Genomic DNA, 230,686 nt, shown 5'->3' on the forward strand with positions numbered 1-230,686 from the left:
CGCCATGGCCGTGGGTGCCCGGCCGGTTCACTGGCTGTTCATGCTGGCCTTCTTCATCGGCTTTCCCTTCCTGATCAATTATCTGCGCAACAGCATCTGGAGCTTGCCGCTGGTGTTCGTGTTCACCGGCGTGATGGGGTACATCCTGGGCCCCATCGTGGGCATGTATCTGAGTCTGCCCAATGGTCCGGGCGTGGTGGGTGGCGCGCTGGCCAGCACGGCGCTGGTGTTCGTGGGCCTGTCCGCCTATGCACTGATCACCCGCAAGGACTTCAGCTTCCTGGGCGGCTTCGTGTTCGTGGGCTTCCTGGTGGTGCTGGCGGCCATCGTGGCCAATCTGTTCCTGGCCATTCCGGCCCTGTCGCTGGCTATTTCCTCGGCCGTGGTGCTGTTGGTGTCGGCCGCCATCCTGTGGGACACCAGCCGCATGGTGCACGACGGCGAGGCCAACTACGTGGTGATGACGGTCTCCCTGTTCGCCAACATCTATGTGCTGTTCCTGCACCTGATGAACCTGTTTGCCATGCTCACCGGCGATAACTGATCGCCGTTCGAGCCGTTGCGGACACGTGACCGAAGGCCCCGGGCATCGCCCCGGGGCCTTCTTGCGTCAAGCCTTGCCTGAAACCCCACGAATGGAACGGTGAACATGCAGATCGAACACGGCGTATTCCTGGACCTGGAAACCCTGGATCGGGGCGACCTGGATCTCTCCCCCCTGAAGCATGCCCTGCCCCACTGGACTTTCCATGACTACACCACGCCGGCACAGGTGGCCGAGCGGATCCGGGATGCCCAGGTGGTCATCACCAACAAGGTGGTGCTGGACCGGCAGGCCCTGTTCGCCGCGCCACGGCTGAAACTGGTCTGCCTGGCGGCCACGGGCACCAACAACGTGGATCTGGCAGCCGCCGCCGAACGGGGCATTGTGGTCTGCAATGTGAGGGACTATGCCACCGCCTCCGTGGTACAGCATGTCTTTGCCCTGATCCTGGCGCTGACCGTCCGCCTGGACGCCTACCAGCGGGATGTCCGGGAAGGACGCTGGCATGCCAGTCGTCAGTTCTGCATCCTCGACCATCCCATCCGTGAGCTGGCGGGACGCCGACTGGGGATCATCGGCCACGGGGTGCTGGGACGGGCCACCGCCGATGCCGCAAGGGCCTTCGGCCTGGAGGTGCTGGTGGCGGAGAGTCTGCGGGACGATCCATCGCAGCCGGGGCGTCTGCCGCTGGATGATGTACTGGCCGACGCGGACATCATCAGTCTGCACTGCCCGCTCACGCCCCGGACCGAGCGGCTCATGAATGCCGAGCGCCTGGCCCGGATGAAGCCGGACGCCCTGCTGATCAACACGGCCCGGGGTGCGGTGGTGGATAACCAGGCCCTGGCTCAAGCCCTGCGGGAGAAACGACTGGGCGGGGCGGGCATCGACGTACTGGAACAGGAGCCGCCCCCGGCGGATCACCCGCTGCTGGCGGGAGACATCCCGAATCTGATCGTGACGCCCCATGTGGCCTGGGCGGCGGTGGAGGCCCGGCAGCGGATGGTGGATGCGCTGGCGCGAAACATTGCCGGTTTTGTGACCGGCGACATCATCAATCAGGTGAACGGGTGAGGCTGGACATGTCGGATGCCGTGAGTGAAAGAATGGTGGAACTGGAGATCCGCATGGCCCATCAGGAGGCCCTGTGCCAGGATCTCAATGACGTGGTGATCCGGCAGCAGCAGGAGATCGACCGGCTGCAGTTGCAGGTGGAGGGTCTGCGGCTGCGACTGGTGGAGCTGATGGAACGCCAGTCTCCGGGAGCGCAACTGCCGGAACCGCCCCCACCCCATTACTGATAACACCTTTCCCCCTCATCCCCGACCCTTCTCCCCCGGAGGGGAGAAGGGAGTCAGGTAGATGTCGAACCGGGTACTGCTGCCCGGCAGGGTGTGACTGGGCGCCCTGCCTCCCAGAGGCTCGCCCCGCGCCGGCCGCTTGACCACCACCCGCTCCCGGGCTGCCCCCAGGGCGGCATCCAGCAGCGCGGCGGCGTCCCCGTCATCCCCCACTAGCGTGCGAAACACCCGCATCTCCTTCTTGACCAGGGCCTGCTTGTCCCGGTGGGGATACATGGGATCCAGACAGACCACGTCGGCCCGTTGCCCACTCAGCCATTGCACGGCATCCCCCGGAATCAGGGTCATGCGTTCGATGACCGGTGCCAGCGCGGCCACCTCGGCGGCCCGGGCCAGCCCGTCGGCCAGGAGGGCGGCAATGACCGGATGACGCTCCAGCAGGATGACCTGGCAGCCCAGACCGGCCAGGATGAAGGCATCCCGGCCCAAGCCGGCGGTGGCATCCACCACCTCGGGACGATGCCCCTTCTTGAGTCCGGCGGCCCGGGCCAGCGGCTCGTTACGAGGGCTGGACTGGCGTCCGCGATACCCCAGGCGCCCCCCGGCAAAGTCCACATAGACGGGCCCCGGCGCATTCGGGCCGGTCTGGCGCAGCTCCAGGCGTTCGGGAGTGACCATCAGGACCGGACCGTCCGGGTGATCCGGTCTCCGCAGGGGCAGGCCCAGCTGCCGGGCCAGGTGCTCGGCCCGATCCCGGGTATCGGGGGTGTCGTGGGCAATGGAAAGGCCGTTCACGGGACCAGACTCAGTCGGAAGCGGGCGTTTCGCCCAGGATCACCCGGCCATCCGGATGCAGTCGATAATCCGGCACTTCCAGGTTGCGCCGGGCGGCCTGACCGTCATGGACCCGACCGGCGAAGTCGTAACGCCCGCCCCGGCAGCGGTCGACAAAACCTCCACCCCAGCCCTGCTCCGCCGCGATCTCGGGGGGCACCAGGTCCAGGCGGCAACCCAGATCGGTGCCGGTGGCAAAGGCCACGAAGAGATCCGGTGCCGCGGAGCGATGGGCGTTGCGATAGGCACGGGGCTGGCGGCTGAAACGGGAACCCGGGTCATAGAGGCGCTCGGCAAAGGTCGCATCCGCCATCGCCATGCCCTCGTCCCGGCGCAGTACCAGCACGGGCCGGCCGCTCCACTCCACTTCCAGCATCTCCCCCGGCGCCAGCGAGGTGATGTCCACGGACTGGGTCAGGACATGACTGGTACGCGGCTCGCTCAGGAAGCCGGAGATCATGGCATAGGCCAGGGCCAGTATCCCCAGCAGGGCCATGAGCTTGAGCGCAACCCGGTAATAGACGCGAATATCCGATTCTTCAGTGGTCATGAGGGAGCCATCCGGGAATAATGGAGAATGTCACAATGATCCGAGAACATGCGATGAACGCCCCTTCCAGACACGCCTATGTCGGCATCCATAACGATCTTCACGGCGGCATGACCACCATCGGCGGCATCATCAAGGATGCCTGGGTGTTCGGCCTGATCCCGGAAACAGAGACCTGCGAGGGCTGGACACCGGCCCGGATCCAGATGCTCCATGACCAGGTGGCCGCCGCCTGGGATCAGCACGGCCTGCTGGCCAGCCGCCTGCCACCGGACCTGCGGGAGCGCCATGCCCGCATCCATGACGAGGCCATTGCCCGCGCCAAGGCCCAGGGCTGGGTGCCCGGCATGGATGTGGACGGCACCATGGCGCAGTCGCTCTAGTCCCTGAAGTTGTTGTACTGCAGGGGCAGGTCCAGTTCGGCCTTGCGCAACAGGGCGATGGCCTCCTGCAGGTCATCGCGCTTCTTGCCGGTGATCCGGACCTTGTCACCCTGGATTGAGGCCTGCACCTTGAGCTTGCTGTCCTTGATCAGACGGATGATCTTCCTGGCCAGATCCTGGTCGATACCCTGCCGAATGGTGACCACGCGGCGGGCCTTGCCGCCCCCCTCTTCCAGCTTGCCGGATTCCAGACAGCCCACGTCGATGCCCCGCTTGGCCAGCTTATGGGTGAGGATGTCCATCACCTGGTCCACCTGGAATTCGGAGGCACCGAACAGGGTCAGCTCGGCCTCGCTCTGTTCCACGTCGGCGGGGCTGCCCTTGAAGTCGTAGCGGTTCTCCACTTCGCGCTTGGTCTGGTCGACGGCGTTGCGCAGTTCCTGCATGTCCACTTCGGACACCACGTCGAATGAAGGCATGATCTTCTCCGTATTGCTGAATCAGCGCGCAAGTCTATCAAAATGCGCGCAGGACGCCTCCATCGGGATCAGGCCGGCAGACACGAAGGGAGCACCAGTGCCGTCATTCCCGCGAACGCGGGAATCCAATCAGGCCCACGGGCGCGAAGGGAACCTGCCCTGCCCGACGGTTCCGGAGGATTTGCTATTGGCCCGACAATCCAATACCGTCCGGGCTTTCCATCCCTTCCGAGGAATCACACTGATGAACCCAGTCTCCTTTGCCGTACAGGCGGAACAGGCCCTGGAATCGCTGATGGAGCGCATGAGTGAAGTGGACGCGCTGGCGGACCTGGACATGGATCTGGTGGACGGGGTACTGAAAATGGAGTTTGATGACGGCAGCAAGCTGATCATCAACCGGCAGGAGCCGGTGCGCCAGCTGTGGCTGGCCTCACCGGAAGGCCCGGCCCATTTCAATCAGGACACCAGCGGTACAGGCTGGGTGAACGACCGCACCGGAGAAGGGCTGCTGGACACCCTCAACCGGGTACTGAGCCAAAAGCTCGGCGAGGCGATCAGGATTCCGGACTAGACGGCGTCTGTTCCGGCTTTTTCAGCAGGGACTCCAGCTGCCCCACCACCACGGCGGGCTTGTGGTCTTCCAGCATCCGGTCCACCAGCAGCAGCATGGGATGATAACGGGGCTGCATGGTGTACTGGATGCGGGCCATGTTCAGGGACAGGCGCCGGAACTGGCGGAAGAACAGATAGGACAGGGTGGCCACGATCAGTGCCGTCCAGGTGGCGCCCTGGAACCAGATCCAGGCGGCCGCCCCGTAGCCGATGAAGCTGACGATGAACAGCAGGGTGGCAAAGCGATGGATCGTGGCCACGAAAGCGGCAAAATCTTCTTGGTGAGCGGCAAATTCTTCCTGGGAGATCATGAATCACGGATTCCGGTTGGGTTGGCGGCGATAGTGTAACAACAGAAACAGGGCTACTGCCCGGCCAGCGCCTCCAGCAGTCGGTCATGCAACCCGCCGAATCCCCCGTTGCTCATGATCAGCACATGATCGCCGGGCCGGGCACTGGCCACCAGACGCGCCAGCAGGCCGTCCAGGGTCGGCGCGGACTCCCCCCGCCCCGCCAGTTCACCGGTCACCGTCGCCACGTCCCAGCCCAGATCCGGCGGCGCGAACAGGAACACCTGATCCGCCCCGGCCAGCGAGTTCGCCAGGGTCTGTCGATGGACACCCATGCGCATGGTGTTGGAACGGGGTTCCAGCACCGCCAGGATACGGGCCTCCCCCACCCGGCCGCGCAGGGCCGCAAGGGTGGCGGCGATGGCGGTGGGATGGTGGGCGAAATCGTCATGGACCGTCACCCCGCCCGCCGTGCCCCGCACCTGCAGCCGCCGCTTGACCCCGGCAAAGCGGGACAGCGCCGACACACCGGCCTCGACCGGCACCCCCACATGCCTGGCCGCCGCCAGGGCCGCCACCGCATTGCTCATGTTGTGATGTCCGGGCATGGACCAGTGGGCCTCGCCCACCGGGAGGTCCCGATGGTGGAGACGAAAATGGCTGCCGTCGGGGCTCAGGGCCTCTCCCCGCCAGTCCATCCCGCCATCGGTTCCGAAGCACTCCACCGGCGTCCAGCATCCCATGGCCAATACCCTTGAGAGCGCGGCATCATGACCCTGGCACAGGATGCGCCCCTCCCCCGGCACGGTGCGCACCAGATGATGGAATTGCCGCTCGATGGCGGCCAGATCCGGAAAGATGTCGGCGTGATCGTATTCCAGATTGTTCAGGATCAGGGTTCTGGGATGGTAATGGACAAACTTGGAACGCTTGTCGAAGAAGGCGGTGTCGTACTCGTCGGCCTCCACCACGAAGAAGGGCGTCTCCCCCAATCGGGCCGAAACCTGGAAATTATCCGGCACACCGCCGATGAGAAACCCCGGAGACAGTCCCGCGTCCTCCAGTATCCAGGCCAGCAGGCTGGCGGTGGTGGTCTTGCCGTGGGTCCCGGCCACCGCCAGCACCCAGCGATCCTTGAGCACGTGCTCCGCCAGCCACTGGGGGCCGGAGGCATAGGGAATGCCGCGATTGAGCACATATTCCACCGCCGGATTGCCCCGGGTCATCACGTTGCCGACCACCACCACATCCGGCACCGGGTCCAGGTGAGCGGGATCGTAACCCTCGCTGACCGGGATGCCCTGGGCCGCCAGCAGCGTGCTCATGGGCGGGTAGACCTGCTGGTCCGAACCGGTCACCCGATATCCGGCGGACCTGGCCAGCAGGGCCACGCCGGCCATGAAGGTGCCGCAGATACCCAGAATATGCACATGACTCATGACGGCATGATCGCCGTGTAGAGCATTTCACCGGCAATGGCCGCCAGCATCAGATACAGCACCGCCAGCCCCACGCCACCGGCCACGGTCTGCAGGCCCAGGGCACTGCGCAGAATGTTGCCGTAGGTGGTCAGCAGCCAGCCCAGCAGGACCAGATAACCCACGGTGATGTAGACCGGGATCTCGGTGGGTGTCTCGGCCCCACGCAGGTTGTAGACCAGGGGCAGCATCAGCAGGCCCAGGATCACCCCGACGCCCAGCAGGGCACTCAAGGTCTGGTTGAACCGGTCCGGCAGCCCCCGCCAGGACAGCAGCAGGGCGGTGTAGCCCGCCAGCAGGGCCAGTTCCATCCCCGTCTGCAGGATGGCCAGCTGGAAGGGATAGAACGGCAGGGCCACGATCAGGCCCACCAGCAGATAGGCGATGATGCACAGCCATAGCAGCAGGGCCGAGGCCGGCAGGTCCTCCGGTCCTTTCTGCATGAAGGTCAACTGGATAAAGGGTTTGATCAACGCGTACATGCACGGCCCTTGTATGACGTCCCGATGATTCGATGACGGTCGCGTGAGATTCGTGCAAGGATATCATGTCCCTCCCGGCACACAGCAGAACCCGACATGGACAGGCCGTTCAAGACTCGCCGCTCGCCCCCGGCCCGGGGGCCTCACCGTTATCGGCTCAGGGTCGATGGTGATGATTTCTTTCCCGCCATGGTGGAGGCCATCGAATCGGCGCGGGAGCGGGTGCTGCTGGAGATGTACCTGTGCAGCTCCGGTGCGCTGACCACCCGATTCATCGATGCCCTGTGCCTGGCCGCGACCCATGGTGTGGAGGTTTGCGTGCTGCTGGATGATTTCGGCAGCCTGGCCCTCTCCGGTAGCGATCGGGGGCGTCTGCTGGCCCATGGCGTGCAGCTGGGCATGTATAACCCACTGGGTCTGAAGCGGCTCCATCTGTCCCTGTTCCGGGATCACCGCAAGCTGCTGGCGGTGGACGGCAAGGTGGCCTTCGTGGGCGGTGCCGGGCTGACCGATGACTTTGATCCGCGCTTTGCCGGCGACCAGGCATGGCACGAGGTCATGCTGGAGATACGGGGGCCCTGCGTGACGGACTGGGAACAACTCTTTGCCAGAACCTGGTCCCGATGGCATGCCCATCCCCTGACATTGCCTGCCGCACCGACCGGTGACCACGGCCCGGCGGATGGCCGGATGGTGGGCAACAGTCTCCTGGGGGGGCGCTCGGTGATGCGCTCGGTGATTGCCGCCGTCAAGAAATCACGGCGGCGGGTATGGATCACCACGGCCTATTTCGTGCCCACCCTACGTCTGCGCCGCGTGCTGGCCCGGGCCGCCCGCCATGGAGTGGATGTGCGGTTGCTGGTACCGGGACCGAAGACGGATCAGCCGGCGGTCCGGCATGCGGGGCGGCGCTTCTACGGGCGGCTGCTGCGGGCGGGGGTCAGGATCTTCGAATATCAGCCCCGCTGCCTGCATGCCAAGTACGTGATCTGTGACGACTGGAGCAGCGTGGGCTCCAGCAACCTGGATCACTGGACCCTGCGCTGGAACCTGGAGGCCAACCAGGTGGTGACCGCTCCGTACACCGTGGCGGAACTGGCCGGGCTGTTTGCCGGCGACCTGGCTCAGGCCCGGGAATGGACCTTGCAGGAGTGGCAGGCACGAGGTCGCTGGCACCGGCTGATGGAGCGGTTTTTCGGTGCCCTGGACGAATGGCTGGTGCAACTCAGTTACATGCGGGACGTACGGGAGGCGGACAAGGCACTGCGCCGGGGCATCCATGCACTGCCGACCTCGGATCATGCCTCCAGGGCAAGATGACCAGCCTCAGAAGTCGTCGTCCCAGTCTTCCAGTTCCCGCAGCAGGTCGTACTGGTCTTCGCCGGGGGCACCATCACGCACCAGATACTCCCGCCGTTGCAGGAAGGCATTGCGCAAGGCCATGTAACGGTCGGTGGCAAGTTCTTCCAGGGCCCGCTCGGTGGGCAGGAAACCTGCCCGGATGTCAATGATGTCCACCACCAGCAGGGTATTGCGGATAGCGGTTTCATCGTAGTAGTACAGCGGATGCGTCACCCCGTCCACCACCCGTGCCGGGGCATCCCGCAGGGTGCTCGGCCCCAGGAAGGGCAGCACCAGGTAAGGGCCTGAAGACACCCCCCAGCGCCCCAGGGTCTGTCCGAAGTCCTCGTTGCTCTTTTCCAGCCCCATGGGGCTGGCCACGTCGAACAGCCCGAACACCCCGAAACTGGTGTTCATGATGATGCGCGTCAGATCCGAGGCGGCATCATGGAACTTGAACTGCAGGGCGTTGTTGGTCATGTTGACCACATCCCGCAGGTTGGAGAAGAAGTTGGTGACGCCGGTCTGCACCGGCTGCGGCGCATAGCGCTCATAGCCCTCGGCCACGGGCTTGATCACGGCGGAATCCACCGCGTCATTGAACTGGAACATGGCCCGGTTATAGCCCTCCCAGGGGTCCCGGGGATCACGGGATTCCGGGGGGACCGTGGCACAGGCCGGCAGAAGCAGGACGATCAGCAGCAACAACCAGATCGGATGACGGGGCTTGGAGAGCTTCACGAGCAATACCTGTGGCAACGGTGAACACGTGGGGGGTATTCTTCCCCTCACCCCAACCCCTCTCCCCCGAGGAGAGAGGGGTACTGCTCAAACCCCTACCGTCCGCGCTGGGCGGCGATGCGCATGCGCAAGGCGTTGAGCTTGATGAAGCCTTCCGCATCCTTTTGATTATAGGCGCCGGCATCGTCCTCGAAGGTGGCGATGTGGGCGTCGAACAGGCTGTCGGACTCGGACTTGCGACCGGCGACGATGACATTGCCCTTGTAGAGCTTGATCCGCACCACGCCGTTCACATGCACCTGGGAGGCGTCGATCAGGGACTGCATCATCCGTCGCTCCGGACTCCACCAGTAGCCGTTGTAGATCAGGCTGGCGTACCGGGGCATCAGCTCGTCCTTCAGGTGAGCGGCTTCCCGGTCCATGGTGATGGACTCGATGGCGCGGTGGGCCTTGAGCAGGATGGTGCCACCGGGGGTTTCATAGCACCCGCGGGACTTCATGCCCACGTAGCGGTTTTCCACCAGGTCCAGGCGACCGATGCCGTGGGCGCCGCCGATCCGGTTGAGGGTGGCCAGCAAGGTGGCGGGACTCATGGGTTCCCCGTTGAGGGCCACCGGGTCACCCTTCTCGTAGGTGATCTCCACGTATTCCGGCTTGTCCGGGGCGGCCTCGGGGGAGACGCTCCAACGCCACATGTCTTCCTCGGCCTCGAACCAGGGGTCTTCCAAGGGACCGCCCTCGTAGGAGATGTGCAGCAGGTTGGCATCCATGGAGTACGGGGACTTCTTGCCCCGCTTCATCTCCACCGGGATACCGTGCTGCTCCGCATAGGCCAGCAGCTTTTCCCGGGAGTTCAGGTCCCATTCCCGCCAGGGGGCGATGACGCGGATGCCGGGCTTGAGGGCATAGGCGCCCAGTTCGAAACGCACCTGGTCATTGCCCTTGCCGGTGGCACCGTGGGAGACGGCGTCGGCGCCGGTCTCGTTGGCGATTTCCACCAGGCGTTTGGCGATCAGGGGGCGGGCGATGGAGGTGCCCAGCAGGTATTCACCCTCGTAGAGGGCATTGGCACGGAACATGGGGAAGACGAAATCGCGCACGAATTCCTCGCGCAGGTCGTCGATGTAGATCTCCTTCACGCCCATGGCCTGGGCCTTGGCTCGGGCCGGTTCCAGTTCCTCGCCCTGACCGATGTCGGCGGTAAAGGTCACCACCTCGCAGCCATAGGTATCCTCAAGCCACTTGAGGATGACCGACGTATCCAGCCCGCCCGAATAGGCGAGGACGACCTTTTTCACATCATTGGCCATGTAAGGCAACCCCTGGGAAAGACGTAAGTGGTACAGGGGCGCAAGTATAGCGAAACTGGAGCCGGGTAAGGAATGGACGCCGCCACCGAGGGTCAGATCCGACGCTTGAGCTCCTGTTCCAGCTCCGCCATGAGATTGCTGATGTTACCGGCAAACAGCCCGGTCTGATCCGCCAGACGGTTCACCTCCTTGGCCACCACCGCAAAACCGCGCCCGTGCTCCCCCGCCCGCGCGGCCTCGATACTGGCATTGAGGCTGAGCATGCGCAGGGCCTTGAGCACGATCAGGATCTGGTTGGACTCGGTGATGATGGAATTGCTCAAGCGGCTCACGGCGGCAATCTGTTCATGCCGCGCGGATTCCACATCCTTGCGCCGGCGAATGTCGGTCACCACCCCTTCCAGGTACTGCAACCTGCCCTCCTGATCGAGCACCGGACCGCCGTTTTCATTGAGCCAGCGGACACTGCCGTCACGGTGGCGAATACGATAATCCACATCCCAGTTACCGCCGGAGGCCACGGCCTGGCTGATGGCCTCGTCGACGGCGGCCGAATCTTCCGGGTGAATCAGCGAGGCGTAGGACACCGCCCTGTTCTGCCGCAACTCATCCTGACCATATCCGGTGAGTTCCCGGCAGCGGCCGGAAATCACCAGCATGGTGTACTGGTCATCGTTGCGGCAACGATAGAGAAATCCGTTCATGCGACTGGCGATGCTGTTGAGGGCATCCAGTTCGGTGCTTTCATCGGCCTTGTGGGTGGGCATGTTCGGGGCTCCGCAGTGATGATCGTAGTGTATTCCCTGCTCCCTGTGGAGACGATGGATTTCAGTCCGGCGTCATCTCGGCACTGAATCCGGCGAGCCTCGCTCCCTTACCGGGTCAGCCAGATATCCACCCGGCGATTGAGGGCCCAGGCCGCTTCCGTGGATGCCGTGTCCAGGGGCCATGACTCGCCGAAGGCGCGCGTCTCGATCCGGTGGGCGGCAATTCCCTGGCCGCGCAGATAGGCCTGAACCGCGCGTGCCCGGCGCAGGGACAGGGCGTCGTTGTAGGCCTCGGTGCCGCGCTCGTCCGCATGCCCTCCAAGGACCACCCGGGCGTCGGGGTTATCCCTGAGCACCGCCAGGGCCCGCCGCAGTTCCCCATGTTGATCGGGGCGGATGCGGGACTCGTCAAAATCGAAGTGGATGCGCCAGTCGTCCAGGATCTCGAAATCCAGGCGCCTGAGTTCACCCTGACAGGCACGAAAATCCGCCAGGACTTCCCGAAAACGCAGGGGTGAGAGAGTCACCCGGATGTCCCGGGCGCCCCGACCCGGGTCCGGGTGCCGGATCAGGACTTCATGGCCGGTTTCCAGGCCGTAGTAAAGGGCCAGGGCCTCCTCCCGGCCCAGCCGAAGCAAGGTATCCCCGGCCATGGCGGGCACCGCTCCCAGATCCTGGGGAATCAGGTCGTGGCGCCAGTCGGGTGCTTGCAGGGACAGGCGGCCCACGTCGGGCGCATTCAGCGGGATGCGCGGGTCCAGGTAAAACCGCAGGGCGCGGCCCGGGCTGGCGTGGAAACGGGCGATGCCGTAGCGAGGAACGGGCTGCGCCAACTCACACAGGTCCGGCTCCTGGGTCACGATCCACTGGGCCTGCTCCATGCGGGGACCGTAGTCGGCGGCCTGGAGGGCGGCGGGCAGCAGGCAGAACAGCAGGATGGCGTAACGGGCGTTCATGCCTGGAGTTATCGGCAGGTGGTGGGGGAAGTTGAGGACCTCCCCCCCTGCCCCATCAACGCCGACGCGGCGGCAGGATGTCGGTGATCGAGCCGTGGGCCACCTCCGCCGCAAAGCAGAGGGTTTCCGACAGGGTGGGATGGGGATGCACCGTCAGCCCCAGATCCTCCACGTCCGCCCCCATCTCCAGTGCCAGCAGGGCCTCGGCAATCAGTTCCCCCGCGTTGGGGCCGACGATCCCGGCACCGATCACCCGCTGCTGGTCATCCAGCAGCAGTTTGGTCATGCCGGCCTCACCCCCCACGCTGAGGGCACGACCACTGGCCGCCCAGGGGAAGACCGCCTTGGTGTACTCGATCCCCTCCGCCTTGGCCTTCGTCTCGGTCAGCCCCATCCAGGCCACTTCCGGATGGGTATAGGCCACGCTGGGGATGGCTCGGGCATCGAAGTGGGATTTTTTCCCGGCCGCCGCCTCGGCGGCCACCTTGGCTTCATGGGTAGCCTTGTGTGCCAGCATGGGGCCACCCACCACATCGCCGACGGCGAAGATGTGTTCGACGTTGGTCCGCATCTGCCGGTCCACCTTGATGAAGCCGTGTTCGTCCACCTGAATGCCCGCCGCCTCGGCGTCGATCCGACCGCCGTTGGGCAGACGCCCCACCGCCACCAGCACCCGGTCGAAGGTGTCCTGTTCCGGGGCCTTGCCGCCCTCGAACCAGACCCGGATACCCTCGTCCACGGCCTGGGCGCGCGCCACCCGGGTACCGGTGAAGATATTCTCGTAACGGTCCTTGAGCCGCTTTTCCAGCGGCTTGACCAGGTCCCGGTCGGCGCCGGGCATCAGATCCTTGGACAGCTCGCAGACCGTCACCTTCGACCCCAGGGCATCGTAGACGCAGGCCATCTCCAGCCCGATGATGCCGCCCCCCACCACCAGCAGACGATCGGGGATGTCCTGAAGCGTCAGGGCGCCGGTGGAATCCATCACCCGCGGATCCTCCCAGGGAAATCCGGGCAGATGCACGGGCCGGGAGCCCACGGCGATGATGGCCTGTTCAAAACGAATCCGCTGTTCGCCGCCATCCACGGCCACGGTCAGGGTATGGGGCGAGGTGAAACGTCCCACGCCCTGCACCACCCTGACCTTGCGCTGTCCGGCCAGATGCCGCAGACCGCCGGTGAGCTTGCCCACCACGCCGTCCTTGTAGGCCGCCAGCGCGGGCAGATCGATCCGAGGCGTACCGAAATGGATGCCGTGGCGGGCAAAGTCCTTCGCCTCGTCGATCACCTGGGCCGCGTGGAGCAGGGCCTTGGAGGGGATGCAGCCCACGTTGAGACACACGCCGCCGATCTGTGGATACCGCTCCACCATGACCACGTCCAGGCCCAGATCAGCGGCACGAAAAGCGGCGGTATACCCCCCGGGGCCGGAGCCCAGCACCAGCAGGCCGCAGTGGATGTCCGCGTCATCGGTCGGCTCGGAGACCGGCCGGGGACGGCTGGGCGGCGTTTCGGGGCGCGGCGCGGCAGCGGCCGGCGCCGTGGTGTCTTCCCGTGGGGGGGATTCGGCGGTATCGGTTTCCAGTTCCAGGATGGCCGTGCCCTGGGAGACCTTGTCGCCCTTTTTCACCAGCAGTGTGCCAATGGTCCCCGCCGTCGGGGCGGGAATGTCGATGGAGGCCTTGTCGGACTCCAGGGTGATGAGTGGGTCTTCGGGTTTGACGGTATCGCCCGGGGCGACGAGGATGTCGATGATTTCCACATCCTTGAAATCGCCGATATCGGGGACCTGGATGGTGCGTGTCTGAGCCATGAATTCAACACTCCTTCTTTGCCGTTTCAAACTGCCCATGAATACCCGTGGGAGCGGGCCGCTGCTACAGCAGCATGCGCCGCATGTCCGACAGCAGACCGCTCAGACAGTGGGTGAAACGGGCGCCCAGGGCACCGTCGATGACCCGGTGATCATAGGACAGGGCCAGCGGCAGGATCAGCCGCGGCACAAAGGCCTTGCCGTCCCATACCGGCTGCATCCTGGCCCGGGAGACGGCGAGAATCGCCACCTCCGGCGCATTGACGATGGGCGTGAACTGGGTACCGCCGATCCCCCCCAGACTGGTGATGGTGATGCAGCCGCCCTGCATGTCGTCGGGCTTGAGCCGCCGCTTGCGGGCTTTCTCGGAGACCTCGGCCACCTCCCTGGCCAGTTCCACCAGGCTCTTGCGATCCACATCCCGGATCACCGGGACCACCAGACCATCCGGGGTGTCCACGGCGATGCCCAGGTGAAAGTACTGTTTCAGGATCAGGTTTTCCCCGGCGGCATCCAGCGAGGCATTGACCCTGGGATGCTCCTTCAGGGCCGAGACCAGGGCCTTCATCAGGAACACCAGAAAGGTGATCTTCACGTCCTTGTCCTTGTACTCCGCCACCAGGGACTTGCGGAAGGCATCCAGTTCGGTGATGTCCGCCTCGTCGAACTGGGTAACATGGGGGATGTTCACCCAGTTGCGGTGCAGATTCTCGCCGGTGAGACGGTTGATGCGGGTCAGGGCCTGGGTTTTGACCGGGCCGAACCGGGAGAAATCGATCTCCGGGGGGCGTGCCAGTCCGGGCAGGGCCGGCGGCGCGGCCAGGGTGCGCTTGACGAAGGCCTGCACATCCTCCTTGAGAATACGCCCCTTGCGGCCCTTGCCTTCCACCTTGCCCAGATCCACCCCCAGTTCGCGGGCGAACCGGCGCACCCCCGGAGAGGCCAGGGCCTTGCGAAAGGCCGCCTCGTCCACCATCCCCGCCGTGGGGGAAGGTCTCGGACCGGGCGTGGATGCCGGGGCTTCGTCCCGGACGGCCTCCCGGGATCTCTCCGGCTCGGGCGCCGGGGCCTGAGCCGTTTCCGGCCGGGGGGGGGCTGCCTGTTGCGGCGACGGTTCCGGGGTCTTGTCAGGCGTTGGCGTCTTACCCCCCGCTTCCGGTTCCAGATCCAGAATGGCCGCCCCCTGGGAGACCCGATCCCCCACCTTGACCTTCAGACCCTTCACGGTCCCGGCCTGGGGGGCCGGGATGTCGATGGACGCCTTGTCCGATTCCAGGGTGATCAGCGGATCCTCCAGCTTGACCGTATCCCCCTCTCCCACCAGCACCTCGATGATTTCCACGTCCTTGAAGTCACCGATGTCGGGGACCTTGATTTCAACCACGTTGCCCATGGCGCAACTCCTTTGAGAAATTGGATTCACCGGCGGCGGCAGGCAACGGGACGGCCGCGCCGGCCGGTGATGCATGTCAATGGATGCGACCCGGCGCCTCAGGCGCGCAGGGGATTGGGTTTGTCCACGTCGATTTCATATTTGGCGATGGCCTCGCTGACCCGCTCCACCGGGATACGGCCTTCATCCGCCAGGGCCTTGAGGGCGGCCAGGGCGACGTAGTAGCGATCCACTTCGAAATGGTGGCGCAGCCGGGAACGCAGGTCACTGCGGCCGAAGCCGTCGGTGCCCAGCACCGTGTAACGTCCCGGGACCCAGGCCCGGATCTGATCGGCAAAGGCCCTGACATAATCGGTGGAGGCCACCACCGGCCCCTGACGACCCGTCAGGCATTGACTGACCCAGCTCCGGCGGGGTTCGGCCTCGGGATGCAGCAGGTTCCAGCGCTCCGTGTCACGGCCGTCCCGAGCCAGCTCGTTGAAGCTGGTGGCACTCCAGATATCCGCTTCCACGCCGAAGTCGTTGAGGAGCAGTTCGGCGGCGGCAATCACCTCCTGCAGGATGGTGCCCGAACCCAGGAGCTGGACCCTCGGCTCACCCGATCCTCCTTCCCGGAGCAGGTACAGCCCCTTGCGGATCCCCTCCTGTGCCCCTTCCGGCATGGCCGGCTGAGGGTAGTTCTCGTTCATCACGGTGATGTAATAGAAAACACTTTCCTGGTTGACATACATGCGGCGCAGGCCGTCATGGAGGATCACCGCCAGCTCATAGGCAAAGGTGGGGTCGTAACTGATGCAGTTGGGCACGTTGGCCGCCATCAGATGGCTATGGCCGTCCTGATGCTGCAGCCCCTCGCCCGAGAGGGTGGTGCGACCGGCGGTCCCCCCCATGAGGAAACCCCGGGCCTGCATATCGCCCGCGGCCCAGATGAGGTCTCCCACCCGCTGGAAGCCGAACATGGAATAGAAGATGTAGAAGGGGATCATGCTCACCCCATGGACACTGTAGGCGGTGGCCGCCGCCGTCCAGGAGGACACGGCGCCGGCCTCGTTGATGCCCTCTTCCAGGATCTGCCCCTTCTTGTCTTCCCTGTAGAACATCACCTGGTCCTTGTCCTGGGGCGTATAGAGCTGCCCCACGGAGGAGTAGATCCCCAACTGCCGGAACAGCCCTTCCATGCCGAAGGTGCGGGCCTCGTCCGGCACGATGGGGACGATGTGATGGCCGATCTTCTTGTCCCGGATCAGCTGGGTGAGCATGCGCACCAGCGCCATGGTGGTGGACAGCTCGCGCTCTCCGGAGGACTCCATGGCGGCGTCGAACAGGGAGAGATCCGGGATCTCCAGGGGCGCCACCGAGGACTTGCGCACCGGCAGAAAGCCGCCCAGGGCCTTGCGCCGTTCATGCATGTAGCGCATTTCCGGGGCATCCTCCGGTGGCTTGATGTACTCCATCCGTTCCACCTGTTCATCGGTGAGGGGGATGCTGAAGCGGCTGCGGAAAGTCTTGAGTTCGTCCATGCCCAGCTTCTTCTGCTGATGGGCGCGCATCTGCCCCTCGCCGGCGGACCCCATGCCGTAGCCTTTCACGGTCTGGGCCAGGATCACGGTGGGCTGGCCGACGTGGTTGACCGCCGCGTGGTAGGCGGCGAAGACCTTGAAGGGATCATGCCCACCCCGGTTCAGACGCCAGACGTCGTCATCGGACATGTTGGCCACCATGGCCTTGAGTTCGGGATATTTGCCGAAGAAATGCTCCCGCACATAGGCACCGTCCTTGGCCTTGTAGTTCTGATAATCCCCGTCCACGGCCTCCATCATGCGCTGCTTGAGCAGGCCCTTGGTGTCCTTGGCCAGCAACGGATCCCAGTAGCTGCCCCAGAGGACCTTGATGACATTCCATCCGGCGCCCCGGAACACGGCCTCCAGTTCCTGCACGATCTTGCCGTTGCCCCGCACCGGCCCGTCCAGACGCTGCAGGTTGCAGTTGACCACGAAGATCAGGTTGTCCAGCCTTTCCCGGGCCGCCAGGGAGATGGCGCCCAGGGTTTCGGGTTCGTCGGTCTCGCCGTCGCCGATGAAGCACCAGACCTTGCGATCCCGACTGCTGGCCAGTTCGCGGTCGTTCATGTACTTCATGAAGCGGGCCTGCATGATGGCGGCGATGGGGCCAAGCCCCATGCTGACGGTGGGAAACTGCCAGTAATCGGGCATCAGCCAGGGGTGGGGATAGGACGACAGTCCGCCGCCGCCCACTTCCTGACGGAAGCGGTCCAGCTGGGCTTCGGTCAGGCGCCCTTCCAGGTAGGAACGGGCATAGATGCCGGGGGCGGAATGACCCTGGACGAACAGCAGATCACCGCCATGCTCATGGGAAGGGGCGCGCCAGAAGTGATTGAAGCCCACGTCATAGAGGGTGGCGGCGGAAGCGAAACTGGCGATATGCCCACCCAGCTCGGTGCTGATACGATTGGCCTTGACCACCATCATCAGGGCATTCCAGCGGATGTAGGAACGGATCCGATGCTCCAGCTCCGCGTCACCGGGAAATTCCGGTTCCAGATGGGGCGGAATGGTATTCACGTAGGCGGTATTGGCGGAATACGGCAGGAAGGCGCCGGAGCGCCTGGCCTGGTCCACCAGACGTTCCAGCAGGTAATGGGCCCGTTCCGGGCCATCGGCCTGGATCACCGCTTCCAGGGCATCGAGCCATTCATGGGTTTCCTGAGTATCCAGATCCTGGAGTTGCTGCTGCGCGGTCATCACTTTTTCTCCATCCAGTCCCCCTGCGTGACGGGCGCGCGCGGGCGCACCCCATGGGGGTGTGGTTCAGACAAAACGGGGTGCTTGCTGATATCATTCGGACCGGACTTTTATTATTTTTATGTCCATATCAAATCTCGACCTGAAACGCGGCAATTCGGTTCACATCGAGCGGTAAATTCATCGTCGGACCGTGCCGTTCGTTCAATCATGTTCTAGCTTTTATGCCGGCAGGTCAAGGAATCGGAACACCGCTTTTCATGCTTCACTGCAACACATTTCTGCAATAAAAACAGGAAACAGCGACACAATGACGACAATCCAGGAACTGCGTATCAGACGCCCCGATGACTGGCATTTGCATGTGCGGGACGGGAGCGCCCTTGATAGTGCAGTGCCGCATACGGCCAGATGTTTCGGCCGCGCCATCATCATGCCCAATCTCAAGCCGCCGATCGTGAATGTGGAGCAGGCCATCGCCTATCGCCGGCGTATTCTCGATGCCGTGCCGGCGGGGATGTCATTCGAACCATTGATGACAATTTACCTCACCGACAAGACCTCGCCGGAAGAGATCAAAAAGGCGGTGGACAGCGGGATCATCTTCGGTGTGAAGCTGTATCCGGCCGGTGCCACCACCCATTCCGATGCCGGCGTGACCGATATCCGCCACACCTACCCCACCCTTCAGGCGATGCAGGATCTGGGGCTGCCGCTGATGATCCATGGCGAGGCCACGGACCCGGGCGTGGACGTGTTCGATCGGGAAGCGGTGTTCATCGATCAGGTGCTGGCGCCACTGGTGGAACGCTTCCAGGGCCTGAAGGTGGTCCTTGAACACATCACCACGGCCCAGGCGGTGGCGTTCGTGCGCCAGGCACCGGACCGCGTGGCCGCCACGGTCACCCCCCAGCACATCCTCATGAACCGCAATGCCTTGTTCCAGGGCGGTCTGCGGCCCCATCATTACTGCCTGCCGGTGCTCAAGCGCGAAACCCATCGGGCAGCCATCATGGCGGTTCTGGCGGAGGGACATCCCCGCTTCTTCCTGGGTACCGACAGTGCGCCCCATCCCAAGGGCGCCAAGGAATCCGCCTGCGGCTGCGCCGGCATCTTCAGCGCCCCGGCTGCCATCGAACTCTATGCCGAGGCCTTCGAGCAGGCCGGCGCCCTGGACAAGCTGGAAGGGTTTGCCAGCCTGTTCGGCCCCGCCTTCCATGGCCTGCCGGTGAACGATGACGTCATCACCCTGCGGCGGGAAACCTGGACGGTGCCGGAGGCCTACCCCTTCGCGGACGCCACGGTCGTGCCCATGCGGGCCGGCGGCACGCTGGACTGGAAGCTGGTAGTCTAGCGCCATGACAGACGAACTGAACTTCCGCCCCATGGGCAATCGTTTCCGTGGTTTTCTGCCCGTGGTGGTGGATGTTGAAACCGGCGGCTTCAATCCCAAAACCGACGCCCTGCTGCAGATCGCGGCCGTGTTCCTGCGCATGGACAAGGACGGCTTCATCCAGCGGGACCGGACCCTGTCCTGCCATGTCCAGCCCTTCGAGGGGGCCAACATGGATCCCAAGTCCCTGGAAGTGAACGGGATCAATCCCTGGCACCCCCTGCGTATCGCCCTGCCCGAGGACGAGGCCCTGCAACGGGTGTTTCGTGAGGTCCGCCAGGACATCAAGCGCAATCACTGTACCCGGGCCATCCTGGTGGGGCACAACGCCGGCTTCGACCTGGCCTTCGTCAACGCCACCGCGGAGCGGGCCCAGGTGAAGCGAAACCCCTTTCACCCCTTCAGCAACCTGGACACCGTCACCCTGTCGGCACTGGCCTACGGCCAGACCGTGCTGGCCAAGGCGGTGAAGGAGGCCGGCCTGCCCTGGGACAACTCGGAAGCCCATTCCGCCACCTACGACGCGGAAAAGACGGCCGACATCTTCTGCGATGTGATGAACCGGTGGAACCGGCAGATACTGCCGCTGGAGGCGTCCGCCATGGACAAGGCCTTGTGAGTTCCTTATAAGAGAATCATGGATCCACAGCGAGAACTTCAGATGCCGCCGCCGCTGTCCATTCTGGTCGTTGACGACATGCAGTACAGCCGGACCGTGCTCAAGAATACCCTGGAGCGCATCGGCTATGACGATGTCAGGCTGGCGGGATCCGCCGCGGAAGCGCTGGACGCACTCACCCTGAGACGGGCGGACGTGGTGATCGCGGACTGGGTCATGCCGGAGATGAACGGCCTGGAGCTGGCGGCGGCCATTCGCCGGCAGGATGAGGAGGCCGGACGCTACACCTCCATCATCCTGTTCACATCCAAGGATGAGGACAAGGCCATGTTGCAGGCCTTCCATGAGGGTGCCGACGACTTTCTCACCAAACCGATCCAGGATGTCCAACTGGCGGCACGCATCTATGCCGCCGGGCGGATTGCCATGCTGCAGAATCGCCTGATGGAAACTTCCGCAGCGCTGGAAACGGCCAACCGGCTGCTGGAGCACCAATCCACCACGGATCTCATCACCGGCCTGGCCAACCAGCGAGCCCTGAATCAGCGCCTGGAGGCACTGGTGCTGGAAACCCAGGCCCGGGGCGGAGGGTTCTGCCTGGCCCTGGTCAGCCTGGATCAGCAGGACGAGGCGCAGGTATCACCTTTTGAGGATCTGAGTTCGGAGGTGCTGCTGGGCTTTGCCAAGCGTCTGCGTCTGGCGGTTCGCCCCACGGACCTGGTGGCCAGGGTCGGCGAGGAGGAGTTTGCCTTGCTGATGCATGTGCATTCTCCCCGGGATTTCAATCGGGATCTGTTCAAGCGGGTGCTGACCAGCATCACCCGGGACGGTATCCAGACCTCCGAAGGGGCGGTACCGGTCCTGGTGTCCATCGGTGCCCACTTTCATCAGTCGGATCAGCCGCTGATGACCATCCGGGAACTGATGAAGCAGACCCGGAGCAACCTGGATCAGGCCCGGGGTCAGAGCGGCACCCGGGTGGTGGTGACCTGACCGGCGCCGCCTATCACGCCTCCCCGGCGGCTTCCTTGACCATCTGTTGCAGTTCACCGGACTCGAACATCTCCAGGGTGATGTCGCAGCCGCCGATCAGCTCACCCTTGATGTAGATCTGCGGAAACGTGGGCCAGTCGGCAAAGCCGGGCAGCGCCTGCATGATCTCCTGATCCGCCAGGACATTCACATAGGCAAAGGGTGCCCCGCAGGCCTTGAGCGCGGTGGCGGCCCGATTGGAGAAACCGCACATGGGGAACTGGGGCGTCCCCTTCATGTAAATGATGACGGGGTTTTCCTCCACCTGCTGCCTGATACGATCCAGAGCGTCCACTTCGTTTGACCTCGTGTTGATGAAAAGCCCCAGCCGGGGCAAATTCCGTTGGTTTGTTCCCGGGCGCCGGCGCCTAGCCGGCGTGGATCCCCTGGCGCTGCAACCAGAATTCCAGCAGGGCCAGATGCCAGAGCTTGCTGCCCTGGATGCGGGTCAGATGCTGCTCCGGGGCCTTGAGCAGGGTTTCCACATACTCCCGCTGATACAGTCCCCGCTCACGGCAAGCCCGGGAATCCAGGATGTCGCGCATGAAGTCCAGAAACTCCCCACGCACGTACTTGAGGGCCGGTAACGGGAAATACCCCTTGGGACGGTCGATGACCGCATCCGGCAACAAGCCCCGGGCCATTTGCTTGAGCACGCCCTTGCCACCCTGGGCCAGCTTCAGCGCCGGCGGCATGCGGGCCGCCAGCTCCACCAGTTCATGATCCAGGAACGGCACCCGGGCCTCCAGCCCCCAGGCCATGGTCATGTTGTCCACCCGCTTGACCGGATCATCCACCACCAGAGTGGTGACGTCCAGACGCAGCACCGCATCCAGGAAGGTGTCCGCGCCCGGCTCGTTCAGGGCCGCCTCGATCAGCAGGGCCGTATGATCCTCTCCCACCAGGGCCGGATTCACCATGCGGGCAAACTCGGGCTGGTCGCGATCGAAATAGTGCCGACGGAAGCGTTCCACCAGGGTCCCTTCCGTCTCCGCCGCCATGCGCGGATACCAGAAATACCCGGCAAAGACCTCATCGGCCCCCTGCCCCGACTGCACCACCTTCACGTGCCGGGAGACCTGCTCCGACAGCAGGTAGAAGGCCACCGCATCCTGCCCCACCATGGGCTCGGCCATCTGGTCCACCGCCTCGGGCAGACGGGCCAGAACCTGGTCATTGGGCACATGGAAGCGGTGATGATCGGTGGCATAGCGCTCGGCCACCGGGTCGGAAAACTCGAATTCACTGCCCTTCTCCTCGGGCTGATCCTCGAATCCCACGGTGAAGGTCTTCAGTCCCGTCGCCCCCGACTCCGCCAATAGGGCCACCAGCAGACTGGAATCCAGGCCGCCGGAGAGCAGCACCCCCACCGGCACGTCGGAAATCTCCAGACGCCGCTTGACCGAGCGCCGCAGGGCATCATGCACGGCCTCGGTCCATGCCTCCGGAGTCAGCTCCCGGTCGGGGCGGGTGGCCTCCAGCTGCCAGTAGCGTTGCAGCCGGGTACGGCCGTCCTGCTCCACGGTGAGGGTATGACCGGGCTGCAGCTTTCTCACGCCCTTGAACAGGGTGCGGGGGGCGGGCACCACCGCATGCAGGGTGAAGTGATGATGCAGGGCCACCGGATCGATGTCCGTATCCACCTCTCCCGCGGCCAGCAAGGCCTGGATGTTGGAGGCAAAGCGCAGACGCCGGTCGGTGTGACTGTAGTAAAGGGGCTTGATGCCCATGCGGTCCCGGGCCATGAACAGGCGCCGCCGACGCAGATCCCAGACCGCAAAGGCAAACATGCCGTGAAAGCGCTTGACGCAGTCCTCGCCCCAGGCATGGTAGGCCTTGAGGATGACCTCGGTGTCGCCGCTGGAAAAGAACCGGTAGCGATCCTCCAGTTCACGGCGCAGTTCGCGGAAGTTGTAGATCGTGCCGTTGAACACCACCGCCAGCCCCAGTTCGGGGTCCAGCATGGGCTGGTTGGCCCGGTCGGACAGATCCAGGATGGACAGGCGGCGATGCCCCATGGCCAGGGGGCCGTCGGAATAACTGCCTTCGTGATCCGGACCACGGCGACGCAACCGATCCAGCATGCGCCGGATGGACTCAAGATCGGGGAGGGATTCGTTGAAATTCAGTTCGCCGCAGATGCCGCACATGGAGGTCGTCAGGGATCCTTAGAAATGGGGGTGTCGTACATTGATGTTCACACAATACAGGAGATGGGGGCGAATTGGACACGCTCAAGTCCCATGTCGCGCCGCATCAGGACAGCCGGCGCGTTTCATCCGGCGGCAAGACATGACGCGCGGACCGCATCGGGATAAGATGCGCGGCTCAACGCAGACACTTGCCGGAGTTCTCCATGTCCGTCATCCGCCAGGAAGACCTGATCCAGAGCATCGCCGATGCCTTCCAGTTCATCAGCTACTACCATCCCCAGGACTACATCCAGGCCCTGACCGCCGCCTACGAGCGCGAGGCATCCCCCGCGGCCCGGGATGCCATGGCCCAGATCCTGATCAACTCCCGCATGTGCGCCGAAGGTCATCGCCCGATCTGTCAGGACACCGGCATCGCCCTGGTCTTCCTCAAGGTAGGCATGGACGTGCGCTGGGAGGCGGACATGAGCCTGCAGGCCATGGTGGACGAAGGGGTCAGACGGGCCTACCAGCACCCGGACAACACCCTGCGGGCCTCGGTGCTGCTGGACCCGGCCGGTGACCGCCGGAACTCCCGCGACAACACCCCGGCGGTGGTGCACATGGAGATCGTGCCGGGAGATCACGTGGAAGTGATCTGCGCCGCCAAGGGCGGCGGTTCCGAGAACAAGTCCAAGCTGGCCATGCTCAACCCCTCCGACTCCATCGTCGACTGGGTGCTCAAGACCGTGCCCACCATGGGCGCCGGCTGGTGCCCGCCGGGCATTCTGGGACTGGGCATCGGCGGCACACCGGAAAAGGCCATGCTGCTGGCCAAGGAATCCCTCATGGCCCCGGTGGACATCCATGAACTGATCGCCCGCGGCCCGCAAAACCGGGTGGAAGAACTTCGCCTGGAACTGTACGAGAAGGTCAACGCCCTGGGCATCGGCGCTCAGGGGCTGGGCGGCCTGACCACGGTGCTGGACGTGAAGATCCTGGATTACCCCACCCATGCGGCCTCCCTGCCCGTGGCCATGATCCCCAACTGCGCCGCCACCCGCCATGTGCATTTCCACCTGGACGGCAGCGGCCCCGCCGTCCTGACGCCGCCCTCCCTGGAAGACTGGCCGCAACTGGAGTACGACGCCTCCAAGGGCAAGCAGGTGAACCTGGACACCATCACCCGGGAAGACGTGGCCGGCTGGCAGCCGGGCGACGTGCTGCTGCTCAATGGCCGCCTGCTCACCGGCCGGGATGCGGCCCACAAGCGGCTCACCCAGATGCTGGACGAGGGCAAACCCCTGCCGGTGGATTTTGCCAACCGCTTCATCTACTACGTGGGTCCGGTGGACCCGGTCCGGGATGAGGTCATGGGACCGGCCGGCCCCACCACCGCCACCCGCATGGACAAGTTCACCCGCCAGATGCTGGAACAGACCGGCCTGCTGGGCATGGTGGGCAAGGCGGAACGGGGTCCGGCGGCCATTGAGGCCATCAAGGATAACCAGGCGGTCTATCTCATGGCCGTGGGGGGTGCCGCCTACCTGGTTTCCAAGGCCATCCAGGCCTCCCGCGTGGTGGCCTTCGAGGACCTGGGTATGGAGGCCATCTACGAGTTCGAGGTCAAGGACATGCCCGTGACCGTGGCGGTGGACAGCCGGGGCACCTCGGTGCACGAGACCGGACCCAAGGAATGGCGCGGCCGCATCGGCAAGATCCCCGTCGTGGCAGGCTGACAGTCACCCGGCAGCGCTCGAAACGCCCCTCTCCCTCCTTTGGGAGAGGGGTTGGGGGACCTGGCTACGGCGCATCCGGCGGCGGACCTTCCGCCAGCCCGTAGAACCTCGCCACCCGCACCGCGAAATCGTAGATGGGTTGCGGCGATGCCGCGTCGGGCATGCCGTTGATGACCTTGCGCCCATCCCGCAGGTTCAGGCAGACCACATAGCGATGGCCCCGATTGAAGGGGTAACGCTCGATGCTGATGCGCTCCACACTGGCCAACTCATGCTCCAGATACTGGCTGCGCCCGAAGGGCCGCCAGTGCTGGATATCGACCCTGGCCGGCGAGTGCTGGAAACGATAGACGGACACCGGTGACAACCGCCACAGGGAGGTGATCAACATGCCCACCAGCACCAGCAGCACGGCCAGACTGGCCAGGGGCGGCACATGCCCGCCGACAAACTCCCGGACGAAGAAGCTGCCGTAGACCACCAACGCGACAATGGGCAGTCCCAGGATCAGGACTGCCATGGGGTCCCAATGGCGGATAATCATCGGGATGCGATCTCGTGCATGGCCTTGTCGATGTCCGGATACAGGAACTCGTATCCCGCCTCCAGCAACTTGTCGCCGGCGATGGTCTGGGAATCCAGCACCACCGTGGACATCTCGCCCAGGGCCGTGCGCAGCATGAAGGCCGGTGCCGCCACCACCGCGGGGCGACCCAGGGCATGGCCCAGGGACTTGGAGAACTCCCGGTTGCTCACCGGCTCCGGCGCCACCGTATTGTAGACACCGAACATGGCGTCATCGGTCAGGGCACGGGTGATGACACCGACCACATCCTCCAGATGAACCCAACTCATGATCTGACTGCCATCGGAAACGGGGCCGCCCAGTCCCATCTTGAAGACCGGCAGCAGTTTCGCGATCACGCCGCCGTCCCGCCCCAGCACCACGCCAAAGCGCAGGATCACCACACGACTGCGGGGGTTGAGATGGCCGGCCTCCTCTTCCCACTGACGGCAGATATCCGGCAGGAATCCGTCACCGGGCTCGCTGTCCTCGGTCAGACGATCCGGCAGGTTGACCGGGTAATAGCCGATGGCGGAGGCGGAGACCAGCACCTTGCACTGGGGGGCATGTTCGTTGAGACCTTCCACCAGGTGCCGGGTGGGTTCGATGCGCGAATTGAAGATGCGTTTCTTCTGCTCGGGACTCCACCGGCGGCTGGCCAGGCTCTCCCCCACCAGATTCACCGCCCCGTCCACCCCCTCGAAGGCCTCCTCGGGTATGGGAGAACGGGTATCCCACTGGACGAACCGACAGCCGGCGGTGCCGAGCCTGCGCCGGGCGCCGGACACATTGCGGGTCAGCACCACACATTCGTAGTCCTGGGAAACCAGGCGTCTGATCAGATGGGACCCCACAAAGCCAGTGCCCCCGGTGATGAGGATTTTCATGCCTTCTCCATTCGATCAGTCAGTGGTCCGACAGGACGCTTCCCCGTCAGTCCTGTTTTTGGTTGTCGGATGTCTTCTGTTCCTCGGCCCGGCGGCGGTCCCGCTCCTCCCGATCCCGACGCAGGGAGCCAAATTGCCAGATGGCAAACGCCACCACCGCGCCGATGATCAGCAGGCCTTCAAACATCTTGAACGTCGAGGCTTCCACGGTATGTCCTCCGGTCTTGGGGGGCCACGGGTGCGGGCCACGCCCCATGGTCTGAAAAACTACGCCGGGAACCGCACCCGGTCAACCGGTGGGCGTGCCTCAGTCCTTGCCCTTGAGCAGATCCCCCAGGGCCGCGAAGGGGTTATGGGTGGCTTCCTTGCCCGTGCCGCCGGCACCCGCCCCGCCCCCATGACCGGACATGGCCTCGGTCAGGCGCTGATGCTCGTTGTCGTGGCAGTACACGCACAGCAGTTCCCAGTTGGAACCATCCTGGGGATTGTTGTCGTGATTGTGATCCCGATGATGCACCGTCAGTTCACGGACATTGCCGTGATCGAAGGTACGCCCGCAACGTCCGCAGACCCAGGGATACATCTTCAGGGCCTTGGCCCGGTAACCCTGCTCCCGCGCCGCCTGTTCCTTGTGGCTGTTGGCCACGATCTGATCCAGACGTTGTCTGGAGGATGAATTAGACGCCATCTCACACCTCGAAAAAACCTGAAAATCCCTGCCGTCAGCGATCCCGATCCGGGCCTGCCGCCGGCTCGGGACGTCCCATGCCCAGCATACGCCAGATCCAGCCGTCCGGGCGATTGTCACCGGTCACAAGATAGCGCAGGGCCTGCTGATCCCGCAGCAGATGATGTAGATAATCCGCGGCGCGGGGGCGGCCGCAGAGCAGGAGCCGGTCGCCCTGTTCGATGAGGGTGTCCTCCGAGGGCGTCAGCCTCTCTTCTCCCTCCCGGCAAAGCATCAGGGGCACGCAGTTGAGAATCGCGTAGCGGGCCTGACCGGCCTCCAGCAGCCGCCCCAGGGTGACCGGATGGCCTTCCCGGATCAGGGCATGCAGTGCAGGCGCCCCCCTGGCCGTCACGTGTACCCGCCAGACTTCGGGCACCCGCTCGTCCGTCACCCCGCTGATCCGGCTGAGGAGTTCATTGGCCCAGGCCTCGCCCCGGCCCAGGCTCAGTTCCAGAAAGCGGGCCAGCAGGGGATTGCCCAGGTGGGCCAGGATGGACTCCACGATCATCTCGCTGGAGCGCATGACCAGAGCCGGCCGTGCCGCGTCGAACAGGTCCTGATTGTCGCAATGATTCTGGCGGGCGACCATAAACAGGTCCGCCTTCAGATCCCGGGCCGTCATGATCACGGAAAGATTGTTGGTGTCCTGCTCCGTCCCGGCCACCAGCCCCACGGCCTGATCGATCCCCGCCAGGCGCAGGGTGTCCGCCTCGGTGCCGCGCCCCTCCACGCAGGGGCCATCGCATCCGGCCCGGGACGGGTCGATCTCGATCACCACCGTGCTCAGCCCTTGCGCCACCATGGCCCGCCGCACCGCCTTGCCGAAGCGCCCGAACCCCACCAGGATCCAGGTACCCTTCGGCGGATGCACCGGCTCCTGCAGGGGAGACCCGGGCACGCTGGTCAGCCATTCCCGCAACAGATACAGCCCGGGCGAGCGCAGGGCCAGTCCAAGACGCTCCCCAAAGGCATCGAAGGGGTTGATGATGTGATCGGTGCCAAAGGAGGCCATGTTGTCCTCGGTGGACCGGGTATGGGCGCGGCAGATCACCGGCAACTCCGGGTTGAGCAGCTTGCTGGTGATGGCGATCTTGAGATTGGCTTCCTCGTCGTCGGTCAGGGCCACCACACCCCGGCACAGGGGATGCAGGAGCCCCGCGGCCTTGAGATGCCGCGAGACGCTGGCATCCCCCAACAGCCCCGGCACATGCAGGGTCAGGTCCGCCAGTTCCAGGTCATTGATGCGATCCGGGTCGTAGTCGATCACCACCGCATGACGCCCCCGCTGCACCATGGCCCGCACCAGCATGGAGCCGGTGTCTCCATGACCGCAGACGATGTAGAACGGATCCTTCATGCGCCGCACGGCGCGGTCGAGGGCCTGGGAACCGAGGGCCTGCTTGAAGGCTGGATCCTGGATCAGGGTGAGGATCTTGCCGATGGCATAGAGCCAGGCGACGATGGTGAGATAGATGCTGAAGGTGACCCACATCCGCTGGGCATCGGTGAAGGCGTAGGGCACCTCGCCAAAACCGGTGGTGGTGGCGGTATAGCTGAGAAAGTAGAAGGCGTGAAAGATGCTCATGCGCCAGGGTTCGCCCTGGTCGTCCACTCCCGGGATCAGCAACAGACCGACACCGGACACCGTATACGCCCCGATCAGCACCAGCAACGGGGTGCGCATGCGCCGCAGGAACAGGAAGATGACCTTGTTCATGGGGCCGCCCTGGCGCCGGACTAGCGGCGCAGATTCACGGTGTCGATGATGACCAGGACCACCGACACGATGTTGGCCAGCAGGGCGCCCGCCGCCAGGGAGACGATGCTGGCCATCATGACGGCATCCAGACCCGTGGCGCTGACATGGGCCGCATAGGCCCACACCACCCCGGCCACCAGCAACTGCAGCACGGCCACCAGCGAACTGGCCAGCAGCAACGCCCCGGTCTGGGTACGGTCACCGAACTTGAGCACGGTGGCGATGAGGTTCACCACGATCACCGCCAGCAGCTCATAGCTGTGGTGATGGTCCGGGTTGTCGAACTCCCCCAGGACGAAGCCGAAGTTCAGGGTCAGGGCCAGAAGGATGAAGAAGCTGAAGACGACCTTTTCCAGGGACATGGTTCACCGGTGTGGTGGGATTGGGTGCCGGTCTGGCGAGCTACCGGAGCCAGACAACAACTGTGGAATACAACTTACCGCAAATTCGGTGTGGATACACCCGCCCCCTCCCCTTCAGATCCGCAGCAGACCCAGCGTCTGACCCTGCAACAGGGCAAGCGCCTCATCCACCCGATATCGCGCCCGGATCTCCTCATCGATCATCGACTGCGGCAGACATTGGGCAAATTTGAGTTCCTGGATGAAGCGGGCATCCAGGGGGACGAGCACACCTTCGGCGCCGGCCTGGGCCAGCTGTCGCGCCAGCCGATCCTTGAAGGCATCCCTGTCGAAGACCTTGGAAAAACTGATGGCCAGATTGTCGGCGGTCACCCGGTCCGCCAGTGGGCGCAAGGCCTGGGCCAGGGCGGCGTTGCAGACGGCACCGGCAAAGGTCCACCAGGTGGCGTGCCCCTCACCGTCCATGATCAGGCAGGTGGATTCCGCGTCGACCCAGTCGTACTCCTCTTGCAGGGATGCCAGTCGCTCCCGGGCACGGCGGCTCAGATCCGGTGGAAAATCCCCATCGGCCAGCACCCGCTTGATGGCCTGACACAGCGACAGATTCATGGGCTGCCCCACACTCAGCCACTGGGCTCGACCCCGTAGCTCACAGGGTTCCACATAGGCACACCGTCGCGGCCAGTCCACATGGCGGGTCATCCAGTTGCGCCCGGCCAGGGTGAGCAGGACCGGGCCTTCGTCGCTCAGGCCAAAGGTGAGCTCATGCACCTCCCCCAGTTCCCGTTTGCCATGCAGGACCCTTACCGTGGGCGGAGTGATGAACACCGAGACCAGATCCATGAAGTGCCGATGACCAAAGGTTTGCTCACCCCGTCGACCGATGCCCAGCATGCCCTGATCCGAATGCAGGATGCCCGTTTCGATCATGCCGTCCAGCAGGCGCTGGCGCAGCCGGGGATCGATCGCCGCAAAACCGGGCATGCCGCCGATCCAGACCGGGATGTCGTCGGCGATCACCCCCCGCTCCTGCAGCACCAGCGCCATGATCTGCTGGGCATGGATATGCAGCGGCATGGCAGGCGGCTGGACCGGCTCCACATAGCCCTGCCGCCAAAGATGCAGCAGACCCAGTGCACGCAGAAAGGCATCCTCCGTCGTGGCCAGAAACAGGCAGTTGCGGATGCTGCCCCGGCGACGCCCGGTACGACCGATACGCTGCAAGAACGAGGACACCGTCCAGGGCGCATCCACCTGAATCACCCGATCCAGATCCCCCACATCGATTCCCAGCTCCAGGGTGCTGGTGGCCACGATCACGCAGTCCCGCCCCTGGGCAAAGGCCGCCTCCGAGGCCCGGCGCTCTTCCAGACTCAGGCTGCTGTGGGACACGAAAGTGTTCACACCCAGCCCACGCAGTTCCATGGCGATCTGTTCCACCCTGGCCCGACTGTCCACGAACACCAGCCGTTTCTCACCACGGTACAGACGCGAGATCACCAGGGCCGCGTTCTCCAGCGATCCCACCCAGTCCAGTTCCACCTGGGTCTCCACCGTGACCGGAGCCGGTGGATCGATCACATGGCAGGAGTGCTGCTGCCCACCGGCCAGCCACTGCGCCAGCGCCTCGGGATTACCCACCGTGGCCGACAGTCCCAGGCGCTGGATCTCCCGCCCGGCGATCCGCGACAGGCGCTCCAGCACCGCCAGCAGATGCCAACCCCGGTCGTCCCCGGCAAAGGCATGCACCTCATCGATGATGACCACCCTCGCCTGCCCCAGCAGCCGCCGATGATCCACCCGGGCGGAGACCAGGATGGCCTCCAGGGATTCCGGGGTGGTGAGCAGGATATCCGGCGGATCACTGACGATGCGGGCGCGCCGGGCGGCCCCCACATCCCCATGCCACAAGGCCACCCGGCGACCCAGCAGACCCGCATAATGCTCAAGACGGGGCAGCAGATTGTTGAGCAAGGCCTTGATGGGGCACACATACAAAACGCTCACCCCCTCCCAGCGTTCGGTGAGCATGCGCGAAAAAACGGGGAAACAGGCCGCTTCGGTCTTGCCGCCCGCGGTGGGCGCCAGCAGGATCGCATGCGACCCATCCAGGACCGGATCGATGGTGGCCTCCTGGACCGGGCGCAGGCGCGGCCAGCCCAGGCTGTTGGCGATGTGATGCTGCAGCGCCGGGTGCAGCCGGTCAAAGGCGGTCATGGATCCAGCTCGATGTCATCCACGCGGGTGGCTGCGCGGGCAGCCCGTTCCAGCGGAGTCATCTCATGGTCCGATAGGGTCAGGGCATAGTCCCGACGCGGATCGAAATCCTCAAACTGATCGACGCGGTCAAGCACCTCGCCCACCAGCTTTTTGAGAAAGAGCCGCGGCGCAATGCCCACGCGCCCGCCCAGATCACCGGTCACCGCCTGGGCCAGCAGGGCCAGATAGGCATCGTCCACCCGGGCCATGATTCGCTCCGGGCACCGGCTGCCCCGGGCATAGAGATCCCGCACCTTGGTGCCCAACGCCTCCAGTTGCGCCGTATCGAACCCCTTGAGACGGATCTGCACCGCCCGGGGGTTATCAAATCGGGCATCGGTGGAGAAATCCACGGCCAGACGCTGGGCCAGGGGCGGCAGACGCTGGACCCCCATCGGCCCCTCGAAGAAGGCGGGCGTTCCGGTCATCAGCAGATACAGCCCCGGGAAACGGCCCGCATCCACCTCGTCCATCAGTTGCCGCAGGGCATTCAGGCTCTTGTCCCGGGCATCGCCCCGCATGCGTTGCAGGGTTTCCACCTCATCCAGCACCAGCAGCATCCCGGGATGACCGGAATCCTTCAGGATGGTGAGAATGCCCTGCAGAAAGCTCAGGGCACCGAAATGGTCGATATCGCCCTTGATGCGGGCGTAACGCTTGATGGCGGCGGAAATATTGGGTTGACCGGCCATCCAGGCCAGCAGCCCGTCGGCAATCTCCTCCCGCCCCTCCAGCAGGGCCTGGCGATAGGCTCGCAGGGTCAGCGAAAACGCCGGTGCCGACCGCACCACTTCGCCCAGACGCTTCTCCATCAAGGCATCGGTGGCCGCCACCAGAGCCGCCCCGTCTTCAGGATCGACGTCCGACTGAGCCAGGACATCCTCCTCCAGGGTATAGAACCAGGATTCCACCACGTTGCGAAAGGCGCCGTTGGGACAATCCGACGTGGTCAACCGCTCCATGAGGCGTCGATACACGGTCTCCAGGCGATGCAATGGCGTTTCGGTCTCGGACACCTGCACTTCGGCACAGGCGAATCCCAGTCCATGGGCACGTTCCCTCAGCCAGCGGGTGATGAAGGTCTTGCCGCTGCCGTACTCCCCCCGCACCGCCTTGAACGCCGCGCTGCCGCCGGCCACCTTGTCCATTTCCTCGTCAAAGGTCGCCTGGAACGGCTCCAGCCCCACCGCCAGCGCATCCAGCCCGTACTGCGGGACCGTGCCCCGGCGCAGGGCGTCGATGATATCCCGGCGTCTTTGCGCACTGACCGTCATAGCTCGAACTGCCCCTTCAGATCCGTCAGGTTCAGGCGCACGGTTTGCGCCTCGCGCTGCACGGTCAGCACCGGATAACCATCCACGTTCAGCAGTTTCTGCGCCGATGACAAAAACCCGCGCAGGCGAATGGAGGGTATCTCCAGGCGCTGGGCCACGGTGGTCTCCATGGCCACGCCGCCGCTCTCATGGAGCAAGGCCAGCAATGCACGAAGCTGTGCCTCGGTGACGCCGGCCCGGCCCGCGCGGGAGCGGGTCTGGACATAGACCGGCGAGCGGAACAGGGCTTCGAGCCAGTCGGGGTCGTCCGCCGGAGCCGGCACGGGTGCGCTGGCGGCGGCGACCGCGAACAGATCACCCTGCCCGGCCGCCTTCTCCGGCGGCTGGGCGCGACCACGCCGACGGGCAGGCTCGACGTCCGGCACCGGCGCTGCCGTGGATGCCGTCGTCGGCCCGGCCAGCCACCACCCGGGCACCGAACCGGGCAATTCCGTCCAGCCCGCCAGGCCCTGAGCGTCGCTGGCACTGATGTAGACACCCAGCGGGATCACCACCTCCTGCAGACTTCCCCCCCCGTGATAACCCCGGCTCCGGGCGCGAGTGTAACGGGGCTTCTCGCTCCAGGGCACCACCACACGCTGCCCCGGCATGAGCACCCGCGGGCCTTCCAGCATCCGTTCGGATTCGGCCGGCACCTCCACCTCCGGGCGATAGCGTTCACCGCCGGGGGTGTCTGCCTGCCGGAAACTGGAATCATGATCCAGCACATGGCCGTGGTCACTGGTAATGATGACGGCACGCTCCCCCTCCCGGGCCGCCCCCAGCACCTGACGCAACAGGGAAATGGACTGCAGGTTCCAGGCCACGCTCACCTGGGCGCTGCTGGAGAGCTGATCGTCGATGGCATTGATCACCACCGCCGTGACCCGGTGTTCGGTGCCGGCCAGCAGGGCCCGTGCCTCGGATGCCAAGGCCCCGCTACCCGGCTGCCGCAGTGCCTGCTTGTGCAACAATCGGGGGGGATATCGGGTGGAGGACACCTTTTTCAATGCCGGATGATTTTCAAAGGCTTGCCTTTCATCGACCGACTCTCCGCTGCGCAACGCACCGGACAACAGCGCACAGCGACTGACCCGGGTGATGGAAGGCAGGGCCGCGATCAAGGCCCGTGCGGGCTGATCGGGGGTGTCACTCACCTCGATCCAGCCATGGGACTGCAAGTCTTCCTGAATTTCCCGATACACCGCGGCACTCATGCCATCCAGCACCAGCAGCAATACCGGCCTGGACTGGGCCAGGGGGGCCACCAGTGTCTCCAGCGCCGCCTCCACCGGCCAGATTCCCGCCGGCAGGGCATCCCCCCGGGCAATGGCGGGCAGATGGGCGGCAAACTCCCGGTTGCGGCGTTCACGGCGGCTCGTCACCGCCTGGAGCAGATCCCCATAGGCCTGATTCAGCGCCTCGTCATCCTCTCCGGTCCACATCTGGCTGCGCGCCCAGTCCACGAAACTGCCCTCGGCCATGTAGTGGCGCACGGCCCGGGCCGGGGTGTCGGCGACCTCCTGATCGCCCTGGGCCAGCCAGCGCACCAGACGCAGGGCCATCCTCGCCCGTTCCAGCTGTACCTGCCGATGGGGCCACCGGGCCAGCCCATGGCGCGCCAGTGCCTCCCAGGCGGCCTGGGTGTCCTGGCAGTTGCCCCGTCGGAGATCCGTCCGCAGGGCCTGGGCAAAGGCCTGTAACCGCTGGCGCCAGCCCCCCGGCAGCAGGTCCGAGGTGATCAGGATCGGTGCCAGATCCAGACTGGCCAGAATCTGCTCCGCCTTGTCCAGAGTGCCGCCGACGGCCCGAATTCCCCCCTCATCCAGCAACCCACGGGTGGTTTCGAGGGCATGGACGCCGAACTGGGCAATGGCCCGGCCATCAAGCCTCTCCCCGCCCAGGTAACGCTCCACGAAACGCCCGCGACTGGCATGCAGATCCGCGGCAGACACCCTGCCCCCCGCCTCCAGTTCCGGATCATGGATCACCGCCATGGCCAGCCCCACCGCCAGCAGATCCTGGCCGTGACCGGCAGTGAACAGGGCGGTGACCACGGTCCCGGTCAGCGGCAACGCGGCATGGAACCACTCGCCCAGATGCTCCCGCACGTCCGGGTCCAGCACCCGCAGGTGATGTTCCACATCCGCCTGTAACGACCAGCGGAACAGATAGGGCAACGCCAAGGCCGGATGACGGTAGTCCAGATAGCCCCGGGCCAGGGCCAGCCAGGCCGTCTCCAGGTCCAGGACCTCGCCGAAATCCATGGCTTCCCGGTACTGCTCATGGCAATTCAACAAGGCCTCGGCCATCCAGCGACCCTGGCGGCGGGACAGACGGGGGTCGATTTCCCGCACCCGGATCAGCTGCTGCAGCGTTCGCCAGGGACTGATCTGCTGCGGCTCATGCCCCCAGAGGCGGGCCAGCACATCCTTGCCCAGTTGCCCCTGGTGCAATGCCGACAGCAACACCAGCCGCTCCGGTCCGCGGTGATTGACCAATTGCTCCCGCAGGGCGAGTTCCGAAGGGCAATGGACCAGCTTCACCGTCTGCTTGCCCACCTGCAGCACCACGCAGTCGGGCACCAGGGGAGCGGGCCAGACCAGGGCCACCCGATCCGCCAGGGGAGCACGCTCGAAGATAGCCTGCAACTGGGTCACCACGACCCGTGGCACCAGGGCTGCCTCGCCCACCGGATCAGTCACCATCCCGGCCGCTCCGCTGGGGGTCGGTGGTGCTGATGGTCCAGGTCAGATCCAGGGTGTGGTGCTCACCCAGAGACTGCTCGATCTGGGCAAAGACCTCCCGCGCCTGACGGCGGGTCAGTCCCGTGCGGGCCGCCTGTCTCACCACTCGCTGATCCTGACACGCAGGGGGTGACACAGGCGGCTCGGGCACCAACGACGGCGTCGGAATGGCCGAGTCAATCAGGGCCGTCGCCTCCCTCTGGGCCTGACGCAGCACCGGAGCCAGAGGCGTCACCAGTTCATCGGCATCCAGGGCCTTGAAGACCCGATCCCGGATCGCCACGGCCCCCGGATGACCGCTCTCCCAGATTTTGGTGAGCAGGGACCAATTGTTGTTCTGCAGCAACTGGGTTACGGCACCGGCGGAATGGATGCTTCGGCCCAGGGCCTGATCCGAACTGGGCGCCTGCACATCGGCCAGTCGATTCACCAGGGCGACGCCATCCAGGCGACTCAACGCCTCCAGCAGATCCCGGGCATGTTCGGCGGTGCGGAAACGATGCCCCGTCAAGGGCTGCCCCAGTTGCTGCAACTGAGCGGCCAGCACATTCACCAGTTCATCGGCGGCCCCGATGCCGGCCTGGGCAGTCTCATGGATGGACTTGACCAGCGCATTCTGATGATTGGCGGTACGCAGCGGATGGGGCGTCAGCCCGAACAGCGCCCCCGCCTTGTCCAGGGCCTGTTTCCACACGGCGGGCTCGGCCAGCTCCTGCTGGACCAGCACCAGGGTGTCGGGCAGATCCTTGAGTTGCGGGTCATATTCCTGGCCATGAAAAAGACAGGCATATTGCCCGTACTCCACGAACACCATGATCAGCAGGTTCTGCACCGCCTCCGGCAGTCCCCTGGGACGGGGGCGGTCCATGGCCGCCCGCAGGCGCGCCACGGTCAGGGGGGCATCCATCTCCTGGCCGTCATGGGCCAGCTCCCGACGCAACTCGTTGGGCCAGGCGGGCTTGAAGATGAAATGTCGCTCGTGCATCTCCCCCAGGTTCAGGGGCTGAGCAATCTGGCGCATCAGGGCACGCAACCCACTCTCCACATCAATGCGATGCCCATTGGCGTGAATGGCCCGCCGTAGCTCCCCCATCACCTTGCCCAGATCATTGATCCGCACCTCCGTCTCGAATGCCGGATGGTCGGGATACTGAAAGCGCAATGCCTGTCCCAGCAGTTGCTCGAAGGCCTGGCGCAGATTGACGCCATGGGGCAGACGGGGCGTGAATCCCGGCTCCAGGGACATCACCGGCTCATCCAGGGAACGGGCCTCGTCCAGAGTGCCCGGTATCGCCTCGCTACCGCCGTAGGCGCCCAGCAGGCAATCCCTGAGCCGCTGGCGCAACTGGCTACGCTGATTCTCCAGCAGGGTACGGGCCTGGGTGCGATCCACCGGACTCAGATAACGGCTGAAGGAGGCAAAGCGGTCATCACTCTTGAGCACATACTCCAGGCGCACCAGCACCCCCAGATCCCGCTGTGCCGCCTGGCTCAGAAAACACGGAATCCAGCACAGGGTCCGGGTGCCCTGCCCCCGGGCTTCATACACCTGCACGCGGGCACGGGCATCGGTGGGAGCATGATCCCCATCGAAGGGAAAGCCGATGATCACCTTCCAGTCCGGATCGCGGGCCTGAAAGGTATTGAAGTCCGTGATCTCGCGGATGTTCTGGAATGCCACCTCCACCGTGCGGCGGGTGCCCCGCCACAGCAGACTGTGTTCCACGAACAACTGGCCATCCCCCTGAATGCCGAAGGCCTCAAAGATCATGTCCTGGATCAGCTTGCGGCGGGCGCCGTCATTATCGTGGATCTGCGCCTGCTCCAGGATGCCCTGGGTATCCACGCCGGAGAGCTGGATGCCGATAACGGGCTGGGCATCGTCGCTGATCTTGATCTCGCCCACCTGCCCTGCCCACTTGCGGCACTTGGCCGCCACCGTGCGGCCTTCCTGACCGGGGATGGGCGATTTGATGGTGCCGTGGTTGAGTGCCGCCAGCTTGTTGGCGGTGAGCTGCTTGAAGCTCTCCACCTCGGGCACCAGGGCCGCCAGCAGCAGGGTCTTGAGCAGTCGCAGATCAGTGTTGAAGGCCCGGCGGCGGGGCGCGTCCTCGGGCAGGGCCTCCACGTCCTGCCAGGACATGCCGTGTTCCCCCTCCAGCAGGGGCAGCAGCTTGCGCTCCAGCAATTGCCGGGCATTGTCGAAATGGGCGCGCATCTGCTCGGAAAAGGGTTCCGCGTCGGAGGCGATCACATCGTACAGATCTCCCACCGGGATCACGCCCCCCAGTTGCAGGGTCTCGCGCTGGTGCACCAGCAGCATCAACATCACCTTGAGGGCCGTCCGCTCCCGCTGCAGGGCCGATGACAGGGCCACCAGGGCCTGCACCAGGGCCGGGCTGAAGGGATACAGGTCACGGAACATGTCCCGATCCCCCTGGGTGGTGAGCAGCAGTGTGTACACCTCGTCCCGCAGGCCCTTGTCGATCGTGTCAAAGGCCGCCTGGATCTGCTGGCGGGCCGACTCGTCCCGGGGCCGCAGGAGCCGGCGCTGGGCAATCACCGGCAGGTTACGATCTTCCAGGGTGATGGTGTGAAAGCGCCCTTCCCAATATTTGAGGGCGTCGCTGAGCACCACCTGGTCGGTGCCGGTGTACTGATCCCCCACAAACTCTCGCAGATCCCGCTGCCGGGCGATGAACGCGGCCATGGGCAGGGCCCTGGACTCACTGGGTTCCACCAGCTTGACCACCTTCTGGATGTTGTGGGCAATGAACTGCTGATCGGCGATATGGCTGGCCAGCCAAAGGATCAGTTCATCCAGGAACAGCACCACGGCATCGTAGCCCAGCCCCTTGGCATGCTGGGTCATGATGCGAAGCCCTTCGTCGAACCCCACATACCCGCCTGCCTGGCTATTGGCCACATCCGCCACGGACCGGAACAGGGTGCCCACCAGATCGCCCACCAGGCGGGCCTTTTCTTCATCATCGGTGCGCCCCTGGAGCACGGCATCAAAGCTCACCGCATCCCAACCCTGGGCCAGGTCCCCCCACTCATCATCACCCGCGGAACCCCCGGCACCCTGATTGAGCACAGCGAAGAACCGTTCGTCCCCCATTTGCTCGCGCATGTTCTGGGCATCGCGGAAGAGGCGATCGCTGAGATAAAAGCCGGGTTGGGGGGCCTCGGGATGGTGGCGCTGGATGTGGCGCACATACCCCCCCAGGATGCCCGCCTCGATGCTGGGGGCACCGATCATGTGGTAGGGCACCAGCAGGATGTTTTGCCGCTGCAGCCAGTCATCATGCCGACTGACCACGGGCGCCAGTTCGGGGATGGCCCGGGCATCGGGGTGCCCCTGCATCAGCAGGTGGGCGACGGCCATGAAGTGGGATTTGCCGCTACCGAAGCTGCCGTGGAGATAGGCCCCCTTCTGGCGGTTCTGGCCACCCACCACGGTGCTCTTGATGAAGCTCAGGGCGTCGTCAAAGGCCTTAACCAGTTGCGGCGTCACCACATACTGATCCAGGGTCTGCTGCACGGCCTCCCCTTCCAGGCCGTGGGACAGGTTGAGCACGAAGTCGCCCCGCTGCACCCGCTCCGGGATGTGGATCAGCGCTTTCATCAAGGGCATCGGAGGCATTCCTTTTGGCTTGGCGAAAAGTGCCCATGATAACCCGCATACAACCCAAATCCAGTGCGGGAAGGCCTCAACGGCTTGCGAATCGGATCAAAATGCCGACGATCCAAGCAGTGCGTTGCGCTTGCCCGTTTCCTCGGCATCGTGATCCTCAAAAATCCGGAATTGCGCCTAGCGCACCTGAATGATATTTACCATACAGGTTGTCGTCCGCACGAAGCCCGGTGACATCATCAAGACGCCATGCCTCGCTTTTCAAGTCTTTTTTCTCGGTCAGATAGACCTGGTGTTTGGCCAGTAGATTGAGCACTTCAGGCGTGTGACAGGAAAAGATCAGCTGCGCGGCGTGAGGGTTGTGATGCTCATGCCGAAACATATCAAGGATTGGCTCCAGCATATGTGGATGCAGATCATTGTCCAACTCATCCACGATCGCTACCCCACCTTTGGCAAGGACAGGAAGGATGGATTCCAGCAACACATACGCTGCCTGCGTGCCACTGGATTCATCAAAAAAACTCAGCTTGAACCGACCTTCAGCCGCACGGTGAATCCCCATGGGAATAAAGGCCTCTTCTTCCTTGCCAGGCACTTCTGACTCCCTTCTTATCTGGACCGCCTCCAGCTCCACAGCGTCCAACCCCAGATCCATTTCACAGAGCAGTTGATTCGCGCGCTGACTCAGATCCGGGTGGTCATGAAAAAAGCGGGCGCTTTGCAAAAGCCGACCCGGCTCGAAATGGTTCCGCCCACTGACATGCAGATTGTGCGAAAAGGCCCGGAAATACCGCACCATGCGCGCCGCGAGCGGCACATCATGCACATGGGCGACGGCGATGATTGAACTGTTTTCCCGCAGGGTATCCTTGCCCCGGACTGGAAAACCAAACCGCTTCTGCTTGAGCTCGTACCCGTCCCCGGTACGTTCCCTGACAAACACATAGCTGAAGGTGCGGCTCGTCCGACGATGCAAGGACTCATGAAGCACATGATCCCGTTTGACCTCCAGACGATACCGGTACTGTTCACCCTCAAGGTCAAATTCCAGCTCAAATCCGGTAGGCTTGTCTCTCGCAAATGCATGGGGTTGAAACGGAATCGAATCGTCAGGCTCGGAACGCAGGTAGGATTCCGCTACAAACCAGCTCAGGAAGGCGAAGGGTTTGAGGAACTGCGTCTTGCCGGAGCCATTAGGCCCCAACACAGCGATCACCTTGTTGCCACGGGAACCATCTGCCAGTGACAGATCGTATCCCGAAGGCGCAGGTTGCCGCCCCACCCGAAAGGAAACTTCGGCCTCATCCAGAAAGGAATAGAAGTTGTAAAACCGCAGGCTGCGTATCATTTCAGGCCATTTCCAACAAATTTCTGTTGATAATGACCCAAAATGACTATTCAGACAACGTCGAACTGCCCCAGATACCAGACACCCACCGCCGGAACCCGGCCGATCATCCCCTCCTGCCCTGACGGCCCCGGCGGGTGGCGGCGGGCTGCCAGTGGTGCAGGTCTTCCCGGGTGAGTTCAAGGGCGCGCAGTTCTTCCAGCAGGAACTGCTCGTAGAAATCCCCCATGCGTTCGCCGTATTCCGGGTGCAGGTCGTTGTGCCATTGCTTGAGCCAGGGGATGAGTTCCTCCAGGGCTACCAGCATGGGCAGGAGCCGGGGGGCGTCCCAGCCATCGGTTTCCTTGCGATCCACATACCAGTGGGCGATGGCCTGGGCACGTTGCAGGTGATCCAGCCCGGCCCAGCCGATGACCAGGGTGGCATCACCGGGCTTTTCACAGCCGGGCAGGCTGAAAAAACGCTCCTTGGGTACGTCCAGCTTGCCCCGCAGGGTCCAGTAACTGCTCTGGCGAAAATCCGTCGACTTGTATTTGGGGGGCACCGGAATGGGGCCGATCTCCCGGGCCTTGTCGGCCTCGGCCCGCTGCCGGGCGGCGGCGTGGGCGGCCCGCTGTTGGGCATCCTGCTCCGCCTCCGGGCTCAGCGGTTCGGCCACGCCGTGGCGGGCGTCGATGGCATCCTCCTGGCGCTGTTTGTCCCAGGTATCCTGCCAGGCACGGAAGATCTTCATGGCGGCGGGCTTGAGACGGGCGGCGGCCATCTGGGGCACCTGATCCCCGGCCACCAGATCACTCACGAGGGCCTGGAGGTCAAACAGGTCATGGCCGGTATGGAGGGTGGCGACCACCGTGAAGGCGTCATCGGTGCGCATCTGGTCTGCCAGTTGGGCGCAGGTGATGAGCGCGGCGTCCTGGGTGCGCAATTGGGTTTCCAGGCGGTCCAGCAGCCATTGGCGCGTGGCCCGTTCCTGCCGCTTGTCCCAGGGCTCCCGGTTCCAGCGGCGCTTGTATTCGGGCTGTTCCACCAAGGTGATCCAGCGGTGGTGCTCAATGGCCTCCAGACGGCGCGCCACCTGATCCCGGTAGTCCGCCGGCCAGTGCTCGGGGATCTCGGTGATGGGGGTGCTGCCGTGGCGCTGAAACCAGGTGGACTGGACCTCCCCGGCGGCCATGCGGCGGGCCAGATGGATCTCGAAGGGGCGCTCGCCCAGGCGCACCGGGGGCGGCGTGCCCGCGTAACACAGGTCTTCGTCCACGAGGCCATAGAGCCGATAGCAGTGCCAGTCCAGTTCTTCCTGAAGGGCGATCATCTGGTGCCAGAGGTGCTGGTCCTGGGATTGGGCGTCGGTGAGGGCGGCCTCGACATCGGTTTCGTGCCGGGAGAGGACCTGCTCCGGGCCGACGGTGGATTGTTGTTGGGCGAGGTGGTCCTGTTTGGCGGAGATACTCTGGACCAAGGCGTTGGAAGGATCGGCAATGGGGAAACCCTTCAATCCAGTTCCAGAAAAAGCAAAATGACTTTTCCAGGCTTCATCTCCCAGCGCAGAATGACCAGCCTCTATACGAGTACCCCCACCCTCACCTTTATTATGGGAAATCTGTTTCATCCAGAAACAGGCCAGGGAACTATTTAACAGACCAAGCAAATCATAATAATTTTCTTCTGAAGCAAAAGCGGGAAGCTTTATGACCGGAGCCGTCTGCTTGAATACTTTTCCGCCACGATCCAAAACGAAATGATTATGGGTAGCAACCTCAGCAAAGGTGATGGAGAGTGGATTTAAGTACCGACCAGGAAAGAACATTGAGTGCTCGAACCATTTCAAGCCTCTTTCCTCAATAAATTGACCAAAATCCTTACGACACTTTAGCAGTCTTCTATAATTCCAAAAATATTTTTTTAGATATAAAGGCAGGGTGATAATTGGCTGCCCCGTTTTTATGTCATACGGAAAAATTGAATGCAATCCTTCAGCAACCGTCCAGTCCCTGACTTGCTCCCCCTCTACCAAAGGCAGTGAAATTCCTCTCAAACTCGCCCGGAAGATTGACTGCTCATTGAGACAGAATACGTTATCCTCACCAGTGTGCGTTGATCTTCCAAGATCAACGATCTCTTCATCCAAAATCCGAGAACTACCACTTTCAATCAATTCTTTTAGTTCCGAAGCGCCCCCTCCCCCCACACTCCAGGGATGCGTCCCATACAGCGCCCGCGCCTGATCCACCACGCTGATAAACTCGTTCTCGCTCCCCGGCCGCTCCAATAGCTCCACGATGGAGCGCCATACCAGTCCCTGGGCCGCGTCTTCGGGCGTTTTCGGCTCGCCTCGTATCCCCAGCACGGCCCGTAGAGTCGGTGCGCTGGGCGCCTGATGCCTTGCAAACAGGATCACGGTGGGCGTGCCGTGGCCGGGGATGTAGGCCCCGGAGGTGTCGATCACATGGGTCAGATCCTTGCGGGGCAGGTAGTTTTCGATCAGCTTCTTGCCGAATTCCCGCTTCATGAAGCTGTTGGCGGTGATCATGCCAAGATAACCGGCACTCTGGTTCCCCTGGGCCGGCAGGGTGAGGTCGAAAAAGCGTTCGGTGAAGGGCACCCCCAGGGAATACTGGCGATGGCAAGTGGCATAGCGCCCCCGGTAGGCCTCGTTGAGGGCCTTGTCCTTCACGGTGATATAGGGGGGATTGCCCACCACCACGTGATAGGTCTGCCCCAGGATGCGCTCCAGCAGGGCCAGGTCCTCCGACTCCAGCACATGGCGCAGGGCATCGTCCTGATCCAGCATGTCCTGCTGGATGCCACCACCGATCTTTTCATGGCGCCGGCCATGGAGCAGGGAATCCCCTACCGCCAGGTTGAAATGAAAGTCCGGGGCCTGATGCAGCCGTGCCGTGCCCGAGGCCTTCATGGCGGCGATGAGCAGGCGGAAACGGGCGATGGCGATGGCATAGGGGTTGATGTCCACCCCATGCACCGCGTCCAGGGCGCGCTGGGCCAAGTGGCGGGTGTTGGTATGGGCTTCCCTCCGCTGCCAGGCATCGAACAGGCGCTCGAAGGCGGTGAGCAGGAAATGCCCCGATCCGCAGGTGGGATCGATCAGGCGCAGGTCCTTGAGGCTGAACTCCCCCAAGGCCCGCTCCAGGGTGTAATCCAGGATGAAGGCTTCCACGAATTCCGGGGTCTGCAGCAAGGCGTAGCGCTTGCGCACGGATTCGGACAGGTCCTGGTAGAGGTCGCCCAGGAAGCGGGTGTCCCAGTCCGGGTCGGTGAAGTCGTGGATGAGTTGCCCCGTCTCCGGGTCGATGCGCTGGAAGAAGTCCACCAGATAGCGTGCCCCGTCGGCGGAGACGGGCAACTGCCACAGGGGGTTGTGGCGCCGGTCCAGCAGGGCATCCAGCACTGGCTGGCGGGCCAGGTTCTCGAAGAGGCTGAGCAGGTACTCCCGCTCCCCATGGGTGGGGTGTTCATTGAAATAGGCGGTGAGCCGCTCCCGGGCCAGTTGCAGCGGGCGGCTGCCGTCGTCGCGCTCCACCGGGCCGGCCAGCAGCGGCTCGTCCAGCAGTTGGTTGTCTTCCAGAAAGCGCACGAACACGCAGGTAATCACCCAGGCGACGGCGGCCTGGGTGATCTGGGCGTCGCGCCAGGCCACCGGATGCTCGGCGGTCCGGCCGGCCTCCACCACCTTCTGGTATTCCGCTTCCAGATGGGCGATCAGCTCGGGCTGGCTTTCCAGGTACTGGGCAATGTCCTGCTCGATAGGGGGCAGTGCCCGCTGCAGGGATTGGAGCAGGGTCTGGGGGTGGATCATGACTTGTTTGCCGCTTCTGCCTGCAGCCGCTCGACAAGCCACACCTTTATGATTGACTGCCGCGTGACGCCCACTCGTGCCGCCTCCCGGTCCAACGAATCAACCACCCATGCCGGAAAGTCCACGTTGATTCTCTTTTGCTCCAGATTCACGCGACGCGCGGTGGAAAGCTCCAGGTCATCAAGGATATCCTCTTGGCCATCATCGAATTTTTTTTCAAAATCCTTAGGCTTCATACAAGTCCACCTCTGTTTTGCGGGAACGCCTGACTGAAATCAGACGGATACGCCCCTCCCGGTATGTCACAACAGCTGACCAATGCTTAGCGTCGATCATGCCGATAAGAACAAATCGTGCCTCTCCCTCGGATTTTGCTTTTATTTCCAGGAGATATGGATCTCGCCAAAGCGCCTGAGCCGCTTCGAAGTCGATGCCGTGCTTTTGCAAATTGGCGTTGCTCTTGTTCTCGTCGAATTCAAACTCACACATGAGTATTAATTATTCCTTTTTTACTCTCAATGCAACTCGAACTCTGGTCAAGCAGCCGGGCTGTCCAGCCACAGGGCCGGTATCCGCGCCCATTCCCGGGTGCCGGCGCCGTGGGGGACGGTGACGCCATCGATGCGGGCACCGTCGTGCTGGGCGTCGGTGGCGATGAGCAGGATCAGGGCGGGGGGCTGTGCCCCTTCCAGCAGATGTCGACGCAGGTCGTTGAGCCAGGTGTTCACCAGGCCATAGCGGGCCAGCAGGCCCGGTTCGGTGAGCAGGATGGGCTCGTCGATGGCCTGGATCTCCTCGGTCATGGCGGGCAGGGCGCGGGCGATGAGTCGCTGCAGGTTCTGCCAGTCCCGGGCGCCTGGGTCGGCGGCGTCGGCGCGCAGCACCAGGGACCAGTTGGGCGGGCGGGCCATGCCGTCGCAGACCCGATGCAGGTGACTTAACAGCAGTGCATCAAAGCTGATCCGCCTGAGACCATACTCCCGAACGAGCCTGTCGCCGGCCGGCTCATAATGGCGCGGGCGCACGGTCAGGGCCAGGAACCGGGCGCTCTCGATAGCGGTGCGGATCGACTGATCCAGGGCCTGAATGTCCTGCAGGGTGACGCCCTGCCCGTCTCCCAGGGTGCTGAAATGACTGGTGGTGAACCCGCTCCCGACCAGACTGGTGAGTCCGGCGCTGGGCAGGCAGTAGGCACCGCGACTGCCGTTCTGGAAGGTGTATTGCCCATTCCAGGCAAACCCCATGTCCAGCGCCTGCATGAGGGTGTCCAGTGACGGTCGGCCGGGTAGCGGCTCGGCAGCCGGATAGCGGCCTCGCACCCGATCCTGCACCGCCTGCACGCTCAGGGCATGGCTGCCCAGCAAGGCCCCCTGGGCCAGTTCCAGGGCACGGGCCGCCGACATGCCGATGGGATAGAACTCGGCCCGACTGGAGAGGGCCGCCCCCTGGGAGGCGGCCGCCGCCAGACGCAGCAATCGGGCGTTGCTCAGCCCCAGGGCGGCTTCCGGCGCCGGCACGTTGCGTACCTTTTCCAGGGCGCGGGCCGGAGAGAGCAGTTCCGGCTGGGCGGCACATTCGTCGGCCAGCTGGCCCAGGGCCTCGGCATAATCCGCCAAGGCTTCGCCGCTGCCCTGGGTATTGTCCGCCAGGACCAGGCGACGGCCGATGCGACGGATGATCCAGCGCGGGGACTGGCGGGCCAGCTCCGTGTCCACGGCGGCACGGGCCACCGCCTGGGCCCAGCGATCCCGCAGGTCCCCTTCCTGCAGACAGCCCCGGCGCAGCAGCAGGGCCTCGGCGGTTTCCAGGGCGGTGAGGACGCCACCGTTATCGGTCAGCACTTCGGCGATCTCGTCCCGCAGTTCGGTGATGGCCTTCTGCTTGCTCCACTGGGTGATCACCCGATCCTGCAAGGCGCGGACCTCCTGGGTGGCAATGCCGGTGTGGGCACTGATGCTCAAGGGGGTGGGCCAGTGCACGGCACGCGGACCCGTGCCGGTGAGCGGTTCATCCAGGCGTCCCAGGTATTCATTGAGAAAACGCTGACGCAGGGGATCGGTGGCCTTGGTGGGCCGGGGCAGGATGAGCTGGAACAGGCGGTCGATGCTGTCGTGCCCCGCTTCGCCAACGGGGAGCACCGGAACCTGATCCGGGGTTTGCAGGCGGGCCTGCAGGCGGCTGATCAGATCGGAGAGTTCCCTGCGGGTCTGGCTGCCCACCCCCACCCAGACCCGAACCTGACTGCGGTTGAGCCGGATCAGCTCGGCAACGGTGTTGATGTTGCGTCGGCTGAGCACGTCCAGGGCCTGGGGGGACATTTCCAGCAGACCGATCTGGGTATCGGGCCGGGCTTCGTCCACCGGACAGGGGGTCGCATCATGCCGGGTGTCGTGACGGGTGAGGGTGCGCGCCTGTGCGAAGATGCGGCGCCAGTCGCGCAGCATGTCCTCGGCAGTGGCAAAGCGGTGACGCACGTCGCGCACCAGTGCCCTGGCGAAGAAGGCGGTCATGGGATCGCGCACCGCGGGATCAAATACACCGCCATCCAGATCCGGGCTGCCCTCCCCCGGCGGGATGCCCCCCTCGCCGGCCACCCAGCCGGGCAGACTGCCGGCGGCCATCTCGTAGAGTGTCAGGGCGGCGGCAAAGCGCTCCGCATAGTCATCCCAGCGACGCCGACCGGCATCGCGGATAAAGGGGTCCATGTAGGCCAGGGTGCCGGCGGTGATGTTATCGGGACTGATGCCGGCCAGGGAGAAGTCGAAGACCACCAGATGCAGCTGGCTGCCCTGTTTGGTGAGGCCCAGGTTTTCCGGCTTGATGTCCCGATGGAAGATGCCCTTTTCCTCCAGTTGCACCAGGGCACTGAGCAGGTCGTCGCCGAATCGTTCCAGCAGTTCCAGGGGCACGGCACCGTGACGGCGTAGACGCTGGGCCAGGGTGCCCTCGTTGGCATGGTCCAGCAGCAGCCCCACATGGCCATCCACCTCGATGGTCCCGCGATGGGCGACGATGGCCTGGTGGCGAAGCCTGGACAGGGTATTGGCCTCTTCCCGCAAACGGGCATTGTGGTCCGGGGAAGCGGCCATCTTGAGCACACAGGCGTGGCCCTGATGATCCACCAAAAACACCACCGATGAGGCGCCGCGCCCCAGTCGTTGACGAATGGTGATGCCCCCGGCGAAGGATTCCCCTTCCCGTGCCTCGGTGGGGGCATGCACGCGCTGAGTGTCGGGGCGCGTGAGGTCGTCTTCCAGGGCATCCAGACATTGCAGGAAGTCATCCACCGAGTCCATGCGCTGGGCTGGATCCGGATGGGTGGCGTAGTGCACCAGGTACTGCATTTCGGTGCTGGCGCCATTGATGTCATCGGTGATTTGCAGCCCCTTGCCGCGATTGAGCTTGTCGAGCAGATCCAGGTCGCTCTCGGCGGGCCGCTTGCCGGTGAACAGGTGATAGGCCAGAGTGCCCAGGGAGAAGACATCCATCAGCACCCCGTCCCCTTCCCCCAGGTGGGCCTCCGGCGGCAGGTAGGGGCCAGCCTCCTCACGCATCAGACAGGTCAGATGGCTCAGCGCACTGACCTGACGGGTCTCGCTCTCGAAGATCCGGCTGGCGGTGGACCAGTGGGTGATCTTGATGGCGAAACCACCGGCGGCGGTGTCCCTGATCAGGATGTTCTGCGGGCTGAGGGCACGGTGATACAGACGCTGGCCATGGGCATGTTTCACGGCCTCGGCAATCTGCCTGAGCAGGTCGATGGCCTGGGTGATGTTGAGTCGCTGAGCCTGGGGGTGGCAGAAACGATGATCCAGTCGCTGGGCTTGCGGATCATGCTCGTAAATGAGCGCCGGGCCGTGATCGTGGTGATGATATTCCTTGGCCTTGAGGATGCCGGGATGCTCGATGCCCTCCAGGAGCTGATACTCCAGCTCCGCGGCCTTCTGCAGCCGCTGGGCTTCCGGCTCGGGCCGGTGGCGGACCAGGTAGATGCGGACCTTGCGTTCGACGCCCAGCTCGGTATGCCGGGCCAGCCAGTCTTGAAAGAGGTCGGACTCATCCAGCAAGTGCGTGAGTTCGTAAAGCCCCACGCGACGCAGGCGCACGGATTCCTTGATGCCGGCCTCATCCAGGGCACGGGCCAGGGAGCGGGCCGCCGGGCGGTTGACGGGGCGATGGGGCCAGTGTTCCGGAATGTCCGTGATTTCGGGCAGAAGATCCCTGCGCGTGCAGACCCCCATCCCCGCGGGGCCTTCCAGCTTGCTGACCAGGTTTTCCGCCGAGAGGAACACCAGCGCGGTGATGAAAGGGACACGCTCCTTGGATTTCTTGCTGGAAGGCTGTACCTGGAGCAGTGAAGCCAGTTTGCGGGCCTTGCGATCCGCCAGCAGACGGGGGTTGTCAAAGGCCTTGCGCTGGCCGTTGGGCTTTTCCCAGATCCAGGTGCCGGCATCTCCACCCATGGCACCGGGGTGGGACTTGATCTCCACCAGGTAGCATCCCTTGGGGGTCAGTACCAGCAGATCCACCTCGTTGATGGAGCCGTCCTGGGCAATGAACTCGAAATTGGCCCAGGCCCGGTAGGGTTCATGATCCGGCAGGGCCTGGCGCACCCAATTCAGCGCCTCTTGCTCCCAGGCATGATCCGACGGCGTGACCTGTTTCCAGTGCTTGTCCATGCGCCCCTCCCCGAACTCACCGCCCGGTGTTCAGCGGGCGGAATAGGCCGCCTTCCAGCCGTCATATTGGCTGACCAGGTCGTCCACCACGTCCTGCTCGAAGGGGCGCAGTCCGGAGATGACCAGTTTCTTGCGGCCGGTGCCCACCTGTTCGCCGGAGGCGGTGAGGGCAAACTCCAGCACCACGTCGCCGCGCTTGCCGTTGACCGCCATGGTGGCGTTGGTGAAGCTCAAGCTCGGTGCCTCGGCGGGCAGACGGGTGAATTCCAGGGCCATGCTTTCGTAGAACACCAGCGGGCGCTGGGGATTGACCATGACGCCCTGCGCCTTCATCAGGGGCACCATCACATGGGGGAAGTTCTGCCCGGAGAAGGCGGCGTACTGTTTCGTCAGCCCCTCCAGCAGGGCGCCGTCCCGGGACACCTCGCCATCCCGCTCCACCTTGAGATAGACCCGCTCGCCGCCGTCGGTGATCTCCAGGGTGGCGTCGTCGGTGGCGGGGAAATGCAGGCCGACGCCGGCACCCACCATGTTGGTGAAGCTGAAGGCCATGCGGGCGCTCACCCCGTAGCGGGCCAGGACCAGGCAGAACAGCAGATCACCGGGGACGCAGAAGCGCTTGGCATCGGGGTCGTGGATCGGGTTGAAATCACCGGCCACTTCCTTGGCGAAGCGGCTGGCCTGTTCGGGCGTGACGCGCACCAGACCGTTGTCGACGACATGAAATTCATCAAGATAGCTTGGCACCGGTGATCCTCTCTGGCCTGACGGGTGGTTTTTGAGGGGACGTAGTGTACCAAGCCGGGGGGACAAAAAGGCATGGAACCCGCCATGACTCCCGGCCTGCTGCCCGATCCGGTTGCGGCAAGGGCCTGGACCCATGTCAACAGACAACCTTCACGAACCATCCTGCCGCGGGGTCTCGTCAAGCCGGGCGCGGCGGGTCTGGAGGGCATGGCGCACCAGGGCACCCACGCCCAGGAACAGGGCCAGGACCAGCAGCGGCGCCACCGAATCCAGACCAAACGCCTCCGCCCCGGTACCCACTTCCACCAGGGCGTGAACCGCCGCCGCATAGACCACCCACTTCACCGCCAGCCCCAGGGCGGCGGCCGCCAGGAACGGCAGCAGGGGCAGACCCAGCATGCCGGCACCATAGTTGATCACCGAATGGGGAAATCCCGGCAACACCCGCAACACCAGCTGAGTGAGGAAATCCCCCCGCTCCCTGAGCAGATGGACCACACGGCCCGCATCCACGTCCGACGGCCGACGGCCGACGGCCGCGCAGGTGCCGGGAAATCTCGTAGGCGCCGAAGGCACCCAGGACGCTGCCGGCCGTGAGCAGGCCGGCCGCCACCAACGGAGGGTAGATGAGCGCCACCACCCAGAGCATGAGGGTGCCGGGCAGCGCCAGGGCAAGCAACAGGGCCTGAACCAGCACCAGCCCCACCGCCACCAGGGGATGGGCGCTGGCCTGGTGGCCGAAATCCAGCAGGGCATCCAGGGAGACGGGTTGCCAGAAGGCCAGCACCAGACCGAACAGTACCGGTATCAGGGCCAGCCAGAGGCGGGATTTCCTTTTCAACGCCAGCTCTGCAATCGCTGGGCGGCATAGCGGCCCTGCTCGGTCTGCGTCCCCGCCATCTGGATATAACGCTGGTACTGTTGCGCCGCCGCCTGACGGTTCTGCATGTTCTCGTGGGCCACGCCCTGCAGGAACACCGTGTTGGGATTGCCCGGCAGTATCCGCTCATAGCGCTGGAAATGGCTCAAGGCCACATCCGGCCGGTTCTGCGCCAGCTGGTTGATGCCGCTCAGGTGAATGGCCTGCCCTTCATCGGGATAGGCACTGCGGGCCTGCTGCAGATAGCGCTCCGCCTCCCGGTGCTGCCCCTGGGCGGTCTTGGCCTTGGACATCAGCAACAGCCCCGGGTAGTCATCGGGCGCCTGACGCAGGGAGGTGGCAAAATGCCGTTCCGCCTGGGTGTACTGGTTCCTGGCCATGCGGGCCTCTCCGGCCTGCTGCTCCTTGATGGCCGGCTTGATGCGCCGCAACGAGGCGGTGTTGTCCATGTAACGCTCCCGCCCCACATTGCGGTTGAGATCCGCGGAATAGCGTGAACTGGCCTCCCGCTGGGCGGTGTCGAACCGTTCCTGGCTCATGGGATGGGTGGAGAACATGGTCTCCAGGGCATTGGGCTGACGATCCGACATGCCCCGCAGCATGTCCATCAGATCCACCATGCCCTGGGGGTTCTGGCCCGCCCTGGACATGTACTCCAGACCCAGGGCATCGGCTTCCCGCTCGTTCTCGCGGCTGTAATGGGCCAGCAGGGCGGTGGCGCCCACGGCGCTGACCGCATAGATGAGGTTGCTGTAACCGGACAGGCGCTCGGACTGAGCCGCGGCAATGCCCACCCCCCCCAGGACCACGGCGGCGATGATGCCCGTGGTCTGGCGCCGGGCGGTATGCCGGGCATTGACGTGACCGGTCTCATGACCCAGCAGGGCCGCCAGGGCGGCCTCGTCCTCCATCTCCACCATGATGCCCCGGGTACAGGCCATGGTGCCGCCCGGAAAGGTGTAGGCATTGATATAGTTGGCATTGACCACATTGAAGGAATACGGCATGTGGGGTCGGTGGGAGACCTCGGCGACGGAGTTCCCGACCTGGGTCACGTAGTTGCTGACACGGTTGTCCCGCAGCAGTCCATAGTCATTGGAAAACTGGTGGGGGGAATGCTGCCGGTCCACGGCGATCTCCTCCTGCTCGGACATGAGCATGAGCCGCTGCTGACCGGTGACGGGATCAACGGCGCACCCCTTGAGGGAGGGCAGCACCACGGCGCCCGCGGTACTGGCGGACATCAGCCAGAGGAAGTCGCGCCGGGTCATCCGGCGCCGAAAAATGCGATGACCGGGATTGTGATCCATGATGGAGGGCTCCTTCGTGCCGGGAGAACAGGGTTCAGTCTAACCGCTCCCGGGATGGCTTCAAATCTTCATGTGTTCGGATATCAGACAGGACCGACCAGAAAATGTCACTGCGACTCCACCATAAAATCCTGGGCAGCGGGCCGCCTCTGCTATTGCTTCATGGCCTCTACGGGGCCGGTGTCAACTGGCAGGGTCACGCCCGGACCCTGGCGGCCCGTTACCGGGTGCTGCTGCCGGACCTGCGCAATCACGGACAGTCGCCCCACGCCCTGCAGATGGACTACCCGGCCATGGCGGCGGACCTTTTGGCATTGCTGGACCGGGAAGGGTTGGACCAGGCCCTGGTGACGGGGCACAGCATGGGCGGCAAGGTGGCCATGACCCTGGCCCAGCACCACCCCGAGCGGGTCCGGGCCCTGGTGGTGGCGGACATCGCCCCCGTCGATTACGCCCTGGATGACCGCGAACACACCCACATCCTCGACAGCCTGCAGCACCTGCCCGTGGCCGACCTGTCACGCCGGGAGGATGCGGATATCGCCCTGGCACGGGCCATCCCCGAAGCCCCGGTGCGCCGGTTCCTGCTCATGAACCTGGAACGGGGACCGGAGGGATTTCGCTGGCGGATTCCCCTGGACATCCTGCGGCAGGCCCTCCCCACCCTGGTGGGCTACCCGGAGACCGGCGCCCCCTACGAAGGCCCTGCCCTGTTCATTCGCGGTGAACGCTCCGACTACATCCGCAATGCAGATCGCCCCCTGATCGAGGCCCGCTTTACCCGCGCCCGATTAATGACCCTGAAGGACACGGGGCACTGGCTCCATGTCCAGGCCCCCGGCCCCTTCGGCCAGATCCTGCAGGGTTTTCTGGACCGGCACGCAGACCACGGGCCGGGAGACCCCCCATGACGCCCTGGCGCCGACTGATGGACGCGGTACTCAGGCCCGATCCGGCACCGGACCTGGAACAGGAGATCGCCGCCGGCGCCCGGGCACAGGCCCCGGTGCTGTGGCTGCTGGGCAAGGTGCAGTCCGGCAAGACCTCCATCGTGCGCGCCATCACCGGCGATCCGGCCGCCGAGATCGGCAATGCCTTCCAGCCCTGCACTCCCAGTGCCCGGATCTACGAGTTCCCACCCGATGTACCGGTGGTGCGTTTCCTGGATACCCGGGGCCTGGAGGAAGCGGATTACGATCCGGCGGCGGACCTGGCGGTGGTGGAAGGCCATGCCCACGGCGTCATTGCCGTGGTCCGCGCCATGGACCCGCAACAGAACGCTCTGCTGACCGCCCTGGGACAAATCCGCCGCAGACACCCGGACTGGGCCGTGATCCTGGTTCAGACCCGGCTCCATGACGCCTATCCGGACGGCCGGGATCACCCGTCCTGGGGAGACTGGCGCCACGACCCGGCGCTGACGGACCTGGATCGTGCCCTCAGGGCCCAGGCCGAGGCCTTTGCCGGACTGCCCGGCGACGGCCTGTTTCAGGCCGTGCCGGTGGACCTGACCCTGCCGGAGGATGGGTTTTCCGACCAGGATTACGGGCTGCCGATGCTGCTGGAGGCCCTGGACGCGGCCTGCATCCAGGGCCGCACCGGGCTGCTCGGGGATCTGGCCCGCCATGGCCGGGATGCCCGCCGGGCCCGGATCCACCCCCATATCCTGGGCTATGCCACCGCCGCCGGGGTCTGCGACCTGGTGCCCGTGATGGGCGTGGTCACGGTCCCCACCCTGCAGGGCAAGATGCTGCACAGCATCGCCCGCATCTACGCCCTGCCCTGGGACCGCCGGACCCTCAAGGCCTTTCTGGCATCCCTGGGCATGGGCACGGCCCTGGGCATCGGCGCCGGGTTTGCCGCCCGACAGCTGGGCAAACTGATCCCGGTGTACGGACAGGTGGCCGGCGCGGCGGCGGCCGGCGTGGCCAGCGGCGCGGTCACCTATGCCCTGGGTCGGGCCGCCTGCCATTACCTGGAACAGCGTCGACAGGGGATCGACACCCCGCAAGGGGTGGCCGAGACCTTTCGCGGCGCCCTCAAGGAGGCCTATGTGATCTTCAGACAACCCCATAAAGGGAATGCGAGCACGCACGCGGAGTCCAGGCCATGAAACGGGAAGACGGCCCCTGGGAGCGCTGGGGCGCCCTGGTATCCGCCCTTGGTCTGGCGGTGGTGCCCCTGCTGGCCCTGATCCCCTTCGGCGCCCTGTGGCTCTGGCAACAGGGTTGGCTGCTGCACTGGCTGGGGATTGCCGCCGTGCTGGGGGGGATGATCTACGGCGCCGGCTGGTGGCTGCAGCGGCGTGGCCTGCAAGGTCGGGATACCGCCACCCACGACGATACCCCGGTGTCGGCACCGGATGAGGACTGGTCCGGACGGGACCTGGCTGCCTGGGAAGCGGTCCAGCGCCTGGCCGCCGAAGTGGAGCCGCGCATTCTCTCTGATCAGCAGCGGATGCTGGACACGGCGCGGCAAACCATCGAACAGGTGGCCCGCCACTACCACCCCGACGAGAAACATGCGGTCTGGGGCTTCACCGTGCCCGAGGCCCTGCTGCTGACGGAACGGGTCAGCGCCCGGCTGCGGCGGGTGATGCTGGATCATGTTCCCGGCGCGCACATGATCCGGGCCAGCCAGGTGATGCGCCTGTGGGAGCTGCAACCCGCGGCCCTTACCGGCGCCCGCTGGCTCGGCCACCTGAGCCGGGTCTATCGCACCGTGCGCTGGGTCAACCCGGCCACCGCGGCCCTGGCCGCGGCCCGGGAAAAGATGATCTCGGCCATGCTGGGCGAGGCCGGCGACTATCTGCGTCGGCGCGGGGCTCGGATCTGGGTGGAAGAAGTGGGACGGGCCGCCATTGAGCTGTACTCGGGGCGCCTGCGGGTGGATGACCGGACCGAGGACGCCCGTGCAGAAGCCCGGGCCCGGGGACCGGGGGTACCGCCGGCGCCCTCCCCGGGACCGGTACGGGTGGCCGTGGCCGGGCAGACCAATGCCGGCAAGTCCAGCCTGGTCAATGCCCTGCTGGGCACCCGGGCTTCCGGCGTGGACGCCCTGCCCCTGACCCGGACGCCGGGCAGCTACGTGCTGCAACGGGACGGGGCGGAAGAACTGGTGCTCATCGACACCCCCGGACTGGAAAACCGGACGCAACTCGGTGCCCTGATTGACACCCTGGCGGAGAGCGACTGCATTCTCTGGGTGGTGCCGGCACACCGGGCGGATCGTGCCCTGGATCTGGAGGCGCTGACCACCCTGCGTCGGACCCTGGAGCGGATGCCGGGCCGCATCCTGCCCCCGGTGATGGTGGTCCTGAGCCATGTGGACCGGCTCTCGCCGGCACGGGAATGGGCACCGCCCTATGACCTGGAACACCCGGACCGACCCAAGGCCGCGGCCATGCGGGGAGCGATGGAAGCCGTGGCCCGGGATCTGGACATCCCTCCGGCGCTGATCGTGCCGGCACGGCTGGACAGCCTGGAGACCGCCTGGCAGGTGGACCGCATCTGGGCCGTATTACTCGGCCAACTGGATCGTTCCCACCGGGCCAGGGCCCTGCGCATCGCCCGCGCCGCCCTGGGCGGTGACTGGAAACGGGTCTGGCGACAGGCGCGGCGGGCAGGCGCCGAGGTGACACGGCAGTTCATCAGGAAGGGGTGAAATCCGCCAGAAAAGGACTGGGTACCCCGGAACAGGATACGAACAGCTGGCGGATGGCCCGGGTGGCGGCTATGTGTAACAAGGCAGACACGTATTGACAACAGCCACACACAGATCCAGGGTCTTTGCGTATCTATCGTCTATGCAGGGCCGAATCATGCGAAACGCCGCCATTAACCTGAGGGCATTGCCGGAGCAGCGCGATCTGATTGACCGCGCTGCCCATCTCTTGGGTAAAAACCGTTCGGACTTCATGCTTGAGGCCGCCTGTGACAGGGCCCAGGCCGTGCTGCTTGATCAGGTCTACTTCAACCTCGACGCCGATCAATTCCAGCACTTCATTGACCTGCTCGATGCGCCGCTCGCGCCCAACCCGGGGCTTGAGCGGCTGATGGCGCTGAAGGCCCCTTGGACCAACGAATGACTACCCCGCTCAGCGCGCCCCAGCCGCTGACCGCGGTCCACCGCGTCGGCGACTTTTCCTGCGGGAAGTCGGTGCTCAACCCTTCACTTTCCGCCTCCCCGGCGACACCATCCAGTAGCACATGAACCACGACGACCTGCAAAACCTGCGTCGAATGCATCCGGCCTGGCGGCTGCTGGTGGCGGACAACGCCCCCATGATCATCAGCTTCCTCCACGGCAGCTTCGTCGCCCCCAATGTCCGGGTGCTGGCGGCCACCGACCTGGAAAACCGGCTGGAAGATTTCCTGTTTCACCTGCGCGGCCAACTGGGCGAGGATGCCTATCCCCGGGCCGCCCGCGCCTACCTGTCCGACTGGTCCGCCGATGAACGGGGCTGGTTGCGGCGCTATTACCCGGAACACGGCGACGAGCCCCACTACGACCTGACGCCGGCCACGGAACAGGCCATCCAATGGCTGAAAAGTCTGGAGCAGCCTCACTTCATCGGGGCGGAATCCCGTCTGACCCTGGTTTTCGACCTGCTGCAACAGATCCTCCAGGGCGCGGAGAGCGACCCCGAGGCCCGTATCCGGGATCTGGAGGCGCGCAGGGACGTCATCGACCGGGAGATCCAGCAGATCCGTGCCGGTCACATCAATCTGATGGACCCGACCCAGTTGCGGGAGCGATTCCTGCAGATGGCGGGCACGGCCCGGGGCCTGCTGGCGGACTTTCGTCAAGTGGAGGAAAACTTCCGCGCCCTGGATCGACAGGTGCGGGAAAAGGTGGCCACCTGGGAAGGTGGCAAGGGAGAAGTGCTGGACGAGGTGTTCGGCGAACAGGATCGCATCACCAATTCCGACCAGGGGCGCAGCTTTCGCGCCTTCTGGGATCTGCTCATGTCACCGGCACGCCAGGAGGCGCTGTCGGAACAACTGGAGCGGGTACTGGCGCTGGTGGAAGTGGCCGAACTGGAGCCGGACCCCAGGCTGCGGCGCATCCATTACGACTGGCTCGCCGCCGGGGAATACACCCAGCGCATGGTGGCCCGTCTGTCGGAGCAGCTGCGCCGTTATCTGGATGATCAGGCCTGGCTGGAAAACCGCCGCATCATGACGCTGATCCGGGAACTGGAACAACACGCCCTGGCCCTGCGGGAGCACCCGCCCGAGCTGACACTGTCCCTGGACGAACCCTCTCCCTGCATCGAACTGCCCATGGAGCGACCCCTGTTCAGTCCGCCGATCCGGCCCCATATCCGTCAGCAGCAGCTGGAAGCCGGAGAAAGCCTTGCCACCCCCGACGCCCTGTTCGAGCAGACCTGGGTGGACCGGACCCTGCTGCAAGGTCGTATCCGCCAGGCCCTGCAGACCCGGGATCAGATCACCCTGGCGACCCTGCTGGACGAACATCCCCTGGAACACGGTCTGGCGGAACTGGTGGCCTACCTGAGCCTGGCCGCCGAGGATCACCGCAGCGTGATCGATGAAGCCCATCCCCAGACCGTGCACTGGCGGGATGCCCGGGGTATCCTGCGTCGCGCCACCCTGCCGCAGATCCTCTTCACCCGCGCACACTGATGACCGATATCGAAACCGACTCGACCTTTTCCGCCATGCTCATCACGCTCTTCAGGGGCGTACTCTACAAGGATCAGCAGCCGCGCCACTGGCAGGCACTGCAGGACCACCAGGCCCGGGTGCGCGACCATGTGGCCGTGCTGGGCCTGGAACTGATGCTGGACGACGCCGAAGGCCATGCCTGTCTCCGGCAGCGCCCGACCCAGGACGACGACACAGAACTGCCCAGGCTGGTGCAGCGCCGCCAGCTCAGTTATCCGGTGAGCCTGCTGCTGGCCCTGCTGCGCAAAAAACTGGTGGAGCACGATGCCGGCGGTGGTGACCCGCGCCTGATCCTGTCCCGGGAACAGATGGTGGAGATGCTGCGGGTCTTCCTGCCCCCCACCGCCAACGAGGCCCGGCTGGTGGACCGCATCCAGACCGACATCAACAAGGTGGTGGAACTGGGATTCCTGCGCCGACTGCGTGGCCAGGAGGACCAGTACGAGGTGCGCCGCATCATCAAGACCTTCATCGACGCCCAGTGGCTGGCGGAGTTCGACCAGCGCCTGACCGAGTACCGCAACCATGCCGGGGAGGCCGACGATGGCGCTTGAACTGGAGTTTGCCGCATCCGACGAACGCACCGGTTTTCGCCTGCAGCATCTTGAAGTCTACAACTGGGGCACCTTCCACAACCGGGTCTGGTCCCTGCTCCCGGAGGGTGACAATGCCCTGCTCACCGGGGATATCGGCTCGGGCAAGTCCACCCTGGTGGACGCCATCACCACCCTGCTGGTGCCGGCCCAGCGCATCACCTACAACAAGGCGGCCGGCGCCGAGGCCAAGGAACGCAGCCTGCGTTCCTATGTGCTGGGCTATTACAAGTCCGAGCGCAGCGACACGGGGCTGAGCAGCCGTGCCGTGGGCCTGCGGGATCACAATAGTTATTCCGTGATCCTGGGGCACTTTTACAACGAAGGCTTCGATCAGCATGTCACCCTGGCCCAGGTGTTCTGGATCAAGGATCAACAGGGGCAACCGGCCCGGTTCTTCGTGGTGGCCGACGGCGCCTTGCGCATTGCGGACCACTTTGCCGACTTCGGCAGCGACCTTACCCGGCTGCGCAAGCGCCTGAGGGATACCCCCGGGGTGGAACTGTTCGACAGCTTCCCGCCCTACAGCGGTGCCTTCCGGCGACGCTTCGGCATCGAGAACGACCAGGCCCTGGAACTGTTCAACCAGACCGTATCGATGAAATCCGTGGGCAACCTTACCGAATTCGTGCGCAGTCACATGCTCGAAGCCTTCCCGGTGGAGGATCGCATTCAGGCCCTGATCACCCATTTCGACGACCTCAACCGGGCCCATGAAGCGGTACTCAAGGCCAAGGCCCAGGTCGCCCATCTGGAACCGCTGGTGGCCCGCGCCGACACCTATGCCGAACGCTGCCGGGAGGCCGAAGCCCTGCGCGCCTGCCGGGAGGCACTCAGGCCCTGGTTTGCCTCGCTCAAGGCCGGACTGCTGGACCGGAGACTGGACCATCTGCACAAGGATCTGGCCCGTCTGGAGCATCGCATCGAGCAGTTCCATCGCCAGCAGCGGGAACAGCGGGCACGGCGCGATGCACTCAAGCAGGCCATGGCCGAGAATGGGGGCGATCGGCTGGCGCGCATCAAGGTCGAGCTGGAACAAAAGCGCGAGATCCGCGACCAGCGGCGGCACCGGGCGGAGCGGTACCGGGATCTGGCCCAGCAACTGGCACTGCCCGATGCCGCCGACCTGGCGGTCTTCCAGGACAATCTCCAGGCCCTGACCCAGGCCCTGGAAGACGCTCAGCGAGAGCGGGATGACCTGCAGAACAGGATCACCGAGGCGGGAGTGGCGTTGCACCAGCAGCGGACACACCACCAGGAACTGGAAAGCGAGCTGACGTCCCTGCGCCAACGTCGCTCCAACATCCCCGCCGCCATGCTGGGCATCCGCGACGCCCTCTGTCAGTCCCTGGATCTGCCGGTGGATGATCTGCCCTTCGTGGGCGAGCTGTTGCAGGTGCATGAACAGGAAACCGACTGGGAAGGGGCCATCGAACGGGTCCTGCACAACTTCGGCCTCTCCCTGCTGGTGCCCGACACCCACTATGCCCGGGTGGCCGAGTGGGTGGATCGCACCCATCTGCGGGGGCGCCTGGTGTACTTCCGGGTGCGGGAGACGCGCCGGAGCCAACCCCAGGATCTGCATCCGGATTCCCTGGTGCGCAAGCTCTCCATCCGCCCCGACTCGGTCTTCTACGGCTGGCTGGAACAGGAACTGGCCCGGCGCTTCGACTATGCCTGCTGCGTCGGCATGGATCAGTTTCGCCGCGAGCAAAGGGCCATCACCCGGGCCGGGCAGATCAAGGCCGGGGGCGAGCGTCATGAAAAGGATGATCGTCACCGTCTGGACGACCGCACCCGCTTCATCCTGGGCTGGAGCAACGAGGCCAAGATCGCCGCCCTGGAGGCACAGGCCCAGACCCTGGCCCGGCAAATGCAGGCTCTGGGTGACCGGATCGGCGGCTGGAAACAGGCCCGCAAGACCTGCGAGGCCCGGCGGGACCTGATCGTCGAGCTGTCCCATTTCCGGGACTTCCACGACATTGACTGGCGCCCCCTGTCCACGGAGATGGCGGCCCTGGAGGCGGAGTATGCACAGCTCGCCCGGGAGTCGGACATGCTGCGCGCCCTGGAGACCCAGTTGCGTGAACTGGAACAGGTCATGGAGGACACCGACAAGGCCCTGGGCGAGGCCCAGCGGGAGTGCAGCCAGGCACAACTCAGGCAGGAGCAGGCCCAGGCTCAGCGGGACGAGTGTGCCACCCTGCTCGATGCCACCCCCCGGGAGGCCCGGGGCGCCTACTTCCCCCGTCTGGAGACGATGCGGGACGAGGCCCTGGGCGAGCATACCCTGAGCGTGGAATCCTGCGACAACCGGGAGCGGGAGATGCGGGAATGGCTGACCCGGCACATCGACAACGCCGACAGGAGTGCCGCCGGTCTGCGGGACCGCATCATCGACGCCATGCGCGGCTATCAGAACGCCTGGCCCCTGGACAGCCGGGAGGTGGACGTGAGCATCGAGGCGGTGGGGGAATACCGGGCCATGCTCGAAGCCCTCAAGTCCGATGACCTGCCCCGTTTCGAGGCCCGTTTCCGGCAATTGCTGCAGGAAAATGCCATCAACGAGGTGGCGGCGTTCCAGAGCCGACTGCACGGGCAGCGGCAGACCATCACCGAGCGCATCGAAAGCATCAACCGCTCCCTGCGGGAAATCGACTACAACCCCAACCGTTACATCACCCTGCTGGCGGAGACCGCCGCGGACCCGGAAATCCGGGAATTCCAGCAAAACCTGCGGGCCTGCACCGAAGGGGCGGTGACCGGCTCCCAGGATGAACAGTATTCCGAGGCCAAGTTCCTGCAGGTCAAGGCCATCATTGAGCGTTTCCGTGGCCGGGAAGGCACCACCGACCTGGACCGGCGCTGGACCCGCAAGGTCACCGACGTGCGCAACTGGTTTGTGTTTTCCGCCTCGGAGCGCTGGCGGGAAGACGACCGGGAACACGAGCATTACACCGACTCCGGCGGCAAGTCCGGCGGCCAGAAGGAAAAACTGGCCTACACGGTACTGGCCGCCAGCCTGGCCTACCAGTTCGGCCTGGAATGGGGCGAAACCCGCTCCCGCTCGTTCCGCTTCGTGGTCATCGACGAGGCCTTCGGTCGGGGCTCCGACGACTCGGCCCGCTACGGTCTGGACCTGTTCCGGCGCCTGCACCTGCAACTGCTGATCGTCACCCCGTTGCAGAAGATCCACATCATCGAACCCTTCGTGTCCAGCGTGGGCTTTGTCCATAGCGTGGAGGGCCGGGAATCCATGGTGCGCAATCTCACCATCGAGCAATACCAGGCCGAGAAGGCGGCCCGGCAGGCATGAGCTGGACCACCCCCGCCGAACTGCGTGCCCAGCTACAAAAACGCTGGGACAGCGGCCAGATACTGGCCGCCACCCTGACGGGAGAAGCCCTTTTTCCCCTCCCCTTGCGCCTGCGCCGCCCCGGGTCCCGGGAGTTGGCGGAAGACTTTGCCGCGGTGGGGCACTGGGCGCGAACCCTTCGTGCCGGTAGCCGGGAGCAGCGGGGGCACGGATACGAGATCCGCTGGGAGCGGGTAAATCACCGTGTCCACGGCGCCAATGACCTGCCCGCCGGGGTGGCGGTGCCCAGCGAGGCCGACGCCCTGCAGTGGCTGGGGAAAACCCGGGAAGCACACAGCTTCCATGCACTGGCCGAGGAAACCCTGGCGCGCTTCCCGGCACTGCGGGACTGGCTGATCCGACACCCCCTCACACCACTGGAACAGGCCGGTGACTGGCCCCGGATCCTGGCGGTGCTGGCCTGGTTCCAGGCGCACCCCAGGCCTGGTATCTATCTACGGCAGATGGATCTGCCGGGGGTGGACACCAAATTTGTGGAAAGTCGCCGCAAGCTGCTGTCGGAACTGCTGGATGCCGTGCTGCCTGCCGATGCAGTGGACACGCGGCACAGCGGCGGACGGGGCTTTGAGCTGCGTTACGGTTTGACGCCCAAGCCGCCCCTGATCCGTTTCCGGATGCTGGACCCGGCCCTGTCCCTGCACGGGCTGTCGGACCTGTCGGTTCCGCCGACGCAGTTTGCCGCCCTGGCGCCTGCCGTGGCGCGGGTATTCATCACCGAGAACGAGATCAACGGCCTGGCCTTTCCCGACACCCCCGGTAGCCTGGTGATCTTCGGCCTGGGCTATGGTCTGGAAAGACTGGCGGACATCCCATGGCTGACAGAGGTGGAGATCCACTACTGGGGCGACATCGACACCCATGGCTTTGCCATCCTGGACCGGCTTCGCGCCCGCCTGCCCCAGACCCGTTCCCTGCTCATGGATCGGGCGACCCTTGAGGCCCACCGCGACCTGTGGGGACAGGAGCATCCGCGGCAGCGTTTCACCGGCACCCTCACCCGACTGACACCGCCAGAGCAATCCCTGTTCGAGGATCTGCGGGAGAATCGGCTGGGAGACTGCATCCGGCTGGAGCAGGAACGCATCGGCTACGGGGGGCTACTCAAAGCGATCGACACCCCGTCGCAGGTGCTCCGACCATAGAGGCAACCGATAGTCGGTGTTCGTGATACGGCAAAAACGGGGTCCGATCCAGTATCATCCTGCACCCTCAACGAGCCGGCGCCCACAGGCAGCAGGCCCTGACCATGAAACGACAACATCGAGGGAATCAGAGCCCCCATGCAGGATGACAACATTCTCAAACTCGCCTACGAACTCTCTGAAACCACTCGCAACAAGGTCGACCTGATCGAAAAGATCATGCGCCAGACCCAGATCCTGGCACTGAATGCACGCATCGAGGCCGCCCGGGCCGGGGTATCCGGCGCGGGATTCGGGGTGGTTGCCCAAGAAATCAGTCACGTATCCACCCGCATCAACCAGATCGCCGCGGATTTCCGCGTGGATGTGGATCAGTACGCCGCCCAGATCCAGGAGGCCGGTACCCGCATGAGCAGCGAGTTACGCGGCCAGCGCTTCACCGATCTTTCCCGGAACGTGGTGGAACTCATCGACCGCAACCTGTTCGAGCGTTCCTGTGATGTGCGCTGGTGGGCCACTGAAAGCGCGCTGGTGGCGCTGGCGGAAAACCCAGAGGATCAGGACCTGCAATCACTGGCCTGCAGCCGTCTTGCCACCATTTTGCGTTCCTACACGGTCTACCTGGACCTGTGGGTGGTCGACCAAAACGGCAAGGTGATCGCCCAAGGGCGCCCGGAAACCTATCCCAAGGCCCTGGGCAGTGATGTATCTTCCGCGACCTGGTTTCGCAACGCCATGGCAACCCGCCACGGCGATCAGTTCGCCGTGGCCGATATCGAAACCAATCCCTCGCTGGATGACGCCCCGACCGCCACTTACGCCACGGCGATTCGCGACAAGGGTGAAACACATGTTGAGCCTCCCCACGTCTAAAGCCGGGGGATTCCCGTTCTTGCTACGTCACCGCTTTCGCAGTGACTTCGCGTACCGGGTTCAGGGCTGGCTCATGCAGCCCACCCGCCAAATCCTAAAGATTCAGTGGGCAGCACAGCCCATGCCAGTCGCGGACATTCATGGCCGCGTTGGCATCGGCGTGCGCCTTGTGTCCGCAACGGGTGCAGACGTAGGCATGTTTTTTACGATCATTGATCGCACCACAGTGATGGCAGGTCTTGCTGGTGTAGTGGGGACGAATCTTGTCGATGGCCACACCGGCCTGAACCGCCTTGTAGGCCACGAAGGTTTCAAACTGAAAGAACGGCCAATAGTCCCGATTCTGACCGGCGTCCGATTTGGTTTTCTTGCGCTGTTTCGTTGAGCGGCGGATACCGCTCAAATCTTCCAGCCGGATGCCCGCTCCCAGGCGCGATGCCATGGCCACCAGATCCTTGCTGATGCAGTGGTTGATGTGGGTGACAATGCGCCGTTCCTTGGACTCCAGCTTTTTGACGGCCTGGTGTTTACCTGCTTTTTGCAGCTTCCGGCGACGATGAGCGTAGATTCTTCGTACATGACGAACCTGCTTGGCTTTCCAGAAGATAACGGGGCCATCGGGTGTTGCGGCCACAGCCGGGACATTCTGCCCTCGATCCACTCCGATCCAGCGGTCTGTCTCTTTGGCGTCGGGAACCTCCATCGACACCGAAAGGCAGGCATACCAGATACCCTTTTTGGACTGAACCAGTTTGAGACTGCCCGCTTTGGCCTCTCCCTCCAGCAACGCTTCCAGCCAATCCCGATGGGAAGCGGCATGGACTTCTATCGGGATTCGCTTTTTGATGCCACGCACCAATCCAAAACCAAGGCTGAAGGTGTCACCGACACGATGCAATCTCCAGTTCTGGTTGTTGGTTTCAAGGGGAAGGCGCTTAAAGCATTTCACCTGGGTGCGGGCGTTGGCGTTGCGAATGGTCTGATTGATCCATGCCGAGCCGATTTCAATATCTGCAAATGCCTTGCTGGTGAGTTGGCGGCGCTCGGATTTGGGCAGGGCAAGGATCGTGTTGGCAACTTCTGTGTTGATCTTTTCAAGACGAGCAAACATGTCCGCCTTCGACTGATTTAACCGAAGAAAGGGAAGTTTGATTGTCTTGGTGAATATCGCCACAATTCAAAACGTATACCGTCTTGCGCTATCGCGCAAGACGCGGCTTATATCCCCACGGATAAATCCGGGGGCTTTACCCGGTATTGTCAAAGCCCTGGACTCCCGCCTTCGCGGGAGTGACGGCATGGGGACTTCATGAGGTCGACGGCATGAATGGTGTCGACTCAATCCTTCTTTTCGGCCTCCACATCCCCGGCCTGCCCAGCTGTCGAATCCGGTGGCGCGTCGTAGGTGCTCCAGCCGTAGGGACGGCCGGTGGGGGGCAGTTCCGGTTTTTTCTCCGGGTGCTGGTGCAGATAGGCCTTGGCCACGAAGTGAGCGGTCACCGGGGCGGTGAGGAACAGAAAGGCCGTGATCAGCACCTCATGGATGGATACCTTGCCCTCGATCCCCCAGAAATACAGCATGGAGGCCACCAACGCGCCGCCCACGCCCAGGGTGGTGGCCTTGGTGGGGGCGTGCAGACGGCTCATGAGATCCGGCAGCTTCACCAGTCCCACGGAACCCACGATGACGAAACACCCCCCCACCACGATCAGCAGGGAGATCACCAATTCAAGCCAGAATGCCATGGTCATGCCTCCCGATCACTCGATCACGTCGCCGCGCAGGACGAAGCGGCAATAGGCGACGGTGGAAATGAAACCGAACATGGCCAGCAACAGGGCCGCCTCGAAATACAGGGTGGTCTGCTGCTGGATGCCGTAGAGGATGATCAGGGCGATGGCATTGATCATCATGGTGTCCACCGCCAGTACCCGGTCCATCAGGGTCGGCCCCTGCACCAGGCGCCAGAGGTTGAGCATCAGCGCCAGGCAGACGGCAAAGAAGCCGAAGGTCAGTGCATAACCGATCATGGGAAGATCTCCTTGAGCCGGGCTTCGTAGCGGGTCTTCATCTGCATCACCGCCTCCTCCGCGTCCGGTGCGTCCAGGCAGTGCACCAGCAGGCTGCGGCCATCGGCGGACAGGTCGCTGCTGACGGTGCCGGGGGTCATGGAGATGGTGCCGGCCAGGACGGTAATGGCCTCCGGGGACTTCAGGTCCAGGGGCACGGTCACCCAGCGGGTCTTGAGGCTTTCCGGGGGATGGAACAGGATCAGGCGGGCCACGATGACATTGGCCACGACCACGTCCCAGGCCACCAGGAGCATGAAGGACAGGGCCTTGCCGTAGGCCCGGATGGGAGGGCGTTCCGGCCAGAAGCTGCTGGTGATGATGGGGATGACCACGCCCAGGATGAGGCCCATGACCAGGCCGCCCAGGGTGAAGCTGTTGAGCAGCAGCATCCACAGGAGCACCAGGGTCAGGGTCATCAGGGGGTGGGGCAGCCACCGCTCCCAGAATGTCCGTTTGTGCCGTTTGTCTGCCATCGGGCGGATACCTGTCTAGATGATACGGTAAGGATGTGATGGGTCCGGCGGCGCTGGTGCGCTAGTCCAGCACGGCGCCGATGTAGGCGCGCGTCTCGAACAGCTGCGCCGCCGTCGCGTCCAGGTAGCCCGTCACCGGTCCGGCAAAGACCGTCAGGAATACCAGTGACGCCAGCAGCAGGCCGACGGCCACGAATGACAACGCGCCCGATTCCGGTGCCCCGTCGGTCTCCAGGCGCCCCTCCACCGCGGCACTCTTCCAGAACAGGGTGCTCCCGCCCCGGCCGAAACCGATGATGGCCAGCAGGGAGGTCACCAGGATCAGGGACCAGATCCAGATCACGGCGTCGCTGTCCCGGGCCGCGTCCAGGATCAGCAGCTTGCCCAGAAAACCCGCCAGGGGCGGCATGCCCACCATGGCGATGGCCGCAAGGAAGAACCCGCCGGCAATCAGTCCGGCCTGGGCGAAGGTGGGCGCCACCACCAGATCATCCCCCAGCCCCGGACGCCGGTCCACCACCAACCCGACGATAAGGAACAGGGTCGCCGCCGCCAGGGTGGAATGGAGCAGGTAGTACAGGCCCGCCGACAGGGCCTCGGGGGTAAACAGGGACACCGCCGTGAGCAGGGTGCCCATGGAGCCGATGACGCCGAAGCTGACCATCTGGCCCAGACTGCGGGAGGCCAGCACACCCACCATGCCCACCACCAGGGTGACCAGGGCCGCCGGCAACAGCCAGTCGGCGGCGATGCCCGCCGCCTCCCCCGCCCCGTCACCGAAGACCAGGGTATACATGCGGATGATGGAATAGGCACCCACCTTGGTCATGATGGCGAACAGCGCGGCCACCGGCGCCGGCGCCAGGGCGTAGGTGCCCGGCAGCCAGAACTGTACCGGCACCAGGGCGGCCTTGACGCCGAACACCAGCAGCAGCAACAGGGCGCCGGTCTGCAGCAAGGCCTGTTCGGAGGCGCCCACTTCCGGCACCCGCAGGGCCAGATCCGCCATGTTGAGGGTGCCGGTGACGCCGTAGATCAGGCCGATGGCCACCAGGAAGACCGACGAACCCACCAGGTTGACCACCACGTATTGAACTCCCGCCCGCATCCTGGCCGGGCCGCCGCCATGGACCATCAGGCCGTAGGAGGCAATCAGCAGAATCTCGAAGAACACGAACAGGTTGAACAGGTCGCCGGTGAGAAAGGCACCGTTGATGCCCATCAGCTGCAACTGGAACAGGGCATGAAAGTGTCGCCCGTGTCGGTCCCAGCCGTCGATGGCATAGAGCACCACCACCAGCCCGAGCACCGCCGTGAGCACCAGCATCAGCGCCGAGAGCTGGTCCAGCACCAGGACGATACCGAACGGCATGGGCCAGTTGCCCAGGGCATACATCTGGGTCTGACCGTCGGCGGCCATGCCCATGAGGATGCCGCCCAGCAGCAGCATGATCACCGCCGAGGCCACGGAGAAGACCCGCGCCAGGACGATGTCGTGACGCACCGCCAGCACGATCATGGGTGCCACCACCGCCGGCACCAGGATGGGAAGAATGATCCAGTGATTCATGAGTGATCCGCCTTCTCGCTACCCTCGGACCGGCTCAGGTCCACGTGATCGCTGTCGCTCTCCAGATAGGCCCGCAGGGCCATGGCCACCACCACCGCCGTCATGCCGAAGGAAATGACGATGGCGGTCAGCACCAGGGCCTGGGGCAAGGGATCCGCATAGCCCAGGGCCTCGTCACTGATGACCGGGGGCAGATTGACCGACAGCCGCCCCATGGCAAACAGGAAGAAGTTCACGGCATAGGTGAGCAAGGTCAGACCCAGGATCACCGGATAGGTCCTGGCCCGCAATAACAGGTAGACCCCGGCGGCGGTCAGCACGCCCACGGAACTGGCAACGATGAATTCCATACGCTCGTTCTCTCTTGATCAGCGGGACCGCACCGAGGACACCGGGGCAGACGGGTCCACATCCATGGGGCCTTCATTATCGGGCCGGTGACTGGACAGGCTGCCCAGGCGGGACAGGTTCGCCAGCGCCAGCATCACGCCCCCGACCACGGTGAGGAAGACACCGATGTCGAAGGGCAACGCACTGGCCACCTCCACTTCCCCGATCAGGGGCAGGTGGACATGGGTATGGGCCGAGGTGAGGAAGGGGTAATCCCACAGCATGGCAACGATGCCGGTGGCCCCGGCCACCAGCACCCCGACGCCGATCATGGCGTCATAGTCCACTCGCACCTGACGGGCGGTCCATTGGAAGCCGCTGGCCATGTACTGCATGATCAGGGCGATGGAAACCACCAGGCCGCCGATGAAGCCGCCGCCCGGCATGTTGTGCCCCCGCAGCATGATGTACAGGCCCACCATCAGCGCCAGCGGCAGCATCAACCGGGTGGCCACCACCATCATCATGGGATGCCGATCCGCCGACTGGGGCTGATCCGGCATCCAGGCCGCCAGCCGGGCACCGGCACGGCCCCGAACCGCCCCTTCCAACAGGGCGTAGATGGCCAGGGCCGCGATGCCCAGCACGATGATCTCGCCGAAGGTGTCAAAGCCGCGGAAGTCCACCAGGATCACGTTTACCACGTTGGTGCCACCGCCGCCGGGCACGGATTCGTCCAGGAAGAAGGTGGAAATACTGGTGAAGTCGCGGGTGATCACCGCCCAGCACAGGGCACCCACGCCCAGACCCGCCAGGGCGGCGATGATGCCGTCGCGCACCTTGCGCGCCCCGTCGCTCTCGGCGGGCGTCTGCTTGGGCAGGAAGTACAGGGCCAGCAGGATCAGGATGGTGGTCACCACTTCCACCGAGATCTGGGTCAGGGCCAGGTCCGGCGCGGAGAAGTACAAAAAGCCCACCGAGACGATCAGACCGGCCACGCTCACCGCCACCAGGGCCAGCAAACGCTGGCGGTGCAGCAGCAGGGCGACGGCGCAGACCCCCAGCAACAGGATCCAGGCGATCACGGCCACCGGCGTGGCCGGCAGCAGTTCGCGGCTACCGACGCCGTGGGAAGCGTTCATGAAGGCGGCAAACCCCAGCACCACGAAACCGCCGACCATGAAGGCCAGATAGCGCTGCAGAGAGCCGTTATGCAGGCTCAGGATGGCCCACTGGGCGGCACGGACCAGGGCGGCCATGCCGGTATCGAACATGCCCTTGGCGTCGGGGTGAGGTCCGGCCTGCCAGCGGGCGCGCACCAAGGTGTAGCGCCAGATCAGGAACAGACCACCCGCCAGTGCCGCCATGGACATGAACAGGGCCGGGGTCAGGCCGTGCCAGATGGACAGGTAAAAATCCGGCAGGGGTGCGCCGGTGACCGCCGTCGCCGTGACGCGCACCAGCGGACCGGCCAGGGCCTCCGGGAACAGCCCGATGAGGATCACCAGGGACACCAGGAAGGCCGGCGGCAGCCAGAATCCCGCCGGCGGATCGTGGGGAGTGTGGGGATAATCGTCCCGCTTCGGCCCCAGGAAGACATGGGCGATATAGCGGAAGGAATAGGCCACGGAGAACAGGGCGCCCAGGGTGGCGGCCAGGGGGATGATCCAGCCCTGCCCGGCCCAGGTGGCATGCACCGCCTCTTCCAGCATCATTTCCTTGGAGAGGAACCCGTTGAGCAACGGCACCCCGGCCATGGAGGCCGCGGCCACCATGCCCAGGGTGGCGGTAATGGGCATCAGGGTCATCAATCCGCCCAGGCGTTTGATGTCACGGGTACCGGCCTCATGATCGACGATGCCGGCGTTCATGAACAGGGCGGCCTTGAAGGTGGCGTGATTGAGGATATGGAACACCCCGGCCACGGCCGCCATGGGCGTGGCCAGGCCGAAGAGCATGGTGACGAGTCCCAGGTGGCTCACGGTGGAGTAGGCCAACAGGCCCTTGAGGTCATCCTTGAACAGGGCGATGCCCGCGGCCAGCACCATGGTGAAGAGCCCGGTGGTGGTCACCAGATAGAACCAGGCATCGGTGCCCGCCAGCACCGGCCACATCCGGGCCAGCAGGAAGATCCCCGCCTTGACCATGGTGGCCGAGTGCAGGTAGGCGGACACCGGCGTGGGCGCGGCCATGGCATGGGGCAGCCAGAAATGGAACGGGAACTGGGCGCTCTTGGTGAAGCAGCCGATCAGGATCAGGATCAGGGCCGGCAGATACAGGGGGGAGGCCTGGATCAGTTCGGCGTTCTGCAGGATCACCGTCAGGTCATAGGAGCCGACGATGTTGCCCAGGATGAGCATGCCGGCAATCATGGCCAGACCACCGCCCCCGGTCACGGCCAGGGCCATGCGCGCCCCCTGGCGCCCTTCCGGCAGATGCTTCCAGTAGCCGATGAGCAGGAAGGACGACAGGCTGGTCAGTTCCCAGAAAATCAGCAGCAGCAGGATGTTGTCCGACAGCACGATACCCACCATGGCGCCCTGGAACAGCAGCAGGTAGGTATAGAAGTTGCCCATGGGGTCTTTCTCGGACAGATAGAACCGGGCGTAGATGATGATCAGAAGGCCGATGCCCAGGATCAGGCTGGCGAACAGGAAACCCAGGCCGTCGAGAAAGAAATTGACGTTCAGTCCCAGCTGGGGAAGCCATTGCCAGCCCACCTGCACGATCTCGCCGCGAAACACGGCCGGGGCATGGGACATGAGCAGGCCGAAGGCCAGCAGGGTGACCGAGCCGGTGGCGATGGCGCAGGCATTGCGTCCGGCGCGGATCATCAGCGCAGGCAGCAGCGCGCCGAGGAAAGGCAATATGACGATCAACGCAAGGTTCATTGGGTCACCCGAATTGAGGGACGTGCACGACAAACCGTCGCCGTGAACACCAGGGTGTCCGGCACGGAAATGTCCTCGATCATAATTTAGGTTGGAAGGGGCAGCCGCCCCGGCCCGGCCGGTAACTTTACCCAATCAGGATCGGGGAAACCAGCCCGAAAACTCGGGTTTTTCAAACCTGCCCAAAGAGATGCCACAACAAGAACCCGCCATACACCCCCAGGAGCACCAGGCTCAGGATGGTGATGGGACGCACCCCCTTCTGCTCCGGCACCGGTAGTCCCTGGGCCTGCAGGCGCCGGTGCTGAAGCCAGCGTTTCAGGCGCCACCAGGCAAACAGAATCAGGATCAGCAGGGTCAGAAACTTGAGCATGCGACGCGTGGCCCTCGCAATATTAGTAGTGAGTGATATACTTCAGGGGCCATTTCCAACAAGGAGTACCGCTTACCATGAAGCACCTGAAGACTGGATTGATCGCCCTGGTGATGCTGCTGGCCCTGGCGCCCCTGGCCCAGCTCGCCGCCGCCGAAGACAACCGCGTTCTGGTGACCGTCAACAGCGGTGAACCCCAGACCCAGGCCATGGCCATGATCCTGACCCGCCAGCTGGTGGAACGGGGCGCCACGGTACAGGTTCTGCTGTGCGACCAGGGCGGCGTGATGGGGACCAAGGCCTATGACGGCCCGGTGATGAAAGGCCCCGATGCCACCGCGCAGCAGATCATGCGCGGCGTGATGCAGGCCGGCGCCAAGGTCAGTGTCTGCGCCCTGTTCCTGCCCAACAGCGACTTCACCCGGGATGATCTCATTGACGGCGTGGATGTGGCCACCCCCCCGCAGATGGGTGAGTTCATGATCCACGGGACCCGTTTCCTGAACTTCTGACATCACGCTCTGGCAATTCCTGCCGGCCCACTCGTTTCCGGGTGGGCTTTTTTATGGCACCATGGCGAGTTTTTACCGCCTCAAAGGTGCCGCCCGGATGGTTAGGAGACTGTCCGCCCTGATCTGTCTTGCCGTCCTCCAGCTGTCTCCGGTCACCGCGCCGGCACACCCCGGTGATGCCGCCATCGACCCATACCAGATCGAGTACGCCGCCGACGCCGATTCGGGCAACCTCCGCACACAGTACCAGGACAGCCCGTTGCCCGGCCTGGCGGCCGCCGCCGGCACCTTCATCCTGCTGATGATGATCCTGGTGATGGTCAACCGGCATCTGCATGAGCAGCGCGCCCTGCTTCGGCAAAGCGAGTATCGCTACCGTTCCGTGGTTGATGCCCTGTCGGAAGGGGTCGTGCTGCTGGATCGGGACGGCCGGATCACCACCAGTAATCCCGCCGCGGAGCGGATACTCGGTCTGAGCGCCGGGATGCTGAGCGGGATTTCCGTCACGGACCCTGACTGGAACGCCGTTCACGACGACGGCCGCCCTTACCGCGGCGAGGAGATGCCGGGCCTGGTCACCCTGCGCACCGCCCAACCCCTGCGTGAAGTGGAAATGGGACTGCGCCGGACAACCGGCGAAGTCACCTGGCTGCTGGTCAATACACAGCCGTTGTTCCAGTGCGGTGAAGACACCCCCCATGCGACCGTGGTCAGTTTTACCGACATCACCGACCGACGCCGCTCGGAAACGGCGCTCCGGGAACGGGAAAACCGCCTGTCCACCCTGGTTTCCTCCATGCGCGAGCTGCTGTTCGTACTGGATGAGGAAGGCCGCTACCTGGATTACCACGCCCCGGACAAGCATGACCTCCTGGTCCCGCCGGAACGGTTCCTGGGTCAGCATTTTTCCTCATCGTTGCCGGCCGAGGTCGCCCAGGTCATACAGGAGGCCATTGACCGTGTGCGCGCCACCGGACAACCAAGCCGGTGCGATTATCGACTGGATCTGCCCGGCGCGGGAACACGGGACTTCAGCGCCGACATCGTCCCCCTGGTCAGGCACCAGGGTCATCCCTCGGGATTCCTGGGCGTGGTACGGGATGTCACCGAGGAACGGCGGATGGAACAGCAGCTGCGCATTGCCGCCACCGCCTTCGAGGCCATGGAAGGCATGTTCGTGACGGACCGGCATGGCGTGATCCTGCAGGTCAACACCGCGTTTACCCGCATCACCGGCTACAGCGCCGAGGATGCCGTCGGTCGCAATCCGAACCTGTTGCGCTCAGGACTGCACGATGACGCCTTCTATCGGCAGATCTGGGACAGTATCGGGCAACACGGTAGCTGGCAGGGAGAAATCTGGAACCGCCGCAAGGACGGCTCGCTCTACCCCCAGGAGCTACTCATCACCGCCGTCAAGGACCGGCACGCGCAGGTCACCCACTATGTCGCCACGCTGCGGGATATCACCCAGCGCGTGGCCAATCGGGAGGCCCTGCTGGAAGCCAAGAATCAGGCCGAAGCCGCCAACCGTGCCAAGAGTGAATTCCTGGCCAGCATGAGCCACGAACTGCGCACGCCGCTGAACGCCATCCTGGGATTTGCCCAACTGCTGGATATCGATGATTCACGCCCGGACGAGGACCGGGACAACATCCGCCAGATCCACAAGGCCGGCCGGCACCTGCTGACGATCATCAACGACCTGATCGACCTGGCCAGGATCGATACCGGCCAGCTGACCCTGAGCATCGAGGCGGTCCCGCTCGGATCCGTCCTGAAAGAAAGCCTGGAATTCATTTCCGGGCTGGCCACCGAGCGCCGGGTACGCATTCACCTTCCAGCGGACTTGCGGGAAGAGATGCTGGTCAAGGCCGACTACACCCGCCTGCGCCAGGCCCTGATCAACCTGCTCAGCAATGCCGTCAAGTACAATCACCCTCAAGGATGGGTGCATGTCACCCTCGAACATCCCGATGCATGGATGATCCGCGTCTGCGTCACCGACAGCGGCCCGGGCATTCCGGCGCATAAGCAGGAACGCCTGTTTGTCCCCTTTGATCGCCTGGGTATCGAGTGCAAGCATGTGGAGGGAACGGGCATCGGCTTGATCATCACGCGGCGGCTCGTGGAAGCCATGGCAGGCCGGATCGGGTTCAGTAGCCGGGAGGGCGAGGGCAGCACGTTCTGGCTGGACCTGCCATTGGCGGATGCCGGCTCGCAGCCTTCCCTGCTCCCGCTCCCCGACACCCAACCATCCGGCATCCCCGCGGGGCCGACGGAAACCACGCCGCACAGTGATGGGGACAGGGGACCCGTGACCACGGACCATGTCACCGTCCTCTACGTGGAGGACAACCCGGCCAGCAGACGCCTCATGGAACGGGTGCTCGGCCATCACGACCGTTTTGCGCTGATGTTGGCAGAGGACGCGGAAACCGGCATCGCCCTGGCCAGGCGGCAACCTCCCGCCATTGTGCTGATGGACATCAATCTGCCGGGCATGACCGGCTATGAGGCCCTGGAAGCCCTCAAGTCATGGCCCGAAACCGCCCATATCCCCGTGGTGGCGATTTCCGCCAACGCCATGAAGGGTGATCAGGAACGGGGGCGGCAAGCCGGGTTTGCCCACTATCTGACCAAGCCGCTGGACATCCCGAAGCTGATGGAAGTCCTGGAGCAACTGACTTCGGGTTCCAGCTGACCGTTCCCCGAAAAGCCCCCATCAGTCATCCGGTGCCGATCTGACACAGTCACGTCCCGCCTCCTTGGCGGCATACAGGGCATCGTCCGCCCTTCTGAGCAAGATCTTGCGGGTATCCCCCTCGCGATAGCAGGCCACGCCGAAGCTCAGGGTGACATGCCCCACAGTCGGATGGGCATGGCGGCCGATGCCCGCCCTGACCCGCTCCGCCAGTTCCACCGCATCCCGCAGATGTGTCTTGGGCACCAGAATCAGGAATTCCTCGCCGCCCCAGCGGATGGCTGAATCCGAACGCCTGACCAGATCCTGCAGCAGCTGCCCCACCCGTGACAGCACCTGGTCCCCTACCCCGTGGCCATGCTGATCGTTGATGGCCTTGAAGTGGTCGATATCGGCCATGATGATGCTGAAGCCCTCGGCGTAACGCCCTGCCCGATACCACTCCCGCTCCAGCAACTGTTCACCGAAGCTGCGATTGGGCAGGCCGGTCAGCAGGTCGATGGTGGCCATCCGGCGCAGGGTCTGCTCCATGCGCACCCGCTCGCTGATGTCCTTGCCCGTACTCATGTAATGAGTGATCTCGCCGTACTCGTCCCGGACCGGCGTGATGGTCTGCTCCAGATGGAACAGACTGCCGTCCCTGGCCTTGTTGACGAAGGTGGCGCGAAAAGGCTGACCGGAGTCCAGGGTGTCCCATAATTGCTTGTAAAATGCTCCGTCGTGATGGCCGGATTTCAGGATGGCGGGGGTCTTGCCGATCACGTCCTCTCGACGGTAGCCGGTCTGCTTCTCGAAGGCACGATTCACATACACGATGGTGCCGTTCCGGTCCGTCATCACCACCTGATCCGAATTGGCCTCCAGGGCATTGGCCATCAGGTTGCGCTCGTATTCAGCACGGACCTTCTCCGTCAGGTCCCGCTGCACGGAGACGAAATGGGTGATCAGTCCCTTGTCGTCCCGGATGGGCGAGATATTCCACTCTACGTAATAGCAGCTGCCGTCCTTGCGGTAATTGACCGTATTGCCGATGAAGAACTCGCCTGCCTTCAGGCATCGGCGCAGCCGTTCGATGGTATCAAGGTCGGTACGCGGCCCCTGCAGGATGCGAGGTGTCTTGCCGATGAGTTCCTGGCACGTGTAACCCGTCATGTCGCAGAAGGCCTGATTCACGAACAAAATCCGTGGCCCGGGCATTTCCAGCAGGGCATCGGTGACCACCACGGCATTGAACGATTGTTCAATCGCCGCCTTGAGCATCTGGTCGGACAAGGTCAGGGCCATTCGGCGCTCCGGTTATTCGGTCCACGGGGAAGTGAGTACACGGATTCCCGTAGCCGCCATGATACCCGATCACACCCCTCTCACCATGTACCGGCATCCGACAAACGCTACCGTCAAGCATGCCGCGATCACTGTATAATCGCCCTTCTCACGGTTGAGGGCCTTGTCTTCTCCGGTTCAGCCTCAAGGATTTCAAGCGAGTTGCCAATGATGAACACTGAATACCGCAAAAACCTGCCAGGAACAGCGCTGGATTATTTCGACACCCGCGCCGCCGTCGAGGCCATCCAGCCCGGTGCCTACGACACGCTCCCCTATACCGCCCGCGTCCTGGCGGAAAACCTGGTGCGCCGCTGCGAGCCCGAAGGACTCACCGACGCACTCAGGCAGATCATCGAGCGCAAGCGTGAACTGGACTTCCCCTGGTTCCCCGCCCGTGTGGTCTGCCACGACATCCTGGGCCAGACCGCCCTGGTGGACCTGGCCGGTCTGCGGGACGCCATCGCCGAAAAAGGCGGCGACCCGGCCAAGATCAACCCGGTGGTGCCCACCCAGCTGATCGTGGATCACTCCCTGGCGGTGGAACACGGCGGCTTTGAAGCCGACGCCTTCGAGAAGAACCGGGCCATCGAGGACCGCCGCAACGAAGACCGCTTCCACTTCATCAACTGGACCAAGCAGGCCTTCCGCAATGTGGACGTCATCCCCCCCGGCAACGGCATCATGCACCAGATCAATCTGGAAAAGATGTCGCCGGTGATCCAGGTCCGCGACGGCGTGGCCTTCCCGGACACCTGCGTGGGTACCGACAGCCATACCCCCATGGTGGATGCCCTGGGCGTGATCTCCGTGGGCGTGGGCGGCCTGGAGGCCGAAAGCGTGATGCTGGGCCGGGCCTCCATGATGCGCCTGCCCGACATCGTCGGCGTGGAACTCACCGGCACACTCAAGCCGGGCATCACCGGCACCGACATGGTGCTGGCCCTGACCGCCTTCCTGCGTCGGGAGCGGGTGGTGGGCGCCTATCTGGAATTCTTCGGCGAGGGTGCCGATGCCCTCACCGTGGGCGATCGGGCCACCATCGCCAACATGACGCCGGAATACGGCGCCACCGCCGCCATGTTCTACATCGACGGCCAGACCATCGATTACCTCAAGCTCACCGGCCGCGACGACGCCCAGGTGGCCCTGGTGGAGACCTACGCCAAGACGGCCGGCCTGTGGGCCGACAGCCTCAAGGGCGCCGAATACGAGCGGGTGCTGCGTTTTGACCTGTCCGCCGTGGAACGCACCCTGGCCGGTCCCTCCAACCCCCATGCCCAGCTGCCCACCCGGGAACTGGCCAGCCGCGGCATTGCCGGGGCCTGGACCGAGGAGCCGGGCAAGATGCCCGACGGGGCCGTGATCATCGCCGCCATCACCAGCTGCACCAACACCTCCAACCCGCGCAACATGGTGGCGGCGGGCCTGATCGCCCGCAATGCCAACCGGCTGGGCCTGACCCGCAAGCCCTGGGTCAAGTCCTCCCTGGCCCCCGGCTCCAAGACGGTGAAGATGTACCTGGAAGCAGCCGGCCTGCTGCCGGAACTGGAGCAGCTGGGCTTTGGCGTGGTGGCGTTCGCCTGCACCACCTGCAACGGCATGTCCGGCGCGCTGGACCCGAAGATCCAGCAGGAGATCATCGACCGCGACCTCTACGCCACTGCCGTGCTCTCCGGCAACCGCAATTTCGACGGCCGCATTCACCCCTATGCCAAGCAGGCCTTCCTGGCCTCCCCGCCCCTGGTGGTGGCCTATGCCATCGCCGGGACCATCCGCTTCGACATCGAGAAGGATGTGCTGGGACACGATGCCGACGGCAATCCCGTCACCCTCAAGGACATCTGGCCCAGCGACGAGGAAATCGACGCCATCGTGCGCGCCAGCGTCAAGCCCGAGCAATTCCGGGAGGTCTACATCCCCATGTTCGAGGCCCGGGACGCGTCGACCGAAACCGTCACCCCCCTCTACGACTGGCGCCCCATGAGCACCTACATCCGCCGCCCTCCCTACTGGGAGGGCGCCCTGGCCGGTGAGCGCACCCTCAAGGGCATGCGCCCGCTGGCGGTGCTGGGTGACAACATCACCACCGACCACCTGTCGCCGTCCAACGCCATTCTGGCCAGCAGTGCCGCCGGGGAATACCTGGCGAAAATGGGTCTGCCGGAGGAAGACTTCAATTCCTACGCCACCCATCGCGGGGACCACCTGACCGCCCAGCGGGCCACCTTTGCCAACCCCAAACTGCTCAACGAGATGGTGCGGGATGAAAACGGCCAGGTGAAGCAGGGCTCCCTGGCCCGGATCGAGCCGGAAGGCCGGGTGACCCGCATGTGGGAGGCCATCGAGACCTACATGGCCCGCCGGCAGCCCCTGATCATCATCGCCGGTGCCGACTACGGTCAGGGTTCCTCCCGCGACTGGGCGGCCAAGGGCGTGCGTCTGGCGGGGGTGGAGGCCATCGTTGCCGAGGGCTTTGAGCGCATCCATCGCACCAACCTGATCGGCATGGGCGTGCTGCCGCTGGAATTCCAGCCGGGCACCAACCGCAACACCCTGGCCCTCGACGGCACCGAAACCTATGATGTGATCGGTGAGCGCAAGCCGCGCACCACCCTCACCCTGGTGATCCATCGCCGCAACGGTGAGCGGGTGGACGTGCCGGTGACCTGCCGGCTGGATACGGCGGAAGAGGTCTCCATCTACGATGCCGGTGGTGTCCTGCAGCGTTTTGCCCAGGACTTCCTGGAGGCGGAAAACGCCGCCTGAGCCACTGCAGGCCCCTCTCCCCTTGCGGGAGAGGGGTGTTCACCCATCCAAAGCCCTGAGTTGTTGCCAGGATTTCCAGGAGACATCTTCGTGAGCCACAAACCCCAGATCAGGATCCCCGCCACCTACATGCGCGGCGGCACCAGCAAGGGCGTGTTCTTCAACCTGACCGACCTGCCCGAGGCCGCTCAGGTCCCGGGACCAGCCCGGGACGCCCTGCTGCTGCGGGTGATCGGCAGCCCCGACCCCTACGGCAAACAGATCGACGGCATGGGCGGCGCCACCTCCAGCACCAGCAAGACCGTGATCCTGTCTAAAAGCACCCGCCCGGATCACGACGTGGACTACCTGTTCGGCCAGGTCTCCATCGACAAGGCCTTCGTGGACTGGAGCGGCAACTGCGGCAACCTCACCGCCGCCGTGGGGGCCTTCGGCATCAGCGCCGGTCTGGTGGACCCCGGCCGCATCCCCGACAACGGCATCGCCACGGTGCGCATCTGGCAGGCCAACATCGGCAAGACCATCATCGCCCACATACCCATCACCGACGGCGCGGTACAGGAAACCGGCGACTTCGAACTGGACGGGGTCACCTTCCCCGCCGCCGAGGTGCAGATCGAGTTCATGGAACCGGCGGATGACACCGGCGGCTCCATGTTCCCCACCGGCAATCTGGTGGACGATCTGGATGTCCCCGGCCTGGGCACCCTGAAGGCCACCATGATCAATGCCGGCATCCCCACCATCTTCGTCAACGCCGAGGACATCGGCTATACCGGCACCGAACTGCAGGAGGCCATCAACGGGGACGCCGAGGCGCTGGAGCGATTCGAGACCCTGCGTGCCCACGGCGCCCTGCGCATGGGCCTGATCAGCGACCTGAAAGAGGCCGCCCAGCGCCAGCACACCCCGAAGGTGGCCTTCGTCGCCGGGCCGAAGGATTACGTGTCTTCCAGCGGCAAGCCCGTCCAGGCGGAGGATGTGGACCTGCTGGTGCGCGCCCTGTCCATGGGCAAGCTGCATCATGCCATGATGGGTACGGCCGCCGTGGCCATCGGTACCGCGGCGGCCATCCCCGGTACCCTGGTGAATCTGGCGGCCGGCGGCGGTGAGCGCACGGCGGTGCGTTTCGGCCATCCCTCCGGCACCCTGCGGGTGGGTGCACAAGCCCGTTGCGAGAACGGCGAATGGACGGTGACCAAGGCCATCATGAGCCGTAGCGCCCGGGTACTGATGGAAGGCTGGGTCAGGATTCCCGCGGACAGTACCTGATCTCCCGGCGGCTGGACCGGCTCCCCGATGATGCAAAACGCCCCGGCCTCGTCCGGGGCTTTTTGTCGAACTCGATCCATTATTGCGAATAATTATCGTTTGTGTTTTCATGTCGACAAAATACCGACAGGATTCACAGACCATGGACAGACAGCCACCCTCGCCTGCTGCCGTAAAGATCGTGTCCGCTGCCCGAGTCATCATGCTCGTCCTGCTCTGCCTGACGCCGTTCCCGCTTCTTTCAGGCACGGAGGCCAAACAGCCCCTGACCCCCGATGACTACCATCTTTGGCATACCATCGCCAATGCCGGCCTGTCGGCCGACGGCCTGTGGTTCTTCCATAACCAGGTTGGCATGGTTCGAGGCGAATCCCTGACCCAGGTCTCAAGTACGGTCGATCCGGATCGGCAGTTCCGGTTCGAGCACGCCTTCGGCCATGGCTTTTCGCCGGATGGACAGTGGTTCTTCTTCCGTGCCCAGACGGTGGCCGGCAAGAGTATCCAGGACACGCCGCCCCATGAGACCCGTCTGGGCGCACTGCGGCTGGATACGGGGGCCGTCACCTTCTTTTCCGGCGTGATCAGCCATGAAATCTCGCCCGACGGGCGATTCCTGGCGGTTCGACGGACCATGCCGGAGAATGAAACGGCCCACGACGGGGAATTACTGCTCCACGACCTGTCACGATCACAGTCGATCCATATCCCGGGGGTTCAGGAACACCGGTTCAGCACCGGGTCCGACCATCTGGCAATGACGATCAGGACGCCCGACTCCCATGAAGTGGTGATCCTGAATCCGGCCACGGGCAACCGTCGTACCCTGGACCAGCATCCCGGAGGCCATTTCCATCTGAGCTGGAGCCCCGATGGTCAGCGTCTTTCCGTGTTCCGCGCAGCTGACGGCAAGCCTCGGGAGCCGCTGGCCGCCCTGGTGTTCGAACAGCTGGATTCCCGGCCGGTACGTCACGTCCTGACACCCCCCCGGGGCGAGAAAGATACCGCCACGCTGGCCTTCGCCCAGGGACGCTGGCCTCGATGGTCGGACGATGGCCTGCGCCTGTTCTTTCCCATGACACCGCTCCAGTCCGCTGACGGGACAGATTCGGAGGCTGAAACCGCCCTCCCCCCCAGCACCGTGCGTATCTGGCACTGGCGCGATGATCCTATCCAGCCCTACCGGCAGAAGAAGGGAGATGACCGCGCCATTCCCCATCTCTGGGCAGTCTGGCATCTGCGGGATGGGCGTTTTTTTGCCCTGGCCGATGAACCGGGCCTGAGCCTGGAACTGGTCCGGGGTCAGCATCACGCGGTACTCCATGATCCCAGGCCCTACCAGCCCCAATTGCGGGATCAGTGGAACGACATCCATCTGGTGGATGTGCATGGCGGCGAGCGGACCCTGGTGCTTGAGCGCTATGAGTCGGTGAGCAGTTCACCACAGGGCCGCTACCTGCTGTACTTCTCCGGCGAGGACTGGTGGACCTACGACATTCACACCGGCCGGTACGCCAATCTGACGGCGACGGTGGAGAGTCGTTTCAATGACTTCACCCAGGTGAACGGACGCACCATCGACCGCCCCTTCGGTCATGGCCAATGGGCCGACGGAGATGCCTGGGTGCTGCTGTATGATCTGCATGATGTCTATCTGGCCCAGCCGGACGGCGAACACATCCAGCGCCTCACCCAGGGCGCGGAGCACGGCATCCGCTACCGTCAGGCCATCCTGGACCGCCTGCGGCCCAGCCTGGACCCGGAAGGTCCCGTCCATCTGGAAATGTTCGGCCTGCGCACCAAGGATACCGGGTATGCGCGCTGGCATCGCGGCACCCTGGACACCCTGATTCATGGCCCCATGCAGGTGGATCAGCTTCAGTACGCGGCCGCCACCGATCAGTATGTCTATCGCTTACAGACCGCGGTCGACTCGCCGGACTACTTCCTCACCGACAGTGACTTTGTCCGGCATCATCGCCTCACCCGCACCAATCCTCAGCAGGCACGGTTTCACTGGGCCGGTGATGAACTGGTCCGGTTCAGGACCGAGAAGGGAGAGCCGCTGGAGGCCCGGCTGCTCTACCCCGCCGACTACGAACCGGGCCGACAGTATCCCATGATCGTGCACATTTATGAGCAACGCTCGGATACCCTGCATGAATACACCCTGCCCCGCCACAATCATGCCTTCAATGCCCGTCGCTTGTCCTCGGAGGGTTATTTCGTCCTGGAACCGGACATTCACTACGAGCTGGGCCAGCCCGGAGAGTCCGCCCTGGAGAGCGTGGTGCCCGCGGTCAAGGCGGTCCTGGAAAGTGGCCGGGTGGATCCCGCCCGCATCGGACTGGTGGGACATTCCTGGGGCGGCTACCAGGTCAGCTACATCATCACCCAGACCGATCTGTTTGCCGCCGCCGTTGCCGGCGCCCCCATCACCAACCTGATCAGCAAATACAATTCCATCTACTGGCGCACCGGCATTCCGGAACATCTCATCTTCGAAACCGGTCAGGCGCGGCTGCCAAGACCCTTCTGGGAGGATCTCGGCAGCTACGTGGCCAACTCCCCGGTCTTCAATGCCCAAGGCATCGACACGCCCTTGCTGGTCATGTTCGGCACCGAAGACGAGTCGGTGGCCTTCAATCAGGGGGTGGAGATCTACAACACCCTGCGCCGGATGGGAAAACCCATCGTCATGCTGGCCTACGAAGGAGAAGGACACAACCTGCGACGCCGGGAAAATCAGCTGGATTACTCCAGCCGGGTGTCCCAATGGCACGAACATTGGCTCAAGGGCGAAGAACCGGGCAGCTGGATCATCCAGGGTCTGCCCCTGGTGCAGTATTCGGCCATCGGTGGCATCGCGGGTCGTGCATTTCGCGAAGATATAAATGATAATCATTAGCCCTTTTATTCAATAGTCGAGGTCAAGACATGCTGCGCAAGCACGGATCATCCCTGGGAACCATGTGCCTGCTCCTGATGGCCACCGCCTCCCCCGCACTGGCGGACATGGACATCGCCAACCAGAGCGGGTGCATGGCCTGTCATCAGATCGACGGCCAGGCCATCGGCCCCAGCTACAAGGAGGTGGCCGCCCGCTACCGGGGTGATGCCGGCGCCGTCGACAAGCTCACCGGCAAGGTGCGTGACGGCGGGGTGGGCAACTGGGGCCAGATTCCCATGCCCCCAAACGCCTGGGTGGGCGAGGACAATATCCGCATGCTGGTGAAGTGGGTACTCAGTCATTGATTCACCCGCCCCCCGGGGCCTTTCATTCTTTCATCCCGACACTGGAGGACCACTCCCATGGCATCAGCCATCCACGAGACCGTCACCGACCTGGAGCAGGTACGCCAACAACTGGCCCAATCGGCGGACGGGATTCTTGAAGACATGGCCCGGCAGGCCCGCTGCTCCATGCGGGACATCATCCACTGCCTGCCCCGATCCCTGTGGACCGAGGTACGCGGTAGACACTTCATCAACGTCATGCATGCCCTCTCCGACTGGGGCGATCTGGTCACCGTGATCCATAACCAGGACGTCATCCTGGAATTCAAGGGTCCGATTCCCCGCGGCAAGACCGGCCATGGTTTCTTCAACCTGCACGGCGGCACCGGCCTGTCCGGTCATCTGCGCCCGGAGCGTTGCGCTCATATCGTCTTCGTCAGGCGTCCCTTCATGGGCATGGAGACCGCCTCAATCCAGTTTTTCAACGAGACGGGCGAGTGCATGTTCAAGGTCTTCCTCGGACGTGATGAACAGCGGCAGTTGCGCCGGGACCAGTTGGATCTGTTCGAGCGCCTGCAAAAGGCCCTGCTGCATCTGGATCAGGCCGACCAGGAGGCCTGCGCATGACCCCCGTCCTCATCTTCGGTGCCAGCCGCGGGGTCGGTCTGGCGCTGGCCCGGCTGCTCCGGCGGGATGACATCCCGGTACTGGCCATGGTTCGCCCGCGCACGGACGCCCTGCCACTGCTGGAGATCGGTGCCGACATCATGCCCGGTGACGTCCTCGAACCCGGTGATGTGAAACGGGCCTTCGATGCGCTGGATGATCAGGGCATCGTGGTTTCCACGGTATCGGGCCGGACCGAAGACGGCCGTTTCGTGGACGACGACGGCAACCGGATCATTGTCGATGCCGCCGCTGCCCGAGGGGTGCGGCACTGCATTCTGGTGACCGCCATCGGCTGCGGCGAGATGATGCCGTTCCGCTCGGCACGGGCCATCGCCGCCTTCGGGGATGTGGTGGATGCCAAGACCCGTGCGGAAGCCCATCTCAAGGCTTCCGGCGTGCCCTTTACCCTCATTCGTCCCGGCGGTCTGGGCGATGAACCGGCCACCGGCCGGGGCATGCTGTCGGAAAACCCCGCCATTCACGGCTTCATTCAGCGGGCGGACGTGGCGCTGCTGATCCGGCAGGTGATGTCCGACCCCGGCGCCCTCGGCAAGGCCTATGCGGCCGTGGACAGGGATCGCGCCCGGATCGATCCGATCCCGGCAACCGGGACGGGATGACGCCCTTGACTTGCAAATAATAATCAATATCATTTCACCATTCGTGTTTCCCATCACGGAAACACCTGAGTCCACTTGCAGCTCAGCCCGCCACCGACCCCTGTCGGCAAGCCAGCCAGGCCGCCTTTTCAAGCTTGGGACGGAGTGCGCCCACTTCGTCGGGTTCTGGAGGTTTCATGACGCGTCAGCGCCTGTGCATGCTCACCGCGGCCATCGCCGCCGCCCTTTCCGGCACGGCCCACGGGGCCGATCCGGCCGGGGATCCTCTTTATGCCTCGGTGACCCTGCCCACCCTGCTCATTGAATCCACCCGCATGCCGGCACCGGTGGAGCAGGTCAACGCCCCGGTGGCGGTGCGTGACCGTGAGTCCATGGATCGGGACCAGGCCGCCAACCTGGCGGACATCATGCGCATGCTGCCCGGCGTCGGCATCGGCGGCGGTACCCGTGCCATCGCCATGGAACCGGTGATCCGGGGGCTGAGCGGAGAACGGGTCGTGATCCGGGTGGACAATGCGCGCCAGAATTTCGGCGCCGGCCACAAGGGCAGAATCTTTCTGGACCCCCTGCTGCTGGAACAGGTGGAAGTGCTCAGGGGACCGGCCTCCACCCTGTATGGTTCGGGTGCCCTGGGCGGAGTGGTGAATTTCCGCACCCAGGATGCCGACAGCTTCCTGGGGCCGGATGCCGATGCCGGCGGCCGGGTGAGCGCCGGCTACCAGAGCCAGGGGGATCAGTCCCTGTTCTCGGCCACCGCCGCGGGACGGGGAGAACGCCTGTCCCTGCTGGCCAACGTGCTCAAGCGGGAGCAGTCCGACCTGAAAGACGGGAACGGTGACACCATCCTGTACACCGGCGACGAGATCGTGTCCGGCCTGCTCAAGGGCACCCTGACCCCGGCACCGGGGCATCGTCTGACCCTCAGTCTGCAGGCCTTCCGGGACGATCACGAAATCCCCTCCAATGCCAACAGTACCGGCACCGGCGCCGGCAGCACCGCCATCATCGTCGACCGGCGCACGGACAACCGGACCCAGACCCTGCGCTACCAACTGCATCCCGATGACAGCCGCTGGCTGGATCTGGATGCCACCCTCTACGGTAATCAGGTGGAACTGGACGAAACCCGCACCGACACCGGCCGCAACGATGTCACCCAACTCAATACCCTGGGGTTGGACCTGACCAACACCCTGCGGTTTGAAACCGGCCCGGTGGATCATCTGGTGGTCGTGGGTCTGGAACATTACCGGGATCGCCAAAAAGGGGAGCGGGATGGCGAGAGCCGTCCCATGTATCCCGATGCCCGCCAGGCGGTCACCGGAATCTTCCTGGTGGATCGCCTGCTCATCACGGACCGGTTGGAGATCGCCCCCGGCCTGCGGTATGACCATTTCAGCAAGGACGCCGACGACCACGACCGACTGACCGAATCCGAATGGTCGGGGCAGATCAGTGCCACCTATACCCTGACTCCGGGCTGGGAACTGTTCGCCGGCTATTCCGAGGCCTTCCGCGCCCCCTCGCTCACCAACCTGTACGTGGGCGGCATCCACTTCGGCAACAACCGGTTCGAGCCCAATCCGGACCTGCGACCGGAAAAGGCGCGCAACAAGGAACTGGGCCTGACCCACCATGCACGGGGCCTGTTCCATCCCGAGGACCGGTTGCGGGCAAGACTGTCGGTGTACCAGAACGACGTGGAGGACTTCATCGACCAGATCGTGGAGCTGGAGATGCCGGCCTTCGGTCCTCCCATCCCCGGTGGCCGCACCTACTTCGAGAACGTGAATGATGCCCGCCTGCGGGGACAGGAACTGGAGATTCATTACACCCATCCGGATCACTTCATCACCGTGAGCGCCGCCCGGCAGCGGGGAGACAACCGCACCGAAGGCGGCCCCCTGTCCGGCATTCCCGCCGATAACCTGGCGCTGGAAGGGGGCGTGCATGTCATGCAGGGTCGGCTCACCCTGGGTGGCCGCGTGACCCATGCCTGGTCCCAGGACCGGGTACCGGACGACGCGGACACCGCCGACAGCTACACCCTCACCGATGTCTTTCTGACCCTGCGACCTGGCGCGGACCGGGACCGGATGCGGGTGGATTTCGGCATCGACAACCTCACCGACAAGACCTACCGCCCTCACCTGTCATCCATGAACGACCCGGGGCGCAACGTGAAGATCCAGGCCAGCTATCGCTTCTGACATCAAGGAGACCCTGCCATGAACCCGCTGAACACCCGCAGCGACCGAGGTCGACATGCACCGTCGTGAACTGCTGCGCCTGATGGGCGTCATGGCCCTCGCCGGTCTGCCTACCGGCCTGTGGGCCATGCAGCACCGTGCCGATGACGGACTGAGTGAGGGGCACCGCCTCATCACCATCGGTGGCGGACTGACGGAGACCGTCTTCGCCCTGGGGGCCGGCGACCGGATCGTGGGTACCGACAGCACCAGCACCTACCCGGTGGCCGCCGAGGCCCTGCCCAGGGTGGGCTACCAGCACACCCTCACCATCGAGAGCCTGCTGGCCCTGCGGCCCCACGCCCTGATCCATGACGGCAGCGCCGGACCCGAAGGCACGCTGACCCGGGCCCGGGAGGCCGGCGTACGGATACTGACCGTCCCCGGGGAACCGAGCCTGGAAGGGTTCAGGGCCAGGGTACGGACCCTGGGACAATGGCTGGACGCCACGGAAACCGCCCGGCGGGTCATCGACGATGTGGACCAGGACCTGGCCCGGGCCAGGGATCTGCAGGCGGGATTTCCCCGCCCGCCCGCCGTGGTGGCCCTGATGGCCCACGGCCAGGGCAATGCGGTGGCCGCGGGCCAGGACACCAAGGCGGATGCCCTGATCCGCCTGGCCGGCGGACGCAATGTCTTCACCGACTTTGCCGGCTATCGGCCCGTGTCCCGGGAAGGCGTCATGGCCAAACGCCCCGATGCCCTGGTGATCACCGGGGCGGCGGCGGCGGACTTCGGCGGCATGCTGGGGCGGGTACCGCAATATGTGGGCGACACCCTGTTCCTACTGGGGTTCGGCCCGAGGCTGGGCGAGGCCGTGCTCACGGTCACCCGTTTCCTGGGGGGTGATTCACGCACCCGCCGGGACGCCCGCTTCACCGATATCCCATCCGCATGAGCACGGTGGCTTCCCAAATCCCCGCCACCGGGACCCTCTCGGCGCCCGGCTCCCGCTCGGCCCGTGCCCGCTGGGTGGTGATCGCCCTGATACCGGCGGTCCTCGCCGCCGCTCTGCTGGGACTGACCACCGGGGCGGTGGAGGTGAGTCCGGCGGAAGTCCTGTGGGTATTGACCGGACACCTGGATGACCCGTTCCTGCGGGAAGTCATTCTCAACCTGCGCCTGCCCCGGGTGCTGGTGGCCATCACCGTGGGTGCCGCCTTGGCCGTGAGCGGGGTGGCCCTGCAGGGCCTGTTCAGGAACCCACTGGCCGACCCGGGCCTGATCGGCGTATCCGCCGGCGCGGCCCTGGGGGCGGTCAGCGTGATCGTGCTGGGCACCACCGTGCTGGCCCCGCTGGTCATGGCCCTGGGCGTGTTCACCCTGCCGCTGGCGGCGTTTGCCGGTGGTCTGGGGACCACCTGGCTGGTCTACCGGCTGGCCAGTCACGGCGGGCATACCTCGGTGGCCACCCTGCTGCTGGGCGGTATCGCCATCAATGCCATTGCCGGCGCCGCCACCGGCATGCTGGTGTACATGGCCGACGACCAGCAACTGCGTACCCTCACCTTCTGGAACATGGGTTCGCTGGCTCACGCCGGCTGGACCCTGTGGGCCGTCAGCGCGGGACTGGTCCTGCTGGCCCTGGCCTGCATGCCCCTGGTGGCCCGTGCCCTCAACGGCCTCATGCTGGGGGAGTCCGTGGCCACCCATCTGGGCTTTCCCGTGCACCGGATCAAGACCCTGGTGGTGGTCATGGCCGCCCTGGCGGTGGGTGCCTCCGTGGCCATTGCCGGCATCATCGGATTCGTCGGGCTGGTGGTGCCCCATCTGCTGCGCCTGACCATCGGCCCGGACCACCGTTATCTGCTGCCGGCCTCGGCCCTGGGGGGCGCCCTGCTGCTCCTGCTGGCCGATGCCCTCGCCCGTATCATCGTCGCCCCCGCGGAGCTGCCCATCGGGCTGCTCACATCCCTGCTGGGGGGACCATTTTTCCTCTGGCTGCTGCTGCGGCAAAAAGGGAGGCTCGGATGAACACACAGGCCCTGGCAAAAGTGTCCAATCTGGTGGTGGAACGGGGGGGACGGTACCTGCTGGATCAGGCCAACCTGGAGGCCCACCCAGGCAGCGTGCATGTGCTGGTGGGTCCCAACGGTGCCGGCAAGAGCACCTTGCTGTCGGTGATGGCCGGTGATCTGCGGCCCAGCAGCGGCGAGGTCACCTGGTGTGGACAGACACTGGACCAATGGTGTCCCCATGCCCTGGCCCGCTGCCGGGCGGTACTGCCCCAGGAAACCGTGGTCACGTTCCCGCTCACCGCCTGGGAAGTGGCGGAGATGGGGCGGCTGCCCCATCGCACCCCGGAACGGGACGCCAGAATCGTCCGCGAGGCCCTGGACCGGGCCGGCGTATGGCACCTGTCGGGCCGGGACTACCGCAGTCTTTCCGGCGGGGAACGCCAACGGGTGCAGATGGCCCGGGTACTGGCCCAGGTCCACGACACGGGACCGGACCAACCGGGCCTGCTGTTGCTGGACGAACCCACTTCGGCCCTGGACGTCAGGCATCAGCTGCGGCTCATGGAACTGCTGCGGGTGGACGCCGCCCGGGGTCGAACCATCCTGGTGGTGCTGCACGACCTGAATCTGGCCGCCGCCTACGCGGACCATATCACCGTGCTCAAAGACGGCAAGGTGGTGGCCAGCGGCACGCCGGCCCAGGTCATGCGCGCCGAAACCATCACCCACGCATGGGGCGTGGAATGCCTGGTGGAAAGGGACAGTCTCACGGGATGCCCCTGGGTCCGCATGCGCTACGGCCTGGGTTGCGCCACCGCTCACCGGGAGCATGCCGCATGACCACCATCGCCACCGACATGCCCGGTCTGTCCATGCCTGCCTTCAGCGAGGATCTGCCCTACCCCCGGCGCAAGCGCAGCCATCATGACGCCATCATGCCGCTGCAGCCCCTGTGCGAGGGCACCGCGACCCTGGGTGAACACCTGCTGAACCGGACGGCGGACTCGCGCCCCAGGGCCATTTACCTGCACATCCCGTTCTGTCGCCGGATCTGCCATTTCTGCAACATGCGCCGGATGAAGGGCAGCCCCGAGTCCCGCTATGCCGATCTGCTGATCCGGGAAATGGAAGCCGTCACCAGGATCCCCTATGTCCGGGACGGCATCTATGGCGCCGTGTATTTCGGTGGCGGCACCCCCAGCACCCTGTCCACGCCCGACCTGCAGCGGATCCTGCAGGCACTCAGGACACATTTTCAACTGACGGATGACGTGGAAATCACCCTGGAAAGCAGCCTCTCCGACCTGGATGAAGACAAGCTGAGGGCGGTCATGGCGGAAGGCATCAACCGTCTCAGTCTGGGCGTGCAGACCTTCCATGACCGTGGCCGGCGCCTGCTGGGTCGGTTGGGTGACGGGGAATGGGTCAAGGCGCACATCCGGCGTTTCCGCGCCCTGGGGCTGGACAACCTGGGCATGGACCTGATCTACCACTACCCCATGCAGAGCGACGGGGAACTGGCCCACGACCTTGCCGCCATCGCCGAGCTGGATCTGGCGGGTTTTTCCCTGTATTCCCTGATGATCCGGGAAAAGAGCCGCCTGGCCCATGAACACATGGCCCATGCCACCCAGACTCCGCAGACCCTGGCCCGGGAATGGCAACTGTTTTCACGGATTCTGGAAGCCGGTCAACGGCAGGGATTCGAGAGTCTGGAACTGACCAAGATGGTCAGGCCCGGCAGGGATCGTTACCGGTATGTGGCATTGCGCTACCAGGGCGGCGACACCCTGCCGCTGGGGGCCGGTGCCGGCGGGCGACTGGCCGGCATGATGCTCATGAACCCCTTGTCCCTGGAGGCTTATGCCCAGAGTTTGGAGAGGGTCACCGATCGCGAGGGCATGACCACCCGTCCGCCCTATGATGCCCTGTATCGATTCATCGGCGCCATCCAGTTCGGCCATGTGACGCCGGGCACGGTGCCGGAAGCGGCACATGCGGACCTGCTGGCGCGCTGCGAGCAACGGGTGGATCAAGCGCTCCTCACTCCCCTCGGGGACGGTCGTTACTCCCTGACGCCGAAGGGTATTTTCTGGGGTAACAACCTGGCGGCGGAACTGGCCGGCTGCGTGATGGAACAACTTTGAGCACCGGCTCGGGCCTGCAAAACGCTGCGGGCCGACCACCCCGGCTGGTACTTCCGGGTCCATCATCCCCGAGAATGGTCATTGATTTCCGTGGATCTCCAGATCCATCATTGCCGATTCATCACCAGCAAATGGATCGTGGGACCGCTGTATGGACCAAGGAAAAGCCGTCAAAGACTTCGAAATACCGGCACGCCCCGACATTCTGACGGAAATCCAACGGCTACGAAGTCTTCCCGACGTGGCCCTCAACCAGTTTGCGGATCTCATTGCCAGGGACGTAGGGCTGTCGGCCGGCGTACTGAAAATGGTGAACTCCCCCCTGTTCGGCCGAAGCAGACAGATTACCGACATTCATAACGCGGTGGCCCTGCTGGGTATCCATTCCATCACCCAGCTGGTCGCATCCCAGAAGCTGCGTCAATCCATCACCGGCAGAGCCTGCATATCCCTGGAAAAGTTCTGGGACACAGCCACCCAGACCGCGCAAACCATGCTGCTGCTGAGAAACCATCTCAATCTGCATCGAACCTGTCCCGCCGATGATGCCTACAGCTTTGGTCTGTTTCGTGACTGCGGTATCCCCATCATGGCCATCAAGTATCCTGATTATCGGTCCGTACTCATGGCGGCCAATCAGAATCCTGACCGGGTTTTCACGGAGGTGGAAGAAGATCACTACCCGACCAACCACGCGGTGATCGGCTACTACGTGGCCAGCTCATGGAACCTTCCTCAGACCATGACCCAGCTGATCCTCAGGCATCACGATCCGTCATTTCTGGACGACCGGCAAGTCGGCCGCTCCCAGAAGGACCTCTATGCCATCAGCAAACTGGCCGCCAATATCCTGAGCCAGGTGAAGCAGGGCAGCGATGACTGTGAATGGCCGGCCGTCAGCATCCGTGTACTGGATCATCTGGGTCTGACCGAGTACGACCATGATGTCCTGCAGGCGGACCTTTCCGAAGAGCTGATCCTGCGGCACGGCATCTGCTGATCCATCGCGGCGCCGACCGGCCTTGCCGGAGGGGTGGGACCCAGGGCTTCCACAAAATATTGTGCCTGTTATAATCCGCGGCACCATATATCGCCCCATCAAAGGATCCCGTCTTCATGGAACCCCTGCCTTCCCGAATGCCCGCCCTGCCCGCCCAAGTCATCAAGCGTGACGGCCGTCGTCTGCCCTTTGATGCCGCCCGCATCGAGTCCGCCATCCGCCGGGCCGGTCAGGCCACCGGAGAATTCGGAGACCATGAGGCCACCCTGCTCACCGCCCAGGTGGTGAAGGTGCTGGCCCATCGTTTTGCCCAGGGTCAGTGCCCGGACATCGAAAACATCCAGGATGTGGTGGAGCAGACCCTGATCAGTGCCAACCACCTGCGCACCGCCCGGGCCTATATCGTCTACCGGGAACAGCACAAGGCCCTGCGGGCCGACCGCCGGACCCTGGTGGATGTGGATGCCTCCATCAGCGAATACCTGGACCGTTCCGACTGGCGGGTGGCCGCCAACGCCAACCAGGGCTACTCCCTGGGCGGTCTGATCCTCAACACCTCCGGCAAGATGATCGCCAATTACTGGCTCAACCACGTCTATCCCCCGGAGATCGGCCAGGCCCATCGGGACGGCGACTACCACATCCATGACCTGGACATGCTGGCCGGCTACTGCGCCGGCTGGTCCCTGCGCACCCTGCTGGTGGAAGGCTTCAACGGTGTGCCGGGCAAGGTGGAAGCCGCCCCGCCCCGCCACTTCTCCTCCGCCGTGGGCCAGATCGTCAATTTCCTGGGCACCCTGCAGAACGAATGGGCCGGCGCCCAGGCCTTTTCCAGCTTCGACACCTACATGGCCCCGTTTGTCCGGGTGGACCGGCTCGACTACGCCCAGGTCAAGCAGTACATGCAGGAACTGATCTACAACCTCAACGTCCCGTCTCGCTGGGGCTGCCAGACGCCCTTCACCAATCTGACCTTCGATTGGGTCTGCCCGGAAGACCTGCGGGAGCAGGTGCCCGTCATCGGCGGCCGGGAGCAGGATTTCTGCTACGGCGACCTGCAGGCGGAGATGGACATGATCAACCGGGCCTACATCGAAGTGATGACCGAAGGAGACGCCCGGGGCCGGATCTTCACCTTCCCCATTCCCACCTACAACATCACCCCGGATTTTCCCTGGGAAAGCGACAACACGGAACGGCTGTTCGCCATGACCGCCAAGTACGGCCTGCCCTATTTCCAGAATTTCCTCAATTCGGAGCTGTCGCCCAACATGGTGCGCTCCATGTGCTGCCGGCTACAGCTGGACCTGCGGGAACTGCTCAAGCGGGGCAACGGCCTGTTCGGCTCGGCGGAACAGACCGGCTCCCTGGGCGTGGTCACCATCAACTGCGCCCGCCTGGGCTTCACCCATCGGGGCGACGAAGCCGGTCTGCTGGCCCAACTGGACCGGCTGCTGGAACTGGCCCGCAACAGCCTGGAGATCAAGCGCAAGGTCATCGCCCGACACATGGAGGACGGACTGTTCCCCTACACCCGGCGCTACCTGGGGACATTGCGCAACCACTTTTCCACCATCGGCGTGAACGGCATCAACGAGATGATCCGCAACTTCACCGACGATGCCCAGGACATCACCACCGACGCCGGCCATGCCATGGCCCTGCGTCTGCTGGACCATGTCCGCGCCCGGATGCTGGAATTCCAGGAGGAGACCGGCAACATGTACAACCTGGAGGCGACGCCCGCCGAGGGCACCACCTACCGCTTTGCCCGGGAGGATCAAAAGCGCTATCCGGGCATCATCCAGTCCGGCACCCCGGATGCCCCCTACTACACCAACAGCTCCCAGCTGCCGGTGGGCTTCACCGCTGATCCCTTCGAGGCCCTGTCCCGCCAGGAAGCACTGCAGACCCGCTACACCGGCGGCACCGTGCTGCATCTGTACATGGGCGAGCAGATCTCCTCCCCGGAGGCCTGCAAGCGCCTGGTGCGCCGGGCCCTGGAAAACTTCCGCCAGCCCTACATCACGGTCACGCCGATCTTCTCCATCTGCCCCAAGCACGGTTACATCGCCGGCGAGCATGCCTTCTGCCCCCACTGCGACCAGGAGATCATCGCCCGCAAACAGGCCCAGGCCGCCGCGGTGGCCTGAGTCGTACCCCACCCTTTTCAAGGAAGTCACAAAATGATGAAAACGAATCCCCCAATCTCCGCCGACATCACCCTGAGCGACGAGGAACGCACTCCCTGCGAGGTCTGGACCCGGGTCATGGGGTATCACCGCCCGGTGTCCGCCTTCAACAAGGGCAAGCAGTCGGAACACGCGCAGCGCCGCTACTTCGAGGAACCCGGCGTCACGGGCCATGCAAACCGCTGAATGTACCGTGCCGGCCACGGCGGCTGAATCGCTGCGGGTGGGGGGAATGACCCCCCTCACCACCATCGACTATCCCGGTGAGCTGGCGGCCGTGATCTTCTGCCAGGGCTGCCCCTGGCGCTGTGGGTATTGCCATAACACCCGGCTACAGCCGCCACGGACGGATGCGCCGATAGGCTGGGACCAGGTGACGGCGTTTCTGTCCCGGCGCCGCGGGCTGCTGGATGCCGTGGTGTTCAGCGGCGGCGAGCCCACCCTGCAGGGCGGGCTGGCACGGGCCATGGTCCAGGTGCGAAAAATGGGTTTCAAGGTGGGGTTGCACACCGCCGGCGTCTATCCAGAGCGTCTGGCCCGGGTTCTGCCCTTCACCGATTGGGTGGGCCTGGACATCAAGGCCCTGCCCGAAGACTATCCAGCGATCACGGGTGTGCCGGGTTCCGGCGAGGCCGCCTGGGACAGCCTGTACCGGGTGCTGGCCACCGACGTGGCCCTGGAGGTGCGCACCACCGTGGTGCCTGAACTGGAAGCACAACTGCCCGCCCTGCAATCCCGCCTGGCCCGGGCCGGGGTCCGAAGGCACCAGCTGCAGACCGCCAGGACCACGTCCATCGTTTGGGCATGAACTGGAATCGGTCTCGAACGTGGTAACCTTGCGAGTGGGATACTCCAAACCAGGACCCCACCGCATCATGACGCTTAAACGCTACATCATCCTGCTGCTGGGTTCGGGCCTGTTGCTGCTGGTGGCCATCCAGTGGTGGCTTACCTATCAGGCCGCGGAAGCGATGTCCCTGCGCCTGCAGACCCGCTTGGCGGAAGAAGTGAGCAGTCAGGTCAACGACAAGGTACGCCAGTTCTTCGATGTTCCCCGGCAGGTGGTGAGCCTCAATGTCGCCCAGGTCCGGCAGGGCGTGATCGATCCACGAGATCCTGAAGCCCTGGTCCGCAATTTCCTGCTGCAACTGGAGCAGCAACCCCTGCTCACTTTTCTCTCCACGGGCACGCCCGAAGGGGAATATTTTGCTGCCAGCCGCCCTCCGCTGGGCGAGGATCGCAGTCTGCGGATCTTGCAGGCCAGCATCGCCAACCACCGGGTCATGTCTCTCTACCGCGTGGATGAACGCAATCGTCCGGGACAACTGATCGATGCCGGCAATGATAACTACGATGCCCGACTCCGCCCCTGGTTCGTGACTGCCCAGATGATGGGGCGCATGAGCTGGTACCCGGTCTACCGTTATGCCATCAATGACCCCGCGGATGACTACAGCGCCATGGGACTGGGCATGTCTGCCCCCCTCTATGGGGCCGATGACCAGTTCGTGGGCGTGATCACCGCCGATGTGTCCATCGTCCAGCTCAGCCGTTGGTTGGCCGAAGTGATGGAGCGCTCCGGGGGTGTGGCCTTCATCACCGAACCGGACGGAAAACTACTGGCAAACTCGACCCCGGACCCGGTCTATTTCCTGAGCCGTGACGAAACCCGCAGGATCAGTCTATGGGAAAGTGATTCTCCTCTGCTCAGGGAACTGGGCGAACTGTTGGAACGACAAGCCGACCCTGAACAGGGCCGGATACTGCACCAGATCGGCAACGAACGCTATCTGGTGGACTGGGTGTCTTACTCACTCCGGGACGGCCCGACACTCAGGATCGTGCAGGCGATCCCCCAGAGCCAGTTCATGGCACCGATGCTGGATCTACTACGGCAATTGCTGCTGGTGGCGGCCGGGATACTGTTGCTGGGAATGATCCTGATCACCCTCATCAGCATCTGGGTCACCCGTCCTCTGGTGGCCTTGAGTCGCTGGGCAAGCCGACTCGGACGGGGGGATTGGACCTACCGGCCCGACATCCGCACTCCGGTCCAGGAAGTCAGCCGGTTATCCCAGGCATTGGGACAGATGGCACATCACATGGAACGACAGACCCAGGATCTGGAGCGGCTGGTTGCCACGCGCACGCGGGAGCTGGAGCAGGCCAACCAGGAATTGTCCCGATTGTCCCGCACCGACGCGCTCACCGGCCTGGCCAACCGACGCAGCCTTGATGAGGTGCTGGCAAGGGAATGGGGGAGAACCCGCCGTTTTGCCCAGCCGTTGAGTCTGCTGATGCTGGATATCGACTGGTTCAAGGCCTACAACGATCAGCATGGACACCCGGCGGGAGACCACTGCATGCAGGTGCTGGCCGACGTGCTACGGCAACATACCCAGCGGGCCACCGATCTGGCGGCCCGCTACGGCGGTGAGGAGTTTGCCGTTGTCTGCAGCGGTCTTGATCATGCAAGGGCCCTTGGATTGGCGGAAGAGATTCGCGGCATGCTGGAACAAAGGGCGTTGCCCCACGAAAGCTCCCCGTTGGGGGTGATCACGGTCAGCATCGGCGTGGCGACGCTGAATATGGGGGACACACGCTCACCCGGACAACTGATCGAAGCGGCGGATCTGGCGCTCTATCGCGCCAAGGCGTCCGGCCGCAACCGGGTTGTCTCGGTAGAGAACACACACGTCGCACATTGACTTGCTTCCCCAAGGTTCGTAAGGTTTCGGCTGCTTCAGGTGACCCGGCGGCACGTGCCGTCGGGATCGCGGTGCCTGTGCGTCCGGCCTATGGTCGGCGTCGAGTGTCGTGATCGGGAAGCCGGTGCGGCGGGTGACGTGAATATATTTCACACACCGGCCAAGGCCGGCGCTGTCCCCGCAACGGTAGGCGAGTCAAAGTGTGGCATCACGTCACTGTGCCGAAGGCGTAATACTGCGTCCGGCATGGGAAGGCGCCTCACCGGAAGCATAGCTTCCTCTCGCAAGCCCGGAGACCGGCCTCAAGCAACGCGCCACACGGCGGGGAACCGTGAACGGCGGCGTACACGCCTGGCATGCCGCTGCGCTTGCCGAGTTGCCTGCCGCCTTGATCCTGCCCCCCGCATGGTTTCTGGAACCCGATAGACCGAGGTCTGCCATGCATATCGAAACAGGCTTGATTGCCCAACCCAAACTCATCCTTGCCGGGGCCACCGCCGCGGTCGTACTTGCCTATTACCTACGCCACCTCATACGCCGCCCACAGGACTGGCCGCGTATTCTCCTGGCCGCGCTTTTCTTCTCGGTCTTCATGGAGGCTATCCACTTTCACGTCGGGCCATCGGAGCTTCACTTCGTCGGGGCCATGGCCATCTACTTCACCCTGGGCTTTCTGCCCGCACTGTTCGGCTTTGCTCTAGGATTGCTCCTGCAGGCCCTCATCTTCGAACCTGCCGACCTGGCGCATTGGGCAGTCAACAGCCTCTCCCTGATCCTGCCGCTGCTGCTGGTCCACTACACCATCGGGCGACGCTACCGGGAACAGGGCGAAACCCTGACCTGGGGACGGATTTTGCGTCTGGATGCGATGTACTACAGCGGCGTGGCCCTGATGGTGGGTTTCTGGCTGGCGGGAACAGGGACAGGAATCAGCGCCTGGGCGCTGTGGGCCAGTTCTTATGCGCTCATCGTGCTCATCGAACCCCTGGTCACCTACGCCGCAGTGCGCTTGCTGAAAGCCCACGAAGGCAAGCGGCTGGGTCGTCTGTTTGCCGTGGATAATCTGCGTATCGCCTCTGCGCGGCAGTCCTCATAGGGCATTCACGTGCCCATGGGCACACCCCCAGGCCTGGGCGATCCTCGCCGCCCGTCCCAGGGAGACGGCTTCAGTCTCGAAGTCCACCACCTGGCAGACATCGGCATGCGCTGGCCTGGGGGGAATCCGGTGGGTACGGCCATCGGTCAGCAACCATAAACCGATGCGCTTGTCGGGGTTCCGGCGGCGTACCTGCAACAGCAGGGCGTCCGCCAGCGCCACGCCGGAGGCCATCGGCGTCCCTCCGCCACCACCGATGGGCGCGATCCAGTCCTCGTTGAAGACGGCGGCTCGGGCCGGGGGCTGCAACACCCGGGCCCCACTGCCGGAAAACCCGATCACCGCCAGTTCCCCCCGCAGAACATAGATCTGTTGTACCCAGGTGGACAGCAGTCCCTTGGCCAGGGCCAGCTTGTCCCGACGCAGCATGGAACCGGAACAGTCCAACACCAGACAATAGAGCATGTCACCATGCCCCCGGCGGCGACGATAAACCAGAGCGTCCCGGGTCAGGGGGCCATGCCCCTTGTGGATCAGGCTGCGGTGCCAGTGGATGACCCCCGGCCCAAGGCGGGAGAACTCACGCTGCCGACCGGGGTTGTCACCGCGCCCGTCGGGCACCTGTCCGGGTGCCCGACGGTGCGTCAGGGCTTTTTTACCGGCAAGGGCCTCGCAACATCCCACGGCCGGTAGGCCACCGGCTCCGGCGGCAGTACGCCCCATTCATCATCATGATCCGGTTCCGGATCCTGGCCACGGGATGTTTCCGTGGACTCCGATTCCATCGTCGCCCCGGCAGGAGGCGGACGCCTCTGCTCGGCGGCATGCGAGCCTTGAGGCGGAACCTCCACCGACTCGGAGCCGGCCGGCGGACGCCGATGATCCAGCACCAGGGCCTGCACCGCCTGCACGTCCTGTTCCTCTATCCGGGATCGTGCCGCCAGGGCGGCGTGGGCACGGGCGGCACGCAGCATGACCAGATCCGCTCTCACCCCTTCCACCCCTGCCTCGAAACACAACCGGCTGACCTGCCGGTGCAAATCATCCTCGAACACCAGGCTTTCAAGTCGGTTGCGAGCCCGGCAGAGCCGCTCCAGCAATGCCCGTTGTGCCTGATCATGGCGCAGGACAAAGCCATGCGGGTCCATCTCGAAGGCCAGCCGCGCGCGCACGATGGCCTCCCGAGTGGGGGGATCGATCCCCCCGTCCAGGGTGACGAAAAGACCAAAGCGGTCCAGCAATTGGGGGCGTAGCCTGCCCTCCTCCGGGTTCATGGTGCCCACCAGCACGAACCGGGCCGGGTGTTGGTGGGAAATGCCGTCCCGCTCCACCCGATTGACGCCGCCGGCACTCACATCCAGCAACTGGTCCACCAGCACGTCCGGCAACAGGTTGACCTCATCCACATACAGCACCCCCTGATGGGCCCGGGCCAGCAGGCCGGGGCGGAAGTTCACCTGGCCGTGCTGGAGTGCGCTTTCGATGTCCAGCGATCCCAGCAACTGTTCTTCACTGGCCCCCAGGGGGAGATTGACGAAGCAACCCTCCGGCAGCAGCTGGGCCAGGGCACGGGCGCTGGTGGTCTTGGCCGATCCCCGGGGTCCCTGGATCAGCACTCCGCCGATGAGAGGATCAATGGCCGCCAGCAACAGGGCCATCCGCAGGCGGGGCACCCCGACCAGGGCTGTGAACGGGTATTGGGGTGTCGGGATCTGCACGCTCATGCCCCCTCCCAACGGGCCTCGCTCTCCAGCAACCGGGTTTCCAGCTGCTCACGATAATTCCCCGGCGCCTGCCACAGGCCACGCTGCATGGCCTCCAGCAGACGCTCGCACATCTCGTGCAGGGCATCCGGGTTGTGCCGTTCCAGAAAGGCCCGGTTATGAGGGTCGTTGATCAAGGCATCCGTCACCCGGGCATACTGATCATCCCGCACCACCCGGGCGGTGGCGTCATAGGCAAACAGGTAATCCACGGTGGCGGCCATCTCCGCCGCCCCCTTGTAGCCATGGCGCTGCATCGCCTGGATCCATTTGGGATTGGTGACCCGGGCCCGGATCACCCGGCTGATCTCCTGGGCCAGGGACTGAACCCTGGGCGCCTGGGGATTGCTGTGATCCCCGAAAAAGAGCGCGGGCTGACGTCCGCTCAGATAGCGCACGGCCGCACTCATGCCACCCTGGAACTGGTAATAGTCATCGGAATCCAGCAGATCGTGTTCCCGATTGTCCTGGTTCTGCACCACCAGATCGATCCCTGTCAGTCGTTGCCGGAAGACATCGGGCAGGGCGGCCCCCTGGTCCCGGGTGCCGTAAGCATAGCTCCCCCAGTTCACGTAGGCCTCGCTCAGATCCCCATCGTCCCGCCATTGCCGGCTCTCCATCAGTCCTTGCAGCCCGGCACCGTAAGCACCGGGCCGGGCGCCGAAGATGCGCAGTCCCGCCCGTCGGCGAGCCGTATCCGGGTCCAGCCCCCGCGCCACACCCGCCCGGGTCTCCCGCAGGATACGGGCGCGGATGGGATTGACGGCCTCCGGTTCGTCCAGCCCGGCCACCGCCTGTACCGCGGCATCGAACAGGCGGATGACATTGGTGAAGGCATCGCGAAAGAACCCGGAGATGCGTAGGGTCACGTCGATGCGGGGGCGGTCCAGGGCGGACATGGGCAGGATCTCGAAATCCGTCACCCGGTGACTGCCCGCCGCCCAGCGGGGGCGCACGCCGATCAGGGCCATGGCCTGGGCGATGTCATCGCCGCCGGTGCGCATGGTGGCCGTGCCCCAGACCGACAGACCGACGGCCCGGGGATAGTCTCCCTCCTCCTGCAGATAACGCTCCACCAGCAGATTGGCGGATTTCAGGCCCAGCATCCAGCTGGTGGGGGTGGGCACGGCGCGAACGTCCACGGAATAGAAGTTGCGTCCGGTGGGCAGGACGTCGGGGCGCCCCCGACTGGGGGCGCCACTGGGCCCCGGAGGCACGAAACGCCCCGCCAATCCCCGGGTGAGCTGCAACAACTCCTGGGGACCGCAGGCCTCCAGGGCCGGCCGCAGACGCTGATGGATGCGTTCCAGTACCTGGCGGGTGGCAGACCAACCACCTTCGTCCACGGGTAGCCCCTGGCTCAGGATCCGCAGGGCCAGGCACTCCAGGCGTTCCCGGGTATCCCCCTGATGCCGCCAGGGGGTATCACTGATTCCGGCCAGTAACGGCGGACGAAGGCCCTGCCAGGGCGCCTCCCAGGGGGCGTCCAGAGGATCGAAACCCTCCCCCAAAAGATCCCGGGACAAGGCCCGGATCAGGCTGTCGTTGCCCCCCCTGCCATCACCGGAGGGGTAGCGGGCCAGGGCCAGCAGCGTATCCACCGCCTGGCGTCCCATCGGGGAGCGACCAAACACGTGCAGGCCATCCCGGATCTGGCTTTCCTTGAGTTCACACAGATAGGCATCGGTACGGTTCAGCAGGCGCTGTTCGTCCGTTTCGCAGCGGGGCGCCTCCAGCCCCAGATCCTGGTGCAGGTTCTGGGCCAGGATCATCTCCAGAATCCGCCGCCGTAGCACGCCGGCCCGCTGCCGGTCCAGCATCAGCGCCTCGTAATACTCGTCCACCAGCCGCTCCAGATCCCGGGTGGGGCCGTAGTTTTCCGCCCGTGTCAGGGGCGGCATCAGATGATCAATGATCACCGCCTGGGCGCGGCGCTTGGCCTGGGTGCCTTCCCCCGGGTCGTTGACGATGAAGGGATAGAGATGGGGCATGGGCCCCAGGATCAGGTCCGGCCAGCAGGTCCGGCTCAGGGCCACACTCTTGCCCGGCAACCACTCCAGGTTGCCGTGTTTGCCCACATGCACCACGGCATCGCAGTCGAAACGTCGGCGCAGCCAGGCATGAAAGGCCAGGTAATAGTGAGGTGGCACCAGATCCGGATCATGGTAGTTGGCCATCATGTCCAGGTGATATCCCCTGGGAGGCTGAATGCCGATGAAGACGTGGCCACAGCGCAGCCCGGCGATCATGAACCGCCCCCGGCGCACCATGGGGTCCTGATCCGGCGCCCCCCAGCGGGACAGGACCGCCGACCGGCAGACCTCGGGAAGATCCTGGAAGAAGGCCTCGTAATCCGGCATGGACAGGCTTTGCCAGGCGGTGCGCACGGGCCAGCGGTCCGGGTCGTTGGTGATGCCCCGGCGCAGCAGCGCCATCAGGGCATCGCCGTTGTCAGGGATGGGTCCGAGGCGGTAACCCTCCTGCCGCAGCCGTTCCAGAATGACGATGACGGACTGGGGCGTATCCAGTCCCACGCCGTTGCCCAGACGCCCTTCCCGGGTGGGATAGTTGGCCAGGATGAGCGCCAGCCGCTTGTCGCCATTGTCCAGGGTCCGCAGGCGGCACCAGCGTCGGGCCAGCTCGGCCACAAAGCGGATGCGCTCGGGCTGGGGCTGATAGTGAACCACATCGCTCTGGGTATGGGGGCAACGATGCTGAAGTCCCTTGAAACTGACCGCCCGGGAAATGATATGGCCATCCATCTCCGGCAATGCCACCTGCATGGCGATATCCCGGGGCTGCAGCCCGTGAGGATCAGACTCCCAGGCCGCCTCATTGCCGCCGGACAGCAGTATCTGCACCACCGGGACATCGTCCAGCAACGGCGTATCCGCGACCGATTCCACCCCGCCCCGGGCAAAGGCGGTGCTGTTGAGCACCAGGCTCACGGCCTGCTCCCGGCACAGTCGGCGCACGGTGTCCAGGCACAGGGGGGCCTTAAGGGAAATCAGGGCCAGAGGCAGGGGATTGAGACCACACTCCAGCAGACTCCCGCACAGGGCGTCGAACACCTGGATATTTCCTGCCTGCAAATGGGCGCGATAAAACAGCAGGGCCACCCGGGGGGCGCCGGGAACCCAGCGGGCCTCCCAGGCCGCCACCGTGCCCACATCCAGCTCCGGGTGAAAGATCCCGATGGCGGGCAGAGGCCGGGGCGGCGGCACCGACAGGGGCAACTGGAAGAAGGTGGCGCCCAGGTAGCGGTAAAAGGCCCGGATATTGGCCCCGCCCCCTTCCCGCAGATAGCGCCACAGGGTCCGACAGATCTCCGGGGCCACCGTACTGCCCGCCAGCAGGCGGGGATCCTCCACATGATCGCCGGAGAACATGGCCAGGGCGATGCCGCGTCGGCGGCACAGGGCCTGCACCTGCTCGGTGCCGTAGGGCCAGTAGGACTCCCCACCCAGGTGATCAATGATGATCAGGCGCGCCCGTTCCAGCACACTTTCCATGTAGAGATCCACGGAAGCCGGCTGGCGCAGGTGCAGCAGATTGGCCAGACGCAAGGTCGGATAACCAATCAGGCCGCCCCCCGGTGCCTGGGGATTGCCGGGATAATGGGCGGCCAGCAGGGCCAGGGTGGTATCCGCCGCGCTGAGGATGACGATCTCCGCCGGGGACTGATCCAGCCGGATGGTGACCGTATCGTCATCCACAAAGCCGCCGGGCTGGGCCGACAGCAGGTGCATCAGGCCGGTTCCGCAAGCGCCGCCGGTGCCAGGGCCTGCCGCAGCACGGCGGCCGACAGACCGCGGCCGATACAGACCAGGCGGGTCCGGGGCGACTCGTCAGGCCGCCACGGACGGTCGAAATAGCTGTCAAAGCGACGGCCTACCCCCTGGATCACCAACCGCATGGGCTTGCCGGGCAGGCAGGCAAAGCCCTTGATGCGGAGAATGTCATGGGTACTTACCAGGGCCTGCAGCCCTTCCAGCAGGGCTTCCCGATCCACCGCCGGCAACTCGACGACGACGGAATCAAAGGCGTCATGTCCATGCTCGTGTTCGTGTTCATGCCCGTGGGCGGCGCCCTCTCCCTCATGGTGGTGATGATGGTGGTGATGGGCGTGGCGTAGATGGATGCCCTCCTCCGCGGCACAACCCAGACCCAGCAACAGGGACAGATCCAGACGTCCGTGATCGGCGGTCACCACCTTGACCTGGGGCGGGATCTCCCCGCGCACCAACGCCTCCACCTGTTGCAGGGCCTCCGGTGTGATCAGATCCCCCTTGTTCAAAAGCACCAGATCCGCCGCGGAAAGTTGATCCTCAAACAGTTCATGCAGACCGGAGACATGATCCAGATTGGGGTCTGCGCGACGCTGACGTTCCACCGCCTCCGGATTGGCGGCAAACCGGCCGGCGGCGACGGCGGGGGCATCGACCACGGTGATGACCGCATCCACCGTGCAGCCGGTGCGAATGGCCGGCCAGTTGAAGGCCTGCACCAAGGGTTTTGGCAGGGCCAGGCCCGAGGTTTCGATGAGGATGTGATCGATCTCGTCGCGGCGCTCCATCAGGGCCTGCATGACCGGATAGAAGGCCTCCTGCACGGTACAGCACAGACAGCCGTTGGCCAGTTCGTAGATGCGGCCGGCCTCTTCGCCCTCTTCGGTTTCGCAGCCCACGGTGCAGCCGCGAAGGATCTCCCCGTCCACGCCCAGTTCACCGAACTCATTGACGATAACCGCAATGCGCCGTCCCTGGGCATGATCCAGGATGTGGCGCAACAACGTGGTCTTTCCACTGCCCAGAAAGCCGGTGACGATGGTGGCAGGGATGCGCGCCCGGAAGGCGCCCGAGGATGCAGACATGGAATGTCTCCCGCACGCCGCCCGCGTGCATGTTGATGGAGTGACAGATATTCCGCGGGCCGGTCTCCGGGCTCGTGGCTGTGCCGGGGCACACAGGGGATCGCCTTCCCATGAGGCGCGCCTGAACGAAGGCGCAACCTCACAGTGGCCGGATGATCCCTGCTCACCACCTACCGTTGCGGGGGCAGCGCCGGCATGGTCGCCACGGCGACGTCACCGGCTTCCCGTTTCACCCGAAGGCACTGGCCTGCGGGCACCCGTGGAAGGATTGAACAAACGGGGCAAGCTTACCGGGTATGGCACCACTCAGACAATCGCCACCACACAGGAGGATAATGATTTCGCTGCCTTGGTACTTTGAAATGGACCCGGTACACCAGTGGATTCAAAAACACCTCAGCCTGTGCCCTGCCCTCACCGTGGCATGAGCCGCACCGGTGCGATCTCATGCAGGGGCCGGGGTCTGCCAATGTGATAGCCCTGCACGAAATCCACCCCGATCCGGCCCAGGGCATCCATGATTTCCTCGTTTTCCACGAACTCCGCAATAGTCTTCAGGCCCATTTCATGGCCGATGGTATTGATGGCCCGCACCATGGCCAGGTCAACAGGGTCATGGGCGATATCCTTGACGAAGGCGCCATCGATTTTCAGATAGTCCACCGGCAGGTTTTTCAGATACCCGAACGAGGACAGACCACTGCCGAAGTCATCCAGCGCAAACAGACAGCCCAGATGCCTGACTTCCCGGATGAAAGGGACCACCTTGGAGAGATTGCCGATGGCCGCGCTTTCCGTGATTTCCAGGCAGAGGGTTCCCGGTGGCAGGGCCAGCTGTTCCAGGTCCGCCTTGAGGCTCTGCCGGAAGCGGTCATCGGACAGGGAGGCGCCCGACAGGTTGACGCACCAGGTACCGTCCAAGCCACCCGACCGGCGACAATTGTCACTCAGCCAGGCCAGCACATTGCGCACCACCCACTGGTCGATACGGGGCATCATCTGATAACGCTCCGCGGCGGGAATGAAACTACCGGGACTGATGATCTGATCCCCTTCCCGCAACCGCAGCAATACTTCGTAATGCACCGACACGCACCCACATCCCGCCACCAAAGGTACGATGGGCTGCACATAGAGACGGAACCGGTCTTCATCCAGGGCGGACTGCAGCCGCGAAACCCATTGCACTTGTCCATGTTGTTCCAGCAAATGCTGATCGTCCGGCTGATACACATGCACCTGACTTCTGCCGGCCTCCTTGGCCGCATAACAGGCCGAATCCGCGGCGGAAAGCAATGCGGCCAAGGACCCGTGCCCCTCGCCGATCCCCACCAGTCCGATGCTGATCCCCAAACTGAAGGATTTGTCCTGCCAGGCGAAGCGAAAGTCCTGTACCGACTGACGCATGGCCTCGGCCACCTGACAGGCCTTGTCCATCGGGCAATCCCGCAGCAGCAGACCGAATTCATCGCCACCCAACCGGGCCAGTACATCGGCGCTCCGCACATGTCGCCCCAAAAGCGCCGTGATCTGACGCAAGGCCTCGTCCCCGGCCTCATGACCACAGGTATCATTGATCACCTTGAACTGATCCAGATCCAGATAACCAAGTACATGATGGGTATCGGATTCGAAGGCGCCGTCAAGCAGGTGAGTGAGACATTCCTCGAAGGCCCGCCGGTTGAGAATCCCGGTCAGGACATCATGCCGAGCCTGATAGGTCAGTTCACGGGACAGGTTCAGGGTGACGGTGACATCATGGATCACCAGCACCACCCCCATGATGAAACCCTCGTGGGAACGGATGGGGGCAGCGGAGTCCTGAACCGGAATCTGCCTGCCGTCACGACGGCGCAGCAGACCATGCTCATGACGGCGAATGGGCTGCCCCCCGGAAAGCACCGAACGCACGGGATTTTCCATCATCCTGCCGGTCTTCTCGTCCACAAGACGATAGACCGACCCGATATGCTGGCCACGGGCCTCGCTCAGGTCCACGCCCGTCAGACGCTGGGCAACGGGGTTGATATACTGGATCACACCGGACTCATCGGTGGTGATCACCCCATCACCAATGGACGCCAGCGTGACCCTGGCCAGGTCCCGCTCCCGCTGTAACTGCTCCTCCACCTGCCGTCGTTCCGTCACGTCCCTGACCAGGGCCGTGAACATGACCTGATCACCCACCTGACTCTCGGTGACGGATACCTCCACCGTACACCGATTCCCGTCATCCTTCTTGAGCCGATAGGCCTGCCGCTCCCCAGGATTCGGCAAGGCGGCACACTCGCCGGTTTCGGTCCTGGCATCACGTCCCTCGAACAGCAGATGCACCGGTTTTCCCACCGCCCGGGCGGCAGGGATGCCGAAAAGATGCTCGGCCCCGGGATTGACCCCGGTGAGCACCCCGTCCCGGGAGAATGTCATCACGCCTTCCTTCATGTCCCGGATGATGGCCCGGGTCTGATCCATGGCCCTGGCCAGGGTATCCATCAGGCGGTTGTAATGGACCGCGATCTGGCCCACTTCGGTAAAGGGCTCCACCGCCACGCGCCGGTCCAGCGTGCCACTGCTTGCCTGCTCATTCATGGTCTGTATCAATTCCGCGAGTTCATCGCGGGCACCATGTTCCGAGACGTTCAGACCCAGGCTTTCATCCAGGGGGGTGACCCGCAACGGCATCAAACGATTGATGAATCTCAGCAACAGATAGGCAGTGACGAAGGACCAAAGGCCGCAGACCAGGATACCCAGCAACTGGACCCCCACCTGCTGGTGGCGTTCCAGCTCCGTACCCAGGGCAGACAGATCACCGAACAACCCCACCGCGAGGGTCCCCCAGATGCCGGCGGCCAGATGGGCGGGGATCGCCCCCACCGCATCATCCACACGCAAACGCAGCAGCATTTCATGGCAAAGGACCATGAGAATGGCCCCCACCCCACCCACCATCACCGCATTGGCGGCGGAAAGGGCATGAGCACCGGCGGTAATGGCCACCAGGCCGGCAATGGCCCCATTGAGGGCATACAGCACCTCCGGATAACCCCGGAAACGCCAGCCGATGAGAAGCCCGGTGAGAATGCCTCCGACCGCGGCCAGAGTGGTGTTGACCAGAATGCCCGGCACCCGACCATCCATCGCCAAGGTACTGCCCCCATTGAAACCGAACCAGCCGAAGAACAGGATCAGCAGACCCAGCATGGCCATGGGCAAATTGCCCGCCGGAATCACCCGGGGCCGCTCGCCCGCCACGAAACGCCCGGTACGACTGCCCACCACGATGACCCCGGCCAGCGCCACCCAACCACCCAGGCTGTGCACCACCGTGGAACCGGCAAAATCCACGAACCCCATATCCGCCAGCCAGCCTGATCCACTGCCCGTCACCCCACCCCAAGCCCAGTGGCCGAAGACGGGATAGATCAGCCCCGCCACCAGCGCGGTCACCACCATGTAACTGGCAAAGCGCATGCGCTCCGCCACCGCACCGGACACGATGGTGGAGGCAGTGGCGCAGAACATCACCTGGAAGAAAAAGAACGCCGCCAGCCAAGGCACGCTGCCTGATCCAAGCTCCGGCAGAAACCCGCTCAGCCCGATCCAGCCACCCATACTGTCGCCGAACATGAGGGCGAAGCCAAACAACCAGAACAGAAAAGCGGCCAAGGCAAAGTCAGCCACATTTTTAAGCGCCACATTGATGGCGTTCTTGTTTCGGGTCAGACCGGATTCCAGGCAAAGAAACCCCGCCTGCATGGTAAAGACCAGACTGGCGCAAAGAATGATCCAGAGAATGTCGATCTGACTGACTTGCATGGCGCTCTCACGGTTTTTACGGGGTAGCTATCGGCGCAATCACACTGCACAAGCACCAAAATGGTGCGCTTCTCGCCCAAAACACATCCGAATAAAGAGTTAATTCCTGTCATGGCAAGCTCCATGGCACAGCAGGAATAAACCAGCACAAGGCATGCCATTCATTATTTTGATCGCCTCGCAAACATGCCCTAACGATTGACGACGACCACGATGCCCCGGACATGGACGCATCACTGCGGCGTGCCAGCGCGTGATCCCGAACGCGGCGCTGACCCGGCTTGACATAAGTCATCAAAGATATCAAAGCCGAATGCAAGTACCTTCGTGATCAATTAAAAGAATCGTTATCGTTATAAAAATCAGCCAGTGATGCCCTTGCAGCGGCTAGCCAGCCAGTCCCGTCCCACCCCCTGACGGCAAGAGGTGCGTCATGAAGCTCGTCTCCCTTCCCACCACCACGCTGGCCCTGTGCCTGCTCGGCGGCCCGGCCCTGGCCCATACTCCCCTGTTCGCCTGCTACGACAACGGCGACGGCACCATTCTCTGCGAAGGCGGCTTCTCCGACGGCTCATCCGCCGCCGGCGTGACCATCCGCGTGCTGGACGGCAGTGGCGGGGTGCTGCTGGAAGACCAGCTCAACACCCTGAGCGAAATCGAGTTCGACAAGCCCGAAGGCACCTATACCGCGGTATTCGATGCCGGTGAAGGTCACCGGATCGAGATTCCCGGCAGCCGTATCCTGCCCTGACCTCACCTTCGTTCCCAAGGAGCCGTTCCCTCATGAAGCGATCCCTGATGACAGCAGGCCTGGCTTTCCTGGTTGGACTCGCCGCGCCGACGCAAGCCCATTTCCAGCTGCTCTACACCCCCTCATTCATCCATGACAGCCCCACTACCCTGCCCTTCCGCCTGGTCTTCACCCATCCGGCCGGCAACGGGGCGGTGATGGACATGGGTACCCCCGAACAGTTCTTCGTGGTGCACCAGGGACAAAAAACGGACCTGATGAACACCCTCAAGCCAATCACCTGGCAGGGCGCCCATAACCAGGGGCGCGCCTTTGCGGCCGAAGTCCCCATCCGGCGCAATGGCGATTACGTCTTTGCCCTGGTGCCGGCCCCCTATCTGGAGGAAGGAGACGGTTATATCCAGCAATTCACCAAGACCATCGTCAACCGCGGCGGCGCACCCTCCGACTGGGACAAGCCCCTGGGCCTGCCGACCGAAATCGTGCCGCTGGTGAAGCCCTACGCCCTCTACGCCGGCATGCTCTTCAGCGCCCAGCTGCTCTCCGACGGCGAGCCGGTGGCGGGCGCGGAGATCGAGGTGGAGTTCATGAACCACGACGTACTCATGGACAAGAACACCCTGCGCAAGGAAGGGCACCTGAACTTCCCCTCTCCCGCGTTTGAAACCTTCGTCACCCACACCGATGCAAACGGGATCTTTCACTTCGCCCTGCCCAAGGCCGGCGTATGGGGCTTTGCCGCCCCGGAATCGGGTCCCGTGACCGAATACAAGGGCGAACCCCTGAGCCAGGAGGCCGTGATCTGGGTACAGGTCCATGAGCTGCGCTGAACCGGATCAGACCCTGGACCAGATTCGGCCCGGCCAGTCCTGCCGCATCCTCCGGCTGACCGCCTCGGGATCGATTCGCCAGCGACTGCTGGACATGGGGCTGCTTCCCGGTCGCCGGATTCAGCTGGTGCGACTCGCCCCCCTGGGCGATCCCCTGGAAGTCCGCCTGGATGCCGGCGACAGTTTCGTGGCCATCCGGCGCCAGGAAGCCTTTCACATCACGGTAACCCTTGAAGCATGCACACCATCCCGCTGACCACTGCCCGCCCCGGCGACATCCGGGGCGGCATCGCCCTCATCGGGCAACCCAATTGCGGTAAATCCACCCTGTTCAACGCCCTCACCGGCCTGCGCCAGCACGTGGCCAACTATCCGGGCGTGACGGTGGAAAAGAAGCAGGGCCCGATGCATCTCGGGGATCGGCGCCTGAATCTGGTGGACCTGCCCGGCACCTACAGCCTCACCGCCTTCTCACCCGAGGAGCGGGTGGTCAGAAGTTTCCTGCTGGACTCGCCGCCGACACTGGGCATCCATGTGCTGGACGCCGCCCAGTTGCAACGGGGTCTGTCACTGACGTTTCAAGTGCTGGAAATGGGCCTGCCGGTGATCTGCGCCCTCAACATGAGTGACGTGGTTCGTCGTCAGGGCCACACCCTCGATCCACGGCGGCTTGCCGAGTTGCTGGGTGTGCCGGTGGTGGAGACCGTGGGCCGGCGGGGTCAGGGCCTGGATCAACTGAAACGGGAAATCAGCGGCCTGCTGGATGGCGGGCACCGCATCGCCGCCCGACTGCCCCGCTATGGCGCCCTGGAACCCCACATCCAGGCCATCATGGAGAGGCTGCCCGACAGCCTGAAGAACCGCTGGATGGCCCTGCGCCTGCTGGAGAACGACCCGGAAGGCAAGCCGCTCCTGCTGCGGCACGGGCTGGCGCCGGAATCCATGGAGACACTGTTGGCGGAGGCTCGCGACCACCGCGACCGGTTCCAGAAGGACCATGACCAGGATCTGGCCGACTACGTCATCATGATGCGGGACCGGCACGCCCACGACCTCACGAGCCAGTGCCTGAACACGGGCACCGGCGGGCAGCGGATCAGCTGGACCGAGCGGGCGGACCGCATCCTGCTCAATCGCTGGCTGGCACCGGTGTTTCTGCTGGCCACCATCTACGTGATCTACCACACGGCCATCGTGCAGGGCTATGAACTGACCCAGTACACCTGGCCTCTGCTGGCGGGGGTCCGCAATCTGGCCGCCGACTGGCTGCCGGCGGCGGGCTTTCTGCACGATCCCCTGTCCCGGTCACTGGGGCTGTGGCTCCTGGACAGCGTCAATACCCTGCTTAACTACGTCCCCATCTTCCTGATCCTGTTCGCCCTCATCGCCATCCTGGAAGACTCCGGCTACATGGCACGGATCGCCTTCATCCTGGACCGGGTGCTGCATCGGTTCGGTCTGCACGGCCAGTCCACCCTGCCCCTGATCCTGGGCGGCGTCTTTGCCGGCGGCTGCGCCGTCCCCGGGGTGATGGCCACTCGCGCCATCCCCGATCCCAGGGCACGGCTGGCCACCATCCTCACCGTGCCCTACATGAACTGCCTGGCCAAGATCCCCCTGTACACCCTGCTCATCGGCATCTTCTTCGTCGACCACAAGGGCCTGATCATGTTCTTCATCGCCACCATCACCATCATGGTGGCCCTGCTGGTGGCCTGGCTGCTGACCCGCACCCTGCTCCGGCCCATGGAAACCGTCCCGTTCGTGATGGAGATGCCCCGCTATCACCTGCCCACGGCCAAGGGCGTCATGCGCCGCGCCCTGGACCGGACCTGGCTCTACATCAAGAAGGTGGGCACCATCGTGCTGGCGGTGGCGGTGGTGATCTTCGTCCTTTTGAATCTGCCGGGGCTGTCAGCGGAAGAACAAGAGAACTTTGAACAGCGCGCCCAGATCGCACTGAATCAATTCCATGACCAGATCCGTGACAACCCCCATGCCCACCTGTTTCAGACGCCTGAACAGCTGATGCAGGCCCTGAGTCTGTCCAATGCCTACCGGGCCAGGCGCATGAACCTGAGCACGCCGGAGGCTGTCCAGTCACTGGACCGGCGCTTCGAACAGGCCGATCCGATCTATTTCCCCTTTGTGCGCCCCGGCGGGGGTGACCGGGATGTCCGCGCCATCAATCGCGCCCTGCGCACCCTGGATCAGGAACGCAGGCTGTTGCGCCTGGAGATGCAGGAGACCCGCATCCACAACAGCCTGCTGGGCCGCACCGGGCAGGCCCTGGAACCCCTGACCCGGGCGGCGGGATTCGACTGGAAGATCAATGTGGCCCTGCTCAGTTCCTTTGCCGCCCGTGAAAGCGCCGTGGCCACCCTGGGCGTACTGTTCCAGCAGGAGGAAGGCGCCAGTCGGCCCCTGGAAGAGCGCATGGGAACGGCCATGGGAGGCAGCGAAGGCGCCCTGGTGGCCCTGGCCCTGATCGTGTTCTTCGCCATCTACCCCCCCTGTCTGGCCACCGCCATCATGGTCAGGGTACAGACCGACTCCACCGGCTGGATGCTCTTTTCCATCGTCTTCCCCGCCGCCCTGGGGCTGCTGATGGCCAGCGCCATCCACAGCCTGGGACAGGCGTTCACCCTGGATGCCATCCACATGATGATCGGTTTCTGGGTCCTGATACTGGCCCTTCTGCTAATGGTGGGCCTATGGCCTCGCCAGAGGGTGAAACCGGGCCTGGCCACCGCAACACCGGGAGGCCCTGCCGATGGAAGCCCATGACATGCTGGTTCAGGCGCCCTCCGTCACCTGGATCGACATCCTGGTGACCGGAGGCATCGTGCTGGCGGCACTGATCTTTCTATGGCGCCGCCTGTGGCCGCGAAGGGGCAACCAGAAGTGCGGTGGCTGCGGTGGGAAATGTCGTTAGACCCCATTGATCAGGAAGGACAGCAGGGCACACCGGCAAAGACTATCAATTTTAAATAATAATGATTATTATTTAGATTATTGCCAACAAATACACCGGAGCCGCCATGCATACCCCCGACCACATCCCCACCCCCCATCAGGATCAGCCCGACACCGAGACCTCCAATCACGGCACGCCGACGTCCCCGCAGCCCCCGCAACCCACTGAAAACCGCCAGCGGTGCGCCTCGGCCTGTCAGGGCTGCGGGCGGCATCGCCATCATCCGGCCTGAGTCGGGAGGCACCCGCCCATGTTCACATCCCACACCCTGGACACCACCGCCGCCCACGTCACCTTCCCTGCCCCGGCGACGCCCGCCCATGACACCAGTTACCTTGGGCTGACGGAATCCCAGCAACTGGCTCTGTCCTGTGGCCGGCGCGTTCACCGGCTCTGCCGTGACTGGTTCGGCATCATCCACACCCTGCTTGAACAACCCGGCGTTCGCTGCGTGACTACCCGCCGCGGGGTGACGCTGGATCAAGCCCCGTGCGTCCATCAGTCACGCGTGGTGGACGACACCCTCCATCTGTTCGGCCTGCAACAGTCCATGATCCTGCGTACCGATGCCTGGTACAGCGGCTTTGCCATCGATATCGACAGGGCAAGCGGTACCGTGACACGATCGCTGCGGTTCTTTGATGCTTACGGCGAGCGGATCTTTGCCCTGGAGTCCACCGCCCCCGGAGGATTTGCACCCAACCTGATCAGGCCCTTTCTGGACTCACGTCAGGGCCGGGAACATACCCGCGTCCCCATGCCCCCTTACAGCCAGCCCCAGATGCAGTCCCCCTACATGGAACGACTGGAAAGGGACGGCATTCGCCTCTGGTGGCAGATGCCGGGCGATCTTCCGCTGAATGAAGTCCCTGGCATTGCCGACCTGCCAAGGTCCCGGCTGCTGGAAACCCTGGGCACGGACTACGCCGTCCGGGCCAGACCGGAGGCCCTGCATCTGCTCGCCGAATGCCTGCAGGCACAGGATCCGCCCATGAGTCTGCGTCTTTCGGTATCCCATGCCGGTGCCTGCCAGCGCACGACGGGCCCTCTGCGGGAAGCAAATATCCGGGAAAACACCCTGGAACTGGGCCAAGGCCCGGACACGAGGCTGAGTCTGGCACTGGAGGGCGTGGAAACCATCTGGATCGTCCGCAAACCCGGCTATCAGGGTGAGATCCTGGGCATCGAATGCCACGATGTTCACGGACACCTGCTCCTGGCCATTGACGATCATGGCCAGCCCTCGTGCCCCTGGGGTGAATGGGCCAGCCTGCTGCGAATCATTCAACCCCGGACGACCGCTTGGTTGCAGACATAATTCGGGTCATTCCCCGCACCGGGAATCCAGTGACATTCACTTGCAGGCCCGCTTCCGGGTATCGTCATTCCCGCGTAAGCGGGAATCCAGTGACAGACTGAAAATCCTGGACTCCCGCCTGCGCGGGAGTGACGCGGGAAAAAGGGAACGGGGAAAATAAGGAAAACAAGCATCTCATAAAGAAAGGCGCTGAAATACCGAAAGTGAGCTTGGCTCAAGGGGCCGGCTGGAAAGTGAAAGGCATGGCCGGCACGAAGGCATCCGACACCTCGCCCGAAAGGATGCGCTCCATATCCACACCCAAGTCCAGCTTACGCACCGGCGCGCCCGCGGAAAGATCGAGATTTATGAACTACCATCCCTAAACCGCTTGAGCGGTTGTAGGCATGGTTTCCGGTTTCGATGATCTGTGCGCAGTTGGGCGCTTGCCCTTCTGCGACTGACCCTGATCTCCACCGGCGTAGCCGTCCGGGAACGGCGGTTCGGGGCGCACCGCCCCTACCTGTTGAAGAGATTTGCACTGACCGATCACCGTTGTGACGCCGCGTCGGGCAATCACCCGGCTGGCGTTGTGGTCGGCATGATCGGTCTGCCCGCAGCGTTGACAGACAAATCGGCTCTGACTGAGCCGATTGTCGGGATGAATGTGGCCGCAAACGGCACATTCCTGCGAGCTATGGTGCGGCGGCACCACGAGAAACAGCACGTTGTTTCTCGGTGCCTTGTACTGGGCATAGGTTCTGATCTTGCCCCAGGCGCTATGGAGGATGCCCTTGTTGAGCCCCGCCTTGGCGCGGGCACCGTTGGGTGCGTGGCGCCCCCGCTCGTCGGTCTTTGCCTTCGGGCGACGACTCATGGAGGCCACCTTGAGGTCTTCCATGACCACGAGCCTCACCCCCGGCGCCATCACCAATGCGTGACTTGTCTTATGGGCAAAGTCCTTGCGCACGTTGTTGGCGTAGGTGTGGGTGCGGGCCACGCGCTTTTTGGCCTTGTGCCAGCCGGATGAGCCCTTGGCACGTCGCGCCATGCGCCGCTGCCAGCGAAGGCGCTGGCGTTCCTTGCGGGCCATTCGCTGCTTTTGCACCGGGTCGAAGGCATACACCGATCCCGTGCTGGCGTAGGCAAGCACCGCCACGCCGCGATCCACGCCGATGGTGGCCGCGTGCAATGAAGCCTCATCCCACTGCGATAACTCGGCCTGGATCTCTGCAGGGCGCGGATGGATCACATCATCCTCGGTGGCAAATGACACATGCCACTGACCGGCGTTGATGCTGATGACGATGGATGCGGGCAATGTATGAGGCCGATCCGCGACATAGCGCAACCGACCGAGCGGGTGCTTTTTCGTGCCGACCCGAAGGTGATAACCCCCTTCGCCATCATCCTCGAAAGCAAATAACTCCCGCGTCAGCCAGACGCCTTGTTCGCCACCTTTTCCATGAATCGTTGGACGACCGGATAATTTCTGGAAGAAGCGACTGTAGGCTTGTTTCCATCGAACCGCGCCATTGCGTAACACCTGGGAGGGCACTTCACGCAACCACGCCGTATCGGGGCCGATGAACTGGCTGTATTGTTGGTCGATGGGTGGTTTTTGCCCGGTCAGCGACAAGGCTTTTCGGGCAAAGGCACGAAAATAACGGTCTTCTCTGACCTTGCTGTTATAGATGAATCGCTGACAGCCAATCCAACGCAGCAGGATATTTTCCTGCTGGCGACCGGGATAGCAACGAAAGCGATGTCCGATCATGCCCATGCCTGCTATCGTTCCATGAAAACCACCAAGGCGCAACCATGGAAAGTAGCACTAAATCTCGTTCTCACGCCGTTTATGACATTAAGCTGCATGTTGTTTTTGTGACCAAGTACCGTCGCCCTTGCCTGCATGAAGAACTGAGGGACTACCTGGAGGGGGCGTTTTCGGAGATCCTGGCGGCATGGCGTTGTGAACTGATCGAATTTGGTGGCGAGGCTGATCACGTTCACCTGCTGATAGCGATCCATCCGGCATTGAACCTTTCCACGCTGGTCAACAATCTCAAGACAGCCAGCGCCCGCCGCGCCCGCAATCGTTTTGCCGAGCACTTGGCGGCGTTTTATTGCAAACCGATGTTTTGGCACCGCGCCTATTACGTTGGCTCTGTCGGTGGGGCATCCCTGGAGACGGTTCGGGCCTACGTGGAATCACAAGGCACCAAACCCCTCAAAAGAAACCCCGCTTGACCCCCTCCTGGCTAACGCCTAGCAGGGGGAATGCGCGGGGAAATGTTCAACGTAATAACGCAGCTGCTTGTGGTCGGCCACCACGCGCCAGCGGGTGGTCGAAAGGTTGGGCTGGTCGGCGATGCTGATACCCCAGGGCACGGACACCTGACGGATCACGCTGAACACCGAGGCCGCGGCAATGCGCGGGTCGGCACTTTGCACCACCGCGTTCACATAAAAATGCGCCCGCACGAAACGATCGGTGGCGCGTACCGTGCCGGGCATGAACTCCCGCGGGTTCACGCCCTGCCAGTATTCGAGGATCGCAAGCTGCCGCACGTAGTGTAGGCGAAGCCGCAGCGGAGAAGCTGTCGCTGTGCTTGGCCTTGTTAGGGCCTTTGCTATAAAATGGTACGGAGTTTCCGTACACAAGAGAAAGGTCATGGATACAATCAGCGTAAACAAATTCAGGGATAACCTGAAAGCCCTTGTAGAGCAAGCAGTTAGCCGGCATGAGCCCCTTAAGGTGACTCGACGAGCAGGTGAGGCCTTTGTGGTTATGAGCGCCGAAGACTGGGAGCGCGAGCAGGAAACCCTTCACGTCCTTCAAAGCAAGAGTCTCATGCAGCAGATTGCCGACTCCCTTGAAACCCATGCCCAGGGACAAGGATACAAACCGACTGACGAGCAAATGAATGAGATCGCTGGTATTTGAGGGTAATACCTGGGAAGCGTATGAGGCTATGCGCGAAAAGGACAAGCGGCTACACAAGGCCTTATGTAAACTGCTCAAGGACATGCTCCGGTCTGATGATCCGTCATCGGGGCTGGGTAAGCCCGAGCAACTTAAGCACAACCTTACTGGCCTCTGGTCAAAACGGATTTCGCAGAGAGATCGGCTTATATATCGATTTGACGAGAAGTCCATTTACATATTCGCCATCGGCGGGCACTACGACCAGCTCTAACGCCGCCAACACGCGCAGCTTTGAAGTGGAGGCGGAGCCGCAACGGAAAAGCTGTCGCCGTACCTGGCCTGGTTATGTAAATCACCACTACTGTCTCCGAGTTTTCCCCTTGCGTGCCTCAATAACCGCATGCCCTGGCGATGGCAAGTCCGTCCAAGAGCCCATCGGGGCTTCCCGAGTTCTCCGACGTATCTCTTCCTGCATGCCACGGCCTGTGGACTCCGCCGGACCTCCACACCCTCGCCCTGACGGGTGCTTCTGTGTTGCCTTCGGTGCACGTTAAAACCCTCGGCGCCCGGAACTGAGCTTATCGAAGCTGTACCAGCACTTCAGGGTGCGCGATCACCCCTGCGGCCTACAGGATTCTCTGTCTACGCTTAACCTGCCTTGTTCGTCCTCCCTTACTCCGCCACAGGTCCAAGACTCGATACGGGTGGGGGCTAGCCCTTTCCCGACAGGGACTGTTCTGGTCAAGTCGCAGCGGACACGGATTAAGCAGCAACCGCTAAAAAATGTTGCTGTGGGGTGATGTACCCCAGGGACGAGTGGAGCCGGTCGCTGTTGTACTCCATCTCGATGTACTGAACGATGTCCTGCCGGGCCTGCTCACGGTTGAGGTAACGCTGGCCGGCCAGCCACTCGCTTTTCAGTGAACCAAAGAAGCGCTCCATGACAGCGTTGTCCCAGCAGTCACCTTTCTTGCTCATGGAAGCCACCATCTGGTGCTTCTCCAGGCGCTGCCGGTACACACGCGATGCGTACTGGCTACCCCTGTCGCTGTGGTGGATCAGTCCCGAGGATGGCTGACGGCGCCCCACAGCCATCTCCAGGGCCGACAGTGCCAGATCAGCCCGCATGTGATCGGCCATTGCCCAGCCCACCACCTGCCGGTCGTACAGATCCAGGATCGCGGCAAGATACAACCAGCCCTGAAACGTCCACACGGCAGTGATATCCGCCACCCAAGCGCAATTGGGTTCCGACACCTGGAAACACCGCTCCAACCGATTCGGCGCCACTGGGTACCCATGGTTGCTATCCGTGGTGGCCCGCCAGCGTCGCCGCTGCCGAGCTTCCACTCCGGCCTCGCGCATGAGGCTGCGTGCCTGAGCGCGTCCTACAGGCTCTCCACGCCGCTGCAGCTCCTTCGCCATCCGTCGGCTCCCATAACTGCCCCGTTTACGATTGTGGATGCTCTTGACCATGTCCAGCCGCCGGATTCTGTCCGGATCCGGCCCCCGTTGACACCAGGCATAGTAACCGCTGCGGCTGACCTGCATGACCCGACACAAATCCATCACCGTAAAGTTGGCCTTCTCCGCCTTGATGAACTCATATCTCAGTTCGACTCTTTGGCGAAGAAGGCCCCGCCTTTTTTAATATTTCCTTTTCCATCCGTAACTTACGGTTCTCTTCCCTAAGTCGTTCCAACTCCTCGGCCTGGCCCTCCTGTTGGTCATGCTGGGGAGATTGCCGCTCACGTTCCTTGCGCAGCCACCGATCCAACAGGCTGCGATTGATCCCCAGAGACCGGGCAGCTTCGGCCACCCCATATCCCTGGCGCTCAACCAATGCCACTGCCTCAGCCTTGAATTCCGCCGTGTATCGACGTCGTGCCTTCTTGCTCATGAACACCTCCGATGCATAGCCTACGAGGCTTAACGGGGTGTCCGCTACAATTGAACCACTTCAGAGTCAGCACAAGGTGACGAAGCCCATCAGGTGCAGGGGATAGGGTAAATGCGGCGGTTGTGCACTGAAAGTTCATGTTCTTATTCGGGGAGATCTGTCTCACTTGCGGTCCGTGTCCCTATGGAAGTCGAACTGAGGGCCGGCTCGAAAGGGCCGGAATAACCATCGAACCCTACCGGGGTTGTGGTCGCCATGGGAGCCGGACTGAGGGCCAGCCCGAAAGGACTGGAATCACCACCGGACCCTACCGTGACCCGGACAGCGCGCCAATCGGCAACGCTTGGCGTGATGAGGCAGAAGTCAGCAGACGGCATAGTAGCCAAACGCTCACCGTAATGGGTGAGACACGGTGAAGGCCCGAACCTCCGGCAACGAGAGAGACCCGCGTGTCTCAGCGGACGTAATGCGCCCGACCGGCTGAAACGGCCTTGGCGATTCGTTGGGCAACCAGCTTTGAAGGTCACCATGGTTGCATGGTCCTTTGAACTCCGGAGGAAACGCCCCGTGCGGACCCGCATGCGGGGTGTTGTGGAGGCCGGGGGAGAAAAACCCCCGGCTATCCGATTATGCTTTGGGTTCTATTCCCCACTCAGCTCTCTCCTCGTCGGACATAGAAGAGATGAGTCTCCTGCAAACTTCTATTAGCTCTCCCGGGGAGCTACCCATAGCTTTATAGTTAGTCAGCACATACCGCTTGACCGTAATAGGCCATTTTCCTTCCGAGTCAGCATCCTTGATCGTCATCTTTGCAGTTTGGTAATTCCCGTATCTAGACCCCATCGCGGCCTCTAACGCTCTTTCGAACTCGCCAAATGACCAGTTATCACTCCTAGCTTCGAACTGGTCCAGAACGCTCACTTTTGTTTGAGACAGCTTACCCATAAGAACTCCTTTGTAACGGCTCATTTCGCTTACCGGCATAACGCCGTGCACACGGGCGCGAGTTTACGAGCGTCCCGCCGCCGCTTGCGGCGGCGTAGTACTGCACATTGTTAGCACTTTTATTCCACACTGGTATTGTTCAGGGCGTAATTCCATACTCGGTAAAAATAGAAGATATACCCAATTCCAAGCGTCAAAATCGTTATGATAATCCAGAGAACTATATGCCCGATATTACTAAACATATCGATGTTGCAGCGCAGATTTCTTTCAACACCATTTTGGTCAACTAGCGTAGTTCTATTGATTATAAACTTTGAAAAGGAATAGGGGAGAAAAAACAACGCTACCCCAATTGTTATAATGATCAAAATTAGCCAAATTACAATATGCCCAATTATATCAAATATCCGTATATTTGCTTTTAGTTTCAATATTGTCTCCTCATATATTGTGGCTATTTCACTGGAATGCTAACGCCGCCAACACGCGCAGCTTTGTAGTGTAGGCGAAGCCGCAACGGAAAGGCCGTCGCCGTGCTTGGCATTGTTAGTCCGTCGCTGCCTTCATCTCATGATCTTGTCATAATCAGCTTTGACACCGCTAGGCACACTTGCTGGATCAATGTACCCAAGTACTTCTTTGAAGTTATTCCTACAGGAAGCATTGTTGGCTAGACGATTTCCCAGAGGATTATCTTTAACCATAGCCGACCTAATCATTGTGGCAATCTCTCTTGGGGAGAAGCCACGAATCATCTGATCATAGGCAGGTATTGCCGCGTTTGAAATTCCATAGCCATTCCCTACTCGACAGCAAAGAACCGTTTGAACGAACTGCTCCTGTACGGTTTCAGGAATAGCGCCTTGCTGCGATAGCTCTAAAAGCCTCTCGGCGAATGGGGGCTCATTATAAAAATTGTTCATCCCATTATGTACGTTCCAAAGACGTTCAACAGAGCGAGAGAAAACAAAATGCTGTTCAGATTCATTCAGAAGAGACAGAAGTCCGAGTTTTTCAAAGAACTGAAGGGATGCGGTGTGCTTTTCCTGCTCCCCTTTTGCCACATACTCAGAATGTCTATTGATAAGGTCAGACTTGATGGCAGCCGTGAACGTATCTTTTAGCCCTCCGCAAAGGTCTAACGAATTTAATCGAGCCGGCTCCGATGTATTTGGATCGCAATATATTCCATGCACCATCCCGACGAGCATCTGTCTTTGGGCGTCATGCGTTTCAGTGAGCCGCTGCATCCAGATTTGACATTGGTTAGCATTGAACCTCTGGCCCTTTACGGCAGATATAAATGCGCCAATATCTACGCCCTTTGGGGATGATGAATCTGCAAGAGCATATCTAATGCAACGATTCAGGAACGTAGTGAACTCACGATCGTTAATCTTCCCTAACGTAGGATGTGCCGCCGAAAAATTGTTTCTAACCTCCCGACACTGGTCTAGAAAGAAAAATCCATCTTCGTCAACTATGTTCAACTTGAGGCAAAGCTCAAGAAGCCTGCTGTCTTGAAGCTCAAGAAGATGTTTTTCCTCAAAATCAGACTGTTTAATTTGCGCGACAACCGCTAGCCCGAAATTCCGAACCTTGGTTCTTAACTGTAGAATCGCGGCGTTCCAAATGTAGTTCATTGCGCCGTCAAATAGCCCGGTACTTACGGCTACACACATCCTGGCAACCAGCTCACCTCGTAGATCCTCGGGAATCTCTCGAAGTTCTCTTGGCAAGTCCCGCCACGCATATTGGATTTCTTCGTCACTAGCAAGCATCTCTCGAGGGATACCCAGAGAAGTCGTTAGCTGAGATATGGCTGGAAGAACCGTGTCCGGTAATGCGGGTAAGGCCACATCCTGCTTTTTTACTAAATCATTCATTGATATGCCTCTAAAAATTGACAGTGGCTTTCTGGCTAACGCCGCCAGCACGCGCGGCTTTGTAGTGAAGGCGAAGCCGCAACGAAAAAGCCGTCGCCGTGACTGGCCTTGTGTACGCCCGACATGGGCATGAACTGATGGGGTGAAAGTCCCCTGTAGGAGTACCTGTGATGTCCACTCTGTGGACGACTGTAACTACTAGCCGACGGCAAGGGCAAACCCGTGAGGGAATGTCTGAAGGAAGCCCGAGCGCAAAAGTGTGAGCCGACGGACAGAAATCGCATATAAGGCTCAGTCCCCGGGCGAGTCAGCACAAGGTGACAAAGCCCATCAGGTGCAGGGGATAGGGTAAATGCGGCGGTTGTGCACTGAAAGTTCATGTTCTTATTCGGGGAGATCTGTCTCACTTGCGGTCCGTGTCCCTATGGGAGTCGAACTGAGGGCCGGCTCGAAAGGGCCGGAATAACCATCGAACCCTACCGGGGCTGTGGTCGCCATGGGAGCCGGACTGAGGGCCAGCCCGAAAGGACTGGAATCACCACCGGACCCTACCGTGACCCGGACAGCGCGCCAATCGGCAACGCTTGGCGTGATGAGGCAGAAGTCAGCAGACGGCATAGTAGCCAAACGCTCACCGTAATGGGTGAGACACGGTGAAGGCCCGAACCTCCGGCAACGAGAGAGACCCGCGTGTCTCAGCGGACGTAATGCGCCCGACCGGCTGAAACGGCCTTGGCGATTCGTTGGGCAACCAGCTTTGAAGGTCACCATGGTTGCATGGTCCTTTGAACTCCGGAGGAAACGCCCCGTGCGGACCCGCATGCGGGGTGTTGTGGAGGCCGGGGGAGAAAAACCCCCGGCTATCCGATTATGCTTTGGGTTCTATTCCCCACTCAGCTCTCTCCTCGTCGGACATAGAAGAGATGAGTCTCCTGCAAACTTCTATTAGCTCTCCCGGGGAGCTACCCATAGCTTTATAGTTAGTCAGCACATACCGCTTGACCGTAATAGGCCATTTTCCTTCCGAGTCAGCATCCTTGATCGTCATCTTTGCAGTTTGGTAATTCCCGTATCTAGACCCCATCGCGGCCTCTAACGCTCTTTCGAACTCGCCAAATGACCAGTTATCACTCCTAGCTTCGAACTGGTCCAGAACGCTCACTTTTGTTTGAGACAGCTTACCCATAAGAACTCCTTTGTAACGGCTCATTTCGCTTACCGGCATAACGCCGTGCACACGGGCGCGAGTTTACGAGCGTCCCGCCGCCGCTTGCGGCGGCGTAGTACTGCACATTGTTAGCACTTTTATTCCACACGGGTATTGTTCAGGGCGTAATTCCATACTCGGTAAAAATAGAAGATATACCCAATTCCAAGCGTCAAAATCGTTATGATAATCCAGAGAACTATATGCCCGATATTACTAAACATATCGATGTTGCAGCGCAGATTTCTTTCAACACCATTTTGGTCAACTAGCGTAGTTCTATTGATTATAAACTTTGAAAAGGAATAGGGGAGAAAAAACAACGCTACCCCAATTGTTATAATGATCAAAATTAGCCAAATTACAATATGCCCAATTATATCAAATATCCGTATATTTGCTTTTAGTTTCAATATTGTCTCCTCATATATTGTGGCTATTTCACTGGAATGCTAACGCCGCCAACACGCGCAGCTTTGTAGTGTAGGCGAAGCCGCAACGGAAAGGCCGTCGCCGTGCTTGGCATTGTTAGTCCGTCGCTGCCTTCATCTCATGATCTTGTCATAATCAGCTTTGACACCGCTAGGCACACTTGCTGGATCAATGTACCCAAGTACTTCTTTGAAGTTATTCCTACAGGAAGCATTGTTGGCTAGACGATTTCCCAGAGGATTATCTTTAACCATAGCCGACCTAATCATTGTGGCAATCTCTCTTGGGGAGAAGCCACGAATCATCTGATCATAGGCAGGTATTGCCGCGTTTGAAATTCCATAGCCATTCCCTACTCGACAGCAAAGAACCGTTTGAACGAACTGCTCCTGTACGGTTTCAGGAATAGCGCCTTGCTGCGATAGCTCTAAAAGCCTCTCGGCGAATGGGGGCTCATTATAAAAATTGTTCATCCCATTATGTACGTTCCAAAGACGTTCAACAGAGCGAGAGAAAACAAAATGCTGTTCAGATTCATTCAGAAGAGACAGAAGTCCGAGTTTTTCAAAGAACTGAAGGGATGCGGTGTGCTTTTCCTGCTCCCCTTTTGCCACATACTCAGAATGTCTATTGATAAGGTCAGACTTGATGGCAGCCGTGAACGTATCTTTTAGCCCTCCGCAAAGGTCTAACGAATTTAATCGAGCCGGCTCCGATGTATTTGGATCGCAATATATTCCATGCACCATCCCGACGAGCATCTGTCTTTGGGCGTCATGCGTTTCAGTGAGCCGCTGCATCCAGATTTGACATTGGTTAGCATTGAACCTCTGGCCCTTTACGGCAGATATAAATGCGCCAATATCTACGCCCTTTGGGGATGATGAATCTGCAAGAGCATATCTAATGCAACGATTCAGGAACGTAGTGAACTCACGATCGTTAATCTTCCCTAACGTAGGATGTGCCGCCGAAAAATTGTTTCTAACCTCCCGACACTGGTCTAGAAAGAAAAATCCATCTTCGTCAACTATGTTCAACTTGAGGCAAAGCTCAAGAAGCCTGCTGTCTTGAAGCTCAAGAAGATGTTTTTCCTCAAAATCAGACTGTTTAATTTGCGCGACAACCGCTAGCCCGAAATTCCGAACCTTGGTTCTTAACTGTAGAATCGCGGCGTTCCAAATGTAGTTCATTGCGCCGTCAAATAGCCCGGTACTTACGGCTACACACATCCTGGCAACCAGCTCACCTCGTAGATCCTCGGGAATCTCTCGAAGTTCTCTTGGCAAGTCCCGCCACGCATATTGGATTTCTTCGTCACTAGCAAGCATCTCTCGAGGGATACCCAGAGAAGTCGTTAGCTGAGATATGGCTGGAAGAACCGTGTCCGGTAATGCGGGTAAGGCCACATCCTGCTTTTTTACTAAATCATTCATTGATATGCCTCTAAAAATTGACAGTGGCTTTCTGGCTAACGCCGCCAGCACGCGCGGCTTTGTAGTGAAGGCGAAGCCGCAACGAAAAAGCCGTCGCCGTGACTGGCCTTGTGTACGCCCGACATGGGCATGAACTGATGGGGTGAAAGTCCCCTGTAGGAGTACCTGTGATGTCCACTCTGTGGACGACTGTAACTACTAGCCGACGGCAAGGGCAAACCCGTGAGGGAATGTCTGAAGGAAGCCCGAGCGCAAAAGTGTGAGCCGACGGACAGAAATCGCATATAAGGCTCAGTCCCCGGGCGAGTCAGCACAAGGTGACAAAGCCCATCAGGTGCAGGGGATAGGGTAAATGCGGCGGTTGTGCACTGAAAGTTCATGTTCTTATTCGGGGAGATCTGTCTCACTTGCGGTCCGTGTCCCTATGGGAGTCGAACTGAGGGCCGGCTCGAAAGGGCCGGAATAACCATCGAACCCTACCGGGGCTGTGGTCGCCATGGGAGCCGGACTGAGGGCCAGCCCGAAAGAGATGGAATCACCACCGGACCCTACCGTGACCCGGACAGCGCGCCAATCGGCAACGCTTGGCGTGATGAGGCAGAAGTTAGTAGACGGCATAGTAGCCAAACGCTCACCGTAATGGGTGAGACACTGTGAAGGCCCGAACCTCCGGCAACGAGAGAGACCCGCGTGTCTCAGCGGACGTAATGCGCCCGACCGGGCGAAACGGCCTTGGCGATTCGTTGGGCAACCAGCTTTGAAGGTCACCATGGTTGCATGGTCCTTTGAACTCCGGAGGAAACGCCCCGTGCGGACCCGCATGTGGGGTGTTGTGGAGGCCGGGGAGAAAAACCCCCGGCTATCTGATTATGTGTTACGCGGTCAATAGTCTTTGACATGCTTGCCGCGAAAGAAAAGCGGAGCAAACGCATTCCTCTCTGCTCCGGACTTAAAGTTCACGGGCAGCATTCGAATAGTTCCCCGCTCTCGGAACTTTCCGCTTGTGATCGCAGCAACGAGTTGTTCTTCCGTCATTCCCTCGAAGTTATTAGTGTCATTTGTGAAGTTAACGATGAATAGCCCCTTTTTTAAGCCCCGCTCTCCCTTGTAGGGATGTATCTTTTTTCCTTCCGCGTCAAATGCCCAGACGTCGAGAAGAAAATCACCTTCGCTCAAAGCCATGTATTACCTCTAACCTTCATAAACATAACGCCAAGCCCAGCCATGGAAGGCTGCAATGCGGCCTAGCATCGGCTGGAGCGACGCGTTATAACCGACCCCTACATTGGTTTCTTCCAATGTGATGTTACATATCTATATTCAGGAGCTTCTGTCTTTGGCGGTGAATATCTTTCGTCATCGATATTGAACCTTGCTCCAAGAATGTCTCTCACACCACCCAGCCTCTCTATTGATGTCAACTCGGCAGTGACGTTTTTATAAACACAGGAAAATGAAGAGCTCTTTGTGCCCAAGAAGGCAGGCAGCGGAATCTTAAAATCAAACTCAGGGAACTGCGGCAACCCCTTTATGGCCGCAACCGAATTGTATGCTTTCATAATAAAACTTGTGGAAAAACCTTGGTCAGTTCTAATTCCATACAGACTTAGTGTTTTGTCAGAAGCCTTCTTTAACTCCAACTCAAGACGACTGATTCGCTTATTTGCCTCACTAAAGCCTTCTTCATCGTACGCGACTCTAATATCTCTGAGCATCCCCCTTATCTCTTGAAACTCATTGTTGTTTCTAATCTCGAGCGCCGACCTGATAACACTTGATACATCGCCACCTTGCAAAGCAAGCCACGCTGAAAAGATGGGAATTTCCATAGAGATAGCTTGGCTGCGCCCATTGTCAATAATTTTCTCAACGGTAGTGCTCAGTTCGATTTTGAGCGCACCAAGTAGCTTGGAAGTAAAGTCGTGACCAAATGCACCTGTCTTTCGCATCCAGTGGATTTGATACGCGTGGCGGATTGGATGCAGGAAAGTGTCCGCCTTTAGATAAGAAGCGGCTAAGCTGTAATAAATTGACTTGTATGCAAGCCAGTTCAGAGAAGCTATGAAGGTCGTAAGAGCACTGGTGATATTGCTGGTGTGTTCCTGACCGTCAGAGCCAACAAATCTAGCGGCGTTCGACCAACGACCATATGTGTTTCCGACGTCAGATAACTCGCTGAATATAGATGCGCTGACTTCGCTATACTTTTGGAATTCAGGCGTATTCGGCTGCCCCAGCATCTTCATCGTCAAGTAATAGTTACTTGATGCCATGTCCCATGTACACACCATATTCATCTTGAGCATCTGAAGAAGCGCAGAAAAATCGTTATCAACGAACTCTCCACCTCTAACTTCTGGACGAATCGAATCCGCTTCAGATTTTGCTTTCTTTTCTACTGGATTAAGGCTTACCTCCTCTGGCGCGACAAACCGAACAAAGGCAAATTCCTTTTTTCGTGACTCGCGATATTCAGGCTTGTAGCTGTCTATGCATACCAGATCATCGTAGAAAAGAATTGCTTGAACTAAATTCTCAAACGCCACCAAGTCGCCATTAACGGTATCAGGGTTGCTTACAACAATATCGCCCAGTACACGCTGAACAGCAGTTAGTGAAGCATTATCGATCAACGCGTACGTCATTGTTGCGCCCTTAGGTTATAACATATAAGCGTTTATCCGCCATGCTGCGCACAGCAGATAAAAGCTTATGTGTTACACGGAATGGAACACGACTTTCGAAGGGCAATACTGGCGAGTTTCGGTCAAGCGCGAAGAGGAGGTGTGGCGCATGCTTGGCGAACCTGGGGGCGTTGCATGGATGATCGCCGCTCTGCTCTATGGGAGCGGCGTGAGGCTGGTGGAATGTCCACAGCCTCACGTGTCGGATGAGGAATCCGGCCGGAGATTGTGTGTGGTGCGATGCAGCAGCCCTACCCCATTCGGGCCGCACGGGTTCCCTGTACTCCATGACCTTTCCAATGCATGGTCCTGAAGTCGAGATTAGCCGATTTTGTGACGCACTTCCTGTTTCAGGTCAGGTTTTCCGTGCTGATCGCCAGGGGCCTGGTTTGAGGATTGTCCCGCGGATACGACGCGCGCCCCGCCCGACAGGGCACGCAGCAGAATGGCGATGGTGCTGCCGTTGTGAAGCAGGGAGGCGGCCACGGGGCTGAGCCAGCCGAAGGCCGCCGCGGACAGGATGGCGGTATTGAGCCCCACCGTCAGGCGGAAGTTGCTGTCGATGAGGCCGCGGGTCGACAGGGCCAGGGCGCGGGCGTCGGCAACGCGGGCGATGTCGTCTTCCAGCAGGGTGATGTCCGCCGCCAGCCGGGCAATCTCGGCGCCCTGGTGCATGGCGATCCCCACATGGGCGCCGGACAGGGCCGGGGCGTCGTTGATGCCGTCTCCCACAAACGCAATCCGTGCCCCCTGGGCGGAAAGTTCCTGCAGGATGCGCGCCTTGTCCTCCGGCAGCAGTTCGGCGTGATAGCCGTCCAGGCCCAGCAGTGCGGCCATTTCCCCGGCGCGGTCTTCATGATCCCCGGTGAGCATGTAGATGCGCTCGATGCCCAGGCCGCGCAGGCGGGCCACGGTGTCGGCGCTGTTGTGGCGCAGGCGGTCCTTGAGACCCAGCACCCCGAGCAGCTCGCCACCGAATCCAATATAGAGCAGCGTCTTGCCCTGGCGCTTGAGCGATTCAATCACCTGGGTCTGGGGGGCAATGGCAATCCCCTCGTGTTCCTCCAGGAAATGACGGGAACCCACGACGATGCGCTTGTCATCGATGACGCTGGCCACCCCGTGGGCGACGATGAACTCCACTTCCTTGTGGTTGAAGTGCTGCTGATGGGGCAGCCGTTCCGCCGCTTCCACCACGGCAATGGCCAGGGGATGAAAGTAGTGCTCTTCCACCGAGGCCGCCAGATTGATGAGATCCTCGGAGGTGAAGGCGGCATCGAAGGCGATGGAGTCGGTGACTTCCAGCTCTCCGCAAGTGAGGGTGCCGGTCTTGTCGAAGACCACCGTATCGGCCTCGGCCAGGCGCTCCAGTGCCCCTGCCCCCTTCACCAGCATGCCGGTCTTGCCGGCGCGGTACATGGAGGACTTGAAGGCCACGGGAGTGGCCAGTTTCAAGGCACAGGAATAATCCGCCTGCAGCACGGCGGCGACCCGGTTCCAGTCCCGGGATACGGCCCAGGTGCCGGCGGACAGACCCAGCACCATGGGTACCAGCCGGTCGGCCAGTTGGGAGGCCTCCAACTGGGTGTGGCTCTTCACATTCAGGGACTGCTCCACGAAGTCCGCAATCCGGGCCGCGGCGGCATGATGGCCCACCTTTTCCGCGTAGATGCGGATGCGCCCCTCTTCCACCAGGGTGCCGGAGAGGGCCGGGTCACCCCGGCGACGAATCACCGGCACGCTTTCGCCGGTCATGGTGGCCTCGTTCACCAGGGCCTCGCCCCCCAGTACGGTCCCATCCACCGGGATGACCGTACCGGTGGCGGCAATCACCGTATCGCCCACCCTTACCTCGCGGGCGCTGATCAGGACTTCCACCCCGCCCCGCTCCACCCAGACCTCCGCGTCCGCCGGATGCAGCAGATGCTTGAGCAGTTCGTCGGAGCGACGTTCGATGGTGTGTTCCAGGTACTCGCCCAGGGCCAACAGGAAGATGGTGGTATTGGCGGCAAAATAGTCCCGGCGGCCGATGGAAATGACGACCGCCAGGGCTTCCAGCACGTGGGAGCTGATGCCCTTGCGGAACAGGTCCTGCACCGCCTCCCCCGCCACCGGCAGGGCGGTCAGGAGGGTGAGCGGCAATCGCAGCCACAGGGGCAGCCAGCGGGACAGCAGCATGACCGCGCCGCTCAGACCCACCGCAGCCAGTCCGCTGCCGTGGCGTTCGGGCAAAGGCGCGGTCAAAGACACGGCCGGCGCCGTCAATGACAGCAGGGCGCTTTCCAGATGGACGGGATCGGTAAGACCGTCTTCATAATGGATCACCAGACATTGAATGCGCCGGTTGACCCGGACCCGGCAGACCCCCTGAAGGGACTCCACCGCCCGCTCGATGCGATGGGGTTCCAGAGGCATGCCCGGCCGGCACCAGTAGCGCAGGCGGATTCTGCCGGCAACGGCGTGAACCGGCTCCAGCCGGGCAAACCAGGGCGCATCCATCAGCGGTCTCCGTGCCGTTCCGCTTCCATCTCGGCCTTGATGTCAGCCATCTGTTCCTTGATCTCTTCCACGCCGCCGGCCACCCCGGCGTACAGGTCCAGGCCCGCCTTCATGATCTTGCGACGCATCTCCTCGTCGCTCAAGACCCAGGCGGCGCCGGCTCCCACCATCAGGCCCAGCAGGAACTTGTCCCGATGGGGGCCATCCAGCATGTGGGTCAGACGATGCAGCCAGCCTTCATCCTCGCCCCGGTAGCGCTGTCTGCCACGACGTTCCTGGTCATCGGCATCGCCTTCCGGCCCCCCGTAATACCCGGCTGCCCTGGGATCCCCCGCGGGCATATCCTCATCCGGATACCAGGGACAGGGACCATAGCCCCGCCCCCTGCCAGGCCAGGGTCCCGGGCCATAACCCGGCCCATAACCGTAGCCATGAAAACCCTCCCATGACGCTTTGGCCTTGTTCTTCTTGCGCTTCTTACCCATGTACCTTCTCCTTGTCCTCCCGCCCCTGGGAGGGGCGCAGGAGTCGTTCGATGATCATGACGCCGGCGGCGCCGGCGGCGGCGGCCGTCAATGCCGACAGATAATCCCCCCGTCTCACCGCGTTGGCGGCACGGGTGCCCGCCACCAGGGCGGTCCCGCCCTGCAAGCCATGGCGCACGACCCGGCGCAGGGCGGGTCGGCCGGCCGGGGGCGCGACGTCCTGAAAGGCGGAAATGCAGGCGGCCGTCACAAATCCCCGGGTGAAACAGCCGTCATAGCAGTCCAGGGGACGACGACGGGAACGGGCCGGCGGTGCGAAACCATATCCGGAGCGAAGGGGATACCGCTTCACGGTGTGTTCCCGCCATCGGTATCGTCCTTGCCCTCGTGGACGTTGCTCTCCAACCGCTTGCGCGCCCGGGCCGAGGCATGTTCGATGCTGCTCAGGCTGGAGACGGTCGCCTCGCGCAGGGTGTCCTGGGCCTTTTCGAGACCCTGCCGGGTCTTGTCGGTGCGCAGCAGTCTGACGGCGAGCGCACCCACCACGGCGCCGGCGGCAAAAGGAATCAGGTGATACATAGGTGTGCTCCTTGAGATCCCAAGGGATCCGGTCGGTATCATCCCGGCATGACACCCCGGGATGGGGTTGAATGCGCACGCGGGGATCAGCCGGACAGCGCACCCGTCAATTCATGGCGAGCCTGTTGCAGGATACCGCGCAGGATCTCCGCAGGCCTGGTGTCATGTCCCTGAAGGAAGTCTTCCCAGGCCGACATGGGGATCACATCGGCATCGTATTCCACCACGCAGGAGCGGGCCAGAAGGTTGAGACGCACGCTGGAAACCCCGGGCAACTGGTCCAGCATCCTCTCGATCTCCGGGATGTCCGCCTTACCCACCAAATCCTTGAGGTCGGCATCCAGTTTCAGTCGGATACGGCCACACAGATGATGGGCAACACGCACTCGGGTCAGGAGTTGAATCAATACATCGGCATGAGTCATTACTGACCCTCACCAACAAGCACGCGGAATGGCGGGATGCAGGAAAGTTGTGTCACAGGCAGGCACGGCAGACTCCTGGCTTGGGGCACCTGGCTGGCGTTAAGGCTGGCTAACGTGACCGCGGGATCCAATGGTTTCATGGCAACGGGCAAAATCAGTATGGGCCGGTCACCCCCGACGGGCATTGACTCGCATCAACCGCACCTCGGTATTGACTCTCCATACAGCTGCAGGTTCGAGCATACTGAAGTTGCACGCATTCGAACAGCATGCTGTATTGGCGACATACGTCACCGTAATGATACCTGCCGAGGAGTTCAGTGCCATGGGCACCCCCGTATCCATTGTTTCTTCCGTTCCGGGCCGGCTGCGACTGAAGGGCGAACTGCTGAGGCAGGAGACGCCCAGAACACGACTGGAACGGGATCTGCTCACCCTGGACGGCGTGACGGACCTGCGACCCAACCCCCGGGCCGGTAGCCTGGTCGTGCACTATGACCGGGCCGGTTGCACAGTGCCCGAGATGGAAGCCCGGATCAGACACCTCATCGGTTCGGCGGTCCCCTCCCCTGCCCGTTCAAGCAAAAAACCTGCACCAGACTCCGGCAACCGGCGCCGACCGGGACAACGATCCCTGCGCATGCGGGTGAATCGGGTCTCCAAGATCGGCATGCTCACCAGCCTGGCGGCATCTCTGGCGGTGACGCAAGTGCGTCCCCGGGGCTGGAAATACTGGCATGCCAGCACCGGCTGGATGTTCGTGGCCTGCCTGGGGATTCATCTGCTGGTCTATCGTCGCCATCTGCTGCGATAGGCCCTACAATCCCGTCCATGTTCGGATTCCTGCAAGGTTTTGCTTACGGGCTGTTTCTGTCCTGCCTGCCCTGGTTGATTGTCGGCATGATCAACCCCAGGCTGGTACTGCCCACCGATCCGCCCACCCGCTGGCAGGTGGCGCTGCGCTATTGGCTGATCTTCCCCTTTGTCGCCTTCATCCTCTGGGTCACTTCCCTCTGGGGCGGCTTTTCTCCCTCCCTATGGGGCTGGCTGGCCGGTCTTGCGGCCATTCCCGTGGCCATCCCCTTGGAACGAGGCTGGCGGCGCTGGCAACAAGCCCAGGCCGAGCGGCGCCGCCAGGCCCGGCTCGCCGCCGAGGCGGCGCGAGAGCGGGCCGAACTGGAACGCAAGGCCCGGGAACAGGGGCTGACGGTACTGCGTCCGGATCAGCCACCGGCGGAAACCGATGACGTGATCCTGGGGTTCTGGCAGGCCAAGAAGGACCTGCTGGCACTGAACCGCCCGGACCTGGCCATTCAGGCGGATCGGCTCTACAGCCGTTATCTCCACGTGGATGACCTGCTGCGCGGCAAGTTCGACCCCCGGGAACTCACCTTCGAACGCTCCCGGAACATGGTGGCGGAAGTCTGCCGAAACTCGGTGGATACCCTCCAGGCCATGGCTTCGGTGGCCAGGGGAATTGCGGGCGTGGACGTGACCTATGCCAGACAGCGCCTGGACAAGGCATCCTCATGGATCACCGATGAAGAGCGGCGCGCCCTGAAGCGGCGCCTGGAACTGGTGGATGACACGGAACGACGCCTGCGGGAACTCGGGGCCCGTAACGAAGCCATCATGACCGCTCTGGATGATACCGCCGTGGCGGTCTCCGCCGTGGCCACCGACCGCCCCCAGGCGGCGATGGCCACGCAACAGGCCCTGAAGGATCTTCAGCAATTCGCCGAAAAGGCCCATCGGTACGGACGCGCCGATCCCTGAAAGATCATTGACGAAGCGTTCCTACTGCGTGCACCCCGGACAATAGGGGGTGCGATCCATGGCGTCGGGGATACCATCACCATCGATGTCATCGTCCAGTTCCAGGGCGGAGCTCATCCATTCATCGGGCGTGTACTGAGGACTGAAAAAGTCCGGGCGACCATCGCCGTCGAAATCGAAGCGCGCCAGATCGGTTCCCGGGAAGTCATCCCATTGCGTGAGCGCCTCCGCGACCAGCGTAAGCCGACGCCAGCGCTCCGGATCCTGCGTGGCCATCTCCGCCCAGGCAACCGCCGGATCGAATTTACCCGCCGCCGCCAGCAGCTTGACGCCTTCCCGCCTACGGTCATCCCGCTGGGTGGGATTGCTGAGTGTATCAACCAACGCCTGATGACCTTTCCAGCCCCATGCCGCATCGGAAGAGGCGCCCGCCAGCAGACGATGCGCCCCTTCTCGCGCCCTGGCGACGAATGCCTGATTGAAGCCGTTGAGGTGACCTTCCCGATGCAGACGCATACGCTGGTCCGTTGCCACGGAGAGATAGGCTTTGGCCACGTTTTCCGCCTCGACCAGGGCATTCTGGAGCGCGGTTTGGTCGTCTCCGGCCAGGGAGGCCATGGACACCAGGGTTGCCATGGCCTCAAGGTCCAGGGTGTCCAGTGCCTGGGCAGGCATTCGAGCCCGACTTTGCAGATCCGCCACTCTCCTGAAGTGCAGGCTGCGGACATCATTGGCCGAAATCATCCGTGCCTGCTGCTGCAAGACGCTGATCACACCGGCAGGATCCATGCCCAGACTGATATGGCCATCCGCCAGCAGCCAGGCGGCTTCCGCCCGCAACAGGGTGGACGCCCCTGTACCATAAAGCGATTGAGCCAGCATCCAGCACGCTGCTATGCGTTCCTGCCCACGACCCGGCTCCCCCAGCTCCGCCGTCACCAGGGCCGCAGCATGACATCCCCTGCGCAACATCTGATTCACTTCGGTCTGGGCGGTGTTTACCGTTGCTCCGGGGGGTGGGACATAGCCGATGGCATCCAGCCAGGGGGCATCATCCCCACCCACCGCATTCTCTATGAAGGCGCTGGAAATGGTGAGCGCCCAACCCGCGTCCGCCACTTCCCTGGCGGCCGAAAGTCGGTTCGCCGCCGCCAGGCGACGAGCCAGACTGCGTCCGTCGGTGGTCATGCCTTCACTGCCATGGACCATGTAAACGGCACGATCCCGAGGTGAGGCAATGCGTTCATTCATCACCGCCAGCGCCGCGGAGGCTCCGCCATCCCCGGCCGCGGCCAGGGCCATGAATACGGCAATTTCGTTTGCCGCCGTGCGTGCGGCCGAGGCATACACGGGGTGAGGTTCCACCTCATCTGCCAGCAACTGCAGGAAACGGTCGGTCTCACCCAGTGCGCCGTAGGCAGGGGCGATGATGTCCACGTAGAAACGGGAAAAGTCGTTGGTCTGACTGCCGCAGGTGGCGTTGAGCAATGCTTCAAAGCGATCAATGCCGGCCAAGGCCTGATCACGGACGCCCAGATGGGCGTACAGGGCCGCGTATCGGGACGTGTACTGGCTCTGGATCAGCTTGCAGCTGGTAGGACCAGGCTGGGGCGAACCCATGCTATCCACCCACAGTCGCAACAGGTCGGTCGCGGCCAGGGCCTGCTCCCGAGGGATGCCGGTCATGCCGGCCTCCGCCGCCAGCCTGACCCGCTCTTCGGCCTGATTGAGAATGGCGGTGGTGATATTGAAATAATTGCCGGTCCAGGGCTTACCGGGGCCACCGAAATCACCGACGAAATCCAGCAAGGGTTCGATGACCTCCCGAGCCCGGTCCGGATGACCCGCAGCGAGAAAATCATCACTCAAGCTCTGGTGAAAGCGGGCATCGTTCCCCGTCAGATTGGCAATACCGCGTGCCTCAAGCTGGTCCCGCTGAATCTGTAATGCCCGTGACCAGTAGTTGAGCGCCATGTCCTCATGGCCGTTGAGAAACACCTCCCGCCCCACCTGACGGAAAGCATTCGCCCGTTCGGCAGGCTGGAAGATGCGGGCCCGCAGGGTCAGGTCCGCCTCATCAAACAGCCCGGCGGCCGCCATGCCCCGGGCAATGCCGGCAAATACCGGGTCCAGAACACTGTCGTCGTAGACGCCGTCGAACAGTCTCTCAGCCCGGTAATAGGGTGACAGATCGGAGCGCAGGAAATATTCCAGCCGGGCCTGATTATCCATGCCCAGCACCTCGGCCTCCGCCAGAGGCACCTGATGGTCCAGGACCCGGGAAGCGACCAGCTCGGCGATGGTCATGTCGTTTACCAGTCCGGCGGGCACCTGGAATCCGGGATCTTCCAGCTCAGCGATGCCGACCGGATAGGCTTGCAGGAGATAGCGGGCCACGTTGAAGATGCCGGGGCTGTCCGCCGGCATGCCTCGCCGGCCAGCGGCCTGCCAGACGGCATCTGCCAGGCGCTGGAGATTGGCCTGCTCGGCCTCAGTGACCGGCATGAAGCCCAGCTGCCCCTCGAAAAAGGAGGCCAGACCATCCCGCACATTCGATCTGGCCTGGGTATCGATCATGTCCTGGGCCGTTCCTCCCGTTCGTTCCTGCAGCCGACGGGCACGGGATTCCACGCCGACCAGGCGATCCCGAAGTGTCTGGGGCAAATCCAGCACAGGATTTTCGCGCAATGCCCGGGCTGCCTCGGCAAAATCGCCATCGGCATCGTTCAGGGCCTGGACGACCAGCCCCATGGGGTCGCTGCTGCCCCGCAGGGCCAGCCACAAATCGGTCATCAGCAGGCTGGCCCGCTGGGCATCCCCATCTTCGGCGGGATCATTCATCACGCTCGCCGCGGACAGACCCAGCAGATCCGCCGTCTGATCCACCGCCGCCTGGGCGCTGACCCCGCTTCCCCGATGGATCTGATCCACCAGGGTGGTGAGCGGTGAAATCACCGGTGCGTCCTGACCCAGCCAGGGGGCGCTCATGCGCAGCCCCTGGAAGTCGTGACCGGTCATGGTGTCCACGCCGCCGCTGGCCAGCAGACGCGCCCCGGGCGGGATATCCGCCGGCGCCACGTCCAGTTGGAAACGCCCCTGGGCATCGGAGCGCTCCACCGCCGACAGGGCATCGCCACCGGCGTCCTGCAGCCAGACAGCGGCTCCCGCGATGGGTGGATCGGTCACCAGACCACTCAGGCTGGTGACCGCACCGGAGTCATCACTGCCCGATGATCCGCCGCCACCACCGCAGCCGGACACCAGCAAAAGCGTCATCAGGGCCAGAAACCCCGCCGGTAGGTACTTGCGTGATCGTGACATGGAGGTTCCCCTTGCCGGTTCGGGCCGGTGATCACCGGTCAGTATCGTTTCAGAAGTCATATTTCAGGCTGACCCAGTAGTAGCGACCGATCTCCACACCGCTCTGCCCCGAGGCGACGGTATGGGTGCGTTCATTGAACAGGTTGTTGATCTGTAATTGGGCGGTGAGCAACGTGGAGCGCGGCATTGGCTGGGCGTAGCTCAGACGCAGGTCGGTGATGAAGGTGACCGGCCTGCTTTCCCGCTCGTACACATCCAGGCTCTCGTACACCACCTCGCCGCTGGGCAGCTCAATGCGATCCCCCTCCACCACCAGACCGGTACGGGTGATGATGGCGTGGCGCCCCCGATAACGGGTGTTCAGGTCCACCATGACCCGTTCCCCCATGGGACGGGACAGACTGAAGTTGGCCACCCAGGGACGGGAAAAATCCTCCCTCAGGATATCCAGTTCGCCGTAGCGGATACGCCTGCCCTGATAGAAGACGTACGCACCGGAACCGGTGGCATCCACCGGATCGTCATAGTCGGCATTGGAGGTCCTGGTTTCCGAGTAAGTCAGGTGCAGTCCCACCAGAGTTTGTCCGAACTCCCCGAACCAGGCCGTGGACAGGCCCCGGTAGCGGCTGCGTCCTTCGTTGTTCATGATGTAGTAGCGGTAGCCATCGGGCTGGACAGCGGTAGTGGTGCGGGCAAATTCATCCCGGTTCTCCCGTTGCACCAGCTGCAGGTTGAACAGGCCGCCCAACAGGACCTGCTGCACGCCAACCATGACTTCATCGCTGTAGGGAGTATTCAGATCATGGAAGACATAACGGAAGCTGCCCTCCCCCGAGTCCAGTTCCCAGTCCCGGACGATGTTCTGGGTGGTCCCCCGATACTCCCGATAGAAAGGTGCCCGGGCCTCCCGCAGCTTGTAGGTGAGCAGCGCCGCGCCGTAATAGCGGTTCACCCCGGCCCGCACCACGGTTCGGCCATCACCAAAGACATCCAGACTGCCCCGGGTGCGGTAGGCCACATCGTGATTGCCGAGAAAATCGTCGTGGTCGTAGCGCAGCCCGAAGGTGCCCGACAGACGCTGCCAGCCCAGGGTGGTCTCCGCAAACAGGCCGGTTTCGTTGAGGGACACCTCCACGTCATCGGCGGGATGCACGTTGCGGGTGGAGAAATACTGTTCCCGCTGCAGACAGTCGTCACTGTTGCCACGGCACTGGACCTCGCTGTTCACCACGGGATTCTGGAAAATGTAGAGATCCTCGTCCCGCTGAAAACGGTAGCGCTGGTGATTGACCTCGGCCCCGAAACGATGACGGATCCGGACCTGGCCGACCTGTCCTCCCGGAGTCTGGGCCAACCAACGCCCCGACAGGCTGGCCTGTTCCTTGTCGAGATCACCAAAGCCCCCCTGGCGGCTGTTGCCCACATCCGCCCGGCGCCCCCAGTCCACGCTGCGGGTATTGGCCCAGTTGAAGAAATCCTTGGGAGCAGAGCGGCTGTTTTCGCTGTAGTTCAGACCCACCCGGAACTGCTGGTCCAGGCGATCTCCGGCGTATTCCAGATTGCCGGTCATGCTGTAGCCACCGCCTTCAATGGTGAAATCGCTGTCCTTCACATCCGTGATAAAGCGCTCGTTCCGGTAAGGGGCATAACCAAGACTGAAATCCAGCAATCCCCGATCCCCCTCGGGCGTGGTCAGTTTCATCAGCAGATTGGTGTTTTCCTGCTCCTGGGAACGGCTGCGTCCCAGGGTCACCTCCGGGGTGGTGGATCGGGACTGATTGATGCCCAGCACCAGCCCGGATGCCTCTCCCACTGGCGTGGAATAATTCAGTGCCAGACGATCCCGGCTGAATTCAGGGGTGCCCGGCGGTTCCGGCGGCAAGGCGCCGGAGTCCGGGTCCCAGTCCCGGGTAAAGGTGCGATAGCTCACCCAGTTGCTGCGGGTGGCGCTGTAGGAGACGCTGCCTTCCGGTGTCGAACCCGCACGCCGGGTCTCCACCTCCACCACACCCCCGGTAAAGCGGCTGTATTCCGCCGGGACGTTACTGTCGAACACCCGGATTTCACCGATCAGCGCACTGTCGATGAACTGGGACTGTTCATGGCCGGGAATATCGTCGATGGCATTGGGTGTATTGGCCGCTGGATCCAGACGATTGCTGATGCTCACCCCATCCAGCAGAAACTGGTTTTCATAAAACCTCCCGCCGGAGATGGAAAAGGATTCCGGCCTCAGGTCAAACAGGGATTCCGGCGTCAGCGCCACCTCACCGAACTGGAGACCCGGCACCAGCCGGAGCACGCCGTCCACGCTGCCGTCGGCGCCCACGAAACGCTCGATATAACGGGCGTCGAAGCGATAGCGGCCGGCGGCGGTCGTTTCACCGCCCAGGGGGGTCCGGTCGGTGGGGCGCACCTCGATGGTATCCAGTCGGGCGTCGGCAGGCAGTGTCACCACCGTTGCCGCCTCCGCCTGTACCAGGGTGGGCAATCCGGAAACCACCAGGGTCAGCATCCAGACCGTGCTGGGCTTGAAGCCGGCACGGCACATCGGGCATGGATCACAGCGGTTCGTCATGCGTCACAACCGGCGCAATAGGGGGTACGATCCTGGGTATCGGGGATGCCATCCCCGTCGATGTCGTTATCCAGGGACAGGGGAGACGCGGCACGATCCGCCGCGCTGCTGCCGGGACTGAAGAAGTCCGGACGCCCGTCGCCGTCAAAGTCGAAGCGAGCCAGGGCCGTGCCCGGGAAGTCATCGGCGGTGCTGATGCCGTTGGCAATATTCAGCAACTGCCGGTGACGCTCCGGCGCCGTTGCAATGCCCATGGCCACCATCCTGGCCGTCTCATACTGGCGGGCGGAGGCCAGCCAATTGACCAGCGAGTTGATCTGGGTGGTGCGGTCGTTGGCGGCAAACAGAGCGTCGATCATTGCCAGCGATCCCTGCCAGGTACCCGGCAGGGCATCATCCCCCGACGCCAGCATGCGTGCCCGTTCCCGGGCCATGGCCACCTGATGGCGCTGGGTCTCATCGGCCCAACCGGTCCGGGTGATGGTCTGGCGAAGATCCCCGGCGACCCGGACGTAGCTCTCCATCAGCGAGTCACGTCTTTGTCCGGTGCGGATAAAGGCCACCAGGTCCAGCGCCTGATTGATGGCGGCCTGATCGCTGGAGGCGGTTGCCACCTGGGTGAGCATCTCCACCGCCTCATCCAGCGCCGACAGGGCTGCTTCGGGATCGCCACCGCTGCTGCGCAGCAGGGCCACTTCCATGAGGTTACGGATGCGGGACACCGGATTGCTCAACACGCTGCCCAGGGCATGGAGGCGATCAATCAGCTCTGCATCTCCCGCCATCTCCAGTTGCTGATAAGCCGCAGCCAGGGACCCGGCCACCCACAGCAAATCATCCGTTGTCATGCCTGCATCGTGAAGGACTGAGTCCACATGCCGACGGCAAGACCGCATGCGATCAGAGGCCAGCGCCTGTTGATCCATGCGACCGAGGATCAACGCGGTCTTCCGGCACCCCTGGTCCAGAAAATTCTGCGCGGAGGTGAGTTGGCCGGTCAACTCATCCACAAACCGCTCGGACATGGCCAGTTCCCAGGCTGCGTCCATCACCTGCCTGGCTTCATCCAGAGCACCTTGACGCCAGAGCAGCACGGCCAGATGAGGCGTGCCGACATCACTGGCTCCCGTACCCACCTGGGTCAATTGCGTGATGGCGGCCTGTACGGTGTCGGCCTGCGCCACCACCTGGCTGATGGCCCCTTCAACATCACCGCCGAGCGCACGATCAAGGGCCTGATAAAGCACCGCATTGTCCCGGGCCGAGTCGGCGTTGGACTCGTTGATCGGACGGACATGTCCCTCAATCCAGGCCAGATAGGTCTGGATGTCTCCCAACTCGCCATGAATCGACGCCATCCGGGGGCTCATGGTGGCACCATAGGTCAGATTGCAATCCGTGGTGGCCAGGTTCCGAAAATCATCGATGGCCTGCCGCATACCCGTGGTGCTACCCAGACGCCGATAGAAATCGGCGTAGGCCGTCACCATCAGGGTCTTCATGGCCTCGCAACGACCATCCTGCGGCTGACGACCGGCCCCCAGGGTGGCCTCCCGGAAAAAATCCACCGCGTTCAACGCATCGTTGAACGCCCTACCCGACAGCCCCGTCGCTTCGGTCGCATCCACGGCCGCCGAGGCACTATCTCTCAAGCTGACCATAATCCGGCCATAAGCGGTGGTATAGGGCTGACCCCGCTGGGATTCGATAAACTCCCGCACGGCCAACAGCGCCACATCGGCATCTTCCCTGAATCCGGCGGTGAGCAGGTCGCTGTTGAGGGACTGGAAAAACGCGGCGTCATCACCATCCAGATTGCTGATACCCTTGCCTTCCCTCAAGGCGGTTTCGTAGGTCTGGCGTGAGGCATTCCAGTACACGCGGGCCGTTTCAAGATCGTTGGCCCCACTCAACGCCTGAGCCACCTGCCGTTGAGCCATGGCCCGCTCGGTGGGCTGGAAGATGGCGGCCCGCAGGGTCAGTTCAGCCTCATCCAGCAGTCCCGCCGCGGCGAGGTTGTAGGCGTTGGCCCGGAACATGGGATCCAGCACGCCGTCATCCAGTACCCCGTCGAACAGGCGTTCGGACAGATAGGTGGGAGACAGATCGGAGCGGAAGAAGTAGGCGGCCCGGGCATCGTTGTCCACGCCCAGGGTCTCGCCACTGGCCAGGGGAATGGTGTGGTCGATCACCCGCAGGGCGGCCAGATCCCGGAGGATGACATCATGGCGGATGTCATTCAGGGGCAGCTCAGCCGCAGGATCGCTCAGATCATCGGGCATCTCATGCACCTGGAACACATAGCGGATGATGTTGAGCAGGGCCGGCCCCTCGGCAGGGACGCCTCGCCCCCCCATGCCTTCCCAGAGAGCATCGGACAACCTGTTCAGGTGATCGCCATAAATGGGCTGCCCCGCAATCTCGAAGAAACGGGTCAGGCCATGGCGCAGGTTCTGCAGCACCAGCGCACGGATCATCTCCTGGGCGGATGTCGCGGGGTCCAGACTCAGTAGATGGTCGGCACGTTCGGCCACGGCCTCAAGCCTGTCACCCACCGGACCGGACAGATCCAGGGCAAGGCGTTGGGCCGCCTGGTCCAGGCGGCCCTGGGCCATGCCATCCATGGCATCGTCCAGCAGCTGCCACGGATCGGCCTGCCCTTCCAGTGCCACCAGGATTTCGGTCATCAGCAGGCTGGCCCGCTGGGCGGAAGCATCACCAGCCGGATCGGCCATGACCACCGCGGGATTCAGAGCCAGACGGGAGGCTACGGCGGACACGGCCTGGTCCCGACTCATGCCTCGCTCTCGCATGGACCGATCCACCAGCGTGGTCAATGGCGATACCAGCATGTCATCAACGGCCCCTCCTTCAAGCGGCGCGCTCAACATCAAATTGCCAAGCACCTGGCCCGTCATCGTGTCGATCCCGCCCCGCGCCAGGATGCGACGCACCTCCCGGGCCAAATCTTCCGTCAGGGTCACACTGAAGCGACCATCACTGCCGGTGAGTTCCACGGTGGACAGGGCATCGCCCTGGGCATTCACCAGCCTTACCGCGGCCTCCTCGATCGGTGGGTCCGTCACCAGGCCGGACAGACGCAGAGAAGTGTCTCCCCCCGAAGAGGAGCCTCCCCCACCCGTGCAGGCGACGACAAAGGCAAGGGACAGTACTGCAGCGGACGCCCTCAGGGACGAAAAAACGACAGGAAAACCCATGATCGGTCTCATCAAAAAAACCAGATCGGGAATTTACAACAAAACACCAATGATAACCAATATCGTTTCTATGGGTCTCCCAACCACCATCCATCCGTCAGGACGCGAGCGAATGACGACATACGGTATACACTAGGTCCAGGAGAGCATCGTCGCCTCTTCACGGCGGCCTTCTCGGGCAATCGATGCGACGTTGGATCAAAGACTGGAGGCAGCATGCACCCAAATCATTCAGAGCCCCCCGCAACCCCTCCAATCAGCCTTTCCCTGCCACCCGTGGCGGAAGTGGAAACGGAGATCAAGCGGGACACGGCCCCCGAGCAGGCCATGGATGACCCCGAACTTCTTCGCATCGCGGATACCTTCCTGGCGGAACTGCTGAAAGATCAAGGACAGGCGGAGGTTGACCCCCGCCAACGCCAGGCCGTGGACGAGATGGGGCTGGACATACAGCGTCAGGCGGCCCATCGCAGCAAGCTGCTGCAGACCCCCATCCGCAAACTGGCCCACCAGGGGGATGAGGGCGGGCCGGTGGCCCGTTCCCTCATCGAGCTGCGCACCCGGATGCAGGATCTGGATCCGCGCCATCACAATCTAAGCCGTGAAGGGCTCAGTCGCATTCTGGCCCTGATCCCCGGGGTCGGCACGCCCCTGCAGCGTTATTTCCACAAATTCGAGACCGCCCAGGAAGCCCTGGACGCGATCATCAAGGATCTGGAAGCGGGCAAGGACATGCTGCACCGGGACAATCTCACCCTGAGCGATGACCAGCAGTCCCTGCGGGAGAGTCTGGTTCAGCTCCAGCGACAGATTGCCCTGGGGCGGATCATTGACCGCAAGCTGGCCGGCGAGGCCGCCGCCCTGCCCCAGGATGCTTCAAAGCGCCGGTTCCTGGAGGAGGAACTGCTGTTCCCTCTGCGCCAGCGGCTCGTCGACCTGCAGCAGCAACTGGCCGTCAGTCAGCAGGGCATCCTCGCCCTGGAGGTGGTGATCCGCAATAACCGGGAACTGATGCGGGGTGTTGACCGGGCCATCAATGTGACCGTCTCGGCCCTGAATGTGGCGGTGACGGTGGCCCTGGCCCTGGCCAATCAGCGGCTGGTGCTGGATCGGGTCGAGGCCCTCAATACCACCACCTCCAACCTCATTGCCGGTACCGCCGAAGCCCTGCGAACCCAGGGGGTGGAGATCCAGAATCGGGCCGCCTCCACGGTATTGGACATGGAGCAGCTCGAATCCGCTTTTGCCAATGTCATCGGCGCCATCGACGAAGTCTCCCGTTATCGTCGCGAGGCCCTGCCCAGGCTGGATGCCCAGATTGACCGTCTGGAGGCGCTGGCGGCCCAAGGGGATGCGGCGATCCGTCGCATGGACAAGGGCGATGGGATCGAGATGGACAAGGTGGTGGCCCGCCAGGGTGCAAATGATATCCCTTAGACTAAGTTTCCCTCCCTTCTGATCCGGAACACCCATGCCCCCAAACCCGACCTCCGACCTGCCTGTCCACCACGCGGTGATCGCCTACTTCTGGGCACCCTGGCATCTGCGCCGGATGCCGGGGACCACGCCGGAAGACCGGATGGCTCGGGCGATCTGGTGCCGTGACCACTGCGCCACCCTGGCGGGACGCTGGCTCCTGCTGGGCTTTGCCCTGTGGATGATCCAGATTTCTCCGCTGGGCTTTGTGTTCGTGATCGGGGGCTGGCCGGTGTTGGGCCTGCTGTTCCCGGTCACCTTCATGGTGGGCATCGCCCACCTGGTCGCCCAACTGGTGGCCCAGAAGAAGGCCGGACCGCCGAAGATCGATCCGCCGGTGGATCGGGACGAAGACTGAGACACCCAGCCTCCGGGTCCGGCCGCGCCCTACCGGGTGCGCCAGGTCTGGAATGACGGATATTCCTCATAACCCCGGGTGAGCACGTATTCCAGCACCGCCTGCAGCCGATGCAGGCGGATCACAGAATCCACCCGCAGGATCTCCTCTCCCAGTTCATCGAAGAACACCAGGGTGGGGGCGTAGAACAGATCCATCTCCTCGGCCCACTGCCGGGCCATCAGACGTCGGCCGTCCGGCGTCACCACCGGGGTATCGGACCACATGTCCAGTTGCACCACATCGAACAGGGACAAAAAGTCCAGCACCTCGGGATCCCCCAGCGGCTCGGTATGCAGCACGTCGCAGGCGTGGCACTCGCCCTGCTCGAAAAACACCACCAGGGGGCGCTCGGCCGCCACCTGCGAGCGGTCCAGCCGATGGGGAGGTGGACGGAAAAAGTCCCGATGATTGAGGTCATCGGCGTCAAAGCGCGGCGGTGGATCGGCTCGGGCCAGGTAATCTCGGAAGCTCTCACGCTGGTAGTGGGCGTCGGCCACGTATTCCAGCGCGGCACGGAAACGGTAGGGAGAGTGATAGCCCCGCAGGATGAAGACGGGCTCTCCTTCCAGGTCATGGAACAGGAAGGATGGGGTGAAGTTCAGGCGCTGCCCGACGGCGAACTCCCGTTCCGTGAGTGAGCGGCCTTCCAGGGTGGTCATGGTGCGACTGCCCAACACATCCAGGGCCACCACCAGAAAATGCCTGCGGGTGTATTCGACGATGTCCGGCTGCTGGAAATTGACCTGGAACAGGGCCTCGCAGTAAGGACAGTCGTCCATGCCCAGATAGACCACCAGCCCGCGCTTGCCCTCATCGCGGGCGGTCTGAAGGTCCTCGCCCAGATCCAGGAAAGACAGATGGAACCAGTCCGGTGCCTGCAGACCGATGAGCCTGGGGCGATCATCGATCGGCGGCTGGTCATCGGCGCAGACGGAACCGGACAGGATCAGGACCAGCCATCCGAGAATCAGTCGGACAAGGCGGGATGACAGTCTCGGCACGGTTCAACCTCCTGCGGGATCAGGCCCCGGGATCAAGCACCGTCATGCCGCCCATATAGGGCTGCAGGGCTGACGGGATGTGAATGCGGCCCTGGGCATCCTGACCATTCTCCACCAGGGCCACCAGGGTGCGGCCCACGGCCAGCCCCGAACCATTGAGGGTATGCAGCAGTTCCGGCTTGCCCGTCTCGGGGTTGCGGCAACGGGCCATCATGCGCCGGGCCTGGAAATCCTCGAAGTTGGAGCAGGAAGAGATCTCCCGATAGCAGTTCTGGGCCGGCAGCCATACCTCGATGTCATAGGTCTTGGCCGCCGAGAACCCCATGTCCCCGGTGCACAGGGCCATGACCCGGTAAGGCAGCTCCAGCCGCTGCAGGATCGACTCCGCATGGCCAGTCAACGCTTCCAGGGCATCCCAGGACTCGCCGGGACGCACCAGCTGCACCAGCTCCACCTTCTCGAACTGGTGCTGGCGGATCAGACCCCGGGTGTCCTTGCCGTAGGAGCCGGCCTCGGAACGGAAACAGGGGGTGTGACAGACAAAACGGGCCGGCATGGCGTCGGCGTCCAGAATGCTGTCCCGGGCCAGGTTGGTCACCGGCACTTCCGCCGTCGGGATCAGGTAGTAGCCGGGATCTCCCCCCATGCGGAACAGATCGGCCTCGAACTTGGGCAACTGACCGGTCCCCCGCAGGCTGTCCGCGTTCACCAGATAGGGCACATAGACCTCCTGGTAGCCATGCTCCCGGGTATGCACGTCCAGCATGAACTGAATCAGAGCCCGGTGCAGGCGGGCCATGGGGCCGCGAAGTACCGCAAAACGACTGCCGCTGAGCTTGGCGGCGGCCTCGAAATCCATCCAGCCTTGGGGAGCGCCCAGATCCACATGGTCCAGGGGCGTGAAGTCCAGACGACGGGGTTCGCCCCAGCGGCGCACTTCCTGATTCTGGGCCTCATCCCGTCCCACCGGCACGGACTCATGGGGCAGGTTGGGAATCCCCATCATGAAGTCGGACAGGGACTGCTGCAGCTCGGCCAGACGGGCCTCGCAGGCCTTGAGCTCATCCCCCAGTCGCCCCACTTCAGCCTTCAGGGGCTCGATATCCTCACCCCGGGCCTTGGCTTGGCCGATGGTCTTGGATCGGGTATTTCGCTCGTTCTGCAGTTCCTGGGTCCGTACCTGCAGGGCCTTGCGCTCGGACTCCATGTGGTTGAAGGCCTCCACATCCAGGGTGAAGCCCCGGGTGGCCAGGCGGGCGGCAACGGTGTCCAGGTCGGTACGAAGCGTCTTGGGATCGAGCATAGGGTCTGGGTTCGGGATTGAATGGACGATTGGGGTCTGAGCGATGGTAGCACAGGGCCACGACCGGTGATTGACCCGGACGCCCGCCAGGGAGACACTCGAACCTCAATGCCCGGCAAGCGCAAGGAGTCCGCCATGGCTGACCATGATCCCGCTCGCGACCCGCTCTATCCCGACCCTCGGCGCCAGATCTCCCCCCAGGAGCGAGACGCCCTGATCGCGGCCCTGGACCAGGTGCTGCCCACGGACGCCCTGCTCCATCACGAGGAAGACCTGCGGCCCTACGAATGCGACGGCCTGTCCGCCTATCGGCGCCTGCCCCTGGCGGTCATCCTGCCCCATGACCTGGCGCAGGCCCGGGCCGCCCTCGGCATCTGTCGGGAGCGGGGCATCCCGGTGACGGCTCGGGGCGCCGGCACCGGCCTGTCCGGCGGCGCCCTGCCCTTTCCCGACGGCGTGCTGCTGAGCCTGGCCCGCTTCAACCGTATCCTGGAACTGGACCCGGTCCGACGCATGGCCCGGGTCCAGCCCGGGGTCCGTAATCTGGCCATTTCCGAGGCTGCGGCCCCCCATGGTCTCTACTACGCCCCCGACCCCTCTTCCCAGATCGCCTGCTCCATCGGCGGCAACGTGGCGGAGAACTCCGGCGGGGTGCACTGTCTGAAATACGGCCTGACGGTCCACAATGTGCTGGCCGTGCAGATGCTGACCATTGAGGGTGAACTGCTCACCCTGGGCGGCGAGGCCCTGGACAGCCCGGGCTATGACCTGCTGGCCCTGATCCACGGCTCCGAGGGCATGCTCGGCATCATCACCGAAGTCACGGTCAGGCTGCTGCCCAAACCGGAACGGGCGCAGGTGCTGATGGCGGCATTCGACGACGCCCAGACCGCCGGCGAGGCGGTGGCCGGGCTGATCGGGGCCGGCATTATCCCCGGCGGCCTGGAAATGATGGACAACGACGCCATCCGCGCGGCGGAGGATTTCGTGCATGCGGGCTATCCGGTGGACGCCGCCGCCATCCTGCTCTGTGAACTGGACGGCACCGAGGCGGAGGTCTCCGAGCAGGTGATGCAGGTGCGCAACCTGCTGCTGGACAGTGGCGCCACCGAGGTGCGCACGGCCCGGGACGAGCAGGAACGCATGCGCTTCTGGGCCGGTCGCAAGGCCGCCTTCCCGGCGGTGGGCAGGATCTCGCCGGATTACTACTGCATGGACGGCACCATCCCCCGGCGTCATCTGGGCCGGGTGCTGGGCGGCATCGCCGAGTTGTCCCGCGGCTACGGACTGCGGGTGGCCAACGTCTTTCATGCCGGTGACGGCAATCTGCATCCGCTGATCCTGTTCGATGCCAACGTGCCCGGCGAGCTGGAAAAGGCCGAGGAACTGGGCGGTCAGATCCTGGAACTGTGCGTGGAGGTAGGCGGCACCATCACGGGAGAGCACGGGGTGGGCATCGAAAAGATCAATCAGATGTGCGTGCAGTTCCAGCCGGCGGAGCTGACCCAGTTTCATGGGGTCAAGGCAGCCTTCGACCCGGAAGGCCTGCTCAACCCGGGCAAGGCGGTGCCCACCCTGCATCGCTGCGCCGAATTCGGTGCCATGCACGTGCATCGCGGACAGCTCCCCTTTCCCGATCTACCGCGGTTCTAAGGCACCGTCCAGGGAGCCAGACGGCCGCGCACGGGAAAACCGTTATCAATCGCCCGACGCCCTGTGCTGGCGGTCGGGAATTTTTGCTTCCGAATCACCCCGGGGAAACGCTGATCCAATCCACCACCGTCACTCCCGCGACGGCGGGAGTTGCTGTTTTTCAGCCTGTTACCGGATTCCCGCTGGTGCGGAAATGACGGACTCAAAACATTCCAAAGGAATGACCTTAGTCCGGAATCCTCATCAGGATTGTTGACACTTTTCAAAAATCCTCTAAGGTCATGCCCTGATCGGATAACCACAAGCACCTCGACCGAGGGTGCGGACACCACGATGCCGCGCAGACGCAGGCAGCACTACCCCCGCCTGGGGCACTAACAAGCAGGAGCGAGTCATGGGTTATGCAGAGGTTTATGCACGCGCAGTGAACGATCCCGAAGGCTTCTGGGCCGAGGCCGCCCAGGCACTCACCTGGTCCCGGCCCTTCGAGAAGGTGCTGGATGACAGTGCCGCCCCCTTCTACCGCTGGTTCGCGGGCGGGGAACTCAACACCTGTTACAACGCCGTGGACCGGCATGTGGAAAACGGCCGCGGCGAGCAGACGGCCATCATCTACGACAGCCCGGTCACGGACACCAAGCGCCGCCTCAGCTTCCGTGAACTGCAGGACCAGGTGGCCCGTTTCGCCGGCGCCCTGGCCGACATGGGCGTCACCAAAGGTGACCGGGTCATCATCTACATGCCCATGGTGCCCGAGGCCCTGGTGGCCATGCTGGGCTGCGCTCGCCTGGGGGCGATTCACTCCGTGGTGTTCGGCGGCTTCTCCGCCCGCGAACTGGCCACCCGCATCGATGACGCCACCCCCAAGGTGGTGGTGGCCGCCTCCTGCGGCATCGAGCCTTCCCGGGTGGTGAAGTACAAGCCCCTGCTGGATCAGGCCATCGAGATGGCCACCCACAAGCCCGAGCGCACCCTGATCCTGCAACGCCCCCAATCCCCCTGCGACCTGATCCCGGGACGGGACGTGGACTGGACCGCGGCCATGGCCGCCGCGGCACCCCATGACTGCGTCCCCGTGTCCGCCACCGATCCCATCTACATCCTGTATACCTCCGGCACCACCGGCAAGCCCAAGGGCGTGGTCCGTCACAACGGCGGTCATGCGGTGGCCCTGAACTGGAGCATGAAACACATCTACGGCATGGCGCCCGGCGAGGTGTTCTGGGCGGCCTCCGACGTGGGCTGGGTGGTGGGACATTCCTACATCGTCTACGGCCCCCTGCTTTACGGCTGCACCACGGTGGTCTATGAAGGCAAGCCCGTGGGCACCCCGGACCCCGGTGCCTTCTGGCGGGTGATCGAGGAATACAAGGTGTCGGTGATGTTCACCGCCCCCACCGCCTTCCGCGCCATCAAGAAGGAAGACCCGGGCGCCGAACATCTCAAGCGGTACAACCTGGATCAGTTCCGCGCCCTGTTCCTGGCCGGTGAGCGTTGCGATCCGGATACCCTGGAATGGGCGCAGAAGATCCTGCAGCGTCCGGCCATCGACCACTGGTGGCAGACCGAGACCGGCTGGGCCATCGCCGGCAACTTCCTGGGCATCGAACAGCTGCCCATCAAGCCCGGCACCGCCGGCAAGCCGACCCCGGGCTACAACGTGCAGATCCTGGATGACAACGGCAAACCGGTGCCCGCCGGAGAAATGGGCCGGATCATGGTCAAGCTGCCCCTGCCCCCGGCCTGCCTGCCCACCCTGTGGAACAACGACGAGCGCTTCAAGGAGTCCTATCTGAGCGCCGAACCCGGCTACTACCTCACCGGTGACTCGGGCTACATGGATGAGGACGGCTTCCTGTACGTGATGGGCCGTATCGACGACACCATCAACGTGGCTGGACATCGCCTGTCCACCGGCGCCATGGAAGAGGTGCTGGCCTCCCATCCGGCGGTGGCGGAGTGCGCGGTCATCGCCGTGGCCGACGAGCTCAAGGGCTCCCTGCCCATGGGTCTGGTGGTGATGAAGTCGGGCGTGAACATGGATGCCGACACCCTGAGCAAGGAGCTGGTGAGTCTGGTGCGGGAGAAGATCGGACCGGTGGCCGCCTTCAAGCTGGTGGCCGTGGTCAGCCGCCTGCCCAAGACCCGTTCCGGCAAGATCCTGCGGGCCATCATGCGCAAGATCGCCGACAACGAGGCCTATCAGGCCCCGGCCACCATCGATGACCCGGCGATCCTGGACGAGATCCGGGACAGCCTGAACCGGATAGGGTACGCGGAGGCTCGGGAAACGGCCTGAGGCCGAACGACGCCCTTCTCCCTTGCCAGGGGAGAAGGGCGTTTGGCCCCGACAAACAGGGAAACCCGGGGATTGTCACCAGAAATACCACTTTATCTCCAGGAAAAGGCCTGATACCCTAATATTGTCAACAATCGGACGACATATGCCAGATCTCAACGACCAACTCGGGCAACAGGGTGTCACCTTGGCGGATCGGGTCTTTGCGCGCCTGCGCCAGGCCATCGTCGAGGGTGAGATCCCTTCGGGCACCAAGATCAGCGAACCGGAACTGGCCAGTGAATACGGCATCAGCCGCGGCCCCCTCAGGGATGCCATCGGGCGCCTGGAGGCCTGTCACCTGGTGGAGCGTCGTCCCAACGTGGGTGCCCGGGTGGTCTCCCTCACCCAGGAAGATCTGCTGGAACTCTATCTACTGCGCGAGGCCCTGGAAGGCATGGCCGCCCGCCTGGCTGCGGAACGCATGTCCGGCCGCGACATCGACGAGTTGCGCAAGCTGCTCAAGCAGCACCAGGAACGGGCGGAACTGCAGGAAGGCATCGCCTATTTCCAGACCGAGGGCGATCTGGACTTTCATTACCGCATCATCAAGGCCAGCGGCAATGTCCGCCTGATCAAGCTGCTGTGCGACGACCTGTACCACCTGATGCGCATGTACCGCTTCCAGTTCGGCATGGCCAGCTCCCGGGCCCTGATCGCCTTCCGGGAACATGGTCACATCGTCGAGGCCATTGCCGACCGGGACCCGGAAATGGCGGAACTCATCATGCGCCGCCATATCCGCAGTTCACGGATCAACGTGGAACTGCTGTTTGACGAGAAGGCCCCCAAGGGAGCCAGGGCCACCCCGGCCATTCGCTCCGCCAGTGCCGCCAACGGCGCCGGCGCGGCCCCGCCGCTCTGACCACCACGCATCATCCCCTCAATATAAGGAGATCCAATGACCGAGCCATCCACGCCAGGCGCGCGCCTGCGTCGCGCCGTTGAAGAAGAGCACCCGCTGCAGGTGGTGGGCACCATCAATGCCTATCACGCGATGATGGCCGAACACGTGGGCTACCGGGCACTGTACCTGTCCGGCGGCGGTGTCGCCGCCGGTTCCCTGGCCCTGCCGGACCTGGGCATCAGCACCCTGCACGACGTGCTGGAAGACGTACGCCGCATCACCTACGTGACCGATGTTCCCCTGCTGGTGGATGCGGATACCGGCTTCGGACCCAGCGCCTTCAACATCGGTCGCACGGTCAAGGAACTGATCCGCGCCGGGGCCGCCGGCTGCCACATCGAGGATCAGGTCCAGGCCAAGCGCTGCGGTCATCGCCCCGGTAAGGCCATCGTCACCAAGGACGAAATGGTGGACCGCATCAAGGCCGCCACCGATGCCCGTGACCGGGATTTCGTCATCATGGCCCGTACCGACGCCCTGGCCGTGGAAGGCATGGACTCCGCCATCGAACGGGCCGTGGCCTGTGTCGAGGCCGGTGCCGACATGATCTTCCCCGAAGCCATGAACACCCTGGAACAGTACCAACAGTTCGTGGATGCCGTCGGCGTCCCGGTGCTGGCCAACATCACCGAGTTCGGCAGTACCCCCCTGTTCACCACGGAAGAGCTCAAGGGCGTGGGCGTGAGTCTGGTGCTCTACCCCCTGTCCGCGTTCCGCGCCATGAACAAGGCGGCCCTGAACGTGTTCGAAGCCATCCGCCGCGACGGTACCCAGCAGGGTGTCATCGACACCATGCAGACCCGCATGGAGCTCTACGAGCACCTGGGCTACCACGCTTACGAAGAAAAACTGGACCAGCTATACCGCAAAGGCGGCTAAGACGGAGAATGACGAAAATGACCGAGACCGAAATCGCCAAGCCCAAGCCGAAGAAATCGGTAGCCCTGTCGGGCACGGCTGCCGGCAATACCGCCATCTGCACCGTGGGCCGCACCGGCAACGACCTGCACTACCGGGGCTATGACATCCTGGACTTTGCCGATGAAGCGGAGTTTGAGGAAATCGCTCACCTGCTGATCCACGGCACCCTGCCCAACGCCGCCGAACTGGCCCGCTACAAGGCCCGTCTGAAGTCCATGCGCGGCCTGCCCGCCGCCCTGCAGACCGCCCTGGAGCAGATTCCGCCCTCCGCCCACCCGATGGACGTGATGCGCACCGCCGTGTCCATGCTGGGTACCCTGGAGCCGGAAAAGGAAGACATGAACGTGGCCGGCGCCCGTCTGATTGCCGATCGCCTGGTGGCTTGCCTGGGTTCCGCCCTGCTCTACTGGTACCACTTTGCCCATAACGGCCGCTGCATCGACGTGGAAACCGACGACGACAGCGTGGGCGGTCACTTCCTGCACCTGATGCACGGCAGCACCCCGCCGGAAGCCTGGGTGCGAGCCATGCACACCTCCCTGAACCTGTATGCGGAGCACGAGTTCAACGCCTCCACCTTCACCGCCCGTGTGGTGGCAGGCACCAACTCCGACATCTACTCCGCCATCACCGGCGCCATTGGTGCCCTGCGAGGTCCCAAGCACGGCGGCGCCAACGAAGTGGCCTGCGACATCCAACAGCGTTACCACAACGCCGACGAGGCCGAGGCGGACATCCGCGAGCGCGTCGCCCGTAAGGAGATCGTGATCGGCTTCGGCCACCCGGTCTATACCCTCAGCGACCCGCGCAACAAGGTCATCAAGGACGTGGCCCGTCGCCTGTCCGAGCAGGAAGGCTCCATGCGCATGTATGACGTGGCCGATCGCCTGGAGACGGTGATGTGGGAACTGAAGAAGATGTTCCCCAACCTGGACTGGTTCTCCGCCGTGTCCTACCACATGATGGGCATCCCCACCGCCCTGTTCACGCCGATCTTCGTCATTGCCCGCACCACCGGTTGGGCGGCTCACGTGATCGAGCAGCGTCAGGACGGCAAGATCATCCGCCCCAGCGCCAACTATGTGGGTCCGGAAAACCAGTCCTGGGTACCGATGGACCAGCGGGCCTGAACCTGACGGTCTGATGTCTGGCAAAGCCCCTCTTTCCCGGATGGAAAGAGGGGCTTTTTTGTCATCCCCCCTGTTTTCTGTAACCTGGGAACACCCTCTCAATCACTTGAGGAATCCATTGATGAATCAACCCCATTTCCAGGATCTGGACCACGGCATCACTCTGATCGATGCCCAGGTGGTGCGTCACGGCCTGGCCGCCAGCTATCTGATCGTGGAGAACGGTCGCGCCGCCTTCGTGGAGACGGGCACATCCCACTCCGTGCCGGTGCTGCTTGAGGTGCTGGAACACAAGGGTCTGTCCCGGGAACAGGTGGACTACGTCATCCCCACCCATGTGCATCTGGACCATGCCGGTGGCGCCGGGACCCTGATGGCCCAGCTTCCCAATGCCAGACTGGTGATCCATCCCCGGGGCGCCCGACACATGATCGATCCCTCCAGGCTCATTGCCGGTGCCACGGCGGTGTACGGTGAAGCGGTCATGGCACGGGATTTCGGCACCATCCTGCCGATCCCCGAAGACCGGGTGATTCAGGCCGGCGACGGTGACAGCGTGTCCCTTGGCGGCCGGGAACTGGTGTTTCTGGACACCCCGGGGCATGCCCTGCATCACTTCTGCGTGGTGGACGAGAAGGGCCGGGGCATCTACACCGGTGACACCTTCGGCATTGCCTACCGGGAGTTGGATACCGAACGGGGGGCCTTTGTGTACCCCACCACCACGCCGGTGCAGTTCGATCCCGAGGCCCTGCATGCCTCGGTGGACCGGCTGGTGGCCCAGGGGCTGGATTACATGTACCTGACCCATTTCGGCCGGGTGGGCGGCGAGTCGCTGGGCCGCTTGCAGACCGAGCAGCATGAGATGATCGAGGAATTTCTGGCCCTGGGGCGTGCCCACCGGCGGGACGGCGAAGGCCGGCACCAAGCCCTGTGCGATGGCATGATGGCCCTGTTCGTGAAACGACTGGCCGCCCATGGCTGTCGGTTGCCGGAATCCAGGATTCGGGAACTGCTGGCGATGGACGTGGAACTGAACGTGCAGGGGCTGGAGGTGTGGCTGGACAAGCAGCCGGCGGGATAGGTCGCCGCGATGAGCCCCTCTCCCGCAGGGGGAGAGGGGTTGGGGCGAGGGGAATCAGGACTACCGCGGACCCTTCGCCTTGGCCTCGATGCGACGGCGGTGCAGGACCGGCTCGGTATAGCCGTTGGGCTGCTCCCGGCCACGGAACACCAGATCACAGGCGGCCTGGAAGGCCACGGAAGCCTCGAAGTCCGGAGCCATGGGATGGTAGGACGGATCGCCGGCATTCTGCTCGTCCACCACACCGGCCATGCGTTTCATGGTCTCCATCACCTGGGCATCGGAGCAGATGCCGTGATGCAGCCAGTTGGCGATATGCTGACTGGAAATACGCAGCGTCGCCCGGTCTTCCATCAATCCCACATTATTGATGTCCGGCACCTTGGAACAGCCGATGCCCTGATCGATCCAGCGCACCACATACCCCAGGATGCCCTGGGCATTGTTGTCCAGCTCCTGCTGGATCTCCTCGGTCGTCCAGGCCGGACTGGCCTCCACCGGAATGGCGAGGATGTCGTCCAGGGCAGCACGGCGCTGGCCCACCAGGGATGCCTGCACCTCGGCCACGTTCACCTGGTGATAATGCAGGGCGTGCAGGGTGGCCGCCGTGGGTGACGGAACCCAGGCGGTATTGGCACCGGCCTTGGGATGGGCCGCCTTCTGCTGCAGCATCTGCGCCATCAGGTCCGGCATGGCCCACATGCCCTTGCCGATCTGGGCGCGGCCCTTGAGGCCGCAGGCCAGGCCCACGTCCACATTCCAGTCCTCGTAGGCGGACAGCCAGCGAGCCGCCTTCATGGCCCCCTTGCGCATCATGGGGCCGGCCTCCATGGAGGTGTGCATCTCGTCACCGGTACGGTCCAGGAACCCGGTATTGATGAAGACGATCCGCTCCTTCACGGCGCGGATGCAGGCCTTGAGGTTCACCGTGGTACGGCGCTCCTCGTCCATCACGCCCATCTTCAGGGTGTTGCGCTTCATGCCCAGGGCATCTTCCACCCGGGCAAAGAGCTGATCGGCAAACACCACTTCCTCCGGGCCGTGCATCTTGGGCTTGACGATGTAGACCGAGCCGCAGCGGGAGTTGTGCAGGCCGTCGCCGCGCCTGAGATCGTGCAGGGCGATCAGGCTGGTGATCATGCCGTCCAGGATGCCCTCGGGCACCGGATTGCCGTCCTGATCCAGCACGGCATCGATGGTCATCAGGTGACCCACGTTGCGCACGAACATCAGGGACCGCCCCGGCAGGGTCAGGGTACCGCCCTGGGGACGGACATATTCCCGATCCGGATTCATGCGACGGATCACTTCCCGGCCGGCCTTGTGGAAGCCGGCGGTCAGGTCACCCTTCATCAGGCCCAGCCAGTTGCGATAGACCACCACCTTGTCCTCGGCATCCACCGCGGCCACGGAATCCTCGCAGTCCATGATGGTGGTGAGGGCCGACTCCATGAGCAGGTCCTTGATGCCAGCGCTGTCGGTCTTGCCGACGGTGCTGGAGGGGTCAAACTGGATCTCGAAGTGCAGACCGTTGTGGGCCAGCAGGATGGCCTTGGGGGCACCGACATCGCCCTGATACCCCTTGAACTGTTCCGGATCCTTGAGTTCACTCAGGCTGCCGTCGGCCAGGGTGACCTGCAGTGCACCCTGCACCACCGCATATCCCCGGGATCCCGCATGACTGCCGCGGGCCAGAGGGGCCGCCTGATCGAGGAATTCGCGGGCAAAGGCGATGACCTTCTCGCCCCGCCGAGGGTTGTAACTACCGCCGCGCTCGCAGCCGTCCTCTTCGCTCAGGGCGTCGGTGCCGTAAAGGGCGTCATAGAGGCTGCCCCAGCGGGCATTGGCGGCGTTCAGGGCGTAACGGGCATTCATCACCGGCACCACCAGCTGAGGTCCGGCCTGGCGGGCGATCTCCGGGTCCACCTGTTCGGTGCCGACCTGGAAATCCTCCCCTTCCGGCTGCAGGTAGCCGATCTCGCTCAGGAAGGCCTTGTAGGCGGCCATGTCAATGGCGCCCGGATGCCCGCGATGCCATGCGTCGATACGGGCCTGGAGATCATCCCGCTTGGCCAGCAGCTTCCGGTTTTCGGGCGCCAGATCGTGAATGATGGCGTCCAGACCGTTCCAGAAGGCATCGGCGGACACACCTGTTCCGGGCAGCGCCTCGTTGTTGATGAAGTCGTGCAGCTCCCGGGCGACCCGCAGGCGTCCCGCCGCGACGTAATCATTCATTGATGAAATTCCTCTGCTCGAAAATCAGGAGGGTGAGTCGTCAACATGCCATTCAACCCGTCTACTGGATGACCACCAGCGAGCCGTAGGGCATCAGATCATACAGTTCTATCACATCCCGGTTGGTCATGCGCACGCAACCCTCGGAAGCCGGCCGCCCGATCAGGCCTTCCTCATCGGTACCGTGGATATAGATGAAGCGCGAGAAGGAATCGATCCCCTCCCCCCGGTTGATGCCGTACTCCAGCCCCTCCAGCCACAGAATGCGGGTGGTGATGTTGTCCTCCGGGGTGCGCCGGGGATCGGTGACGATATCGGCAATCCGGCCGGTATCCACCCGGGCACGGAACACGGTGCCCATAGGGGCCTCGTCACCGATCTTCTGGCTGATCCGGTGCACACCCAGAGGGGTCTGGTAACTCCCGGCCTGGTTGCCGATGCCATAACGGGAGGTGGACACCGGGAATTCCCGCTTCACCCGTCCCTCCCTGACCACGTAGAGCCGCTGGGCATCCACTCGCACGATGGCCACGGGATCCGCCACGAAATACTGGGGAAAATCCGACTCCAGCCGCTCCATGACCGGCTGGTACCAAGGCAACTCGATCTTCTCCTCGTCATGCACCGGATCAGTCTCCTCCAGCACCCAGGCTCCCACCGAACTCAGGGGCAACAGGCACACGCAGACCCAGCACGCCAGGGCCAGACACAGACGCCTCGTGTCAGGCGTTGTTGTGCAGGTCCAGATTGGCGTATTCGCGGTCCTTTTTATGTTTGGCCAGATCATTGCGGCGTTGTTCCAGATGTGTCAGGTAGTCGGGGCTGACCTGGGTGACATATTCACCAGTGAATACGGAGCAGTCAAACCGCTCCAGACGCGGGTTACCCTTGCGCACGGCACCCATCAGATCTTCCAGATCCTGATAGATCAGGCGATCGGCGGCAATGGCCGCGCAGACCTCCTCCTCGGTACGCCCATGGGCAATCAGTTCCTGGGCGGCGGGCATGTCGATGCCGTAGACGTTGGGATAACGCACCGGCGGGGCCGCGGAAGCGAAATAGACCTTCCGTGCACCAGCCTCCCGGGCCATCATGACGATCTCCCGCGAGGTGGTGCCGCGCACGATGGAGTCATCCACCAGCAGCACGTTCTTGCCCTTGAACTCCAGACCGATGGCATTGAGCTTCTGGCGCACCGACTTTCTGCGCTGGGTCTGGCCCGGCATGATGAAGGTGCGGCCGATGTAACGATTCTTGATGAAGCCCTCCCGGTATTTCACGTTCAGCTCATGGGCCATCTCGATGGCCACGGTGCGGCCGGTATCCGGGATGGGGATGATCACGTCGATGTCGTGATCCGGCCATTCCCGCAGGATCTTCTTGCCCAGCCGCGTGCCCATGCGCATGCGGGCGCGATGCACCACCACATCGTCCATCACCGAGTCTGGACGGGCAAAATAGACATACTCGAAGATGCAGGGAGAAAGACCGGGGTTGTCGGCGCACTGCTGCAGATGCACCGTGCCGTCCATCTCGATATAGATGGCCTCCCCCGGCGCCAGATCCCGCACCAGTTCAAAGCCCAGGGTATCCAGGGCCACGCTCTCGGAGGCCACCATGTATTCCGTACCTTCCTCCGTCTCCCGCCGTCCGTAGACCACCGGGCGGATGCCGTGGGGATCACGAAAGCCCAGGATGCCGCGACCGCAGAACATGGCCACCACCCCGTAGGCCCCCTGACAGCGCCGATGCACCCCGCTCACCGCCCGGAACAGGGCCTCGGGGGTAAGGGAAAGCCCATCCTGACGGATCAGTTCCTGGGCCAGGATATTGAGCAGGATCTCGGAATCGGATTCCGTGTTGATATGGCGCCGGTCCTGCAGAAACAGCTCACGCTTGAGTTCCGCGGCATTGGTGAGGTTGCCGTTATGTCCCAGGGTGATGCCATGGGGGGAGTTCACATAAAAAGGCTGGGCTTCCGCCGAGGAGGAACTGCCGGCGGTGGGATAGCGCACATGGCCGATACCCATGTTGCCGGTGAGACTTCGCATGTGCTGCTGGGTGAACACGTCCCTTACCAGGCCGTTGTCCTTGCGCAGATGAAGATGACCATCCTCGTCACAGGTCACGATACCGGCGGCATCCTGACCGCGATGCTGCAATACCAGGAGAGCGTCGTACAGCGCCTGGTTGACGGGGCTGCGACCGACTATTCCGACTATCCCGCACATGGGGTGTGCCTCTTTGGTGATTCTGGGAAGACTTAGGGCCCGATCAGGCCCCGAAAGAAAAGTGAGACGCCAGATCCGGTGGCAGATAATCGCGCAGCCAAAGGGCGATGCGCTCAAAGTGGGGAACCAGGAGACTGTCCTGCCACCAGGGCTCTTCCGGAATCACCGTCAGGCCCATGAGCAGGATCACCACGGCCACGATCAGGCCACCACGGGCCAGACCGAATACCGCACCGATGCTGCGATCCGTTCCCGACAGCCCCGTCTTCTTGACCAGTTGTCCGGCCAGAACATTGACGATGCCCCCCATCAGCAAGGTGAGGATGAACAGGATGGCAAAGGCAATACCCAATCTCAGGGTGGGGTCTTCCAGACCGAAGGGCAGATGCGCGGCCGCCACACCGGAATAGGCCAGGGAGATCCAGAAGGCCAGGATCCAGGTAGCCAGGGAGATGGCTTCCTTGACGAAGCCACGGAACAGGCTGATCACGGTGGAAACCGCCACAATGCCCAGGATGACGAAATCGATCCAGATCATATCCATGCAGATGAAAGTCTCGTGACGCGGAGTGTAACAGAGATTGGGGCGTTCATCGGCAAACGGATGGCCAGATCAGGGGTGGCTGACCACAATGCCTCTGAGCGACTGCTCATCCTGCAGCCGGGTCTGCAGGGACTGGGCGGCATGACGCTCCAATTCCGGACCCACCTTGACCCGGTAGAGGACCCGACCGTCGGCGCTGGTGCGCTCCACGAAGGCCGGGAACCCGGCGCGACGCAGCCGGTCGGCCTCTCCCCGTGCATTGGCCTCCTGCCCGAAACTGCCCACCTGGACCACCCAGCCACCGGCGACCGGGGTGCCCGGCTCGGGTGAACGCGCCGCAACCGGACTGCGGGGTTCCGCGGGCGGTGGCGGCGTCGGCACCGACTCGGGTACGGAGCGGGCCTGCGGACGGGGCTGAGGCGGCGGCGTGGAAGGCATAGGGGACTCGCGCACGACCGGGGGCGCCTGCGGCGCGGCCGCCAGGCGTTGTTCCTGGATCGGTGCCGGAACGGGACGTTCAAAGACCGGTTCCGGAGGCACCGGTTCGGACAGACTCAGGCGAGCCTCCCGTCCAGCGCCATCCAGCAGCATGGGAAGGAAGATGACGGCCAGGGCCACCAGCACGGCTGCCCCGACAAGGCGTTGTTTCAATGGTGTTTCCACGGCTTGGGCGTCCTCGGGCGGCAAGTATAAACCATTCCTCGCCCCAAGACCCGCCCCCGCTTCAATCCCCTTCATCGAATTCCCGCCTGCCCAGTCTCAGATGCATGAGCACGCCGGCGCGTCCCCGGGCGTCCTCATGACGGTCCATGCCATAGGGCATGAAGCCTTTTTCGTAGCACATGAGCAGGGCCGGGGCATCCTCCGTGGCCACCTGCACGTGCATCTCCCGGCAACGCGCCTCCCGAAAGGCGCGTCCCATGAGGTGATCCAGCAGATGGGAACCGATCCCCAGTCCCCGTAGATCAGAGCGCACCACCAGATGACTTACGAACCCCGCCCCACCCGGCTCCAGGGAGTGCAGGACACCGAAGGCCACCACCTCCCCCCGATATTCCACCACTTCGGCATGGGCACTGCCGGCAACCGCCGGTCGCAGCCATTCCGGTGATACCGGATGGGCCGCACCAGGGAAGACCCAGTCGGCCTCACGGGCATCCAGCGGCAGTTGACAGACGATTGCCAGATCCGCCTCTCCGACGGGGCGGATGACAAGACGCGTTGGATCATACTTCACGTTCCATGAAACCTCTTTTGATCACACCGACAGCCTCATGAATCCCGATCCGGAACCGCCACCGGCGGCACGGATCCTTCGGACAGCATGGTAGACTGCCTCATTCATTCATTGCCTGCGACACGACGCAATGCACGCCGTTTCAGTCAACACCCGGGAAGCCTATCGCGAATGCCTGCGGCAGGCCCATGATCATTATGAAAACTTCCCGGTGGCCTCCCGGCTGGTGCCGCCCCGCCTGCGCGGCCCCATCGCCGCAATCTACAGCTTTGCCCGCCGCGGCGACGATCTTGCCGACGAGGGTGACCGGCCCGCCGACGAGCGCCTGACCGCCCTGGACGATCTGGCGGCCCGTCTGGATGCGGCGGCAGCCGGAACACCGGACACCGATCCGACCTTCATCGCCCTGGCCCACGCCATCTCCGCCCATGGCCTGCCCACCGCCCTGTTCCATGACCTGTTGAACGCATTTCGCCAGGATGTCACCAAGAGCCGCTACCAGGACTTCGGCGAGGTGGTCCAGTATTGTCGCTGTTCCGCCAACCCGGTGGGGCGGCTGCTGCTGCACCTGAGCGGCGAGGCCGATGAACGGCGCCTGGCTCTGTCCGACGCCGTCTGCACCAGCCTGCAGCTGATCAACTTCTACCAGGATCTGGCCCAGGATTATCACGAAATGGGACGGATTTACATCCCCATGGATGACATGGCACGCTTTGGTGTCACCGAGGCCCATTTCCGTGATCGTGTGACCGATACCCCCTTTCGCCACCTGATGCAACACCAGTACCGGCGCGCCGACCAGCTGATGCGCAGCGGCGCCCCCCTGGGCGGCCTGCTCCGGGGGCGCATCGGCCTGGAGATCCGCCTGATCATCGTGGCCGGCGCCCGGGTCCTGTGGCACCTGCAGCGGCAGCAGGGTGATCTGTTCTCCCGGCCAAGACTGCAGGCCCGCGATTACCTGGTGATTCTGCGCGACGCCCTCATTCCCCGTCACCGCTGACCCACCGACCTGTGATAGTTTAAGGCCCTGGCGACAACCAGAATCAAGGCCCCATGACCCCCGACCAGTACTGTCAGGAAAAGGCCGCAGGCAGCGGCTCCAGCTTTTATTACAGCTTCCTGTTCCTGCCCCCGGAACGGCGCCGGGCCATCACGGCCCTCTATGCCTTCTGCCGGGAGGTGGATGATGTGGTGGACGAATGCCATGACCCGGCCGTGGCCCGTGCCAAGCTGGACTGGTGGCGGGAAGAAGTCAGTCGAACCTTCCAGGGCAGCCCCACCCACCCGGTCTGCCAGGCCCTGCAGCCCTTTCTGGAACGCTTCAACCTGCCGGAGGAACACTTCCGGGAAATCATCGACGGCATGCAGATGGACCTGGACTATGATGCCTATCCCAGCTTCACGGAACTCTCCCTCTACTGTTATCGGGTGGCTTCCGTGGTGGGTCTGATGTCGGCGGAGATTTTCGGCTACGAGGACCGCCGGACCGCCCGCTACGCCCACGACCTGGGCATGGCCTTTCAGCTCACCAACATACTGCGGGATGTACTGGAAGACGCCCGACGAGGCCGCATCTATATCCCCCTGGATGAACTCAAGCGGTTCGATGTGCAGCCGGTGGACCTGCAAAGACCCCAGACCTCGGAACACCTCCAGGCCCTGTTCGCCTTTCAGGCGGACCGCGCCAGGGAATATTACCGACGGGCCTTCGAGCATCTGGCGGAATCCGACCGCTACGCCCAGCGCCCGGGCATCATCATGGCGGCCATCTATCGCACCCTGCTGGACGAGATCGCCGCCGATGGCTACCGGGTGCTGGAACAGCGGGTCCGGCTCACCCCCCTGAGAAAATTCTGGATCGCGTGGCGGATCGCCCGCCAGGAAAAACGCCGTCACCGGAAGGTTGCACAACAATGACCCCCCCTGATACCGACGTCTGCATCGTGGGTGCCGGCTGGGCCGGGCTGAGCGCGGCGGTACGACTGGCCCAGGCGGGCAGACAGGTCACGGTACTGGAAGCCGCCCGGGCCCTGGGGGGCCGGGCCCGTCAGGTGGACCTGGACGATGTCCCGCTGGATAACGGCCAGCATCTGCTGCTGGGTGCCTATACCCATGTCCTGCGGATGATCGAGACCATGGGGCTGCCGGAATCCCGTATCTTCCTGCGCCTGCCCCTGGATCTGAACATGCGGGAATCGGGCGTACCGGATCTGTCCATCTCCAGCCTGTTCCTGCCGGCCCCCTTCCATCTGCTGGCCGGACTGCTCACTGCCCGCGGCATGCCCGGCAGGGACCGCCTGCAGGCCCTGCCGGGCCTCGCGCGACTGATGCGCTGGAACGGCGCGGAAGACATCCCGGTATCCCGACTGCTGCATGAACACCGGCAGCCCGACACCCTGATCCGGCAGCTCTGGATCCCCCTGTGCCTGGCCACCCTCAACACCCATCCCGCCGAGGCCTCGGCCCGACTGTTCACCGCCGTGCTCAGGGGAGCATTCTCCGGTCACCGCAGCCATGCGGACCTGCTGATCCCCAGGGTCAGCCTGGGCGAGGCCCTGCCGGAACCGGCCCGCCATTACGTGGAATCCCTGGGGGGATCGGTGATCACCGGTGCCCGGGTCCAGTCCGTGGACCGCGACGGCGACGGTTTCCGCCTGCAACTGCGGGAAGGGGATGAATACCGGGCCCGACAGGTGATCCTGGCCACACCCCATGGCATCACCGCCCGGCTGCTGGCCGGTTTTCCCGCCCTGACGGAAACGGCCGCCAATCTTGACGCCCTGGCCTGCGAACCCATTTGCACCGTCTACCTGCGCTATCCGGAGGAAACCCGCCTGAGCACACCATTCCACGGCATGCTGGGCACCACCGGGCAATGGGTCTTTGATCGGCGCTTCACCGGTCAGCCCGGGGTCATGGCGGTGGTCATCTCGGCCTCCGGCCCGCACATGGACCTGGACAACCAGGCCCTGGCAACCCAGATTCAGGCGGAACTGCACATGCTCTTCCCTGCCTGGCCAGCCCCACTGCAGAGCTGGGTGATCCGGGAAAAGCAGGCCACCTTCAAGGCCGAGGTGGGCTGCGACCGGCTGCGCCCGGGCAACCGCACCGCCGAAGCCGGCCTCTGGCTGGCGGGCGACTACACGGCCAACGGTCTGCCGGCCACCCTCGAAGGCGCGGTCATCAGTGGGCTAGAATGCGCCGAATCACTGCTTCATTCGAACGATCCAACCACGGAATGCTCATGATCCCGCAACAACTGCTCACCTATGCTCCAGCCCCGGACCTGCTCAAGGACCGGGTCATCCTGGTGACCGGATCCACGGGCAGCATCGGCCGCGTCCTGTCCCTGGCCTGTGCCGCCCATGGCGCCACCGTGATCCTGCTGGACAAGGTGATCAAATCACTGGAAAAGGTCTACGACGAGATCGAGACCGCCGGCGGCCCCCAGCCGGCCATTTACCCCATGAACCTGGAAGGCGCCACCGCCAAGGATTACCAGGATCTGGCGGAGAACGTGGGCAACGAATTCGGCCGCCTGGACGGCCTGGTCCATAATGCCGCCTTCGTGGGATATCTGACGCCGCTCAAGCACTATGACCTGGAACTGTGGGCCAGGGTCATGACGGTGAACCTGCATGCCCCCTTCCTGCTCACTCATGCGGTGCTGCCGCTGCTGGAGCAGTCCCCCGATCCGTCCGTGGTGTTCTCCACCCACGACTGCCAGAAGGCCTACTGGGGGGGATTCGGGGTGGCCAAGGCGGGCCTGAAGGGCCTGATGGACATCCTGTCCAAGGAATATCAGGGAGATCGCAAGATGCGGGTCAACGGCGTGGACACCGGCCCAATCCGCAGCCAGTTGCGGGCGGAGCAGTATCCGGGGGAAGACCCCACCACACTGGCCACCCCTGAAGAGGTCATCGGGCCGTATCTCTATCTGCTGGGGCCGGATGCCGGTCAGACCACCGGGCAGAACCTCAAGCTGGCCTGACACATCGACTGCAAGGGACAGCCTTCGCAGCGGGGCCGGGGGCGGCAGAGGGTCTTGCCGTGGGCGACGATCAGGGCATGGAACTCGTTCAGGGCCGGGACATCCTCCCCCAGCACCGCCTCGACCCCGGTCCTGAGCACCTCATAGGGCTCATCTCCCCCGGCCAGTTCCAGGCGGGCAAACAGACGCCGGGTATAGGCATCCACCACGAACACCGGCCGCTCGAAGGCATACAGCAGGATGTCGTCCGCCGTCTCCGGCCCCACCCCCTTCACCGACAGCAATCCCCGGCGCAGGGCCTCGGTGGACCAGCCCCGCAAGGCGGTCTCCCCGCCCTGCTCCAGATACCAGTGGCAAAAGGCCTGCAGCCGCCCCGCCTTGACGTTGAAATATCCGGAAGGCCGGATCAGACCGGCAAGATCATTGCGCGGCAGGGCCGCCAGGCTTTCCGGATCCAGCACTTCGGCTGCCTTCAGGTTGACGATGGCCCGCTCCACGTTGGTCCAGGCGGTATTCTGGGTCAGGATGGCCCCCACCATCACCTCGAAGGGCGTCTCCCCTGGCCACCAGTGCATCGGCCCGTGATGGGCCGACAGGCGTTCCAGGGTGAGACGAAGACGCGCCGGGTTCACCGCCGGGGGGCACGCCGGGTCTTGGGGGGGCGGATGACGCGTGCCTTGCGGGGCGGCTTCCAGGACAGGCCCGCCTGCTGGTACAGCGCCTTCATCTCCTGGGACTCCAGCTCCCGCCAGCGGCCCAGACGCAGTCCGGTCCCCAGCTGGATGCAGCCGTAGCGCACCCGGATCAGGCGACTGACGGTGATGCCCTGGGATTCCCACAGGCGCCTCACCTCCCGGTTGCGGCCCTCCTTGAGGGTCACGTGGTACCAGTGATTGGCACCGGTGCCCCCCGCCTCCCGAATATCGTCAAAACGGGCCGGACCGTCCTCCAGTTCCACGCCGGCCAGCAGCCGCTGGATCACCGCCGGTTCCACCGCGCCCAGCACCCGCACGGCGTATTCCCGCTCCACCTCGGTGGAAGGATGCATGAGCCGGTTGGCCAGCTCGCCGTCGGTGGTGAACAGCAACAATCCGGAAGTGTTGAGATCCAGCCGGCCGATGCTCACCCAGCGGCCCTGGCGCAGCCGGGGCAGATGTTCGAACACGGTGGGTCGGCCTTCGGGGTCGGAGCGGGTGGTCACTTCCCCTTCCGGCTTGTGATAGACCACCACGCGCTGTGCCGGGACCTCCACGGAGACGGGGCGTCCGCGCACGGCGATCTGGTCTTCCGGGCTGGCCTGATCCCCCAGCTGGGCCACCTTGCCGTTGACGGTCACCAGGCCCTGGGCGATCCAGCGCTCCACCTCTCGACGTGAACCCAGACCCGCCTGGGCCAGCAATTTGTGGAGACGTTCGGTCATGATGTGTTATCCATCGCTGTCAAACCGGTAGTGTACTGATCCGCCCCCCCTTTCCGCCACAGGACGATTCCCCATGAGCGACACCCGCCACTTCATTCCACTGGACATCGCCGTACTGACGGTCTCCGATTCACGCACCCTGGCGGAGGATACCTCCGGGCAGGCACTGGTGGACGGGCTGACCCAGGCAGGGCATCGGGCGGCCGACCGGCAACGGGTGGCGGACGACATCTACCAGATCAGGGCCGTGGTCTCGGCCTGGATTGCCGACCCGGAGATTCAGGTGGTTCTCACCACCGGTGGCACCGGCATCACCGGTCGGGACGGCACACCGGAGGCGGTGGCACCCCTGCTGGACAAGGAAATCGAGGGGTTCGGCGAGCTGTTCCGGATGCTCTCCCACGAGGAAATCGGCACCTCCGCCCTGCAGTCCCGGGCGCTGGCGGGGGTGGCCAACGGCACCTATGTGTTCTGCCTGCCCGGCTCTTCCGGGGCCTGCCGCACCGCCTGGACCCGGCTGATCCAGTCCCAGCTTGACCACCGGACCCGGCCCTGCAATCTGGTGATGCTGATGCCCCGACTCAAGGAGCAATAGTCCCCAGATTACCGGTTCGTTTCCGCCCGGGACCGCACCGGCTCGGGATCCATCCCCAGATCCTTCAACTCCATCAGGCTGGGCAGATCATCCAGGGACGACAGATTGAAATAGTCCAGGAACCGGGGCGTGGTCCCGTACAGGGCCGGACGCCCCGGCACCTCCTTGTGTCCCACCACCCGCACCCACTCCCGCTCCGTCAGGGTCTTGATGATCTGGGTACTCACGGTCACCCCACGCACCGCCTCGATCTCCGCCCGGGTGATGGGTTGTCGGTAGGCAATCAGGGCCAGGGTCTCCAGCAGGGCGCGGGAATAGCGCGGCGGCCGTTCCTCCCACAGGCGGGAAATCCAGGGCGAGAGGGCCTCGCGCACCTGGAAACGGTAGCCGCTGCCCACCTGGCGCAACTCGTAGCCCCGGTCGTCACAGGCCTGGGCCAGGGCATCCAGGGCCTTGCGCAGTTCGGCCCGGGAAGGCCGCTCGGCGTCCTCGAACAGCCGTTCCATCTGTTCCAGGGAAAGGGGGCGATCAGCGGCCAGAAGGGCGCCTTCCAGAATGCGACAGAGCAGTTCAGGTGTCATGGGCAACATCGGCGCGTCTTGCCGCGCTCAGGTAGATGGGGGCAAACAGTTCCGCCTGCGCCAGCTCCACCAGATGGGCCTTGAGCAGCTCCAGCACCGCCAGGAAGGTGACCACCACCCCCCGTCGGCCCTCCTCCAGGGTGAACAGGGCCGCAAACGGCACCGGCCCTTGCCCCAGGGCCTCCAGTACCCGGGACATGCGCTCGCGCACCGACAGGGGCTCCCGCTGGATCTGATGGTGGGTGAACATGTCCGCTCGCTGCAGCACCTCCCGCAGGGCCAGCAACAACTCATCCAGCCCCACCTCCGGCAGTGGTCGCTCACCCGTGAGCGGCGGCGGCTCCAGGGTGGCCGGGAAGATATCCCGCTCCAGCCTGGGCAGGTCATCCAGGTCCTGCGCCGCCTGCCTGAACTGTTCGTATTCCTGCAGCCGCCGCACCAGTTCGGCCCGGGGATCGTCCTCGTCCTCCACCGCCGCGGACCGGGGTAGCAGCATGCGGGACTTGATCTCCGCCAGCATGGCCGCCATCACCAGATACTCCGCCGCCAGTTCCAGACGCATCTCCTGCATCAGCTCGATATACCCCATGTACTGACGGGTGATCTCGGCGATAGGGATGTCCAGAATATCCAGGTTCTGGCGCTTGATCAGGTAAAGGAGCAGATCCAGCGGCCCCTCGAAGGTCTCCAGAAAGACCTCCAGGGCATCCGGCGGGATGTAGAGATCCCTGGGCACCAGGGTCAGCGGTTCTCCGCGGACGATGGCCAGCGGTGCCCCCCCGGCCTGCCCGGCACCGTCCGGCGCCGGTGACAGGGCCGCGGGTTCGGTGCTCATCGGTAGGCCAGTCCCATACTGCGCCGGACCTCGTCCAGGGTGTCCCGGGCGATGTCGCGGGCGGCCTCGCAGCCTTCCGCCACCACGGATCGGACCAGATTCGGATCGGACTCGTATTCCCGAGCACGGGCCTGCATGGGCCGCAGCTCATCAAGTACCCCATCCACCACCGGCTGCTTGCATTCCACACAGCCGATACCGGCGCTACGACAGCCCTCCTGCACCCACTGATGGACATCCTCGCCGGTGTAGATCTGGTGCAGGGACCAGACCGGGCACTTGTCCGGATTGCCCGGATCGGTACGGCGCACGCGGGCCGGGTCCGTGGGCATGGTGCGGATCTTCTTTTCCACCTCCGCCGGCTCATCCCGCAGGGAGACGGTGTTGCCGTAGGACTTGGACATCTTCTGGCCGTCCAGGCCCGGCATCTTGGAGGCCTTGGTGAGCATGGGGTGGGGTTCGGGCAGGATGATGCGGCCGCTGCCTTCCAGATAACCGAACAGACGCTCCCGGTCCCCCAGGGAGATGTTCTGCTGGCTTTCCAGCAGGGCACGGGCCACATCCAGGGCCTCGTCCTCACCCTGTTCCTGGTAGCGGCGGCGCAGATCCCGGTACATGCGGGCGTTCTTCTTGCCCATCTTGTCGGCGGCCGCCTCGGCCTTTTCCTCGAATCCGGGTTCACGCCCGTAGAGATGATTGAAGCGGCGTGCCACCTCGCGGGTGATTTCCAGGTGGGCCACCTGGTCCTCGCCCACCGGCACCAGCCCCGCCTTGTAGATGAGGATGTCCGCGCTCTGCAGCAGCGGGTAGCCCAAAAAGCCGTAGGTGGCCAGATCCCTTTCCTTGAGCCTCTCCTGCTGGTCCTTGTAGGTGGGCACCCGCTCCAGCCAGCCCAGGGGCGTGATCATGGACAGCAAAAGATGCAGCTCGGCATGTTCCGGCACCCGTGACTGGATGAAGATGCGCGCCGAACCCGGGCTCACGCCCGCCGCCAGCCAGTCCACCACCATGTCCCAGACGCTCTCGCCGAGGATGCCGGGATCTTCATAATGGGTGGTGAGGGCGTGCCAGTCGGCCACGAAGAACAGGCATTCATAGGAATGCTGCAATTCGACCCAGTTCTTGAGGACGCCGTGATAATGACCCAGATGCAGTCGGCCCGTCGGACGCATGCCGGACAGGACGCGCTGGTTTTGTGCAGGCAGGGAACTCAAGTGGACTCCTTGGGTGTGTACTCGATGGAATGAGAAAAGTGATGACTTAAGGTGGTTACATGCGCCAGGACGGCAGTGCAAACAGGGTCTGGATCAGACCCACGATGAACCCGAAGACAGGAAGGAGGATCGCCCACAGCACGCCCGTGAGCAACAGACCCAGAACGATCACCAGGCCGTAGGGCTCCAGACGCTCGTAGCGGGCGGCGATCCGGGCCGGCAGGAAACCGGCCACCACCCGCCCCCCATCCAGGGGTGGGATGGGCAGCAGATTCAGTACCATCAGCAGGATGTTGATGGTGATTCCCGCCATGCCCATGTAGATCAGGGGCACCGCCGCCCAGTCGAAGGTCCCCTGCAGCATCAGGCCGATCTTGATCATCAGCGCCCAGAACAGGGCCATGAGCAGGTTGGCGAAGGGACCGGCGGCAGCCACGATGGCCATGTCCCGCTGGGGATTGCGCAGATTCCGGGTATTCACCGGCACCGGCTTGGCCCAGCCGAATACGAAGGGGGGTGCCGGCGTCAGGGCGGTGAAGATCAGAAGGCCGATGGGCACGGCGATGGTCCCCACCGGATCGATATGCTTGATGGGGTTGGCGGTGAGACGACCCAGCATCTTGGCCGTGGGATCTCCCAGTTGCTTGGCCATCCAGCCGTGGGAAGCCTCATGCAGGGTGATGGCAAACAACACCGGCAAGGCCCAGATGGCGATGATCTGCAGAATGCCTTCCATCAGTCCGTCCTCCGCGCCCGAACCGGCCTCACTCCTCCACTCCGGGGGGCACTTCGCCCTTGCCCCGACGCACCAGTCGAGGCACGTCGCTTTCCATGTCGATCACGGTGGTGGGCTCCAGGCCGCAGGGGCCGCCGTCGATGATCAGGTCCACCTGGGAGGACAGGCGTTCCTGAATCTCGTAGATATCGGTCAACGGCAGGTCATCGCCGGGCATCTCCAGACTGCTGCTCATGAGCGGCTGTCCCAGGGACTTGAGCATGGCCTGGGTGATGGGGTGATCCGGCACCCGCAGGCCGACGCTCTTGCGCTTGGGATGCTGCAGGCGTCGGGGCACCTCGTGGGTGGCCTTGAGCAGGAAGGCATAGGGACCGGGGGTGAGGCTCTTGAGCAGACGGTAGGAAGTGTTTCCCACCTTGGCATAGGTAGCGATCTCGGACAGGTCGCGGCAGACCAGGGTGAGGTGATACTGCTCATCCAGCTGACGGATACGCCGAATGCGCTCCATGCCGGACTTGTTGCCGATGGCGCAGCCCAGGGCGTAGCAGGAATCGGTGGGGTAGACGATGACCCCGCCGTCCTGCACCACTTCCACCACCTGCTGGATCAGGCGGGGTTGAGGGTCCACCGGATGGATCTCGATCACGCGGCTCATGGCAATTCCCGGTTATTCGGTATCAGGAGGGTGATTTTATCAGACCTGCGGGCTTGTGCCCGAATCATCTTGGAAGTTCTGAAACAGCCGCCCCTGCGCCAACCCCCCACCATGCGCTACCCTAAGCGCCATTACCCATCAACCAGGGAGTCCCATCGATGCTCTACGCCATCATCAGCCAGGACGTGGAAGACAGCCTGGAGAAGCGCCGCAGCGCCCGTCCCGCCCACCTGGAACGCCTGCAGGCCCTGCAGGACGCGGGGCGGCTGGTGCTGGCCGGGCCACACCCGGCCCTGGACATGGAAGATCCCGGTCCAGCCGGATTCACCGGCAGCCTGGTGGTGGCCGAGTTCGACTCCCTGGATGCCGCCAAGGCCTGGGCCGACACGGACCCTTATGTGGCGGCCGGTGTCTATGCCCAGGTGACGGTCAAGCCCTTCAAATTGGTGTTTCCCTGATTCCGGCCCTGCCTTGAACCCGCCCATCACCACAAGGACCCCATTGCAGATGCACTCCTTCAAGCTGATTCCCCTGGCTGCCGCCCTGGCCTTCACCCTGTCGGCCTGCTCCGGCAACGACCCCGAAACGACGACCGACGCCACCCGCGGCGAGCCGGTGGCCATGGTCAACGACAGCCCCATCTATGACAGCGACCTGGCCGATTTCCTGTCCCTGAGCCGCATGTCCGGCCACCATGGCGGCATGCAGACCCCGGACATGGCGCTGGAGGAGCTGATCAACATGGAACTGCTGCGCCAGGCGGCCCTGAGGGCGGGACTGGACAAGGATCCGCGGATGGTGCGGCAGATGGAACGCATGCGCACCAACCTGCTGATCAACACCCAGGTGGAGAATTTTCTGGACGACCTGAACTTCACCGAGGCGGACCTGCGCGCCGAATATGACCGTCAGGTGGCGGACATGGACACCCTGGAACTGCGGGCCCGCCATATCCTGGTGGCGACGCAGGAAGAAGCAGCGGCGCTGATCACACGCCTTGAGGCAGGGGAAGAGTTCCCGGCCCTGGCACGGGAATATTCGGAGGATGGCTCCGCCTCCGCCGGTGGCGATCTGGGCTGGTTCAGCGCGGACATGATGGTGCCGGACTTCTCGGACGCGGTACTGGCGCTGGAAAATGGCCGTTTCACCCATGAGCCGGTGGAAACGGAATTCGGCTGGCATGTGATCCTGCGCGAAGACAGCCGGGACATCGAGCCGCCCCCCTTTGCCGAAGTGCAGGAACAACTGGAGCAGATCCTGGCCCGAAGAGCCCTGCAGGACTATGTGGAACGGCTCCGACAGGAAGCCCGGGTGGAAGTGCGTGAGGACCGCCTTTCTCCCTGACGGCGGGCCGACCCACTCAGGCCCCTCTCCCCTTGGGAGAGGGGTTGGGGTGAGGGCCGAAAAGACTCAGGCTTCCTGAATCAGCCCGGACAGCAACGCCGTCCGGGTACGCATCAGGGCCTCGTCCCCCCGCGACTCCACGTTCAGCCGGATCACCGGTTCCGTGTTGGAACCCCGCAGATTGAAGCGCCAGTCGCCGAAGCCCATACTCAGGCCATCGGTGTCATCTTCTTCCAGGGCACGATCCCGGAACACCTGGCCGATCCTGGCAAGGGTCCGCGCCACGTCCACCACCCGGAAATTGATCTCGCCGCTGCAGGGAAAGGCCCGCATCCGCTCGTCCACCAGCGCGGACAGGGGCTGACCGGTCCGGCACATGCGCTCGGCCACCAGCAGCCAGGGAATCATGCCGCTGTCGCAGTAGGCAAAGTCGCGGAAGTAATGATGGGCCGACATCTCCCCGCCATAGAGGGCGTCTTCGAGACGCATGCGCTCCTTGATGAAGGCATGTCCGGTCTTGCTCATCACCGGCACGCCACCAGCCGACTGAACCATTTCCACCGTGTTCCAGGTCAGGCGCGGGTCATGGACGATCTTCTCCCCCGAATGGCGTTCCAGCAACTGGGCCGCCAGCAGCCCCACCACGTAATAGCCCTCCACGAACCGGCCCTGCTCGTCGAACAGGAAGCAGCGGTCGAAGTCGCCATCCCAGGCGATTCCCAGATCCGCCCCGTGGGCCTTCACCGCGTCGGCGGTGGCGCTGCGGTTCTCCGGCAACAGGGGATTGGGAATACCGTTGGGGAAACGGCCGTCCGGGGCATGGTGAACCCGGGTCACCCGGAAGGGCAACCGGGCAGCCAGGGCATCGAAGGTGGGACCGGCGGCCCCATTGCCCGCATTCACCACCAGATGCAGTGGCCTGAGCACCGACTCATCCACCAGACCCAGCACCCGCTCCACATAGCCGGCCATCACGTCCAGCGGCTCGTCCCGGCCCATCTGAACATGGCCCTCGACCGGGACGGCATCACGGGCCAGGGCCTCGATCTCGTTCAGGCCGCTGTCGCCGCTGATGGGCACGGCGCCCGCCTTCACCAGCTTCATGCCGTTGTAGTCCATGGGATTGTGACTGGCGGTGACCATGATGCCGCCCCCCATGCCGGGCAGTGACGCGGCATGGTAGACGGTCTCGGTGCCGCACAGCCCCAGGGACCGGGTGTCCACCCCCGACTCGTTCAATCCCTGCACCAGCGCTCGCGCCAGTGCCGGACTGCTCAGACGAATATCCTCCCCCACTGCCACCGGCCCCGCCGGACGGATGACGCGGGCGTAGGCCCGGCCGATGCGCCGGGCCAGCTCCGGATTCAGTTCATCGGGGACACGGCCGCGGATGTCATAGGCCTTGAAACAGGCAAGACGATCGGTCATTGCATCAAACCTTATAGAAGTCCCGATACCAGCGCACGAAGTTCTCCACGCCCTGCTCCACCGGCGTACACGGACGATACCCCACGTCGTTCACCAGGTCCTGCACGTCCGCATAGGTATCCGGCACGTCACCCGGCTGCAGGGGCAGCAGGTTCTTTTCCGCCTTCATGCCCAGGCAGTCCTCCAGTACCTGAATGTAATGGAGCAGTTCCACCGGCTGGTTGTTGCCGATGTTGTAGAGCCGGTAGGGGGCAAAGCTGGTGGCGGAGTCGGGCTCGGCACCGGACCAGGCCGGGTTAGGCTCGGCCACCCGGTCCAGGGTGCGGATCACCCCTTCCACGATGTCATCGATATAGGTGAAGTCCCGGCGATGGCGACCGTAGTTGAAGACATCGATGGGTTTGCCCTCCAGGATGTTGCGGGTGAACATGAACAGGGCCATGTCCGGGCGCCCCCAGGGGCCGTAGACGGTGAAGAAGCGCAGCCCCACCGTGGGCAGGCCGTAGAGGGAGCTATAGGTATGGGCCATGAGCTCATTGGCCTTCTTGCTGGCGGCGTAGAGGCTCATGGGATGATCCACGTTGTCGTGGACGGTGAAGGGCATGGTGGTGTTGGCCCCATAGACGGAACTGGAGGAGGCGTAGACCAGGTTCTCCACCCCGTGGTGACGGCAGCCTTCGAGGATGTTGATGAACCCCACCAGATTGGTTTCCACATAGGCGTGTGGATTCTCCAGGGAATAGCGCACCCCGGCCTGCGCCGCCAGGTTCACCACCCGCTGGGGCTTGTGACGGGCGAACAGGTCTTCCATCGCGGCACGATCGGCGATATCGGCCCGCACGTCCGTAAAGCCGGGATGGGCCTTCACCCGCTCCAGACGGGCCAGCTTGAGATTGACGTCGTAATAGTCGTTGAGATTATCGACGCCGATGACCTCATCCCCCCGCGCCAGCAGACGCAGGGCCAGGGCCGAGCCGATAAAGCCGGCAGTGCCGGTGACCAGGATTTTCATCAAAGACTCCAATAGGCCTGGGTGGCCCCCACGACGGACGGGGACAGGGCCGATTTCACGTCGATCAGCACCCCGCTTGAGGCCAGGCGCCGGGCAAGGCTGTCGGACCCCGCCGCCAGGTAGGCCCGGTGAGGCACGGCCAGGATCAGCCCGTCCAGGTCCTGGAAGGCCTCCAGAGGCGACAGGGTCAGACCATATTCATGGTGCGCCTCCTGAGCATCCGCCAGCGGGTCATGGATCAGGGGTTCGATGCCGAACTGACGCAGTTCCTTGATGATGTCGGGCACGCGGGAGTTGCGCAGGTCCGGGACGTTTTCCTTGAACGTGAGCCCGAGAATGCCCACCCTGCCCTGCTTCACGGGACGGTCCTGCTCGATCAGCAGCTTCACCAGGCGCTGGGCCACATAGGCCCCCATGCCGTCGTTGATGCGCCGGCCGGCCAGGATCACCTGGGGGTAGTACCCCACGGCCTTGGCCTTGGTGGTGAGATAATAGGGGTCCACGCCGATGCAGTGCCCTCCCACCAGACCGGGGCTGAAGGGCAGGAAGTTCCACTTGGTGCCGGCGGCGGCCAGGACATCCCGGGTGCGGATGCCCAGACGATCGAAAATCAGCGCCAACTCGTTCATCAGGGCGATGTTCAGATCCCGCTGGGTATTCTCGATCACCTTGGCGGCCTCGGCCACCTTGATGGTGGGCGCCCGATGGACGCCCGCCTCGACGATGCGTCCGTAGGCCTCGGCCACCCGTTCCAGCGTCGCCTCGTCCTCGCCGGAGACCACCTTCACGATGCGGGTCAGGGTGTGTTCCTTGTCACCGGGATTGATGCGCTCGGGGGAATACCCCAGCTTGAAGTCCACCCCCTGACGCAGACCGGAAATCCGGGCCAGGAGCGGTCCGCAGATCTCCTCGGTCACGCCGGGATAGACCGTGGACTCGAACACCACCACCGCCCCGGGCGACAGTACCCTGCCCACGGTCTCGCAGGCGGACAGCACCGGCCGCAGATCGGGCTGGCGATTGTCGTCGATGGGGGTGGGGACGGTGACCACGAAGAAGGTGGTTCCCACCAGATCGCAAGGATCGGTGGTGTATTTGAGGGTGCTGGCCTTGAGTTCTTCGGGCGTGACCTCGCCGGTGAAGTCGTGGCCTTCCTGGAGCGTGCCGACCCGACGTTCACTGATATCAAACCCGACCGTCCCGGGATAGTGGGCCGCAAAACCCATGGCCACGGGCAGCCCGACATACCCGAGACCGATGACACCGATCTTTTCGCTCATTGCGTGGGTTCCTTGGAAAGGGAGTGTTCCTGAATGACCGCAAGATACCGGAAATCCCGGGTGCTGGCGACTGGCCCAAGAGATGGATCCGGCACTTTCAACTCCGTCCGGCAACGGTTCGGGGCAACAGGCTCTCCACCTCGTCCGGTGCCATGGGAAGACCATAGAAAAAACCCTGCACTTCCTGACAACCCAGTTCTTTCAGGAAATCCGCCTGGGAGGCGGACTCCACGCCCTCGGCAACCACCCGCAACGACATGGCCTCGGCCATGGAGATAATGGCGGTGACGATGGATCGATCATCGGCACTGCCGGCGATGCCGCAGATAAATTCACGATCCACCTTCAGGGAATCGATCGGCATGGATTTGAGTCGGCTCAGACTGGAATAGCCGGTGCCGAAGTCATCGATAGCGATGCTGATCCCCACTTTCCTGAGCGCGTGCAGAGCTTCATGGATCTGCAGGATATCCAGGGCAAGCAGGCTCTCCGTGACTTCCAGTTCCAGCCTGTCAGGTGCCAGCCCGGTGTCGGCAAGCACCTGCAGGACCAAGGCAACGAAATTCGGCTTCATGACCTGTTTGACGGACACATTGATACCGATCCTGGGCAACCATAACCCCTGTTGAATCCAGAACGCCGCCTGGCCACAGACGGTACGCAATACCCACTCGCCGATCCCGACGATCAGACCATCCTCTTCTGCCAGGGGGATGAACTCCAGGGGCGATACCGCCCCCAGAAGCAGGTTATGCCAGCGCAGCAACGCCTCCAGGCCACTCAATTGCCCGGTTTCCAGGTTGAACTGGGGTTGGTACCGGACAGAGAGTTCATCCCGCTCGATGGCATGAGCCAGCTGATTTTCCAGGGTCAGCCGCTTCTGGGCCGCGGTATTCATGGAGTCCTGATAATAGGAAAACAGGCCAGGCCCCAGGCGCTTGGAAAAGTGCATGGCGAGATCGGCGTTTTTGAGCAGCATGTCGTCCGTATCGCCGTCACAGGGAAACAGTGCAATACCGACACTGGGCGTCATGATGATCCGGTGTTCCCCCAGATCCACGGGAAGGCTGAGTTCGGCAATGATGCGCTGGGCAATCTTGCCGGCATCCTCGTCCCTGACCATGTCGGGAATCAGGACGGCAAACTCATCGCCACCGAACCGGGCCAGAGAGTCGGCAGCCTGCTGCGACGGAAACGTGATCGAATCACAGCTCCGCAGACAGTCGTGCAACCGTCTGGCGGTGGTCCTGAGCAGTTCGTCACCGCGACTGTGGCCCAGCGTATCGTTGATGCGCTTGAAGTTATCCAGATCGATCAGCAGCAATGCAAAATGCCGGTGCTGTCTTCGGGACAGGCTGATCGCATGTTCAAGGCGGTCCTTGAACAAGACCCGGTTCGGCAAACCGCACAGGTTGTCGTAGTGGGCCAGTTCATACAGACGCCCTTGCACCTCCAGATTCAGTTCGTACTTCCGCGTCAGCGCATGGGCAATCTGCAGGACTTCGACAATATCGAAGGGCTTTTTCAGAATCAGCAGATTGTCCGTCTGCCCCAGCACTCCCATGATTTCAGACCAGGAATAGTCCGCGTAGGCGGTGCAGAGCACCACCTGCAGGTCGGGGCATTCTTCCCAAAGCCGCTTGATGGTCTCGACCCCGTCCCATCCCGGCGGCATGCGCCCGTCCACAAAGGCCAGCGCATAGGGCCGACCCTGTGCAACGGCTGCCCTGACACAGTCCAGTCCTTCCTTGCCCAAAAAGGCAGAATCCAATTCAAACGTGCGCGCAGCGGCACCCGCCACATTGCCGCCGAACAGCATGTGCTCCATGTCCTGCAGGGCATCAGCCTTGTCATGTCCTCTCCCGAGGATCTTGCGGAAATCTTCATGAATCGCGGGATTGTCATCGATGATAAGCACACGATGCGGCAGGGAGGGAATTGACATGCAGAGGAAAGCCTCACGTTTCCTGAATATAAGGAATCTCAAGCGTGAACGTTGCGCCGCGGCCAGGACCATCGCTGTGGGCCTTCAGGCTGCCGCCCAGATCACGGGCCGTCAGCGCACCGATATGCAGACCAAAGCCATGCCCGTCACGGCGGGTCGTAAATCCATGCTGGAAAATCCGGGTGATGTTCTCGACGGGAATGCCGATACCGTTGTCCTCCACCTGAAGACTCAGGTTGCCCTCGGCACTCACCAGGGTACGCAGTGTCACTACTCTGGGTGAATGTTCCGTTTCGGAACAAGCATATTTGGCATTATGAATCAGGTTCAGCAGTATCTGCAGCACACGGTGCCTGTCGGTGACGATCGGCGGCAAATTCCCGTACTGGCGGTCGACATTGATCCCGTGTCTTGAGAATGCGCCGGCGTTCAACTTCAGTGCATCCTCCATCAGGGTTTCCGGCAACAGGGATTCCAGCACATCGGGGACACGGCCGTAATTCTGCTGCATGGCCACGATCTCCTTGATATGGTTGATCCGCTCACCCAGGGTCCCGGTTTCGTGCCGCAAAAACCGGCGTTCCTCCTCCAGCAACGCGGCCAGCGATGAGAGGTATTCCGGCAGTCTCCTGCCGCGTTCATCGGTACTGATGAATTCGGCCAGTCGTTCCCGGTTGGCCTCAAGCAGTCCGGCCACCCTGGAAACATTCACCACCCGCGACCCCTGCAACTGCGCCATCAGCAAGTCACAGGACACGTTCACGCTATTGAGTACATTGCCCACGTTGTGCAGCACTCCCGTGGCCACCTCGGCCATGCCCGCGGCGCGGGAGACTTGCATCAGCGTGTTCTGCACCTCGGACAGGTCCGCCAGAGCCTGCTCCTTGGCCGCCACCTGTTCGGTGAGTTCCGCCGTTCTCTGGCGGACACGTAACTCAAGATTGTCCTTGGCGTCCATCAACGCCTTTTCCACCTCGATACTGGCAAAGGCCATGGCCAGCACCTGTGCGATGACCTTCAGGCCATGGATCTGGCTGCCCGACCAGAAGACCTCCTGCCTGCGGGCCTCGAAGCCGATTGCGCCATAAACCACCTTATCCGTGTAGATGGGCACCGAAAGGGAGGACTTGATCCCAAGCCGCTCCAGCAACATTCGTTCGTTCACCGCCTCAACAGGCAGATGATCCACACAGGGAATATGCAGAATGGATTTTTCCACCAGCACCTTCTGCCTGAACACCGGCATGTCGTCGATGGGAAACTGATGAATGAGTGCCGCGGAAGATGGCTGACCCTCCCGGCACCACTCATGGGTGACCCTGGCGACAAGCCCCTCTTCCGTGCGGTAAAAAGTCAGGATATCGCTCTGGTCAACCCCGAAAAACTCACCGGTGAGCTGTAGTGCCCGATTGATCCTGGCATCGATCGTGACGCTGCCGACAGCAATGAAATCCGTTGCGATATCGGCCACCAGTTCCTGAAAACGGCGCTGCAGCTCAAGGGCTTGATCCGCCTGCTGACGCAGCTTGATATTGAGCAGCATCTGCGCGAACACCGTCAGCAGCTGCTGCTCCTTGAGGGAATAGGTATGGTGTGCCCTGACCGAGTCAAAACCGACGAATCCCACACATTCGTCCGTATTCATCATGGGTACCGCGATCAGGCTCTTGATCTGCTGCGGCTCCAGTACCGCGCGGATCCCGCTACCCACCGGCAAGGCCAGGACATCGGGGATATACATGGTCTCCCCGCGCAGATGGGTTTGCACCCAGTCCACGAACAGGTTGAGCGGCACTCCCTGCAATATGTCGATTTGCGGCAGTATCCCTTCCTCGCACCATTCGTGGGTGTTGTTGCAGACCTGGCCGTCAAAGTCATACTCGAACACGTAGACCCGGTCCGCATTGACAAACCTGCCCATCCTCCGCAGGGCCTGATGGATCGGCGTATTGATGTCGTCCAGGGGAAGATTGATGAACGAGGTTGCCAGCTCCATGAGCAGGGACTGCAACTGATTCTGGTATTGCACCACCTGTTCATGGCGCTTCCGCTTGGCACGCCCCGGGTCCCGGGGATACGGGTTGCCACCGAGTCTTTGCCGAAAGGATTTCCGTCTGGACAATGCCATTTACCTCCCTGATTGAAGCCCCTAGCCAATGCCTGACGCCATTCCATCAAAACGGGCTGAAACAGGGCATCCCTTTCCACGCCAACCCGATGGATCACCCCCCCAGCAGATCCTCAATCATCCGGGCGTCGATGGGGGGTGAGTCCGGCGCCCGCTCGCCGCCGCGGTAGACCTGATCCGCCAGTTGCCGCTTGCGGGCCTGCAAGGCCAGTATCTTTTCCTCCACCGTGTTCTCGGTAACGAGCTTGTAGACGAAGACCGGCTTGTCCTGGCCGATGCGATGGGCCCGGTCGGTGGCCTGGGCTTCCACGGCGGGATTCCACCACGGGTCGTAGTGGATGACGGTATCCGCCTGGGTGAGATTGAGTCCAACCCCGCCCGCCTTGAGGCTGATCAGCATCAACGGGACGTGACCGTCACAAAAGCGGCTGATCACCTCTTCCCGCTTGCGGGTCTGGCCGGTCAGCTTCGTATAGCTGATCCCCGCCGGGGCCAATTCCTGTTCGATCAACCCCAGCATGGTGGTGAACTGGGAAAACAGCAGCACCCGACGGCCCTCGCTGATCAACTCCGGCAGCATCTCCATGAGCATCTCCAGCTTTGCCGAGGGTATCTTTTTCGTACTTCCCCCGCGCAATGCCTCCGGCAACAGGCGGGGATCACAGCAGACCTGACGCAATTTGAGCAAGGCATCCAGAATGGTGATCTGGCTCCGCGCCAGGCCCTTTTGCGCGATGGCATCGCGCACCTTCTTTTCCATGGCGAGCCGGATGCTCTCGTACAGCGCCGCCTGCTTGCCGTCGATGGGGGTACTGCGCAACAACTCGGATTTCTCCGGCAACTCCCGGGCCACCACATCCTTGGTCCGACGCAACATGAAGGGGGCCACGCGACGGGTCAGCCGTTGCAGTTTCTCCCCATCCCGGTGTTTTTCGATGGGGGTGCGGTAGTTGCGGGTGAACTGCTCCCGGTTGCCCAGAAAGCCCGGCAACAGAAAATCGAACTGGGCCCACAGCTCGCCGAGGTGATTTTCCATGGGCGTACCGGTCAGACACAGTCGGTGATCGGCCTGCAGATGACGCACCACCTGGGCCGCCTGGGCGCGGGGGTTCTTGATCTGCTGCGCCTCGTCCAGAATCAGATAGGTAAAACGCTGCTCCAGCAGGTTCTTGCTGTCCCGGGGGAGCAGCGGATAAGTGGTGAAGACCAGATCGTAGTCGTCCAGGCTGTCGAAGTGGGACTTACGATCCGCGCCCTGCAGCACCAGGGTCTTGAGCGACGGACAGAACTGGGCTGCCTCGCGGCGCCAGTTGCCCAACAAACTGGTGGGGGCCACGATCAGGCTGGGCCGGTCGAGCCGGCCGGCCGCCTTCTCCACCATCAGATGGGCCAGGGTCTGCACGGTCTTGCCCAGGCCCATGTCATCCGCCAGCACGCCGGCCAGCTGGTGTTCCCGCAAAAACTGCATCCAGTCCACACCGTGCTGCTGGTAGGGACGCAACTTGCCGACAAAATCCGGCGGCAGCGGCACCGTGCGCAAGCCGTCGAACTGGGCGAGTTGCCGGGCCAGTCGCTCCATGCCCTCGCCACCTTGCACCGGGATCGGCCCCAGTTCCAGCAGTCGGGGGGCATCCAGTCGCGACAGGCGCAACTCGTCCTGATCGGGACCCAGTTCCTCGTGCAGATCCACCAGGGTCTGCAACACCGGCTCGATCTGTTCCCGGGCCACTTTCACATACTGCCCCCCGTCCATGGGTAGCCACAGGATCTCCGGCAAGGTACCGGGCACATAGTCGGCCAGCAGGTGGACCACCAGGGGCAACAGGGGAATCCTGCGCCCGTCCACCTCCAGATCAAATCTCAGATCGAACCAGCCCTGCCCCTCCTCCACCTCGGCCTGCAGCCTGTCCGCATGCAGCAACCGGGGTGCGTCACCCTGGACATGTCTGATATGCCAGCCCTGGGCCTGCAGGCGCGGCAGCACCGTGTCCAGCACCTCGAACCACTGCCCCAGGGCGGCCTGGCGATCCCGCTCGCCCATGATGGGGCGCCACAACTCCGGCCGCTGGGGCCAGGGTTCCAGCCCTTCGGCGCGAATCAGGTCCTGGGCCCGCTGCTCGGCGTCCCGGTGCCGGTGCACTTCCACCAGATCGCTCCCGGCTTCCCCCATGACCACGTCATGGGGATCCTGGGGCATCACCACCACGTCATCGCCATACATGAAATGGAACAGCAATCCTGACTGCAGCAGATCCGGGTCGTACAGGATGACCGCAAGCGCCGGTGTCGGTGCCTGGTCACGGATCTCGCGTCGGGACACCGGGGTGGGCGTGGGCAGATAGGGAAACTGCCGGGCCAGACCCAGACTGACCTGCTCCACTTCGGAAGCGGCCACCGGCGGTGAGGCGAGTAGCCGTGCCAGCCAGTCCGGGGCCAGGGTCGAAGGGATTTCCAGGGTGCCCACCTGAAAATCCATCGGGTCCAGATACTGGCATGGCTGTACCTGGATCAGGTGAATCCTGCGATCCCCGTCGGTTCGCGGCACCAGGTGATACTGATCATCAACGGCCTCCCAGGTCAGGTGCAGCTGCCGTGACGGGCCGCGGGTCAGCGGCCGTTCCGGTGCCTCCGACCAGTAAAGACGTCCGGAATCGAGCATCATCTCCAGTGCCAACGCCCCGGGGCGGCCCCTGAGAGCGCTGTTGCGATCGTCAGGATCATGGCGATAATGGGCGGCATGGCTGGAAAAAGTGCTGGTACCCCCCCCGGCCGACACCTGTTGCACGATCTCCCTGTCCAGTTCGGTCATGGCCTGATAGGTGGACCCGTAGGGTTGGAACAGAGTGGCAAACCTCACCTCCCGCCCCTTGGTCGGCGTGCCGTCCTTGCGGTAGATGGCCAGACGAAAGCCCACGCTGGCACTGCCGTCGGCGGCGTGGAGTGTCAGCTGGTACAGCAGGCAGTTCTGGTTCGGTATCGCTTCGTCGGAGCCATCGGATGCCAGGGAAGACGATTCCGCCACCCCTTCCAGCCACTGCAGGAACAGCGGTTTACCCGAAGCGGAAGCCGCCAGGGCCTGTTCCTGCTCGCGCATGGCCAGAGCCGCCGACACCACGTGCTTGCAGTTATCGCCCACGGGGCAACTGCATTCACCGTGCAATACCACGAACGCATCCTCGCGATCCGGCCGCACACGGACAAATCGCAAGAACTGTTCATAGACGCGGCCACCACTGCCCCGGGTCACCGCCCGGCAGCTGAATTCCTTATGGTCGCGCCGAATGATCTTGATCTGCCCAGTGCGCCCCTCCTCGAAGTACCGTCTTCCGCGCTCGTAGTTTCTGTATCCGCAATCCTTACGAATGCCACTCAGGGTGATCCACTGCTTCTGTTGTTTCGAGGTCATGGGGTCCAGTGATGGATAAATGGTGAAGGCGCCGAAGATACTCGAAAATCCGGATTTGACGTCTCCAGGCGTTTAAATTTCAGGGATTTTCGCACAATGCGAACACTGCGCATGTACTTGACGGGCACCTGCCTTTCAGAACCCGCCGCGCACCAGGATCAGAACCACCAGGCCGACCAGAAGGAGCGTGCCGATCAACAGCCAGATGAACCAGTCCTTCGGGGTGAACCGCTCCACCTGCCCCACCCTCACCCAGCGACGGGGCTTGACGCCCTGGAACAGGAACACGAACTGGGCCGCGATGATCACGCAAATCACGTTGACGCCGAGCAGGAGCGCCGCTCCCATGGCCGGCTCGAACTCCCCCTTGCCCAGCAACATGCCGAACACGGCAGCAGGCGGCAGCAAGGCGACCGCCACCATGACACCCACCAGACGGGTGGTGATGCCGCTGGTCAGGGCAAGGACACCCGCGGCACCGGCGGTGAGGGCCAGCACCACATGGGCGACATTGACCTCGGTGCGTGCCAGCACTTCGGCATTGCTGACGCTCACCGGCCACAGAAAGCCGATGACCAGACTCAGCAGGACGGCCAGCCCCAGACCGACAAACGCGGTGAACAGGGCGCGCATGGCCAGGGCGCGCGCGCCCATGGAGACGCCGAAGGCAAAGGTGATGACCGGTCCCAGCAACGGAGCGATGACCATGGAACCGATGACCACCGCCGTGTTGTCTTCGGCCAGACCGATGGTGGCGGCAATGGTGGACAGAAAAATCAGCATCACAAAATTACGATCCAGATTTCCCTCCTTGGCCATCCGGGTATACAGTTCCTCAAGGGTGAGATCCCTGCCCCCCGGGGCGTCGGGCCGGGGCGCGGTGTTCGGTTGCCCCGGCATCGGCACCGTGGTTTCAACGGGCAGCACCACGATGCGCGCCGTGGGTTCCTTCATCATCATGCCTTGCAGGGCTTCCATCAGCCGCTGGGTATTTTCCGCGTTGACGACCATGCGCACGGAGATTCGGCCATCCTCATTGGTGGCCCCGCACCAGGCGTCGATGGCATGATGGGCCTGTGCCAGTGCCAGCAGGCGTGGCCGCAGATACTCGGGGCTGATGACTTCTATGAGTCGCATCGACGTATCTCCATGCTCCTGACCCGTGTTGCAACCCGCGCTGCTTACTGGAAACACACCTCAACGCAAGGAGCCTTTCAGATGACAGAGGGCACTTCACCGGTCCTGATTTCTCAGGTCATCCAGTTTTCCGTCGCCCCGGTGTTCCTGTTGGTGGGAATTGCCGGATTCATCAATGCCTTCGTGGTGCGCCTGGCCAGAATCGTGGATCGCAAGCGCGCTCTGGCCGACCGGTTGCGGGAGCCCGAACCGGTGCGGTTCGAGCTGCATCGCCGGGAAATGGACATCCTGGATGAACGGGCGGGATTGATCAACCTGGGCATCAAGCTCAGCATCGCCACGGCCATGCTGGTCTGCTTGACCATCCTGACCGTGTTCATCGATTTTCTGCTGAGCATGGAACATCCACGCTTGATCGGTACCATGTTCGTGTTTGCCATGGCAAGCCTGATCGCCTCCCTGGGGATGTTCGTACGCGATCTACAGCTGGCCTCGGCGGCCATGGCACTGAACGACGAGGACGTGCCACGCACCCGGAGCACTGCGCCGGACACACAGGAACACTGACCACCGGACCCATGTTTCGGTGGCCCAATGACTGAAACGGCTCAGCCCCCGCCGATATCCCGCAGTCGTGCCATGATGGCCTGCAGTTCCGTGCGGGTATCCTCGGAGGCCTGAATCCGGCCCTGCATCTCTGCCAGGGCCGCCGTGGCCCTGTGCAGTTCGGCAAGGGCCTGGTCCCGCTCCGCCGTCAGGGTCGTCAGGACCTGCCGCAGTTCGCCGACGTCGGCCTCCACGCCTCGAGATTCCGACGGCATTGATGTCGAGGCCGGGGCCTCTCCCTGGCAGGTCACGATCACCCGGCGGCCATGGCCATGGGTGCGATGCTCCCACAGGAAAATCCCTTGCCAGGTTCCCAGGGACAGGCGCCCCCGCGCGAAAGGCACGGTCAGGCCGGTGCCGGTCAGCACGCTGCGGATATGGGCCGACATGTCATCCGGCCCCTCCATGTCGTGAGCATAGCGGGGATCACCATCGGGAATGGTCCGGACCAGATGTCCCTCCAGATCCCGCAGTACCGTGGGATCGGCGTTTTCGGTGATAGTCAGGGAGGCGCTGGTATGGCAACAGAACACATGACACAGACCCGTTTCCAGACCGGACTGCCGCAGGTGTTCATTGACATGATGGGTGATCTCCACCGGGCCACGGCCCCGAGTGGTGACGGTGAACGGCGCTTGGTGAATGGGCATGGGTATCGTCCCGGGTATTCGGCATGGCGTGAGTCTATCCTGTCCCGACGGCAAAATCGCGACATGTCCCGCGACCGGCAACGGTACGGGATGCGTCTCGCGGGAAATCTGTGCCATAATCGCCTACGTTCACGCTCCGGTACCCGGAGTGTTCTTTACTGCCCCGGTAGCTCAGGTGGATAGAGCGTCCCCCTCCTAAGGGGAAGGTCCCACGTTCGAGTCGTGGTCGGGGCGCCAGGCATCGCCCGGCGGCGCTGGTTCATGAGGGGTGCCGTGGGGAGTCGGTTTCCCCACGGCGGGGGCCGACTACAGCATGGACTGTTCGTACTTGGTCAGTCCCAGGCGCTCGATCAACTCAAGCTGGGTCTCGATCCAGTCGATGTGCTCTTCTTCCTCGGCCATGATGGCGGCGAACAGATCCCGACTGGGATAGTCTCCCACCTTTTCCGCGTAGGCCACGGCCTCCTTGTAAACGGCATGGCCCTCATGCTCCAGCTTGAGGTCGCACTCCAGGATTTCCTTGGTGTTTTCACCGATGTAGAGCTTGCCCAGGTCCTGCAGATTGGGCAGGCCCTCAAGGAACAGGATACGCTCGATGAGCTTGTCCGCATGCTTCATTTCATCGATGGACTCGTGGTACTCGTACTCGTCCAGCTTGGTCAGACCCCAGTTCTTGAAGATGCGGGCGTGCAGGAAATACTGGTTGATGGCGGTAAGTTCGCCCTTGAGGGCCTTGTTCAGGTATTCGATGACCTTCTTGTCGCCTTTCATGGTGTGCTCTCCTCGAAGTCAGTGTTGGACCCGGTCGGCAGGATCTCTTTTCTTTTTATAGCGTACCTACCCAGTACAGACTTGGAATGACTCTAAAAGTTTAGACCATCACCACGAGGACGTCATCCGTCGGGCGACGCAACCGACGACGTCCCGGATTCTCAGCCCAGCGCCCATTGCGGTGCATCCGCCATGGACACATTGACCGCGGGCGCCGCATTCAGGGTGTCGCGCAACAGACGATTGGCGCAAACCCCACATTTTCCGCAATCGGTACATACCCCGAGTTCCCGGCGCAGATCCCGCATGCTATCAGCGCCCTCGGCCACCGCCCGGCGGATCTGATGATCCGTGATTCCCTTGCAAAGACAGACATACATGCCGTTAAATCCTCATTCACTTATCCGACACACCAGCTGGGAATTTGCGCCTGAATGGTAATCAATGTCAATACCATCCAGACTGAATTTCTTGCGCAAAGGCGCCTAACCGGTTAGAAAGCACGATCCGGACCAACCGGGACAGCTCGCTACACCGGTATTTTCTTGCAGGAAAACATGGACTCCGGGTGTTGCATCGCAATAAAGTGTGCCCCGTCTGGGCCACCTGCAAGGGCTGGTCACAAGAATAAGGCTCGGGACCTGACAGGTCCCTGAACGTCCAAACTGAACAACGGATGACGAGGACAATCCATGAAACCCCGTACCGTCACGGTCATTGATAACGCAACCGGCAAGCAGGTAGAGCTGCCCGTCCTGGAGGGCACCGTCGGTCCCGCCACCGTGGACATCCGCCCCCTGTCCAAGGAACTGGGCTACTTCACCTACGACCCGGGGTTCATGTCCACCGCCAGCTGCCGCAGCGACATCACTTACATCGATGGCGACAAGGGCATCCTGATGTACCGCGGTTATCCCATCGAGCAGCTGGCCGAGCACAGCAGCTATCTGGAGACCTGCTATCTGCTGCTGTACGGTGAACTGCCCACCGCCACCGAGCTGGAGAACTTCACCCGTATCATCCAGAAGCACTCCATGCCCCATCAGGCCATCCGTCGCTTCTACGACGGCTTCCGCCACGATGCCCACCCCATGGCCATCATGGTGGGCGTGTTCGGTGCCCTGTCCGCCTTCTTCCACGACAGCACGGATGTGCACAATCCCCGGCACCGGGAGATCTCGGCCCACCGCATGATCTCCAAAATGCCCACCATCGCCGCCTGGTCCTACAAGTACGCCATCGGCCAGCCCTTCCTGTATCCGGATAACGAGCTGGGCTATTCCGAGAACTTCCTGCGCATGATGTTCGGTGTCCCCACCGAGCGTTACGAGCCCAACCCCATCTTCGCCAAGGCCCTGGATCTGATCCTGATCCTGCACGCCGACCACGAGCAGAACGCCTCCACCTCCACCGTGCGGCTGTCCGCCAGTTCCGAGGCCAACCCGTTTGCCGCTGTGTCCGCCGGCATCACGTCGCTCTGGGGCCCCCTGCACGGTGGTGCCAACGAAGCCGTGGTGCGCATGCTCGAGCAGATCGTGGAAAGCGGTCAGGGCGTGGATCACTTCGTCAACCGCGCCAAGGACAAGGATGACCCCTTCCGTCTGATGGGCTTTGGTCACCGGGTGTACAAGAACTACGACCCGCGGGCCAGAATCATCCGCAAGATGTGTCATGAACTGCTGGCGCAGATGGGTGCCGACAACCAGCCCCTGTTCGAGGTGGCCATGGAGTTGGAGCGCATCGCCACGGAAGACGATTACTTCAAGGAGCGCAAGCTGTACCCCAACGTGGACTTCTACTCCGGTCTGATCCTGCGGGCCATGGGCATCCCGCTGAACATGTTCACCGCCATCTTCGCCCTGGCGCGCATCGTCGGCTGGAACGCTCACTGGTGCGAGATGATGCAGGACCCGGAATCCCGCATCGGTCGTCCGCGTCAGCTCTACACCGGCGCCGCCGCCCGGGACTACGTGCCCATTGAGAAGCGCTAGGTCCACCTGTATATTAGGAAAACCTAAAACACAGGAGGGCCATGCCCATGACGATTGATCGCGCAGTTTTTGCCTTTGCCGGCGGAATGATCCTGCTCAGCCTGCTGCTGTCCCTGGCCAGCCCGCTGTGGCTGTGGCTCACGGCCTTTGTGGGCCTGAACCTGCTGCAGTCGGCCTTCACCGGGTTCTGCCCGCTGGCCATCGTGCTGAAAAAGGCAGGCATCAAGCCGGGCCAGGCGTTCAATTGATCTGAATCGGCCCTGACCGGTGCGCCCGAGGGCGCACCGGTTCATTTCGTTCTTCCCCGCCCGTACCCCTGCCCCGGAGGCAAAATCCGCTGCAACTGGATGGCGGGTTCTCTCCATTCCCTTTCCCTTGACCCGCCAGGGCGACGCTTCTTCCCACCTGTTTCAACCCCGCCCGCGCGAGACGAACCGACAACACCCGGGCTTTCCCTCCCCCTCGGTGGGTCCCGTGGTTCCTGTCTCAGCAACATCTCCAGGGTGGGTTCAGGCGCCTTGGCCGTTTTCATGGACACCGGCAAGACATTCGTCAGGGATGGCCCATGAAGCCATGGGCTGATGCCAAGTGCAGCCACGCCGCCGAGAAAGATCAGTCCCGGCACCCATGCCGATACCCCCATCAGGGTCAGATAGATCGCCAGCAACACCCCACTGCCCCCTGCCATCTGCGCCCAGCGGCACCCCTGCCCATGAAGCACGGTGCCCGCTGCCGCCAGCATCAAAAGGGTCGAGAGGGTCACGGGCACCCCATGCTGCCATAGCACGGGAATGAGGATGCCGGCCAGCAACTGGGCATCCATGTCGGGCGTACTGAAGCTGAAGTCCCTTTGCGAGGCCGCCAGGAACACCGCGGACAGCAGAACCCCCAGAAGATGCAGTAGTGCCGCCAGGGCCGCCGCCATCATCGCCATCGCCGCCACCGGGCAGGCCAGGCGATACAGCAGTGATGATGCCTCCCCGCCCGGATCGGTTTCCTTGTTCATTCCGCCTGCCCTCCTCCCGGTAAGCCCCGCGCTCTTCCCAGTCAATATACCTGCCTGTTCTAGTAACATGGACTCTGCCTGGCCAATCGGCCGACCCATGTTCGGAATTTGGGAGCCTTTATCATGACCAAAGACAAGCCTTACCAGATCCATGCCCTGGAACTGGGCCCCATGGGAAACCGGATCTATCTCATTGAGGATAGCGCCTCCGGCACCGCCGCCGTGGTGGACCCCGCCTGGGAAGTGGAAGAAGTGACCGATCTGGCTCGTGCCCGGCGGCTGCGGATCACCCATATCCTGCTCACTCATACCCATCAGGACCATGTCAACGGCCTTGAGCGTCTGCGGGCACAGTCCCCTGACGCCCGGGTGCACCTGCTCAAGGCCGAAGCAGACATCTGGGGGGACTGCCCGGCGGATGCACATTTGCACCAGGACGGTGATCTGATCCGGCTGGGGGAGACCACGATCCGGGTGATGCATACCCCCGGACATACGCCGGGGTCAGTCTGCTACCACTTGGGCGATGACCTCATCACCGGTGACACACTGTTTGTTTTCGGCTGCGGTCGCTGTGACTTGAAGGGAGGGGACCCCGCTGCCATGTTCCATACCCTGGCGCGCCTGCAGCAGACACTGCCGGGCGGGACCGTGATCCATCCGGGGCATGACTACGGCGTGAAGCCGCAATCCACGCTCAAGGAACAGGCGGAGGGAAATCCGTTCATGCAGTTTGATGATGTGACGGCATTCACCCGCTACCGGATGCATGACCATGATCAGGTGCGGGACACCCCCTACGGGCCGGTGAGCTTGCGGTAATGCGAAGGATACGCCGATGATGGCCCATGGTCCGTCATTCCCGCGAAGGCGGGAATCCAGTGGCCAAGGATATGCCAGTGATGGCCCATGATCCGTCATTCCCGCGAAAGCGGGAATCCAGTGGCAGGCTGAAAATCATGGACTCCCGCTTTCGCGGGAGTGACGGATGGGTAGCGGGGGTGACGGCAAACGAGCACATCACCCCAGGGACTCCAGCCAGGCCCGCCGGCAATTGGCCTGGCGCCGTTGCTCCAGGATCTGACGGATGCGACCACCGGCCTCGTCCAGGGTCACGGGTCCGGCGGGATGGATGGTTTCGCAGTAGAGCAGATGCAGCCCCACTTCGGTCTGCACCGGCTCGCTCACCATACCCGCCGTCATCCGGAACAGTACAGCGTCCAACTCCGGGTACAGATGCCCCTCGGGCACCCGCCCCAGCAGCCCGCCCTGGAGTGCGCTGGGACACTCGGAGTGGCGCATGGCCAGATCGGCGAACATCCCCGGATCAGCAAGCAGGGTCTCCCGGATCGCCTCCAACCGCGCCCGGGCAGCCTCCGGGGTGTTTTCGGGAAAATCCGGATTCAGGGTGATCAGGATCTGCCTCACCGTACGGGTTTCCGGACGCTGCAGACGATCCTTGTGACACGCATGGTACCGGGCCACTTCCTCGTCCGTCACCGGCTCGGCCCGGGCAGCCACCCGCTCCAGCAGGGCCTCCAGGCGTAATTCCCGGTAAAGGGCCTGCAAAAGACCCTCCCGATCGAGACCATGGCGACTCAGCTCTTCCTGAAACTGCCGCGGCTCCGGGTAACGGGATTCGATCTCCCGCAAGGCCCGGGTCACCTGCCCCTCGGGCACATGGACATCCCGGGCCTCGCTGGAGGCCAGGGCTCGCGCACCGATGTCATAGGCCATAAGGGCGCGATGGCGAACAATGCCTCGCTCGTCATCGGAGAGGCTGCCCAGGGGCTTGTCGAAGTAGTCCAGGGCAGCCCGCAGCTCGATGTAAAGGAGTTCGGGGCGCTGTTCCAGTGTAAGACTCATGAAGGTTGCTCCTCGGTCGGATCGGTCAGAGCCTGCTCCGGCACCTGCAGGACCCGTCCGGCAAAGTTCACGTGATAGGCCACACCGTCCGGCAGATCCCTCAAGACCTTGCAGACCTCGCCCACGGTCCCGGGGCTCACCACCGTCTCGCCGTTGATCCCCAGCGGAATTGCCGGAGTCACCTTGTCACGGAATTCATACCGGGTGGGCACCCAGGGGGCGTCGGCGTCGATCAATTCTTCCTGTCGGCACCCCACCACACGGCCCGCATCCAGAAAGTTGACGGTGTAGATCACCTGATCCTGCAGGAAGGTGCCCCTGCCGATGACCACCCCGATACTGCCCCGGGGCACCAGCAGCTCGCCCCGGTCCATGCCGGGGTAGGTGCCGTCGTTGCGCAAGGGGCGGACCACCCTGACCTGCTCGCCGTACTCTCGATAGTGCTCCATGGGGCTATCTCCGGATGAAGGCCTGTTCCAGGGGCACCACGGTGACGCCCGGCGCCGGGCGCTTGAAAACCTTGAACACCTTTTCGGTGCGGGCATCGGATTCCACAAAATCCACGTAGGACTGCATCAGCAGGCTGCGGTAGATATCCCGTCGGGCCGACAGGTCCGTGGGCAGGTTGTCCAGGGTACCGGAGAGGTAGTCATGAAAGCGCTGCAGGATATGCAGGCGATTCACCCGGACAACGGCCTCATCGTAAGGAATGTTGAAATACTCAAGAAACTCTTCGGCAGACCCCATTTCCCGCAGGTCTTCTTCCAGTTCGGTGGTTTCAGTCATGGTTCAGACCTCGATGGTGGATATCAATGAAACACGCGGCCTCACGCCACCGCCCCGTTCGGGCAGGTGAGTTCCGCATACCAGGCGGCCAGTTCATGCTCCGTTGGTGGCCGCTTGGACTGGGAAACGGATCGACGCAAACGACTCAGCAACAGGGCCGCCTGGGCCTTGTCCAGGGTCACCCCCATGCGCGCATAGGCCGCCATCACGCCACGGGCGCCGGAATGCTTGCCCAGCACCAGACGGTGCTCCCGGCCCAGTTCCGCCGGATCCACGCCCTGGTAATTGGCCGGATCCTTGAGCAGACCGTCCACATGGATGCCCGCTTCGTGGGTGAAGACCCCCTCTCCCACCAGGCTCTTCTGCCAGTGGATGGGACGGCCGGAAGCGGTCTCCACCAGATGGGACAGGGCCGGGAAACGGCGCAGCTCCACTCCGGTTTCGATGCCGTGAAGCCGACGCAACCCCATCACCACCTCTTCCAGGGCGGCGTTGCCGGCCCGTTCCCCGATGCCGTTGACGGTGGTGTTCACATGGGTGGCTCCCCCAAGGGCGGCGGCCAGGGTGTTGGCGGTGGCCAGGCCCAGGTCGTCATGGGCATGCATCTCGATCTCCAGGTCGGAGACAGCGCGCAGCTGCCGGATGCGTGCCAGCACACCGAAGGGTTCCATGATGCCCACGGTGTCGGCGAAGCGGAAACGGCGTGCCCCGGCAGCCTGGGCGATCTCGATCACCCGGCAGAGAAAATCGGGATCGGCCCGGGAGGCATCCTCCCCGCCCACGCCCACCTCCAGTCCCAGTTCCAGGGCCTGGGCCACGTGACGGCGGATGCTTTCCAGCACCCACTCCCGATCCCGGCCCAGTTTGCGCCGGATCTGCTGATCCGAAACGGGGATGGACAGGTCCACCATGTGAACCCCCAGACCCGCGCAGTCGGCCAGGTCATCGGCGCGCATGCGGCTCCACACCAGCAAACGGGCCTTGAGTCCCAGCCGGGCCAGCAGAGCGATGGATTCCCGTTCCTCGGGACCCATGGAAGGAATGCCGATTTCCAACTCGGGAACACCCAGGTCATCCAACCCCCTGGCGATGGCTACCCGCTCGGCGTCATTGAAGGCCACGCCGGCGGATTGTTCGCCGTCTCTCAAGGTGGTGTCGTCGATGACGATGCCGAGCGGTTGGGTCATGGATGTCCTCGTCGGGCGAATGGGGCCATGCCGAGGAGTTAGCGATTATCGTGCCAGGCAATCAAACTAATGATTTTAAATGATTATTTAATGACGGGATGATGGTGGTTATGTGACTTGACGGGGGGATTGTGGGATTTACTACAAAGCGCCTTGCTCCTGCCTCAAGAAAGACACCCTGACCGCCATCCCCCGAAGGCGCCTTGCCGTCATCAACCCGCCACCACTCCCACGTCATCAACCCGCCGTCACTCCCGCGAAGGCGGGAGTCCAGGATGTCCCTTTTGCCTCAAGGCAAAGGCGGCAACCACCATCGGTCGGGAGAATGGCGTGGTTCCGTCCTGATCCTGAATTTGCAGGCGGAGAAAATGATATAAGTAAAGACCAAACCTCCCCCCCCTCGGGGTCGGCCACGAACACACCAGGATGGCCGTCACCCGTACCCATCTCGGGAGCCTAAAAATCCGTGATACCCGCACCAGGACACTCCCGGTGACCCAATACCCGCCGCTTGGCGATGGCCGCCACCGGCACATCGTTATCAAGGCCTGGATGCTCTATCTGGGTTTTTGCCTGGTACTGGCCCTGATCATCGCCTGGGACCTGACCACCTCCAGAGCACAGGACACGGAAGCTGCCCGCCAGCGTACCCATTCCACCAGCGTGCTGGTGAGCGAATGGCTGTATGCCGCCTTTGAGACCAGTGGTGCCCTGCTCAGCAGCATGGCCGGCGAGATCCGACCCGAGAACCTCCCACCACCCGAGGGTGATCCGGAAGCCCATGCCCGCATCAACCAGTGGCTCGAACGGCACCTTCGCCTCCTGCCTCATGCCCAGGCCATCGCCCTGTTCGATCGCGAAGGGGTGATGACCCATGCTTCCGGCAGCGATCTGAAGATCGATCACGACATCAGCGATCAGAGCCATTTTCTGGCCCTGCGCGCCGATCCCGACCTGGAACGCCTGGTCTCCCGGGCCTTCTGGTCCCGTGAGAGCGAACGGTTTCTCGTCGTCCATGCCCAGTCCCTTCGTGACGCCGAGGGCCGATTTGCCGGGTTGCTGGAGGTGGGCCTGGATCTGGGTTTCTTCGACCACTGGCTGGAACGCGCCGAACCCACCCCCGGCAGCAGCCTGACCATCGTGGATCACGGGGAACGGTTACTGGCGCGGCGTCCCCGGGATGCCCTTGCGAGCCTGGAGGCCCAGATGGGCCAGCCGGTGGAGGTCGGCCGACTGATGCCCCTGATTCTTGGTGAGAAGGACACATTGCATTTCGTCATTGTCTCGCCGGTGGACGGGATGCGCCGCGCCTACACGGCTCAGATGGTCAGGGACCTGCCTTTCCTGGTGGTGGCCGGCGAAGCGCAAGATGTCGTGATGGCCGCCTGGTGGCGAAAGGTGTGGACCCTGAGCCTCGCCTGGTGGGTCATTGTCGGTCTGGGTTTGCTGGTACTGCGCGGCTATCTGCATACCCTGCGGTCCGATCTGGCGCTACAGCGCAGCCATCGTTCCCTGGAAGCGGCCAACCGGTTCCTGAGCCGGGAGATCCAGGAGCGCCAGGAGGCGGAAGCAGATCTGCGGCGTTCCGAGGAGAAATACCGCTTTTTGGTGGATAACAGTTACGACATCATTTATCTGTTTTCGCCCGACGGGCATATCCGGTTCGTTTCCCCCAGCTGGAAGACCCTCCTGGGCCACGATCCTGACAGTGTCCTGGGTCACCATTTCTCCGAATTCGTCCACCCGGAGGATCTCCATCTCTGCCTCCGGGCATTTGCCGACGTCATGCACCACGGCCACCATATACAGGACATCGAATACCGGGTGCTGCATTCGGACGGCCATTGGCGCTGGCATAGCTCCAGTGCCCTACCCTCACGGGACGAGGGGGGGAAGATCGCCGGCTTCCAGGGCATCGCCCGGGACATCACCGCCCGCAAGCAGGCTGAGGAAGAGATCAGGACCCTGGCCTTTTACGACCCGTTGACCCAGTTGCCCAACCGGCGTCTGCTCACCGAACGCCTGGAGGCGTCCGTCGATCTCTGCCGCCGCGAGCACCATCATGGGGCATTACTGTTCATCGATCTGGACAACTTCAAGATCCTCAACGACACCCTGGGTCATGATCAGGGTGACCGTTTGCTCATGCAGGCGGCCAAACGCATCATCGGCTGCGTGCACGAAAACGACACCGTGGCCCGTTTGGGTGGGGATGAATTCGTGGTCATGCTGCACAAGCTCAGCCACGAGGCTCAGGAGGCCACTCAACAGGCTGGATTTGTCGCCGACAAGATCCTGGCCGCCTTGAACCATCCTTATCGCCTCGGTGACCAGGAGCACCACGGCACCGCCAGTGTCGGCATCACCCTGTTTGATCGTGAATCGTTGAGCGTGGACGAACTCATGAAGCGTGCCGACCTGGCCATGTATCAGGCCAAGGCGGCGGGACGCAACACCCATCGGCTGTTCGACCCGGCAATGCAGGCATCGGTAATGGCCCGGGCCGCCCTGGAGGGAGATCTGCGCCGAGCGCTCGTGGAAAAACAGTTTTTGCTGCATTACCAGGCAGTGGTAAACGACGACAGCCAATTGATGGGCGCCGAGGCCCTGTTGCGCTGGCAGCATCCGGAGCGGGGCTTGGTACCTCCCGGTGAGTTCGTTGCCCTGGCCGAAGACACGGGCTTGATCCTGCCCCTGGGGCAATGGGTACTGGAGACTGCCTGTACCCAACTGGCCCAATGGGCCGGGGACGCCTCCCTGAGGCACCTGAAGATGGCTGTCAATGTGAGCGCCCGTCAGTTTCGGCACCCGGACTTCGTGCCCGGCGTGCTGAAGATCCTGAACACCACCGGCGCCGACCCTCACCGTCTCAAACTGGAGATCACCGAGAGCCTGTTACTGGAGGACGTGGAGGATGTGATCGACAAGATGCGGCAGTTACGGGCGCGGGGCATCACGTTTTCCCTGGATGACTTCGGCACGGGATATTCTTCCCTGAGCTACCTCAAGCGGCTGCCCCTGGACGACGTGAAGATCGACCAGTCGTTCGTCCGTGATGTGCTCAACGATCCCAACGACGCGGCCATTGCCCGAACCATCGTGGCCCTGGCCGGCACGCTCGGCCTGAGGGTGATCGCCGAGGGGGTGGAAACCCGGGAACACTGGGAGTGGCTGAGCCGAAACGGCTGCCATACTCACCAAGGGTATTATTTCGGGCGACCGGGGCCGGTGGGGATGATTCAGGAAGCCATCCGGAACTGGACCCCTCCCACCCGCCGGGCAGGTAACCCGGGTACGGGCTAACCGTCGCCCGCCGGCACCCAGGCTCAGCGGGCCGGTTCGATGCGATACAGGGCACCATTGGAGGCATCCGTGAGGACGTAGAGATACCCGTCCGGCCCCTGGCGGACATCCCGGATCCGCCCCACCCGGTCCCGCAGCAGTTCTTCGGCGTGGACCACCGTCCGATCCTCCAGCACCAGGCGCAGGATGCGCTGCGCCCGCAGGCCGCCCGCCAGCAGATTGCCCTGCCAGCGCGGGAAATGGTCACCGTCCACCACCGCCAGCCCGGAGGGTGCCAGGGTGGGCAGGAACTCGAATACCGGGTCCACCATGTCCTCCCGATGGCGGGTCTGGGCATCGGGAAAGCGCGCTTCGGTCCGGTAATCCCGCCCCAGGGTCACCACGGGCCAGCCGTAGTTGTTGCCCGCTTCGATCAGATTCAGCTCATCCCCGCCCCGGGGGCCGTGTTCGGTGACCCAGACCTCGCCCGTGGCGGGATGCAGGGCCAGGCCCTGGATGTTGCGGTTGCCGTAGGTGTAGATCTCCGGGGCATACCCTTCCCGCCCGACGAAGGGATTGTCCTCGGGCACCGTGCCGTCATCATTCAGGCGCACGATGCTGCCGGAGTGATCCATTGTGTCCTGGGCCCTGGGAGGATGGGCGCCACGATCACCGATGGTCATCAGCAGGGTGCCGTCGGGCAGAAACAGCAACCGGGAGCCGTAATGGCGGCCGGGCTGGGTGCGGGTGTTGGACTCGAAGATGTTTTCCACCGCCGTGAGCCGGTCGCCGTCCAGCCGGGCACGGATCAGGGCCGGCACCGTGCCGCGGGCATCGCCCCTGGAATAGGTCACGTAGATCCAGCCGTTGTCCTCATGGCGGGGATGGAGCACCACATCCAGTACCCCGCCCTGGTTGACGGCATGGAAGGCAGGAAACCCTTGCACGGGTGTCTTGCGACCGTTTCGGTCCACCAGGACCAGTCCATTGGGGCGCTCGGAGATCAGCTTGCGCCCATCGGGCAGGAAGGCCACCGCCCAGGGATGGGTGAGCCCATCCACCACCTTGACCAGGCGCATGGATTGATATTCGGAGCTGATATTGGGCGCCACCACTTCATCGGCCAGGGCAGGCGCCGCGACCAGGGTAAGGCACAAAGACACCACCCCCCATAGACTGCCGGCATGGATCCTCATCTCGTCCCTCCTTTCCTGTTCCGTTGCATGATCCTGAGTTGGAAGATTAGACCATTTTGCAAACCACCTCCCGTTTCATGCGTATGGGCGCCCGTCGGGACAACCCCTCATGACATCAATCCGAACCACCTCAATCGGCTGAAGGACGGGTCATCACCCGCTCCACGGATTTCAGCGGCACACCCGCCATGCGGGCAAGCTTGCGTGGATCGAAATGCTTGCCCTCCCGCCGGCACCGCTCCCGCACGAGGGTCACGAGCCAATCCGGAATACGATTGTCCGGGCACAGGTTGTGCGGCGAATCCTGGCGGGGCTGGGCCGCCCTGGCCACGGACAACACCAGTTCACGCACATTCGTGTCACCCTGGATGATGGAAGGATCCACATGGACCACATAATCTTTCAGATCACGGGCGATATCGGCCACGATGCCCGAAATCAATCCCCTGTCGGTTCCCACGATGCTGTTGATCCGATCGTCGGCATAAATCGTATGCACCGCGCGTCGTCCGGCGCCGGCAAGCGCGCGTTTGACGACGGAATAGAGTTTCTGCTGGCTGGGCATAGCCGCCACCTGCTCCCAGACCGCCCAAGCGCCTTCCGAATAGGAAGCGTTTGCCGCCGTCTCAAGCCAGGAGTTCGGTGCAATCAGTTCAGGCAGCTTCACGCTCGCATGGATCAGGGAATCAAGTCCACTGCGCAGCATCGGCGGGAAACCGAGTGGTAACTGGTCCGTGATACTCATACCGAAGATTTCCCCAGCTACCGCGTCGAGTTCCCCGAGGCTGTCCGGAATCCCGTCCGGCTCTCGTTCCAGTGCCAGCAGCAACAAGGCAATCACGTCCGTGGAACCTTCGAGCAGATGCCAGAGATTGCGCAGTATGTCCCTCTCCAGCCGTTCACTTCGACGCCCTCCCAAAAGATGCGCATAAGCCCCGACCATTCCATGAAACGGATGCCGGAACTTGCCGAAGATGGCCTCCTTCAGTAACACATCGGAAAGCAGATTCAGTCGCGAGCCCAGCCCCTGAAGCGCCGCATCGATCTCCTGCGTGAAGCGGTCTCCGGGATCATAGCCCTCGCCGCGTCTTCGCATATCGATACTGGAGGCTGCCAGTTGCGGCACACCCTCGAAGGGAACGAAGACAAACGTGTCCCAACCACCGTTCAGCAAAACCGGCAAACTGACGGCGCGGCCTTCGTGAATGTCGGTCAGGATATAGTTGCCCGGGTGCAGCCGGGCCGAAAACACCACCCAGCCCTCGCGCTGGTTGCGTTGGGTATTTTCCGGCTCGAAGCGGGTCACGACACTGCCGTCTTCGCGGATCAGTGACAGCGTCCCGGCGGGGAAGCTGTCGGAGTGATCCTGGTCTCCCGTGGCCCGCACCAGAACCATCAGGCGTGGATCATCATCCAGCGCACCCGGCACCTCGCAGCTCGACTCCCGACTGTAGCGCATGCTGACCGCCTGCAGAAATTCATGGGTATGCGCGGTATCCGCCGAGGGCATGGCCGAATGACGGCGAGGCGAAGACAGGGTCATTTCCAGGTCCCGGTCAAGCAGGATGACCCGATCTTCGCCCATCTCGCCCAATCGCTCGGTGCGGAGCGTGTAAAGACCCCGTGCCAAGGTGACCGAAAGCAGGCCTGCTTCTCGTGCGACCAGCATGCCGTGACCATCGTAAACGCTGATCCGCGTGTCGTGATCGGTATCGCCGGTATGGGTGTTCCGGGCCCTGAGTCCAAGACGCACCAAGGCGCTGTCATCAGAAGGTGTCATGGGTCCCCTCCATGTCGGCGAGGAAAACGAAGACACGTCTCTGGCCGCTGCCTTCGTCGATCAACAGATACGTCTCGCCTGGCTCAAGCCGAACTCGCCACGACGCTTCCGATGGATTCCCGGCACGCATCTCGGTGGCTGATGCGTCAAAAAGACGCACTGGCCCCTGGCGCGCGGCGCTGAAGCGGATCTCGAAATTTTCGGCTTCTGGCGCCGTAGCCTGTCCCGCGGCACCGAATACCACCGTATCGGAGAAGCGCAGCGGCACCCGTTGAGGTATCTGTCGACGGCCGTTTTCGTCGGCCAGTTGCGGTACCCGGTATTCCAGATACTGCCACAGAGCCTCCGCCCCGATGCCGCCCCCGGGGCGTGACGATCCTTTCTGCAACGCTTCCATGAGCGCGGTGGAAAAAAAGCCGTGCACATCCGTCGCTTGATCATCCTCCGTCTGCACACTGCCCTCGAAGGCGCGCCGCATGGGCTCGGCGGCAAAATAGGCCATGCATTCCACTTGTTCAAAGCCCTCCAGCGGCGCATGACAGCCCACCGAGCTGTTCATCGCCCGTACCTTGATCGCTGGAACACGGCAGCAGTCAAGAAACATCACGATCTCGCGGAACGGCATGCAGGTCTGCACAACCCTGGGATAGCTGTCGGCATTGAGTGCGGCATGGGGCATGGTCTGGGACCACTGCGGCAGACAGAACGACTGATCGTAGGTCGTGGCATCCGAACCCACGACCGACTGTCCATGGCCAGAAAAGAAAAAATAGAACCGCCGCCCGCCCCCGGCATTCCGGGCTCTCGCCCACAGATCGTCAAGCGCCAGATCCACCGTCGTCTGCGTGAGCGCCATCGGGTTTTGTTCGGATGTGATCAGGCGACAATTGTCGGAATCGAGCCCGCCGCCCGTGTCCTGATTCAAAAGCCACTGGTAAAAGCGTTTTGCATCCCGCACCGCACCGCGGAGATGACGCCCGTTAGCGCCATAGCGCGGATAGGCGTCGATGCCGACCACAATGGCGTAGTCTCCCGGCTCGCGACTCGACATGGCACGGATCTACGGCTTCGCGACCAGATGAGTGATCGACCCCCGGGTGGGTTCGTCATCATCAAACCCACCGTGGGAGCCCGATGTGGTACGAAGTCCCTCCAGTGCCTCATCGGGTGTTTTCGAGAGCACGGCGCGGTTTTCGGTCTCTGCCAGGAGCCAGCGCGCCGTCTCCATCAGATAACCCTCATTGAAGGGGGGTGTTCCGCTCCAGAAACGAGCCATGCCCGCCAATGGGGTATCGACCTCGTCCTCAAGCACGCCCGAGATGAAATAGAGTAATGAACGTGTATAGACACCCGGAACGAGCGGGTCCTTCTGTTCCAGGGCATCGGCCATGGTGAACATCCGGAAAGTGTCGTAACGCTCGGGGTGGGCGATGATTTCATCATGCAAAAGCCGCGTCAGACAGGCGGGGGCGAGAAAGATGATGGCGCGGATGTCCGGCAGGACGCCCGCTGCGTCGCCGGCATGCAACATATGACAAATCGCGATGGACCCGGCACTATGTCCCACCAAATCGACCTTGAAACCAGGGTGACGCTCCTGATGCGCCTTGAGCTTGTGGAGAAAGTAGGTCCCGGGATGGGAGTTCTCGTCGAGGGTCGCACCATTGGGTAGCCACATCTCGGCAGCGACATCCTTCATCCGTCCCCATGTCCATGCGCCGAAATCGGCCAGGTAAAATTCACGCAGGATTTCCTCGATCACGGTCGGGTACAGACCATGATCCCGCTTGTCCACATAGCGCTTCAGAACCCGGTAAGTGATCCTGGCGAGGTACTTGGCCACCTGGAACAACGCAACCCCGCGCCCGGTTTCATCACGCAATTCATGCGCAATGGACGGATCCAGTACCGCCGCCCCGACAAGCGCATCAAAATCCCCGTCCGCAAGATCAGTGTCGCCTTGAAGCTCCAGCAGAAACTCCAGCTCCATCTCACCCAGCGCAAATTCAAGATCCGCTTCGTCAAGCCGATCGGCACCGCCCCGCGCGGCACTCTCCAACGCCTCGAATTTGTCGATCCGTGACAGCTCGGCCTCAATCTCGGACATCGTCATGGGTTCCCCGGGGCCTCGGCCCGAAAGGTCTCCACCGAGTCGTTTGCTCAACTGACGGAAGACGTAGCGGACCAGTTTCTGAAAGAACCTTGTCTGATTCACCCGTGTCACGTTTCGCATCAGGGTCTCGACGAGTCCTGTCTCCCAGATGAAGGTCAGTCCATGGGCGTTGCCCTTCTCGAAAACCGTCTGCATGGAGCGGGCAATCATCTCCCCCCGCCCCTCCGGCACGAGCCCACCATGAAAATGCACGGCGAGCTTATCCACGCCGGTCCGGGCGAGATACTCAAACAGTGCATCGATATCCTGCGGGGTCGTATGCAATCCCCCGCTACGCTTGAACGTGCCGTGGGGACCCACGTTGACATAATTCAATTTGGAAAAGGCCATGACACCCTCGCAGCGGGAGACCTCCCAATGAGTATAGTGCGGGTTCATCTTCAGGAGACACCGCATGGCAAGACGCAAGCACACATCCCGGGAGGGAAATCATCACTGTCACTGCGGCTCGGGACTCACCCGAGAGCACTGTTGCGGCCCGTTTCTGGATGGTCGGTCCATCCCCCAAACCGCCGAAGCCCTGATGCGCTCCCGCTACACGGCTTTCGTGGAAGGGCGCGCGGACTATCTGTTGGATACCTGGCACCCGGAAACCCGACCCGAGGTGCTGGAACTGGAGGCAAAACAGCAATGGCTGGGCTTGAGCATCCGCGCGACGTCAGGAGGTGGACCGGCGGACGAGAACGGCGAGGTGGAATTCGTGGCCCGGTCCCGGGTCGGCGGCAAGGGTATCCGTCTGCATGAGCGCAGCCATTTTCTGCGCATCGACGGGCGCTGGTATTACGTGGATGGGGATTTTCTTGTCTGACCTGGGCAATCAGGGCATGACAACATAAAAATTCAAAAAAGGAATGAAAATAAAAATATTAATTCTTTATTGACAATAAGCAATCCCTGTAAAGTCAGGCCAGGATCGTTGAGGAGCACTATCATGGCCCATACCACGCTGATCGTACCCGGCTTTCACGGCAGTGAAGCCGAACACTGGCAAACCTGGATGGAATCGCTGCTTCCGGATGCCCGCCGGGTCACCGGCATCGACTGGGAATCGCCGGTCCTGTCCCGCTGGGTGGAGGCCGTGGGCAACGAGATCACACGTTCGGTGGAACCGGTCTGGCTGGTGGCCCACAGCTTCGGTTGCCTGGCGACGGTCACCGCCGCCAGTCATCTGTCCTCACGGGTGGCCGGGGTCATGCTGGTGGCACCGGCGGACCCGGACCGGTTCTCCTCCTTCGGTACACGGGACCCGTCAGACCCGGCCGAAAGCCTGGCCTCCCGGTTGCCCTCCCGCCCGCTGGAGTTTCCCGGTCTGGTGGTGGCCAGCACCAACGACCCCTGGATGCCCATGGCCAAGCTGCTCCCCTGGACCACCCGATGGGGCGCTCCGGTCATCAACATCGGCAACGCCGGCCACATCAACGTGGCATCCGGCTTCGGCCCCTGGCCCCAGGGACTGGATCTGTTGCGCACCCTGCAACAGCAGTCTGCCACGGGAGTACGCCGGGCCGGGTAGCAACGGCACAGACCCAACCAGGCTTTCAGAACGACCCGGCACCGGGTCGTTCCATTTTCAGCATCGCCAGCACCGACTCTCTCAGGCCCATGGCCGCAAAGATCGAAACCAGGGCGATGATCGGCCCCAGTGCCAGCCACCAGATCACGAACCCCAGAATCAGTCCCGCCTGCTCCACCCGCCAGATCCGCTCCAGAATGAACAGCGTCAGCGAGACGCCCAGCAGTCGCACCCAGAAGATATCCCGGAGGTTTGCGACCGGGGACACGCGTGACCACTGGGACGAGAGACAACTGGACCACACTCCCACCATAATGGTCACGACCGATACGAAGATGGCGAACCAAAGCATGATCCTGATCCTCCCAGTGCAAGGCGTGGATGGGCCGTCACATGACCCACACGACGAAAAAAACCGGCCTGATACCGGAATACTCTGACCACAGGATGTGCGATAAAATTCTAAGGGACTTTTTTTATATGGTTTTGTCAACTACCCCCGACTGAAGTCGGGGGCTTGTGAGAGCAAGCCGGGTTGACCAGGGAGAGCGGTGAAAGTCCGCTACGTTTGCAACAGGTCGTTAAGACCCACCGGCGGATGCTGCCTCAGTCCGCCGCTCTGTAAGGCCGGGATCATGCTGGCGAAAGGTAAAGCGCCGAAGGTTCCAGCCGCCGCGTCAGCGGGAGCCGGTTGCAGACATTCCCGAGGGGAGATGGGGCGAAAGCCCCACGTCACCGGACCCGTAAGGGTTCTGTTTTGAGAGCATTTGAGATGGCGGTTTTGGTACTGGACAAGAGGAAAAAGCCCCTGATGCCCTGCTCGGAGAAGCGGGCACGGTTGCTGCTGGAGCGGGGCCGGGCCGTGGTCCACCGGATGCGTCCGTTCACCATCCGGCTCAAGGATCGCACGGTAGAGGAATCCGCGCTGCAACCCATCCAGATCAAGATCGATCCCGGCAGCAAGACCACCGGAGTCACGGTGATCCGCGAGGATGATGCTGATCCGGAGCATCAGCAGGTACTGATGCTGATGGAGATCGAGCATCGGGGCCAACACATCAAGGATGCATTGACCCAGCGCCGTGCCTTTCGTCGGCGGCGCCGGGGACAGTTGCGCCACCGGGCGCCCCGATTCCACAACCGGACCCGGCCATCGGGCTGGCTGGCCCCCAGCCTGCAACATCGGGTCGATACCACGATGGCCTGGGTGAACCGATTGTGCCGACTGGCCCCAGTGACGGGGATCATCATGGAGCGGGTCCGGTTTGATATGCAGACGATGGAAAATCCAGAAATCAGCGGCGTTGAATACCAACAGGGGACATTGCACGGTTATGAGGTCAGGGAATATCTGCTGGAGAAGTGGCAACGGTGCTGTGCCTATTGCGGCGCCAGGAACGTGCCCTTGGAGATCGACCATATTCACCCCCAAAGCCGGGGCGGCTCGGACCGGGTCAGCAATCTGACCCTGGCTTGTCGTGACTGCAATCAGGCCAAGGGGAATCAGCCCGTGGAAGTGTTTCTGGCCGATGATCCCAAGCGCCTGCAACGGATCAAGGCCCAGGCCAAGGCCCCCCTCAAGGATGCCGCCGCCGTCAACAGCACCCGCTGGGCACTGTTCCGACAGCTTCAGGCCACGGGCCTGCCGGTGATCACCAGTAGCGGTGGCCGCACCAAATACAATCGACAGCGATTGGGCATTCCCAAGACCCATGCCCTGGATGCGGCCTGTGTCGGGCCAGTCACCGCCATCACCCACTGGAATGTGCCCACATTGACGGTGCGGGCCACGGGCCGGGGCAGTTATCAGCGCACCCGGCTCAACCGCTTTGGCTTTCCCCGTGGCTACCTGATGCGACAAAAACAGGTAAAAGGCTTTCAGACCGGAGACTTGGTGCAGGCCAACGTACCGACCGGCAAAAAGGCCGGCACCTATCAGGGCCGGGTGGCCATTCGCGCCACCGGCAGTTTCAATATCCAGACCCGAGAGGGTGTGGTTCAGGGGATTTCACACCGCCATTGCCGCCTGCTGCAAAGGGCTGATGGCTATGGCTATGCCTTGCAACCCAAGCCGACACAGGAGGACGCGACCAGGGCCGCGTGATCGTGCTGCGCACGATGCGCTATCCCTCCCCGCCCTGAAGGCCGGGGTTTCTCGCGCAAAATGATGAAAGAACGTCCGCTTCTACTGGTTTCCATCCTGGCCCTCTCCCTGGCCTGCGTGGCGCTGATCCTGGGTCCGACCCTGCTGGGCTCCCAGGTGCGCCTGGGCATGACCACTTCCGCCGACAAGATCACCAGTGCGCATCGACAGGTGACGGTACGGGGCCTGTCGGAACGGGAAATTCCTGCCAACCTGGTTCTCTGGCCGGTGGTATTCCAGGTCCAGGCGCAGCGACTGGATGAGCTGCAACAGGGTATCGACGGCCAGCGTGGTCAGGTCATCGACTTTCTGCTCGGCCAGGGGTTTGACAGGGAACAGATCCGGATCGTGCCGCCCACCATTACCGACCGGGAACAGAACATCTACGGAGAACACCGTCCGTCCTACCGATTCGGGGCGGACGTGGTGGTGCTGGTACGCAGCGATGATGCCCCGCGGGTGAGCCAGGCCATGCGCGAGACCGGCGCCCTGGTGAGCGCGGGCGTGGCCTTGACCCAGAGCTATGAACACCGGCCCCAGTTCCTGTTCACGGAACTGGAGCGGGTCAAACCGGACATGGTGGCCGAAGCCACCCGGGACGCACGCCGTGCCGCCGAGCAGTTCGCCCAGGATTCCGGCAGCCGGGTGGGCGGTATCCTCACCGCTACCCAAGGCTTGTTCAGCATCGAGGATCTGGATAACTACACCCCTGAAATCAAGAAGGTACGGGTAGTCACCACCATTTCCTTCCAGCTGGAGACCCCCTGAGCAGACATCGTGGATCCGAGGCACTGAACGGATTGATCATAAAATGACCAATCCGTTCAGGCCCCCACGTCCTTCAAGGCATCCGGACAGGTATCCCGACATTATCCACAGGATTGTCCACGTTTTCTGTGGATACCGGCCGCCTAAATCCTGAACCGCCCGACCCAGCCCTGCAGATCGGACGCCAGGCGGGCCAGTTCGTCGCTGGCGCGGGCGATCTGATCAGATGCGGCATGACCCCTAATATCTTTTATCTTTAAAGAATATATTCAGTCACCGGAATTATGGGCCAGATTCATGCCCCTGCTCCGGGCAGGCACGATTGCGGCCTTCCTGCTTGGCCCGATACAGCGCCTTGTCCGCGCGCTCCATCAGCCGCACCAGACTCTCACCCGGTTGCCACTGGGCCACGCCAGCGCTGAGAGTGACCTCTCCGCCATGGGAGAAGGCATGCGCCGCCACATCGGCGCGGATGCGCTCCGCCGCCTCCATGGCCGACTGAATGTCGCTGTCATGGAACAGCAGCATGAACTCTTCCCCACCCCAACGGCCGAGGCGATCGCTGCCACGCCCATTGCGCGCCATGAGGGCGGCCACTTCCCGGAGCACCTGATCACCGACCACATGCCCGCAAGTGTCATTGATGCGCTTGAAGTGGTCGATGTCGAACAGGGCCAGTGAATAGGGACACCCGCTGCGCTGGGCACGCAGGCTGTCTTCCTCGAAACAGAGCATCAGGCGGGCGCGGTTGTTCAGACCCGTGAGCGGATCGGTGGTGGCCGCCTTTTCCAACAGCAGATTGAGTTGGCTCAGGCGCCGGTTCAGGGCACGCTGGCGCAGGATCCAGAACCCGCTGGTCAACAGCACCACCCACAGCACACCCAGCAGCGGCCAGAAGATGGATTTTTCAATCACCTCCACCTCATGCCTGACCACATTGACATGCCGGTTGATGATGGCCTCCCGTTCGCTGTGACTGATGCTGCGCACCCCGGCATCGAGCACGGCATGCAGCATGGGATCATCCCGACGCACACCGATACGCAGGAGGTTGACGTAATCGGCCTGCATCCCGGAGATACGGAGATTGAACCAGCCGTCCTTGCGGATGGTATGGGCGGCCACGATCAGGGAACGAATGGTCATGTCCGCCCGGCGGTCGGACACCAGCTGAAAGGCCTCGTTCTCGGTCTGTGTGAGAATCAGTTGCAAACGGGGGAAGTCCCGACGCACCCATTCCTCCACGGCGGTACCGGCGGGGATGGCCAGACGTTCACCGTCGAAACGATCCAGGCTGACCACATAGGGATGGTCTTCCCGGGTGATGATGACGTTTTCATCAATCAGCAGGGGCTCGGTAAAGTGCAACCAGGCCTCCCGGGCAGGGGTCCGGTTGAGCAGGCTGAGAAATTCGCAATCCCCCCGTCGCGATGCCGCCAGGGACGCCTCCCAGGTTGGCGTCGGATGGAGTTGCAGAGTCAGCCCGACCCGCTCAGCCGCCAGCCTGAGCAGGTCGGCTCCGATACCCTGATGTTCTCCCGCGGCATCCATATATTCAAACGGTGCCCAGTCGGGATCAGCGCAATACCGAACGACGCCTCGGGAAGCGACATAATCCCATTGTTCCGGACTCAGCCACGCCCGATCCTGCGCCCACAGTGGGGGAACCCAGAACAGCCCGATGAAAATCAGGGTGATCAAGCCACTGGAGATGCCTGGTACGAGATTCAAGAGCGGGATTCCTGCGCATGAATAGCGGGCTCAATCATACCGATTCCGGAAGATGATCACCGTCCATGATGGCTTGATCATTTTCTGTCCAATCCAGGGGATGCCCCCCGTCCGACAAGGCATTCGGATGGCTATCCCTGCATTATCCACAGGGTTGTCCACCCTTTCTGTGGATACAGGACATGCCGTCCGTCCCAAGCCCGGATCATGATGATCAAGAAAGGTCTTGCAGAGACAAGCAAAGCCTCATATAACCGAGATTTATAGTCCATTCATCGAGACAGCGAGTGAGCATGCATATCCCCCCAGAAGGAGGGTGATGTGGGCAAAGACGACGCAGGTCCCCCACCTGAATTCAAGCCGTGCACGGAGACACCCGCATATCGTCAATGGCTGCGCGACTCGGGTCATGTCCCCGAAAGGCTTTGCGTGGATGCGCAACGCTTGGGCCTCTACTGCCGGTATGCCGGTGTGGGGCTTTGGGATATGTGCGTGGTGGAGGCGGATCCTCTGAACCCCGACAACGTCTTTTTCTGGTCGGAGAGCTTTCGCAGGCTTCTGGGGTTTGAAACGGAGGAGGAATTTCCCAATCGCCTGGAAAGCTGGTCTTCCCGCCTGCATCCCGCCGACAAGGCCCGTACCCTGCGGACCTTCCAAAAACACTTGATGGACCGGGACCAACAGACACCCTACGACCTGAAATACCGTCTGAAATGCCGGGATGGACACTATCGCTGGTTTCGGGCCACCGGCGATACCCAACGAGATGCCAGCGGGCGCCCCATTCGAGTTGCCGGCTCGCTGATTGACATTCACGACTCCACCCTCAATCAGAAGACCGCCCAACAGGCGGAAATTCTCAAGGAACTCAATCGCTTTCACGATGCCGCCGCCCGACTGGCCACCGCCAACGCAAAACTTCGAATCGACCGCATGGATGAAGGCCTGCACGAGTGCCTTGCCATTCTGGGAGGCTTTCTGGATGCGGACAGGGCCTATCTGTTCAGTAATAATCTGAGGGAAAGATACTGGACCAATACTCACGAGTGGTGTGCCCCGGGGATCAGCAGTCACATTGAAGATCTTCAGCGGGTCTCCTTCGATTATCTCCCGGGTATCATCGAACGCTTCCAGCAGGGACAACCCTTCATTCTGACCGCCCTGGACCATCTGCCTCCCGAATTCAAGATTTGCCGGGAACTCCTGGAAATGCAGGGCATCCGTTCCGTGATCCTCCACCCACTGCTTGCAGATGGCGAACTGCTGGGCTTCGTGGGGTTTGACGATGTGGAGGAAGAGCGGGATTTTTCTTCCACCGAAAAGGCCATGCTCAGCCTGGCCGCGGAAAACTTTTCAGCGACCCTGGCCAGACAACAACAGTATCAGCATGTACGACAGGCCAAGACCGAGCTTGAAATCGTCAACCAGCGTCTGCGCGAGGCTCTGGAAGAAGTTCAGCGCTTGGCCCGAACCGACCCCCTGACAGGACTTTCCAATCGTCGCTGGATGCAGGAATGCCTGGCCAAGGAGGCGGCCCGCCGCCTGCGCACACCCAGCCCGCTTTCGATCATCCTCATGGATGTGGATCACTTCAAAAAGATCAATGACCGATTCGGACACGACGTGGGTGACAAGGTCCTGAGAAGACTGGCAGACACACTCAAGGATACGGTGCGATGCAATGACGTCATTGCACGCTGGGGGGGCGAGGAATTCATGGTGATGGCGACGGATACGGACCTTCAGGAAGCCCTGAAGCTGGCGGAACGCCTGCGGAGAGAGGTAGCCCGGTTGCGAGTGCCGCCATTGGAGCAGATCACCATCAGCCTGGGGCTGGCGGAGGCCGGCCCGGGGGAAGACCTCGGCCAGCTCATCGTGCGCGCGGATCGCGCCCTGTACCGGGCAAAGTCCGAAGGCAGAAACCAAGCCGTGCTTGCCGAACCTTTCTGATCCCCCATGACCACCCTGGACCTCCTCTCGCTCCTGTCCTTTGTGCTCTTTCTGGGCGTCATCGTCGGCGCCGTCCTGGGCTGGGTGGGTTTCTTTCATGTACGCGCCCTGCGGCAAAGGGTCTTCCGGCTGGAACAGGCACTGACCGCCCGGCCATCCACGGTACCGATACCGCCCCCTGAACCCGATCAGGCGACGGAGACACCCACGCCGGACCCGCAACCGGTCACGGCCATGCCCTCATCCGCCCCGCCTTCGGATACCTCATGGTCCGCCGACGGGGCGCCGGGACGCCCGGCCTGGCTGGCGCACCTGTCCCGACACTGGATGATCTGGCTGGGCGGCCTGTGCGTGGCCCTGGCCGGCGTCTTCATGGTCAAGTACAGCATCGATGCCGGGCTGCTCGGTCCCTGGGGACGGGTGATGATGGGATTGGTCACCGGGATCGGCCTGCACGTCCTGGCCGAATGGCTGCGGCGCGGGAGCGGACCGGACCCGTCCATCGCCGCCCTGGCCGGCGGCGCCAGCATCACCCTCTACGCCGCCCTGCTGGCCGCCCTGCACCTGTACGGCCTCATGGACCCCAGGCTGATCTTCGTCCTGCTGGCCCTGGTTTCCCTGTTCACCATGATGCAGTCCCTGCTCCACGGCCCTGCCCTGGCGGCCATGGGTCTGGTGGGTGCCTATGGGGTTCCCCTGCTGGTGTCCGAAGAGAGCGGCAACATCCTGAGCGCCCTGCTCTACGCCCTGATCATCAGCGGCGCCGCCCTGCTGCTGTTGCGGCGGATATTCCGTACCTGGCTCTGGTGGGGCGTGGTGGTCGGCGCCCTGGGCTGGTGGCTGCTGTCCCTGACCCTCCCCCAGGCCGATGGATTCCGGGGTCTGTATCTGGCCTTGCTGGCCTGGGGCGTGCTGGCCATCCCCACCTTCGACTGGCGCCTGGATCGCGGCGAGCCCGCCGATACCCGGCCCGGACATCAACCCATGAGCCTGTTTGGCCGGGTGTTTCGGCTGGACCAGATCACCCTCGTGCTTATCATCCTGGCCTGGGGTCTATCCATCCGGCAACAAGGCTTTGACGACCAAGCCCTGTGGCAATGGGGGCCGATGGTGCTGTTGCTGGCCCTGGCTGCCCGGCATCGGGACAGCCTGCGCTGGCTGCCCTGGATGACCCTGGGCGTGCAGTGGCTGGCCTGGATGGGTGCCGCCATGGTCCTGGACTGGACAGGCGGGCAGTATCGATTGATCGGCATTGACGCCGATCTGCAACCGGCCTTTTTGCAATTCGCCGCGCTCATGGCCCTGCTCTATGCGGTCATGGCGGCCCTGCACCTGCGGGTACGGGGATTTTCCCACCCCTGGGCCGCCCTGGCCTTCGTCTCCCCGCTGGCCTGGGTGGCCCTGGCCTATCTGCTGACCGAGGATCTGTCCCGCTCACCGGGCTGGGCCGCGGGCCTGCTGCTGACGGGCATGATCTATGGTGCCATTGCCGCCTGGCGCCTGGAGCGGCACCGGGGTGAGACCGGTGCCGGGGTCTGGTTCGTCATCGGCGGGCATCTGGCCTACTCCCTGGCCGCGGCCATCATGTTCCGGGAGGCCGGACTGACCCTGGTCCTGTCGGCCCAGCTGCTGTCCCTGGCCTGGGTGATGAAGCGCTACCAGTTGCCCTGGCTGGACACCCTGATCAAGGGCATCCTGGTGCTGGTGGTCATCCGCCTCACCTTCAATCCCTGGATCCTGAGCTATCCGCCCGAGCTGCACTGGTCCCTGTGGACCGGCGGCGGCGCCACCCTGTTCTGCGCCCTGGCCGCCTGGCAGACCCGATCCCGGCCCGATCTGCAACGCTGGCTGGAGGCGGGCGCCCTGCATCTGCTGGTCCTCACCCTGGGGGCCGAGGTCCGTTACCAGCTCTATGACGGCAATATCTTCATTGCCCGCTACAGCCTCACGGAAGCCGCCATCAACGCCGCCCTCTGGTCGGGCCTGGCTCTGACCTACCGGCAACGGGCCCGGCACAGCCAGACACTGGCAGGTCTCTACCGGCTCTGCTCCAGGCTCCTGTTGCTCATGGCCCTGGGCAGCTATGCCCTGGCGGTCACGATCCTCAATCCCCTGTGGGGACAGGAAACCGTCGCCACCCGCCCCATCGCCAATCTGCTGCTCCTGGCCTACGGCCTGCCGGTGATGATGGCCCTGCTGGTGGCCCGCTACCACGAAGCGCGTTTTCGTCCCGTCGCGCTGGCCATCGCCGGCCTGGGCCTGTGGCTGTTCATCACTTTGGAGATCCGCCATCTCTGGCAGCAGGGGGCACTGTCCATCACCCTGCCCACCGGCAACGGCGAACTCTACACCTACTCCGCGGCCTGGCTGATCCTGGCGGCGAGTGCCATTGTCGCCGGCGGTTACTGGCGCGGGATCCGCCTGTACCGGGCCGGCATGGCCCTGCTGGTCATCGTCATTGCCAAGCTGTTCCTGGTGGACCTGTCGGGCCTGGATGGCCTGTGGCGGGTGGCCTCCTTCATGGGGCTGGGGCTGTCGCTGCTGGGACTGGCCTGGCTGCACCGGCGCATGGGTGAAATCCGGCGGGTATAATTCCGCCCCTGCCACCTCTTCCGATAGCGAAATCTCCCATGCTGCGCATCACCGAACTCAAGCTGCCCCTGGATCACCCCGACGCGGCCCTGCGCGAGGCCATCATCAGGCGCCTGGGGATCGATGCAGCGGACCTGATCACCTTTCGGCTGTTCCGCCGCAGCTATGATGCCCGCAAGAAACACAGCGAGATCCAGTTCATCTATACGGTGGATGTGGAAGTCCGCAACGAGGCGGACCTGCTCCGGCAATTGGCCGAGGACCGGCATGTGGGTCCGGCCCCGGACATGCGCTACAGGCCGGAGGTGCATGCACCGGAAGGTCTGCGGGAGCGTCCGGTGATCGTGGGCTTTGGCCCCGCCGGCATCTTCGCCGCCCTGATCCTGGCCCAGGGCGGTTTCAGGCCCATCGTGCTGGAGCGGGGTCCCGAGGTCCGTCAGCGCACCCGTGACACCTGGGGCCTGTGGCGCAACGAGATCCTGAACCCGGAATCCAACGTGCAGTTCGGTGAAGGCGGGGCCGGGACCTTTTCCGACGGCAAGCTCTACAGCCAGATCAAGGACCCCAGGCACCACGGGCGCAAGGTGCTTGAGGAGTTCGTCAAGGCCGGGGCGCCGGAAGAGATCCTTTACAGCAGCAAACCCCATATCGGCACCTTCCGGCTCACCGGCGTCGTGGCGCACATCCGGGAACAGATCAAGGCCCTGGGTGGCGAGGTGCGCTTCCGGAACAAGGTCACGGATCTGCTGATGGAAGATGGCCATGTGCGGGGGGTGATGCTGGAAGGCGGGGAAGAGATCCCGAGCCGTCATGTGATCCTGGCCCTGGGTCACAGCGCCCGGGACACCTTCCGCATGCTCCACGCCCGTGGGGTATTCATGGAATCCAAGCCGTTCTCGGTGGGGTTTCGCATCGAACATCCCCAGTCCCTGATCGACAAGGCCCGTCTGGGCAAGTATGCGGGACACCCGAAGCTCGGTGCGGCCGACTACAAGCTGGTCCACCACGCCGGCAATGGTCGCTCGGTCTACAGCTTCTGCATGTGCCCGGGTGGCACCGTGGTGGCCGCCACGTCCGAACCGGAGCGGGTGGTCACCAATGGCATGAGTCAGTACTCCCGCAATGAAAGAAACGCCAATGCGGGGATCGTGGTGGGTATTTCCCCGGCGCAGGATTATCCTGGTGGTCCGCTGGCGGGCATCGAGTTTCAGGAGGGTCTGGAATCCCTGGCCTATCGGCTGGGGGGCGGCAATTACCACGCCCCGGCCCAGCGGGTGGGGGACTTTCTCGCCGGCCAGGCCTCCAGTGCCCTGGGCAGTGTGGAGCCCTCCTACACACCGGGCGTCACGGCCACGGACCTGGCCCAGGCCCTGCCGGACTTCGCCATCCAGGCCCTGCGCGAGGCATTGCCGGTGTTTGATCGACAGATCAAGGGGTTCGCCATGGGCGACGCCGTACTCACCGGAGTGGAAACCCGGACCTCCGCCCCTTTGCGCATTACCCGTGGCCAGGACCTGCAAAGCCTGAACCTCAAGGGTCTGTACCCGGCGGGCGAAGGGGCCGGTTACGCCGGCGGCATTCTCTCCTCCGGGGTGGACGGCATCCGCGTAGCCGAGGCGGTGGCCAGGGACCTGGTCAGGCCACTGTAGGGGCATCATGATGGATTTCCCCCTCAACATCTCTCAGTGGCTAATGGCCAGTCTCGTGATCATCATCGGCGCCGTCATCCAGGGCGGCATCGGCTACGGCGTGGCCCTGCTGGGAGCGCCCCTGCTCTACCTGATCCATCCCCAACTGATTCCGGCCCCCATGATCATTATCGGCATGACCCTGCCGTTGCTGATCCTGTCCCGGGAATGGCGCGCCGTGCATCCCAGGGACGTGGCCTGGGCCCTGCCCGGCAGTCTGGCCGGCACGGCGCTGGCCGCCGCCCTGCTGGGCAGCATCGCGGAAGATGTCATGGGGGTGCTGCTAGGCGGTCTGGTGCTGCTGGCCGTGGCCCTGAGCCTGGTGCATCGGGTGCCCGAACCTCGACCGGCCCACCTGGTGGGTGCCGCGGGCCTGTCCGGTTTCATGGCCACCATCACCTCCATCGGCGGTCCGCCTCTGGCCCTGGCCTTCCAGAATGTCACCGGCCCCCGGCTGCGGGGCACCCTGTCGGCCATCTTCGTGCCCGCCGGCCTGCTGTCCCTGACCGCCCTGGCCCTGCTGGACCGATTCGGAATGACGGAAATCCTGCTGGGATTGTCACTGCTGCCGGCCATCCTGGTGGGATTCTGGATCTCCGGCTGGGTGGCGGGTTATCTGGACCGTCACTGGCTACGGCCCGCCGTGCTGTGGCTTTCCGGCGTCGCCGGCATGGCTGCCATCGTGCGGTCAGTGATCTGAACCACCGGGATCAGCCATTGAGTACATCACCAAAACACAGGGCATGAACATCGGTCAGGCCCCAGTCTCGCGGGTCTTCACGCTGGATGATGGATTCGTCGCATCCGGGACGAGACAGATCCATCACCACCGGAGAGATCTTCCGGGCCCGATTCACCGAATAGAATGTCCTGACAATGGGCTTGAGCAAGGATCCCTCCGACTGCTCCATGACAATGGCCAGTTTCCCGGAACTCAACCGGACCAGCGAGCCAACAGGATAGATGCCCAGCGTCTTGACGAAGGCCTGGAAGATGCGTTGATCAAAATGACCTCCAGCCCAGCCCATCATCTTCTGTATTGCAATGGAGGGATCCCATCCCTCTCTGTAGGGGCGGTTTGATGTAATGGCATCGTAAACATCGCAAACCGCTCCCATCTTGGCCTGCATGCTGATTTGATCACCAGCCAGGCCATGGGGATAACCCGAACCATCCATTTTCTCATGATGATGGAGACAGACATCAAGCGTGACTGAATCGCTGGACACCCCCTGGGACAAAAGCATTTCACCGCCTCGCCGCGGGTGAGACTTCATGACTCCGAATTCGTAGTTTGTCAATCTTCCCGGTTTATTGAGGATCGCCCTAGGAATGGCGGCCTTACCGATATCGTGCATCAATCCTGCCATGCCCGCTTCCTTGACCTTGGCCTGGTCGAATTTCAGCTCCCGAGCCAACGCCATCATCAAGGCCGCAACGGCCACTGAATGCATGTAGGTATATTCATCCACTTGCTTCAGCCGGCTCAGACTGATCAAGGCAGAGGGATTTCGAGCTAGGGAATTCGATATTTGCTCGATGATATTTCTGGCCACGCCCATGTCCACGGCATTACCCATCCGCGCGGCGGAAAACATTTCCGCCACGGCTTCCCTGGACAAATGGAGAATTTTCCTGGCCTGGGTCAACTCCTCCTCCATGTCGACCGGTGACGCAGCACGGCTGATATCAGCCATTTCCTCAAGCCGGGTATCGATCCCGGATTTCAGAGGGTCCAGTGATGCAGCGTATGGGGCACTATCTACATCCTCTCCCCTGTCGCTATCAATCCAGACTTCCTTGATATGACTGGCCTGAATGGCATTGAGGTCATTGGGGTTGGAGAGCAGGAAGCTGGTACGCCAGAAGGGGTGCTCCAGCCAAGAGCCGCAGAATTCCGTGATATACACCCCTAATTTCAGGTCTTCGACACGAATCTTCTTGAGCAATTTCCATTCACCCCAGTATTGACCGGAAGCCAGACCGATCCTTCGTTCTGATCTTACTATCCGGCCTTTTCAAACTCCACTGAACAACCCGCCCACCACACACCAAATTTTGCCGGGATGCCGACATATCATCCGAGCCGACCTGGACTGCAAACAAAAAAAGCCCGCGTTCAAGCGGGCTTTTTCAGAAGGACGAGAAAGACATCCTCAATCATCTGGAGGCTGGGGTCGGAATCGAACCGGCGTCCACGGCTTTGCAGGCCGCTGCATAACCACTCTGCCACCCAGCCATGGGAATCGACAAGTGAAGGGCGGATTCTATCCAGATACCCGGTGTTTGGCAACCCCTTGTAACCTGGCGCTTCATCTTCCCGATGGACACAAATACCACTTGCCACCGGTACGGGAAATGCAAAAAACCGCCCTGTGAGGCGGCTTTTTTTCCTTGAATCACAAGGACTTGTTTGGAGCGGGAAACGAGACTCGAACTCGCGACCCCAACCTTGGCAAGGTTGTGCTCTACCAACTGAGCTATTCCCGCGTCACTTGATGGCGCGTATTCTACAGATCTGTTTCAGGGTGTCAACACTTTTTTATCCACCCATGAAAATCAGCCGCCGGCACTTATCCAGACCGTGCCAGGCGGTCATTAAACCCCATGCCCTGGGCGTATCCCATCCACACTGCCGACATCCACAGAACCACGGAACCGAGCACATACCCCGCGGCCAATCCGGGACGCCCCTGCTGCAACCAGATCAGCGCCTCCAGGCTGAAAACGGAAAAGGTGGTGAATCCACCACAAAAGCCGGCGAGCACGAACTGGCGCATGGCCGGCCCCACCATCAGGGCTCCGCCCGGCTCGGTCAGGGCGGCATAGAGGCCGATGAGCCAGGAACCCACCAAGTTCACCGCCAGCGTACCCCACGCAAAGGCTGGTCCCAATGCGGTGAGCGCGGCCACCGACACCAAGTGCCGTGACACAGCCCCCAGGCCACTGCCCAGGGCCACGGCCAGCCAGATTCGGTAACGGTCACGCATCAGATACCTCGCGCCAGTACGTATCCCGTGACGGTGTACGCCAACGCGGCACCTCCCAGACATAAAAAGACGGAAAGGAAGATATTGAAAAACGCCTGCGGAAGTCGGCTACCGCGCAACAGAATCAGGGTCTGCAGGCTGAAGGAGGAGACGGTGGTGTAGCTGCCCAGAATCCCTACCACCAGCCACGCCCAAGCATTGATCTGACCTCCTCCCGGACCTCCTGACAGCATCCAGGCGGCGGCCACGCCGATCAGGCTGGCGCCGCTGACATTGACCACCAGGGTACCCCAGGGAAAGGTGTCCCCTATCCGCGAACTGATCCACGCGGTCATCCAATAGCGGAGCAGCCCGCCCAGGGCGCCACCCAGCAGAATGAGGGTCAGGGATGAGGGATTCAGGCCCACCACGGGCATTGCGTCAGACATGCCGCGCATTATGCACGGTACTGTCCGGAGTGGGGCACCACCGATTCTCGTCCCAAAGTTTGAGACACAGCACCGAATCCCTGGTCAAAGGAACATAAGCTGTGCCGTGCAATCCATAGACATGGGTCTGCCGTCATTGAGGCATGGCTTTCCCACGCATCTTTTGATCAATGGATTCATCACCCAATCACTCGTGTAGGAGGTTTGCATGAAGCACCGTCACACATTCATCGCCGCTCTGTCCATGTTCCCCCTGGCTTTCCTGGTGGGATGCTCCGACCGAGGCCCGGCCGAAGAGGCCGGCCAGACCGTGGATGAAGTGGTTGAAGAGGCTCAGGAACGTTACGAAGACGCCGTGGAAGCCGCGGAAGAGAGGCTGGACGACGCCGCGGAAGCCATCGGCGATGCCGTGGATGAACCCGGTCCGGCAGAGCAGGCCGGTCGTGAGATCGATGACGCCGTGGACGCGGCGGAGGAAGCCGTGGAAGACGCGCGGGAATAATCGAGTGTCCCGCGGGCACCGGGAATGGAGTCCCGGTGCCTGTCTACCCTTGATCTCTCAGGATTTTAATCAGTCATTCCCGCGAAAGCGGGAATCCGGTCACGGAACACAGGCTGAAAATACTGGACTCCCGCCTTCGCGGGAGTGACGGAGAAAAAGGCGGGAATGACGGAAAAGAAAAAAGAGAACGGGAGTCATGGGTGGAAAAGGCACGGGAGGCACGGGAGGCACGGGAAAAGACAAAAGACAGATGAGGAGTCGTGGGAAGAGACTTGTTCAGTGCCCTCTTAAAATGTGACACTCCTCACAGTATTGTGGCTGATACTGAAGATGAAGGCAGCAAAATGGCCGATGGCCGGAATGTCGTTTCCTTGCGGCATCGCTAGACTGTATCCAACAGCCTGAGCCTGTCGCCATGTCACGGGGAGGTATATCGCATTGTGGTAGAGATCATCAAGGCCTTGAATCTCACACCGGAGCAGGAAGCCTTGGTGGATCTGCACAGTTTTCTCAATGTGCTCAACGTACTTTCAGCGGAAATGGATCTGCTGGCGCTGCATCTGGACCGCCCTGAGTCGCTGAAACGCGGCATCGGCACCGTGCATGAGTTTGCCCAGGCCCTGCAAGACCCGTTTCAGGCCATACTCTGGGTCAGGGACATTGATGCCATTCACCGGGAAATCCAGCAGGCGGTCGCAACCGCCGTGGCCGGCATCACCCCTACCCCGGCCGCCCAGGAATGTCTGGACAACATTGAAGCCGTCATGGCGATCTTCAAGACCCGGGTCAAGGAGCTGACGGCCCGTGCCGGCGTGCCGATGATCTGGCAATGGTATGACCTGGAGCTGCTCAAGGAAGATCTGGCGATCCTGTTTCAGGTGATGCAGCAGAAAAGCAACGGCGGCTTCGGCATCAAGCACAACATCGCCGGACAGGAAGAGCGGGACTATCTGGTGAAATTCGATGTCACCAGCCGGGATGGAAACCAGATTTTCATGCCAGCCGTGTTCAACGACGTGATTCGCGACCTGGTCGCCAATGCGCGCAAGTACACTCCACCCGGCGGGCGCATCCTGTCAGGCCTGGATGATGACGGCCAAAGAATCCGCTTCGTGGTGGAGGATACCGGCGTCGGCATTCCCCCCGGACAGGTCGAGGATGTCGTCAAGCTCGGGTTTCGGGCGGATAACGTACAGAACCGCAGAACCTACGGCGGGGGCTTCGGCCTGACCAAGGCCTATTGGGTGACCCAGCGCCTCCAGGGACGCATGTGGATCGACTCCCGCCTCGATCAAGGCACCCGGATCGAGATCCAGTTTCCCCGTGCTCCTAGCGGTTGACATCCACCACCGTGCGCCCCCGCACCTGCCCGGCCAGGATCCGTTCAGCCAGCGGAATCACCTCCGCCAATGCCACCTCCGTGGTGGCCGCCGCCAGCCGCTCCGGATCCAGTTCCCGGGCCAGGCAATCCCAGGCCTCCAGACGCCGCTCCATGGGTGTGTAGACGCTGTCCACACCCAGCAGGTTCACCCCCCGCAGGATGAAGGGTGCCACGGTCGCCGGCAGGTCCATGCCCTGGGCCAGCCCGCAGGCGGCCACACTGCCGCCGTAGCAGGTGGAAGCCAGCACATTGGCCAGGGTATGACTGCCCACCGTGTCCACTGCCCCGGCCCAGCGGATCTTGCCCAGGGGCTTGCCGGGGGACGACAGCTCCGCCCGATCCATGACTTCCGCCGCGCCCAGGCCCTTGAGGTATGCCGCCTCCCCCGACCGCCCGGTGGATGCCACCACCCGGTAGCCGCGCCCCGCCAGCAGCATCACCGCGATGCTGCCCACCCCACCACCGGCGCCGGTCACCAGAACGTCGCCCTGGTCGGGCCGGACACCCTGGCGGGCCAGGGCCAGCACACAGAGCATGGCGGTGTAGCCGGCGGTGCCGATGGCCATTGCCTGGCGCAGGTCAAAGGCCTCCGGCAGGGGTACCAACCAGTCCCCCTTGAGGCGCGCCTTCTCGGCCAGACCGCCGGGGTGGGCTTCACCCACCCCCCAGCCATTGAGGATGACCCGGTCACCCGGCCGCCAGCGGGGGTGATCGCTGTGTTCCACCGTGCCCGACAGATCCACTCCCGGGACCATGGGATAGTGGCGGACCACGGGGGCCTTGCCGGTGATTGCCAGGCCGTCCTTGTAGTTGAGGGTGGACCAGGCCACCCTGACGGTCACATCGCCTTCCGGTAGCGCCTGCTCATCCAGGGATTCCAGCTTCGCCTCGACGCCGCTTTCGGTCTTGTTCAGTACGATGGCTCGATACATCCTCCGCCCTCCTGTGGGTGGTCGTTATGGTCTGCCCGCTCTACGGCAGGGCTTGAGTGAGCTCCGATTCCAGCCGGGTCAGGATATCCGCCAGCCCCCGGGACAGGCCCGCGGCCACCTGGGCCGGGGTGGCTTCGGACAGCGGCTGACGGGACTGCAGGGTAGAGGCCAGCAGGATACGACGCTCTCCCTCCTGTCCACGGGATGACAGGTAGGCCTGCAGTTCCAGCACCGCTGCCGGAGACTGCTCATCCCGCAGATCGCCATGGATGGTGTTGACCAGAATATCCAGGCGGTAGTCCGCTTCCCGGGCCAGGCTGGGCGGCAACAGGGTGTGGAACACCCGGGCGTCATGCAACCACTCCCGGGTCGTGCTGTACACCTGATCCCGCACTGGAGCAAACCAGTCATGATGGAAATCGGAGACATACCGGGTGTCATCCATGCGGTAGATCAGGCCCCGGGTGGCGAACTCCGGTGCCACCCGCACCGTCCCCATGACCAAACTGCCGCCGACCGGCTCGTGCACCGGCAGGGCCGGCCGCTTGGCCTCCATCAGATAGGTGGTACGTACCGGCGGATCGCGGTCCAGACTCACGCTGCAGGCGGCGGTCATCAGCAAGGCCGGCACCAGCAGGAACAGCAACAGGGACTTGGTGAGTCGAGGCATGATCGGGCTCCGGATCATCGGGACAGTTCGGCGGGTTCAGGGGGACGATTCAGGATCGCCCCCGGATGGCGGCGCAGATCCTCGGTGAGGGCACGCAGGTTGTCGGTCATGGCCCGCAGGTTGTCCAGCGAAGCGGCAATGTCCTGCTCATGACCGGCGATCAGGTCGTCGGCACGTCCCACGGTGCCCTTGAGCTGATCCAGGGAGCGGGTCAGGCCTTCCAACGACTGGCGGATCTCGGGGGACTCCGACAAGCGCCGGAGATTCTGTGCCGTTGCCCCCAGGTCTTCCGGAATCCTGGCCAATTGGGGTGAGTCCGCCAGGCGCTGCACCCGCTTGAGGATATCGTGGGTCTGCTCCAGGCTGCCGGCCAGTTCACTCATGAGCTGCTTGGCGTCCACGCCCTCCACGATCTCGTTCAGGTTGATGGTGAAACGCTCGATGTTGGACAGGATGGACTCCACGTCCATCCTGTCCACCCGGCGCATGATATTGTCCGCATACTGCAGGAACTGGGTCATGGTGCTGGGGGCGGAGGGGATGTACAGGTACTCCGGGGTCCAGTCGATGACCACCGGGGTGAAGGTGTCCGCATCGAAGAAATCCAGTTCCAGAAAGTTGATCCCGGTCACTCCCTGGCTGGTCATGCGTACCCGCAACCCCCGTTCCACGAACAGCGCCAGCTCATCCTTGATATCCGCCTCCCTCATGGGCGCACTGAGCAGATCCGGACGCAACCAACCCCTGACCATCACATACTGGGCACGGTCGGCGACAGGCAGCTCTTTCTGGTAATGGGCATAGGTGAAGCTGATCTGACTCACCTCGCCGATGGTGACCCCGCGCAGCTTGATGGGCGCCCCCACGTCCAGCCCCTGGATGGAGCCGTCGAAATAGGTTTCCATCATCAACTTGGGCCGCAACAGCGCGCCCACACCCAGCGCCAGCAGGATCACGACGGTAGCGGCAAAGGCACCGACGATGAACAACCCCAGACGAAAATAACCGGCACGACTACTCACGATGCCTCCGTGGCTTCACGGTTGAAGAAACGACGCACCCACGGGTGTTCACTGTGGTCCCGTAGATGGGCGGGATCGCCCTGTGCCAGGATACCCCGGGTTTCCTTGTCCAGCATGATCACCCGGTCGGCAATGGTGAAGATGCTGGGCAATTCGTGGGTCACCACCACGAAGGTGATGCCCAGGATGCGGCTCAGGCGCAGGATCAACTGATCCAGTTCGGCCGAGGTGATGGGATCCAGACCGGCGGAGGGCTCGTCCAGAAACAGGATGTCCGGGTCCAGCGCCATGGCCCGGGCGATGGCCGCGCGTTTTTGCATCCCGCCGGAAATCTCCGCCGGCATGTGCTGTTCGAACCCGGCCAGTCCCACCAGCTGCAGCTTGAGGCGGGCCACCAGATCCATGGCTTCGTCGGGCAGGTCGGTGAACTCCTCCAGGGGCAGGCGCACGTTTTCCAGCAAGGTCATGGAGCCGAACAGGGCCCCCATCTGGTACATGACACCGAAACGTCGCAGGATATCCCGACGGGCCTGGCCCTCGGTCCCGGTAAAGACCTCGCCGCCGATGACCACCTCCCCGGCCATGGGCTCGTAGAGTCCGATCATATGCTTGAGCAGGGTGCTCTTGCCGCAGCCGGAACCACCCAGGATGACGAAGATCTCGCCCGGCGCAATGTCGAAGGACAGATGCGCCAGCAGCGGCGTACCGCCGAACCCCAGAGTGAGGTCCCGTACCTGGATGATCGGCGGTGGCGATTGAGAGTCGGGCTGCATCAGATACCCAGATGGAAGAAGATCACGGCAAACAGACCGTCCAGAACCACGATCAGGATAATCGCGCTGACCACCGCCCGGGTGGTGGAAATCCCCACGGCGGAGGCACCGGTGCGGGTTTCCAGGCCGCGCAGACAGCCCACGCCGGCGATGACCAGGCCGAACACGGTGGCCTTGAACAGGCCGCCCAGGAAGTCTCCCGGCGACACCGCCTGACTGACCTGGTTCATGAACGCCACCAGGGGCACGTCGAAAGTCATCATCACCATGGCCCCCCCCATCAGCCCCACCAGGTCCGCAAAGATGGTCAACAAAGGCGCGATGATCACCGCCGCCATGACCCGGGTCACCACCAGGAAACGGACCGGATCCAGTCCCATGGTGGTCAGGGCATTGAGTTCCTCGTTGACCTTCATGGTACCGATCTCGGCGGCAAAGGCGGAAGCGGAACGGCCCGCCAGCAGGATCGCCGTCATCAACGGACCCAGCTCCCGGAACAGGGACAGGGCCACCAGGTTGGCGACGAAGATCTCGGCACCAAACTGTTTCATCGCCACGGCGGACTGAAACGCCAGGATCACCCCCATGAGAAAGGCAATCAGGGCGACGATGGGCAGGGCATTGACCCCGGCTTCCTGGGCAATGCGCAGGGCGTCCTTCCAGCGCACGCGGGAGGGGTGGGCCAGGCCATGGGCCAGGGCGGCCGCGGCCTCGCCCACAAACACCACGTGGTTATACAGATCGCGCCCCAGGTCATGGACCCCGTCACCCAGGCGCCGGCCCAGTCCGGGCGCGCGACGCGCCTCCGGGGTACCGCTCAAGGCCCTGGCATCGAAGGGCTCCAGCAGTTGCGCCACCTTGGTTGGCACATTCACCAGCGCCACCTCTGCCCCCGGTGCCCGGGTCTGACGCAGCAGATCCAGCAACAGGGCCACGCCGGCGCCGTCGCAGTAGTCGACCGCCGCCAGATCCACCCGCACCGGCGTATCGACATGATCCTCCAGCATGCGTCCGGCCCGGGGCCAGAGCGGGCCTATCGTATAGGCGTCCAGGCGGCCGGACAGCTCGAGGATACACTCACCCGCCGGGCCGGGTGAGACCTTCAGTTGTGCGCCGCCTTCATTCACGGATGTCTTTTTACCCACGGGAACACGCGAACTCCATGGCAAACCATTGAACATGTCGCTCCATATTGCCAGACTGAACAGGAGAAGAAAGCGACGATGAACCCCCTCGCACGGGGACAGTCCAATTATTTTTTGACAGAACACCCGGGATCGTCATGTCCAGTACCCTGCACATCGAACGCCTGGCGGGTCCACAGGCCACCCCCTGGCTAGCCGAGCTGGCCCGGCTCAGGATCAACGTCTTCCGCGCCTATCCCTATCTCTATGACGGCGACCCGGAGTACGAGGAGAACTACCTGGCCACCTACACGGCCTCCCCCAAAAGCGTCGTGGTGCTGGTCCGTGACGGCGACAGGATCGTCGGCGCCTCCACCGCCCTGCCCCTGGCGCACGAGCCGGAGAACGTGATCCGCCCCCTGCGTCAGCACGGCTACGATCCGGCGCGGGTCTTCTATCTGGGGGAATCCGTGCTGCTGCCCGAATACCGGGGTCAGGGGCTGGGGGTGAGATTCTTCCAGGAACGGGAGGCCCATGCCAGATCCCTGGGCGGTTTCACCCACGCCACCTTCTGCGCCGTCTATCGGCCGAAAGACGACCCCCGCCGTCCTTCCGACTACACACCGCTGGATGAGTTCTGGAAAAAACGGGGTTATCGCAAGCAACCCAGCCTCACCACCCTCTTTTCCTGGAAGGATCTGGATCAGCCAAGGGAATCGGAAAAGAGCATGGTCTTCTGGGTCAAGTCCCTCTAGCAGGGTTCACAACCGATCACGGAGGGCCGGAGCCGCCCATGAACAAGACCCTGCCCGATACTGCGATGGCGGCCCGCATCGATGCCATCCTGGCGCAGTTGAACACGGTCATTTTCGGCAAACCCGGCCCCATCCGACTGGCCCTGGCCTGCCTGCTGGCACGGGGTCACCTACTGGTGGAAGACCTGCCGGGGGTCGGCAAGACCACCCTGGCCCATGCCCTGGCCCGCACCCTGGGGCTGCAATTCCAACGCATTCAGTTCACCAGCGATCTACTGCCGGCGGACATCCTCGGCGTCTCGGTGTTCAGCACGGAGCGCAAGCGCTTCGAGTTCCATCCCGGTCCGGTCTTTTCCCAACTGGTGCTGGCGGACGAGATCAACCGCGCCACGCCCAAATCCCAAAGCGCCCTGCTGGAGGCCATGGAGGAACAGCAGGTCACCATCGAAGGCACCACCCGGCGTCTGCCGGAGCCGTTCTTCGTCATCGCCACCCAGAATCCCCAGGAACAGATCGGCACCTTCCCCCTGCCCGAATCCCAGATGGACCGCTTCCTGATGCGCATCCATCTGGGTTATCCGGACGCGGCGGCAGAACGTGCACTGCTGCGGGGGCGGGACCGCCGTGAGCTGGTGGAGGAACTCCCCGCCCAGGTGGATGCCCCTGCCCTGCTGGCGCTGCAGCGACAAGTCACGCAGGTTCATGTCTCCGATGCCCTGCTGGACTACCTGCAGGCCATCGTCGCCCATACCCGTCGACCGGGGGTGTACCGGATGGGTTTATCACCACGGGCGGTGCTGGCACTGCTGCGCGCCGCCCAGGCCTGGGCCCTGGTGGACCATCGGGATCATGTCCTGCCGGAAGACATCCAGGCGGTCCTACCACCGGTGGCCGGGCATCGACTGCACCTGAGCGAATCCCCCGGCCTGGCACCGGAACAAGTCACCCGGCGTCTGATCGAGGCCGTTCCGGTCCCGTGATGAAGGCCCTGGTCCTGGATCGTCGGCGGCTGAGGGAACGGGCCATCGCCTGGATCACCCGGCGCCAACTGCCGGAAGGACGGACCCTGCGGCTGCACCGGCGCTGCATCTACATCCTGCCCACCCGTCAGGGCTACACCTTTGCCCTGATCCTCCTGGTGATGTTGCTGGGGGCCATCAATTACAGCAACAGCATGGCCTTCATGCTGACCTTCCTGCTGGCGGCCCTGGGCGCCAATGCCATGTGGCATACCCACAGAAACCTGCTGGGGCTGCGGGTCACGCGCCGACCGGCTCAGCCGGTCTTTGCCGGCCAGACCGCCCAATTCGTCTACACCGTGGAAAACCCCAGTCGGGTGACCCGTCGCGGCCTGCTACTGGAGACCCTGGATGGCACACCGGTGCCCTTTGATGTCGGCGCCCGGGATGAAACCCAGGTCACCCTGGACCTGCCCGCCCGGCGCCGGGGCGTGTTGCGACCCGGTCGCCTGCGACTCCATGGCCGCTATCCCATGGGACTGTTCCGGGCCTGGTCCTGGCTGCATTTCGATGAATCCGTGCTGGTCTACCCCAAGCCCCTACCCATGGATCAGGCGCCCCCCTTTGCCGGGCAGGATGAAGGCGAAAGCCGGGAACGGACCGATCCCGCCGGAGAGGAGTTTGCCGGTGTCCGGGGCTATCAGCCGGGAGACTCCCCCCGCCATCTGGACTGGAAGGCCCTGGCCCGTACCGGTGATCTTTACATCAAGCAGTTCGGCGAGGTGAGCGGCGGGCAGGTCTGGCTGGACTGGGACCAGTTGCCGGCAGGCGATCTGGAGATCCGGCTGTCCATGATGTGTCACCAGGTCCTTCAGGCCCAGGCTCAGGGGCTACGCTTCGGCCTGCGCATGCCCGGCCTGGAGCTGGAGCCGGACACGGGCGAGGCCCATCAGCGACGCTGCCTGGAATACCTGGCCTGCTTCGCCCTGCCGGCGGACGCCTGTCCATGAGCGTCGCACCCATGAGGCTGGAAGACCGGCTACCGGCCCGTTCCAGCGCCCTGCTGTGGGTGATCGCCGCCATCGGCGTGGCCATCGTGCCCCACCTGTTCAATCAACCCGTGTGGGTGGTGCTGACCACGGTCCTGGCCCTGGCCTGGCGCGGCGGCGTCCATCTGGGCCGACTGCCCATGCCCTCCCGCTGGATACTGGTGCTGCTCACCATACTCATGACCGGCCTGGTCCTGGGTCGCTACGGCACCCTCTTCGGCCGCGACGCCGGCGTGGCCCTGCTGGTCCTGATGACAGGCCTGAAACTGCTGGAAACCCGCACCTACCGGGATGCCATGCTGGTGGTGTTCCTGGGCTATTTCGTCATCATCACCAACTTCTTCTACTCCCAGGAGATCCCGGTCGCCCTCTACATGCTGGTGGCGGTGTTCGCCACCACCGCCGCCCTGGTCAGGCTCAATGCCGGTGAAGGGGTACAACCGGCAAGGGAGTCCTTCGGCCTGGCCGGTCTGATGCTGGGCCAGGCGGTGCCGGTGATGATCATCCTGTTCCTGCTCTTTCCCCGTCTGCCCGGCCCCCTCTGGGGCATGCCCCAGGACAGCACCACCGGCGTGACCGGCCTGTCCGACAGCATGTCCCCCGGTTCCATCAGTGAATTACTGCAGTCCGACGCCCCCGCTTTCCGGGTTTCATTCACCGACGAGCCGCCCGCGCCGGCACAGCGGTACTGGCGCGGGCCGGTATTCGCCCATTTCGACGGGCGCACCTGGCGGGCGGGCCGGGAGACGGACATCGACGCCCTGCCCCTGCTGCCGGATACCGATGGCATGGTGACCTACACCCTTAATCTGGAACCCCACGAACGCCGCTGGCTGCTGGCCCTGGATGTCCCCGTCGCCGTGCCGCCCGATGCCCGCATGACCGAGGATCACTATCTGGTGGCCGACCGCCCGGTACGGCGCCTGGTGCAGTACAGCCTGGCCTCGCGGACGGATCTGATCCTGGAACCGGAACTGTCCGAGGCACGTCGCCGCCAGGCACTGAGCCTGCCGGCTCGCGCGGCCCCACGGGCGCAGGCACTGGCGCAGGCCTGGCGGGCACAACATGAAGAAGACGACACCCTGATCCAGGCCGCCTTGCGGCACTTCAACGAAGAACCCTTCTTCTACACCCTGTCTCCCCCCAGACTGGAGCGGGACCCGGTGGATCAGTTCCTGTTCGAGGCCCGGGCCGGTTTCTGCGAACACTATGCCAGCGCCTTCGTGGTGCTGATGCGGGCCGCCGGCATCCCGACACGGGTGGTCACCGGTTACCAGGGCGGCGAATACAACCGCCTGGGCAATTACCTGCTGGTGCGTCAGTCCGATGCCCATGCCTGGGCCGAGGTCTGGCTGGAAGGCCGGGGCTGGGTACGGGTAGACCCCACCGCCGCGGTCGCTCCGGAACGCATCGAACAAGGGATCCGGATCGCCCTGTCGGGGGATCTGGGCGCCCCGGACTTTATCCGTCGCAGCCTGGACTGGGGCATGGTGAGGCTGCAGTGGGAGCTATGGCGCGACAGCATCGACTACTACTGGAGCGGCTGGGTGCTGGCCTTCGGTCCCGAGCGACAGGAGGAACTGCTGGAGCGGCTGGGTCTGGGACGCCTGGACTGGCGCGGGATGATCACCCTGATGGTGGTACTCATCGGCGCGGTGGTGCTGGTGTTCGCGGCCGTGTTCCTGTGGCGCAATCGCCTGCCGGTCGCCGATCCGCTGGCCGTGGTCTATCGGCGTTTCTGCCGTCGTCTGGCCCGGGCCGGACTGACCCGCGCCCCCCATGAACCGCCCATGGACTTTGCCCGACGCATCGCCCGGGAACGCCCGGATCTGGCGGAACCGGTGGCGGCCTTCACCCGGGAATACGTGGCCCTGCGCTACGGTGCCGGTCCCGACCCGGAACGTTTCGGGCAACTGCGCGGGCTGTTGCGGCGAATCAATCCCTGATCGAAAAAAACCCGCCGTTGCCGGCGGGTACAAAGCCCAATGGGGAGGGAAGCAGACAAGCCCACGTCCCTGTGAGCCGGGCTTTGTCGGGGGGATGCCGGCGGGTTATGCCGACAGTCGTTGGGGTTCCTCATGATCGCCGGGATGGCCCTGGACCGACTTCTTGCGAAAATCCGCGATCGCGGCCTTGATGGCGTCCTCGGCCAGGACCGAACAGTGGATTTTCACCGGCGGCAGGGCCAGTTCCTCGGCAATCTGGGTATTCTTGATGGCGCCGGCCTCCTCCAGGGTTTTCCCTTTCACCCACTCGGTGAGCAGGCTGGAGCTGGCAATGGCGGAACCGCAACCGTAGGTCTTGAACCTGGCGTCCTCGATGACGCCGGCATCGTTGACCCGGATCTGCAGTTTCATCACGTCACCACAGGCCGGTGCGCCCACCATGCCGGTGCCCACGTGGGGGTCTGCCTTGTCCAGGGAGCCCACGTTGCGGGGGTTTTCGTAGTGGTCGATGACTTTGTCGCTGTAGGCCATGTTCGATTACCTCTCGAATGGGTTGTCCCGGGTGGCTCAGTGGGCCACCCACTCCACGGTCTTGAGATCCACCCCTTCCTGGTGCATTTCCCAGAGGGGGGACAGCTCGCGCAGCTTCTCCACCGCCGATTTGACCAGGGCGATGGTGTGATCGATGTCCTCCACGGTGGTATAGCGGCCCACGGAGAAGCGGATGGAACTGTGGGCCAGCTCATCATCCCGCCCCAGGGCACGCAGCACGTAGGAGGGCTCCAGACTGGCGCTGGTGCAGGCGGAACCGGAGGAGACGGCGATGTCCTTGAGGGCCATGATCAGGCTCTCCCCTTCCACGAAGTTGAAGGAGACATTGAGATTGCCGGCCACCCGTCGCTCCAGGTCACCATTGAGATAAACCTCGTCCATGCCGGACAGGCCTTCCCAGAGCCGGTCCCGCAGCATGCGCAGGCGCTCGTTCTCCGCCCCCATCTCCTCGCGGGCGATGCGAAAGGCCTCGCCCATGCCGATGATCTGATGGGGCGCCAGGGTGCCTGACCGCATGCCGCGCTCATGGCCGCCTCCGTGCATCTGGGCCTCAATCCGCACCCGGGGCTTGCGACTCACGTACAGGGCGCCCACGCCCTTGGGGCCATAGGTCTTGTGAGCCGAAAAACTCATCAGATCCACGGGCAGTTTCGACAGATCCAGAGGCACCTTGCCGGTGGACTGGGCGGCATCCACATGGAACAGGACACCGCGGGATCGGGTCAGGTTGCCGATGGCCTCGATATCCTGGATCACGCCGATCTCGTTGTTCACGTGCATCACGGAAACCAGCACCGTGTCGTCACGCAGGGCCGCCTCCAGCTTGGCCATGTCCAGCAGGCCGCTGGGCTCCGGGTCCAGGTAGGTGACTTCGAACCCTTCCCGTTCCAGTTGACGGCAGGTGTCGAGCACCGCCTTGTGCTCGGTCTTGACGGTGACGATATGACGTCCCTTCTTCTGGTAGAAATGGGCCGCCCCCTTGATGGCCAGGTTGTCCGCCTCGGTGGCACCGCTGGTCCAGACGATCTCCCGGGGATCGGCCCCCACCAGAGCGGCCACCTGCTCCCGGGCCTCTTCCACCGCCTTTTCCGCTTCCCAGCCGAAACTGTGGGAGCGGGAAGCGGGGTTGCCGAAGGCACCGCCCACGGTCATGAACCGGAACATCGTTTCCGCCACCCGCTCGTCGACCGGCGTGGTGGCGGCATAATCCAGGTAGATGGGCCTTCTCGATGACATGGGGATCTCCTCAGGCGGCGGAGCGACGGAAAATGAAATGCTGGTGGGCATGGCGAGGATGCTGCTGTTCCTGGCGC

The 230,686-nt window shown here is 63.2% G+C and carries 194 protein-coding genes, 3 tRNA genes, 3 pseudogenes and 2 riboswitches (2 of these 202 cut by a window edge); of the genes and pseudogenes, 85 read left to right on the plus strand and 115 right to left on the minus strand.

The features are described from left to right. The 3 genes from ACLF6L_RS09445 to ACLF6L_RS09455 form a co-directional block, all read left to right on the plus strand. Nucleotides 1-544, plus strand: the 3' portion of a protein-coding gene (locus tag ACLF6L_RS09445) for a Bax inhibitor-1/YccA family protein (protein WP_238617923.1). Its footprint begins 128 nt before the window's first position; only the last 544 of its 672 coding nucleotides appear in the window; the start codon falls outside the window, past its left edge; its stop codon occupies nucleotides 542-544. A 105-nt stretch (nucleotides 545-649) separates the two neighbouring features. Then, the gene (locus ACLF6L_RS09450; protein ID WP_412851545.1) at nucleotides 650-1,618 is read left to right on the plus strand and encodes a 2-hydroxyacid dehydrogenase; all 969 of its coding nucleotides are present in this window, start codon (nucleotides 650-652) and stop codon (nucleotides 1,616-1,618) included. Between the two features lie 8 nt (nucleotides 1,619-1,626). Further along, the gene (locus ACLF6L_RS09455) at nucleotides 1,627-1,845 is read left to right on the plus strand and encodes a SlyX family protein (protein WP_008932583.1); all 219 of its coding nucleotides are present in this window, start codon (nucleotides 1,627-1,629) and stop codon (nucleotides 1,843-1,845) included. A gap of 15 nt (nucleotides 1,846-1,860) precedes the next feature. Here ACLF6L_RS09455 and ACLF6L_RS09460 read toward each other — a convergent pair whose 3' ends face one another. Together ACLF6L_RS09460 and ACLF6L_RS09465 are read right to left on the minus strand one after the other, a co-directional pair. Next, a complete protein-coding gene (locus ACLF6L_RS09460; RefSeq protein ID WP_412851546.1) occupies nucleotides 1,861-2,640 on the minus strand; it encodes a class I SAM-dependent methyltransferase in 780 nt (259 codons plus the stop codon). Between the two features lie 10 nt (nucleotides 2,641-2,650). Next, nucleotides 2,651-3,229 (minus strand): hypothetical protein, encoded by a 579-nt coding sequence (locus tag ACLF6L_RS09465; RefSeq protein WP_238617926.1) that lies wholly within the window; start codon nucleotides 3,227-3,229, stop codon nucleotides 2,651-2,653. 53 nt (nucleotides 3,230-3,282) lie between these two features. Between ACLF6L_RS09465 and ACLF6L_RS09470 the strand changes: the two genes are divergently transcribed. After that, nucleotides 3,283-3,612: a hypothetical protein gene (locus ACLF6L_RS09470; protein ID WP_238617993.1), complete on the plus strand. Its 330-nt coding sequence runs from the start codon at nucleotides 3,283-3,285 to the stop codon at nucleotides 3,610-3,612. On the opposite strand, the gene ACLF6L_RS09475 is transcribed toward ACLF6L_RS09470, so the two are convergent. Next, nucleotides 3,609-4,091 (minus strand): YajQ family cyclic di-GMP-binding protein, encoded by a 483-nt coding sequence (locus ACLF6L_RS09475; protein ID WP_412851547.1) that lies wholly within the window; start codon nucleotides 4,089-4,091, stop codon nucleotides 3,609-3,611. The genes ACLF6L_RS09470 and ACLF6L_RS09475 overlap by 4 nt on opposite strands. A gap of 244 nt (nucleotides 4,092-4,335) precedes the next feature. Between ACLF6L_RS09475 and cyaY the strand changes: the two genes are divergently transcribed. After that, a complete protein-coding gene (gene cyaY / locus ACLF6L_RS09480; protein WP_238617927.1) occupies nucleotides 4,336-4,665 on the plus strand; it encodes an iron donor protein CyaY in 330 nt (109 codons plus the stop codon). Here the strand turns inward: cyaY and ACLF6L_RS09485 are convergent. From ACLF6L_RS09485 to ACLF6L_RS09495, 3 genes are read right to left on the minus strand one after another with little or no spacing between them, the layout of a single operon-like run. After that, nucleotides 4,649-5,017, minus strand: coding sequence for a hypothetical protein (locus ACLF6L_RS09485; protein ID WP_238617928.1), 369 nt, complete (start codon nucleotides 5,015-5,017; stop codon nucleotides 4,649-4,651). The two genes, cyaY and ACLF6L_RS09485, sit on opposite strands and share 17 nt — an antisense overlap. Before the next feature lie 53 nt (nucleotides 5,018-5,070). Continuing rightward, entirely contained in the window at nucleotides 5,071-6,435 is a 1,365-nt protein-coding gene (gene mpl / locus ACLF6L_RS09490) for a UDP-N-acetylmuramate:L-alanyl-gamma-D-glutamyl-meso-diaminopimelate ligase (protein WP_238617929.1), read from the minus strand. Next, nucleotides 6,432-6,917, minus strand: a complete 486-nt coding sequence (locus tag ACLF6L_RS09495) for a hypothetical protein (protein ID WP_412851548.1) — start codon at nucleotides 6,915-6,917, stop codon at nucleotides 6,432-6,434. Before ACLF6L_RS09495 ends, mpl begins: the two co-directional genes overlap by 4 nt. A gap of 135 nt (nucleotides 6,918-7,052) precedes the next feature. Between ACLF6L_RS09495 and ACLF6L_RS09500 the strand changes: the two genes are divergently transcribed. Further along, entirely contained in the window at nucleotides 7,053-8,276 is a 1,224-nt protein-coding gene (locus tag ACLF6L_RS09500; RefSeq protein WP_412851549.1) for a phospholipase D-like domain-containing protein, read from the plus strand. Between the two features lie 6 nt (nucleotides 8,277-8,282). Here the strand turns inward: ACLF6L_RS09500 and ACLF6L_RS09505 are convergent, their stop codons facing one another. The 7 genes from ACLF6L_RS09505 to aceE form a co-directional block, all read right to left on the minus strand. Beyond that, nucleotides 8,283-9,038 carry a VacJ family lipoprotein gene (locus tag ACLF6L_RS09505; protein WP_238617932.1) on the minus strand — a complete coding sequence of 252 codons (756 nt, stop codon included), beginning with the start codon at nucleotides 9,036-9,038 and terminating at the stop codon, nucleotides 8,283-8,285. Between the two features lie 95 nt (nucleotides 9,039-9,133). Further along, nucleotides 9,134-10,348: an argininosuccinate synthase gene (locus tag ACLF6L_RS09510; protein ID WP_238617933.1), complete on the minus strand. Its 1,215-nt coding sequence runs from the start codon at nucleotides 10,346-10,348 to the stop codon at nucleotides 9,134-9,136. Between the two features lie 92 nt (nucleotides 10,349-10,440). Then, nucleotides 10,441-11,115, minus strand: coding sequence for a PAS domain-containing protein (locus tag ACLF6L_RS09515; protein WP_412851550.1), 675 nt, complete (start codon nucleotides 11,113-11,115; stop codon nucleotides 10,441-10,443). 107 nt (nucleotides 11,116-11,222) lie between these two features. Further along, nucleotides 11,223-12,071, minus strand: a complete 849-nt coding sequence (locus ACLF6L_RS09520; RefSeq protein WP_238617934.1) for an OmpA family protein — start codon at nucleotides 12,069-12,071, stop codon at nucleotides 11,223-11,225. 55 nt (nucleotides 12,072-12,126) lie between these two features. Then, complete coding sequence (gene lpdA / locus ACLF6L_RS09525) at nucleotides 12,127-13,884, minus strand: dihydrolipoyl dehydrogenase (RefSeq protein ID WP_238617935.1); 1,758 nt, start codon at nucleotides 13,882-13,884, stop codon at nucleotides 12,127-12,129. A 64-nt stretch (nucleotides 13,885-13,948) separates the two neighbouring features. After that, complete coding sequence (gene aceF, locus ACLF6L_RS09530) at nucleotides 13,949-15,277, minus strand: dihydrolipoyllysine-residue acetyltransferase (RefSeq protein ID WP_412851551.1); 1,329 nt, start codon at nucleotides 15,275-15,277, stop codon at nucleotides 13,949-13,951. A gap of 98 nt (nucleotides 15,278-15,375) precedes the next feature. Next, the gene (gene aceE / locus ACLF6L_RS09535) at nucleotides 15,376-18,039 is read right to left on the minus strand and encodes a pyruvate dehydrogenase (acetyl-transferring), homodimeric type (protein WP_238617937.1); all 2,664 of its coding nucleotides are present in this window, start codon (nucleotides 18,037-18,039) and stop codon (nucleotides 15,376-15,378) included. 310 nt (nucleotides 18,040-18,349) lie between these two features. On the opposite strand from aceE, the gene pyrC reads away from it, so the two are divergent. From pyrC to ACLF6L_RS09550, 3 genes are read left to right on the plus strand one after another with little or no spacing between them, the layout of a single operon-like run. Next, complete coding sequence (pyrC, locus tag ACLF6L_RS09540; protein WP_412851552.1) at nucleotides 18,350-19,393, plus strand: dihydroorotase; 1,044 nt, start codon at nucleotides 18,350-18,352, stop codon at nucleotides 19,391-19,393. 4 nt (nucleotides 19,394-19,397) lie between these two features. Further along, nucleotides 19,398-20,051: a ribonuclease T gene (gene rnt, locus ACLF6L_RS09545; RefSeq protein WP_238617939.1), complete on the plus strand. Its 654-nt coding sequence runs from the start codon at nucleotides 19,398-19,400 to the stop codon at nucleotides 20,049-20,051. An 18-nt stretch (nucleotides 20,052-20,069) separates the two neighbouring features. Next, nucleotides 20,070-21,044, plus strand: a complete 975-nt coding sequence (locus tag ACLF6L_RS09550) for a response regulator (RefSeq protein ID WP_238617940.1) — start codon at nucleotides 20,070-20,072, stop codon at nucleotides 21,042-21,044. A 13-nt stretch (nucleotides 21,045-21,057) separates the two neighbouring features. Here ACLF6L_RS09550 and grxD read toward each other — a convergent pair whose 3' ends face one another. Both grxD and ACLF6L_RS09560 read right to left on the minus strand, forming a co-directional pair. Further along, nucleotides 21,058-21,378, minus strand: coding sequence for a Grx4 family monothiol glutaredoxin (gene grxD / locus ACLF6L_RS09555; protein ID WP_238617941.1), 321 nt, complete (start codon nucleotides 21,376-21,378; stop codon nucleotides 21,058-21,060). Between the two features lie 73 nt (nucleotides 21,379-21,451). Next, on the minus strand, nucleotides 21,452-23,233 hold the full coding sequence (locus ACLF6L_RS09560; protein ID WP_238617942.1) for an N-acetylglutaminylglutamine amidotransferase: 1,782 nt from the start codon (nucleotides 23,231-23,233) through the stop codon (nucleotides 21,452-21,454). Between the two features lie 206 nt (nucleotides 23,234-23,439). Here ACLF6L_RS09560 and ACLF6L_RS09565 point away from each other — a divergent pair, with 206 nt between their 5' ends. Further along, nucleotides 23,440-24,954: a fumarate hydratase gene (locus tag ACLF6L_RS09565; RefSeq protein WP_412851553.1), complete on the plus strand. Its 1,515-nt coding sequence runs from the start codon at nucleotides 23,440-23,442 to the stop codon at nucleotides 24,952-24,954. Between the two features lie 64 nt (nucleotides 24,955-25,018). On the opposite strand, the gene ACLF6L_RS09570 is transcribed toward ACLF6L_RS09565, so the two are convergent. From ACLF6L_RS09570 to ACLF6L_RS09650, 17 genes are all read right to left on the minus strand, one after another. Further along, entirely contained in the window at nucleotides 25,019-25,474 is a 456-nt protein-coding gene (locus ACLF6L_RS09570; RefSeq protein ID WP_238617944.1) for a hypothetical protein, read from the minus strand. 20 nt (nucleotides 25,475-25,494) lie between these two features. After that, nucleotides 25,495-26,406, minus strand: a complete 912-nt coding sequence (locus ACLF6L_RS09575; RefSeq protein WP_412851554.1) for a TIGR01777 family oxidoreductase — start codon at nucleotides 26,404-26,406, stop codon at nucleotides 25,495-25,497. A 46-nt stretch (nucleotides 26,407-26,452) separates the two neighbouring features. Then, a complete protein-coding gene (locus ACLF6L_RS09580) occupies nucleotides 26,453-26,614 on the minus strand; it encodes a hypothetical protein (protein WP_200175264.1) in 162 nt (53 codons plus the stop codon). A gap of 99 nt (nucleotides 26,615-26,713) precedes the next feature. Beyond that, entirely contained in the window at nucleotides 26,714-27,094 is a 381-nt protein-coding gene (locus ACLF6L_RS09585; RefSeq protein WP_008932875.1) for a YajD family HNH nuclease, read from the minus strand. Nucleotides 27,095-27,128: 34 nt separating this feature from the next. Continuing rightward, nucleotides 27,129-28,853, minus strand: a complete 1,725-nt coding sequence (locus tag ACLF6L_RS09590; protein ID WP_238617946.1) for a potassium channel family protein — start codon at nucleotides 28,851-28,853, stop codon at nucleotides 27,129-27,131. Between the two features lie 20 nt (nucleotides 28,854-28,873). Then, nucleotides 28,874-29,257 (minus strand): DUF6394 family protein, encoded by a 384-nt coding sequence (locus ACLF6L_RS09595; RefSeq protein ID WP_238617947.1) that lies wholly within the window; start codon nucleotides 29,255-29,257, stop codon nucleotides 28,874-28,876. Between the two features lie 114 nt (nucleotides 29,258-29,371). Continuing rightward, nucleotides 29,372-31,474 carry a DEAD/DEAH box helicase gene (locus ACLF6L_RS09600; RefSeq protein WP_238617948.1) on the minus strand — a complete coding sequence of 701 codons (2,103 nt, stop codon included), beginning with the start codon at nucleotides 31,472-31,474 and terminating at the stop codon, nucleotides 29,372-29,374. Continuing rightward, entirely contained in the window at nucleotides 31,471-32,790 is a 1,320-nt protein-coding gene (brxD, locus tag ACLF6L_RS09605) for a BREX system ATP-binding protein BrxD (RefSeq protein WP_412851555.1), read from the minus strand. The genes ACLF6L_RS09600 and brxD overlap by 4 nt, the downstream gene beginning before the upstream one ends. Beyond that, nucleotides 32,787-35,537 (minus strand): BREX-2 system phosphatase PglZ, encoded by a 2,751-nt coding sequence (gene pglZ, locus ACLF6L_RS09610; protein ID WP_412851556.1) that lies wholly within the window; start codon nucleotides 35,535-35,537, stop codon nucleotides 32,787-32,789. Before pglZ ends, brxD begins: the two co-directional genes overlap by 4 nt. Further along, the gene (locus tag ACLF6L_RS09615; RefSeq protein WP_412851557.1) at nucleotides 35,527-39,213 is read right to left on the minus strand and encodes a phage resistance protein; all 3,687 of its coding nucleotides are present in this window, start codon (nucleotides 39,211-39,213) and stop codon (nucleotides 35,527-35,529) included. The genes pglZ and ACLF6L_RS09615 overlap by 11 nt, the downstream gene beginning before the upstream one ends. A 157-nt stretch (nucleotides 39,214-39,370) precedes the next feature. Continuing rightward, nucleotides 39,371-40,564 carry an AAA family ATPase gene (locus ACLF6L_RS09620; protein ID WP_412851558.1) on the minus strand — a complete coding sequence of 398 codons (1,194 nt, stop codon included), beginning with the start codon at nucleotides 40,562-40,564 and terminating at the stop codon, nucleotides 39,371-39,373. A 106-nt stretch (nucleotides 40,565-40,670) separates the two neighbouring features. Next, on the minus strand, nucleotides 40,671-44,378 hold the full coding sequence (gene pglX, locus ACLF6L_RS09625) for a BREX-2 system adenine-specific DNA-methyltransferase PglX (protein WP_412851559.1): 3,708 nt from the start codon (nucleotides 44,376-44,378) through the stop codon (nucleotides 40,671-40,673). Continuing rightward, nucleotides 44,375-44,614, minus strand: a complete 240-nt coding sequence (brnA, locus tag ACLF6L_RS09630) for a type II toxin-antitoxin system BrnA family antitoxin (protein WP_238617955.1) — start codon at nucleotides 44,612-44,614, stop codon at nucleotides 44,375-44,377. Before brnA ends, pglX begins: the two co-directional genes overlap by 4 nt. Next, nucleotides 44,604-44,867, minus strand: coding sequence for a BrnT family toxin (locus ACLF6L_RS09635; protein WP_238617956.1), 264 nt, complete (start codon nucleotides 44,865-44,867; stop codon nucleotides 44,604-44,606). The genes brnA and ACLF6L_RS09635 overlap by 11 nt, the downstream gene beginning before the upstream one ends. A 47-nt stretch (nucleotides 44,868-44,914) precedes the next feature. After that, complete coding sequence (gene pglW / locus ACLF6L_RS09640; protein WP_412851560.1) at nucleotides 44,915-49,057, minus strand: BREX system serine/threonine kinase PglW; 4,143 nt, start codon at nucleotides 49,055-49,057, stop codon at nucleotides 44,915-44,917. A 30-nt stretch (nucleotides 49,058-49,087) separates the two neighbouring features. After that, entirely contained in the window at nucleotides 49,088-49,804 is a 717-nt protein-coding gene (locus ACLF6L_RS09645) for a DUF3581 domain-containing protein (protein ID WP_412851561.1), read from the minus strand. A gap of 150 nt (nucleotides 49,805-49,954) precedes the next feature. Continuing rightward, nucleotides 49,955-50,317 carry a VTT domain-containing protein gene (locus ACLF6L_RS09650; RefSeq protein WP_412851562.1) on the minus strand — a complete coding sequence of 121 codons (363 nt, stop codon included), beginning with the start codon at nucleotides 50,315-50,317 and terminating at the stop codon, nucleotides 49,955-49,957. Nucleotides 50,318-50,348: 31 nt separating this feature from the next. Here ACLF6L_RS09650 and ACLF6L_RS09655 point away from each other — a divergent pair, with 31 nt between their 5' ends. Continuing rightward, nucleotides 50,349-50,675, plus strand: coding sequence for a hypothetical protein (locus ACLF6L_RS09655; protein WP_412851563.1), 327 nt, complete (start codon nucleotides 50,349-50,351; stop codon nucleotides 50,673-50,675). Here the strand turns inward: ACLF6L_RS09655 and ACLF6L_RS09660 are convergent. Next, nucleotides 50,642-51,994: a M48 family metalloprotease gene (locus ACLF6L_RS09660; protein ID WP_412851564.1), complete on the minus strand. Its 1,353-nt coding sequence runs from the start codon at nucleotides 51,992-51,994 to the stop codon at nucleotides 50,642-50,644. The genes ACLF6L_RS09655 and ACLF6L_RS09660 overlap by 34 nt on opposite strands. Nucleotides 51,995-52,098: 104 nt before the next feature. Between ACLF6L_RS09660 and ACLF6L_RS09665 the strand changes: the two genes are divergently transcribed. From ACLF6L_RS09665 to ACLF6L_RS09705, 9 genes are all read left to right on the plus strand, one after another. After that, nucleotides 52,099-52,905 (plus strand): alpha/beta fold hydrolase, encoded by an 807-nt coding sequence (locus ACLF6L_RS09665; RefSeq protein ID WP_412851565.1) that lies wholly within the window; start codon nucleotides 52,099-52,101, stop codon nucleotides 52,903-52,905. Further along, the gene (locus tag ACLF6L_RS09670; protein WP_412851566.1) at nucleotides 52,902-54,107 is read left to right on the plus strand and encodes a YcjF family protein; all 1,206 of its coding nucleotides are present in this window, start codon (nucleotides 52,902-52,904) and stop codon (nucleotides 54,105-54,107) included. The genes ACLF6L_RS09665 and ACLF6L_RS09670 overlap by 4 nt, the downstream gene beginning before the upstream one ends. After that, nucleotides 54,104-55,657, plus strand: coding sequence for a GTPase family protein (locus tag ACLF6L_RS09675; RefSeq protein ID WP_412851567.1), 1,554 nt, complete (start codon nucleotides 54,104-54,106; stop codon nucleotides 55,655-55,657). Before ACLF6L_RS09670 ends, ACLF6L_RS09675 begins: the two co-directional genes overlap by 4 nt. Nucleotides 55,658-55,814: 157 nt before the next feature. Then, a complete protein-coding gene (locus ACLF6L_RS09680; RefSeq protein WP_412851568.1) occupies nucleotides 55,815-56,081 on the plus strand; it encodes a DUF1778 domain-containing protein in 267 nt (88 codons plus the stop codon). 121 nt (nucleotides 56,082-56,202) lie between these two features. After that, complete coding sequence (locus ACLF6L_RS09685) at nucleotides 56,203-57,642, plus strand: DUF3375 domain-containing protein (RefSeq protein ID WP_412851569.1); 1,440 nt, start codon at nucleotides 56,203-56,205, stop codon at nucleotides 57,640-57,642. After that, complete coding sequence (locus ACLF6L_RS09690; protein WP_412851570.1) at nucleotides 57,642-58,238, plus strand: DUF4194 domain-containing protein; 597 nt, start codon at nucleotides 57,642-57,644, stop codon at nucleotides 58,236-58,238. The genes ACLF6L_RS09685 and ACLF6L_RS09690 overlap by 1 nt, the downstream gene beginning before the upstream one ends. Beyond that, a complete protein-coding gene (locus ACLF6L_RS09695) occupies nucleotides 58,228-61,593 on the plus strand; it encodes an ATP-binding protein (protein WP_412851571.1) in 3,366 nt (1,121 codons plus the stop codon). The genes ACLF6L_RS09690 and ACLF6L_RS09695 overlap by 11 nt, the downstream gene beginning before the upstream one ends. Further along, a complete protein-coding gene (locus ACLF6L_RS09700) occupies nucleotides 61,590-62,795 on the plus strand; it encodes a DUF3322 domain-containing protein (RefSeq protein WP_412851572.1) in 1,206 nt (401 codons plus the stop codon). The genes ACLF6L_RS09695 and ACLF6L_RS09700 overlap by 4 nt, the downstream gene beginning before the upstream one ends. 138 nt (nucleotides 62,796-62,933) lie before the next feature. Continuing rightward, a complete protein-coding gene (locus ACLF6L_RS09705; RefSeq protein ID WP_412851573.1) occupies nucleotides 62,934-63,668 on the plus strand; it encodes a methyl-accepting chemotaxis protein in 735 nt (244 codons plus the stop codon). Nucleotides 63,669-63,762: 94 nt separating this feature from the next. Here ACLF6L_RS09705 and ACLF6L_RS09710 read toward each other — a convergent pair whose 3' ends face one another. The 8 genes from ACLF6L_RS09710 to ACLF6L_RS09745 form a co-directional block, all read right to left on the minus strand. Beyond that, nucleotides 63,763-64,779: an RNA-guided endonuclease InsQ/TnpB family protein gene (locus ACLF6L_RS09710; RefSeq protein WP_412851574.1), complete on the minus strand. Its 1,017-nt coding sequence runs from the start codon at nucleotides 64,777-64,779 to the stop codon at nucleotides 63,763-63,765. Between the two features lie 227 nt (nucleotides 64,780-65,006). Continuing rightward, nucleotides 65,007-65,414, minus strand: coding sequence for a Na+/H+ antiporter subunit G (locus ACLF6L_RS09715; RefSeq protein ID WP_238617971.1), 408 nt, complete (start codon nucleotides 65,412-65,414; stop codon nucleotides 65,007-65,009). 15 nt (nucleotides 65,415-65,429) lie between these two features. Continuing rightward, nucleotides 65,430-65,699 carry a K+/H+ antiporter subunit F gene (locus tag ACLF6L_RS09720; protein WP_008932162.1) on the minus strand — a complete coding sequence of 90 codons (270 nt, stop codon included), beginning with the start codon at nucleotides 65,697-65,699 and terminating at the stop codon, nucleotides 65,430-65,432. Continuing rightward, a complete protein-coding gene (locus ACLF6L_RS09725; RefSeq protein ID WP_008932161.1) occupies nucleotides 65,696-66,214 on the minus strand; it encodes a Na+/H+ antiporter subunit E in 519 nt (172 codons plus the stop codon). The genes ACLF6L_RS09720 and ACLF6L_RS09725 overlap by 4 nt, the downstream gene beginning before the upstream one ends. Before the next feature lie 61 nt (nucleotides 66,215-66,275). After that, on the minus strand, nucleotides 66,276-67,784 hold the full coding sequence (locus ACLF6L_RS09730; protein ID WP_008932160.1) for a monovalent cation/H+ antiporter subunit D: 1,509 nt from the start codon (nucleotides 67,782-67,784) through the stop codon (nucleotides 66,276-66,278). After that, a complete protein-coding gene (locus ACLF6L_RS09735) occupies nucleotides 67,781-68,134 on the minus strand; it encodes a Na+/H+ antiporter subunit C (protein WP_008932159.1) in 354 nt (117 codons plus the stop codon). Before ACLF6L_RS09735 ends, ACLF6L_RS09730 begins: the two co-directional genes overlap by 4 nt. Before the next feature lie 18 nt (nucleotides 68,135-68,152). Beyond that, nucleotides 68,153-71,005 carry a monovalent cation/H+ antiporter subunit A gene (locus tag ACLF6L_RS09740; RefSeq protein WP_412851575.1) on the minus strand — a complete coding sequence of 951 codons (2,853 nt, stop codon included), beginning with the start codon at nucleotides 71,003-71,005 and terminating at the stop codon, nucleotides 68,153-68,155. Between the two features lie 172 nt (nucleotides 71,006-71,177). After that, nucleotides 71,178-71,378 carry a hypothetical protein gene (locus ACLF6L_RS09745; protein WP_008932157.1) on the minus strand — a complete coding sequence of 67 codons (201 nt, stop codon included), beginning with the start codon at nucleotides 71,376-71,378 and terminating at the stop codon, nucleotides 71,178-71,180. A 77-nt stretch (nucleotides 71,379-71,455) separates the two neighbouring features. On the opposite strand from ACLF6L_RS09745, the gene ACLF6L_RS09750 reads away from it, so the two are divergent. Together ACLF6L_RS09750 and ACLF6L_RS09755 are read left to right on the plus strand one after the other, a co-directional pair. Further along, nucleotides 71,456-71,890 (plus strand): hypothetical protein, encoded by a 435-nt coding sequence (locus tag ACLF6L_RS09750; RefSeq protein ID WP_008932156.1) that lies wholly within the window; start codon nucleotides 71,456-71,458, stop codon nucleotides 71,888-71,890. Nucleotides 71,891-71,987: 97 nt separating this feature from the next. Next, the gene (locus ACLF6L_RS09755) at nucleotides 71,988-74,594 is read left to right on the plus strand and encodes a PAS domain S-box protein (protein WP_412851576.1); all 2,607 of its coding nucleotides are present in this window, start codon (nucleotides 71,988-71,990) and stop codon (nucleotides 74,592-74,594) included. A 21-nt stretch (nucleotides 74,595-74,615) separates the two neighbouring features. Here the strand turns inward: ACLF6L_RS09755 and ACLF6L_RS09760 are convergent, their stop codons facing one another. After that, nucleotides 74,616-75,878, minus strand: a complete 1,263-nt coding sequence (locus tag ACLF6L_RS09760) for a PAS domain S-box protein (protein WP_412851577.1) — start codon at nucleotides 75,876-75,878, stop codon at nucleotides 74,616-74,618. Nucleotides 75,879-76,088: 210 nt separating this feature from the next. On the opposite strand from ACLF6L_RS09760, the gene acnD reads away from it, so the two are divergent. The 16 genes and pseudogenes from acnD (at nucleotide 76,089) to ACLF6L_RS09840 (ending at nucleotide 97,831) form a co-directional block, all read left to right on the plus strand. Then, the gene (gene acnD, locus ACLF6L_RS09765; RefSeq protein ID WP_412852777.1) at nucleotides 76,089-78,686 is read left to right on the plus strand and encodes a Fe/S-dependent 2-methylisocitrate dehydratase AcnD; all 2,598 of its coding nucleotides are present in this window, start codon (nucleotides 76,089-76,091) and stop codon (nucleotides 78,684-78,686) included. 90 nt (nucleotides 78,687-78,776) lie between these two features. Beyond that, complete coding sequence (prpF, locus tag ACLF6L_RS09770; protein ID WP_412851578.1) at nucleotides 78,777-79,958, plus strand: 2-methylaconitate cis-trans isomerase PrpF; 1,182 nt, start codon at nucleotides 78,777-78,779, stop codon at nucleotides 79,956-79,958. Nucleotides 79,959-80,100: 142 nt separating this feature from the next. Then, nucleotides 80,101-82,863, plus strand: a complete 2,763-nt coding sequence (locus ACLF6L_RS09775) for a prolyl oligopeptidase family serine peptidase (protein ID WP_412851579.1) — start codon at nucleotides 80,101-80,103, stop codon at nucleotides 82,861-82,863. Nucleotides 82,864-82,892: 29 nt separating this feature from the next. Continuing rightward, the gene (locus ACLF6L_RS09780; RefSeq protein WP_008932151.1) at nucleotides 82,893-83,210 is read left to right on the plus strand and encodes a c-type cytochrome; all 318 of its coding nucleotides are present in this window, start codon (nucleotides 82,893-82,895) and stop codon (nucleotides 83,208-83,210) included. 57 nt (nucleotides 83,211-83,267) lie between these two features. After that, nucleotides 83,268-83,819, plus strand: coding sequence for a heme utilization cystosolic carrier protein HutX (hutX, locus tag ACLF6L_RS09785; protein WP_238617977.1), 552 nt, complete (start codon nucleotides 83,268-83,270; stop codon nucleotides 83,817-83,819). Continuing rightward, the gene (locus ACLF6L_RS09790; RefSeq protein WP_238617978.1) at nucleotides 83,816-84,481 is read left to right on the plus strand and encodes an SDR family oxidoreductase; all 666 of its coding nucleotides are present in this window, start codon (nucleotides 83,816-83,818) and stop codon (nucleotides 84,479-84,481) included. Before hutX ends, ACLF6L_RS09790 begins: the two co-directional genes overlap by 4 nt. Nucleotides 84,482-84,657: 176 nt before the next feature. Further along, complete coding sequence (locus ACLF6L_RS09795) at nucleotides 84,658-86,691, plus strand: TonB-dependent hemoglobin/transferrin/lactoferrin family receptor (RefSeq protein ID WP_412851580.1); 2,034 nt, start codon at nucleotides 84,658-84,660, stop codon at nucleotides 86,689-86,691. A gap of 55 nt (nucleotides 86,692-86,746) precedes the next feature. After that, a complete protein-coding gene (locus tag ACLF6L_RS09800; RefSeq protein ID WP_412851581.1) occupies nucleotides 86,747-87,628 on the plus strand; it encodes a heme/hemin ABC transporter substrate-binding protein in 882 nt (293 codons plus the stop codon). Next, nucleotides 87,625-88,704: a FecCD family ABC transporter permease gene (locus ACLF6L_RS09805; RefSeq protein ID WP_008932146.1), complete on the plus strand. Its 1,080-nt coding sequence runs from the start codon at nucleotides 87,625-87,627 to the stop codon at nucleotides 88,702-88,704. Before ACLF6L_RS09800 ends, ACLF6L_RS09805 begins: the two co-directional genes overlap by 4 nt. Then, the gene (locus ACLF6L_RS09810) at nucleotides 88,701-89,528 is read left to right on the plus strand and encodes a heme ABC transporter ATP-binding protein (RefSeq protein WP_412851582.1); all 828 of its coding nucleotides are present in this window, start codon (nucleotides 88,701-88,703) and stop codon (nucleotides 89,526-89,528) included. Before ACLF6L_RS09805 ends, ACLF6L_RS09810 begins: the two co-directional genes overlap by 4 nt. Beyond that, nucleotides 89,525-90,835: a radical SAM protein gene (locus ACLF6L_RS09815; RefSeq protein ID WP_412851583.1), complete on the plus strand. Its 1,311-nt coding sequence runs from the start codon at nucleotides 89,525-89,527 to the stop codon at nucleotides 90,833-90,835. Before ACLF6L_RS09810 ends, ACLF6L_RS09815 begins: the two co-directional genes overlap by 4 nt. Before the next feature lie 151 nt (nucleotides 90,836-90,986). Beyond that, the gene (locus ACLF6L_RS09820; protein ID WP_238617984.1) at nucleotides 90,987-91,835 is read left to right on the plus strand and encodes an HDOD domain-containing protein; all 849 of its coding nucleotides are present in this window, start codon (nucleotides 90,987-90,989) and stop codon (nucleotides 91,833-91,835) included. 137 nt (nucleotides 91,836-91,972) lie between these two features. Beyond that, a pseudogene (locus ACLF6L_RS09825) lies at nucleotides 91,973-94,183 on the plus strand (ribonucleoside triphosphate reductase); the annotation flags it as partial. 16 nt (nucleotides 94,184-94,199) lie between these two features. Further along, the gene (locus ACLF6L_RS09830) at nucleotides 94,200-94,835 is read left to right on the plus strand and encodes an anaerobic ribonucleoside-triphosphate reductase activating protein (RefSeq protein WP_238617985.1); all 636 of its coding nucleotides are present in this window, start codon (nucleotides 94,200-94,202) and stop codon (nucleotides 94,833-94,835) included. 67 nt (nucleotides 94,836-94,902) lie between these two features. Continuing rightward, complete coding sequence (locus ACLF6L_RS09835) at nucleotides 94,903-96,735, plus strand: diguanylate cyclase (RefSeq protein ID WP_412851584.1); 1,833 nt, start codon at nucleotides 94,903-94,905, stop codon at nucleotides 96,733-96,735. Nucleotides 96,736-96,809: 74 nt separating this feature from the next. Further along, nucleotides 96,810-97,055: riboswitch (cobalamin riboswitch) on the plus strand. Nucleotides 97,056-97,174: 119 nt separating this feature from the next. Continuing rightward, the gene (locus ACLF6L_RS09840) at nucleotides 97,175-97,831 is read left to right on the plus strand and encodes an energy-coupling factor ABC transporter permease (RefSeq protein ID WP_238622907.1); all 657 of its coding nucleotides are present in this window, start codon (nucleotides 97,175-97,177) and stop codon (nucleotides 97,829-97,831) included. Here ACLF6L_RS09840 and ACLF6L_RS09845 read toward each other — a convergent pair. The 5 genes from ACLF6L_RS09845 to amt form a co-directional block, all read right to left on the minus strand. Beyond that, nucleotides 97,826-98,452 carry a vWA domain-containing protein gene (locus ACLF6L_RS09845; protein ID WP_238617988.1) on the minus strand — a complete coding sequence of 209 codons (627 nt, stop codon included), beginning with the start codon at nucleotides 98,450-98,452 and terminating at the stop codon, nucleotides 97,826-97,828. The genes ACLF6L_RS09840 and ACLF6L_RS09845 overlap by 6 nt on opposite strands. Before the next feature lie 23 nt (nucleotides 98,453-98,475). Then, nucleotides 98,476-99,555, minus strand: coding sequence for an ATP-binding protein (locus tag ACLF6L_RS09850; RefSeq protein ID WP_238617989.1), 1,080 nt, complete (start codon nucleotides 99,553-99,555; stop codon nucleotides 98,476-98,478). Then, nucleotides 99,552-103,343: a cobaltochelatase subunit CobN gene (cobN, locus tag ACLF6L_RS09855; protein WP_412851585.1), complete on the minus strand. Its 3,792-nt coding sequence runs from the start codon at nucleotides 103,341-103,343 to the stop codon at nucleotides 99,552-99,554. Before cobN ends, ACLF6L_RS09850 begins: the two co-directional genes overlap by 4 nt. Continuing rightward, nucleotides 103,343-104,467: a cobalamin biosynthesis protein CobW gene (gene cobW / locus ACLF6L_RS09860; protein ID WP_412851586.1), complete on the minus strand. Its 1,125-nt coding sequence runs from the start codon at nucleotides 104,465-104,467 to the stop codon at nucleotides 103,343-103,345. The genes cobN and cobW overlap by 1 nt, the downstream gene beginning before the upstream one ends. 39 nt (nucleotides 104,468-104,506) lie before the next feature. After that, nucleotides 104,507-104,743, minus strand: a riboswitch (cobalamin riboswitch). A 138-nt stretch (nucleotides 104,744-104,881) separates the two neighbouring features. Then, complete coding sequence (gene amt / locus ACLF6L_RS09865; RefSeq protein WP_412851587.1) at nucleotides 104,882-108,286, minus strand: ammonium transporter; 3,405 nt, start codon at nucleotides 108,284-108,286, stop codon at nucleotides 104,882-104,884. Nucleotides 108,287-108,719: 433 nt separating this feature from the next. On the opposite strand from amt, the gene ACLF6L_RS09870 reads away from it, so the two are divergent. The 7 genes from ACLF6L_RS09870 (at nucleotide 108,720) to ACLF6L_RS09900 (ending at nucleotide 114,162) form a co-directional block, all read left to right on the plus strand. Beyond that, on the plus strand, nucleotides 108,720-109,037 hold the full coding sequence (locus ACLF6L_RS09870) for a hypothetical protein (protein ID WP_008932132.1): 318 nt from the start codon (nucleotides 108,720-108,722) through the stop codon (nucleotides 109,035-109,037). Nucleotides 109,038-109,069: 32 nt separating this feature from the next. Next, nucleotides 109,070-109,867: a DUF4198 domain-containing protein gene (locus ACLF6L_RS09875; protein WP_008932131.1), complete on the plus strand. Its 798-nt coding sequence runs from the start codon at nucleotides 109,070-109,072 to the stop codon at nucleotides 109,865-109,867. After that, nucleotides 109,854-110,123: a FeoA family protein gene (locus ACLF6L_RS09880; RefSeq protein WP_412851588.1), complete on the plus strand. Its 270-nt coding sequence runs from the start codon at nucleotides 109,854-109,856 to the stop codon at nucleotides 110,121-110,123. The genes ACLF6L_RS09875 and ACLF6L_RS09880 overlap by 14 nt, the downstream gene beginning before the upstream one ends. Next, a complete protein-coding gene (feoB, locus tag ACLF6L_RS09885; RefSeq protein ID WP_412851589.1) occupies nucleotides 110,105-112,654 on the plus strand; it encodes a ferrous iron transport protein B in 2,550 nt (849 codons plus the stop codon). The genes ACLF6L_RS09880 and feoB overlap by 19 nt, the downstream gene beginning before the upstream one ends. Further along, nucleotides 112,641-112,802, plus strand: coding sequence for a FeoB-associated Cys-rich membrane protein (locus tag ACLF6L_RS09890; protein WP_156055392.1), 162 nt, complete (start codon nucleotides 112,641-112,643; stop codon nucleotides 112,800-112,802). Before feoB ends, ACLF6L_RS09890 begins: the two co-directional genes overlap by 14 nt. Nucleotides 112,803-112,908: 106 nt before the next feature. Next, nucleotides 112,909-113,076 (plus strand): hypothetical protein, encoded by a 168-nt coding sequence (locus ACLF6L_RS09895; protein ID WP_412851590.1) that lies wholly within the window; start codon nucleotides 112,909-112,911, stop codon nucleotides 113,074-113,076. 18 nt (nucleotides 113,077-113,094) lie between these two features. After that, entirely contained in the window at nucleotides 113,095-114,162 is a 1,068-nt protein-coding gene (locus ACLF6L_RS09900; protein ID WP_412851591.1) for a hypothetical protein, read from the plus strand. 361 nt (nucleotides 114,163-114,523) lie between these two features. Here the strand turns inward: ACLF6L_RS09900 and ACLF6L_RS09905 are convergent, their stop codons facing one another. Next, nucleotides 114,524-115,918: an RNA-guided endonuclease InsQ/TnpB family protein gene (locus tag ACLF6L_RS09905; protein WP_412851592.1), complete on the minus strand. Its 1,395-nt coding sequence runs from the start codon at nucleotides 115,916-115,918 to the stop codon at nucleotides 114,524-114,526. A gap of 44 nt (nucleotides 115,919-115,962) precedes the next feature. On the opposite strand from ACLF6L_RS09905, the gene tnpA reads away from it, so the two are divergent. Beyond that, nucleotides 115,963-116,391 (plus strand): IS200/IS605 family transposase, encoded by a 429-nt coding sequence (tnpA, locus tag ACLF6L_RS09910; protein WP_412851593.1) that lies wholly within the window; start codon nucleotides 115,963-115,965, stop codon nucleotides 116,389-116,391. 18 nt (nucleotides 116,392-116,409) lie between these two features. Here tnpA and ACLF6L_RS09915 read toward each other — a convergent pair whose 3' ends face one another. Beyond that, a complete protein-coding gene (locus tag ACLF6L_RS09915; RefSeq protein WP_412851594.1) occupies nucleotides 116,410-116,712 on the minus strand; it encodes a linear amide C-N hydrolase in 303 nt (100 codons plus the stop codon). A 103-nt stretch (nucleotides 116,713-116,815) separates the two neighbouring features. Between ACLF6L_RS09915 and ACLF6L_RS09920 the strand changes: the two genes are divergently transcribed. Both ACLF6L_RS09920 and ACLF6L_RS09925 read left to right on the plus strand, forming a co-directional pair. Further along, the gene (locus ACLF6L_RS09920; protein WP_412851595.1) at nucleotides 116,816-117,088 is read left to right on the plus strand and encodes a type II toxin-antitoxin system Phd/YefM family antitoxin; all 273 of its coding nucleotides are present in this window, start codon (nucleotides 116,816-116,818) and stop codon (nucleotides 117,086-117,088) included. Further along, nucleotides 117,069-117,341, plus strand: coding sequence for a Txe/YoeB family addiction module toxin (locus ACLF6L_RS09925; protein ID WP_412851596.1), 273 nt, complete (start codon nucleotides 117,069-117,071; stop codon nucleotides 117,339-117,341). The genes ACLF6L_RS09920 and ACLF6L_RS09925 overlap by 20 nt, the downstream gene beginning before the upstream one ends. Before the next feature lie 491 nt (nucleotides 117,342-117,832). Here ACLF6L_RS09925 and ACLF6L_RS09930 read toward each other — a convergent pair. From ACLF6L_RS09930 to ACLF6L_RS09995, 14 genes and pseudogenes are all read right to left on the minus strand, one after another. Continuing rightward, nucleotides 117,833-118,970, minus strand: a pseudogene (locus ACLF6L_RS09930) (IS3 family transposase). A 627-nt stretch (nucleotides 118,971-119,597) separates the two neighbouring features. Next, nucleotides 119,598-119,939, minus strand: a complete 342-nt coding sequence (locus tag ACLF6L_RS09935) for a hypothetical protein (protein WP_412851597.1) — start codon at nucleotides 119,937-119,939, stop codon at nucleotides 119,598-119,600. A 95-nt stretch (nucleotides 119,940-120,034) separates the two neighbouring features. Continuing rightward, nucleotides 120,035-120,349 (minus strand): DUF6693 family protein, encoded by a 315-nt coding sequence (locus ACLF6L_RS09940; RefSeq protein WP_412851598.1) that lies wholly within the window; start codon nucleotides 120,347-120,349, stop codon nucleotides 120,035-120,037. Nucleotides 120,350-120,481: 132 nt separating this feature from the next. Further along, a complete protein-coding gene (locus tag ACLF6L_RS09945) occupies nucleotides 120,482-121,804 on the minus strand; it encodes a hypothetical protein (protein ID WP_412851599.1) in 1,323 nt (440 codons plus the stop codon). An 868-nt stretch (nucleotides 121,805-122,672) separates the two neighbouring features. After that, complete coding sequence (locus ACLF6L_RS09950) at nucleotides 122,673-123,014, minus strand: hypothetical protein (RefSeq protein WP_412851597.1); 342 nt, start codon at nucleotides 123,012-123,014, stop codon at nucleotides 122,673-122,675. Nucleotides 123,015-123,109: 95 nt separating this feature from the next. Then, a complete protein-coding gene (locus tag ACLF6L_RS09955) occupies nucleotides 123,110-123,424 on the minus strand; it encodes a DUF6693 family protein (protein WP_412851600.1) in 315 nt (104 codons plus the stop codon). Between the two features lie 132 nt (nucleotides 123,425-123,556). Next, nucleotides 123,557-124,879, minus strand: a complete 1,323-nt coding sequence (locus ACLF6L_RS09960; RefSeq protein WP_412851599.1) for a hypothetical protein — start codon at nucleotides 124,877-124,879, stop codon at nucleotides 123,557-123,559. Between the two features lie 882 nt (nucleotides 124,880-125,761). Continuing rightward, nucleotides 125,762-126,061, minus strand: a complete 300-nt coding sequence (locus ACLF6L_RS09965) for a hypothetical protein (protein ID WP_412851601.1) — start codon at nucleotides 126,059-126,061, stop codon at nucleotides 125,762-125,764. Nucleotides 126,062-126,159: 98 nt separating this feature from the next. Then, nucleotides 126,160-127,512: a hypothetical protein gene (locus tag ACLF6L_RS09970; protein ID WP_412851602.1), complete on the minus strand. Its 1,353-nt coding sequence runs from the start codon at nucleotides 127,510-127,512 to the stop codon at nucleotides 126,160-126,162. A 372-nt stretch (nucleotides 127,513-127,884) separates the two neighbouring features. After that, entirely contained in the window at nucleotides 127,885-130,062 is a 2,178-nt protein-coding gene (locus ACLF6L_RS09975) for a heavy metal translocating P-type ATPase (RefSeq protein WP_412851603.1), read from the minus strand. Continuing rightward, nucleotides 130,062-130,547: a YtxH domain-containing protein gene (locus ACLF6L_RS09980; RefSeq protein ID WP_412851604.1), complete on the minus strand. Its 486-nt coding sequence runs from the start codon at nucleotides 130,545-130,547 to the stop codon at nucleotides 130,062-130,064. Before ACLF6L_RS09980 ends, ACLF6L_RS09975 begins: the two co-directional genes overlap by 1 nt. After that, complete coding sequence (locus ACLF6L_RS09985) at nucleotides 130,540-130,899, minus strand: hypothetical protein (protein WP_238616127.1); 360 nt, start codon at nucleotides 130,897-130,899, stop codon at nucleotides 130,540-130,542. The genes ACLF6L_RS09980 and ACLF6L_RS09985 overlap by 8 nt, the downstream gene beginning before the upstream one ends. Then, nucleotides 130,896-131,126: a hypothetical protein gene (locus tag ACLF6L_RS09990; RefSeq protein ID WP_141565266.1), complete on the minus strand. Its 231-nt coding sequence runs from the start codon at nucleotides 131,124-131,126 to the stop codon at nucleotides 130,896-130,898. The genes ACLF6L_RS09985 and ACLF6L_RS09990 overlap by 4 nt, the downstream gene beginning before the upstream one ends. Before the next feature lie 86 nt (nucleotides 131,127-131,212). Beyond that, complete coding sequence (locus tag ACLF6L_RS09995; protein ID WP_200175095.1) at nucleotides 131,213-131,551, minus strand: cation transporter; 339 nt, start codon at nucleotides 131,549-131,551, stop codon at nucleotides 131,213-131,215. Between the two features lie 325 nt (nucleotides 131,552-131,876). Here ACLF6L_RS09995 and ACLF6L_RS10000 point away from each other — a divergent pair, with 325 nt between their 5' ends. Together ACLF6L_RS10000 and ACLF6L_RS10005 are read left to right on the plus strand one after the other, a co-directional pair. After that, the gene (locus ACLF6L_RS10000) at nucleotides 131,877-132,365 is read left to right on the plus strand and encodes a hypothetical protein (protein ID WP_412851605.1); all 489 of its coding nucleotides are present in this window, start codon (nucleotides 131,877-131,879) and stop codon (nucleotides 132,363-132,365) included. 17 nt (nucleotides 132,366-132,382) lie between these two features. Beyond that, complete coding sequence (locus ACLF6L_RS10005) at nucleotides 132,383-133,327, plus strand: cobyrinic acid a,c-diamide synthase (protein ID WP_412851606.1); 945 nt, start codon at nucleotides 132,383-132,385, stop codon at nucleotides 133,325-133,327. Between the two features lie 21 nt (nucleotides 133,328-133,348). Here ACLF6L_RS10005 and ACLF6L_RS10010 read toward each other — a convergent pair whose 3' ends face one another. The 3 genes from ACLF6L_RS10010 to ACLF6L_RS10020 are packed head-to-tail and all read right to left on the minus strand — an operon-like array spanning nucleotide 133,349 to nucleotide 142,312. Further along, on the minus strand, nucleotides 133,349-136,648 hold the full coding sequence (locus tag ACLF6L_RS10010; protein ID WP_412851607.1) for a hypothetical protein: 3,300 nt from the start codon (nucleotides 136,646-136,648) through the stop codon (nucleotides 133,349-133,351). Nucleotides 136,649-136,697: 49 nt separating this feature from the next. After that, a complete protein-coding gene (locus ACLF6L_RS10015; protein ID WP_412851608.1) occupies nucleotides 136,698-139,226 on the minus strand; it encodes a TonB-dependent receptor plug domain-containing protein in 2,529 nt (842 codons plus the stop codon). After that, on the minus strand, nucleotides 139,223-142,312 hold the full coding sequence (locus ACLF6L_RS10020) for a hypothetical protein (protein WP_412851609.1): 3,090 nt from the start codon (nucleotides 142,310-142,312) through the stop codon (nucleotides 139,223-139,225). The genes ACLF6L_RS10015 and ACLF6L_RS10020 overlap by 4 nt, the downstream gene beginning before the upstream one ends. A 348-nt stretch (nucleotides 142,313-142,660) precedes the next feature. On the opposite strand from ACLF6L_RS10020, the gene ACLF6L_RS10025 reads away from it, so the two are divergent. Next, entirely contained in the window at nucleotides 142,661-143,881 is a 1,221-nt protein-coding gene (locus ACLF6L_RS10025; RefSeq protein ID WP_412851610.1) for a toxic anion resistance protein, read from the plus strand. 34 nt (nucleotides 143,882-143,915) lie between these two features. Then, nucleotides 143,916-144,278: a hypothetical protein gene (locus tag ACLF6L_RS10030; protein ID WP_238616119.1), complete on the plus strand. Its 363-nt coding sequence runs from the start codon at nucleotides 143,916-143,918 to the stop codon at nucleotides 144,276-144,278. A gap of 29 nt (nucleotides 144,279-144,307) precedes the next feature. Here the strand turns inward: ACLF6L_RS10030 and ACLF6L_RS10035 are convergent, their stop codons facing one another. Further along, on the minus strand, nucleotides 144,308-145,276 hold the full coding sequence (locus ACLF6L_RS10035) for a thioredoxin family protein (protein ID WP_412852779.1): 969 nt from the start codon (nucleotides 145,274-145,276) through the stop codon (nucleotides 144,308-144,310). A gap of 64 nt (nucleotides 145,277-145,340) precedes the next feature. Then, the gene (gene serS / locus ACLF6L_RS10040) at nucleotides 145,341-146,624 is read right to left on the minus strand and encodes a serine--tRNA ligase (RefSeq protein ID WP_412851611.1); all 1,284 of its coding nucleotides are present in this window, start codon (nucleotides 146,622-146,624) and stop codon (nucleotides 145,341-145,343) included. A gap of 135 nt (nucleotides 146,625-146,759) precedes the next feature. Between serS and ACLF6L_RS10045 the strand changes: the two genes are divergently transcribed. From ACLF6L_RS10045 to ACLF6L_RS10070, 6 genes are all read left to right on the plus strand, one after another. Then, nucleotides 146,760-148,277, plus strand: a complete 1,518-nt coding sequence (locus tag ACLF6L_RS10045; protein ID WP_412851612.1) for an FAD-linked oxidase C-terminal domain-containing protein — start codon at nucleotides 146,760-146,762, stop codon at nucleotides 148,275-148,277. A gap of 394 nt (nucleotides 148,278-148,671) precedes the next feature. Next, nucleotides 148,672-150,576 (plus strand): propionyl-CoA synthetase, encoded by a 1,905-nt coding sequence (locus tag ACLF6L_RS10050; RefSeq protein WP_412851613.1) that lies wholly within the window; start codon nucleotides 148,672-148,674, stop codon nucleotides 150,574-150,576. A gap of 145 nt (nucleotides 150,577-150,721) precedes the next feature. Next, entirely contained in the window at nucleotides 150,722-151,480 is a 759-nt protein-coding gene (locus tag ACLF6L_RS10055) for a GntR family transcriptional regulator (RefSeq protein ID WP_238616115.1), read from the plus strand. Nucleotides 151,481-151,516: 36 nt separating this feature from the next. Then, entirely contained in the window at nucleotides 151,517-152,401 is an 885-nt protein-coding gene (prpB, locus tag ACLF6L_RS10060; protein ID WP_238616114.1) for a methylisocitrate lyase, read from the plus strand. Between the two features lie 17 nt (nucleotides 152,402-152,418). Continuing rightward, nucleotides 152,419-153,573: a 2-methylcitrate synthase gene (prpC, locus tag ACLF6L_RS10065; protein ID WP_238616113.1), complete on the plus strand. Its 1,155-nt coding sequence runs from the start codon at nucleotides 152,419-152,421 to the stop codon at nucleotides 153,571-153,573. Nucleotides 153,574-153,694: 121 nt separating this feature from the next. After that, nucleotides 153,695-154,657: an MBL fold metallo-hydrolase gene (locus ACLF6L_RS10070; protein ID WP_412851614.1), complete on the plus strand. Its 963-nt coding sequence runs from the start codon at nucleotides 153,695-153,697 to the stop codon at nucleotides 154,655-154,657. Between the two features lie 60 nt (nucleotides 154,658-154,717). Here the strand turns inward: ACLF6L_RS10070 and ACLF6L_RS10075 are convergent, their stop codons facing one another. The 6 genes from ACLF6L_RS10075 to ACLF6L_RS10100 all read right to left on the minus strand — a co-directional run bounded on the left by ACLF6L_RS10075 (nucleotide 154,718) and on the right by ACLF6L_RS10100 (nucleotide 160,904). Continuing rightward, on the minus strand, nucleotides 154,718-156,892 hold the full coding sequence (locus ACLF6L_RS10075) for a malate synthase G (RefSeq protein ID WP_412851615.1): 2,175 nt from the start codon (nucleotides 156,890-156,892) through the stop codon (nucleotides 154,718-154,720). A gap of 61 nt (nucleotides 156,893-156,953) precedes the next feature. Beyond that, complete coding sequence (locus ACLF6L_RS10080) at nucleotides 156,954-157,472, minus strand: L,D-transpeptidase (protein ID WP_200175330.1); 519 nt, start codon at nucleotides 157,470-157,472, stop codon at nucleotides 156,954-156,956. A gap of 142 nt (nucleotides 157,473-157,614) precedes the next feature. Beyond that, entirely contained in the window at nucleotides 157,615-159,123 is a 1,509-nt protein-coding gene (purF, locus tag ACLF6L_RS10085; protein ID WP_412851616.1) for an amidophosphoribosyltransferase, read from the minus strand. A gap of 43 nt (nucleotides 159,124-159,166) precedes the next feature. Beyond that, entirely contained in the window at nucleotides 159,167-159,661 is a 495-nt protein-coding gene (locus ACLF6L_RS10090) for a CvpA family protein (protein ID WP_412852781.1), read from the minus strand. A 75-nt stretch (nucleotides 159,662-159,736) separates the two neighbouring features. Further along, on the minus strand, nucleotides 159,737-160,354 hold the full coding sequence (locus ACLF6L_RS10095) for an SPOR domain-containing protein (RefSeq protein WP_412851617.1): 618 nt from the start codon (nucleotides 160,352-160,354) through the stop codon (nucleotides 159,737-159,739). A gap of 37 nt (nucleotides 160,355-160,391) precedes the next feature. After that, nucleotides 160,392-160,904 (minus strand): N-acetyltransferase family protein, encoded by a 513-nt coding sequence (locus ACLF6L_RS10100; RefSeq protein WP_412851618.1) that lies wholly within the window; start codon nucleotides 160,902-160,904, stop codon nucleotides 160,392-160,394. Between the two features lie 130 nt (nucleotides 160,905-161,034). On the opposite strand from ACLF6L_RS10100, the gene hpnC reads away from it, so the two are divergent. From hpnC to ACLF6L_RS10120, 4 genes are read left to right on the plus strand one after another with little or no spacing between them, the layout of a single operon-like run. Next, nucleotides 161,035-161,904, plus strand: a complete 870-nt coding sequence (gene hpnC / locus ACLF6L_RS10105) for a squalene synthase HpnC (RefSeq protein WP_200175151.1) — start codon at nucleotides 161,035-161,037, stop codon at nucleotides 161,902-161,904. Between the two features lie 53 nt (nucleotides 161,905-161,957). Then, on the plus strand, nucleotides 161,958-162,821 hold the full coding sequence (gene hpnD / locus ACLF6L_RS10110) for a presqualene diphosphate synthase HpnD (protein WP_200175159.1): 864 nt from the start codon (nucleotides 161,958-161,960) through the stop codon (nucleotides 162,819-162,821). Then, nucleotides 162,818-164,152 carry a hydroxysqualene dehydroxylase HpnE gene (hpnE, locus tag ACLF6L_RS10115; protein WP_200175165.1) on the plus strand — a complete coding sequence of 445 codons (1,335 nt, stop codon included), beginning with the start codon at nucleotides 162,818-162,820 and terminating at the stop codon, nucleotides 164,150-164,152. Before hpnD ends, hpnE begins: the two co-directional genes overlap by 4 nt. Beyond that, nucleotides 164,149-164,895: an SDR family oxidoreductase gene (locus ACLF6L_RS10120; protein WP_200175167.1), complete on the plus strand. Its 747-nt coding sequence runs from the start codon at nucleotides 164,149-164,151 to the stop codon at nucleotides 164,893-164,895. Before hpnE ends, ACLF6L_RS10120 begins: the two co-directional genes overlap by 4 nt. On the opposite strand, the gene ACLF6L_RS10125 is transcribed toward ACLF6L_RS10120, so the two are convergent. Next, nucleotides 164,862-165,470 (minus strand): endonuclease III domain-containing protein, encoded by a 609-nt coding sequence (locus ACLF6L_RS10125; protein ID WP_200175334.1) that lies wholly within the window; start codon nucleotides 165,468-165,470, stop codon nucleotides 164,862-164,864. The two genes, ACLF6L_RS10120 and ACLF6L_RS10125, sit on opposite strands and share 34 nt — an antisense overlap. A 53-nt stretch (nucleotides 165,471-165,523) precedes the next feature. After that, the gene (gene rluB, locus ACLF6L_RS10130; RefSeq protein WP_200175169.1) at nucleotides 165,524-166,315 is read right to left on the minus strand and encodes a 23S rRNA pseudouridine(2605) synthase RluB; all 792 of its coding nucleotides are present in this window, start codon (nucleotides 166,313-166,315) and stop codon (nucleotides 165,524-165,526) included. A 73-nt stretch (nucleotides 166,316-166,388) separates the two neighbouring features. On the opposite strand from rluB, the gene moaB reads away from it, so the two are divergent. Next, on the plus strand, nucleotides 166,389-166,910 hold the full coding sequence (gene moaB, locus ACLF6L_RS10135; protein WP_200175177.1) for a molybdenum cofactor biosynthesis protein B: 522 nt from the start codon (nucleotides 166,389-166,391) through the stop codon (nucleotides 166,908-166,910). 8 nt (nucleotides 166,911-166,918) lie between these two features. Here moaB and scpB read toward each other — a convergent pair whose 3' ends face one another. The 5 genes from scpB to ACLF6L_RS10160 form a co-directional block, all read right to left on the minus strand. Continuing rightward, nucleotides 166,919-167,491, minus strand: coding sequence for an SMC-Scp complex subunit ScpB (gene scpB / locus ACLF6L_RS10140; RefSeq protein WP_242467121.1), 573 nt, complete (start codon nucleotides 167,489-167,491; stop codon nucleotides 166,919-166,921). Continuing rightward, a complete protein-coding gene (locus tag ACLF6L_RS10145; RefSeq protein WP_412851619.1) occupies nucleotides 167,481-168,326 on the minus strand; it encodes a segregation and condensation protein A in 846 nt (281 codons plus the stop codon). The genes scpB and ACLF6L_RS10145 overlap by 11 nt, the downstream gene beginning before the upstream one ends. After that, entirely contained in the window at nucleotides 168,323-169,498 is a 1,176-nt protein-coding gene (locus ACLF6L_RS10150) for a tryptophan--tRNA ligase (protein WP_412852782.1), read from the minus strand. Before ACLF6L_RS10150 ends, ACLF6L_RS10145 begins: the two co-directional genes overlap by 4 nt. Nucleotides 169,499-169,595: 97 nt before the next feature. Next, a complete protein-coding gene (locus ACLF6L_RS10155; protein ID WP_412851620.1) occupies nucleotides 169,596-170,276 on the minus strand; it encodes a site-2 protease family protein in 681 nt (226 codons plus the stop codon). Between the two features lie 28 nt (nucleotides 170,277-170,304). Next, nucleotides 170,305-170,931 carry an L-threonylcarbamoyladenylate synthase gene (locus ACLF6L_RS10160; RefSeq protein ID WP_238616102.1) on the minus strand — a complete coding sequence of 209 codons (627 nt, stop codon included), beginning with the start codon at nucleotides 170,929-170,931 and terminating at the stop codon, nucleotides 170,305-170,307. A 158-nt stretch (nucleotides 170,932-171,089) separates the two neighbouring features. On the opposite strand from ACLF6L_RS10160, the gene ACLF6L_RS10165 reads away from it, so the two are divergent. Together ACLF6L_RS10165 and ACLF6L_RS10170 are read left to right on the plus strand one after the other, a co-directional pair. Continuing rightward, nucleotides 171,090-171,389, plus strand: a complete 300-nt coding sequence (locus ACLF6L_RS10165) for a YciI family protein (RefSeq protein ID WP_412851621.1) — start codon at nucleotides 171,090-171,092, stop codon at nucleotides 171,387-171,389. Between the two features lie 49 nt (nucleotides 171,390-171,438). Then, complete coding sequence (locus tag ACLF6L_RS10170; RefSeq protein ID WP_412851622.1) at nucleotides 171,439-172,275, plus strand: peptidylprolyl isomerase; 837 nt, start codon at nucleotides 171,439-171,441, stop codon at nucleotides 172,273-172,275. A 66-nt stretch (nucleotides 172,276-172,341) separates the two neighbouring features. On the opposite strand, the gene ACLF6L_RS10175 is transcribed toward ACLF6L_RS10170, so the two are convergent. From ACLF6L_RS10175 to ACLF6L_RS10205, 7 genes are all read right to left on the minus strand, one after another. Further along, nucleotides 172,342-173,703 (minus strand): phosphomannomutase, encoded by a 1,362-nt coding sequence (locus tag ACLF6L_RS10175; protein ID WP_412851623.1) that lies wholly within the window; start codon nucleotides 173,701-173,703, stop codon nucleotides 172,342-172,344. A gap of 4 nt (nucleotides 173,704-173,707) precedes the next feature. Then, nucleotides 173,708-174,715 (minus strand): NAD-dependent epimerase, encoded by a 1,008-nt coding sequence (locus tag ACLF6L_RS10180; protein WP_008931651.1) that lies wholly within the window; start codon nucleotides 174,713-174,715, stop codon nucleotides 173,708-173,710. Then, nucleotides 174,715-175,995, minus strand: a complete 1,281-nt coding sequence (locus tag ACLF6L_RS10185; RefSeq protein WP_412851624.1) for a nucleotide sugar dehydrogenase — start codon at nucleotides 175,993-175,995, stop codon at nucleotides 174,715-174,717. Before ACLF6L_RS10185 ends, ACLF6L_RS10180 begins: the two co-directional genes overlap by 1 nt. A 97-nt stretch (nucleotides 175,996-176,092) precedes the next feature. After that, a complete protein-coding gene (locus tag ACLF6L_RS10190; RefSeq protein ID WP_412851625.1) occupies nucleotides 176,093-177,940 on the minus strand; it encodes a putative bifunctional diguanylate cyclase/phosphodiesterase in 1,848 nt (615 codons plus the stop codon). A gap of 13 nt (nucleotides 177,941-177,953) precedes the next feature. Continuing rightward, the gene (locus ACLF6L_RS10195) at nucleotides 177,954-180,068 is read right to left on the minus strand and encodes a GAF domain-containing protein (protein WP_412851626.1); all 2,115 of its coding nucleotides are present in this window, start codon (nucleotides 180,066-180,068) and stop codon (nucleotides 177,954-177,956) included. Between the two features lie 94 nt (nucleotides 180,069-180,162). Then, nucleotides 180,163-183,474: an SNF2-related protein gene (locus ACLF6L_RS10200; RefSeq protein ID WP_412851627.1), complete on the minus strand. Its 3,312-nt coding sequence runs from the start codon at nucleotides 183,472-183,474 to the stop codon at nucleotides 180,163-180,165. 135 nt (nucleotides 183,475-183,609) lie between these two features. Then, nucleotides 183,610-184,611, minus strand: a complete 1,002-nt coding sequence (locus ACLF6L_RS10205) for a TIGR00341 family protein (RefSeq protein WP_412851628.1) — start codon at nucleotides 184,609-184,611, stop codon at nucleotides 183,610-183,612. Nucleotides 184,612-184,692: 81 nt separating this feature from the next. Here ACLF6L_RS10205 and ACLF6L_RS10210 point away from each other — a divergent pair, with 81 nt between their 5' ends. Beyond that, nucleotides 184,693-185,178 (plus strand): DUF2721 domain-containing protein, encoded by a 486-nt coding sequence (locus ACLF6L_RS10210; RefSeq protein WP_238616094.1) that lies wholly within the window; start codon nucleotides 184,693-184,695, stop codon nucleotides 185,176-185,178. Between the two features lie 272 nt (nucleotides 185,179-185,450). On the opposite strand, the pseudogene ACLF6L_RS10215 reads toward ACLF6L_RS10210, so the two are convergent. Beyond that, nucleotides 185,451-185,867, minus strand: a pseudogene (locus ACLF6L_RS10215) (secondary thiamine-phosphate synthase enzyme YjbQ); the annotation flags it as partial. Between the two features lie 160 nt (nucleotides 185,868-186,027). Here ACLF6L_RS10215 and ACLF6L_RS10220 point away from each other — a divergent pair. Further along, a tRNA-Arg gene (locus ACLF6L_RS10220) sits at nucleotides 186,028-186,104 on the plus strand. Between the two features lie 69 nt (nucleotides 186,105-186,173). On the opposite strand, the gene bfr is transcribed toward ACLF6L_RS10220, so the two are convergent. Both bfr and ACLF6L_RS10230 read right to left on the minus strand, forming a co-directional pair. Further along, nucleotides 186,174-186,638: a bacterioferritin gene (gene bfr, locus ACLF6L_RS10225; protein WP_008931643.1), complete on the minus strand. Its 465-nt coding sequence runs from the start codon at nucleotides 186,636-186,638 to the stop codon at nucleotides 186,174-186,176. Between the two features lie 161 nt (nucleotides 186,639-186,799). After that, nucleotides 186,800-187,018: a bacterioferritin-associated ferredoxin gene (locus tag ACLF6L_RS10230; RefSeq protein WP_238616093.1), complete on the minus strand. Its 219-nt coding sequence runs from the start codon at nucleotides 187,016-187,018 to the stop codon at nucleotides 186,800-186,802. 312 nt (nucleotides 187,019-187,330) lie between these two features. Here ACLF6L_RS10230 and ACLF6L_RS10235 point away from each other — a divergent pair, with 312 nt between their 5' ends. Together ACLF6L_RS10235 and ACLF6L_RS10240 are read left to right on the plus strand one after the other, a co-directional pair. After that, nucleotides 187,331-188,629 (plus strand): citrate synthase, encoded by a 1,299-nt coding sequence (locus ACLF6L_RS10235; protein ID WP_008931641.1) that lies wholly within the window; start codon nucleotides 187,331-187,333, stop codon nucleotides 188,627-188,629. Between the two features lie 47 nt (nucleotides 188,630-188,676). Continuing rightward, nucleotides 188,677-188,877 (plus strand): DUF2892 domain-containing protein, encoded by a 201-nt coding sequence (locus ACLF6L_RS10240; protein ID WP_008931640.1) that lies wholly within the window; start codon nucleotides 188,677-188,679, stop codon nucleotides 188,875-188,877. A gap of 41 nt (nucleotides 188,878-188,918) precedes the next feature. Here the strand turns inward: ACLF6L_RS10240 and ACLF6L_RS10245 are convergent, their stop codons facing one another. After that, nucleotides 188,919-189,635: a hypothetical protein gene (locus ACLF6L_RS10245; protein ID WP_412851629.1), complete on the minus strand. Its 717-nt coding sequence runs from the start codon at nucleotides 189,633-189,635 to the stop codon at nucleotides 188,919-188,921. Nucleotides 189,636-189,758: 123 nt separating this feature from the next. On the opposite strand from ACLF6L_RS10245, the gene ACLF6L_RS10250 reads away from it, so the two are divergent. Beyond that, on the plus strand, nucleotides 189,759-190,457 hold the full coding sequence (locus ACLF6L_RS10250) for an MBL fold metallo-hydrolase (RefSeq protein WP_412851630.1): 699 nt from the start codon (nucleotides 189,759-189,761) through the stop codon (nucleotides 190,455-190,457). A 198-nt stretch (nucleotides 190,458-190,655) separates the two neighbouring features. Here ACLF6L_RS10250 and nifM read toward each other — a convergent pair whose 3' ends face one another. From nifM to nifV, 4 genes are read right to left on the minus strand one after another with little or no spacing between them, the layout of a single operon-like run. Further along, nucleotides 190,656-191,501 (minus strand): nitrogen fixation protein NifM, encoded by an 846-nt coding sequence (nifM, locus tag ACLF6L_RS10255; protein ID WP_412851631.1) that lies wholly within the window; start codon nucleotides 191,499-191,501, stop codon nucleotides 190,656-190,658. Continuing rightward, a complete protein-coding gene (locus ACLF6L_RS10260) occupies nucleotides 191,498-191,950 on the minus strand; it encodes a nitrogen fixation protein NifZ (protein WP_238616089.1) in 453 nt (150 codons plus the stop codon). Before ACLF6L_RS10260 ends, nifM begins: the two co-directional genes overlap by 4 nt. 4 nt (nucleotides 191,951-191,954) lie before the next feature. Next, nucleotides 191,955-192,287 carry a nitrogenase-stabilizing/protective protein NifW gene (gene nifW, locus ACLF6L_RS10265; protein WP_238616088.1) on the minus strand — a complete coding sequence of 111 codons (333 nt, stop codon included), beginning with the start codon at nucleotides 192,285-192,287 and terminating at the stop codon, nucleotides 191,955-191,957. Between the two features lie 41 nt (nucleotides 192,288-192,328). Continuing rightward, a complete protein-coding gene (nifV, locus tag ACLF6L_RS10270) occupies nucleotides 192,329-193,474 on the minus strand; it encodes a homocitrate synthase (protein ID WP_412851632.1) in 1,146 nt (381 codons plus the stop codon). A 492-nt stretch (nucleotides 193,475-193,966) separates the two neighbouring features. Here nifV and ACLF6L_RS10275 point away from each other — a divergent pair, with 492 nt between their 5' ends. Beyond that, nucleotides 193,967-196,777, plus strand: a complete 2,811-nt coding sequence (locus tag ACLF6L_RS10275) for an EAL domain-containing protein (protein WP_412851633.1) — start codon at nucleotides 193,967-193,969, stop codon at nucleotides 196,775-196,777. Nucleotides 196,778-196,800: 23 nt separating this feature from the next. Here the strand turns inward: ACLF6L_RS10275 and ACLF6L_RS10280 are convergent, their stop codons facing one another. The 4 genes from ACLF6L_RS10280 to ACLF6L_RS10295 all read right to left on the minus strand — a co-directional run bounded on the left by ACLF6L_RS10280 (nucleotide 196,801) and on the right by ACLF6L_RS10295 (nucleotide 202,235). After that, complete coding sequence (locus ACLF6L_RS10280; protein ID WP_412851634.1) at nucleotides 196,801-197,952, minus strand: PQQ-dependent sugar dehydrogenase; 1,152 nt, start codon at nucleotides 197,950-197,952, stop codon at nucleotides 196,801-196,803. Nucleotides 197,953-198,082: 130 nt separating this feature from the next. Then, the gene (locus ACLF6L_RS10285) at nucleotides 198,083-199,732 is read right to left on the minus strand and encodes a hypothetical protein (protein WP_238616084.1); all 1,650 of its coding nucleotides are present in this window, start codon (nucleotides 199,730-199,732) and stop codon (nucleotides 198,083-198,085) included. Further along, on the minus strand, nucleotides 199,719-200,783 hold the full coding sequence (locus tag ACLF6L_RS10290; RefSeq protein ID WP_238616083.1) for a caspase family protein: 1,065 nt from the start codon (nucleotides 200,781-200,783) through the stop codon (nucleotides 199,719-199,721). The genes ACLF6L_RS10285 and ACLF6L_RS10290 overlap by 14 nt, the downstream gene beginning before the upstream one ends. A 9-nt stretch (nucleotides 200,784-200,792) precedes the next feature. Further along, on the minus strand, nucleotides 200,793-202,235 hold the full coding sequence (locus tag ACLF6L_RS10295; protein WP_238616082.1) for an alpha/beta hydrolase: 1,443 nt from the start codon (nucleotides 202,233-202,235) through the stop codon (nucleotides 200,793-200,795). 64 nt (nucleotides 202,236-202,299) lie between these two features. On the opposite strand from ACLF6L_RS10295, the gene ACLF6L_RS10300 reads away from it, so the two are divergent. Then, a complete protein-coding gene (locus tag ACLF6L_RS10300) occupies nucleotides 202,300-202,713 on the plus strand; it encodes a YchJ family protein (RefSeq protein ID WP_238616081.1) in 414 nt (137 codons plus the stop codon). Between the two features lie 123 nt (nucleotides 202,714-202,836). Next, nucleotides 202,837-203,418: an RBBP9/YdeN family alpha/beta hydrolase gene (locus tag ACLF6L_RS10305; RefSeq protein WP_412851635.1), complete on the plus strand. Its 582-nt coding sequence runs from the start codon at nucleotides 202,837-202,839 to the stop codon at nucleotides 203,416-203,418. 25 nt (nucleotides 203,419-203,443) lie between these two features. Here the strand turns inward: ACLF6L_RS10305 and ACLF6L_RS10310 are convergent, their stop codons facing one another. Next, on the minus strand, nucleotides 203,444-203,686 hold the full coding sequence (locus ACLF6L_RS10310; protein ID WP_412851636.1) for a hypothetical protein: 243 nt from the start codon (nucleotides 203,684-203,686) through the stop codon (nucleotides 203,444-203,446). Nucleotides 203,687-204,190: 504 nt separating this feature from the next. On the opposite strand from ACLF6L_RS10310, the gene iscB reads away from it, so the two are divergent. Further along, nucleotides 204,191-205,522 carry an RNA-guided endonuclease IscB gene (gene iscB / locus ACLF6L_RS10315; RefSeq protein ID WP_412851637.1) on the plus strand — a complete coding sequence of 444 codons (1,332 nt, stop codon included), beginning with the start codon at nucleotides 204,191-204,193 and terminating at the stop codon, nucleotides 205,520-205,522. A 60-nt stretch (nucleotides 205,523-205,582) separates the two neighbouring features. After that, complete coding sequence (locus ACLF6L_RS10320; RefSeq protein ID WP_238616077.1) at nucleotides 205,583-206,329, plus strand: SIMPL domain-containing protein; 747 nt, start codon at nucleotides 205,583-205,585, stop codon at nucleotides 206,327-206,329. A 282-nt stretch (nucleotides 206,330-206,611) separates the two neighbouring features. Here the strand turns inward: ACLF6L_RS10320 and ACLF6L_RS10325 are convergent, their stop codons facing one another. Further along, complete coding sequence (locus ACLF6L_RS10325) at nucleotides 206,612-208,060, minus strand: diguanylate cyclase (RefSeq protein WP_238616075.1); 1,449 nt, start codon at nucleotides 208,058-208,060, stop codon at nucleotides 206,612-206,614. 429 nt (nucleotides 208,061-208,489) lie between these two features. Between ACLF6L_RS10325 and ACLF6L_RS10330 the strand changes: the two genes are divergently transcribed. The 4 genes from ACLF6L_RS10330 to ACLF6L_RS10345 are packed head-to-tail and all read left to right on the plus strand — an operon-like array spanning nucleotide 208,490 to nucleotide 214,990. Beyond that, nucleotides 208,490-210,010, plus strand: a complete 1,521-nt coding sequence (locus ACLF6L_RS10330; RefSeq protein ID WP_412851638.1) for a diguanylate cyclase — start codon at nucleotides 208,490-208,492, stop codon at nucleotides 210,008-210,010. A 6-nt stretch (nucleotides 210,011-210,016) separates the two neighbouring features. Then, a complete protein-coding gene (locus ACLF6L_RS10335) occupies nucleotides 210,017-212,602 on the plus strand; it encodes a DUF2339 domain-containing protein (RefSeq protein WP_412851639.1) in 2,586 nt (861 codons plus the stop codon). Between the two features lie 38 nt (nucleotides 212,603-212,640). Next, nucleotides 212,641-214,251 carry an NAD(P)/FAD-dependent oxidoreductase gene (locus ACLF6L_RS10340; RefSeq protein ID WP_238616072.1) on the plus strand — a complete coding sequence of 537 codons (1,611 nt, stop codon included), beginning with the start codon at nucleotides 212,641-212,643 and terminating at the stop codon, nucleotides 214,249-214,251. A 7-nt stretch (nucleotides 214,252-214,258) separates the two neighbouring features. Continuing rightward, nucleotides 214,259-214,990, plus strand: coding sequence for a sulfite exporter TauE/SafE family protein (locus tag ACLF6L_RS10345; RefSeq protein ID WP_412851640.1), 732 nt, complete (start codon nucleotides 214,259-214,261; stop codon nucleotides 214,988-214,990). Nucleotides 214,991-215,000: 10 nt separating this feature from the next. Here the strand turns inward: ACLF6L_RS10345 and ACLF6L_RS10350 are convergent, their stop codons facing one another. The 5 genes from ACLF6L_RS10350 to ACLF6L_RS10370 all read right to left on the minus strand — a co-directional run bounded on the left by ACLF6L_RS10350 (nucleotide 215,001) and on the right by ACLF6L_RS10370 (nucleotide 217,708). Next, complete coding sequence (locus ACLF6L_RS10350) at nucleotides 215,001-216,239, minus strand: HD-GYP domain-containing protein (protein WP_412851641.1); 1,239 nt, start codon at nucleotides 216,237-216,239, stop codon at nucleotides 215,001-215,003. A gap of 216 nt (nucleotides 216,240-216,455) precedes the next feature. Further along, nucleotides 216,456-216,529: transfer RNA gene (locus ACLF6L_RS10355), tRNA-Cys, on the minus strand. A gap of 175 nt (nucleotides 216,530-216,704) precedes the next feature. Next, nucleotides 216,705-216,780, minus strand: a tRNA-Gly gene (locus ACLF6L_RS10360). Between the two features lie 83 nt (nucleotides 216,781-216,863). Further along, nucleotides 216,864-217,280, minus strand: a complete 417-nt coding sequence (locus tag ACLF6L_RS10365) for a fluoride efflux transporter FluC (RefSeq protein ID WP_238616069.1) — start codon at nucleotides 217,278-217,280, stop codon at nucleotides 216,864-216,866. After that, nucleotides 217,280-217,708, minus strand: coding sequence for a CrcB family protein (locus ACLF6L_RS10370; RefSeq protein ID WP_141565263.1), 429 nt, complete (start codon nucleotides 217,706-217,708; stop codon nucleotides 217,280-217,282). The genes ACLF6L_RS10365 and ACLF6L_RS10370 overlap by 1 nt, the downstream gene beginning before the upstream one ends. Before the next feature lie 208 nt (nucleotides 217,709-217,916). Here ACLF6L_RS10370 and ACLF6L_RS10375 point away from each other — a divergent pair, with 208 nt between their 5' ends. Together ACLF6L_RS10375 and ACLF6L_RS10380 are read left to right on the plus strand one after the other, a co-directional pair. After that, complete coding sequence (locus ACLF6L_RS10375; RefSeq protein ID WP_238616068.1) at nucleotides 217,917-218,210, plus strand: hypothetical protein; 294 nt, start codon at nucleotides 217,917-217,919, stop codon at nucleotides 218,208-218,210. Between the two features lie 440 nt (nucleotides 218,211-218,650). Then, complete coding sequence (locus tag ACLF6L_RS10380; RefSeq protein WP_238616067.1) at nucleotides 218,651-219,550, plus strand: ATP-binding protein; 900 nt, start codon at nucleotides 218,651-218,653, stop codon at nucleotides 219,548-219,550. Here ACLF6L_RS10380 and ACLF6L_RS10385 read toward each other — a convergent pair. The 5 genes from ACLF6L_RS10385 to ACLF6L_RS10405 are packed head-to-tail and all read right to left on the minus strand — an operon-like array spanning nucleotide 219,540 to nucleotide 224,133. Further along, nucleotides 219,540-220,523, minus strand: coding sequence for an MDR family oxidoreductase (locus ACLF6L_RS10385; protein WP_238616066.1), 984 nt, complete (start codon nucleotides 220,521-220,523; stop codon nucleotides 219,540-219,542). The two genes, ACLF6L_RS10380 and ACLF6L_RS10385, sit on opposite strands and share 11 nt — an antisense overlap. 40 nt (nucleotides 220,524-220,563) lie before the next feature. After that, on the minus strand, nucleotides 220,564-221,193 hold the full coding sequence (locus tag ACLF6L_RS10390) for an ABC-type transport auxiliary lipoprotein family protein (protein WP_412851642.1): 630 nt from the start codon (nucleotides 221,191-221,193) through the stop codon (nucleotides 220,564-220,566). 14 nt (nucleotides 221,194-221,207) lie between these two features. After that, the gene (locus ACLF6L_RS10395; RefSeq protein ID WP_238616064.1) at nucleotides 221,208-222,215 is read right to left on the minus strand and encodes an MlaD family protein; all 1,008 of its coding nucleotides are present in this window, start codon (nucleotides 222,213-222,215) and stop codon (nucleotides 221,208-221,210) included. Further along, entirely contained in the window at nucleotides 222,212-222,988 is a 777-nt protein-coding gene (locus ACLF6L_RS10400) for an ABC transporter ATP-binding protein (protein ID WP_238616063.1), read from the minus strand. Before ACLF6L_RS10400 ends, ACLF6L_RS10395 begins: the two co-directional genes overlap by 4 nt. After that, on the minus strand, nucleotides 222,988-224,133 hold the full coding sequence (locus ACLF6L_RS10405; RefSeq protein WP_238616062.1) for an ABC transporter permease: 1,146 nt from the start codon (nucleotides 224,131-224,133) through the stop codon (nucleotides 222,988-222,990). The genes ACLF6L_RS10400 and ACLF6L_RS10405 overlap by 1 nt, the downstream gene beginning before the upstream one ends. Before the next feature lie 137 nt (nucleotides 224,134-224,270). Here ACLF6L_RS10405 and ACLF6L_RS10410 point away from each other — a divergent pair, with 137 nt between their 5' ends. Genes ACLF6L_RS10410 through ACLF6L_RS10425 form a run of 4 tightly spaced genes read left to right on the plus strand, consistent with a single transcriptional unit; the run spans nucleotide 224,271 to nucleotide 228,821 of the window. Continuing rightward, nucleotides 224,271-224,867 carry a GNAT family N-acetyltransferase gene (locus ACLF6L_RS10410; protein WP_238616061.1) on the plus strand — a complete coding sequence of 199 codons (597 nt, stop codon included), beginning with the start codon at nucleotides 224,271-224,273 and terminating at the stop codon, nucleotides 224,865-224,867. 38 nt (nucleotides 224,868-224,905) lie between these two features. Continuing rightward, nucleotides 224,906-225,847 (plus strand): AAA family ATPase, encoded by a 942-nt coding sequence (locus ACLF6L_RS10415; protein ID WP_412851643.1) that lies wholly within the window; start codon nucleotides 224,906-224,908, stop codon nucleotides 225,845-225,847. Next, nucleotides 225,847-226,836: a DUF58 domain-containing protein gene (locus ACLF6L_RS10420; RefSeq protein ID WP_238616059.1), complete on the plus strand. Its 990-nt coding sequence runs from the start codon at nucleotides 225,847-225,849 to the stop codon at nucleotides 226,834-226,836. The genes ACLF6L_RS10415 and ACLF6L_RS10420 overlap by 1 nt, the downstream gene beginning before the upstream one ends. After that, nucleotides 226,833-228,821 carry a DUF3488 and DUF4129 domain-containing transglutaminase family protein gene (locus ACLF6L_RS10425; protein ID WP_412851644.1) on the plus strand — a complete coding sequence of 663 codons (1,989 nt, stop codon included), beginning with the start codon at nucleotides 226,833-226,835 and terminating at the stop codon, nucleotides 228,819-228,821. The genes ACLF6L_RS10420 and ACLF6L_RS10425 overlap by 4 nt, the downstream gene beginning before the upstream one ends. A gap of 105 nt (nucleotides 228,822-228,926) precedes the next feature. Here ACLF6L_RS10425 and iscU read toward each other — a convergent pair whose 3' ends face one another. The 3 genes in view from iscU to ACLF6L_RS10440 are tightly spaced (at most 36 nt apart) and all read right to left on the minus strand, a layout consistent with a single transcriptional unit that may run on beyond the window. Continuing rightward, nucleotides 228,927-229,352 carry a Fe-S cluster assembly scaffold IscU gene (iscU, locus tag ACLF6L_RS10430; RefSeq protein ID WP_238616057.1) on the minus strand — a complete coding sequence of 142 codons (426 nt, stop codon included), beginning with the start codon at nucleotides 229,350-229,352 and terminating at the stop codon, nucleotides 228,927-228,929. Between the two features lie 36 nt (nucleotides 229,353-229,388). Beyond that, nucleotides 229,389-230,609: an IscS subfamily cysteine desulfurase gene (locus tag ACLF6L_RS10435; RefSeq protein WP_238616056.1), complete on the minus strand. Its 1,221-nt coding sequence runs from the start codon at nucleotides 230,607-230,609 to the stop codon at nucleotides 229,389-229,391. 10 nt (nucleotides 230,610-230,619) lie between these two features. Next, on the minus strand, nucleotides 230,620-230,686 hold the 3' end of the coding sequence (locus ACLF6L_RS10440; RefSeq protein WP_412851645.1) for an Rrf2 family transcriptional regulator. Its footprint extends 419 nt past the window's final position; the window shows 67 of its 486 coding nt (coding positions 420-486); the start codon falls outside the window, past its right edge; its stop codon occupies nucleotides 230,620-230,622.

It is taken from the genome of Ectothiorhodospira shaposhnikovii (assembly GCF_047222355.1).
Lineage (GTDB): Bacteria > Pseudomonadota > Gammaproteobacteria > Ectothiorhodospirales > Ectothiorhodospiraceae > Ectothiorhodospira.

Bases quoted from the DNA above. Each gene is read 5' to 3' on its own strand.
- ACLF6L_RS10025 (WP_412851610.1), top strand. From the start codon at position 142,661: ATGCACCCAAATCATTCAGAGCCCCCCGCAACCCCTCCAATCAGCCTT.
- ACLF6L_RS09750 (WP_008932156.1), top strand. From the start codon at position 71,456: ATGAAGCACCTGAAGACTGGATTGATCGCCCTGGTGATGCTGCTGGCC.
- acnD (WP_412852777.1), top strand. From the start codon at position 76,089: ATGAACACTGAATACCGCAAAAACCTGCCAGGAACAGCGCTGGATTAT.
- ACLF6L_RS09820 (WP_238617984.1), top strand. From the start codon at position 90,987: ATGGACCAAGGAAAAGCCGTCAAAGACTTCGAAATACCGGCACGCCCC.
- ACLF6L_RS10365 (WP_238616069.1), bottom strand. From the start codon at position 217,280: ATGCGTGACCGTTACCGAATCTGGCTGGCCGTGGCCCTGGGCAGTGGC.
- ACLF6L_RS09830 (WP_238617985.1), top strand. From the start codon at position 94,200: ATGCAAACCGCTGAATGTACCGTGCCGGCCACGGCGGCTGAATCGCTG.
- ACLF6L_RS10005 (WP_412851606.1), top strand. From the start codon at position 132,383: ATGTTCGGATTCCTGCAAGGTTTTGCTTACGGGCTGTTTCTGTCCTGC.
- ACLF6L_RS09745 (WP_008932157.1), bottom strand. From the start codon at position 71,378: ATGCTCAAGTTTCTGACCCTGCTGATCCTGATTCTGTTTGCCTGGTGG.
- ACLF6L_RS09740 (WP_412851575.1), bottom strand. From the start codon at position 71,005: ATGAACCTTGCGTTGATCGTCATATTGCCTTTCCTCGGCGCGCTGCTG.
- ACLF6L_RS10045 (WP_412851612.1), top strand. From the start codon at position 146,760: ATGGCTGACCATGATCCCGCTCGCGACCCGCTCTATCCCGACCCTCGG.
- ACLF6L_RS10125 (WP_200175334.1), bottom strand. From the start codon at position 165,470: ATGCACTGGTGGCCAGGGGAGACGCCCTTCGAGGTGATGGTGGGGGCC.
- ACLF6L_RS09725 (WP_008932161.1), bottom strand. From the start codon at position 66,214: ATGGCAGACAAACGGCACAAACGGACATTCTGGGAGCGGTGGCTGCCC.
- pyrC (WP_412851552.1), top strand. From the start codon at position 18,350: ATGACGACAATCCAGGAACTGCGTATCAGACGCCCCGATGACTGGCAT.
- ACLF6L_RS10175 (WP_412851623.1), bottom strand. From the start codon at position 173,703: ATGACCGATCGTCTTGCCTGTTTCAAGGCCTATGACATCCGCGGCCGT.
- ACLF6L_RS09470 (WP_238617993.1), top strand. From the start codon at position 3,283: ATGAACGCCCCTTCCAGACACGCCTATGTCGGCATCCATAACGATCTT.
- cobN (WP_412851585.1), bottom strand. From the start codon at position 103,343: ATGCACCTGCTGTCGGCCCAGCCCGGCGGCTTTGTGGATGACGATACG.
- ACLF6L_RS10090 (WP_412852781.1), bottom strand. From the start codon at position 159,661: ATGATCTGGATCGATTTCGTCATCCTGGGCATTGTGGCGGTTTCCACC.
- ACLF6L_RS09450 (WP_412851545.1), top strand. From the start codon at position 650: ATGCAGATCGAACACGGCGTATTCCTGGACCTGGAAACCCTGGATCGG.
- ACLF6L_RS09880 (WP_412851588.1), top strand. From the start codon at position 109,854: ATGAGCTGCGCTGAACCGGATCAGACCCTGGACCAGATTCGGCCCGGC.
- ACLF6L_RS09735 (WP_008932159.1), bottom strand. From the start codon at position 68,134: ATGGAATTCATCGTTGCCAGTTCCGTGGGCGTGCTGACCGCCGCCGGG.
- ACLF6L_RS09905 (WP_412851592.1), bottom strand. From the start codon at position 115,918: ATGATCGGACATCGCTTTCGTTGCTATCCCGGTCGCCAGCAGGAAAAT.
- iscB (WP_412851637.1), top strand. From the start codon at position 204,191: ATGGCGGTTTTGGTACTGGACAAGAGGAAAAAGCCCCTGATGCCCTGC.
- ACLF6L_RS09805 (WP_008932146.1), top strand. From the start codon at position 87,625: ATGAGCACGGTGGCTTCCCAAATCCCCGCCACCGGGACCCTCTCGGCG.
- hutX (WP_238617977.1), top strand. From the start codon at position 83,268: ATGGCATCAGCCATCCACGAGACCGTCACCGACCTGGAGCAGGTACGC.
- ACLF6L_RS10410 (WP_238616061.1), top strand. From the start codon at position 224,271: ATGTCCAGTACCCTGCACATCGAACGCCTGGCGGGTCCACAGGCCACC.
- ACLF6L_RS10145 (WP_412851619.1), bottom strand. From the start codon at position 168,326: ATGAGCACCGAACCCGCGGCCCTGTCACCGGCGCCGGACGGTGCCGGG.
- ACLF6L_RS09760 (WP_412851577.1), bottom strand. From the start codon at position 75,878: ATGGCCCTGACCTTGTCCGACCAGATGCTCAAGGCGGCGATTGAACAA.
- ACLF6L_RS10335 (WP_412851639.1), top strand. From the start codon at position 210,017: ATGACCACCCTGGACCTCCTCTCGCTCCTGTCCTTTGTGCTCTTTCTG.
- ACLF6L_RS10305 (WP_412851635.1), top strand. From the start codon at position 202,837: ATGGCCCATACCACGCTGATCGTACCCGGCTTTCACGGCAGTGAAGCC.
- ACLF6L_RS10415 (WP_412851643.1), top strand. From the start codon at position 224,906: ATGAACAAGACCCTGCCCGATACTGCGATGGCGGCCCGCATCGATGCC.
- ACLF6L_RS10230 (WP_238616093.1), bottom strand. From the start codon at position 187,018: ATGTATGTCTGTCTTTGCAAGGGAATCACGGATCATCAGATCCGCCGG.
- cyaY (WP_238617927.1), top strand. From the start codon at position 4,336: ATGAACCCAGTCTCCTTTGCCGTACAGGCGGAACAGGCCCTGGAATCG.
- ACLF6L_RS09730 (WP_008932160.1), bottom strand. From the start codon at position 67,784: ATGAATCACTGGATCATTCTTCCCATCCTGGTGCCGGCGGTGGTGGCA.
- ACLF6L_RS10250 (WP_412851630.1), top strand. From the start codon at position 189,759: ATGACCAAAGACAAGCCTTACCAGATCCATGCCCTGGAACTGGGCCCC.
- ACLF6L_RS09925 (WP_412851596.1), top strand. From the start codon at position 117,069: ATGAGATCGCTGGTATTTGAGGGTAATACCTGGGAAGCGTATGAGGCT.
- ACLF6L_RS09705 (WP_412851573.1), top strand. From the start codon at position 62,934: ATGCAGGATGACAACATTCTCAAACTCGCCTACGAACTCTCTGAAACC.
- ACLF6L_RS10400 (WP_238616063.1), bottom strand. From the start codon at position 222,988: ATGCAGCCCGACTCTCAATCGCCACCGCCGATCATCCAGGTACGGGAC.
- ACLF6L_RS10185 (WP_412851624.1), bottom strand. From the start codon at position 175,995: ATGAGCGAAAAGATCGGTGTCATCGGTCTCGGGTATGTCGGGCTGCCC.
- ACLF6L_RS09570 (WP_238617944.1), bottom strand. From the start codon at position 25,474: ATGGCAGTCCTGATCCTGGGACTGCCCATTGTCGCGTTGGTGGTCTAC.
- ACLF6L_RS10075 (WP_412851615.1), bottom strand. From the start codon at position 156,892: ATGAATGATTACGTCGCGGCGGGACGCCTGCGGGTCGCCCGGGAGCTG.
- ACLF6L_RS09510 (WP_238617933.1), bottom strand. From the start codon at position 10,348: ATGGCCAATGATGTGAAAAAGGTCGTCCTCGCCTATTCGGGCGGGCTG.
- hpnC (WP_200175151.1), top strand. From the start codon at position 161,035: ATGCACGCCGTTTCAGTCAACACCCGGGAAGCCTATCGCGAATGCCTG.
- ACLF6L_RS10375 (WP_238616068.1), top strand. From the start codon at position 217,917: ATGAAGCACCGTCACACATTCATCGCCGCTCTGTCCATGTTCCCCCTG.
- ACLF6L_RS09990 (WP_141565266.1), bottom strand. From the start codon at position 131,126: ATGTATCACCTGATTCCTTTTGCCGCCGGCGCCGTGGTGGGTGCGCTC.
- ACLF6L_RS09550 (WP_238617940.1), top strand. From the start codon at position 20,070: ATGGATCCACAGCGAGAACTTCAGATGCCGCCGCCGCTGTCCATTCTG.
- ACLF6L_RS10050 (WP_412851613.1), top strand. From the start codon at position 148,672: ATGGGTTATGCAGAGGTTTATGCACGCGCAGTGAACGATCCCGAAGGC.
- moaB (WP_200175177.1), top strand. From the start codon at position 166,389: ATGAGCGACACCCGCCACTTCATTCCACTGGACATCGCCGTACTGACG.
- hpnE (WP_200175165.1), top strand. From the start codon at position 162,818: ATGACCCCCCCTGATACCGACGTCTGCATCGTGGGTGCCGGCTGGGCC.
- rnt (WP_238617939.1), top strand. From the start codon at position 19,398: ATGACAGACGAACTGAACTTCCGCCCCATGGGCAATCGTTTCCGTGGT.
- ACLF6L_RS09720 (WP_008932162.1), bottom strand. From the start codon at position 65,699: ATGATCGGTTATGCACTGACCTTCGGCTTCTTTGCCGTCTGCCTGGCG.
- nifV (WP_412851632.1), bottom strand. From the start codon at position 193,474: ATGACCCAACCGCTCGGCATCGTCATCGACGACACCACCTTGAGAGAC.
- ACLF6L_RS10320 (WP_238616077.1), top strand. From the start codon at position 205,583: ATGATGAAAGAACGTCCGCTTCTACTGGTTTCCATCCTGGCCCTCTCC.
- ACLF6L_RS09935 (WP_412851597.1), bottom strand. From the start codon at position 119,939: ATGAGCCGTTACAAAGGAGTTCTTATGGGTAAGCTGTCTCAAACAAAA.
- ACLF6L_RS10290 (WP_238616083.1), bottom strand. From the start codon at position 200,783: ATGTCGAGTCGCGAGCCGGGAGACTACGCCATTGTGGTCGGCATCGAC.
- ACLF6L_RS09835 (WP_412851584.1), top strand. From the start codon at position 94,903: ATGACGCTTAAACGCTACATCATCCTGCTGCTGGGTTCGGGCCTGTTG.
- mpl (WP_238617929.1), bottom strand. From the start codon at position 6,435: ATGAGTCATGTGCATATTCTGGGTATCTGCGGCACCTTCATGGCCGGC.
- ACLF6L_RS09635 (WP_238617956.1), bottom strand. From the start codon at position 44,867: ATGTGTGAGTTTGAATTCGACGAGAACAAGAGCAACGCCAATTTGCAA.
- ACLF6L_RS09670 (WP_412851566.1), top strand. From the start codon at position 52,902: ATGACGCCCTGGCGCCGACTGATGGACGCGGTACTCAGGCCCGATCCG.
- ACLF6L_RS09980 (WP_412851604.1), bottom strand. From the start codon at position 130,547: ATGGGTAAGAAGCGCAAGAAGAACAAGGCCAAAGCGTCATGGGAGGGT.
- pglW (WP_412851560.1), bottom strand. From the start codon at position 49,057: ATGGACAAGCACTGGAAACAGGTCACGCCGTCGGATCATGCCTGGGAG.
- ACLF6L_RS09585 (WP_008932875.1), bottom strand. From the start codon at position 27,094: ATGGCGTCTAATTCATCCTCCAGACAACGTCTGGATCAGATCGTGGCC.
- ACLF6L_RS09775 (WP_412851579.1), top strand. From the start codon at position 80,101: ATGGACAGACAGCCACCCTCGCCTGCTGCCGTAAAGATCGTGTCCGCT.
- ACLF6L_RS10000 (WP_412851605.1), top strand. From the start codon at position 131,877: ATGGGCACCCCCGTATCCATTGTTTCTTCCGTTCCGGGCCGGCTGCGA.
- ACLF6L_RS10205 (WP_412851628.1), bottom strand. From the start codon at position 184,611: ATGCGACTCATAGAAGTCATCAGCCCCGAGTATCTGCGGCCACGCCTG.
- ACLF6L_RS09565 (WP_412851553.1), top strand. From the start codon at position 23,440: ATGTCCGTCATCCGCCAGGAAGACCTGATCCAGAGCATCGCCGATGCC.
- amt (WP_412851587.1), bottom strand. From the start codon at position 108,286: ATGCAAGTCAGTCAGATCGACATTCTCTGGATCATTCTTTGCGCCAGT.
- aceF (WP_412851551.1), bottom strand. From the start codon at position 15,277: ATGGGCAACGTGGTTGAAATCAAGGTCCCCGACATCGGTGACTTCAAG.
- nifW (WP_238616088.1), bottom strand. From the start codon at position 192,287: ATGACTGAAACCACCGAACTGGAAGAAGACCTGCGGGAAATGGGGTCT.
- pglX (WP_412851559.1), bottom strand. From the start codon at position 44,378: ATGATCCACCCCCAGACCCTGCTCCAATCCCTGCAGCGGGCACTGCCC.
- ACLF6L_RS09680 (WP_412851568.1), top strand. From the start codon at position 55,815: ATGCGAAACGCCGCCATTAACCTGAGGGCATTGCCGGAGCAGCGCGAT.
- ACLF6L_RS10070 (WP_412851614.1), top strand. From the start codon at position 153,695: ATGAATCAACCCCATTTCCAGGATCTGGACCACGGCATCACTCTGATC.
- ACLF6L_RS10235 (WP_008931641.1), top strand. From the start codon at position 187,331: ATGAAACCCCGTACCGTCACGGTCATTGATAACGCAACCGGCAAGCAG.
- serS (WP_412851611.1), bottom strand. From the start codon at position 146,624: ATGCTCGATCCCAAGACGCTTCGTACCGACCTGGACACCGTTGCCGCC.
- aceE (WP_238617937.1), bottom strand. From the start codon at position 18,039: ATGACCGCGCAGCAGCAACTCCAGGATCTGGATACTCAGGAAACCCAT.
- ACLF6L_RS09960 (WP_412851599.1), bottom strand. From the start codon at position 124,879: ATGAATGATTTAGTAAAAAAGCAGGATGTGGCCTTACCCGCATTACCG.
- ACLF6L_RS09660 (WP_412851564.1), bottom strand. From the start codon at position 51,994: ATGGATCACAATCCCGGTCATCGCATTTTTCGGCGCCGGATGACCCGG.
- ACLF6L_RS10385 (WP_238616066.1), bottom strand. From the start codon at position 220,523: ATGTATCGAGCCATCGTACTGAACAAGACCGAAAGCGGCGTCGAGGCG.
- ACLF6L_RS09690 (WP_412851570.1), top strand. From the start codon at position 57,642: ATGACCGATATCGAAACCGACTCGACCTTTTCCGCCATGCTCATCACG.
- ACLF6L_RS10160 (WP_238616102.1), bottom strand. From the start codon at position 170,931: ATGAGCCGCGTGATCGAGATCCATCCGGTGGACCCTCAACCCCGCCTG.
- ACLF6L_RS09710 (WP_412851574.1), bottom strand. From the start codon at position 64,779: ATGTTTGCTCGTCTTGAAAAGATCAACACAGAAGTTGCCAACACGATC.
- ACLF6L_RS10300 (WP_238616081.1), top strand. From the start codon at position 202,300: ATGGCAAGACGCAAGCACACATCCCGGGAGGGAAATCATCACTGTCAC.
- ACLF6L_RS10425 (WP_412851644.1), top strand. From the start codon at position 226,833: ATGAGCGTCGCACCCATGAGGCTGGAAGACCGGCTACCGGCCCGTTCC.
- ACLF6L_RS09465 (WP_238617926.1), bottom strand. From the start codon at position 3,229: ATGACCACTGAAGAATCGGATATTCGCGTCTATTACCGGGTTGCGCTC.
- ACLF6L_RS09560 (WP_238617942.1), bottom strand. From the start codon at position 23,233: ATGTGCGGCATCTGCGGCGAACTGAATTTCAACGAATCCCTCCCCGAT.
- nifM (WP_412851631.1), bottom strand. From the start codon at position 191,501: ATGAGTCTTACACTGGAACAGCGCCCCGAACTCCTTTACATCGAGCTG.
- rluB (WP_200175169.1), bottom strand. From the start codon at position 166,315: ATGACCGAACGTCTCCACAAATTGCTGGCCCAGGCGGGTCTGGGTTCA.
- ACLF6L_RS09780 (WP_008932151.1), top strand. From the start codon at position 82,893: ATGCTGCGCAAGCACGGATCATCCCTGGGAACCATGTGCCTGCTCCTG.
- ACLF6L_RS10295 (WP_238616082.1), bottom strand. From the start codon at position 202,235: ATGGCCTTTTCCAAATTGAATTATGTCAACGTGGGTCCCCACGGCACG.
- ACLF6L_RS10120 (WP_200175167.1), top strand. From the start codon at position 164,149: ATGATCCCGCAACAACTGCTCACCTATGCTCCAGCCCCGGACCTGCTC.
- ACLF6L_RS09715 (WP_238617971.1), bottom strand. From the start codon at position 65,414: ATGGCATTCTGGCTTGAATTGGTGATCTCCCTGCTGATCGTGGTGGGG.
- ACLF6L_RS10210 (WP_238616094.1), top strand. From the start codon at position 184,693: ATGACAGAGGGCACTTCACCGGTCCTGATTTCTCAGGTCATCCAGTTT.
- feoB (WP_412851589.1), top strand. From the start codon at position 110,105: ATGCACACCATCCCGCTGACCACTGCCCGCCCCGGCGACATCCGGGGC.
- ACLF6L_RS09890 (WP_156055392.1), top strand. From the start codon at position 112,641: ATGGAAGCCCATGACATGCTGGTTCAGGCGCCCTCCGTCACCTGGATC.
- tnpA (WP_412851593.1), top strand. From the start codon at position 115,963: ATGGAAAGTAGCACTAAATCTCGTTCTCACGCCGTTTATGACATTAAG.
- bfr (WP_008931643.1), bottom strand. From the start codon at position 186,638: ATGAAAGGCGACAAGAAGGTCATCGAATACCTGAACAAGGCCCTCAAG.
- ACLF6L_RS09850 (WP_238617989.1), bottom strand. From the start codon at position 99,555: ATGAGCGTGCAGATCCCGACACCCCAATACCCGTTCACAGCCCTGGTC.
- ACLF6L_RS10055 (WP_238616115.1), top strand. From the start codon at position 150,722: ATGCCAGATCTCAACGACCAACTCGGGCAACAGGGTGTCACCTTGGCG.
- ACLF6L_RS09600 (WP_238617948.1), bottom strand. From the start codon at position 31,474: ATGACCGCCTTTGACCGGCTGCACCCGGCGCTGCAGCATCACATCGCC.
- prpB (WP_238616114.1), top strand. From the start codon at position 151,517: ATGACCGAGCCATCCACGCCAGGCGCGCGCCTGCGTCGCGCCGTTGAA.
- prpC (WP_238616113.1), top strand. From the start codon at position 152,419: ATGACCGAGACCGAAATCGCCAAGCCCAAGCCGAAGAAATCGGTAGCC.
- ACLF6L_RS10170 (WP_412851622.1), top strand. From the start codon at position 171,439: ATGCACTCCTTCAAGCTGATTCCCCTGGCTGCCGCCCTGGCCTTCACC.
- brnA (WP_238617955.1), bottom strand. From the start codon at position 44,614: ATGAAGCCTAAGGATTTTGAAAAAAAATTCGATGATGGCCAAGAGGAT.
- ACLF6L_RS10010 (WP_412851607.1), bottom strand. From the start codon at position 136,648: ATGTCACGATCACGCAAGTACCTACCGGCGGGGTTTCTGGCCCTGATG.
- ACLF6L_RS09500 (WP_412851549.1), top strand. From the start codon at position 7,053: ATGGACAGGCCGTTCAAGACTCGCCGCTCGCCCCCGGCCCGGGGGCCT.
- lpdA (WP_238617935.1), bottom strand. From the start codon at position 13,884: ATGGCTCAGACACGCACCATCCAGGTCCCCGATATCGGCGATTTCAAG.
- ACLF6L_RS09755 (WP_412851576.1), top strand. From the start codon at position 71,988: ATGGTTAGGAGACTGTCCGCCCTGATCTGTCTTGCCGTCCTCCAGCTG.
- purF (WP_412851616.1), bottom strand. From the start codon at position 159,123: ATGTGCGGGATAGTCGGAATAGTCGGTCGCAGCCCCGTCAACCAGGCG.
- ACLF6L_RS09975 (WP_412851603.1), bottom strand. From the start codon at position 130,062: ATGGATGCGCCCTGGTTTGCCCGGCTGGAGCCGGTTCACGCCGTTGCC.
- ACLF6L_RS09590 (WP_238617946.1), bottom strand. From the start codon at position 28,853: ATGAACAAGGTCATCTTCCTGTTCCTGCGGCGCATGCGCACCCCGTTG.
- ACLF6L_RS10030 (WP_238616119.1), top strand. From the start codon at position 143,916: ATGCCCCCAAACCCGACCTCCGACCTGCCTGTCCACCACGCGGTGATC.
- pglZ (WP_412851556.1), bottom strand. From the start codon at position 35,537: ATGGTGACTGATCCGGTGGGCGAGGCAGCCCTGGTGCCACGGGTCGTG.
- ACLF6L_RS10340 (WP_238616072.1), top strand. From the start codon at position 212,641: ATGCTGCGCATCACCGAACTCAAGCTGCCCCTGGATCACCCCGACGCG.
- ACLF6L_RS10240 (WP_008931640.1), top strand. From the start codon at position 188,677: ATGACGATTGATCGCGCAGTTTTTGCCTTTGCCGGCGGAATGATCCTG.
- ACLF6L_RS09675 (WP_412851567.1), top strand. From the start codon at position 54,104: ATGAAACGGGAAGACGGCCCCTGGGAGCGCTGGGGCGCCCTGGTATCC.
- ACLF6L_RS09920 (WP_412851595.1), top strand. From the start codon at position 116,816: ATGGATACAATCAGCGTAAACAAATTCAGGGATAACCTGAAAGCCCTT.
- ACLF6L_RS09495 (WP_412851548.1), bottom strand. From the start codon at position 6,917: ATGCAGAAAGGACCGGAGGACCTGCCGGCCTCGGCCCTGCTGCTATGG.
- ACLF6L_RS10015 (WP_412851608.1), bottom strand. From the start codon at position 139,226: ATGACGAACCGCTGTGATCCATGCCCGATGTGCCGTGCCGGCTTCAAG.
- cobW (WP_412851586.1), bottom strand. From the start codon at position 104,467: ATGTCTGCATCCTCGGGCGCCTTCCGGGCGCGCATCCCTGCCACCATC.
- ACLF6L_RS09995 (WP_200175095.1), bottom strand. From the start codon at position 131,551: ATGACTCATGCCGATGTATTGATTCAACTCCTGACCCGAGTGCGTGTT.
- ACLF6L_RS10165 (WP_412851621.1), top strand. From the start codon at position 171,090: ATGCTCTACGCCATCATCAGCCAGGACGTGGAAGACAGCCTGGAGAAG.
- ACLF6L_RS10155 (WP_412851620.1), bottom strand. From the start codon at position 170,276: ATGGAAGGCATTCTGCAGATCATCGCCATCTGGGCCTTGCCGGTGTTG.
- ACLF6L_RS10245 (WP_412851629.1), bottom strand. From the start codon at position 189,635: ATGAACAAGGAAACCGATCCGGGCGGGGAGGCATCATCACTGCTGTAT.
- ACLF6L_RS09795 (WP_412851580.1), top strand. From the start codon at position 84,658: ATGACGCGTCAGCGCCTGTGCATGCTCACCGCGGCCATCGCCGCCGCC.
- ACLF6L_RS10285 (WP_238616084.1), bottom strand. From the start codon at position 199,732: ATGACACCTTCTGATGACAGCGCCTTGGTGCGTCTTGGACTCAGGGCC.
- ACLF6L_RS09685 (WP_412851569.1), top strand. From the start codon at position 56,203: ATGAACCACGACGACCTGCAAAACCTGCGTCGAATGCATCCGGCCTGG.
- ACLF6L_RS10435 (WP_238616056.1), bottom strand. From the start codon at position 230,609: ATGTCATCGAGAAGGCCCATCTACCTGGATTATGCCGCCACCACGCCG.
- ACLF6L_RS09900 (WP_412851591.1), top strand. From the start codon at position 113,095: ATGTTCACATCCCACACCCTGGACACCACCGCCGCCCACGTCACCTTC.
- ACLF6L_RS09455 (WP_008932583.1), top strand. From the start codon at position 1,627: ATGTCGGATGCCGTGAGTGAAAGAATGGTGGAACTGGAGATCCGCATG.
- ACLF6L_RS09950 (WP_412851597.1), bottom strand. From the start codon at position 123,014: ATGAGCCGTTACAAAGGAGTTCTTATGGGTAAGCTGTCTCAAACAAAA.
- ACLF6L_RS09475 (WP_412851547.1), bottom strand. From the start codon at position 4,091: ATGCCTTCATTCGACGTGGTGTCCGAAGTGGACATGCAGGAACTGCGC.
- ACLF6L_RS09485 (WP_238617928.1), bottom strand. From the start codon at position 5,017: ATGATCTCCCAGGAAGAATTTGCCGCTCACCAAGAAGATTTTGCCGCT.
- ACLF6L_RS10370 (WP_141565263.1), bottom strand. From the start codon at position 217,708: ATGTCTGACGCAATGCCCGTGGTGGGCCTGAATCCCTCATCCCTGACC.
- ACLF6L_RS09895 (WP_412851590.1), top strand. From the start codon at position 112,909: ATGCATACCCCCGACCACATCCCCACCCCCCATCAGGATCAGCCCGAC.
- ACLF6L_RS10390 (WP_412851642.1), bottom strand. From the start codon at position 221,193: ATGCCTCGACTCACCAAGTCCCTGTTGCTGTTCCTGCTGGTGCCGGCC.
- ACLF6L_RS10080 (WP_200175330.1), bottom strand. From the start codon at position 157,472: ATGGAGCGGCTGGAGTCGGATTTTCCCCAGTATTTCGTGGCGGATCCC.
- ACLF6L_RS10180 (WP_008931651.1), bottom strand. From the start codon at position 174,715: ATGAAAATCCTGGTCACCGGCACTGCCGGCTTTATCGGCTCGGCCCTG.
- ACLF6L_RS09700 (WP_412851572.1), top strand. From the start codon at position 61,590: ATGAGCTGGACCACCCCCGCCGAACTGCGTGCCCAGCTACAAAAACGC.
- ACLF6L_RS09575 (WP_412851554.1), bottom strand. From the start codon at position 26,406: ATGAAAATCCTCATCACCGGGGGCACTGGCTTTGTGGGGTCCCATCTG.
- ACLF6L_RS09615 (WP_412851557.1), bottom strand. From the start codon at position 39,213: ATGCCCTTGATGAAAGCGCTGATCCACATCCCGGAGCGGGTGCAGCGG.
- ACLF6L_RS09945 (WP_412851599.1), bottom strand. From the start codon at position 121,804: ATGAATGATTTAGTAAAAAAGCAGGATGTGGCCTTACCCGCATTACCG.
- ACLF6L_RS09790 (WP_238617978.1), top strand. From the start codon at position 83,816: ATGACCCCCGTCCTCATCTTCGGTGCCAGCCGCGGGGTCGGTCTGGCG.
- ACLF6L_RS10280 (WP_412851634.1), bottom strand. From the start codon at position 197,952: ATGAGGATCCATGCCGGCAGTCTATGGGGGGTGGTGTCTTTGTGCCTT.
- ACLF6L_RS09695 (WP_412851571.1), top strand. From the start codon at position 58,228: ATGGCGCTTGAACTGGAGTTTGCCGCATCCGACGAACGCACCGGTTTT.
- ACLF6L_RS09515 (WP_412851550.1), bottom strand. From the start codon at position 11,115: ATGCCCACCCACAAGGCCGATGAAAGCACCGAACTGGATGCCCTCAAC.
- brxD (WP_412851555.1), bottom strand. From the start codon at position 32,790: ATGACGGTCAGTGCGCAAAGACGCCGGGATATCATCGACGCCCTGCGC.
- ACLF6L_RS09665 (WP_412851565.1), top strand. From the start codon at position 52,099: ATGTCACTGCGACTCCACCATAAAATCCTGGGCAGCGGGCCGCCTCTG.
- scpB (WP_242467121.1), bottom strand. From the start codon at position 167,491: ATGACACCTGAACTGCTCTGTCGCATTCTGGAAGGCGCCCTTCTGGCC.
- ACLF6L_RS10420 (WP_238616059.1), top strand. From the start codon at position 225,847: ATGAAGGCCCTGGTCCTGGATCGTCGGCGGCTGAGGGAACGGGCCATC.
- ACLF6L_RS09620 (WP_412851558.1), bottom strand. From the start codon at position 40,564: ATGATACGCAGCCTGCGGTTTTACAACTTCTATTCCTTTCTGGATGAG.
- ACLF6L_RS10260 (WP_238616089.1), bottom strand. From the start codon at position 191,950: ATGGAGCACTATCGAGAGTACGGCGAGCAGGTCAGGGTGGTCCGCCCC.
- ACLF6L_RS09875 (WP_008932131.1), top strand. From the start codon at position 109,070: ATGAAGCGATCCCTGATGACAGCAGGCCTGGCTTTCCTGGTTGGACTC.
- ACLF6L_RS09965 (WP_412851601.1), bottom strand. From the start codon at position 126,061: ATGGCTTTGAGCGAAGGTGATTTTCTTCTCGACGTCTGGGCATTTGAC.
- ACLF6L_RS09595 (WP_238617947.1), bottom strand. From the start codon at position 29,257: ATGTCCCTGGAAAAGGTCGTCTTCAGCTTCTTCATCCTTCTGGCCCTG.
- ACLF6L_RS10195 (WP_412851626.1), bottom strand. From the start codon at position 180,068: ATGGCATTGTCCAGACGGAAATCCTTTCGGCAAAGACTCGGTGGCAAC.
- ACLF6L_RS10345 (WP_412851640.1), top strand. From the start codon at position 214,259: ATGATGGATTTCCCCCTCAACATCTCTCAGTGGCTAATGGCCAGTCTC.
- iscU (WP_238616057.1), bottom strand. From the start codon at position 229,352: ATGGCCTACAGCGACAAAGTCATCGACCACTACGAAAACCCCCGCAAC.
- ACLF6L_RS09870 (WP_008932132.1), top strand. From the start codon at position 108,720: ATGAAGCTCGTCTCCCTTCCCACCACCACGCTGGCCCTGTGCCTGCTC.
- ACLF6L_RS09800 (WP_412851581.1), top strand. From the start codon at position 86,747: ATGCACCGTCGTGAACTGCTGCGCCTGATGGGCGTCATGGCCCTCGCC.
- ACLF6L_RS10190 (WP_412851625.1), bottom strand. From the start codon at position 177,940: ATGTCAATTCCCTCCCTGCCGCATCGTGTGCTTATCATCGATGACAAT.
- ACLF6L_RS09810 (WP_412851582.1), top strand. From the start codon at position 88,701: ATGAACACACAGGCCCTGGCAAAAGTGTCCAATCTGGTGGTGGAACGG.
- hpnD (WP_200175159.1), top strand. From the start codon at position 161,958: ATGACCCCCGACCAGTACTGTCAGGAAAAGGCCGCAGGCAGCGGCTCC.
- ACLF6L_RS10150 (WP_412852782.1), bottom strand. From the start codon at position 169,498: ATGCGTCCGACGGGCCGACTGCATCTGGGTCATTATCACGGCGTCCTC.
- ACLF6L_RS09815 (WP_412851583.1), top strand. From the start codon at position 89,525: ATGACCACCATCGCCACCGACATGCCCGGTCTGTCCATGCCTGCCTTC.
- ACLF6L_RS10200 (WP_412851627.1), bottom strand. From the start codon at position 183,474: ATGACCTCGAAACAACAGAAGCAGTGGATCACCCTGAGTGGCATTCGT.
- ACLF6L_RS09520 (WP_238617934.1), bottom strand. From the start codon at position 12,071: ATGAACGCCCGTTACGCCATCCTGCTGTTCTGCCTGCTGCCCGCCGCC.
- ACLF6L_RS09840 (WP_238622907.1), top strand. From the start codon at position 97,175: ATGCATATCGAAACAGGCTTGATTGCCCAACCCAAACTCATCCTTGCC.